The 227,956-nt window shown below is 63.9% G+C and carries 203 protein-coding genes, 1 tRNA gene and 2 other RNA genes (2 of these 206 only partly in view); 80 read left to right on the top strand and 126 right to left on the bottom strand.

Features of this window, described 5'->3' with window-relative positions; translation table 11 throughout:
- The 7 genes in view from cbiE to cobT are tightly spaced (at most 24 nt apart) and all read left to right on the top strand, a layout consistent with a single transcriptional unit that may run on beyond the window.
- Nucleotides 1–1,137, top strand: partial view of a precorrin-6y C5,15-methyltransferase (decarboxylating) subunit CbiE gene (cbiE, locus tag P9236_RS01535; RefSeq protein ID WP_278072842.1) — the 3' portion only. 105 nt of this gene lie to the left of the window's left edge; only the last 1,137 of its 1,242 coding nucleotides appear in the window; its start codon lies off the left edge, out of view; it ends in the stop codon at nt 1,135–1,137.
- Nucleotides 1,134–1,520, top strand: a complete 387-nt coding sequence (locus tag P9236_RS01530; RefSeq protein ID WP_278072841.1) for a cobalamin biosynthesis protein — start codon at nt 1,134–1,136, stop codon at nt 1,518–1,520. The genes cbiE and P9236_RS01530 overlap by 4 nt, the downstream gene beginning before the upstream one ends.
- On the top strand, nt 1,517–2,281 hold the full coding sequence (gene cobM, locus P9236_RS01525; protein WP_278072840.1) for a precorrin-4 C(11)-methyltransferase: 765 nt from the start codon (nt 1,517–1,519) through the stop codon (nt 2,279–2,281). Before P9236_RS01530 ends, cobM begins: the two co-directional genes overlap by 4 nt.
- The gene (gene cobA / locus P9236_RS01520) at nt 2,278–3,093 is read left to right on the top strand and encodes a uroporphyrinogen-III C-methyltransferase (protein ID WP_278072839.1); all 816 of its coding nucleotides are present in this window, start codon (nt 2,278–2,280) and stop codon (nt 3,091–3,093) included. The genes cobM and cobA overlap by 4 nt, the downstream gene beginning before the upstream one ends.
- The gene (locus P9236_RS01515; RefSeq protein ID WP_278072838.1) at nt 3,090–4,406 is read left to right on the top strand and encodes a cobyrinate a,c-diamide synthase; all 1,317 of its coding nucleotides are present in this window, start codon (nt 3,090–3,092) and stop codon (nt 4,404–4,406) included. Before cobA ends, P9236_RS01515 begins: the two co-directional genes overlap by 4 nt.
- Nucleotides 4,403–5,173, top strand: a complete 771-nt coding sequence (locus tag P9236_RS01510) for an adenosylcobinamide-GDP ribazoletransferase (protein ID WP_278072837.1) — start codon at nt 4,403–4,405, stop codon at nt 5,171–5,173. Before P9236_RS01515 ends, P9236_RS01510 begins: the two co-directional genes overlap by 4 nt.
- A gap of 24 nt (nt 5,174–5,197) precedes the next feature.
- Nucleotides 5,198–6,208: a nicotinate-nucleotide--dimethylbenzimidazole phosphoribosyltransferase gene (gene cobT / locus P9236_RS01505; protein WP_278072836.1), complete on the top strand. Its 1,011-nt coding sequence runs from the start codon at nt 5,198–5,200 to the stop codon at nt 6,206–6,208.
- 834 nt (nt 6,209–7,042) lie between these two features.
- Here cobT and P9236_RS01495 read toward each other — a convergent pair.
- The 5 genes from P9236_RS01495 to P9236_RS01475 all read right to left on the bottom strand — a co-directional run bounded on the left by P9236_RS01495 (nt 7,043) and on the right by P9236_RS01475 (nt 13,169).
- Entirely contained in the window at nt 7,043–8,293 is a 1,251-nt protein-coding gene (locus P9236_RS01495) for a diguanylate cyclase (RefSeq protein WP_278072834.1), read from the bottom strand.
- A 33-nt stretch (nt 8,294–8,326) separates the two neighbouring features.
- Nucleotides 8,327–10,327 carry a glycosyltransferase gene (locus P9236_RS01490; RefSeq protein WP_278073053.1) on the bottom strand — a complete coding sequence of 667 codons (2,001 nt, stop codon included), beginning with the start codon at nt 10,325–10,327 and terminating at the stop codon, nt 8,327–8,329.
- Complete coding sequence (locus tag P9236_RS01485) at nt 10,309–11,538, bottom strand: HlyD family efflux transporter periplasmic adaptor subunit (protein WP_278072833.1); 1,230 nt, start codon at nt 11,536–11,538, stop codon at nt 10,309–10,311. Before P9236_RS01485 ends, P9236_RS01490 begins: the two co-directional genes overlap by 19 nt.
- A 491-nt stretch (nt 11,539–12,029) precedes the next feature.
- Nucleotides 12,030–12,105 (bottom strand) — tRNA-Lys (locus tag P9236_RS01480).
- A gap of 161 nt (nt 12,106–12,266) precedes the next feature.
- Entirely contained in the window at nt 12,267–13,169 is a 903-nt protein-coding gene (locus P9236_RS01475; protein ID WP_278072831.1) for a PhzF family phenazine biosynthesis protein, read from the bottom strand.
- Between the two features lie 133 nt (nt 13,170–13,302).
- Between P9236_RS01475 and P9236_RS01470 the strand changes: the two genes are divergently transcribed.
- The 3 genes from P9236_RS01470 to P9236_RS01460 are packed head-to-tail and all read left to right on the top strand — an operon-like array spanning nt 13,303 to nt 16,511.
- Nucleotides 13,303–14,589, top strand: a complete 1,287-nt coding sequence (locus P9236_RS01470; protein ID WP_278072830.1) for an efflux RND transporter periplasmic adaptor subunit — start codon at nt 13,303–13,305, stop codon at nt 14,587–14,589.
- A gap of 3 nt (nt 14,590–14,592) precedes the next feature.
- Complete coding sequence (locus tag P9236_RS01465) at nt 14,593–15,297, top strand: ABC transporter ATP-binding protein (protein WP_278072829.1); 705 nt, start codon at nt 14,593–14,595, stop codon at nt 15,295–15,297.
- Nucleotides 15,294–16,511 (top strand): ABC transporter permease, encoded by a 1,218-nt coding sequence (locus tag P9236_RS01460; protein ID WP_278072828.1) that lies wholly within the window; start codon nt 15,294–15,296, stop codon nt 16,509–16,511. The genes P9236_RS01465 and P9236_RS01460 overlap by 4 nt, the downstream gene beginning before the upstream one ends.
- Nucleotides 16,512–16,544: 33 nt before the next feature.
- On the opposite strand, the gene P9236_RS01455 is transcribed toward P9236_RS01460, so the two are convergent.
- Both P9236_RS01455 and P9236_RS01450 read right to left on the bottom strand, forming a co-directional pair.
- Complete coding sequence (locus P9236_RS01455; protein WP_278072827.1) at nt 16,545–17,264, bottom strand: hypothetical protein; 720 nt, start codon at nt 17,262–17,264, stop codon at nt 16,545–16,547.
- Between the two features lie 4 nt (nt 17,265–17,268).
- Nucleotides 17,269–18,381 (bottom strand): endonuclease/exonuclease/phosphatase family protein, encoded by a 1,113-nt coding sequence (locus tag P9236_RS01450; RefSeq protein ID WP_278072826.1) that lies wholly within the window; start codon nt 18,379–18,381, stop codon nt 17,269–17,271.
- 165 nt (nt 18,382–18,546) lie between these two features.
- Between P9236_RS01450 and P9236_RS01445 the strand changes: the two genes are divergently transcribed.
- Nucleotides 18,547–19,137, top strand: a complete 591-nt coding sequence (locus P9236_RS01445) for a BA14K family protein (protein ID WP_278072825.1) — start codon at nt 18,547–18,549, stop codon at nt 19,135–19,137.
- 169 nt (nt 19,138–19,306) lie between these two features.
- Nucleotides 19,307–19,591, top strand: a complete 285-nt coding sequence (locus P9236_RS01440) for a PilZ domain-containing protein (protein ID WP_278072824.1) — start codon at nt 19,307–19,309, stop codon at nt 19,589–19,591.
- Between the two features lie 351 nt (nt 19,592–19,942).
- Here the strand turns inward: P9236_RS01440 and ilvC are convergent, their stop codons facing one another.
- The 3 genes from ilvC to P9236_RS01425 all read right to left on the bottom strand — a co-directional run bounded on the left by ilvC (nt 19,943) and on the right by P9236_RS01425 (nt 22,399).
- The gene (ilvC, locus tag P9236_RS01435) at nt 19,943–20,962 is read right to left on the bottom strand and encodes a ketol-acid reductoisomerase (RefSeq protein WP_278072823.1); all 1,020 of its coding nucleotides are present in this window, start codon (nt 20,960–20,962) and stop codon (nt 19,943–19,945) included.
- A gap of 132 nt (nt 20,963–21,094) precedes the next feature.
- A complete protein-coding gene (locus P9236_RS01430; protein ID WP_278072822.1) occupies nt 21,095–21,772 on the bottom strand; it encodes a TetR/AcrR family transcriptional regulator in 678 nt (225 codons plus the stop codon).
- A 171-nt stretch (nt 21,773–21,943) separates the two neighbouring features.
- Nucleotides 21,944–22,399, bottom strand: coding sequence for a MarR family winged helix-turn-helix transcriptional regulator (locus P9236_RS01425; protein WP_278072821.1), 456 nt, complete (start codon nt 22,397–22,399; stop codon nt 21,944–21,946).
- 96 nt (nt 22,400–22,495) lie between these two features.
- Here P9236_RS01425 and P9236_RS01420 point away from each other — a divergent pair, with 96 nt between their 5' ends.
- The gene (locus P9236_RS01420) at nt 22,496–22,801 is read left to right on the top strand and encodes a Rieske (2Fe-2S) protein (protein WP_278072820.1); all 306 of its coding nucleotides are present in this window, start codon (nt 22,496–22,498) and stop codon (nt 22,799–22,801) included.
- A 1-nt stretch (nt 22,802) separates the two neighbouring features.
- Nucleotides 22,803–23,522, top strand: a complete 720-nt coding sequence (locus P9236_RS01415; protein ID WP_278072819.1) for a glutathione S-transferase family protein — start codon at nt 22,803–22,805, stop codon at nt 23,520–23,522.
- 51 nt (nt 23,523–23,573) lie between these two features.
- On the opposite strand, the gene P9236_RS01410 is transcribed toward P9236_RS01415, so the two are convergent.
- Nucleotides 23,574–23,984: a helix-turn-helix domain-containing protein gene (locus tag P9236_RS01410; RefSeq protein WP_278072818.1), complete on the bottom strand. Its 411-nt coding sequence runs from the start codon at nt 23,982–23,984 to the stop codon at nt 23,574–23,576.
- 169 nt (nt 23,985–24,153) lie between these two features.
- Here P9236_RS01410 and P9236_RS01405 point away from each other — a divergent pair, with 169 nt between their 5' ends.
- Complete coding sequence (locus P9236_RS01405) at nt 24,154–25,047, top strand: SDR family oxidoreductase (protein ID WP_278072817.1); 894 nt, start codon at nt 24,154–24,156, stop codon at nt 25,045–25,047.
- A 142-nt stretch (nt 25,048–25,189) separates the two neighbouring features.
- Here P9236_RS01405 and P9236_RS01400 read toward each other — a convergent pair whose 3' ends face one another.
- From P9236_RS01400 to P9236_RS01390, 3 genes are all read right to left on the bottom strand, one after another.
- On the bottom strand, nt 25,190–27,106 hold the full coding sequence (locus tag P9236_RS01400) for a potassium transporter Kup (protein WP_278072816.1): 1,917 nt from the start codon (nt 27,104–27,106) through the stop codon (nt 25,190–25,192).
- A gap of 150 nt (nt 27,107–27,256) precedes the next feature.
- Complete coding sequence (locus P9236_RS01395; RefSeq protein ID WP_278072815.1) at nt 27,257–29,173, bottom strand: potassium transporter Kup; 1,917 nt, start codon at nt 29,171–29,173, stop codon at nt 27,257–27,259.
- 90 nt (nt 29,174–29,263) lie between these two features.
- The gene (locus tag P9236_RS01390; RefSeq protein WP_278072814.1) at nt 29,264–30,004 is read right to left on the bottom strand and encodes a pyridoxine 5'-phosphate synthase; all 741 of its coding nucleotides are present in this window, start codon (nt 30,002–30,004) and stop codon (nt 29,264–29,266) included.
- A 162-nt stretch (nt 30,005–30,166) separates the two neighbouring features.
- Between P9236_RS01390 and P9236_RS01385 the strand changes: the two genes are divergently transcribed.
- Nucleotides 30,167–30,562, top strand: a complete 396-nt coding sequence (locus tag P9236_RS01385; RefSeq protein WP_278072813.1) for an STAS/SEC14 domain-containing protein — start codon at nt 30,167–30,169, stop codon at nt 30,560–30,562.
- Between the two features lie 9 nt (nt 30,563–30,571).
- Here P9236_RS01385 and P9236_RS01380 read toward each other — a convergent pair whose 3' ends face one another.
- From P9236_RS01380 to P9236_RS01340, 9 genes are all read right to left on the bottom strand, one after another.
- A complete protein-coding gene (locus P9236_RS01380) occupies nt 30,572–31,699 on the bottom strand; it encodes an ATP-dependent RecD-like DNA helicase (RefSeq protein WP_278072812.1) in 1,128 nt (375 codons plus the stop codon).
- Between the two features lie 146 nt (nt 31,700–31,845).
- Complete coding sequence (locus P9236_RS01375) at nt 31,846–32,214, bottom strand: nitrile hydratase accessory protein (RefSeq protein WP_278072811.1); 369 nt, start codon at nt 32,212–32,214, stop codon at nt 31,846–31,848.
- Nucleotides 32,183–32,842 carry a nitrile hydratase subunit beta gene (gene nthB / locus P9236_RS01370; protein WP_278072810.1) on the bottom strand — a complete coding sequence of 220 codons (660 nt, stop codon included), beginning with the start codon at nt 32,840–32,842 and terminating at the stop codon, nt 32,183–32,185. Before nthB ends, P9236_RS01375 begins: the two co-directional genes overlap by 32 nt.
- A 30-nt stretch (nt 32,843–32,872) precedes the next feature.
- Nucleotides 32,873–33,478: a nitrile hydratase subunit alpha gene (gene nthA / locus P9236_RS01365; protein ID WP_278072809.1), complete on the bottom strand. Its 606-nt coding sequence runs from the start codon at nt 33,476–33,478 to the stop codon at nt 32,873–32,875.
- Nucleotides 33,479–33,542: 64 nt separating this feature from the next.
- Nucleotides 33,543–36,701 (bottom strand): efflux RND transporter permease subunit, encoded by a 3,159-nt coding sequence (locus tag P9236_RS01360; RefSeq protein WP_278072808.1) that lies wholly within the window; start codon nt 36,699–36,701, stop codon nt 33,543–33,545.
- Nucleotides 36,698–37,990, bottom strand: coding sequence for an efflux RND transporter periplasmic adaptor subunit (locus P9236_RS01355; RefSeq protein WP_278072807.1), 1,293 nt, complete (start codon nt 37,988–37,990; stop codon nt 36,698–36,700). The genes P9236_RS01360 and P9236_RS01355 overlap by 4 nt, the downstream gene beginning before the upstream one ends.
- 213 nt (nt 37,991–38,203) lie before the next feature.
- Complete coding sequence (locus P9236_RS01350) at nt 38,204–38,800, bottom strand: LysE family translocator (RefSeq protein WP_278072806.1); 597 nt, start codon at nt 38,798–38,800, stop codon at nt 38,204–38,206.
- A 114-nt stretch (nt 38,801–38,914) separates the two neighbouring features.
- Nucleotides 38,915–39,487 carry an acetolactate synthase small subunit gene (gene ilvN, locus P9236_RS01345; RefSeq protein WP_059185300.1) on the bottom strand — a complete coding sequence of 191 codons (573 nt, stop codon included), beginning with the start codon at nt 39,485–39,487 and terminating at the stop codon, nt 38,915–38,917.
- A gap of 79 nt (nt 39,488–39,566) precedes the next feature.
- Complete coding sequence (locus P9236_RS01340) at nt 39,567–41,348, bottom strand: acetolactate synthase 3 large subunit (RefSeq protein ID WP_278072805.1); 1,782 nt, start codon at nt 41,346–41,348, stop codon at nt 39,567–39,569.
- Nucleotides 41,349–41,683: 335 nt separating this feature from the next.
- On the opposite strand from P9236_RS01340, the gene P9236_RS01335 reads away from it, so the two are divergent.
- Nucleotides 41,684–43,606, top strand: coding sequence for a sigma-54-dependent Fis family transcriptional regulator (locus P9236_RS01335; protein WP_278072804.1), 1,923 nt, complete (start codon nt 41,684–41,686; stop codon nt 43,604–43,606).
- A 271-nt stretch (nt 43,607–43,877) separates the two neighbouring features.
- Nucleotides 43,878–45,686 (top strand): NAD(P)/FAD-dependent oxidoreductase, encoded by a 1,809-nt coding sequence (locus tag P9236_RS01330; RefSeq protein ID WP_278072803.1) that lies wholly within the window; start codon nt 43,878–43,880, stop codon nt 45,684–45,686.
- Nucleotides 45,687–45,801: 115 nt separating this feature from the next.
- Here the strand turns inward: P9236_RS01330 and P9236_RS01325 are convergent, their stop codons facing one another.
- From P9236_RS01325 to P9236_RS01315, 3 genes are read right to left on the bottom strand one after another with little or no spacing between them, the layout of a single operon-like run.
- The gene (locus P9236_RS01325) at nt 45,802–46,326 is read right to left on the bottom strand and encodes a GNAT family N-acetyltransferase (RefSeq protein WP_278072802.1); all 525 of its coding nucleotides are present in this window, start codon (nt 46,324–46,326) and stop codon (nt 45,802–45,804) included.
- Nucleotides 46,327–46,358: 32 nt separating this feature from the next.
- Nucleotides 46,359–46,667, bottom strand: a complete 309-nt coding sequence (locus P9236_RS01320; protein WP_278072800.1) for a hypothetical protein — start codon at nt 46,665–46,667, stop codon at nt 46,359–46,361.
- 4 nt (nt 46,668–46,671) lie between these two features.
- Entirely contained in the window at nt 46,672–47,238 is a 567-nt protein-coding gene (locus tag P9236_RS01315) for an XRE family transcriptional regulator (RefSeq protein WP_278072799.1), read from the bottom strand.
- A gap of 152 nt (nt 47,239–47,390) precedes the next feature.
- On the opposite strand from P9236_RS01315, the gene P9236_RS01310 reads away from it, so the two are divergent.
- Complete coding sequence (locus P9236_RS01310; RefSeq protein WP_278072798.1) at nt 47,391–49,220, top strand: ATP-binding protein; 1,830 nt, start codon at nt 47,391–47,393, stop codon at nt 49,218–49,220.
- A 268-nt stretch (nt 49,221–49,488) separates the two neighbouring features.
- Here P9236_RS01310 and P9236_RS01305 read toward each other — a convergent pair whose 3' ends face one another.
- Both P9236_RS01305 and miaA read right to left on the bottom strand, forming a co-directional pair.
- On the bottom strand, nt 49,489–50,280 hold the full coding sequence (locus P9236_RS01305) for a GGDEF domain-containing protein (RefSeq protein ID WP_278072797.1): 792 nt from the start codon (nt 50,278–50,280) through the stop codon (nt 49,489–49,491).
- 116 nt (nt 50,281–50,396) lie between these two features.
- Entirely contained in the window at nt 50,397–51,347 is a 951-nt protein-coding gene (miaA, locus tag P9236_RS01300; protein ID WP_278073052.1) for a tRNA (adenosine(37)-N6)-dimethylallyltransferase MiaA, read from the bottom strand.
- Here miaA and serB point away from each other — a divergent pair.
- Together serB and P9236_RS01290 are read left to right on the top strand one after the other, a co-directional pair.
- A complete protein-coding gene (gene serB, locus P9236_RS01295) occupies nt 51,337–52,224 on the top strand; it encodes a phosphoserine phosphatase SerB (protein WP_278072796.1) in 888 nt (295 codons plus the stop codon). The genes miaA and serB overlap by 11 nt on opposite strands.
- Complete coding sequence (locus tag P9236_RS01290) at nt 52,221–52,793, top strand: GNAT family N-acetyltransferase (protein WP_278072795.1); 573 nt, start codon at nt 52,221–52,223, stop codon at nt 52,791–52,793. The genes serB and P9236_RS01290 overlap by 4 nt, the downstream gene beginning before the upstream one ends.
- Before the next feature lie 46 nt (nt 52,794–52,839).
- Here P9236_RS01290 and P9236_RS01285 read toward each other — a convergent pair whose 3' ends face one another.
- From P9236_RS01285 to P9236_RS01255, 7 genes are all read right to left on the bottom strand, one after another.
- On the bottom strand, nt 52,840–54,354 hold the full coding sequence (locus P9236_RS01285; RefSeq protein ID WP_278072794.1) for a DegQ family serine endoprotease: 1,515 nt from the start codon (nt 54,352–54,354) through the stop codon (nt 52,840–52,842).
- 147 nt (nt 54,355–54,501) lie between these two features.
- Nucleotides 54,502–54,687, bottom strand: coding sequence for a DUF2065 domain-containing protein (locus P9236_RS01280; protein ID WP_126099483.1), 186 nt, complete (start codon nt 54,685–54,687; stop codon nt 54,502–54,504).
- A gap of 5 nt (nt 54,688–54,692) precedes the next feature.
- Entirely contained in the window at nt 54,693–55,667 is a 975-nt protein-coding gene (locus tag P9236_RS01275) for a protease modulator HflC (protein ID WP_278072793.1), read from the bottom strand.
- Nucleotides 55,667–56,764 (bottom strand): FtsH protease activity modulator HflK, encoded by a 1,098-nt coding sequence (hflK, locus tag P9236_RS01270; RefSeq protein ID WP_278072792.1) that lies wholly within the window; start codon nt 56,762–56,764, stop codon nt 55,667–55,669. Before hflK ends, P9236_RS01275 begins: the two co-directional genes overlap by 1 nt.
- Nucleotides 56,765–57,010: 246 nt before the next feature.
- Nucleotides 57,011–57,529 carry a dihydrofolate reductase gene (locus P9236_RS01265; protein ID WP_278072791.1) on the bottom strand — a complete coding sequence of 173 codons (519 nt, stop codon included), beginning with the start codon at nt 57,527–57,529 and terminating at the stop codon, nt 57,011–57,013.
- Nucleotides 57,529–58,542, bottom strand: a complete 1,014-nt coding sequence (locus tag P9236_RS01260; RefSeq protein WP_278072790.1) for a DUF4424 domain-containing protein — start codon at nt 58,540–58,542, stop codon at nt 57,529–57,531. The genes P9236_RS01265 and P9236_RS01260 overlap by 1 nt, the downstream gene beginning before the upstream one ends.
- Before the next feature lie 51 nt (nt 58,543–58,593).
- Nucleotides 58,594–58,794 (bottom strand): hypothetical protein, encoded by a 201-nt coding sequence (locus P9236_RS01255; RefSeq protein ID WP_278072789.1) that lies wholly within the window; start codon nt 58,792–58,794, stop codon nt 58,594–58,596.
- On the opposite strand from P9236_RS01255, the gene cobF reads away from it, so the two are divergent.
- Nucleotides 58,793–59,557 carry a precorrin-6A synthase (deacetylating) gene (gene cobF / locus P9236_RS01250; protein ID WP_278072788.1) on the top strand — a complete coding sequence of 255 codons (765 nt, stop codon included), beginning with the start codon at nt 58,793–58,795 and terminating at the stop codon, nt 59,555–59,557. The genes P9236_RS01255 and cobF overlap by 2 nt on opposite strands.
- A 122-nt stretch (nt 59,558–59,679) precedes the next feature.
- On the opposite strand, the gene P9236_RS01245 is transcribed toward cobF, so the two are convergent.
- The 4 genes from P9236_RS01245 to modA form a co-directional block, all read right to left on the bottom strand.
- Nucleotides 59,680–60,021: a winged helix-turn-helix domain-containing protein gene (locus P9236_RS01245; RefSeq protein WP_278072787.1), complete on the bottom strand. Its 342-nt coding sequence runs from the start codon at nt 60,019–60,021 to the stop codon at nt 59,680–59,682.
- A gap of 84 nt (nt 60,022–60,105) precedes the next feature.
- Nucleotides 60,106–61,218, bottom strand: a complete 1,113-nt coding sequence (gene modC, locus P9236_RS01240) for a molybdenum ABC transporter ATP-binding protein (protein ID WP_278072786.1) — start codon at nt 61,216–61,218, stop codon at nt 60,106–60,108.
- Complete coding sequence (modB, locus tag P9236_RS01235; protein ID WP_278072785.1) at nt 61,215–61,919, bottom strand: molybdate ABC transporter permease subunit; 705 nt, start codon at nt 61,917–61,919, stop codon at nt 61,215–61,217. The genes modC and modB overlap by 4 nt, the downstream gene beginning before the upstream one ends.
- Nucleotides 61,920–61,938: 19 nt before the next feature.
- Complete coding sequence (gene modA / locus P9236_RS01230) at nt 61,939–62,733, bottom strand: molybdate ABC transporter substrate-binding protein (protein WP_278072784.1); 795 nt, start codon at nt 62,731–62,733, stop codon at nt 61,939–61,941.
- A gap of 166 nt (nt 62,734–62,899) precedes the next feature.
- Between modA and P9236_RS01225 the strand changes: the two genes are divergently transcribed.
- Nucleotides 62,900–63,103 carry a molybdopterin-binding protein gene (locus tag P9236_RS01225; protein WP_278073051.1) on the top strand — a complete coding sequence of 68 codons (204 nt, stop codon included), beginning with the start codon at nt 62,900–62,902 and terminating at the stop codon, nt 63,101–63,103.
- A gap of 37 nt (nt 63,104–63,140) precedes the next feature.
- Here P9236_RS01225 and P9236_RS01220 read toward each other — a convergent pair whose 3' ends face one another.
- Together P9236_RS01220 and P9236_RS01215 are read right to left on the bottom strand one after the other, a co-directional pair.
- Nucleotides 63,141–63,935: a thymidylate synthase gene (locus tag P9236_RS01220; RefSeq protein ID WP_278072783.1), complete on the bottom strand. Its 795-nt coding sequence runs from the start codon at nt 63,933–63,935 to the stop codon at nt 63,141–63,143.
- Nucleotides 63,936–64,074: 139 nt separating this feature from the next.
- Nucleotides 64,075–64,386, bottom strand: coding sequence for a DUF2853 family protein (locus tag P9236_RS01215; RefSeq protein WP_278072782.1), 312 nt, complete (start codon nt 64,384–64,386; stop codon nt 64,075–64,077).
- A gap of 168 nt (nt 64,387–64,554) precedes the next feature.
- Between P9236_RS01215 and ssrA the strand changes: the two genes are divergently transcribed.
- Both ssrA and P9236_RS01205 read left to right on the top strand, forming a co-directional pair.
- Nucleotides 64,555–64,915, top strand: a transfer-messenger RNA (tmRNA) gene (ssrA, locus tag P9236_RS01210).
- A 94-nt stretch (nt 64,916–65,009) separates the two neighbouring features.
- Nucleotides 65,010–65,567, top strand: a complete 558-nt coding sequence (locus P9236_RS01205; protein WP_278073050.1) for an AAA family ATPase — start codon at nt 65,010–65,012, stop codon at nt 65,565–65,567.
- A gap of 42 nt (nt 65,568–65,609) precedes the next feature.
- Here the strand turns inward: P9236_RS01205 and P9236_RS01200 are convergent, their stop codons facing one another.
- On the bottom strand, nt 65,610–66,815 hold the full coding sequence (locus P9236_RS01200) for a multidrug effflux MFS transporter (RefSeq protein WP_278072781.1): 1,206 nt from the start codon (nt 66,813–66,815) through the stop codon (nt 65,610–65,612).
- 209 nt (nt 66,816–67,024) lie between these two features.
- Between P9236_RS01200 and P9236_RS01195 the strand changes: the two genes are divergently transcribed.
- The 4 genes from P9236_RS01195 (at nt 67,025) to P9236_RS01180 (ending at nt 68,802) form a co-directional block, all read left to right on the top strand.
- Complete coding sequence (locus P9236_RS01195) at nt 67,025–67,708, top strand: TetR/AcrR family transcriptional regulator (RefSeq protein WP_278072780.1); 684 nt, start codon at nt 67,025–67,027, stop codon at nt 67,706–67,708.
- Nucleotides 67,709–67,825: 117 nt separating this feature from the next.
- Nucleotides 67,826–68,359 carry an SspB family protein gene (locus P9236_RS01190; RefSeq protein ID WP_278072779.1) on the top strand — a complete coding sequence of 178 codons (534 nt, stop codon included), beginning with the start codon at nt 67,826–67,828 and terminating at the stop codon, nt 68,357–68,359.
- Between the two features lie 8 nt (nt 68,360–68,367).
- Nucleotides 68,368–68,565: a DUF4169 family protein gene (locus P9236_RS01185; RefSeq protein ID WP_278072778.1), complete on the top strand. Its 198-nt coding sequence runs from the start codon at nt 68,368–68,370 to the stop codon at nt 68,563–68,565.
- Between the two features lie 9 nt (nt 68,566–68,574).
- On the top strand, nt 68,575–68,802 hold the full coding sequence (locus P9236_RS01180) for a ribbon-helix-helix domain-containing protein (RefSeq protein WP_192245559.1): 228 nt from the start codon (nt 68,575–68,577) through the stop codon (nt 68,800–68,802).
- Nucleotides 68,803–68,808: 6 nt separating this feature from the next.
- Here the strand turns inward: P9236_RS01180 and P9236_RS01175 are convergent, their stop codons facing one another.
- Nucleotides 68,809–70,614, bottom strand: coding sequence for a chloride channel protein (locus tag P9236_RS01175; RefSeq protein ID WP_278072777.1), 1,806 nt, complete (start codon nt 70,612–70,614; stop codon nt 68,809–68,811).
- 183 nt (nt 70,615–70,797) lie between these two features.
- Between P9236_RS01175 and P9236_RS01170 the strand changes: the two genes are divergently transcribed.
- Entirely contained in the window at nt 70,798–71,229 is a 432-nt protein-coding gene (locus P9236_RS01170; protein ID WP_278072776.1) for a helix-turn-helix domain-containing protein, read from the top strand.
- A 51-nt stretch (nt 71,230–71,280) separates the two neighbouring features.
- Here the strand turns inward: P9236_RS01170 and P9236_RS01165 are convergent, their stop codons facing one another.
- On the bottom strand, nt 71,281–75,324 hold the full coding sequence (locus P9236_RS01165) for an AsmA family protein (protein WP_278072775.1): 4,044 nt from the start codon (nt 75,322–75,324) through the stop codon (nt 71,281–71,283).
- 208 nt (nt 75,325–75,532) lie between these two features.
- Between P9236_RS01165 and P9236_RS01160 the strand changes: the two genes are divergently transcribed.
- Together P9236_RS01160 and P9236_RS01155 are read left to right on the top strand one after the other, a co-directional pair.
- Nucleotides 75,533–76,501 (top strand): Dyp-type peroxidase, encoded by a 969-nt coding sequence (locus P9236_RS01160; protein ID WP_278072774.1) that lies wholly within the window; start codon nt 75,533–75,535, stop codon nt 76,499–76,501.
- Nucleotides 76,502–76,576: 75 nt separating this feature from the next.
- Nucleotides 76,577–77,029 carry a hypothetical protein gene (locus P9236_RS01155; RefSeq protein ID WP_278072773.1) on the top strand — a complete coding sequence of 151 codons (453 nt, stop codon included), beginning with the start codon at nt 76,577–76,579 and terminating at the stop codon, nt 77,027–77,029.
- A 58-nt stretch (nt 77,030–77,087) separates the two neighbouring features.
- Here the strand turns inward: P9236_RS01155 and P9236_RS01150 are convergent, their stop codons facing one another.
- Nucleotides 77,088–78,503, bottom strand: a complete 1,416-nt coding sequence (locus tag P9236_RS01150) for an FAD-linked oxidase C-terminal domain-containing protein (protein WP_278072772.1) — start codon at nt 78,501–78,503, stop codon at nt 77,088–77,090.
- A 164-nt stretch (nt 78,504–78,667) separates the two neighbouring features.
- Between P9236_RS01150 and P9236_RS01145 the strand changes: the two genes are divergently transcribed.
- Both P9236_RS01145 and P9236_RS01140 read left to right on the top strand, forming a co-directional pair.
- Nucleotides 78,668–79,153, top strand: coding sequence for a thioesterase family protein (locus tag P9236_RS01145; protein ID WP_278072771.1), 486 nt, complete (start codon nt 78,668–78,670; stop codon nt 79,151–79,153).
- A gap of 144 nt (nt 79,154–79,297) precedes the next feature.
- Nucleotides 79,298–79,513 carry a hypothetical protein gene (locus P9236_RS01140; protein ID WP_278072770.1) on the top strand — a complete coding sequence of 72 codons (216 nt, stop codon included), beginning with the start codon at nt 79,298–79,300 and terminating at the stop codon, nt 79,511–79,513.
- A 69-nt stretch (nt 79,514–79,582) separates the two neighbouring features.
- Here P9236_RS01140 and P9236_RS01135 read toward each other — a convergent pair whose 3' ends face one another.
- Entirely contained in the window at nt 79,583–80,077 is a 495-nt protein-coding gene (locus P9236_RS01135; protein WP_278072769.1) for an Lrp/AsnC family transcriptional regulator, read from the bottom strand.
- 88 nt (nt 80,078–80,165) lie between these two features.
- On the opposite strand from P9236_RS01135, the gene P9236_RS01130 reads away from it, so the two are divergent.
- Nucleotides 80,166–81,080, top strand: coding sequence for a DMT family transporter (locus P9236_RS01130; RefSeq protein WP_278072768.1), 915 nt, complete (start codon nt 80,166–80,168; stop codon nt 81,078–81,080).
- Between the two features lie 36 nt (nt 81,081–81,116).
- Here P9236_RS01130 and P9236_RS01125 read toward each other — a convergent pair whose 3' ends face one another.
- A complete protein-coding gene (locus P9236_RS01125; protein ID WP_278072767.1) occupies nt 81,117–82,004 on the bottom strand; it encodes a dienelactone hydrolase family protein in 888 nt (295 codons plus the stop codon).
- A 257-nt stretch (nt 82,005–82,261) separates the two neighbouring features.
- On the opposite strand from P9236_RS01125, the gene P9236_RS01120 reads away from it, so the two are divergent.
- Entirely contained in the window at nt 82,262–82,699 is a 438-nt protein-coding gene (locus tag P9236_RS01120; protein WP_278072766.1) for a hypothetical protein, read from the top strand.
- A gap of 17 nt (nt 82,700–82,716) precedes the next feature.
- Here the strand turns inward: P9236_RS01120 and P9236_RS01115 are convergent, their stop codons facing one another.
- A complete protein-coding gene (locus P9236_RS01115; RefSeq protein ID WP_278072765.1) occupies nt 82,717–85,035 on the bottom strand; it encodes a glucose/quinate/shikimate family membrane-bound PQQ-dependent dehydrogenase in 2,319 nt (772 codons plus the stop codon).
- A 182-nt stretch (nt 85,036–85,217) separates the two neighbouring features.
- On the opposite strand from P9236_RS01115, the gene P9236_RS01110 reads away from it, so the two are divergent.
- A complete protein-coding gene (locus P9236_RS01110; protein ID WP_278072764.1) occupies nt 85,218–87,851 on the top strand; it encodes a UvrD-helicase domain-containing protein in 2,634 nt (877 codons plus the stop codon).
- Between the two features lie 9 nt (nt 87,852–87,860).
- Here P9236_RS01110 and P9236_RS01105 read toward each other — a convergent pair whose 3' ends face one another.
- The 5 genes from P9236_RS01105 to P9236_RS01085 form a co-directional block, all read right to left on the bottom strand.
- Nucleotides 87,861–88,907 (bottom strand): ABC transporter permease, encoded by a 1,047-nt coding sequence (locus P9236_RS01105; protein WP_278072763.1) that lies wholly within the window; start codon nt 88,905–88,907, stop codon nt 87,861–87,863.
- A complete protein-coding gene (locus P9236_RS01100; RefSeq protein WP_278072762.1) occupies nt 88,907–89,695 on the bottom strand; it encodes an ATP-binding cassette domain-containing protein in 789 nt (262 codons plus the stop codon). Before P9236_RS01100 ends, P9236_RS01105 begins: the two co-directional genes overlap by 1 nt.
- Before the next feature lie 86 nt (nt 89,696–89,781).
- Nucleotides 89,782–90,795: a substrate-binding domain-containing protein gene (locus tag P9236_RS01095; RefSeq protein ID WP_347405164.1), complete on the bottom strand. Its 1,014-nt coding sequence runs from the start codon at nt 90,793–90,795 to the stop codon at nt 89,782–89,784.
- Between the two features lie 97 nt (nt 90,796–90,892).
- The gene (locus P9236_RS01090) at nt 90,893–91,798 is read right to left on the bottom strand and encodes a sugar phosphate isomerase/epimerase (RefSeq protein WP_278072760.1); all 906 of its coding nucleotides are present in this window, start codon (nt 91,796–91,798) and stop codon (nt 90,893–90,895) included.
- Nucleotides 91,798–92,829 (bottom strand): Gfo/Idh/MocA family oxidoreductase, encoded by a 1,032-nt coding sequence (locus tag P9236_RS01085; protein WP_278072759.1) that lies wholly within the window; start codon nt 92,827–92,829, stop codon nt 91,798–91,800. The genes P9236_RS01090 and P9236_RS01085 overlap by 1 nt, the downstream gene beginning before the upstream one ends.
- 194 nt (nt 92,830–93,023) lie before the next feature.
- Here P9236_RS01085 and P9236_RS01080 point away from each other — a divergent pair, with 194 nt between their 5' ends.
- The 3 genes from P9236_RS01080 to P9236_RS01070 all read left to right on the top strand — a co-directional run bounded on the left by P9236_RS01080 (nt 93,024) and on the right by P9236_RS01070 (nt 97,397).
- A complete protein-coding gene (locus P9236_RS01080) occupies nt 93,024–94,049 on the top strand; it encodes a LacI family DNA-binding transcriptional regulator (protein WP_278072758.1) in 1,026 nt (341 codons plus the stop codon).
- 272 nt (nt 94,050–94,321) lie between these two features.
- Nucleotides 94,322–95,803, top strand: coding sequence for an esterase-like activity of phytase family protein (locus P9236_RS01075; protein WP_278072757.1), 1,482 nt, complete (start codon nt 94,322–94,324; stop codon nt 95,801–95,803).
- 121 nt (nt 95,804–95,924) lie between these two features.
- Nucleotides 95,925–97,397, top strand: a complete 1,473-nt coding sequence (locus P9236_RS01070; RefSeq protein ID WP_278072756.1) for an MATE family efflux transporter — start codon at nt 95,925–95,927, stop codon at nt 97,395–97,397.
- A 23-nt stretch (nt 97,398–97,420) separates the two neighbouring features.
- Here P9236_RS01070 and P9236_RS01065 read toward each other — a convergent pair whose 3' ends face one another.
- Nucleotides 97,421–98,629 carry an MFS transporter gene (locus P9236_RS01065; RefSeq protein ID WP_278072755.1) on the bottom strand — a complete coding sequence of 403 codons (1,209 nt, stop codon included), beginning with the start codon at nt 98,627–98,629 and terminating at the stop codon, nt 97,421–97,423.
- Nucleotides 98,630–98,771: 142 nt separating this feature from the next.
- Here P9236_RS01065 and P9236_RS01060 point away from each other — a divergent pair, with 142 nt between their 5' ends.
- Entirely contained in the window at nt 98,772–99,347 is a 576-nt protein-coding gene (locus tag P9236_RS01060; RefSeq protein WP_278072754.1) for a TMEM175 family protein, read from the top strand.
- A gap of 58 nt (nt 99,348–99,405) precedes the next feature.
- Here the strand turns inward: P9236_RS01060 and P9236_RS01055 are convergent, their stop codons facing one another.
- A complete protein-coding gene (locus tag P9236_RS01055) occupies nt 99,406–99,687 on the bottom strand; it encodes a hypothetical protein (protein WP_095812533.1) in 282 nt (93 codons plus the stop codon).
- 150 nt (nt 99,688–99,837) lie between these two features.
- Here P9236_RS01055 and P9236_RS01050 point away from each other — a divergent pair, with 150 nt between their 5' ends.
- A complete protein-coding gene (locus P9236_RS01050; protein ID WP_278072753.1) occupies nt 99,838–100,704 on the top strand; it encodes an SDR family NAD(P)-dependent oxidoreductase in 867 nt (288 codons plus the stop codon).
- Nucleotides 100,705–100,737: 33 nt separating this feature from the next.
- On the opposite strand, the gene P9236_RS01045 is transcribed toward P9236_RS01050, so the two are convergent.
- The 3 genes from P9236_RS01045 to P9236_RS01035 form a co-directional block, all read right to left on the bottom strand.
- Nucleotides 100,738–101,166 carry a low affinity iron permease family protein gene (locus P9236_RS01045; RefSeq protein WP_278072752.1) on the bottom strand — a complete coding sequence of 143 codons (429 nt, stop codon included), beginning with the start codon at nt 101,164–101,166 and terminating at the stop codon, nt 100,738–100,740.
- 287 nt (nt 101,167–101,453) lie between these two features.
- Nucleotides 101,454–102,095: a DapH/DapD/GlmU-related protein gene (locus tag P9236_RS01040; RefSeq protein WP_278072751.1), complete on the bottom strand. Its 642-nt coding sequence runs from the start codon at nt 102,093–102,095 to the stop codon at nt 101,454–101,456.
- A 52-nt stretch (nt 102,096–102,147) separates the two neighbouring features.
- Complete coding sequence (locus P9236_RS01035; protein ID WP_278072750.1) at nt 102,148–102,633, bottom strand: CreA family protein; 486 nt, start codon at nt 102,631–102,633, stop codon at nt 102,148–102,150.
- A gap of 222 nt (nt 102,634–102,855) precedes the next feature.
- On the opposite strand from P9236_RS01035, the gene P9236_RS01030 reads away from it, so the two are divergent.
- From P9236_RS01030 to P9236_RS01020, 3 genes are all read left to right on the top strand, one after another.
- The gene (locus P9236_RS01030) at nt 102,856–103,440 is read left to right on the top strand and encodes an SCO family protein (RefSeq protein WP_278072749.1); all 585 of its coding nucleotides are present in this window, start codon (nt 102,856–102,858) and stop codon (nt 103,438–103,440) included.
- 78 nt (nt 103,441–103,518) lie between these two features.
- Nucleotides 103,519–104,397 (top strand): 50S ribosomal protein L11 methyltransferase, encoded by an 879-nt coding sequence (locus tag P9236_RS01025; RefSeq protein ID WP_278072748.1) that lies wholly within the window; start codon nt 103,519–103,521, stop codon nt 104,395–104,397.
- A gap of 191 nt (nt 104,398–104,588) precedes the next feature.
- Nucleotides 104,589–106,433 carry an aminopeptidase P family protein gene (locus P9236_RS01020; protein ID WP_278072747.1) on the top strand — a complete coding sequence of 615 codons (1,845 nt, stop codon included), beginning with the start codon at nt 104,589–104,591 and terminating at the stop codon, nt 106,431–106,433.
- A gap of 1 nt (nt 106,434) precedes the next feature.
- Here the strand turns inward: P9236_RS01020 and P9236_RS01015 are convergent, their stop codons facing one another.
- From P9236_RS01015 to mraZ, 23 genes are all read right to left on the bottom strand, one after another.
- On the bottom strand, nt 106,435–106,731 hold the full coding sequence (locus P9236_RS01015) for an AzlD family protein (protein WP_278072746.1): 297 nt from the start codon (nt 106,729–106,731) through the stop codon (nt 106,435–106,437).
- A complete protein-coding gene (locus P9236_RS01010; protein WP_278072745.1) occupies nt 106,728–107,456 on the bottom strand; it encodes an AzlC family ABC transporter permease in 729 nt (242 codons plus the stop codon). The genes P9236_RS01015 and P9236_RS01010 overlap by 4 nt, the downstream gene beginning before the upstream one ends.
- Nucleotides 107,457–107,661: 205 nt before the next feature.
- Entirely contained in the window at nt 107,662–108,348 is a 687-nt protein-coding gene (locus P9236_RS01005) for a TIGR02453 family protein (RefSeq protein WP_278072744.1), read from the bottom strand.
- On the bottom strand, nt 108,348–110,555 hold the full coding sequence (gene ligA, locus P9236_RS01000; protein WP_278072743.1) for an NAD-dependent DNA ligase LigA: 2,208 nt from the start codon (nt 110,553–110,555) through the stop codon (nt 108,348–108,350). Before ligA ends, P9236_RS01005 begins: the two co-directional genes overlap by 1 nt.
- A 164-nt stretch (nt 110,556–110,719) precedes the next feature.
- Nucleotides 110,720–112,393: a DNA repair protein RecN gene (gene recN, locus P9236_RS00995; protein ID WP_278072742.1), complete on the bottom strand. Its 1,674-nt coding sequence runs from the start codon at nt 112,391–112,393 to the stop codon at nt 110,720–110,722.
- Between the two features lie 10 nt (nt 112,394–112,403).
- Nucleotides 112,404–113,273, bottom strand: coding sequence for an outer membrane protein assembly factor BamD (locus P9236_RS00990; RefSeq protein WP_278072741.1), 870 nt, complete (start codon nt 113,271–113,273; stop codon nt 112,404–112,406).
- Between the two features lie 203 nt (nt 113,274–113,476).
- Nucleotides 113,477–114,424: a UDP-3-O-acyl-N-acetylglucosamine deacetylase gene (gene lpxC, locus P9236_RS00985; protein ID WP_278072740.1), complete on the bottom strand. Its 948-nt coding sequence runs from the start codon at nt 114,422–114,424 to the stop codon at nt 113,477–113,479.
- Nucleotides 114,425–114,782: 358 nt separating this feature from the next.
- Nucleotides 114,783–116,438, bottom strand: coding sequence for a cell division protein FtsZ (gene ftsZ, locus P9236_RS00980; protein ID WP_278072739.1), 1,656 nt, complete (start codon nt 116,436–116,438; stop codon nt 114,783–114,785).
- Nucleotides 116,439–116,505: 67 nt separating this feature from the next.
- Nucleotides 116,506–117,813, bottom strand: a complete 1,308-nt coding sequence (gene ftsA / locus P9236_RS00975) for a cell division protein FtsA (protein ID WP_278072738.1) — start codon at nt 117,811–117,813, stop codon at nt 116,506–116,508.
- The gene (locus P9236_RS00970) at nt 117,810–118,751 is read right to left on the bottom strand and encodes a cell division protein FtsQ/DivIB (protein WP_278072737.1); all 942 of its coding nucleotides are present in this window, start codon (nt 118,749–118,751) and stop codon (nt 117,810–117,812) included. Before P9236_RS00970 ends, ftsA begins: the two co-directional genes overlap by 4 nt.
- Nucleotides 118,739–119,665 carry a D-alanine--D-alanine ligase gene (locus tag P9236_RS00965; protein WP_278072736.1) on the bottom strand — a complete coding sequence of 309 codons (927 nt, stop codon included), beginning with the start codon at nt 119,663–119,665 and terminating at the stop codon, nt 118,739–118,741. The genes P9236_RS00970 and P9236_RS00965 overlap by 13 nt, the downstream gene beginning before the upstream one ends.
- Nucleotides 119,666–119,974: 309 nt before the next feature.
- Nucleotides 119,975–120,940, bottom strand: a complete 966-nt coding sequence (murB, locus tag P9236_RS00960; RefSeq protein ID WP_278072735.1) for a UDP-N-acetylmuramate dehydrogenase — start codon at nt 120,938–120,940, stop codon at nt 119,975–119,977.
- Nucleotides 120,937–122,343, bottom strand: a complete 1,407-nt coding sequence (murC, locus tag P9236_RS00955; RefSeq protein WP_278072734.1) for a UDP-N-acetylmuramate--L-alanine ligase — start codon at nt 122,341–122,343, stop codon at nt 120,937–120,939. Before murC ends, murB begins: the two co-directional genes overlap by 4 nt.
- On the bottom strand, nt 122,340–123,464 hold the full coding sequence (gene murG / locus P9236_RS00950) for an undecaprenyldiphospho-muramoylpentapeptide beta-N-acetylglucosaminyltransferase (RefSeq protein WP_278072733.1): 1,125 nt from the start codon (nt 123,462–123,464) through the stop codon (nt 122,340–122,342). The genes murC and murG overlap by 4 nt, the downstream gene beginning before the upstream one ends.
- Nucleotides 123,465–123,470: 6 nt before the next feature.
- Entirely contained in the window at nt 123,471–124,622 is a 1,152-nt protein-coding gene (ftsW, locus tag P9236_RS00945; RefSeq protein ID WP_278072732.1) for a putative lipid II flippase FtsW, read from the bottom strand.
- Complete coding sequence (gene murD, locus P9236_RS00940) at nt 124,622–126,022, bottom strand: UDP-N-acetylmuramoyl-L-alanine--D-glutamate ligase (protein WP_278072731.1); 1,401 nt, start codon at nt 126,020–126,022, stop codon at nt 124,622–124,624. The genes ftsW and murD overlap by 1 nt, the downstream gene beginning before the upstream one ends.
- Before the next feature lie 8 nt (nt 126,023–126,030).
- Nucleotides 126,031–127,113, bottom strand: a complete 1,083-nt coding sequence (mraY, locus tag P9236_RS00935) for a phospho-N-acetylmuramoyl-pentapeptide-transferase (RefSeq protein WP_066990736.1) — start codon at nt 127,111–127,113, stop codon at nt 126,031–126,033.
- Nucleotides 127,114–127,133: 20 nt separating this feature from the next.
- Nucleotides 127,134–128,567, bottom strand: a complete 1,434-nt coding sequence (locus P9236_RS00930) for a UDP-N-acetylmuramoylalanyl-D-glutamyl-2,6-diaminopimelate--D-alanyl-D-alanine ligase (RefSeq protein ID WP_278072730.1) — start codon at nt 128,565–128,567, stop codon at nt 127,134–127,136.
- The gene (locus P9236_RS00925; protein ID WP_278072729.1) at nt 128,564–130,018 is read right to left on the bottom strand and encodes a UDP-N-acetylmuramoyl-L-alanyl-D-glutamate--2,6-diaminopimelate ligase; all 1,455 of its coding nucleotides are present in this window, start codon (nt 130,016–130,018) and stop codon (nt 128,564–128,566) included. The genes P9236_RS00930 and P9236_RS00925 overlap by 4 nt, the downstream gene beginning before the upstream one ends.
- Before the next feature lie 54 nt (nt 130,019–130,072).
- A complete protein-coding gene (locus tag P9236_RS00920) occupies nt 130,073–131,797 on the bottom strand; it encodes a penicillin-binding protein 2 (protein WP_278072728.1) in 1,725 nt (574 codons plus the stop codon).
- Nucleotides 131,794–132,189, bottom strand: coding sequence for a hypothetical protein (locus P9236_RS00915; protein ID WP_278072727.1), 396 nt, complete (start codon nt 132,187–132,189; stop codon nt 131,794–131,796). The genes P9236_RS00920 and P9236_RS00915 overlap by 4 nt, the downstream gene beginning before the upstream one ends.
- Before the next feature lie 4 nt (nt 132,190–132,193).
- Nucleotides 132,194–133,210: a 16S rRNA (cytosine(1402)-N(4))-methyltransferase RsmH gene (gene rsmH / locus P9236_RS00910; protein ID WP_278072726.1), complete on the bottom strand. Its 1,017-nt coding sequence runs from the start codon at nt 133,208–133,210 to the stop codon at nt 132,194–132,196.
- Entirely contained in the window at nt 133,207–133,665 is a 459-nt protein-coding gene (gene mraZ / locus P9236_RS00905) for a division/cell wall cluster transcriptional repressor MraZ (RefSeq protein ID WP_278072725.1), read from the bottom strand. The genes rsmH and mraZ overlap by 4 nt, the downstream gene beginning before the upstream one ends.
- 398 nt (nt 133,666–134,063) lie before the next feature.
- Here mraZ and P9236_RS00900 point away from each other — a divergent pair, with 398 nt between their 5' ends.
- Nucleotides 134,064–135,179 (top strand): cystathionine gamma-lyase, encoded by a 1,116-nt coding sequence (locus P9236_RS00900; RefSeq protein WP_278072724.1) that lies wholly within the window; start codon nt 134,064–134,066, stop codon nt 135,177–135,179.
- Here P9236_RS00900 and P9236_RS00895 read toward each other — a convergent pair.
- The 7 genes from P9236_RS00895 to P9236_RS00865 form a co-directional block, all read right to left on the bottom strand.
- Nucleotides 135,169–135,486: a type II toxin-antitoxin system RelE/ParE family toxin gene (locus P9236_RS00895; protein ID WP_347405163.1), complete on the bottom strand. Its 318-nt coding sequence runs from the start codon at nt 135,484–135,486 to the stop codon at nt 135,169–135,171. The two genes, P9236_RS00900 and P9236_RS00895, sit on opposite strands and share 11 nt — an antisense overlap.
- Nucleotides 135,483–135,758, bottom strand: coding sequence for a type II toxin-antitoxin system ParD family antitoxin (locus P9236_RS00890; RefSeq protein WP_278072723.1), 276 nt, complete (start codon nt 135,756–135,758; stop codon nt 135,483–135,485). The genes P9236_RS00895 and P9236_RS00890 overlap by 4 nt, the downstream gene beginning before the upstream one ends.
- Nucleotides 135,759–135,918: 160 nt before the next feature.
- Nucleotides 135,919–136,319: RNase P RNA component class A (rnpB, locus tag P9236_RS00885), an RNA gene on the bottom strand.
- Between the two features lie 61 nt (nt 136,320–136,380).
- Nucleotides 136,381–137,091 (bottom strand): transglycosylase SLT domain-containing protein, encoded by a 711-nt coding sequence (locus P9236_RS00880; RefSeq protein ID WP_278072722.1) that lies wholly within the window; start codon nt 137,089–137,091, stop codon nt 136,381–136,383.
- Between the two features lie 186 nt (nt 137,092–137,277).
- Entirely contained in the window at nt 137,278–138,045 is a 768-nt protein-coding gene (locus tag P9236_RS00875; RefSeq protein WP_278072721.1) for an N-acetylmuramoyl-L-alanine amidase, read from the bottom strand.
- A complete protein-coding gene (locus P9236_RS00870) occupies nt 138,042–138,761 on the bottom strand; it encodes a DnaJ family molecular chaperone (protein ID WP_278072720.1) in 720 nt (239 codons plus the stop codon). The genes P9236_RS00875 and P9236_RS00870 overlap by 4 nt, the downstream gene beginning before the upstream one ends.
- 143 nt (nt 138,762–138,904) lie before the next feature.
- A complete protein-coding gene (locus tag P9236_RS00865) occupies nt 138,905–139,108 on the bottom strand; it encodes a hypothetical protein (protein WP_278072719.1) in 204 nt (67 codons plus the stop codon).
- 173 nt (nt 139,109–139,281) lie between these two features.
- Between P9236_RS00865 and P9236_RS00860 the strand changes: the two genes are divergently transcribed.
- The 3 genes from P9236_RS00860 to P9236_RS00850 are packed head-to-tail and all read left to right on the top strand — an operon-like array spanning nt 139,282 to nt 144,912.
- Complete coding sequence (locus P9236_RS00860) at nt 139,282–142,908, top strand: hydantoinase B/oxoprolinase family protein (RefSeq protein ID WP_278072718.1); 3,627 nt, start codon at nt 139,282–139,284, stop codon at nt 142,906–142,908.
- A gap of 43 nt (nt 142,909–142,951) precedes the next feature.
- Nucleotides 142,952–144,250 (top strand): DUF3419 family protein, encoded by a 1,299-nt coding sequence (locus P9236_RS00855; protein ID WP_278072717.1) that lies wholly within the window; start codon nt 142,952–142,954, stop codon nt 144,248–144,250.
- Nucleotides 144,247–144,912, top strand: coding sequence for a class I SAM-dependent methyltransferase (locus tag P9236_RS00850; protein WP_278072716.1), 666 nt, complete (start codon nt 144,247–144,249; stop codon nt 144,910–144,912). Before P9236_RS00855 ends, P9236_RS00850 begins: the two co-directional genes overlap by 4 nt.
- Nucleotides 144,913–144,916: 4 nt before the next feature.
- Here the strand turns inward: P9236_RS00850 and P9236_RS00845 are convergent, their stop codons facing one another.
- Nucleotides 144,917–146,305 (bottom strand): serine hydrolase, encoded by a 1,389-nt coding sequence (locus tag P9236_RS00845; RefSeq protein WP_278072715.1) that lies wholly within the window; start codon nt 146,303–146,305, stop codon nt 144,917–144,919.
- 283 nt (nt 146,306–146,588) lie between these two features.
- On the opposite strand from P9236_RS00845, the gene P9236_RS00840 reads away from it, so the two are divergent.
- Nucleotides 146,589–147,380 carry a GH25 family lysozyme gene (locus P9236_RS00840; protein WP_278072714.1) on the top strand — a complete coding sequence of 264 codons (792 nt, stop codon included), beginning with the start codon at nt 146,589–146,591 and terminating at the stop codon, nt 147,378–147,380.
- Between the two features lie 181 nt (nt 147,381–147,561).
- Nucleotides 147,562–148,740, top strand: a complete 1,179-nt coding sequence (locus P9236_RS00835; RefSeq protein WP_278072713.1) for a lytic murein transglycosylase — start codon at nt 147,562–147,564, stop codon at nt 148,738–148,740.
- Between the two features lie 17 nt (nt 148,741–148,757).
- Here P9236_RS00835 and P9236_RS00830 read toward each other — a convergent pair whose 3' ends face one another.
- Entirely contained in the window at nt 148,758–149,654 is an 897-nt protein-coding gene (locus P9236_RS00830) for a LysR family transcriptional regulator (protein ID WP_278072712.1), read from the bottom strand.
- A 118-nt stretch (nt 149,655–149,772) separates the two neighbouring features.
- Between P9236_RS00830 and P9236_RS00825 the strand changes: the two genes are divergently transcribed.
- Nucleotides 149,773–150,504, top strand: coding sequence for an SDR family oxidoreductase (locus P9236_RS00825; RefSeq protein WP_278072711.1), 732 nt, complete (start codon nt 149,773–149,775; stop codon nt 150,502–150,504).
- Here P9236_RS00825 and P9236_RS00820 read toward each other — a convergent pair.
- The gene (locus tag P9236_RS00820) at nt 150,501–151,721 is read right to left on the bottom strand and encodes an alanine racemase (RefSeq protein WP_278072710.1); all 1,221 of its coding nucleotides are present in this window, start codon (nt 151,719–151,721) and stop codon (nt 150,501–150,503) included. The genes P9236_RS00825 and P9236_RS00820 overlap by 4 nt on opposite strands.
- Before the next feature lie 213 nt (nt 151,722–151,934).
- Here P9236_RS00820 and P9236_RS00815 point away from each other — a divergent pair, with 213 nt between their 5' ends.
- Nucleotides 151,935–152,855, top strand: coding sequence for a DMT family transporter (locus P9236_RS00815; protein ID WP_278072709.1), 921 nt, complete (start codon nt 151,935–151,937; stop codon nt 152,853–152,855).
- A gap of 361 nt (nt 152,856–153,216) precedes the next feature.
- Here P9236_RS00815 and metF read toward each other — a convergent pair whose 3' ends face one another.
- Nucleotides 153,217–154,134 carry a methylenetetrahydrofolate reductase [NAD(P)H] gene (gene metF, locus P9236_RS00810; RefSeq protein WP_278072708.1) on the bottom strand — a complete coding sequence of 306 codons (918 nt, stop codon included), beginning with the start codon at nt 154,132–154,134 and terminating at the stop codon, nt 153,217–153,219.
- Nucleotides 154,134–155,141 (bottom strand): metalloregulator ArsR/SmtB family transcription factor, encoded by a 1,008-nt coding sequence (locus P9236_RS00805; RefSeq protein ID WP_278072707.1) that lies wholly within the window; start codon nt 155,139–155,141, stop codon nt 154,134–154,136. The genes metF and P9236_RS00805 overlap by 1 nt, the downstream gene beginning before the upstream one ends.
- Before the next feature lie 136 nt (nt 155,142–155,277).
- Here P9236_RS00805 and tsaA point away from each other — a divergent pair, with 136 nt between their 5' ends.
- The 3 genes from tsaA to P9236_RS00790 all read left to right on the top strand — a co-directional run bounded on the left by tsaA (nt 155,278) and on the right by P9236_RS00790 (nt 157,157).
- Entirely contained in the window at nt 155,278–155,784 is a 507-nt protein-coding gene (tsaA, locus tag P9236_RS00800; RefSeq protein WP_278072706.1) for a tRNA (N6-threonylcarbamoyladenosine(37)-N6)-methyltransferase TrmO, read from the top strand.
- Entirely contained in the window at nt 155,781–156,095 is a 315-nt protein-coding gene (locus P9236_RS00795; protein ID WP_278072705.1) for a DUF2293 domain-containing protein, read from the top strand. The genes tsaA and P9236_RS00795 overlap by 4 nt, the downstream gene beginning before the upstream one ends.
- Nucleotides 156,096–156,200: 105 nt before the next feature.
- Nucleotides 156,201–157,157 carry an aminotransferase class IV gene (locus P9236_RS00790; protein WP_278072704.1) on the top strand — a complete coding sequence of 319 codons (957 nt, stop codon included), beginning with the start codon at nt 156,201–156,203 and terminating at the stop codon, nt 157,155–157,157.
- Between the two features lie 99 nt (nt 157,158–157,256).
- On the opposite strand, the gene P9236_RS00785 is transcribed toward P9236_RS00790, so the two are convergent.
- The gene (locus P9236_RS00785) at nt 157,257–157,874 is read right to left on the bottom strand and encodes an MOSC domain-containing protein (RefSeq protein ID WP_278072703.1); all 618 of its coding nucleotides are present in this window, start codon (nt 157,872–157,874) and stop codon (nt 157,257–157,259) included.
- Nucleotides 157,849–158,517, bottom strand: a complete 669-nt coding sequence (locus P9236_RS00780) for a TetR/AcrR family transcriptional regulator (RefSeq protein WP_278072702.1) — start codon at nt 158,515–158,517, stop codon at nt 157,849–157,851. Before P9236_RS00780 ends, P9236_RS00785 begins: the two co-directional genes overlap by 26 nt.
- A 123-nt stretch (nt 158,518–158,640) precedes the next feature.
- On the opposite strand from P9236_RS00780, the gene P9236_RS00775 reads away from it, so the two are divergent.
- The 3 genes from P9236_RS00775 to P9236_RS00765 all read left to right on the top strand — a co-directional run bounded on the left by P9236_RS00775 (nt 158,641) and on the right by P9236_RS00765 (nt 160,166).
- On the top strand, nt 158,641–159,060 hold the full coding sequence (locus P9236_RS00775; protein WP_278072701.1) for a hypothetical protein: 420 nt from the start codon (nt 158,641–158,643) through the stop codon (nt 159,058–159,060).
- Nucleotides 159,061–159,089: 29 nt separating this feature from the next.
- Nucleotides 159,090–159,488: a glyoxalase/bleomycin resistance/extradiol dioxygenase family protein gene (locus tag P9236_RS00770; RefSeq protein WP_278073049.1), complete on the top strand. Its 399-nt coding sequence runs from the start codon at nt 159,090–159,092 to the stop codon at nt 159,486–159,488.
- A gap of 111 nt (nt 159,489–159,599) precedes the next feature.
- Nucleotides 159,600–160,166, top strand: a complete 567-nt coding sequence (locus tag P9236_RS00765; protein ID WP_278072700.1) for an isoprenylcysteine carboxylmethyltransferase family protein — start codon at nt 159,600–159,602, stop codon at nt 160,164–160,166.
- Nucleotides 160,167–160,174: 8 nt separating this feature from the next.
- On the opposite strand, the gene P9236_RS00760 is transcribed toward P9236_RS00765, so the two are convergent.
- From P9236_RS00760 to ettA, 3 genes are all read right to left on the bottom strand, one after another.
- Nucleotides 160,175–161,296, bottom strand: a complete 1,122-nt coding sequence (locus P9236_RS00760) for a beta-ketoacyl-ACP synthase III (protein ID WP_278072699.1) — start codon at nt 161,294–161,296, stop codon at nt 160,175–160,177.
- A 129-nt stretch (nt 161,297–161,425) separates the two neighbouring features.
- Nucleotides 161,426–162,193, bottom strand: a complete 768-nt coding sequence (gene tam, locus P9236_RS00755) for a trans-aconitate 2-methyltransferase (protein ID WP_278072698.1) — start codon at nt 162,191–162,193, stop codon at nt 161,426–161,428.
- Between the two features lie 38 nt (nt 162,194–162,231).
- Nucleotides 162,232–163,881 carry an energy-dependent translational throttle protein EttA gene (ettA, locus tag P9236_RS00750; RefSeq protein ID WP_278072697.1) on the bottom strand — a complete coding sequence of 550 codons (1,650 nt, stop codon included), beginning with the start codon at nt 163,879–163,881 and terminating at the stop codon, nt 162,232–162,234.
- Nucleotides 163,882–164,143: 262 nt separating this feature from the next.
- Here ettA and P9236_RS00745 point away from each other — a divergent pair, with 262 nt between their 5' ends.
- On the top strand, nt 164,144–165,421 hold the full coding sequence (locus P9236_RS00745; protein WP_278072696.1) for a GGDEF domain-containing protein: 1,278 nt from the start codon (nt 164,144–164,146) through the stop codon (nt 165,419–165,421).
- 30 nt (nt 165,422–165,451) lie between these two features.
- Here P9236_RS00745 and P9236_RS00740 read toward each other — a convergent pair whose 3' ends face one another.
- Complete coding sequence (locus P9236_RS00740) at nt 165,452–166,462, bottom strand: ribonuclease (RefSeq protein ID WP_278072695.1); 1,011 nt, start codon at nt 166,460–166,462, stop codon at nt 165,452–165,454.
- 195 nt (nt 166,463–166,657) lie between these two features.
- On the opposite strand from P9236_RS00740, the gene P9236_RS00735 reads away from it, so the two are divergent.
- The 3 genes from P9236_RS00735 (at nt 166,658) to P9236_RS00725 (ending at nt 170,496) form a co-directional block, all read left to right on the top strand.
- Nucleotides 166,658–167,590 carry an alpha/beta hydrolase gene (locus P9236_RS00735; protein WP_278072694.1) on the top strand — a complete coding sequence of 311 codons (933 nt, stop codon included), beginning with the start codon at nt 166,658–166,660 and terminating at the stop codon, nt 167,588–167,590.
- 84 nt (nt 167,591–167,674) lie between these two features.
- Nucleotides 167,675–168,850, top strand: coding sequence for a CaiB/BaiF CoA-transferase family protein (locus P9236_RS00730; protein ID WP_278072693.1), 1,176 nt, complete (start codon nt 167,675–167,677; stop codon nt 168,848–168,850).
- Nucleotides 168,847–170,496: a thiamine pyrophosphate-binding protein gene (locus P9236_RS00725; protein WP_278072692.1), complete on the top strand. Its 1,650-nt coding sequence runs from the start codon at nt 168,847–168,849 to the stop codon at nt 170,494–170,496. Before P9236_RS00730 ends, P9236_RS00725 begins: the two co-directional genes overlap by 4 nt.
- A 52-nt stretch (nt 170,497–170,548) precedes the next feature.
- Here the strand turns inward: P9236_RS00725 and P9236_RS00720 are convergent, their stop codons facing one another.
- From P9236_RS00720 to P9236_RS00700, 5 genes are all read right to left on the bottom strand, one after another.
- Entirely contained in the window at nt 170,549–170,998 is a 450-nt protein-coding gene (locus P9236_RS00720) for a CHRD domain-containing protein (RefSeq protein ID WP_278072691.1), read from the bottom strand.
- Nucleotides 170,999–171,171: 173 nt separating this feature from the next.
- Nucleotides 171,172–172,143: an ABC transporter substrate-binding protein gene (locus tag P9236_RS00715; protein WP_192243255.1), complete on the bottom strand. Its 972-nt coding sequence runs from the start codon at nt 172,141–172,143 to the stop codon at nt 171,172–171,174.
- Between the two features lie 39 nt (nt 172,144–172,182).
- Complete coding sequence (locus P9236_RS00710; RefSeq protein WP_278072690.1) at nt 172,183–173,337, bottom strand: ABC transporter permease; 1,155 nt, start codon at nt 173,335–173,337, stop codon at nt 172,183–172,185.
- Complete coding sequence (locus P9236_RS00705) at nt 173,334–174,212, bottom strand: ABC transporter permease (protein ID WP_278072689.1); 879 nt, start codon at nt 174,210–174,212, stop codon at nt 173,334–173,336. The genes P9236_RS00710 and P9236_RS00705 overlap by 4 nt, the downstream gene beginning before the upstream one ends.
- Before the next feature lie 292 nt (nt 174,213–174,504).
- Complete coding sequence (locus P9236_RS00700; RefSeq protein WP_278072688.1) at nt 174,505–175,296, bottom strand: ABC transporter ATP-binding protein; 792 nt, start codon at nt 175,294–175,296, stop codon at nt 174,505–174,507.
- A 113-nt stretch (nt 175,297–175,409) separates the two neighbouring features.
- Here P9236_RS00700 and P9236_RS00695 point away from each other — a divergent pair, with 113 nt between their 5' ends.
- Entirely contained in the window at nt 175,410–175,820 is a 411-nt protein-coding gene (locus P9236_RS00695) for a cupin domain-containing protein (RefSeq protein ID WP_189343863.1), read from the top strand.
- 23 nt (nt 175,821–175,843) lie between these two features.
- On the opposite strand, the gene P9236_RS00690 is transcribed toward P9236_RS00695, so the two are convergent.
- From P9236_RS00690 to P9236_RS00675, 4 genes are all read right to left on the bottom strand, one after another.
- The gene (locus tag P9236_RS00690; protein ID WP_278072687.1) at nt 175,844–176,221 is read right to left on the bottom strand and encodes a hypothetical protein; all 378 of its coding nucleotides are present in this window, start codon (nt 176,219–176,221) and stop codon (nt 175,844–175,846) included.
- 2 nt (nt 176,222–176,223) lie between these two features.
- Nucleotides 176,224–177,675, bottom strand: coding sequence for a dihydropyrimidinase (hydA, locus tag P9236_RS00685; RefSeq protein ID WP_278072686.1), 1,452 nt, complete (start codon nt 177,673–177,675; stop codon nt 176,224–176,226).
- Nucleotides 177,676–177,743: 68 nt separating this feature from the next.
- Complete coding sequence (locus P9236_RS00680) at nt 177,744–178,994, bottom strand: Zn-dependent hydrolase (protein ID WP_278072685.1); 1,251 nt, start codon at nt 178,992–178,994, stop codon at nt 177,744–177,746.
- Between the two features lie 69 nt (nt 178,995–179,063).
- Nucleotides 179,064–180,392 (bottom strand): aspartate aminotransferase family protein, encoded by a 1,329-nt coding sequence (locus tag P9236_RS00675; RefSeq protein WP_278072684.1) that lies wholly within the window; start codon nt 180,390–180,392, stop codon nt 179,064–179,066.
- A 357-nt stretch (nt 180,393–180,749) separates the two neighbouring features.
- On the opposite strand from P9236_RS00675, the gene P9236_RS00670 reads away from it, so the two are divergent.
- The gene (locus tag P9236_RS00670) at nt 180,750–181,379 is read left to right on the top strand and encodes a TetR family transcriptional regulator C-terminal domain-containing protein (RefSeq protein WP_278073048.1); all 630 of its coding nucleotides are present in this window, start codon (nt 180,750–180,752) and stop codon (nt 181,377–181,379) included.
- Between the two features lie 11 nt (nt 181,380–181,390).
- On the opposite strand, the gene P9236_RS00665 is transcribed toward P9236_RS00670, so the two are convergent.
- On the bottom strand, nt 181,391–182,263 hold the full coding sequence (locus P9236_RS00665) for a helix-turn-helix transcriptional regulator (RefSeq protein ID WP_278072683.1): 873 nt from the start codon (nt 182,261–182,263) through the stop codon (nt 181,391–181,393).
- Nucleotides 182,264–182,365: 102 nt separating this feature from the next.
- Here P9236_RS00665 and P9236_RS00660 point away from each other — a divergent pair, with 102 nt between their 5' ends.
- Nucleotides 182,366–183,211, top strand: coding sequence for an SDR family oxidoreductase (locus tag P9236_RS00660; protein ID WP_278072682.1), 846 nt, complete (start codon nt 182,366–182,368; stop codon nt 183,209–183,211).
- On the top strand, nt 183,208–183,930 hold the full coding sequence (locus tag P9236_RS00655; RefSeq protein WP_278072681.1) for an SDR family oxidoreductase: 723 nt from the start codon (nt 183,208–183,210) through the stop codon (nt 183,928–183,930). Before P9236_RS00660 ends, P9236_RS00655 begins: the two co-directional genes overlap by 4 nt.
- 12 nt (nt 183,931–183,942) lie before the next feature.
- Here P9236_RS00655 and P9236_RS00650 read toward each other — a convergent pair whose 3' ends face one another.
- The 7 genes from P9236_RS00650 to P9236_RS00620 form a co-directional block, all read right to left on the bottom strand.
- The gene (locus P9236_RS00650) at nt 183,943–184,437 is read right to left on the bottom strand and encodes a DUF3592 domain-containing protein (RefSeq protein ID WP_278072680.1); all 495 of its coding nucleotides are present in this window, start codon (nt 184,435–184,437) and stop codon (nt 183,943–183,945) included.
- Between the two features lie 99 nt (nt 184,438–184,536).
- A complete protein-coding gene (locus tag P9236_RS00645) occupies nt 184,537–184,914 on the bottom strand; it encodes a DoxX family protein (RefSeq protein ID WP_278072679.1) in 378 nt (125 codons plus the stop codon).
- Between the two features lie 62 nt (nt 184,915–184,976).
- The gene (locus tag P9236_RS00640) at nt 184,977–185,435 is read right to left on the bottom strand and encodes a carboxymuconolactone decarboxylase family protein (protein WP_278072678.1); all 459 of its coding nucleotides are present in this window, start codon (nt 185,433–185,435) and stop codon (nt 184,977–184,979) included.
- A gap of 41 nt (nt 185,436–185,476) precedes the next feature.
- Nucleotides 185,477–185,995, bottom strand: a complete 519-nt coding sequence (locus P9236_RS00635) for an Rrf2 family transcriptional regulator (protein WP_278072677.1) — start codon at nt 185,993–185,995, stop codon at nt 185,477–185,479.
- Nucleotides 185,996–186,109: 114 nt separating this feature from the next.
- Entirely contained in the window at nt 186,110–187,423 is a 1,314-nt protein-coding gene (gene preA / locus P9236_RS00630; RefSeq protein ID WP_278072676.1) for an NAD-dependent dihydropyrimidine dehydrogenase subunit PreA, read from the bottom strand.
- A gap of 2 nt (nt 187,424–187,425) precedes the next feature.
- Nucleotides 187,426–188,790 carry an NAD(P)-dependent oxidoreductase gene (locus P9236_RS00625; protein WP_278072675.1) on the bottom strand — a complete coding sequence of 455 codons (1,365 nt, stop codon included), beginning with the start codon at nt 188,788–188,790 and terminating at the stop codon, nt 187,426–187,428.
- A gap of 113 nt (nt 188,791–188,903) precedes the next feature.
- Nucleotides 188,904–189,638 carry a gamma-glutamylcyclotransferase gene (locus P9236_RS00620; RefSeq protein ID WP_278072674.1) on the bottom strand — a complete coding sequence of 245 codons (735 nt, stop codon included), beginning with the start codon at nt 189,636–189,638 and terminating at the stop codon, nt 188,904–188,906.
- A gap of 280 nt (nt 189,639–189,918) precedes the next feature.
- Here P9236_RS00620 and P9236_RS00615 point away from each other — a divergent pair, with 280 nt between their 5' ends.
- On the top strand, nt 189,919–190,695 hold the full coding sequence (locus tag P9236_RS00615) for a VOC family protein (RefSeq protein WP_278072673.1): 777 nt from the start codon (nt 189,919–189,921) through the stop codon (nt 190,693–190,695).
- 36 nt (nt 190,696–190,731) lie between these two features.
- Here P9236_RS00615 and P9236_RS00610 read toward each other — a convergent pair whose 3' ends face one another.
- On the bottom strand, nt 190,732–191,220 hold the full coding sequence (locus P9236_RS00610; protein ID WP_278072672.1) for a hypothetical protein: 489 nt from the start codon (nt 191,218–191,220) through the stop codon (nt 190,732–190,734).
- 197 nt (nt 191,221–191,417) lie between these two features.
- Between P9236_RS00610 and P9236_RS00605 the strand changes: the two genes are divergently transcribed.
- On the top strand, nt 191,418–191,816 hold the full coding sequence (locus P9236_RS00605) for a DoxX family protein (RefSeq protein ID WP_278072671.1): 399 nt from the start codon (nt 191,418–191,420) through the stop codon (nt 191,814–191,816).
- Nucleotides 191,817–191,837: 21 nt separating this feature from the next.
- On the opposite strand, the gene P9236_RS00600 is transcribed toward P9236_RS00605, so the two are convergent.
- Together P9236_RS00600 and P9236_RS00595 are read right to left on the bottom strand one after the other, a co-directional pair.
- Nucleotides 191,838–194,264: an FAD-dependent oxidoreductase gene (locus tag P9236_RS00600; RefSeq protein WP_278072670.1), complete on the bottom strand. Its 2,427-nt coding sequence runs from the start codon at nt 194,262–194,264 to the stop codon at nt 191,838–191,840.
- Between the two features lie 240 nt (nt 194,265–194,504).
- On the bottom strand, nt 194,505–196,043 hold the full coding sequence (locus P9236_RS00595; RefSeq protein ID WP_278072669.1) for a trimethylamine methyltransferase family protein: 1,539 nt from the start codon (nt 196,041–196,043) through the stop codon (nt 194,505–194,507).
- 212 nt (nt 196,044–196,255) lie between these two features.
- Here P9236_RS00595 and P9236_RS00590 point away from each other — a divergent pair, with 212 nt between their 5' ends.
- Nucleotides 196,256–196,846, top strand: a complete 591-nt coding sequence (locus tag P9236_RS00590) for a hypothetical protein (RefSeq protein ID WP_278072668.1) — start codon at nt 196,256–196,258, stop codon at nt 196,844–196,846.
- A 38-nt stretch (nt 196,847–196,884) separates the two neighbouring features.
- Here P9236_RS00590 and P9236_RS00585 read toward each other — a convergent pair whose 3' ends face one another.
- The 6 genes from P9236_RS00585 to P9236_RS00560 form a co-directional block, all read right to left on the bottom strand.
- Nucleotides 196,885–199,095 carry an ABC transporter ATP-binding protein gene (locus P9236_RS00585; RefSeq protein ID WP_278072667.1) on the bottom strand — a complete coding sequence of 737 codons (2,211 nt, stop codon included), beginning with the start codon at nt 199,093–199,095 and terminating at the stop codon, nt 196,885–196,887.
- Nucleotides 199,096–199,224: 129 nt separating this feature from the next.
- On the bottom strand, nt 199,225–200,382 hold the full coding sequence (locus tag P9236_RS00580; protein ID WP_278072666.1) for an ABC transporter permease: 1,158 nt from the start codon (nt 200,380–200,382) through the stop codon (nt 199,225–199,227).
- 12 nt (nt 200,383–200,394) lie between these two features.
- Nucleotides 200,395–201,429 carry an ABC transporter permease gene (locus tag P9236_RS00575; protein WP_278072665.1) on the bottom strand — a complete coding sequence of 345 codons (1,035 nt, stop codon included), beginning with the start codon at nt 201,427–201,429 and terminating at the stop codon, nt 200,395–200,397.
- 148 nt (nt 201,430–201,577) lie between these two features.
- Nucleotides 201,578–203,236 carry an ABC transporter substrate-binding protein gene (locus P9236_RS00570; protein WP_278072664.1) on the bottom strand — a complete coding sequence of 553 codons (1,659 nt, stop codon included), beginning with the start codon at nt 203,234–203,236 and terminating at the stop codon, nt 201,578–201,580.
- Between the two features lie 276 nt (nt 203,237–203,512).
- Nucleotides 203,513–209,566, bottom strand: coding sequence for a translocation/assembly module TamB domain-containing protein (locus P9236_RS00565; RefSeq protein WP_278072663.1), 6,054 nt, complete (start codon nt 209,564–209,566; stop codon nt 203,513–203,515).
- Nucleotides 209,567–209,568: 2 nt separating this feature from the next.
- Nucleotides 209,569–211,497 carry an autotransporter assembly complex family protein gene (locus tag P9236_RS00560; protein ID WP_278072662.1) on the bottom strand — a complete coding sequence of 643 codons (1,929 nt, stop codon included), beginning with the start codon at nt 211,495–211,497 and terminating at the stop codon, nt 209,569–209,571.
- Nucleotides 211,498–211,776: 279 nt separating this feature from the next.
- Here P9236_RS00560 and P9236_RS00555 point away from each other — a divergent pair, with 279 nt between their 5' ends.
- From P9236_RS00555 to P9236_RS00510, 10 genes are all read left to right on the top strand, one after another.
- A complete protein-coding gene (locus P9236_RS00555; protein WP_278072661.1) occupies nt 211,777–217,257 on the top strand; it encodes an alpha-2-macroglobulin family protein in 5,481 nt (1,826 codons plus the stop codon).
- A gap of 205 nt (nt 217,258–217,462) precedes the next feature.
- Nucleotides 217,463–219,553: a penicillin-binding protein 1C gene (pbpC, locus tag P9236_RS00550; RefSeq protein WP_278072660.1), complete on the top strand. Its 2,091-nt coding sequence runs from the start codon at nt 217,463–217,465 to the stop codon at nt 219,551–219,553.
- A 64-nt stretch (nt 219,554–219,617) separates the two neighbouring features.
- Nucleotides 219,618–220,355 carry a M15 family metallopeptidase gene (locus P9236_RS00545; RefSeq protein ID WP_278072659.1) on the top strand — a complete coding sequence of 246 codons (738 nt, stop codon included), beginning with the start codon at nt 219,618–219,620 and terminating at the stop codon, nt 220,353–220,355.
- Nucleotides 220,356–220,655: 300 nt separating this feature from the next.
- Entirely contained in the window at nt 220,656–221,684 is a 1,029-nt protein-coding gene (locus tag P9236_RS00540; RefSeq protein ID WP_278072658.1) for a sulfate ABC transporter substrate-binding protein, read from the top strand.
- Between the two features lie 89 nt (nt 221,685–221,773).
- The gene (gene cysT / locus P9236_RS00535; RefSeq protein WP_278072657.1) at nt 221,774–222,625 is read left to right on the top strand and encodes a sulfate ABC transporter permease subunit CysT; all 852 of its coding nucleotides are present in this window, start codon (nt 221,774–221,776) and stop codon (nt 222,623–222,625) included.
- Nucleotides 222,618–223,502: a sulfate ABC transporter permease subunit CysW gene (gene cysW, locus P9236_RS00530; RefSeq protein ID WP_278072656.1), complete on the top strand. Its 885-nt coding sequence runs from the start codon at nt 222,618–222,620 to the stop codon at nt 223,500–223,502. The genes cysT and cysW overlap by 8 nt, the downstream gene beginning before the upstream one ends.
- Nucleotides 223,503–223,572: 70 nt before the next feature.
- Nucleotides 223,573–224,613, top strand: coding sequence for a sulfate/molybdate ABC transporter ATP-binding protein (locus P9236_RS00525; RefSeq protein WP_278072655.1), 1,041 nt, complete (start codon nt 223,573–223,575; stop codon nt 224,611–224,613).
- A 199-nt stretch (nt 224,614–224,812) separates the two neighbouring features.
- Nucleotides 224,813–225,799, top strand: a complete 987-nt coding sequence (locus P9236_RS00520) for a sulfate ABC transporter substrate-binding protein (protein WP_278072654.1) — start codon at nt 224,813–224,815, stop codon at nt 225,797–225,799.
- Nucleotides 225,800–226,044: 245 nt separating this feature from the next.
- Entirely contained in the window at nt 226,045–226,494 is a 450-nt protein-coding gene (locus P9236_RS00515) for an Rrf2 family transcriptional regulator (protein WP_040970141.1), read from the top strand.
- Nucleotides 226,495–226,590: 96 nt separating this feature from the next.
- Complete coding sequence (locus P9236_RS00510) at nt 226,591–227,739, top strand: hypothetical protein (RefSeq protein WP_278072653.1); 1,149 nt, start codon at nt 226,591–226,593, stop codon at nt 227,737–227,739.
- Nucleotides 227,740–227,766: 27 nt separating this feature from the next.
- Here P9236_RS00510 and P9236_RS00505 read toward each other — a convergent pair whose 3' ends face one another.
- Nucleotides 227,767–227,956 carry the end of a gluconokinase gene (locus tag P9236_RS00505; RefSeq protein WP_278073047.1) on the bottom strand. Its footprint extends 278 nt past the window's final position, so 190 of the gene's 468 nt are visible here — the last part of the coding sequence; the start codon falls outside the window, past its right edge; its stop codon occupies nt 227,767–227,769.

Below are 227,956 nucleotides of genomic sequence, written 5' to 3'. Positions count from 1 at the left end.
CGGATTGCCGAGGCCGCAGTCGTCTTTGGCGGCAAGCGGCATCTCGGGCTCGTCTCAGGCTTGGCCAAGGGCGAGGTGCGCGCGTGGCCGTCACCCTTCGACGCCACAATGCGCGACGTGCTGGCGCTCGCGGGCAAAAACGTCTGCGTGCTCGCCTCGGGCGATCCTTTCTTCCACGGCGTCGGCGTCACGCTGGCGCGCAAGATCAAGCCGGATGAGATGATGGTCCTGCCGGCGCCGTCGTCGCTGTCGCTGGCGGCATCCCGTCTCGGCTGGGCGCTGCAGGATGTCGAGACCATCTCGCTACACGGCCATTCGATTGACCTGATCCGGCCCCTGCTCCACGCTGGCGCGCGTATCCTTGCGCTCACATCCGACGGCGACGCACCGGCCGCCATTGCCGGACTGCTGGAAGAACTCGGCTTCGGGCCGTCGCGATTGACGGTCCTCGAAGCGCTCGGCGGTACGGATGAGAAGCACCGTACCGTCCGCGCCGACGCCTTCGATCTTGAAAATATCAATCCGCTCAACGTGCTGGCGCTCGAAATTGAATCGACGCCGGACGCGCGCATCCTGCCTCTGACCGTCGGCCTTGCCGACCATCTGTTCGAGCATGACGGCCAGATCACCAAGCGCGAGATTCGCGCCATCACGCTGTCGGCGCTGGCGCCGCGGCGCGGCGAGCTGTTGTGGGATATCGGCGCCGGCTCGGGGTCGATCGGCATCGAGTGGATGCTGGCCCATCCTTCGATGCGCGCCATTGCTGTCGAAGCCGACGCGGAGCGCGCCGCACGCATCCACCGCAATGCCGCGCATTGCGGCGTGCCCGGCCTTGTCGTGATCGAAGGCACGGCCCCCAAGGCCTTAGCCAAGCTGGAGACGCCCGATGCCATCTTCATCGGCGGCGGCGGCAGCGATGCCGGCGTGCTGGAGAAGGCGATCAAGGCGCTGCGTCCCGACGGCCGGCTCGTCGCCAATGCGGTTACGCTGGAGATGGAGGCACTGCTTCTCGGCGAGCACAACAAGCGCGGCGGAGATCTCACCCGCATCGCGCTTTCGCGCGCCTCGCCCGTCGGGTCCATGCAGGCCTGGCGTCCGGCAATGCCCGTCATGCAGTGGAGTTGGGTGAAGCCATGATGATCGCTGGCATCGGCAGTCGGAAAGGCGTGACAGCGCGCGACGTGCGCGCCGCGATCGAAACCGCGCTCGAAGCGCATGGGCTGGCGATGACCGCGCTTTCGGCGCTGGCGACCGGCGAAATCAAGCGCGAGGAGGAGGCGATCTTCCGCGCAGGTCGTGATCTCTCGCTTCCGGTGATCGTGGTCGCCGACGATGCATTGCAGGCCGCGTCCGTAGGCACGATCAGCCGATCCGAAGAGTCGCAGGCGCATGCCGGCACGCCTTCGGTTTCGGAAGCCTCGGCCCTGGCCGCAGCGGGTAAGGGTGCAAAACTGCTCGGGCCGCGCACGGTGCTTGGCCCGGTAACCTGCGCCATCGCGCTTGGCGGAGGTGCCGCATGACCGTCCACTTCATCGGCGCCGGCCCTGGTGCGGCCGACCTCATCACCTTGCGCGGCAGCCGCCTGCTGGCGTCCTGCCCGGTCTGCCTCTATGCCGGCTCGATCGTCGCGCAGGAGTTGCTCGAGCATTGCGCGCCCGGCACCAGGCTGATCGACACGGCGCCGATGTCGCTCGACGAAATCGAGGCCGAATATCTCGCCGCCTACCGAGCCGGCCAGGATGTCGCGCGCTTGCATTCCGGCGATCTTTCGGTGTGGAGCGCGGTGGCCGAGCAAATAAGGCGGCTGGAAAAGCACGGCATCCCCTACACGCTGACGCCGGGCGTCCCCTCCTTCGCCGCCGCCGCCGCGGCGCTGCGCCGCGAGCTCACCATTCCCGAACTCGCCCAAAGCCTGGTGCTGACCCGCGTCTCCGGCCGCGCCTCGAAAATGCCGCCCGGCGAAACGCTTGCCGGCTTCGGCCGCACTGGCGCCACGCTCGCCATCCATCTCGCCATCCACGCCATCGACCGCATCGTGGCGGAGCTCACGCCGCTCTATGGCGCCGAATGTCCCGTCGCGGTCGTCTTCCGCGCGTCCTGGCCGGACGAGCGAATCCTGACCGGCACGTTGGGCACGATCGAAGCGCAGTTGGCGGAAAACCCGATGGAGCGCACGGCGATCATCTTCGTCGGCAGTGCCTTGGCTGCGCAGGATTTCGGCGAGAGCTCACTTTATGACGCCCACTACCAACGGCGTTTTCGCGGACGGGACGGATTGTGAACGACATCGCCAGCAGAAACAGGCAGACCTCGGTGGAACAGGCGCTGGCGCGGCTGAACTTCAAGCCGCGTGCGCTCGAGGCTGGCCATGTCTGGCTGGCCGGCGCCGGTCCGGGCGATCCCGGCTGCCTGACGCTGGAGGTGCTAGCGGCGCTCGGGCAGTGCGATGCGCTCGTCTATGACGCGCTGGTTTCGCCCGACGTCGTGGCCGTCGCCGAAGGCGCCGAGCTCTTCTATGCGGGCAAACGCGGCGGCAAACCCTCGATGAAGCAGGACGACATCAGTGCCCTGCTCGTAAGGCTGGCACGCGAGGGGCGCCGTGTCGTGCGCCTCAAGGGCGGCGATCCTTATATTTTCGGCCGCGGCGGAGAAGAGGCGCTGGCACTCGCCCGCGAAGGGATCCCGTTCCGGGTGCTGTCCGGCCTCACTTCCGGTCTGAGCGCCTTGGCTGCCACCGGCATCCCCACCACGATGCGCGGCATCAATAAGGCCGTCATTCTCGCCACCGGCCATGCGGCAGGCACGGATGACGATATCGACTGGGCTGCGATCGCGCGCACCGGCCAGCCGATCGTCGTTTATATGGGCATGGCCAACCTGCCGATTATCGCCGACGCCCTGCTCGAGGGTGGCCTCGCGCCTTCGACCCCGGCGGCCGTGATCGTAGCGGCGACCACGCCGCAGGAGCGCATCGTCGTCGCCACGCTCGCTACGATTGCCGACGAGGCCGCCGCCGCAGGGCTCGCCTCGCCGGCGCTGATCGTCGTCGGCGAGATCGTCGCCATGCGCGCGGCCCTGGCAGGTGGATTGTGACCGCCCGCGCGATCATCATCGGCGCGCCGCGCTCCGGCTCGGGCAAGACCAGCGTCACCATCGGCCTGCTGCGCGCGTTGGCGCGTCGCGGCCTGAAAGTGCGCGGCGCGAAGTCCGGACCGGACTATATCGACCCTGGCTTCCACACGGCCGCCACCGGTCTTTCCGGCGTCAATCTCGACAGCTGGGCAATGTCTCCTTCCCTGCTCAACGCTCTGGCCGGTCAGGCGGCGGACGACGCAGAATACGTCATCCTCGAAAGCGCGATGGGCCTGTTCGACGGCATTCCCGCGCCTGAAGGCCGCTCGGGCTCGGCCGCCGATCTCGCCCGGCTCTATGGCCTGCCCGTGCTTCTGGTGCTCGACGTTTCGGGGCAGTCGACCACGGCGGCCGCCGTCGCCAAGGGTTTTGCCACCTACGATCCGGATGTGCGCATGGCTGGCGTCGTGCTCAACCGCTTGGGCAGCGAGCGCCATCGGCGCTTGTCGGGCGACGCGATCGAGGCGATCGGCCTGCCGGTGGTCGGCGCCATCATGCGCGATCCCACACTCAACCTGCCGGAACGGCATCTCGGCCTCGTCCAGGCCGGCGAGTACGAAAACCTGATGGCGCATCTCGACCGACTGGCCGACATGGTCGAGAGATCGCTCGACATCGACGCAATCCTGAAGCTGACGACACCGCTGGAACCGGCGTCCGGCAATTTCGGCGATGGGTTGCAGCCGCCCGGACAGCGCATCGCGCTGGCCGAGGACGCTGCCTTCACTTTCCTCTACCCGCATGTCATCACGCACTGGCGCAAGGCCGGTGCGGAGATCGTGCCTTTCTCGCCGCTTGCCGATGAAGCGCCGGCCCAAAACTGCGATGTCTGCTGGCTGCCCGGCGGCTATCCCGAGTTGCATGCCGGCAAGCTGGCGGAAGCTGCCGACTTCCGAGCCGGCATGGCGCGCTTCGCGGCGACCAAGCCCGTGCATGGCGAGTGCGGCGGCTTCATGGTGCTGGGTGAATCGCTGGAAGACGCGAATGGCGTAAGCCATGAAATGCTTGGCCTGCTCGGCCATTCGACCAGCTTTGCCAGGCGCAAGATGAATCTCGGCTACCGCGAGGCCCGCCTTCGCGCCGCCTGCCCGCTCGGCGCCGAAGGCACACTGATCCGCGGCCATGAGTTCCACTACGCGCAAATGCTTGCTGCCGGCAATGACGAGCCGCTGGCCGACCTCGCCGACGGTCAGGGCAATCCGCTTGGCGCGTCGGGCTACCGGCGCGGCCATGTCAGCGGCACCTTCTTCCACGCCATTGCGAGGGGCGCATGAGCGGCCCTTCCGCACCTCGGCAATTGCTTGACGATATCGGCCTGAGTCTCGTCTTCTTCACCAGGTTGAGGCTTCCGTCGAGCGATTTCGGCGGCCGCAGCCTCGCCGATGCCATCTGGGCCGCACCCTTCGCCGGCCTCGCCGCAGCGATCATCGGCGCGCTTGTCCACGCCATTGCTGCGGGCCTGAGTCTTGCCGCCGGGCCGGCCGCGGCGCTCACACTCGCAGCGACGATGCTTGCTACAGGTTGCCTGCATGAGGACGGGCTTTCCGATATCGCCGATGGCTTCGGCGGCGGCAGGACGCGCGAGAAGAAGCTGGAGATCATGCGCGACAGTTGTATTGGCGCCTATGGCGCCGCGGCGCTCGGTATCTCGCTGCTCATCCGCTGGAGCGCGCTTTCGGAACTGGCCGGACCGGGGCATGTCTTCCTGGCGCTGCTGGCCGCGCATGCCGCCTCTCGCGGTCTGTTCGGCGCCTTCATGCATCTTCTGCCGCCCGCTCGCGCTGACGGCCTCTCAGCCGGTGCAGGCGCCGTCAGCGCCGAGACAGCCGTCGTCGGAGCAGCGCTCGGCGCCGTAGCGCTGCTGGCGCTCGGCCTCGGCGGCGCCATTGTCGCGCTCATCCTGCTCGGCCTTTTGTTCGCCGCCTTCCGCTCGCTTTGCCTCAGCCAGATCGGCGGCCAGACCGGCGACACGATCGGCGCGCTGCAGCAGCTCGCCGAAATCGCGGTCCTGCTCGTTGCCTCAGCTTCCCTATCCCCCTGACCCCCAATAGGAGACATTGCCCCCATGTCGTTCAAATCGCTCGAAGACCTTCGCGCCGCGTGCCTCGATCTCCCCGCCGGCAGCGACGCCGCGGTGAATGCGGTCGCCAACCGCCAAGACACGCTGACCAAGCCGCAGGGTAGCCTCGGCCGGCTGGAAACGATCGCTGCCTGGCTGGCACGCTGGCAAGGCCGTGACATGCCGAAGCTCGACGCGGTGAAAGTCTTCGTCTTTGCCGGCAATCACGGCGTTACCGCGCAGGGCGTGTCGGCCTATCCTTCGGAAGTCACGGTACAGATGGTGGCGAATTTCGCTGGCGGCGGCGCGGCCATCAACCAGCTCGCTCGCATCGCCGGGGCCGGGCTCGACGTCATCCCGCTCGATCTTGAGCATCCAACCGGCGATTTCACGCAAGCGCCAGCCATGGACGAGCAGGCCTTCCTCGCCGCGGTCTCGGCCGGCTATGGCGCCGTGACCAAGGATCTCGACCTCGTCTGCTTCGGCGAGATGGGCATCGGCAACACCACGCCGGCGGCCGCGATCTCGGCCGCCCTTTTCGGCGGCGGCGCCGAGAAATGGACCGGACGCGGCACCGGCGTCGACGACGCTGGCCTCATTCGCAAGATCACCGCCATCGAGGCCGGCCTCAAGCGCCATGCCGATTCGCTGTCCGATCCGCTGAAGATCGCCGCAGCTCTGGGCGGGCGTGAGCTCGCCGCCATCCTCGGCGCCACGCTCGCCGCACGCCGCAACAACGTGCCTGTGCTGCTCGACGGCTTCGTCTGCACCGCCGCCGCGGCGCCGCTGGCGAGGCTGCATCCGACGGGGCTTGCCCACACGATCGCCGCCCATGTCTCGGCCGAAGCCGGCCACCGTCGCCTGCTCGAAGCGCTCGGCCTGCCGCCGCTGCTCGACCTCGGCATGCGGCTCGGCGAAGGCTCCGGTGCCTGCCTCGCCGTCAACATCGTTCGCTCGGCCCTTGAGTGCCATGCCAAGATGGCGAGCTTTGCCGAGGCCGGCGTGTCGGAGAAGTAAATACCGCAAGCAAAATTGCCGATGCATGCGGAGATCAGGCCCCATCGCTGCTCCCTTGGCTCGCAAACGGCAACCGCTCCTAATCTCTGCTTACGATTTCGCCGTCAGGCACCAGCCGCGAGACAAAGCGAACTTGCGCCTGCGGGAATTCACCGTTTGGGGCCGAAACGGATCAATGCTGTCCCGGTCGCTTTTGGCCGATGGTGGAGGCCTACGAGTGGCTTACTCCTCGGCGGAGAAGTCTTCGTCGAGGCAATTGAAAGGCTAAAGCGCACGTCACCCGCCCCAGCGACCTGACCCGCGCCGATAGTCGGGGCTGCCATAGTAGTGGGAGCGGATCAGGCGCACGAAGATGTCGCCGGCTTGTGCCGATGTCTCCAAGGAACGGTCATCGACCGAGCGGCTGGCGTGACAACGCGGCGAGTTCCGTTTCGTCGGTAATCCCAGTTTGGTAGTAAGCGATGATCCGAGAAGCTCTCTTCTCTCTGTCGGCATCTGTTTCGTTAATAGATCTGCCACGATCGAAGACTCGACAGAGCAAGGCAACTTCCGTCGGAGTGAATGCATCTCTGCCAAGGGGCATCGCGGCCTCCCATCTCCCACTTCATCAAATTGAACGCCCAAATGAAGCCATCGTCAACGTTGCCGTAGGTTTGCTGGTACTGGAGTACACCCGTGCCTCGCCTTCCGCGAGTTGGAAGCGCGTAAGATGTCCTCGCAGCTAAGGTGAAGCCGATGCGCGCCGTTCTACTACCTCCCGATCTGTGACTAGATCCAAGATTCGTCGCCCACGGTAACCCACCGAACTCTTGCGTCGCGGGGCCGCCGACGACTTCACCGTGTCGATCGAATGTTCTTGCGCACGGTTGATTCAGGGCTGTGGAGCAGCACTCGGTTGCGACCGGTTTGCTTGGCCAGGTAAAGTGCCGCGTCCGCCTGACGCTGAAGTTGCTCCGGCGACCTTGCCTCGTCAGCCTGCGCCTGAACTGCAACTCCGATGCTGATGGTGACGTGGCGAGACACGCGGGATGCAGGATTGGGAAACGCGGCGGCTTCGACACTCTCGCGGATGCGCTCGGCCACTGCGATAGCCTCCTGCTCGTTCACCTCTGGAAGCAGCACCAGGAATTCCTCACCGCCGTAGCGGGCTACGTGATCTCGATCACGCCTCACGTTGTCCCGGATAATGCCGGCGACCTTGACCAGACAGCGATCGCCCTCGGCATGGCCGAGGCGATCATTCAGCCTCTTGAAGTCGTCGATGTCGCACATCAGCATGCCGACGGCGGCTGGACCTTTTCTGCCGCTACTCCACAGATGGTCGAGCGTTTCCGTCATCCAGCGCCGGTTGGAGAGGCCAGTTAAGGGATCTGTCCTTGCCAGAAGCTTCAACTGATCGTTTGCTTCCGCCAGTTCGGCAACTCTGCGCCGGTCGCGAAGCTCAAACAGGAAAGTCTTCTGAGCGAGAATTGTCATGGTGCGCCGCGCGGCGACCGTCGCAAAAATGCCGCTGGCGAAGAACAGCGTCGCGGCCACGACGCTCCCGATTTCGAGCCTCGGGTTCTGTAGCTGAAAAACGAGATAGAGGCTGAGAGCCAAAGCGGCGATCGTGACCGTCCAGGCGAGTGGAATGCCGAAGATGATGATAGCTGTGATCGCGACGAACAACATGATGTTCAGGTGCCGTTCGTAGAATTCGCCCCCGGCGCTCACGCCGACCAAAGCAACCGACAACAGGATGAGCAACATGCCTGCGATCAACGTCCCGCCTTGGAGCCAGGGGGCGCGAGGCTTTCGCCAGACGAGGACGACGGCCACAACGACGGGCGGGATGATAGCTCCTGGCAAGAGCATGGACAGCGCGATCGCCTTCGGAAGCATCAACATGTTGAGCGCGAGGGTCAACACATCCAGGAAGGCCACCCAGATCATCCAGGCGCGGATGATCTTCGCCGTTTGCGACCAGATACGCGCCCGAAACAGGCGTTGGATGTCGCCCTTCAGGCGGATGTCGCGCGTGCGGCGCGCCAGAAGTCGCTCAACTTCCGCGGTGATCGCTGGGCTATCCTGCGTATCGAGGTGCATCCGATCTGACACAATCGACGAACCTTATTTTGGCTATGCGCGTTGATAGTTCGGCCCGAACGTCCGAGAGAAAAGGCCGGCGGCCACGGTCCGCCGCCGAAGCTCCTCGATATCCTGCGAGTAGTCGCCGGTGTAGAGCTTGACGATCATCTGGTCGCGCGCAGCTCCGGTCAGATCGTAATGGAGATGGCCATATTTGAACGGGCCGGTATCCCGGCGCCTCCCCTGTGTGCGCCTGGTGACAACCCTGAGTTCCGCTTCGAAGGGCTCGACGCCATGCAGCGCCACTTCGGCAACCTTGCCGGTTTCGACGTCGGTCCCGACGGGGATTTCGACCACGGCTTTGCTGAGCGTCAGGCTGACAGCCCGCCCGGCGATGCCGCCGAACCGCGCCGGCTCGTCCGCACGGAGGCTCTCGGAGGCGGGATTCGTCTTCTCGAAACAGATCAGCACTGCGATCATGAGCACCACAATGTTCACCAGCGCCCAATAGATTGCGACTGGCGAGAATTCCCCCGGAGGAATGCGCGCCCATTCCGGAATGACGTTGATCACAAGTCCGAGTGCAGTGGCCGCGATCAATATTGCCAGGCAGGCAAAGGTGTAGCCGTCGAATTTGTTGTCGACATTCGAGCTTCCCTTGGGTGTCACCCGAAACGGCCGCCCAAATGGCCGGATCAGGCTCGAAATCACAGTCGGCAGCATCCGGAAGGTGGAGAAGGCGCCGACAGCGCTCGAAACCACCGGCAGATAGCGCGTCGGCGTGATCCAGTGCATCAGCAGGAAATAGGCGACGAGAACAGGCAGTTGGTGGCTCACCAGATCGGCTGCTTCCGTGAAGAAGAGTGGAGGATACCCCGTCCAGAAATACATGGCAGGGACGATGAGGATCGCCAGGCGCACGAAATACTGCACGAGCCAGCTCACAGGCAGGAACATGATGCGCTGGAACAGGCTGAGACCCGGACCGCGAAGGGGTCCGTTGTGCACGAAAAGCGTCTGGATCCCGCCTTGGCACCAGCGTTGCCGCTGCACGAAATAGCCCTTCAGGTTTTCCGCGGCGAGCCCGATGGAGAGCCGCTCGTTGAGGTAGCGCGTCTTGTATCCCTTGTTCAGCATCGTCAGGGTGGTCAGCAGATCCTCAGTGATCGACTCCGTCGGAAAGCCGCCGATCGCCTCCAGTGCCACGCGACGCGTGATCGAGCACGAACCACAACAGAAGCTTATGTCCCAAGCATCCCTGCTGGCCGCCATCTCGTCGAAAAAAAGGCGCTGTTCGTCAGGCCACGACCGCTCCAGTCCGAGATTGATCTGGACGGGATCCCTGTTGAAGAAATGCTGCGGGGTCTGCACGATGCCGATGCTGGGATCGGTGAAGAAAGGCAGTGTGCGGCGAAGAAAGTTCCGGTGTGCCACGAAATCCGCGTCAAACACTGCAACGAACTCGCCGTCGCTCACCGTAAGGCCGTTGTTCATGTTGCCGGCTTTGGCGTGGGCATTATCCCGTCGGGTGACGTGGACTGCGCCCTTTTCTTCGCAGAACCGCCGAAGCCAATCCCGGCGCTGGTCGTCTAGGACGTATACCTTCAGCTTTTCCCCGGGATAGTGGAGGCCGAGCGCGCCAATGATGGTTCGCTCGAGCACGTCCAACGGTTCGTTGTAGGTCGGGATGAAAACGTCGACTGTCGGAAGCTCCTGCCGAGGCCGGCGGAAGAAATCGCTTGCGAGCGCGTCCGCTTGGGCGCTGCGGTCGACATACCGGCTCATGATGATGAGGAAGAGCGTTATGTCGAAGAATGCGAGCAGTTCGATGCCATAGAGAAACCATACCCAGTAGAAATCGAGGCCATCATTGGGATAGGGCAGCACGGTATCGGTGAGACGCCACCAGAGATACCGGACAGCGACCGCGAAAACGACTGCACAGGTGACGGTGCGCGTCCAGGTCTGGTACCGCGACCAGCCTTGGACGAAGATGACGAAGAAAGCCGCGACCAGGAAGGTCGGGGCCAGCGCTACCAGATACTGAACCATAGCCTTGTCAGCCACTGGGCCATCGTGAAGCTGCGCGTGTGGAAGCGGACCTGGACCGACCGCCCGACATGGCAGAAATTGCTGTAGTCGGTGTTGAGAGACGAGTTTGCGAGCGCCACCCTGATCCGGGCGTTGCGCCCTCTGCCGCTTGGAGGCATCGCCGCGAGTGTCGGCTCCTCTACCACCGCGGAATTGCCACGAACCGAAATGACCTCACCGTCAATGACATTATCCGTCCCGAGGATGCGGACCTCCGCGGCGCGGCGCGGATAGATCTGGTCGAAATCGACCTCAGGCACCAGAATATCCACGAAGAGGTCGCGGCAATCGAGCACGCGCAGCAGTTCGTTTCCAGCGACGACGTTGGCTCCCGCAACGACGTTGTTACGCCAGATTACGCCGTCGAAGGGCATTGTCATGACCGCGCGTTCAAGGCTGTCGACCCGTCGCGCCTCCTCTGCCAGTTGCTTGGAAAGCTCTGCCAGACGGGCGCGGCTTTCTGCGGCACGCGCATCGAGATCGGCGATCTGGATCGCCAACTCGTCCTGCCTCTGGTGCGAGTAAGGAACGTCGTTTTGCCCGTCCTCGAGAAAAACGCCTTGCCGCATCGCTTCCAGCTGCCGCTCCAGCCGTTTCAGGTTCAGGTTTTCGACTTCGACTTCTGCCGAGGCCGCGATCTCTGTCGCTTGCGCCTCGTCGACACTAGCTTGCGAAACGACACCCCTGACGATCAGCGTGGAGTTGCGCTTGAGTTCCGCCGCACTCGCCGATCGCCGGGCAGCCAGCATCGTGATGCGTTGACGTGAAATCGCAATCTGCTGTTCGATACTGTTGATCATCGCCTTGCTATAGGCATCGAAGCGTCGGCCCAATCTGACACGCAGCGCCTCCAACTCGCTGCGCTGGTTTTCGAGCGCCTGCACCCTGTTCCGCGTGGTCTCCAGTTCCGCGACCAGCGATGCTTCGATGGCGCGATTCACTCGCTCGTTCCGGATCGTCAGCAGTGCTGCATTTTCCGACAGGTGCGTGCCGGTTTTCGGCGGCGTCTGGAGCACGGTGCCCTCGATCGGGGCCGATATCTCGGCGAAACGCGCATTGATGGTGCCGTCGAGGCTGGTATATCCCGTAAGTCCAGGCAAGAGAGCAAGAACTGCGGCAACCAGCAGCAGGACTCCTACTGCAACTCGAACAAAGCGTTTGTTCCAGAACATGGGCGCCCACAAAGCGATCTAACGGCCGTCATTGGTGACGACGCCCCACGCCCGATCGCTACCTTAGCGCGCAAGTGTTAACAATAACACACCGTAATTGCTTGTACGGGGCGGATTGCCGTCAAGCCTGTTTCTGCTCTTTTGTTCTTCATTTCCCTATCTCCCAGCTAGCGTGAGCGGATGGCGGCCATCTCCTCGTCCCGAACCATGGTTTCCGCGCGCGCCGTTGTTGGCGCAGCGGCGTGCGGAGGAGGTAATGTCTACATGGTGAAAGCCGTTTCATTCGGTGGGCCGAACGGGTTTTCGTTCAGACCGTCGATCCTAACGACGACTGTAAACCGAACAAAGTCGGCCTCTCTTCCGGCTTCCATCAAGAATATTGACCGTTCCTTGTAGGGTAAACGGATTGCACGCGGTGACAACGGCGTGACAACGTGACAATCTAGCTGATTGCCATGTTTGCTCATGCCATTGATTTGATTGAAAAAATTTGGTGGGTGTGCACAGGATCGAACTGTGGACCCGCTGATTAAGAGTCAGCTGCTCTACCAACTGAGCTACACACCCACACCGCCGGGAAAACCAGCGTCGGCGGCGCATATAGCCGCCGCTTTCTGTGATGTCCAGCCCTGCAGGATCATTTCCCGACAAATCGACACGGCATGATCCCGAAAAGTGGATTCCCGGTTTTCGGAAAAGATCATGCCCGCTCGAAAAGGCCGCACCTGTCAGATGAAAAGCTGACCTTCCGCGACCCTGATCGCGTGGCCACCGATACGCGCGGACGCCAGTTTTCCGCCGTCGACATTGAGCTCGAGCCGGATGCGCGAAGGCCGGCCCATCTCCAACCCCTGCTCGATCCAAAGCTGCGTGATTCCGTCCGTCGGACCATCGAAATGCATGATCGCGCCGGCAAAGGCGGCCGCCGCCGAACCGGTCGCCGGGTCTTCGTAGGAGGGCGTCCCGGGCACGATCATGCGGACATGGAAGGCGCTGTCATGATGCACTGTCTCGCGGCAATAGACATAGGGGCTGGCAAACGCCCATTCGCTCTTGCGCGGCGCGAGCTCGGACCAGGCCTGGTTGTCCAGCCTGATTTTTGCCGCCGCATCGAGGCCTGAGACGGGAATGGCGACATAGGGCACGCCGGCCGACCAGAAGGAGACGCGGTGATTCTCGAAGCCGATCTCGTGCGGCGCAAGGCCGAGCGCTGCGCCGATCATTTCCGGGTCGGCGGCGAGTTCCAGCCGCTCTGGCAGTCTCGCCAGGTCGAACTCGGCGAAAATAGCGCCATCATGCTTGCTCACCGCGCAGCGCACCGGACCAATATTCTCCTCCAGCACGAAGACGCCCGCCGCCTCACCCCCCAGTTCCGCCAGCGCGATCGCCGACCCGACCGTCGGATGGCCGGCGAACGGCATCTCATAATCGGGCGTGAAGATGCGAATCCGATTTCGGTGCTTGGGATTGTCGGGCGGCAGCACGAAAACCGTCTCGGACAGGTTGAATTCGCGCGCGATCGCCTGCATGGCGGCCGTGTCCAGGCCCTGGCTGTCGAGAACCACGGCGAGCGGATTCCCCGCCAGCCGCTCGGTCGTGAACACATCGTAAAGCAAGTAGCTGCGTGCCATCGAGAAAACCTTCCGCCTCGTCCCGAATTTCCGCCTCAATCCCAACATGAGGGAAATTTAATTTGAAATTCGAACCTTAAGGCATGATTTGTGCACCAAAAGGGACAGCAATTTTTCGCTATAGGGGTCTGGGGTGGACCAGGTTGTCAATCCGCCAAACGCAGAATCCGACACTTCCATCGAAGCCGCTCTCGGGCTCGACCGCAAAGGCGTGAGCCGCAAGCGCCGGCGCGGCTGGCTCTATGCGCTGCTGGCGTTGGCGGTCGTGGCGGCCGCCATTGGCGCCTACCGGTGGAACGCCGCCGCGCCGCCCCGAATCGAATACACGACCGCTCCGGCGACGGTCGCCGACCTGACCGTGCAGGTGTCGGCGACCGGCACGCTGCAGCCGCTGACGCAGGTCGACATCTCCAGCGAGCTTTCCGGCATCGTCCGCTCCGTCGCGGTCAGCGAGAACCAGCAGGTGAAGAAGGGCGACGTGCTCGCGAAGCTCGACACCGCCAAGCTCGAAGTGCAGATCGAGCGCGCCACCGCCTCGGCCAAGGCGGCAGCCGCGGCCGTCGAGAACGCCAAGGTCACGCTGCAGGAAAACGAGAGCGCGGTGGTCCGCGCGAGCGCGCTCGCCAAGCGCGGCATGGCGACGGATCAGTCGCTCGAGGCGGCGACCGCGACGCGCGATCGCTCCAAGGCGGCGCTCGACAGCGCCGAGGCCAATCTCGCTATTGCCGAGGCGGATCTCAAGGCGCAGCAGACCGATCTTGCCAAGAGCACCATCTATGCGCCGATCGACGGCATCGTGCTCACGCGCTCGGTCGACCCGGGACAGACGGTCGCCTCTTCGCTGCAGGCGCCGGTGCTGTTCGTCATCGCCGCCGATCTGCGGAACATGGAGCTGCAGGCGGCGGTGGACGAGGCCGATATCGGCCAGGTCAAGCCCGGCCAGCATGCCCGCTTCACGGTCGATGCATTTCCGGACCGTCCCTTCGACGCCGAGATCCGCGACATTTCCTACGCCTCGGTCACCACTGATGGTGTCGTCACCTACAATGCCCGTCTCGAAGTAGACAACGGCGAGCTTCTGCTCAGGCCCGGCATGACGGCAACCGTCGCGGTGGTGACAAGGCAGGCCAAGGGCGTGCTCACCGTGCCGGCCACGGCCTTCCGTTACCGCCCGGCGCAACCGGCGGCCCGCGCCTGGAGCCTGAGCGACCTGTTCACCGGCCGGATGGGCCGCCCCAACCGGCAGCGCGAGGTGGCGAAGGCGCCGACCGACGGCTCGCGCTTGCTCTACGTGCTGGAAAACGGACGGCCGCGTGCCGTCAACGTCAGGATCGGCTCGACCGATGGCGAACTGACCGAGATCACGTCCGGCCTGCAGGAAGGTGTCGAGGTCATCACCGGCTCGCAGCAGCGGAGCTGATCCGTGCCCGCCCCCCTGCTCATCACTTTCGACAAGGTCTGGAAGAGTTATGGCTCGGGCGAGGCGCGCGTGCATGCGCTTGCCGGCGTCGATCTTGAGATCCGCAGAGGTGAATTCGTCGCCATCATGGGTCCGTCCGGCTCGGGCAAGTCGACCGCCATGAACATCATCGGCTGCCTCGACACGCCGACGGCCGGAACCTACCGCTTCATGGGCATCGATGCCGGCCGGCTCGACCGCAACCGCCGCGCCCTGCTGCGCAACCTCTATGTCGGCTTCGTCTTCCAGGGCTACAATCTGCTGCCCCGCACCACGGCAGCGGAAAATGTCGAGCTGCCGCTGATCTATCGTGGCGTTTCCGCCCGCGAGCGCCGTGATCGCGCCATGCGGGCGCTTGCCCAGGTCGGGCTGGTCGGACGCGAGCACCACACGCCAGCCGAGCTTTCGGGCGGTCAACAGCAGCGCGTTGCGATCGCGCGCGCCATCGTCACCAAACCGACGCTGCTCGTCGCCGACGAGCCGACGGGAAATCTGGACACGGCGCGCACGCACGAGATCATGGAATTGCTGACCAGGCTGAACGCCGAGCTCGGCCTCACCATCGTCATGGTCACGCACGAGGCCGACGTCGCCGGATATGCTGAGCGCACCGTGCGCTTCCTCGACGGCCACGTCGCCTCGGACACAACGAAAGCCGAGGCCGCATGATTTGGGAGACCGTCCGCCTTTCGCTGATTTCGATCCGCCGGAACGTGCTGCGCTCGTTCCTGACCCTGCTCGGCATCGTCATCGGCGTTGCCGCCGTCATCGCCATGCTCACCATCGGCTCAGGCACCACCGAGAAGGTCAAGGCCGACATCTCGAAGCTCGGCAGCAATCTTCTCGTCGTCCGCGCCGGCCGTCCCGCCGGGCCCGGCGGACCGGGCGGGCTCGACCAGGTCACCCGACCGCTGGCCGCCAAGGATGTTGAAGCGCTGGTCGCCCACCTCAGCGGCGCCCGCGCCATCGCGCCGGCTTCGCAGAAGCAGGTGCGCGTCATCTTCGGCACGGAGAGCCTGACGTCGGGCGTCACCGGCACCGACAGCGCCTATCTCGACGCGCGCGACTGGAAGCTGGTTTCCGGCCGCCCCTTCAGCGATTCCGAGGCGCGCGCCGGTGCCGGCGTGTGCCTGGTCGGCGAGACGGTGCGTCAGCAATTCTTCGGCGCCGGCGATCCGGAGGGCGAGACCATCCGCGTCAACCGCACCTCCTGCAGGATCATCGGCCTGCTGGAGCCGAAGGGCTACACCGGCTTCGGCCAGGACCAGGACAATGTCGTGCTGATGCCTTTAGCCGCCTACCAGCGGCGCATCGCCGGCAATCGCGACGTCGACAATATCTACATCGCCGCCGACGACAGGACGCCGACCACCGAACTGCAGCCGCGCGTCGAGGACATCTTGCGCGACACGCGCCGCATCACGCCGGACCGCGATCCCGATTTCTCGATTCGCGACATGACCCAGATCGCCGACGCCATGGCCAGCGCCACCACCACCATGACCGGCATGCTGGGCGCCGTCGCCGGCGTCAGCCTCCTGGTCGGCGGCATCGGCATCATGAACATCATGCTGGTCTCGGTCACCGAACGCACACGCGAGATCGGTATCAGGCTGGCGATCGGCGCGCATGAGAAACACATCTTGATCCAGTTCCTGGTCGAGGCGACCGTGCTGTCGCTGCTCGGCGGCATCATCGGTATCCTTATCGGCCTGGGGCTCGCCGGCATAGCTTCGGCGACGTTGACCATACCCTTCGCGCCGAGCCCGGCGGTCATCCTGCTCGCCGTCGGCTTCTCGGCGCTGATCGGCGTGGTGTTCGGCTTCTTCCCGGCGCTGCGCGGCGCCAGGCTCGACCCGATCGATGCGCTGAGGCATGAATAGACTGCCGCTTGGGCTCGGCAGGCCGCGATCGCGTCAGTCCTGCTTGTCGGCAAAATGCCATTCGACGAGCGGCTTCATATGGCCCATCAGGCCGTCCGGCAGATCGGCGGCATTGCGAATGATGACCGGGCCCTCGATCTCCGGTTCGCTCTCTGCGGCAACGAAGGCGCTGATCCTCCGCGCAACCTCTACGGCCGGCTCGGCGACATGATAGCGGCGGAAGATCACAGTGCCGCTCGGCGTCGATAGCGCGTGGTAACGCGGTCCGCGCCGAGCTGCCGACAGGTCGATGCCGGTCTCCTCGCCCACCTCGCGGATCATGTTGAAGTCGACATCGACGATACCGTCGCGGAAATCGATCGGCTCGAAGGAGCCTGCGGCGAAGTAGACGCGGCCGGCGTTCACCGTGTGCGAGCCCATGCGGATCGCCACCAGCGCGTTGTCGCCGGCCACCAGCACGGCATGCGCATAGGCATGCTCGGCGCCGCTCAACTCGCGGTTCTTGCGCCAAAGCATGAAGGTCGAATACTTTACCGCATGGCAGCGGCCGACAAGCCGGTTGTCGCGATAGGCGAGCGCCGAAAGCAGCGCCACCGTGCCGTCGTAGAGCGCCGGCTTTGCGTCCATCTCGCGTCGCCAGTTTTCGGCGATCGCCACCTGGTTGTCGCGCTCAAAAGGATGAGGATTTGGGTCGAGCCGTACGTCGACTTCGTCGACCGGCAGGATGACGTTGCGCGGCAGGTCGAAACTCACGGGATCACGCCATGTCCAGATTGATCACTACCGGGCAATGGTCCGAAGCCTTCGGCCTGTCCCACCCGGCGCGCGGGAAACGCTCGACTTCCTGGCCTGGCGGAAAGATGGTGCGCCAGGGCTGTCCGTTGCGGATGATCTCCGGCACCGCGGTGGCATTCTTCGCCGCCAGCGCCTTCGACAGCAGGACATAGTCCAACTGGCACAGATGCCGTTCCTCCGGCCCCCGCGTGTGATAAAAGCTCCAGCGATCCATCTCCGGCCGCCGCTCGACGACATTCTCGCAGAAGCCGCCGGCGGTGAGCACGTTGATCGAGGACTGGGCTTCGTCGACCACCTCGAAACGGTAGCCGTCGAAACTGTCGCCTTCGATCTTCACGCGCTGCCGGTAATCGTTCATGTCGCCGCAGATCGCCCAGCGCCTGTCGGCCGCATGGTCCTTGCCGAAACGCTCCTCGATGATGCGGCGCACGGCCTGCGCCTCGGCCATGCGCAGCGGCATCGTCGCCTCGCGGCCGTCGAGCCCGTTGCGCGGCGAGCCCATCGATTTGAAGTGCACCAGATAGAGCGTCAGCGGCACCCCACCAATCGTCACGTCGATTTCCAGGCAGTCACGCCGGAAGATGCGCTCGTTGGCCAGGAACCCAAGTGCCGCAAGCTCGGGCGTGAACAGGCCGAATTGCTCGAACGTGACGTAGGCATGGCTGGTCATGCGCACGAACTCGATCGGCTGGCCCTGCGCGGTCTCGCTGCGCATCATCACGGCGACATCGATGCCGCGGGCATCATTGCCGGCGGTGGTGTATTTCTGGCGATAGCCCTGCCCGATCATCTTGAAGAGATAGCCATATTCGAAGGCCTTCAGCGCCTCGATATTGTCGACCTCCTGCATGCAGATGATGTCGGCGCGGGTTGCGGCTATGGCGAGCGCGGTAAGCTGGCGGGTGTCGTCTGACTGGGCGATGGTGCGCGCCTGTTCGAGCAGCCTGTATTCAGCCTCGTTCTGGATATCGAACAGCGCCAGCGTCCGGTCCTCGTTGAGCTGGTTGCGGTAGCCCGAGAAATCGAACCTGTTCATCAGGTTCTCGACGTTGAAGGTGGCGAGACGCAGCGACATGGCCGAGACCTTTGCCCGCAAGCGGGGGTGAAAACAAGAGCCACGCGATGCCCGTCATGGTTGACGGAACCTTTCCGTTCATCCTCCGTTCAGACGAAAAGTCCCATCAATAGGCCTCTTCCCGGGGTGTTCTGGGCGTGGGGCCTTTACTCCTTGGAGAGTGAAATGAAACCGCTCTTGTCTTCCCTCGGCTCTGGGCTGATGGCCTTGGGCCTCATGGCGGGCCTGACGGCGCCGTCGATTGCCGGCCCGATCCTGCAGCCGGATCTCTCGGCCGCCACCAGCACGGCGGCACCTGCGATCATACCTGTCCGCGACAGCTGGGCCGGCGGCAACAACTACTCGCCGCAGATGTATGACTGGCGCTGGCGGCGCGGCGGCGACTGGCAGGGCCGTGATTTCAGATGGCGCGGCGGCGACTGGCGAGACCGTCATTTCTCCCGTGACTGGGATGGCGGCGACTGGCGCTGGCGGCATCATCGCCATCATCGAAGTTTCGATAGTGGTGACGCCGCCCTTCTGGGCTTAGGCCTTGGCCTCGGCTTGGGCAGCCTTGCCTACAACAACTACTACGATCCCTACTATTATGATCCCTATCCGCGCTACTACCATCCGCGGCGCATCTATCGGACCGAGCGGCTTTCCAGCGCCCATGTCCGCTGGTGCTACGACCGTTACCGGTCCTATCGCGCTTGGGACAATACCTTCCAGCCCAATTATGGCCCGCGCCGGCAGTGCATTTCGCCCTACATCTGAGCCGGTCGGCAGCAAGAATGAAACGGCGCCCATCGCGGCGCCGTTTCTTTTTGGCAAAAAAGAAATCGGCCGCAGCGCAATAACTGTAAATTTAGCGGCGGCGTTTATCCGTGATGCCGTGCCCCCACATGACGATCGCCGTGTTGCGATCCGCTAGGACATGCCCGCCATGGCTGAGAACGAGCAGAGAGGCAAGCACAGGCAACGCGTGCTGAAGGGCGCCGCGATCCTGACCGGCATCAACAATTCCGAGGTCAAGTGTACGGTGCGCAACATGCATCCCGGCGGCGCAGAATTGAAGGTGCCGATCGAGGCGCGCGTGCCCGACGAATTCCTGCTTTACGTGCCGACCGACGGCATCGGCTACAAGGCGATGGTCCGCTGGCGCCGCGACGACCGCATCGGCATCGAGTTCAACGGCACGGAACCGAAGCCGCACTGGCACTACGGCTGAGCGTGAAAAAACGGCGGATCGCTCCGCCGGCTTCATGTTCACGACCGGAGCTTGACGACAATTCGCCCTGCCGAGTCAGCTGGTGCGGGTTTCGAGAACCGGCCTACGCCGGCCGTAGCCTTCATAGAGCGAACACACTACGAGGGCTTCGGCCGGCGAAGGCCGGAGCGGAGCGGACATTGAGGTCCGTGAGCACCAGAAGCGCAGAAACCTGCGGCAGATGGCCGGCAGGGTAGAATTGGCGCAAGCTTCCTAGTTCTTCGCCTTGTCGACCAGCTTGCTCCTGGCGATCACCCCGCGCGACCGCAGGGCGAAGCCCGAGGACGCGCAAGGCAAACGAACGTGGATCGCTTAGTTCTTCGCCTTGTCGACCAGCTTGTTCTTGGCGATCCACGGCATCATCGCGCGCAGCTTGGCGCCGACTTCCTCGATCTGGTGGCTGTCGTTCATGCGGCGGATGCCCTTGAAGCGCGACAGGCCGGCGCGGTACTCCTGCATCCATTCCGAGGTGAACTTGCCGGTCTGGATATCCTTCAGGATGCGCTTCATCTCGGCCTTGGTCTCGGCGGTGATGATACGCGGACCCGAGACATATTCGCCCCATTCGGCGGTGTTCGAGATCGAGTAGTTCATGTTGGCGATGCCACCCTCATAGATCAGGTCGACGATCAGCTTGACCTCGTGCAAGCACTCGAAATAGGCCATTTCCGGCGCGTAGCCGGCTTCCACCAGCGTCTCGAAACCGGCGCGGATCAGTTCCACCAGACCGCCGCACAGCACAACCTGCTCGCCGAACAGGTCGGTCTCGCATTCCTCGCGGAAGTTGGTCTCGATGATGCCGGAGCGGCCGCCGCCGACGCCGCAGGCATAGGAGAGCGCGAGGTCGAGCGCGTTGCCCGAAGCGTCCTGGTTGACGGCGACCAGGCACGGCACGCCGCCGCCCTTCTGGTACTCGCCGCGCACCGTGTGGCCGGGTCCCTTCGGCGCGATCATGACGACGTCGACCGAGGCCTTCGGCTCGATCAGGCCGAAATGCACGTTGAGGCCGTGCGCGAAGGCGATCGCCGCGCCGTCGCGGATGTTGGGCGCGATCTCGTTCTTGTAGATATCGGCCTGCAATTCGTCGGGCGTCGCCATCATCATCAGGTCGGCCCATTTGGCGGCATCCGCCACGCTCATCACCTTGAGCCCGTCGGCCTCGACCTTCTTGGCGGTCGCCGAGCCAGCCTTCAGGCCGATGGCGATTTCCTTGACGCCGGAATCCTTGAGGTTGAGCGCATGCGCGCGGCCCTGGCTGCCATAGCCGATGATGGCGACCTTCTTGCCCTTGATCAGATTGAGATCCGCGTCACGATCGTAATAGACACGCATTTTTTCGTCTTCCTTCCCGTTTTGAAGATCAGAGCATGATGCCGAAAAGTGTGAAGCGGTTTTCCGACGACATCATGCTCTATCTCTTTGATTTGGAGCCGGATTCAGATTTCAGGTCGACTTGACCTGAAATCATCCGGCTCCGGGGCCTTGCGGCCGGTTGTTTGCTCTCCTGGTCTTTGACCCGTGGAGAGCGAGAAACTGCCGTGTCGCGCGGGCGGCGTCGTCGCCGATTGCGGTCTCGGTCAATTGCAGCCGGTCGCCGAGCAGAAGCCGGATCTGAACGTCGCGGGCGACCAGCCCGAAAAAGGTCCGGAACGCCGTCTCGGCGTCGTCGAAATCGAGCAGCCCGGCCTCGCGTCCTGCCTCCAGCACGGGCTTCAGGCGCCTGGCCAGCGCGATGCGCCCATTCTGCAGCACGATCGCGCCAAGGTCATCCTTCCCGGAGCCGGCATGGCCGACGGCGACGCGATTGAGCGCGATGGACGTATCGCTGGAGATCACCCTCAGCCAGTCGGAAGCGAAGCGTTCGAGACTTGCCGTCAGCGAGGCAAGGTCGAGGCCCTTCCGGTCCACGGGCGCCACGCGCACTTTCGAGGCCTGCCACTGCACCGTTGCCGTCAGCAGTCCGTCGCGGTCGCCGAACCATTTGTAGAGCGTTTCCTTGGAGCAATTCGCCCGCCGCGCCACCGCAGTCATGGTCAGTTTGTCGCCCTCTTCGACCAGCAGGCGAAGTGCCGTCTCCAAAACGGCCTGCTGCCGCTCGGTCAGCGCCTCGCTGTTGTCGCTTTCTGGCACGCTGTGCAACACACTTCCCTCGGAATACGTCCATCACCGTCAATAGGCGTACCGTACGTTACGGTTCGGCTTCTATGCCTTATTGCCCGCTGCCAAGCAAGGGCTATTTTCCGCCGATGGCTTCTCTTGCCGGAGGACAGGATGCTGACCGGTCTGCTTGCCCTGGCCGTGGCTGCCGCGCTGTCATTCCGTGATTGGCGGATCGCGCAGCCGCCCGAGCAAACTAGCCAGCACCCCCAGTTCGCTGACAGAGAGCTTGTCGCCCATTAGTTCCGATATGGCTTTTCCGTAGACTGCCCAGATGCGGCGGCGCGTCTCGCGCCCCGCCGGCGTGATGCGCACGGTCTGGCCGCGGCCATCGTCCGAGACGGGCAACTTTTCCACCAGGCCATCCGCTTCCAGCCGGGTGAGCAGCCGCGAGACGTTGTACTGCGCCAGCAAGACCCGATCGATCAGCTCGAAGGGCCGCAAGCCGCCCTCGCCCGCCTCGGCAAGCTCGTGCAGCACGTCGTACCAGGCGAGTGGCGGCAGTTCCTCGGCCTTCAGCGCGTCCTCGGCCTTTTCGACCAGTTGGCGCGACACGCGCATCAAACGGCCCCAGGCTTTGACGGCTTCGGGCGTAGGAGATTTTCTCTTCATCGAGGGACCTTATTCGATAGATGCAACTGCATCAAGCTTGACAAGCGATGCGGATGCATCCACATAGATGCAATTGCATTGATATGGAGTTCTTCGATGAAACATGAAATCTGCAACGTGGCCGACATCCCGCAGACCGGCAGCCTGGTCGCGCCCTTCTTCGGTCGCGAGGTCCATGTCTGGCGCAGCGGCGAGCGCATCCGCGCCGCGGCCAATGCCTGCCTGCATTTCGGCGGGCCGCTCGATTGCAAGGACGGCGCCTTCGTCTGTCAATGGCACGGCGCGCGCTTCGACATGGAAAGCGGTGAGCGCCTCGAAGGCCCGGCGCCGAAGGGCTCGCGCCTGATGTTCCTGTCGACGCGGGTCGAGGACGGCGCTCTGAACTATGTCTGGGGTGAGTGAGATGACCGCAAGGCTCACCCTGGTCAGCCATCACCTTTGCCCCTACGTCCAGCGCGCGGCGATAGCGCTCGCCGAAAAAGGCGTGCCGTTCGAACGGGTCAATGTCGACCTCTCGAACAAGCCCGACTGGTTCAAGGCCATCTCGCCGCTCGGCAAGGTGCCGCTGCTCCGCGTTCGACACGGCGGCGGGGAAGAAGTTATTTTCGAATCCGCCGTCATCCTCGAATTCCTCGACGAGACCGAGATCAATCCGCTGCATCCGGCCGATCCGCTCATGCGGGCGCGGCACCGCGCCTGGATCGAATTCGGCTCGGCCACCCTCAATGCGATCGGCCGCTTCTATTCCGCTGCCGATGAGGCCGCTTTTTCCCTTGAAAGCAAGGCTCTGGCGCAAATGTTTGCCCGCGTGGAGGCGGAACTGTCGGAAAGGGGGAGCGGTCCGTGGTTCGACGGCGACCGCTTCTCGCTGGTCGATGCCGTCTACGGGCCGATTTTCCGCTATTTCGACACGTTCGACCATATCGACGATTTCGGCATTCTCGACGGCAAGCCTCTGATCCACGCCTGGCGCGAGGCCTTGAGCAAGCGGCAATCGGTCAAGGAAGCGGTCGGCGCCGACTATCCGCGGCGGCTGCACGCCTTCCTGCGGGCAAAGGGATCTTATCTTTCCGAGACCATCCGGCTGCAGGCCGTTGAAACCCCGCAAGCCCGATCGGCCTGAACGGGTCGATAACCGCTGGCGCTTCGATGCTTGTCGCCGATTGCGGATATCTCAGGCGTGCGCGGCATCGAATGCGGCGCGCGCATCGCGCACGGCATCGTGGTTGCGTTCGGCCCATTGGATGAGCATCTCCAACGGCGCGAACATCGAGCGGCCGAGATCGGTGAGGCTGTACTCGACGCTCGGCGGCTTGGTCGGAAACACCTCGCGATGCACATAGCCGTCGCGCTGCAGCTCGTAGAGCGTCTGGGTGAGCATACGCTGTGAGATGTCGGGCACAAGGCGGCGCAGCTCCCCGAACCGGTAAGGCTTCTCGGCCAGGGCCATGACCAGCAGTGAGCTCCATTTGCCGCTGATGCCCTGAATCACGTCGCGAACCGGGCAATCGGCGAAATTGCCGCCGCCGGTCATGGCCTTGTAGACCTCGAGCTTCGATTTCAGATTGAAGATCTTGCTGTCCATCCCGGCATCCATTGGTCGAGGCGGCGACCGCCCGGTGGTTCCCCGGCTGTGCCTACCTCCCGAAAAACTGCCTTCTTTACGGCCTTGGGTCAATTCCTATTTTAGCGCTGGTCTCTTTTTGAGACCATCAACAGCACCCGCCTCTCGGCGCTATTTCAGGAAACCTCCCATGACCGAAACCCTCCTCGTCACCGGCGCTTCCGGCCATCTCGGCCGCGCCGTGGTCAATCATCTGCTGGATGCGCAGAAGGTCGCGCCGGCGAACATCGTCGCCACCACGCGCAACCCCGAAAACCTCGCCGATCTCGCGGCCCGCGGCGTCACCGTCAGGGCAGCCGATTTCGACGATCCGGCATCGCTCGAGAACGCGTTCAAAGGTGCCGACCGGGTGCTGATCGTCTCGACCGGTGAGCTCGACCTGAAGAGCGACCGGCGCCTGAAGCAGCATCAGGCGGCGGTCGCCGCGGCCAAGGCGGCCGGCGTTTCGCACCTGCTCTACACCTCGATGCCAAACCCCGAGCCCGTCTCTCCGGTGCTGTTCGCCGGCGATCACTACGGCACCGAGCAGGCGATCAAGGCGAGCGGGATTCCCTACACCATCTTCCGCAACGGCTGGTATCAGGAGAACCTGTTCCTTGCCCTGCCGCACGCCATTGCGTCCGGCAAGTGGTACACCTCTGCCGCCGATGGCCGCATCGCCCATGGCGCGCGCGACGACATGGCGGCCGCCATTGCCGCAGGCCTCGCGTCCGGCTCGAAGGAAAGCTCTATCTACACGCTGACCGGTCCGCAGGCCTACACGACGGGCGAGATCGCCGCTCTGGTGACCGAAGTCATCGGCAAGCCGCTGGAAGTCATCCAGGTGCCGGACGAGGCGTTGACAGAGGGCGTGAAGGCGGCGGGGCTTCCCGAGGACTTTGCCCGCATCGTCGTATCGTTCGACGCCAATACACGTTCCGGCCGCATCGGCATGGTGACCGATACGGTCGAGACGCTGTCGGGTCGTAAGCCGCAAACGTTGAAGCAGTTCCTGGAAGCGAACAAGGCCGCCCTGCTCGGCTGAAACTGGCGCGCCTTGGACGTCTCGGCCCAGGGCGCGCTATTTCGCCTTTTTCAGCAATCCGAGCCGGATCAGGCTTTCGCCGGTGGCGACGAGCGCGTCTTCGCGCGATCGCGGCGCCCAGCCGAGAACGCCTTGCAGCCCTTCAAATGGCGACCTGCGTGCCGATCTCGACGACGCGTCCCGTGGGGATCTGGAAGTACTCTGTCGCATCCGCCGCCGTCTTCGCAAGACCGATGAACAGCCTGTCCTGCCATATCGGCATGCCGGAATTGGGCGAGGCCTTCAGCGAGCGGCGGGACAGGAAGAAGGACGTCGTCATGATGTCAAACTTCCAGCCCTGCTTGCGGCAGATCGCCAGCGCGCGCGGGATGTTCGGCTGCTCCATGTAGCCGAAGGTCAGTGTCACCCGCATGAATAGCTCGTTGACCGTCTCCATCTTCACCCGCTCGCTATCGGGCACCACCGGCTGCGGCGCCGTCACCACCGAAAGGATGACGTTCTGTTCATGCAGCACCTTGTAGTGCTTCAGGCTATGCATCAGCGCGGTCGGCGCGCTCAGCGGATCGCTGGTCAGGAACACGGCCGTGCCCGACACCAGCTGCGGCTTCTTCTTCAAAAGGTTCGCCGCCAGGAAGTCGAGCGGGATCTCGTTGCGTCGCGTCTTGTCGAAGAGATAACGGCTGCCGCGCACCCAGGTCCACATGCCGAGGATGATGGCAAAGGCAACGGCCAGAGAAGACCAGCCGCCCTCGAAGACCTTGACGATGTTGGAGGCGAAGAAACCGATGTCGATGAGCGCGAACATTGCTGTCAGCGCGACCGCCGGCCAGATGTTCCACTTCCAGATGCGCGTCATGACGACGAAGAGCAGCGTCGTCGTCACCAGCATGTTGCCGGTCACCGAGATGCCGTAGGCCGAGGCAAGTCTGCTGGACGCTCCGAAGCCGACCACCAGCAGCATCACCACAAGCGCCAGCAGCATGTTGACGCGCGGCATGTAGATCTGCCCGGATTGCTTTTCCGACGTATGCAGGATTTCGAGGCGCGGCAGCATGTTGAGCTGCACCGCCTGCCTAGTCAGCGAATAGGCGCCGGAAATCACCGCTTGGCTGGCGATCACCGTCGCCGCCGTCGCCAGCGCCACCATGGGGATGAGCGCCCAGCCCTCGTTCATTTCGAAGAACGGATGGCCGACCGTGCCGCCCTTGGCGAGCACAAAGGCACCCTGCCCGGCATAGTTCAAGAGCAGGCACGGAAACACGATCGCCAGCCACGCCAGCACGATCGGCTTGCGGCCGAAATGGCCGAGATCGGCATAAAGCGCCTCGGCGCCGGTGACCGCGAGGAACACCGCGCCGATGGTCACGAAGGAAACGTCGGGCGAATTGATCAGGAAGGCGACGATGTAATGCGGGCTGATCGCCCACAGGATCTCGGGGTCGTCGACGATGTGATTGATGCCGGAAAGCCCGATGGCCAGGAACCATATCGCCGTGACCGGGCCGAACACGAGGCCGACGCCACCCGTGCCGAAGCGCTGCACGGCAAACAGGATGGCGAGGACGAGCAGTGTCAGCGGCACGACATAAGGCTGGAAGGCCGGCGTCACGACCTCCAGGCCTTCGACCGCCGAAAGCACCGAGATCGCGGGCGTGATCACCGCGTCGCCGAAGAACAGCGACGCCCCGATGATGCCGATGCCGAGGATGATCGCCGAGCGCGTGGGGAAACTGCCGCGCACCAGCGCCATCAGCGACAGCACGCCCCCCTCGCCGCGGTTGTCGGCGCGCAGCACGAACATGATGTATTTTATGGTGACCGTGATGGTCAGCGACCAGATGATCAGCGACAGCACACCCAGAATATCGGCACGGTTGGCGACGTCACCGCCCGACGAGGCATGCAAGGCTTCGCGGAACGCGTAGATCGGGCTGGTTCCGATATCGCCATAGACCACGCCCAGCGCGCCCAGCATCAGCACTTTCGTGCTGTGCTGCTCTATTTCCGGATGGCCCGTCTGGTCGACGGGTTCCGCCTCAGCACCATTGGCAAGGGCCATGGACGATACTCCGATAAAATGCGCGGTGCTCTACGCTTGCTGCGGTGCAATATCAAGTGCCCTGGCGTTAGGACACCCATGCCACCGGTGCAGGGCTCGGGCTTGCGCCGGTCCATTCAAATCTATTGCACAAAGTGCCGGCTTGAAGGGTCAGATTGCGACCTGGGTGCCGATCTCGACCACGCGCCCAGTGGGAATTTGGAAATACTCGGTCGCATCCGCCGCGCTGCGCGCCAGGCTGATGAACAGCCGGTCCTGCCAGACCGGCATGCCGGAATTGGGTGAGGCCTTGAGCGAGCGGCGGGACAGGAAGAAGGACGTCGTCATGATGTCGAACTTCCAGCCCTGCTTGCGGCAGATCGCCAGCGCGCGCGGAATATTGGGCTGCTCCATGTAGCCGAAGGTCAGTGTCACTCGCATGAACAGTTCGTTGACCGTCTCCATCTTCACCCGCTCGCTGTCCGGCACCACCGGCTGCGGCGCCGTCACCACCGAGAGAATGACGTTCTGCTCGTGCAGCACCTTGTAGTGCTTGAGACTGTGCATCAGCGCGGTCGGCGCGCTCAGCGGGTCGCTGGTCAGGAACACGGCCGTGCCCGACACGAGTTGCGGCTTCTTCTTCAGGAGATTTATTGCCAGGAAGTCGAGCGGGATCTCGTTGCGGCGGGTCTTGTCGAAGAGAAAGCGGCTGCCCCGCACCCAGGTCCACATGATCAGCCCCATGATCGAGGCCACCGTGATCGACACCCAGCCGCCCTCGACGATCTTGACGACATTGGCCGAGAAGAAGCCGAGGTCGATGACGCCGAAGAGCAGCGCCAGTGCGACGGCAACCGCCAGCTGCCATTTCCAGAGCCAGCGCATGACGACAAATAGCAGCACCGTCGTCATCAGCATCTCGCCGGTCACCGAGATGCCGTAGGCGGCGGCCAGTGCGCTCGAGCTGCCGAAGCCGACGACCAGAAGCATCACGCCGAGCGCAACCAGCAGATTGACCCTCGGCATATAGATCTGGCCGCTTTGCATTTCGGAGGTGTGCTGCACCTCGATGCGGGGCAAAAGACTGAGCTGCACGGCCTGCCTTGTCAGTGAGAACGCGCCGGAAATCACCGCCTGGCTGGCGATGACCGTCGCGGCCGTCGCCAGGCCCACCATCGGCATCAGCGCCCATTCGGGCAGCATCTGGAAGAACGGGTTGGTTGGCTTGCCGCCATGCGAGAGTACGAAGGCGCCCTGCCCAAAATAGTTGAGCAGCAGGCAAGGGAAAACCACCGAGAACCAGGCAAGCACGATCGGCTTGCGGCCGAAATGGCCGAGGTCGACATAGAGCGCCTCGGCGCCGGTGACCGCCAGGAACACCGCGCCGACGGTGACGAAGGCACCCGTCGGGGTAGTGGCCAGGTAATAGACCGCATAATAGGGATTGACCGCCAGGAGGACGGACGGATCGTCGACGATATGGTAGAGGCCGGCAACGCCGATAGCCACGAACCACGTCGCCGTCACCGGGCCAAAGACGGCCGCCACTTTGCCTGTTCCAAAACGTTGCACGGCAAAAAGGACTGCCAGGATCACCAGCGTGATCGGAACGACATAGGCATCGAGCGCAGGTGTCACGACCTCCAGGCCTTCCACTGCGGAAAGCACGGAAATAGCCGGGGTGATAACCGAATCGCCGAAAAACAGCGCCGCGCCGCAAAGGCCGATGGCAAGGATAAGCCTGGATCCGTTGGGATAAGCACTCCTCGCAAGCGCCATGAGAGACAGCGTGCCACCCTCGCCCTTGTTGTCTGCCCTCAGCACGAAGGCGACATATTTGATGGTGACAATGATGGTCAGCGCCCACACGATCAGCGACAGCACGCCAAGCACATCGTGGCGGGCAACCGAACTCGACGAAGCATGGAGCGCCTCGCGGAAAGCGTAGATCGGGCTGGTGCCGATATCGCCGTAGACGACGCCGAGCGCCCCAAGCATCAGCACCTTGGTGCTGTGGTGGCGTTCGGCTTCGGCATGGTGCGAGTGTTCGAGGATTTCCGACTCGCCGCTGGCGTTGGCTAGCACCATTGACCCCACTTTATCGGATTCGCGGTACTCGAAGGCCACGCGACGTGCTGGAGTCGCGACAATCGCCGGGACTACGCAAGGCTTCCTCACCTACCATCCGCAGGCCTTCAAGAACCGCCCAACCGTGCCGGCCATGCCATACTCCAGCGCATCCGCTGTCAACCCATGTCCGATCGATACTTCGGCCAATGCCGGGATACGCTTGGCGAGCGCCGGCAGGTTGTTCACGGTCAGGTCGTGGCCGGCATTGACCTGAAGCCCCGCCGCATGGGCCGCGTCCGCGGTCTTTCCCAGTCTTTCCAACTCCTTGGCCGCCTTGGCGGAATCGGAATGGTAACCGCCATAGGGCCCGGTATAGAGCTCTATCCTGTCGGCGCCGGTATCGCGCGCGGCATTCACCCCGGCCGGATCGGCGTCGGAAAACAGCGACACGCGAAACCCGCCCTTCTTCAGCCGCTTGACGATCGGCGTCAGGAACGCGGCCTGGGCGACGAAATTCCAGCCATGGTCCGACGTCGCCTGCGCCGGGTCGTCCGGCACCAGCGTCACCTGTTCCGGCTGGTTCTCCTCGACAAGTGCCAGGAAATCCTCGGTCGGATAGCCTTCGATGTTGAATTCCGCCTGGGGGAACTCATCGTCGATCAGCGCCCTGATTTCCGGCAGGTCGGAATGTCTGGTATGCCGCTCGTCAGGCCGCGGATGGACAGTCAGTCCATGCGCGCCGGCGGCAAGCGCGATACGGCCAATTCCGGTAACGCTCGGCCACGGCAGATCGCGACGGTTGCGCAGCATGGCGACGGCGTTGAGGTTGACCGAAAGCTTTGCGGGCATGATCCGGCGTCCAGTTGAACAAATACTCAGAGCGGCTCGGCGATCTTGTCAAACACTGAACCGCTCTGTGCTGGCGCGCATCTATAGCGCCTTTGCAGGGAACAGATAGAGGGTTTCCGGTGTTCCAGAGGACGAGATGGTGGTCAACGCAAGGATTTGCCAGTGAATTCCCTCGATGCTGTGCCGGCGATACGCCGCATCGACACCAACCGAGATGCACTTTTCGCCATCGACGTGGTCGGGGATGTTTCCCCGGCCGACGCCGAGAATTTGTTCGGCCTACTGGAAGCGGCCTATGCGCTGCATCCGAGGATTGACGTGCTGGTGCGGCTGACCGACCACGGAAGCATCGACTGGAAGAGCATATCGCAAGAGACGCTTCGGCAGGGCGCGGCCCATGTGCTCGAACATGCGGTGCGCTGCGCCGCGATCGGCGATCCGGCCTGGGCATCCTATGTCCAGGCCTTCTTCCCGAGGAGCTTGCCTTTCGAATTCAGGCACTTCGACAGCGATGACGAGCCGTCGGCGTGGCGATGGCTCGGCGCCAGACCGGTGTGATCGGCCACCTCATCGCACGATCGTCAGCCGCTCGGCCGCGCGGGTGATCGCCGTATAGAGCCAGCGCTGCCTTGTCTCCTTGAACGCCCAGCTCTCGTCGAACAGCACGACGTCGTTCCATTGCGAGCCCTGCGCCTTATGGACCGTCAGCGCATAGCCGTAGTCGAAATCGTCGAAACGCTTCTTCTGCTGCCAGGGGATTTCGGCCTCCGGATCCTCGAACGCCGCCTTCAACAGCTTGATCTTGGCGACGCCGCGGTCGGGATCGTCCTCCTCCGGCGAGACCAGCAGGTTGATGCCGGGCTTTACCGTCTCGCGCGACGAGGTCATCACCTTCCACAGCGAGCCGTTGAGCAGCCCCTTGGCCGGATCGTTGCGCAGGCACACCAGCTTGTCGCCGGCCTGCGGATAGTCGGCATTGAAACCCTTCAGCTCGCGCAGCCGCTGGTTATAGCGGCGCCGCGTGCGGTTGGTGCCGACAAGCACCTGGTCCGCCTTCAGCACGAGCTCCTGGTTGACGCCTTCCCTGCCGATCACCTGCGCCGTGCCGTAGTCGCCATGCATGAACTCGCGGCCCTCGCGCACGTCGAGCGCCAGCCGGATGATCGGATTGTCGCGTGCCTGGCGATGAATTTCGGTGAGCAGCACATCCGGCTCGTGCTGGGTGAAGAAGCCGCCGCCCGAGATCGGCGGCAGCTGCGCGGGGTCGCCCAGAACGAGGATCGGCGTCCCAAAGCTCATCAGGTCGCGGCCAAGCTGCTCGTCGACCATCGAGCATTCATCGATGACGACCAGCTTGGCGCGCGCGATCGGACTTTGCCGGTTGAGCGCGAAGGTCGGCGAGATCGAGGTCTTGCCGGTCACTTCGTCCTCGACCGACTCCTCGCCCCTCGGCCGGTAGATCAGCGAGTGGATGGTGCGGGCGTTGACCGCTCCCTTGGAGCGCAGCACCTGGGCTGCCTTGCCGGTGAAAGCGGCGAACTGCACCTGCCCGTCGACATGCTCGGCGAAGTAGCGCGCCAGCGTCGTCTTGCCGGTGCCGGCATAGCCGAACAGGCGAAAGACCTGCGGCCGGCCGTCCTTCAGCCAGCGCCCGACCGCCTTCAGAGCCTCGTCCTGTTGGGGAGAGAATTCCATCAGCGCGACAGACCGGATTCGCGTGCGAAATACAAGATTGGCGTCCCATCACCGGCGTCGTCGGTGACGATCTCGTTTGTTACCAGCTCGGCACGCTATCAGGCGCAAACAAGAACGTAAAGGGAACAAACCTGTTGGAGTCTATGCTACCTGCTAGGCCCGGGATCGTTTTCGAGCAGGATCGGCTTGCCGTGCGGGGTGGCGTGCGCGGCACGCGCCCAGGCGGCGGCGAGTTCGTCGACCTCGCCCTTGCCGGCGATGCCTTTTGACGATAGCAGCTTTTCCAGCGCCGCCAGCCAGTGCTCGTAATAGTCGTGGCCGTCGCTCGCGGCGTCCGGCTTCTTCACCTCGGCCGACAGGGCGTCCGCCCATTCGCTCCACGAAAACAGGCCTTTGTCGTGCAGCGCGACCGTCATGGCGAAAGCTTCCGCCTGCCATGGCTCCGCGAACACCGGATCGTCAAAAACCGTCGGCCGTTCGCTCTTAGGCCGGCTCAAGATAGCTCTCCCAGGCATCGATGGAGACGATCAAAGTCGGATCGGCGCCCTCGCCCCAGATCTCCGCGCCGTCGAAAACTACCGTATAGACCCATTGCGGGTTCTCGCCCTTGCCATGCGCATTGCTGTCGGGGAACACGAAGCCATCGCGCACCGCCTCGATCGTCCCGTGCTTGCCGCGCGCATAGCGCGGCAGGCGCGTGTGGCCGGTGGGGTTGAAATTCTTCGTCCGCACGCGGTCGCCCGCCCGGAACCGCGCCGGCGCGGCGACCGGCCGGTCGCACGGCCCGCCTTTGGCGAGCGCCGCCGGCACGTCCGCCGCCTTCAGTACGCGCTTGGGCGTCGCGGTCGGATCGACCGCCTTGCCGGCCGCAAGGTCGCGCTCGGTAACAAAGCCGTGGCGCTTCAAAAGCGTCTCCAGCGCCTTGATCCAGATCTGGTAATAGCTTGAGGCGTAATAGTCGGCCGGATGCAGCGATTCCCGCGCATGCCGGCTCTCGTCGATGTTCCAGGCGCCCATGGCGCCGGCGGTGAGCGTGACACCCAGGGCGCGCTTTTCCCACTCGGCGTGGAAATAGGGTTCGTCCTTTTCAGGCGCGACCGCCCCGAAACCCATCTGCCCGCCGAGGTCTTGCGGCCCGTTCATGCCGGCTCTCCGTTCATGCCGGCTCTCCGTTCATGCCGGCTCCTTCGCCAGCGCCGTGCCGATCATCGCGTCGCGGCTGACCAGCCCGGCAAGCTGTTCCTCGCTCCACGCCTCGGAGCCTTTCGGCCGCATCGGCACCACCAGATAGCGAAGCTCGGCGGTCGAATCCCAGACGCGGATCGTCTTGTCAGCCGGCAGCGTCAGCCCGAACTCTTCCAGCACGCCGCGCGGATCGATGACGGCCCGCGAGCGGTAGGGCGGCGCCTTGTACCAGACCGGCGGCAAGCCGAGCACCGACCACGGGTAGCAGGAGCAGAGCGTGCAGACGACGAGGTTGTGCGTCTCCTCGGTGTTGAAGACGGCCTGCATGTGCTCGCCCTGCCGGCCGGTATAACTCAGCGAGGCGATCGCCGCCGTCGCGTCGCGCTTCAGCCATTCCGCATAGGCGGGATCGCTCCAGGCCTTGGCCACCACCCGGGCGCCGTTGGGTGGGCCGATCTTCGTCTCGTAGGTATCGACGATGACATCGATGGCCGCCGGGTCGATCAAGCCTTTTTCGGTGAGGATCGTCTCCAGCGCGCGCACGCGCGCGGCGAACGGATCGAGCTCGTTGTCGTGGTCGTGATCATGGGACATGGCACCAGACTAGGATCGCCGACAAGCCGCCGCAAGCACCACGCCTTGGGCCAGAAGCGTTGGCCTACTCTGCAGCCACCTTTTTCGGCTCGGCTTCTTCGTCGGAGTCGAACAGCGAACGCTGCTCGACAGGCTCGACCGCGTGCAGCGCCGGCCGGCTCTTCTTCGACGAGAAGCCGAGCAGCCAGCCGGAGAAGTTTTCGAAATAGACGTAGATCACCGGCGTGACGAACAGCGTGAGCGCCTGCGAGGCGAGCAGGCCGCCGACGACGGCGATGCCGAGCGGCTGGCGCAGCTCGGCGCTGGCGCCGGTGCCGAGCGCGATCGGGAACGTGCCCATCAAGGCGGCCAGCGTCGTCATCATGATCGGCCGGAAACGCATCAGGCATGCCCTGTGGATGGAATCCCTGGCCGACATGCCTTGCCGTCTGAGTTCCAGCGCCACGTCGACCATCATGATGCCGTTCTTCTTGACGATGCCGATCAGCATCAGGATGCCGATCACCGCGATGACCGACAGATCCATGCCGGCGAAGCGCAGGGCCAGCACCGCGCCAAGCACCGCCGACGGCAGGCCGGTGAGGATGGTGAGCGGATGGATGAAGCTCTCATAGAGCATGCCGAGCACGATATAGATCGTCAGGATCGCGCCGCCGATCAGCAGGCCCTGATTGGCGAGCGAATCCTGGAATGTCTTTGCCGTGCCGGCGAAGCTGGTCGAGATCGCCTTCGGCATGCCGATCTGCTCTTTCAGCTGGTCGATCCGGGTCACGGTGTCGCCGAGCGACACGCCCTGCGGCAGGTTGTAGGAGATCGTCACCGCCGGCAGCTGGCCGAGCTGGTTGACGGTCAGCGCGCCTGCGGTGCGATCGACATGGGCGAAGGCGCCGAGCGGCACCAGGCTGCCGCTCGCCGTCCTCACCTGGATCGCCAGCATGCGCTCGGGCGACCACTCGATCTTCGGATCGAGCTCGGTGATCACCTCATAGCTGTCGGCCGAACCGAAAATGGTTGAGACCTGATCGGTACCGAAACCGCCATAGAGGGCCGAGCGCAGCGTGCTGGTGTCGACGCCGAGCTGGGCCGACTTGTCGCGGTCGACCACGAGCGACGCCTGCAGGGCGTTGTTCTGCAGATCGCTGGTGACGTCGGTGAAATTCGTGTGATCCGCCGCCATCGCGTCATTCAGCTTCTGCGCCCAGATATTGGTCTGGCCGGTATCGAGGCCCTGAACCACGAGCTGATAGGCGCTGGCGGAAGAGCGCGAGCCCAGCCGGAGGTTCTGGACCGGCTGCATGTAAGTCTCGATACCGGCGACGCCCGCCAGCTGCCGCCGCAAGTCCGATAGCACCTTCTCGATATTGGGCCTCTGGTCCTTGTCCTTCAGCTGCACATAGAGCTGGCCCTGGTTCAGCGCGTTGTTGCCGCTGCCGGCCGACCAGGCCACATGCGCCACGTAAGGCGAATGCGCGAAGACGTTCGCCACCTGGCCCTGCAGCTTCGCCATCGCGTCGAAGGAAATGTCCTGCCGGGCGATCGTCGTCACCGAAATCTGGCCGATGTCCTCTTGCGGGAAGAAGCCCTTCGGCGAGGCCTGGATCAGCCAAACCGACGCCGCCGCCGTGCCGATGAAGACGAGGAATACGAAGAAGGTGTGCCGCAGGCAGAAGCTGAGCAACCAGTCGTAGCCGCGCGTGAAGAGGTCATGGCCATGCCCCTCCCTATGCGCCTCGCGGTCGGCTTTTGTCACCGACAGCAGCCGCGAACACAGCATCGGCGTCAGCGTCAGCGACACGAACATCGAGGCCAGGATGGCGACCGTCACCACGACCGCGAATTCGTTGAAGATGCGGCCGATGACGCCGCCCATCAGAAGCACGGGGATGAACACCGCCACCAGCGAGATCGAGATCGAGATGATGGTGAAGCCGATCTCGCGCGCGCCCCTCAGCGAAGCGTCGAAGGCCGACAGCCCGTCCTCTTCCATGTGGCGGAAGATGTTTTCGAGCATGACGATGGCGTCGTCGACGACAAGGCCGACCGCAAGCGTTAGGCCCATCAGCGAGATGTTGTCGATCGAGAAGCCGAACAGGAACATCGCGCCCAGCGTGGCGATCAGCGAGATCGGCACGGCCACGGCCGGGATGATCGTCGCCGTCAGCCGGCGCAGGAAGACGAAGATCACCATCACCACCAGGGCGATGGTCAAAAGCAGCGTGAACTGAACGTCGTCGACGGCCTGGCGGATCGAGGTCGAGCGGTCGTTGAGCAGCTTGATGCTGGCGGCGGCCGGCATCTGGTCCTCGAAGGACGGCAGCATCGCCTTGACCTTGTCGACGACGTCGACGGTGTTGGCGTCGGGCTGGCGCTGCACGGCCATGATGATCGCGCGGGTACCATCGTACCAGCTTGCGGTGGTCGTGGTCTGCACCGAATCGACGACGCGGGTCACCTCGCCCAGCCGCACCGGGTGGCCGTTCTTGGTGGCGACGATCAGGTTGGAGAACCCAGCGGCGTTGTCGAGCTGGGTGTTGGCGGTGATGGTGAGCTGCTGCTTGTTGTTCTTGAGCACGCCGAGCGGTGTGTTGCTGTTGGCCGACGCGATGGCCGCCTGCAGCTGATCGATCGAGATGCCGCGCGCAGCGAGCGCGGTCGGATCGATCTGGATACGCACCGCATATTTCTGCTGGCCGAAGATCGACACCTGCGCCACGCCGTCGATGGTCGACAGCGACGGCGAGATGACGTTTTCGGCGAATGCGTCGAGATCGGTCAGCGGAACCGTGTCGCTGACCAGCGACATCAGAAGGATCGGCGCGTCGGCCGGATTGACCTTGCGATAGCTCGGCGGCGCGGTCATCTCCGGCGGCAGCGATCTTTGCGTGCGCGCGATCGCCGCCTGCACATCCGCGGCCGCCGCGTCGATGTTGCGGTTGAGCACGAACTGGATGGCGATCGAGGTTTGGCCGAGCGAATTGGTGGTCGAGATCGAATCGATGCCGGCGATGGTGGCGAACTGCTTGATCAGCGGCGTCGCAACGGACGTCGCCATCGTCTCCGGCGAGGCGCCGGGCAGCTGTGCCGACACATTGACCACTGGAAACTCGGCGCTGGGCAGCGCCGCGACCGGCAGAAACTTGTAGGCAAAGATTCCGCCCAGCACGAGGGCGAACGACATCAGCAGCGTGGCGACGGGTCTGCGTATGCAGAATTCGGAGATCATGGCCGCGCCCCGCCCGCCCTGTCAGCACCACTCGCCTTGTCGGCTTCCGCGACCTTGTGAGTGGCCTGATCGGCGCCGTTGCCGGCCGTCTTGCCTTCGTGGACGGCGGCGCCGTCCTTCAGCCTGGTTTGACCTTCGACGACGACTTTCTCACCGCTCTTCAGTCCCTGGCTGATGGCGCTGTTTTCGCCTTCTGTCAGCGCCACCTGCACCGGCCGCATCTCGACCGTGTTGTCGGGCTTGACGACATAGACGAAGGAGCCCTTCTGGCTGGGCTGCACCGCGCCCGTCGGCACCGAGGTCATCTGTGGCATGATGCCGGCGTCGAGCACGACGTTCACATACTGGCCGGGCCAAAGCGAAAGATCGGAGTTCGGTATGCTCGCCCGCGTGGCGATGGTGCCGGAGGCGGTGTCGACGCTGGAATCGACGAAATCGAGCGTGCCCTTGCCGATCGGCGTCGGATTGCCGTCCTTGGTCAGCGTCACGCCCCCTTGCTGCGGGTTCGCAAGTTCTTTGTGCAGCAGGGCAAGGTCGCTTTCCGGCAGCGTGAAATTCACCTGCAGCGGGTCCATCTGCGTGATGGTCACAAGCGGCGTCGTACTGCTTGAGTTGCCGTTGCTGGTGGTGACGAGATCACCGACTGAGACGTTGACCGCTCCGAGCCTGCCTGAAATGGGCGCGGTGATGGTCGCGTAGCTCAGCTGGACCATATCTGCGTCGATCGTCGCCTTGTCGGCATCGATGGTGGCGGCCGCTGCTCTTTGCGCCGCCAGCGCCTGATCGTAGGTCTGCTGCGTGCCCGCCTGCTTGGCGACAAGATCCTTGGCGCGCTGTAGATCGGCCTGGGCGCTGACGAGCATCGCCTGGTCCTTGGCCAGCGTCGCCTGGTCCTTGGCGAGTTGTGCTTTCAAGGCCCGATCGTCCAACGAGAGCAGAAGGTCGCCAGCCTTGACCATTTGCCCATCCTTCACGGCGATCGACATGATCTGGCTGGAGACACGGGCATTTATGTTCACCACCGCCGGCGACGATACGAAGCCAATGGCGTAGCGGCGGATCGGAAAATCGGCGGTGGTCGCGGTTGCCGAAACGATCGAGGCCGAACGCGGGCCGCCACCGCCCTTCTGGTTGCCCGATGACTTGGCCGTCTTGTCTGCGCTGGCTGCGTCGGCCTGCTGGCCCGAGATCAGCTGCTGGACCTTGCCCATCGTGGCGGGCGACAGGTAAAGGCCGGCACCTGCAAGACAGGCCAGAGCAACGACTGTAGAGGCGATTTTTCCGCGCATCGACAATGAGCCCTTTATCCGACACGCCGAAGCCGGTGGTCCATTCTAGCTGATTTCACGGCCCTTGCCGCGAATTTCGCCGAATAGATAGGACAAGGCTTTGGCGGAAAAGGGCCAAAACGCGGCATTACGAAGATTTAATGTGCACTGCACAATCGCTGTGCAGCCGGCTAACGTGCCGTGGCGGACCCTTTCACCGGCCTGCGAATGTGCTCAGCGCAGCATCGGCCAGAGCGTCGCCGCCAACAGCAGACCCATGGCGACATTGAACCATTTCAGGCGCACGGGATCCGACAGGAAGCCGCGCAGCGCGGTGCCGAATCCGGCCCACACGGACACGCTTGGCAGATTGACGATGGTGAAGGCGACCGCGATCAGCGCCACCGAGACGAACGGGTGGTCCGCATCGGTGTAGACAGCCATGGCGGTGATCGCCATCACCCATGCCTTGGGGTTGACCCACTGGAACGCCGCGGCGTCGATGAAGCGCATCGGCCGCGCCTCCGCTCCGCCCTTTTCGCTCATCGAGCGTGACATGGCGATCTTCCAGGCGAGGTAGAGCAGGTAGGCGGCGCCCGCAATTTTCAGCGCCGTGTGGAGCGTAGGAAATGCCGTCAGCACGGCGCCGAGTCCGAAGCCGACAGCCAGCAGCAGGATGAGAAATCCAATGCTGATGCCCAGCATGTGCGGAACCGTCCTGGCGATGCCGAAATTGACGCCGGAGGCGAGCAGCATGAGATTGTTCGGCCCCGGCGTGATCGAAGTCACGAAGGCATAGACCAAAAGCGCAAGGAACGCGTTGAGGGACATCACATCCTCCCTGGATACGTCAGCCTTATTGTCCTTTTTTTGCAGACGCGCAAAAGCCACGGACGGGCGACTGCCGGACCAGAGAGAAGATTGACCCTCAGAGCGTCAGATGCCTCACATGCCCTGCGGACCGCGGTTCATTGCCGCCACGCCGGTGCGGCAGATTTCGACCAGGCCGAGCGGCTTCATGATGGCGATGAACTGATCGAGCTTCGAGCCCTTGCCGGTGATCTCGAAGATGAAATGCTCGGTGTTGGCGTCGATGACCGAGGCGCGGAAGGCATCCGCCAGCCTCAGCGCTTCGACGCGGGCGTCGCCGGTTCCGGCAACCTTAACAAGTGCAAGCTCGCGCTCCAGCGGCCGCTCCTGGCCGAGCTCGTGCGAACGAACGGTGAGGTCGACCACGCGGTGCACCGGCACGATGCGCTCGAGCTGGTGCTTGATCTGCTCCAGCACATGCGGCGTGCCGCGCGTCACGATGGTGATGCGCGACAGATGCTTCTCGTGCTCTGTCTCCGAGACCGTCAGGCTTTCGATGTTGTAGCCGCGCCCCGAGAACAGGCCGATGACCCGGGCAAGCACGCCCGGTTCGTTGTCGACCAGCACCGAAAGCGTGTGTGTTTCCGGCTTCTCGGTTTCCTTGGCGATGAAATAGGCGGAGCCGGTCGGCTGGAGCTGTGCGTTCATGACATGACTCTCGATTTCAAACTTTTGCGCTAATTCTCTGTTTCGACACGGCTTCCGGCCAAGGACGCCCGCCCTACGACTACACCAGTTCCCTGCCCTTGGCGTCGATGGCGTTGGCCACCGCTTCGTCGGTCGCCTCGTCGGGCAGGAGCATCTCGTTATGCGCTTTGCCCGATGGGATCATCGGAAAGCAGTTGGCCAAAGTCGCCACGCGGCAGTCGAAGAGCACCGGCTTCTTCACCGAGATCATCTCGCGGATCGCATCGTCCAGCTCGTCCGGCTTGTCGCAGCGGATGCCATGGCCGCCATAGGCTTCAGCCAGCTTGACGAAATCCGGCATCGCCTCGGTGTAGGAATGCGAGAGACGGTTGCCGTGCAGCAGCTGCTGCCACTGGCGCACCATGCCCATATACTGGTTGTTGAGGATGAAGATCTTGATCGGCGCCTCGTACTGCACCGCCGAGCTCATCTCCTGCATCGTCATCTGCACCGAAGCGTCGCCGGCGATGTCGATGACCAGCGCGTCGGGATGCGCGATCTGCACGCCGAGCGCGGCCGGCAGGCCGTAGCCCATCGTGCCCAGCCCGCCCGAGGTCATCCAGCGGTTCGGCTTGTCGAAGTGGTAGTGCTGCGCCGCCCACATCTGGTGCTGGCCGACTTCGGTGGTGATGTAGGTGTCGAGATCCTTGGTCAGCGCGTAGAGCCGCTGGATCGCATATTGCGGCATGATCACGTCGCTGTTCATCCTATAGGCGAGCGAGTCCCGCGCGCGCCATTTCGCGATCTGCTCCCACCACGGATAGAGCGCCTTCTTGTCGGCCTTGGCGGTCGCCCGCCAGAGCCGCACCAGATCCTCGAGCACGCGGCCGACATCGCCCAGGATCGGCACGTCGGCATGCACGTTCTTGTTGATCGAGGACGGATCGATGTCGATATGGATCTTCTTGGAGTTCGGCGAGAACGCGCTGAGCCGGCCGGTAATGCGGTCGTCGAAGCGCGCGCCGATACAGATCATCACGTCGCAGTCATGCATGGCCATGTTGGCTTCGTAGGTGCCGTGCATGCCGAGCATGCCGATCCAGTTCTTGCCGGAAGCCGGATAGGCGCCGAGGCCCATCAGCGTCGAGGTGATCGGAAAGCCGGTGAGGTCGACCAGCTCGCGCAGCAGATGGCTGGCCTCCGGGCCGGAATTGATGACACCGCCGCCCGAATAGATGATCGGCTTCTTCGCGCCGGCCATCAGCTCGACCGCCGCCTTCACCTTCTCCAGGTCGCCCTGGACCTTCGGCTGGTAGCTGGTGCGCGGCGCCGTCTGCGGCGGCACATAGATGCCTTTGGCGAACTGCACGTCCTTCGGAATGTCGACCACGACCGGGCCGGGGCGGCCCGTCGTCGCCACATGGAAGGCCTCGTGGATGGTTGCGGCGAGATCGTTGACGTCCTTCACCAGCCAATTGTGCTTGGTGCAGGGCCGCGTGATGCCGACCGTGTCGCATTCCTGGAAGGCGTCGGAGCCGATCAGCGAAGTCGGCACCTGGCCGGTGAGACAGACCAGCGGGATGGAATCCATCAGCGCGTCCTGCAGCGGTGTCACCGCATTGGTCGCGCCGGGGCCGGACGTCACCAGGAGCACGCCGGCCTTGCCGGTCGAGCGGGCGTAGCCTTCGGCCGCATGGCCGGCGCCCTGCTCGTGCCTGACCAGGATGTGCTCGACCTCGTCCTGCTGGAATATCTCGTCATAGATCGGAAGGACCGCGCCGCCCGGATAGCCGAAGACATGCTTGACGCCGTTGTCCTTCAGCGCCTGCACCACCATTTCGGCGCCCGTCATCTCGCGCCGCTCGTTCTGTCCGTTGCTCATCGGTCTGGTCCCGTACTGGTCGCCATCTGGCGATTGCTGGTCGTTTAGTTGGGTTTTGGGCAATAAAAAAGGCCCCCGAGGGAGCCTGTGGGATGCGCATGGGAGGTTTTCGCCCGGCGGTTACACCGCCTTGCCCACGCGCCAGCCTACGAGAATGAGTGCTGTTTTCATGGGCGCGGACAATAAGGGCGAAAACGCGGGCTCGTCAATGGGGTAGCGCGCGAATTCGCGGCCGGGGAGATCGGCACCGTCGCGCGCTACCATAGTACAGTTGAGCGCGTGTCTCCGAGGCACCACTATACCGCCGCAAGGGACGTTGGCTGCGAGGAGGACGCATGGCTGGCGAACGGGAGCATATTCGCGAGATCGAGCGGGTCCTGTCGGGCGCGCGGTCGGGCCGCGACGATATCGTGGTGCAGTCCTGGCTGCGCTGCGTCGACAAGCACCGGCTCGACCCTGCCCGGCCGACTGAAGCCTACATCGTTCCAGACACCCAGCTGCGCGAGCATCGCGAGCAATCCGAGCGGCTGATTGCGATTGCCCGCAGCGGCCTTGAAACGTTGTTCAAGCAGGTGGCCGGCCAGAACTACGTCCTGCTCTTGGCCGACGCCAAGGGCGTGACCGTCGACTTCCTCGGCGACCCGCTGTTCATGGACCAGCTGCGTAAGGCAGGGCTCTATCTCGGCTCCGAATGGTCGGAGAGCCGCACCGGAACTTGCGGCGTCGGCTCCTGCATCGTCACCGGCGAGGCGATGACCATTCATCAGACCGACCATTTCGACACCACCCACACGCCGCTTTCCTGCACCGCCGCTCCGATCTTCGACACCAAGGGAGAGCTGACCGCCGTGCTCGACATTTCGCTGCTGCGTTCGCCGCAGCCGAAGGTCAGCCAGAACCTCGCTTTACACCTGGTGGCGGCTTCCGCTCGCCGCATCGAGCTCGCCAATTTGATGGCGCAGATGCATTCCGAATGGGTGTTGCGCTTTTCGCGCTCGCCTGAATTCCTCGACGTCGATCCGGAGGTGGCGATCGCGCTCGACGCATCGGGCCGCATCCTCGGCACGACGCGTGGCGCAGCACTGCTTTTGGCGCAGGCCGGCGGCGTCGACTGGAGGCATTCACCCTCCCCGATCGGCCAGCCGATCTCGCGTTATCTCGACATGGGCATCGACGATCTACCGAGCCTGACGCGTGGGCGCCCGACCGAGGAGCGGCTGGTGTTCGGCCGAAACGGCGGCGCCCTCTTTGCGCACGCCATCGAACCGCAGCCGCCGACCGGACGCCGCGTTCCCGTCGAACTGCTGCCGAAGCCGATCGCGGAGCTTTCGGGCGGCGACCCGGCAATGGCGGCTATGCAGCTCAAAGCCGCCAAGCTGGCGCGAACATCAATTCCGACCCTGATCCATGGCGAGACCGGCTCCGGCAAAGAGGTTCTCGCCCGCGCGATCCATGACAGCTCGGAACGCACAGGCCCGTTCGTGGCCATAAATTGCGCGGCCATCCCCGAGCATCTGATCGAGAGCGAACTTTTCGGCCACACAGCGGGCGCCTTCACCGGGGCCGCGGCCAAGGGGCGCAAGGGGCTGATCGAGAGTGCCGACGGCGGCACGCTGTTCCTCGACGAGATCGGCGACATGCCATACGCGCTGCAATCGCGGCTCTTGAGGGTCATCGCCGAGCGCGAATTGCTCCCGGTCGGCGGCACGAAACCGCGGCCTGTGGACATCAAGATCATCTCCGCCTCGCATCATGACCTGCGCAAGCTGGTCGCCGAGGGCCGTTTCCGCGAGGACCTGTTCTATCGGCTGAACGCCGCGTCGCTGACCTTGCCGGCGTTGCGCGAGCGTACCGATTTCGAATGGCTGTTGGACCGGCTGGTCAGCGAACGCGCACGCCTTGCCGGTCGGGCGGCGAAGCTGTCGCCGGCGGCGCGGCTGGCGCTGATCCGACATGGCTGGCCGGGCAATATCCGCGAACTCGTCAACGCCATCGATCTGGCGGTGGCACTTTGCGACGACGGCACGATCCAGCCCGCCGACCTGCCCGACTTCGCGATGCCCCATTTGGCGTCGTCGGCTCCGGTTGCTCCCCTGGTCGCGCTGCGTGTCCCCTCGCCTGACGAAGAGCGCACGGCGCTATTGGACGTCCTGGCGGCGACGGGCTGGAACATTTCCGAGGCCGCGCGGCGCCTCGGCGTCGATCGCACCACCGTGCATCGCCGCATGAAGCGACTGCGGCTGGAAGCGCCGAACTAGAGCAATTCCAGGAAAAGTGTGAAGCGGTCTTCCGCCCGGAATTTGCGTCAAGACTAAAGAGATAGAGCGGTTCTGCATTTCCGTGAAACGGTGAACCGCTCCAGTGTTGCGATGCCTGTGGCGCGATGTGGCGCGTGCAGCACCAGCGCAACATGTGAGATACCCAAAGGTCATTCTAACTGATTGACCGCATTATAATTTCTCGTTTGGCGTTGCGGCTGGCACGTCATTTGCAATTCATTTTTGGACTCTAGCAAGCGGAGGAGAACACATGCTCGAGAGGACACCCACCACCAAGGCGCAGGCGCTGCTCGATAGATTCGGCAAGGCGCTGGAAGCCGGCGACATCGATACTGCCGTCAATTGTTTCCAGGAAGACTGCTACTGGCGCGATCTCGTCGCCTTCACCTGGAACCTGAAGACGATGGAGGGCCGCGACCAGATCCGCGACATGCTGCGGGCGACGCTCAGCAATATCAAGCCGACCGGCTGGAGTGTGGCCGAGGGCGAGGAAGCGACCGAGGACGGCGGCATCACCACCGCCTGGATCACCTTCGAGACCGGCGTGGCGCGCGGCTTTGGTCTCGTGCGCTTCAAAGGCGAGCTGATCTGGACGCTGCTGACCACCATCGCCGAGCTGAAAGGCCATGAGGAGAAGGCCGGCTTCACCCGCCCGCTCGGCGCCAAGCACGGCCACGGCAAGGGCCGCAAGACATGGCGAGAGGAGCGCGACGACGAGATCGCCGAACTCGGTCACACCCGGCAGCCTTATGTCCTCATCGTCGGTGGCGGCCAGGGTGGGATTGCTCTTGGCGCCAGGCTGAAGCAGCTCGGCGTGCCGGCCATCATTGTCGAGAAGAACGAGCGTCCGGGCGACTCGTGGCGCAAGCGCTACAAGTCGCTCTGCCTGCACGACCCGGTCTGGTACGATCACCTGCCCTATATCGACTTTCCGAAGAACTGGCCGGTCTTCGCGCCGAAGGACAAGATCGGCGACTGGCTGGAGATGTACACCAAGGTGATGGAGTTGAACTACTGGAGCTCCACCACCGCGAAATCCGCGAGATATGACGAGAAGGCCAAGGAATGGACCGTTGTCGTCGAACGCGACGGCAAGGAAATCGTGCTGAAGCCGAAGCAGCTGGTGCTGGCGACGGGCATGTCCGGCAAGGCGAATTGGCCGAAATACAAAGGCCAGGACATCTTCAAAGGCGAGCAGCAGCATTCCTCGACGCATCCCGGTCCGGACAAATATGCCGGCAAGAAGGTCGTCGTCATCGGCTCGAACAACTCCGCGCACGACATCTGCGCGGCGCTGTGGGAAGCAGGCGCGGACGTGACCATGGTGCAGCGCTCGTCCACGCACATCGTCAAATCCGACACGCTGATGGATATCGGTCTCGGCGCGCTCTACTCGGAGCAGGCGGTCGAGAACGGCATGACGACGCGAAAGGCGGACATGATCTTCGCCTCCCTGCCCTACCGCATCCTGCACGAATTCCAGATTCCGCTTTACCAGCAGATGAAGGAGCGCGACGCCAAGTTCTACGAGGATCTGGAAAAAGCCGGCTTCATGCTCGACTGGGGCGACGACGGCTCGGGCCTGTTCATGAAGTATCTGCGCCGCGGCTCCGGCTACTATATCGATGTCGGCGCCTGCGATCTCGTCATCGACGGCTCGATCAAGCTGAAGAGCGGCCCAGGCGCGGCGGTGCAGGAACTCACCGAAACCGGCGTCAAGTTCGTCGACGGCACCGAACTGCCGGCCGATCTCGTGATCTATGCCACCGGCTACGGCTCGATGAACGGATGGGCGGCGGATCTCATCTCGCAGGAAGTGGCGGACAAGGTCGGCAAGGTCTGGGGCCTCGGCTCCAACACCACCAAGGACCCCGGCCCGTGGGAAGGCGAGCAGCGCAACATGTGGAAGCCGACGCAGCAGGAGGCGCTGTGGTTCCATGGCGGCAACCTGCACCAGTCCCGCCACTACTCGCAGTATCTGTCGCTGCAGTTGAAAGCCAGGCAGGTCGGTCTGCCGACGCCTGTCTACGGGCTGCAGCAGGTGTATCACAGGAGCTAGCGCCTCCGGGAAGGCGCGGCCTGCGCCGCGCCTTCCTGTCAAATTCAGCTGCGGCTCACGCCATCAGCACCACGCCCCTCGCCTTGGCCCAGCGTTCCTCCGACGGCCAATTGCCTTACGAACGCCCTATCCGTTTCCAGTAGATGAGCGTGCCGGTGAGCCCGCCATGCGGCTTGAGCGCATAGTCCGGAATCTCGCCGGTCAGCGTAAAGCCGAGCTTCTCGTAAAGACCTGCCGCCCCCTCTTCGCTTGCCGTGTCAAGCACCAGCAGGGTGCGCCCCTTCTCGACGGCCAGTTCCTCCGCGGCCTGCATAAGGCGTGTGGCAATGCCTTTGCCGCGACGGTCGAGGCGGGTCATCAGCTTGGCGATCTCGGCGCGGTGCGGCTGGTTGGGCGGGCAGTCGAGAAGCAGCGTGACGGTGCCGACAAGCGTCTCGCCGTCCCATGCGCCCAGCACCGCTCTTTCTCCGCGCGCCGCCGCATCCAGCGATTTGCGCCAGAACTCATGGGCCGCATCGGGCGACAGCGGATGCATGAAGCTCACCGATCCGCCGGCGGCCACCGTCTCGATCAGCAGGGCGGCCAGCAGCCCCCTGGTTTTCGCGTCATCGTCCAACGCCCTGATTTCGAGGGAATTCATGTCGGTGCTCTCCGGGTGGTGTCGGGTCGCGCTCATCCGAAATGACCGGTCCGTCTTCGGCGGCGCGCGCGACGGATTTCCGCGATGCGCTCGGCGTCGTCCTCGCTGAGGTGTCGTCCGCGCTCCAGTATCTCGAGCGTGTATTCCTCATAGGTGAGGCCCAGTCGCTCGGCCCTTTCCAGCCGCATCAGCATGACGGTCTGGCTCGGCGCCTTCCAGGCCTTGTCGTGGGCCGCGCGCCAGGCCAGGAAGACGTAGGCGTCGCCCTTGCCCCAGGGCGGGCCTTCGTAATCGTCGAGCGGCGGCCCGCCGTTGTGCGAGCGCTTCGGCCGGCGTGCCATGCGATCAGCCCCTGACCAGCGCCACCAGATACTCGGCGGCTTCCGGTCCGGGAGCGTGGAACGTGCAGTCCGACGGCGCGCCCAGCGCCAGGCAATCACCCGGCTCGAGCCGGTGCACGACATCGCCTTCGGTGAAGTCCAGGCGGCCGCCGATAAGCCAGATCTGCTGCTTGATGAAGGCATAGGACGCCGCCGGGAAGTTGACCTTGGCGCCTGCCGGCAGACTGACCCGGATCAGCTCGAGCGGCATTTGCGATGCCGGCGACAGGTGCCGTCTGACATAGCCGGTGGCAGGGTCCTGCCAGACCTGTTGCTCGTCCTTGCGGGACACACCGCCGCCCTGCATTTCGGCTCGGGCGATCAAAGTCGAGAGCGTCATGCCGAAAGCCGAAGCGATGCGCACCAGGAGCGCCGCGGTCGAGCTTGTCATGCCGCGCTCCATGGCGCTCAGCATCGCCTTGGAAACACCCGAGCGCTCGGCCAGTTCGGTCAGCGACCAGCCTCGTAAATCACGCTCGGAGCGTATCCGCCTGCCGATCGTGGATGTGATGTTGTTCGATATATCATCCATTCATCCAATATATCGAAATGCAAGCGTGACGGAAGGGCCTATTCGATCGAATTTTTGCCGCCGCCTTAACAGGCCCTACACCATCCGACCTCACGCGCCCTTAACCCCGATTGGGATAGGTTTGACGTTGAGGGGAATGGAACAGGTCACCGATGTTTGTTGAACGCGAAGGCTCCGTCGGGGAGCCGACCTCGCAGGAGCGCCGCAACGCCCAACAGAACGACAAGCGTATTCTGGGCAATGTCGTGCAGTGCGACGGAGCGCGCGCCACCATCAGCGCCTATGCCGAGGATGCCGAGGGCACGGTGACCGGCCTGTGGACCGTCGGCAAGATGATTTCCATCAACCTTGGTTCGACGCGCACCGTCGGCCTCGTCTATGCGATCGGCAAGTCGGACCGCGTCTGGAGCAACGAGGGTCAGAATGCCATCGAAGTCAGCATCGAGCTGATCGGCGAGGTGCGCGACGGCGCCGAGCCTGGCGCCAAGCCGGTCTTCGACCGCGGCATCACCACCTATCCGCATATCGGCGCTATTGCCCACCGTATCCGCAGTCGCGACCTGCAGGCCGTCTACGATCTCGCCGGCCGGCATTCGATCACCATCGGCACGCTGTCCCAGGACGAGGCGATCGATGCCAACATCGCCATCGACGACACGCTGGCGCGCCATTTCGCCGTTGTCGGCACCACCGGCGTCGGCAAATCCACGGCCGTCTCGCTGCTGTTGCGCAAGTCGATCGAGGCGCGGCCGGACCTGCGCGTGCTGATACTCGACCCGCACAACGAGTTTGCCGCCTCGCTTCCGGAATATTGCGTGAAGGTCGATTCCAAGACCCTCGACCTGCCGTTCTGGATGTTCAGGCTGGAGGAATTCGCCGAGGTTCTGTTTCGCGGGCGCGAGACCGTTCCGGAGGAAGTCGACGTCCTGCGCGACCTCATCCCGGCCGCCAAGAACCTATACCGCAATCCGAGCTCCGGCTCCTATATCAGGCGCGGCAGCGACGCCCTGACGGCGGACACGCCGGTGCCTTACCGCATCGCCGACCTCCTCAAGCAGATCGACGAGCGCATGGGTCTGCTTGAAAGCAAGAACGACCGTCCGACACTGAAGTCATTGAGGACGCGCATCGAATCGGCCGCTGCCGACCCGCGCTACCGCTTCATGTTCAATTCGCGGCTGATCGAGGACACCATCCACGAGACGATCGGCAACATCTTCCGCGTGCCAAACCACGGTCGTCCGGTGACCTGCTTCGAGATGGCGGGCATGCCGTCCGAGGTCGTCAATTCCGTCTGCTCGGTGCTGGCGCGCCTAGCCTTCGATCTTGCGCTCTGGAGCGAGGGGCGGCTGCGGCTGCTTTTGTTGTGCGAAGAGGCGCATCGCTACATGCCGGCCGATCCGCGCCTCGGCTTCGCGCCGACCAGGCACGCTCTGTCGCGCATTGCCAAGGAAGGCCGCAAATATGGCTGCTACCTCGGCGTCGTGACCCAGCGCCCAGGCGAGCTCGATCCGACGATCCTGTCGCAATGCTCGACCTTCTTCGCCATGCGGCTCGCCAACGAGCAGGACCAGGCGATCATCCGATCGGCGATCGCCGATTCCTCTGCCTCGACGCTCGCCTTCCTGTCTTCGATGGGTCAGCGCGAGGCTATCGCCTTCGGCGAAGGCGTGGCGACGACAATGCGGCTCAAATTCGAAAAACTGTCGCGGGAATTCATTCCGGGAACGGCGAAGCGCGACCAGACCCTGCCGGCGGAAGCCGGCGACGACGTGGACCTCGCCGGGATCGTCGAGCGGCTGCGCAACGTACCGAAACCGCAGCAGGCCATGGCCTTCGCCGAGGCGGTGGACTCGGGCCGCCAGGCCGGTGATCCAGATTATCGAAAGCCCGCCGCGCCGCGCGTCCAGCCGGACGACGATTTCGACCTGCGCTACGGCCTGAAGCCCTCGACCTTCGGCATGCGCCAGCAGAACGATTGAACTTGCGTCCTTCCGTCAACTGACACGACTTACCAAGGCTCTGCTTCGTCGACTGGGATTGGCAAATTCCGTCAGGAAATTCGTCAGGCTGAGTCGACTGATGTCGCTTTCGAGAACCGGAGCGGAGCGGACATTCAGTCCGTGAGCACCGGCCCTACGCCGGCCATAGCCTTACCTGCAGCAGCACTCATGAGTGCTTCGGCCGGCGAAGGCCGAAGCGCAGAAAGCGGCTTCAGGCGGCCAGCATCACGAATTTGGTGACGGAATTTCAGGCGCAGACGCGGTTGCGGCCCTGCTTCTTCGCCTCGTAGAGCTGGCGGTCCGCGCGGCGGTAGAAGTCCTCCGCGCTCTCCTTGCGATCCCAGACGGCAAGACCGACGCTGGTGGTGACCTTCAGCCGCACATTGCCCGACAGGATCGACAGGTTGGCGATCGCCTTGCGGATGCGCTCGGCGAATCGGGCGAGCAGCTCCGCATCCATATTGGGCGTGACCACGGCAAACTCCTCGCCGCCAAGCCGCGCCACCACGTCGTGATAGCGCGTCATGCCTCGCACGCATTGCGCGACGGCCCTCAGCACCTCATCGCCGACATCGTGACCATGCGTGTCGTTGACCTGCTTGAAATGATCGAGGTCGAGGATCATCAAGCCCACCGGCTTGTCGATGCGGCCGAACTCGTCGAGATATTCCCGCAGCGCGTCGTCGAAATAGCGGCGGTTCTGCATGCCGGTCAGGCCGTCGGTGAGCGCCGCCTGCTCGAGCGTCTGTGAGCGGGCGCTCAGCGAAACCGTCATGGCGCGCAGCTTGCCCTCTTCCCGCACCTGGCCGCGGATCAGCGGATAGATGAAAAAGGTCCCGAAGAACAAGGCGGCGGCGAGCAGCGCGCCGGTCACGAACAGCAGTTTGTTGAGATAGATGATCCTATGGAGACGCGATGCGGTGTCGAGGTCGGTCGCAATGTCCTGCAATTGGCCATAGGCATGGAAAGTCACCAGGCCGGCGGCCAGGATCACGAAAATAAAGACGAAAAATGCGGATTCCGCCTTGTGAAAACGCATAACTCCCCGCGGCACTACGAGCCATCGAAGTTATGGCACGCTCGGCCTTACGGACGGTTAACCCGGACAACCGTGGCGGAAGGCTGTGCCCGATTCCAAGCCTCTGATTGAAATCGCTATCTATCGGTCGGAATTGCCGATTCCTCGCCCGGCCGGATCCTTTGCCACTCCGGTCCGAGCTGGTGTCTGAACCAGGTCGTCTGACGTTTGGCATATTGGCGTGTCGCGATCTTGGCGCGCTCGATCGCCTCGGGGAAGCCCATCTGTCCCGCCATCGCGGCCTGCAGCTCGCGCACGCCGATCGCCTTCATCGCCGGCAGGTCCGGATCGAGGTCGAGCGCCATCAGCTGCCTGACCTCGTCCAGTGCGCCTTTGTCGAGCATCTGGTCGAATCGCGCCTCGATACGCGCGACGAGCTCGCCGCGATCCGGCTCGATCACCAGGAAACGTGCACCGTCGCGGTCGATGAGCGGCTGGCCGTGCGCCGCTTGCCAGTCGAGGATCGACCGTCCCGACGCGTCGAGCACCTCCAGCGCCCGCACGATGCGCTGGCCGTCGGTCGGCCTGAGCTGCATGGCGACGGCCGAGTCCTCACGCATCAGGATGCGATGCAGCCTTTCTGCCCCTTGTTCCTTGAGCTCGTAGCGCCAACGCTCGCGCACCGATGGCGGAATGTCGGGCATCTCCGAGATGCCTTCGGCCAAAGCGCGGAAATAGAGCCCGGTGCCGCCGACGAAGACCGCAGGCCGCCCCGATAAAACGCCTTGCTCGATCAGCCGGGTGACGTCGCGCAGCCAGGCGCCGGTGGAGTAGGCTGTCGAAGGATGCACATGGCCGTAGAGGAAATGCGGCACGTGCGCCATCTCGGCCGTGCTTGGACGCGCCGTCAGCACGTCGAGCACCGAATAGCCCTGCATGGAATCGGTGTTGACGATGACGCCGCCCAGGCGTTCGGCAAGATCGAGCGCCAGCGCCGACTTGCCGCTGGCAGTCGGTCCCGCTATCAGGATCGCGTTCTTCACGCGACCTTCGCCCGCTTGCCTGCCGGAATTTTCGATGCCGCTGATCGCCACGCTTGTATCCCGTCCCGAAGACCGCGCAGTGTCGGCCTCGCTTGCGAATATGGCCTCGCGGGCAGCCGGCGCAAGCGTCCTTCATTGGCTGGCCGAAGGTGTCGCCTGCGATCTGGTTCTGCCGGAGACGCCCGATATCGGCGAATTGACCGCCAATCTGCGCGCGGCATTAGCCTCGGATCCGGTCGACATCATCGTCCAGCCGGCCGAAGGCAGGAAGAAAAAGATCCTGCTCGCCGACATGGATTCGACCATGATCGACCAGGAATGCATCGACGAATTGGCTGACGAGATCGGCGTCAAGGAGCGTGTCGCCGCGATCACGGCGCGCTCGATGAATGGCGAGATCGCTTTCGAGCCAGCCTTGCGTGAGCGCGTCGCCTTGCTAAAGGGCCTCGACACGGCGGTGGTCGACCGCATCATCGCCAACCGCCTGACGCTGGCCGCCGGCGGCCGCGCGCTGGTGCGCACGATGCGCGCCAACGGCGCCTGGACGGCGCTGGTTTCCGGCGGCTTCGACGTCTTCACCAGCCGCATCGCCACGCTGCTCGGCTTCCAGGAGAACCGCGCCAACCGGCTTGTCGAGGAAGACGGCAGGTTCACCGGCACGGTGACCGAGCCGATCCTCGGCCGCGCAGCCAAGGCCGAAGCGCTGCTCGACATTGCGGCCAGGCTTGGCCTGTCGACTGAGGATGCCGTTGCCGTCGGCGACGGCGCCAACGATCTCGACATGATCCGACTGGCCGGCATCGGCGTCGCCCTCCACGCCAAGCCGACGGTGGCGGAGCAGGCAAGGATCCGCATCGATCACGGCGATCTCACCGCGCTGCTCTATCTCCAGGGCTATCGTCAGGAAGAGTTCGTGCAATGAAACCGATCCGCACCTCACGTCTCATCCTGCGCAACTGGGAGGAGCGCGACCGCGCGCTCTTCCACCGCATCAACTCCGACGAGCGCGTCATGGAGTTCTTTCCGTTCCGTCGCGACCGCGCGACCGCCGATGCCATGATGAACCAATTCCGCGGCTGGATCGAGGAGGATGGCTACGGCTTCGCCGCCGCCGAGATCGCGGCCACCGGCGAATGCATCGGCTTCGTCGGTCTCCTGGATACGGATGATGTGCCATCGCTGCCGGACGGCACGATCGAGATCGGCTGGCGGCTGGCTCCGGAATTCTGGGGCAAGGGCTATGTCACCGAGTCAGCGAAAGCCTGGCTCGCCTTCGGCTTCGAAACGCTGAGGCTGGAGGAGATCGTCTCCTTCGCCGTCGCCGAAAACCACCGCTCCATAGCCGTCATGAAGCGGCTCGGCATGCGCGCAGATCCAAGCGCCGACTTCGACCATCCCTCCGTGCCGGACAGCCATCCTCATCTGAAGCAACATGTCCTCTACAGGCTGCCGCGCGAACATTGGCAGGCACAAAAAAGGGCGACCCGGTAGCAGCCCTTTTCTTTTGCAGATCAACTGGTTGCCGGTCTTTCCGGACTCAATCCATCCGGATCGTCACGAAGCGTAGCTCGCCGGTCTTCGAGGCCAGCATCAGCAGCGCGTTCTTGCGGCCCTGCTCCTTCAGCGCGCCGATCCGGTCCATGACGTCCTTCGGCGTTCCCACCGATTCCTGCGCGATCTCGGTGATCACCTCGCCGGGCTGGATGCCACGCTCGGCGGCGGCCGAATTCTTGGCAACATCGGTGATCACCACGCCCGACACGTCGGCCGCGATGCCGAATTTCTGCCGCGTCTGGTCGTTGAGCTCGCCGACGGTCATGCCGAGCACCGAAGCCGTGGACACCGGAGCCGCCTTGTCGCCCTTGTCCTGGTCGGTGTTGCCGTTCTCACCGCTGGCCAGCTTCTCGCCATCCTCGAGCCGGCCAAGCGTAACCTTCACCGTCTGCTCGACGCCCTTGCGCACGATGACGACGTCGACCGCCTTGCCGACCGGGCTTTCGGCGACGACGCGCGGCAGGTCGCGCATCTCGTGGATGTCCTTGCCGTCGAATTTGATGATGACGTCGCCGGCCTGAACCGAACCGTTGTCGACCGGTCCACCCTTGATGACGCCGGCCACCAGAGCGCCCTTGGCGGTCGCCATGCCGAGGCTTTCGGCGATGTCGTCGGTCACCGGCTGGATGCGCACGCCAAGCCAGCCGCGCCGCGTCTCGCCATACTGGCGAAGCTGGTCGACGACGCCCGCCGCAAGCTGGGAGGGAATGGAGAAGCCGATGCCGATCGAGCCACCCGACGGCGAGATGATCGCCGTGTTGATGCCGATGACCTCGCCCTCGGCATTGAACAGAGGACCACCGGAATTGCCGCGATTGATGGCGGCGTCCGTCTGGATGAAGTCGTCATAGGGGCCGGAATTGATGTCGCGGTTGCGCGCCGAGACGATGCCGACAGTGACTGTTCCGCCGAGGCCGAACGGGTTGCCGATCGCCATCACCCAGTCGCCGACACGCATCTTGGTGGAATCGCCAAATTTCACGGCCGTCAATTTGTGGCCTTTCGGATCGACCTTCAGCACCGCGACGTCGGTTTTGGTGTCGGTGCCGACCAGTGTCGCCTTCAGCGTCACTCCGTCAGAGAAATTCACCTCGATGTCGTCGGCGTCGGCGATGACGTGATTGTTCGTCACCACGATGCCCTGCTCGGCGTCGACGACGAAGCCGGAGCCCAGCGACTGCACCTTCTGCCCACCGCCGCCCTTGTCGCCGCCGCGGTTCTTGAAGAAGTCGTCGAAAAAGTCCTGGAAGGGCGAACCTTCGGGAAGCTGCGGCATCGGCACCGCGCCTGGCCCTTCAGTGCCTTTCACGGTTTGCGAGGTCGAGATGTTGACCACCGCGCCGAGCAGGCGCTCGGCGAGATCCGCGACCGAGGGAGGTCCGTCGGAAGCGATCGTTGGCGTGACGAAAGACGGGACGGCAATCATGCCGACGACGAATGCGGTGGCGCCGGCGAAAAGCGTGCGCCGTGCCGCGCGCAACAGGGTGTCGGATATCATCGTGGCCTCCCGGTGTTTCTAAAAAGGAAAAGCGCTTCCGCTAAAGGCGCCCGTCCAATTTCATGTTGGCAAGAAATAAGGCACGTTTGCGGCTATAGGTATCGGCGAAAGATAAATCGTCAATCGCCTCGGCACCAAGGAATTTCATCAGCCGCGGACCAGCCAGACGATGCCGACGCCGATTGCGATTGCGACCAATCCGCCGATTCGCAGCACATTTTCCGGCGTCGATAGCACTTCCGTAGCCAGTTTCCGGGCCAAAGCCGGAAACCCGCCATAGACCAGGCCCTCGATGACGAGAACCAGGCCGATTGCCGCCAGGAAATCCTGCACCTCCGCTACTGGGCAGTGCTGGGTTGCGTCGCAGGCGCGGCAGGTGCCGTCGCAGGAGCGGCCGGCGCCGACCGTGGCATGGCCGGTTGTCCAGGCACGGGCTTGCTGTCCGGATCGCGAAAATAACGGAAGAACTCGGACTCGGGCGACAGCACCATGGTCGTTCCAGTACTATCCAGCGCGGTGCCATAGGCATTCATCGAACGATAGAAATCGAAGAAAGCCGGATCTCGCTTGTACGCGTCGGCAAAGGTGGCGCTGCGCTGTGCGTCGCCTTCACCGCGCAGGATTTCCGATTCCTTCCGCGCCTCGGCGATGATCTCGACGACCTCGCGGTCGGCCCTGGCCCTGATGCGCTGCGCCGCCTCGTTGCCGCGCGCCCTCAGTCGCTCGGCTTCCGCCAGACGTTCCGCCTTCATGCGGTCATAGGTCTGCTGCGAGACTTCCGCGGTCAGATCCGTCCGGCGGATGCGCACGTCCTCGATGTCGAGGCCGAGCGATGTCGCATCCGGGCGGAGTTGGTCACGCACTTCGCGCATCATAACGGCGCGCTCCTCCGAGAGCGCCGCCTCGAAGTCGCGCAGGCCGTAAACGCGGCGCAGCGCCGCATCGAGACGCGTCTTCAGGCGAGCCTCGGCAAGCTCCACCTGCCCCGACACCGCCGCGCGGAAGGTGCGCGGATCCGAGATGCGGTAGGCGATGAAGGCGTCGACCTCGTAGAACTTGCCGCCCGAAACCTGGACGCGGATGTTGTCGAGATCGAAACGCATCACTCTTTTCTCGATCATCTGGACGCTGTCGGCGTCGAAAAAAGCGAACGGCGCCTTGAAGTAGATGCCGGGCTCGCTCTTGACGTCGATGATCTCGCCGAACCTGAGCACGATCGCCTGCTGGCCCGCATTGACCACGAAGACGGCCGAGTAGAGCAGGAACAGAAGGACCGCCGCGATGACGGCGATGACTGGAAGACGGTTGGCCATCACTGGTTGCCTCCCAGCACCGGCGCCGGCGGCGCTTTCGGCTGCAGTGCCGGCAGCGGCAGATAGGGAAGCACACCTTGCCCGTTGCCCTGCTCGACGACGACCTTGTTCGAGTCCTTCAGGATCCTCTCCATCGTTTCCAGATAAAGCCGCTTGCGCGTCACGTCGGGCGCCTTGGCGTATTCGTTGTAGACGGAGATGAAGCGCTGGGCTTCACCTTCCGCTTCCTGCACGACGCGGTTCTTGTAGGCAGCGGCGTCCTCGCGGACCTGGGCCGCCTCGCCGCGCGCCTGGCCGAGCTTCTGGTTGGAATACTGATTGGCCTGCTCGACAAACTTGTCTTCGTCCTGCTCGGCGCGCTGCACCTCGTCGAAGGCATCGGCCACTTCGCGCGGGGGTGCGGCGTCCTCGATCGAGATCGCATTGACCTGCAGGCCGGCCTTGTAGCCGTCCAGCGTCGTCTGGATGATCTCGCGCACCGAGGCGGCGATGCCCTGGCGGTCGTCGCGGAAGATATCCTGCGCCGGCCGGCGGCCGACGGCCTCGCGCATGGCGCTTTCGGCCACTTGCGTCAGCATGCCGTCGGGATCCGAGACATCGAAGAGGTAGGCCCCGGGGTCGGAAACCTGATAGGCGACCGAGAACTGCACGTTGACGATGTTCTGGTCGCCGGAGAGCATCAGCCCGGAGCCACTGGCCGATCCGCCGCCGATGCTGACGAGCTGCTCGGAGATCTTGGCCGTCTCGACCGTTTCGATCGGCCACCAGTGGAAATGCAGGCCTGGCTGCGAAAGCTCCGCCTTGGGCTTGCCGAAGCGCAATTCGACGGCAACCTCATCAGGCTGCACGGTATAGATTGCCTTGAAAGCCCAAAGCACGACGAGCGCGAGCGCGATCAGCCCGAAGACGGCCGGGCTGGCGCCGCCGCCTCCCGGAAGCGCGCGCCGCAGTCTGTCCTGGCCGCGGCGAATGATGTCCTCGAGGTCAGGAGGGGAACCCTGTGGTCCGCTTGGCCCCTTGGGCCCCTGCCCCCAGGGTCCCTGATTGCCGCCGCCGCCCCAAGGGCCGCCGCCACCGCTCTTGTCGTTCCAGGGCATGAATGTCCTTTCGCTTCGGTTCCCTCAGGCCTTGCGGCGCGATCCTAGCGCATGACACCGAAAACCGGAATCGGTTTTCGGAAAGGAATCATGCGCCAAATCAAAGTTTTACAGCGGCCTCTTGCGCATCCGGTTGGACGCGCGGCGCTGCACTGTCGTTCTTCTATAGGGACGCCTTGACGCGCTTTCAACGCGGTCTGCCGCTCGCGCCGTCCGATTTGCGCCGGCAGCGACCCTTTGTCGTCGTCAATGACCGTCGCCGCGGCGCTCGTAGACCATGTAGCGCGTCGCATGGCTGTCCTTCTCGCCTGCCGGAAAATCCTCGGAACGGACGATCCGCCAGATGGCTGGGTCGATCGGCGGGAAATGGGCGTCGCCATCGACCTTGGCAAGCACATGGGTAACGTGGAGGCGGTCGGCAAGCGGCAAGGCCTGGGCATAGATTTCGCCGCCGCCGACTACGCAGATCTCCTCGGCGCCCGCCATGCAGCGGCCGCGCACCTTGGCCAGCGTGATCGCCTCGTGGAGCGAATGCGCGACTTCGATACCGTCGGCGCGCCAGCCCTTGTCTCGTGTCACCACAATGTTGAGCCTTCCGGGCAGCGGCCGGCCGATGCCTTCATAGGTCTTGCGGCCCATGATGATCGGCTTGCCCATCGTATCGGCCTTGAAACGCTTGAGATCGCTGGAAAGCCGCCACGGCAGCCCGCCCTCGCGCCCGATCACCCCGTTCTCGGCAATGGCGACATAGATCGCGATGTCCATCAGCCGCCATTCCCGCCATTGTCCGACGGCTCGAGCAGCAGGATGTCGATGTCGCGCTCGGGGTAAAAATCCTTGGCCGTCATCTCGAACGTGGTCGGGCCGATCTTGCGGACGTTGTCGCCGCAGAACGAAACCAAGTTCTTGGCGCTGCCCTTGTCGATGGTGAGCTTGAAATTGCCGATACTGCCGGACGCCCAGTTGCCGCCCGTGGTCAGGATATAGGCGATACGGCTTTCGAAATATTTCGGATAGCCGTCGGGATTTTCCTTCGCCGCCTTGCGCACCGCGTTCTCGAACGCTCCGTCCATGCAGTATCGGGTCTTGTAGGCGTCATACTGCCCCTGGAACTTGCCGTCATAGTAGAAGCTGACCGAGGACGTGCCGCCGACGCTCGGCTTATAGCGGTGCGAGACATGGACTTCCTTGTTGGCCGGGAAGGTCGAACGCCACCAATAGGTCGAGCGCAACTGCCAGAACGGCGCATAGGCGGTTTGCATGCCCGAACCGTCATCGGCGGTATCCTCGATGATGATGCCACGGTTTTCCCAATCCTCGGCGACATCCCTGGGCAGCTTCGCCAACGCCGCCTTGGCGGCGTCGCCGAATGGATAGAGCGGCACGTTCTGCGCCTTGAGATCGGCGGTGATGTCGATGCCCAGCGCAAACGCCCTTTGCTCGAGTTGCGGCTTCACGTCCACGCCGTCGATCGTCACCTCGAAGCCGAGGAAATTGTCGCTCTGCGCGTCCGGAATGGCCGGCATCTCGTTCGGATCGCCCTCGATGTCGGGCATTGGGAACGCAACGATGGCGCTGACGTCCTTGTCGGTGTTGTTGCGGAAGACATAGTCGACCGTCACCTTCTCCGGCGAGATGAAAAGGTCCTCGCTTTCCATGGCGACGGCATCGCTGCGCGACAGGATCAGCCCTCCTGTGCCGAGCTCGGCCACGGAATCGTTGGCGAAGGCCGGCGCGGCTAAAAACGCTAGCGCTGCGGTGAGGATAGTGCGTAACATGGACCCCCCTCTCGACGGCAATATCGGGACCACCCCGATGCGCACTTCCATCTAGAGCAATTCCAGGAAAAGTGTGTAACGATTTTCCGTCCGGAATTGCGTAAACAGATAGCTAGGGCGGTTCGGCGTTTCTGCCAAACGGCAGATCGCTCTATCCATTTCAATGCGGCGTTTCAAAGCCTTTGCATTCGCGCTTTGGCTGCCCACGCCGGTCTGGACACCAGCCGCCTGATCGGGCAGGAGAACGCGCATGCGCAAGCTTCTCGTCATCGGCATCGGCGCCGGCAACCCCGAACACATGACGGTTCAGGCCATCAACGGCCTGAACCGCGCCGATGTGCTGTTCATTCCCGACAAGGGCGCAAGCAAGACCGATCTGGCGGAACTGCGCCGGCAGATCTGCGACCGCTTCGTCACCAATCCGAAGTCGCGCCGCGTCGAGTTCGACGTACCGGTCCGGGCCGAGCCGACATCGTCCTATCGCGTGACCGTTGACGAGTGGCACGAGGCTATCGCCGAGATCTATGAGAAGCTGATCAGCGACGAGCTGGATGAAAACGGCTGCGGCGCCTTCCTGATCTGGGGCGACCCCTCGCTTTATGACAGCGCGCTGCGCATCCTGGAGCGCGTGCGTCTAAGGGGCAATGTCGGTTTCGAGCTCGAGGTCGTTCCGGGCATCACCGCGATCCAGGCGCTGGCCGCCGCTCACGCGACCGCGCTCAACCGTATCGGTGACTCGATCCTCATCACCACCGGACGCCGGCTTACCGAAGAAGGGCTGCCGGCAAACGCCGCAAGCATGGTCGTCATGCTCGACGGCAAATGCGCCTTCAACACGTTGGCCGATCAGGATGTCTTCATCCAGTGGGGCGCCTATCTCGGCACGCCGGACGAGATCATCGTCTCCGGCAGGCTCGGCGATGTCGGCGCCGAGATCGAAAGGATCCGTGGGGAAGCCCGGGCAAAGAAGGGCTGGATCATGGACACTTATCTGCTGAGGAAATCAGGGGAGTAGGGCAGTACTGCAATAGGGAGCCGTCGATTGCCATTACGTTGAGCAACTCCAGGACATCCTATCCCTCACTGCCTACTACTGCTCCCTATTGCCTACTGCCTACAGCCCTACTGCCTGTTCCCTCATCCCGCATCGATCTCCGCCTGCAAAGCCTGCATGTGCACCGCGGCCGCGGAAGTGGCCGCGCGTTCTATGGCCCTGAAGCGGCTGACGACCGCGAGGCCCACTGCGGTCAATTGCGCGCCGCCGCCCTTCCTGCCGCCGGTCTGCGCGGCAACCAGCGGCTTGCCGAATACCCGGTTCATGTCCTCGACCAGATCCCAGGCGTGCTTGTAGGACATCTCCATGCCGCGCGCCGCGGCCGAGATCGAGCCGAAAGCGGCGATCTGCTCGAGAAGCTCGATCTTGCCCGGACCAATCCGTCCGTCGGGATCGAGGTTTATCCGCAGGCTCAGCGATGGCATTCCTTGTCCTTTGCAGTCACGTCCAGATTACCCCCTTTGCAGGCAAATCGCTATTCCAATGCAACATAGCGCCATGCTCTTCGGTCATCCGTCGGCCTCGACCGGCAGCCCGGGGCCTGTCGTCGTACCGTCGAAGCTCACGGTCTTGATCACCGCGAAGACCTTGCGGCCAAGCGCAAGGCGTAAGGTTTGTTTCGACTGCTCGGTGATGCTCGCCAGCACGATTGCGCCATTGCAGTCGATGGCGATCTCCACCGTAGGCCCGACGCCTGGTCTGACCGCGGCGATCGTCCCCGCCAGTATGTTGAGCGCGCTGAGGCCCGCCGGTTGCTCGGTCGCGATCATGACGTCTCGGGCCCGGATGCGCAGCCGCACCAGAGCTCCAGCCGGCAGTGGGAGGCGTGGCACGCGGATCTCGCCGGCCGGCGAGCGGAGCACCGTCATGCCGAAAGCCTCGTCGTGGCGCAGCACGCTGGTGTCGAGCACCGCGCCGCCCTCGCCGCGCTCCTCGGCCGGCAAAAGGTCTAGCCGCTGCATGATCGCTTCTGTCGGGCCGAAGGCCGCGACCTTGCCTTGCGAAAGAACCACCACGTCGCTCGCCAGCCGCGCCACCTCGGCAATGGAATGACTGACATAGGCGATCGGGATCTTCGTCTCGTCGCGCAGCCGCTCGATATAGGGCAGGATCTCGGCCTTGCGCGCCTCATCCAGCGAGGCGAGCGGCTCGTCCATCAAGAGGAGTCTTGGACTGGCAAGCAGAGCCCGGCCGATCGCCACCCGCTGCTTTTCGCCGCCGGATAGTTTCGCCGGCCGCCGGTCGAGCAGAGGACCGATGCCGAGCAGATCGACCACCGCATCCACATTGGCGTAGCGCTCGGCAGGCGGCGTGAACCAGCGGCCATAACGCAGATTGCCGGCGACGCTCATATGCGGGAACAGGCGCGCGTCCTGGAACACCATTCCGATCCGCCGCTTGTGCATCGGCACGAAGATGCCGGCGGCGGTGTCCACCAGCACGCGGCCTTCGACCGCGATGCGCCCCTTCTGCGGCCTGATCAGTCCGGCAATCAGGTTGATCAGCGTCGTCTTGCCCGAACCCGAAGGCCCGAACAGCGCCGTCAGCCGGCCGGCGCTTTCGAAATCCGCTTCGATGGAGAAATCGCCGAGGCGATGATTGATGTCGACGAACAGCGTCATTCGATGTCCATCCGCCGGCCGACCCGCCGCGCAAGGACCTCGGAAGCCACTAGCGCCACCATCGAGATGACGACCGAGATCAGCGTCAGCCGCAGTGCCCCGGCATCGCCGCCCGGCACCTGCGTGAAAGTGTAGATCGCCGAGGGCAGCGTCTGCGTCTCGTTGGGGATGTTGGAAACGAAGGTGATCGTCGCGCCGAACTCGCCCATCGCCTTGGCGAAGGAGAGGATCGCACCGGCGATCAGCCCGGGCAGGATCAGCGGCAGCGTGATGGTGGCGAACACCCAGATCGGATTGGCGCCGAGCGTGCCGGCGGCCGCCTCCATCTTGCGATCGACCGCCTCGATCGACAGCCGAATCGCCCGCACCATCAGCGGAAAGCCCATGACGCCGCAGGCGAGTGCCGCGCCTGTCCAGCGGAACGAAAAGACGATGCCGAAATGTTCGGCAAGAAAGGCGCCGGCCGGCCCGCGCCGGCCGAAGGTGAGCAGGAGCAGATAGCCGGTCACCACCGGCGGCAGGATCAGCGGCAGATGCACCAGCCCGTTGAGCAGGGTCTTGCCCCAAAACCGCCCCCTAGCCAGCAGGAGCGCGATCAATATGCCGGGTGGCAGGCTGGCGAACATCGCCACAGTTGCCACCTTGACCGACAGCCGGACCGCATTCCATTCGTCGGGAGTGAGGTCCAGCAGCCAATTCATATGCGGTGTAAGGTCTTTCTCAGTTGCTCGGCGCGAGCACCGTAAAACCCTGTTCCTTGAAGAGCGCCGCGGCCTTGGCCGACTCGACGCATTTCAGGAAGGCAGCCGTATCCTTGTCCTTCGAATCCGCCGTCTGGGCAATCGGGTAGATGATGGGCGGGTGCGAATCCTCCGGGAAGATTCCGACGACCTTCACGCCCTTCTCGGCATGTGCGTCGGTGGCATAGACGATGCCGAGCGGGGCTTCGCCCGTCGACACCAGCTTCAGCGCCGCGCGCACATTCTCGGCCTGCGCGACCTTGCCTTCGACCGAGGACCAGACGCCCAGGGATTCCAACGCCGCCTTGCCGTATTTGCCGGCCGGAACGGCCTTGACGTCGCCCATGGCGAGCCTGCCGTCGCCGATGAGCTTGGCGAGATCGAAGCCCTTTTCGACCTTGGCCTCGACCGTGGAATCCTTCGGCGCCACCAGCACGATCTGATTGCCGAGCAGCTTCACTTCGGTGTCCGGTTTGGTCAGCTTCTTGTCGGAGAGATATTTCATCCAGTCGAGGTCGGCGGACACGAAAATATCGGCCGGTGCGCCGCCTTCGATCTGCTTGGCAAGTGCTGAGCTTGCCGCATAGGAAATGGTCGCCGCTTCGCCGACTTCCGGCTCGCAGGCCTTGTTGACCGCATCGAGCGCGTCCTTGAGGCTGGCGGCGGCGAACACGATCACCTTGTCGTCGGCATTGGCCGCCGGCACGGCCGCCATCAACAGCGCCGTCAGACCGCCAACCGCGATCGCCTTCAACCCAAATCCCGTGCCCGTCATGAAACCTCTCCCTATTTTGCAATCCGTTCGGCCGGATGCCTTCGATCGATATATCCGGGTGAACATAACAAGGGAAGGCTTTTTAGCCTCGGCGCCGTTGTACGCCGGGGTCCTCCCAGCCTACGATGGAGCTCGCTCGATACAGCGAAGGAAAGGCAGATGAAAGATCAGCGCCCGCAACGTCCTCAAGGGCAAGGTCACCGAGATCACCAAGGGAACGACCACCTCGCATGTCAGGATCGATATCGGCGGCGGCGTCCTCGTCACCGCTTCGATCACCAACGAAGCGGTTACCGATCTGCAGCTCGAAAAAGGCAAGCAGGCCTATGCGGTGATCAAGGCATCCGACGTCATGGTCGGGATCGACTGACGAGGTTTTGACGACGCAAGAGAGGGGTGTCTTAGCCTCAAACCGCTATCGGCGCCTTGATGCTCGCATCAGCAAAATAATTCTCGAGGCGGAAATCCTCGAAGCGGAAGGCGAAAAGATCCTTCACCTCCGGGTTGATCCACATCGTCGGCAGCGGCTTCGGCGTGCGCCGCATCTGCTCGCGCGCCTGCTCGAAATGGTTCGAGTAAAGATGCGCGTCGCCGAGTGTGTGCACGAAGTCGCCCGGTTTAAGGCCGGTGACCTGCGCCACCATCATGGTCAGCAGGGCATAGGACGCGATGTTGAACGGCACGCCCAGGAAGATGTCGGCCGAGCGCTGGTAAAGCTGGCAGGAGAGCCGACCTTCCGAGACATAGAACTGGAACAGGCAGTGGCAGGGCGGCAGCGCCATCGCCTCCACTTCGGCCGGGTTCCAGGCCGAGACGATCAGCCGGCGCGAATTGGGATTCTTGCGTATTTCCTTGAGAAGGCCGGCGATCTGGTCGATCTCGCCGCCATGCCCGTCCGGCCACGAGCGCCACTGCTTGCCGTAGACGGGGCCGAGATCACCGTTCTCGTCGGCCCATTCGTCCCAGATGGTGACGCCGTTGTCGTTGAGATACTTGATGTTGGTGTCGCCGGCCAGGAACCACAGCAGCTCGTGGATGATCGACTTCAGGTGCAGCTTCTTGGTGGTTGTGACCGGGAAGCCGCGCGAAAGGTCGAACCGCATCTGATAGCCGAACACCGAGCGCGTACCGGTGCCGGTGCGGTCGCCGCGATCGGCGCCGTCGTCCAGCACATGCTTCAAAAGTTCGAGATATTGGCGCATCGGCTTCGCCTCGATTCGGGTGACAGGCGATCATAACCGACTGGCCGTCGGTCGAACACCGTAAAGCCTGCTACAAGTGGATTCGTGCGCCAGAGGCCGGCACCGGCACGATTCGTGCCGGTCCGCCTGCGGAGAATCCTCAGAGAGAACCCAGTTTGCCGAGATCCTTGGCAACCAGGTAATAGAAGGTCACGCGGCTCTTGGTGTTGTCTGCGGCCATCGCCTTGCAGGTCTTCTCGATCGAGGCGTCGGCCTTCTTGGCGTCGGCAACGCCGAGCTTCTTGCCGACCCAATTCTCCCGGACGCGCTCGAGCTCCTTCGGGTCCGTGCAGGAGACCAGCGAGGAATCGCGGTTCCTCAGCGCGATGCCCAGATGCTTGACGATCTTCTCGACCGCGTCGGCGCTGGCGCCGGCATCGTATTTCTTCACATCCGCAAGATAGTCGGCCATCGAACTTCCCCTCGTCGGCGCCACGGATCCGATCGATGAGGCTTGTGGCGCGCCGCGCAACCTATGCGCTAGGTCAGAGATTCCTCATCGCCGGCGGAGCTTCGATTGTGTAGGGGCGCAAGTCAACCCTCGGCTGTCGAGTTTGGCGCCGGGGACAAGTGCCGGTTTGGCCTTTCATTTTCCACCGTCGATCCCTATATTCGCTTCGTCGGCTTGACCGACTATGGCGATAAACAGGCGATGAAATAAGCCGTTCGGACCCGGGGGCGGTACCCGGCGCCTCCACCAAAAACCGCTCTGAATGACGGAGCGGCTTTTGCTGGGGGCGAAATAGGATCGACGAAGGTGTAAAGATCGTACTTTTGCCCGGCATTGTACCACCGTCATCGGGCTAAACTTATAGTTGCCAACGACAACTATGCGGAAGCTCGTCTCGCTGCTTAATGCAGTGCGAACGCTTCAAATCAAGCCCTAGAGGTTCGCACTTCTAGGCGGGGTTCGGAGGTACCTGGCAACAGAAACCTCCACCTTCTCCCTCTTTCCCTGCAAATCAATTGAACGCCAAGGCTCGTCTGGCGCGCATGCGTCGTCCTGCCTGCCGTTCCTTAATCCATGGAAAAATGATGCAGAACGATTCCGATCGATTCTTCGTGCTGACCGGCGGTCCCGGTTCCGGCAAGACCACGCTCATCGAGGCACTGAAGGCGGCTGGCTTCGCGACGGCGCCCGAGGCGGGGCGCGGCATCATCCGCGACCAGGTGGCGATCGGCGGCCCTGCACTGCCCTGGCAGGACCGGGCACTCTTTGCCGAGCTGATGCTGTCCTGGGAGCTGCGTTCCTGGCATGCGGCGCATGCGGATCGCGGTTTCGTCTTCTTCGACCGGGGCGTGCCGGACACGATCGGGTATCTCAGGCTTTGCGGCCTGCCGGTGCTCGATCACATCGCAAGCGCAGCTACGACATTCCGCTACGCGCGCCGTGTCTTTATCGCACCACCATGGCCGGCAATCTTCACCCAGGACCAAGAGCGTAAACAGACGCTCGACGAGGCCGAGCGCACCTTTCAATCGGTAGCGAGCGTCTATGCCGAACTCGGCTACGAGCTGATGCCCTTGCCGCTCGCGTCGGTCGAGGAGCGGGTGCGCTTCGTTCACGATGCTGCCGGCTTGACACCGGCATGAAAAAGGCCGGGCAAGACCCGGCCTTTTTCCGGTCTTTGCGAGTTACTCCGCCGGCGCTTCAACCGCTTCCCGCGCCCGGCCGAGCGTGACCTTGGCCAGCGTGAACGAAATCACCGCGCAAAGCGTGATACCGGCAACCATCGGCAGCGGCGTGCCGTCGAAGAAGAGACCCGCCACACCCATCGCCAGTGCGCCGATGGCGAAGTGCAGCGTGCCCATCAGGGCCGAGGCCGTGCCGGCGATCTCGCCATGCTCTTCCATGGCCAGCACCGAGGTGGTCGGGATGACCAGCCCGAGGAAGCCGTAGCCGACGAAGAGCAGCGCCGCCATCACGTCGAGCCGGTCGACGCCAGACGCCATGATCGCGAACAGCGCCACCATCACCGTGGCGTAGCCGGTCACCGCCACCCAAACGACACGCTTCAAGCCAAAGCGGTCGGCCAGCATCCCGGTCAGCTGCGACATGCCGATGAAGGCGACCGCGTTGATCGAGAAGAACACGCTGTAGACCGACGGCGACAGACCGTAATGGTTGATCAAGATGAAGGACGAGCTCGACAGATAGACGAAGAAGCTCGCGATGCCGAAGCCGGCGATCGCCGTCAGGCCGAGGAAGTTGCGATCACCCATCAGGTAGCGGTAGCCCGCCAGCGCCGTGCCGAAGGACGAGTTGGCGCGCTCGTCGACCGACCGCGTCTCCTTGAGCGAGGTGGCGAGCAGGACGGTGGCAAGTGCCGCGGCGCCCGTCACGGTCCAGAACACGGCGCGCCAGCCGAAGCTTTCGATGATCTGGCTGCCGGTCAGCGGCGCCAGAATCGGCGACACCGAGAACACCAGCATCAAGAGCGACATCAGCTTGGCCGCCTCGTTGCCGGTGTGCAGGTCGCGCACGATCGCGCGCGGCACCGCCATGCCGGCGCTGGCGCCGAGCCCCTGCAGGAAGCGGAAGGCGATAAGCCATTCGATGTTCGGTGCCATCGCTGAGCCGACGCCGCCGGTCATGAACAGCGCGAGGCCGGCATAGAGCGGCAGCTTGCGCCCGACCATGTCGGAGATCGGTCCGACGACGATCTGGCCGAAACCCATCGACAGGAAGAAGATCAAGAGGCTCATCTGCACGGCGGCGGTGCCGGCATTGAGATCCTCACCGATCGAGGGCAGCGCGGGAAGATACATATCGATGGCGAAGGGTCCGATTGCGGACAACAAGCCGAGCACGACCGCAATGCGGAGGAATTTGGGACTCATGATAGGGCTTCTTTCGGATCTGGTTGCCGCCGTGGTCCGGCGTCCACCCAAGGACGTTCCATCCCGGGGGAAATCCGACATCCGAGAGCGAACTTGTTCGTCTTTATCAGAGCGAATTCATTCGTCTGCCGGAGAACGGCTTTCCTTTGTCGTGTCCACAAATTTAGACAGGCTTGTCCAATTCGTCAATCACCGCTATATAGATTTTCATGAAGCCCGGCGTTTCTCCTGACACTTTCCCGCCACGCAGCCATGAGGCCAAGCGCATTTCGGTGGTGGATGCCGCCGCTTCGGTTTTCTGCCGGGAAGGCTATGCCGGCGCCAATATCGACCTGATCGCGGCCGAGGCCGGCGTTTCGCGCCAGACGGTCTACAATCACCATGGCGACAAGGAAAAGCTCTTCATGGCCGTCGTGCGCGACCTGACCGAGCGCTGCAATGCCGGCATCTTCGCCACCATAGCCACCTTCCCAGACCAGCCCACAGATCTCGAATCCGATCTGGTCGCTTTCGCCGTGCGCATGAACCGCAACTGCATCTGCAATCGCGACGGCCGCTTCCTGCGCAAATTGATCCAGGCCGAAGGCGAACGTTATCCGGAGCTTTTCGCCGAGTGGCGCGAACAGGGACCGGGCCGCACCTGGTCAGCGCTTGCCGCCCGCTTCGCGCGGCTTGCCTATGCCGGGCACCTGTCGATCGACGATCCGGACGTGGCGGCGCGCCAGTTCCTCGCCCTGGTCAACGCCGAACTGCAGATAACTTTCATGCTCGGCGGCATGCCGACGGAGGAAGAGGTATTGCGCTCCGCCACCAACGGCGTGCGAACCTTCCTCTGCGCCTTCGGCCGGCGGAAACCAGCGTCCGTCAGGCAGGCGGCCCTCGCCCACGCCTGAGCGATCAAATCACAGCCATACCCTCTTGGCCTTAGCGTTCAGCGCCTATATGCGGTTTACGCCGCGCCCAAGCTTGATTACAGCTATGCGGACGATTCAACGGAACCCGACCGTCAAATGGCCGACGACCACATCCGCTACGACATTCTGGCCCAGGAGGCATTGCGCGGGGTCATGCGCAAGGTCCTGGCCGAAGTCGCGCGCACCGGCCTTCCCGGCAACCATCATTTCTTCATCACCTTCCTCACCGGCGCGCCCGGCGTGCGCATTTCCTCACGGCTGCGCGAGCGCTATCCGGAGCAGATGACCATCGTCATCCAATTCCAGTATTGGGATCTGAAGGTGACCGATACCGGTTTCGAGGTTGGACTCTCCTTCTCCGACGTGCCTGAAAAGCTCGAGATCCCCTTCTCCGCCGTACGCGGTTTCTACGATCCTTCGGTGAATTTCGAGCTCGAATTCGACGTCAAGGCCGAGGGTATTGCGGAAGATGACGCTGCCACGCCGGCCGCGGAGCCGATCACGGTCGTGACCGAAAAGAAAGCGGAATCGAAGAAGAAGGCCGCCGAGACTGAAAAGAAGCCTGCCGTGGCTGATACCGGCGGCAAAAGCGCCGACGTGGTTTCGCTCGACGCCTTCCGCAAGAAGTGACCGGGGACATGGGCGAGGTCGTCAATCTCCGCCATGCCCGCAAGCAGAAAGCGCGCAACGAGAAGGAACGCCTGGCCGGCGAGAACCGCGCATTGCACGGTCGAACCAAGGCCGAGCGCCAGCGCGACCGGCTGACGTCCGACCGGGCGGAAAGATTCATGGACGGCCATCGCCGCGAAAAGTCCGGCGATCCGGACGGACGCTGAGCGCCTCCGATGGCCGCGGTCGAAAAACGCTCGGTGACGATCCGCGGCCACCGCACCAGCTTTTCCCTGGAACAACCTTTCTACGATGATCTCGTCACGATCGCGGCGCAACGCTCGATCTCGCTCGCGGCCCTCGTCGCCGAGATCGACGAAACGCGAACGCGCGACGCCAATCTTTCCTCCGCGCTGAGGCTCTATGTGCTGGCCTGGGCGAAGCGCGGCGGCAAGTCGCCTTGAAAAGCCTTACGCCGCGGTATCGCCGATGCTTTGCTGTGCCCTGCGCTTGGCGCCAAAGCTGAGCAAGGCGGAACGGTCGCGTTCCTCCGCCTGCTTTTTCGAGCGCACCCGCATCAGATCCTTCCAGCCGACATAGCCGACCAGCCGCGCATCCTCGCGCGAGACGACCGGCAGATGCGAAACGTTGGCGGTGAGCAGCTTGTCGGACAGTCCTTCCAGATATTCGTCCGGATAGGCGAGCGTTACCTTGCCGCCCGCGAGCAATTCACCGAGCGTCGCCTTGCGGTGCATGCCGGCGCGCCGCCAGCGCAGGATTGCCGGCGGATCGATGAGGCCGAGCACATGGCCCTCCTCGTCGATCACCGGGAAGCTCGGATGCCGCGTGTCCGGAGCGGTGAGGAAAGCGGCCGCGCCGTGAAGCGTCATGGCCGCCGGCACGCTCTCGACCTTGGTGGTCATCACCTCGCGCACCCTGGTCAAAGCGAAGGGATCGACGCGATATTCGCGAACGAGGTGATGTCCCCGCCGCGCCACCTTTTCGGTCAGGATCGAGCGCTTCATCAAAAGCACGGTGACGGCGTGGGCGGTACCACAGGCTGCGATCAGTGGCACCAGAACATGCGTATTGCCGGTGAGCTCGACCGCGAAGAAGGTAGCGGTCAGCGGCGCGCGCATGGTGCCGCCCATGGTCGCGGCCATCGCCAGCAGCGGCCAGAAACCTGGCGTCGCCTCGGGCAGGATGCCGGCCAGCGCCGCTCCCATCGCGCCGCCCATGATCAGGAGCGGCGCCAGCACGCCGCCGGACGTACCGGAGCCCAGCGCTACCGACCAGATGATGGCCTTCACCACCAGAAGCATCAGCGCTGCCGCCGCAAGGACATGGCCGTCGAGCATGCTGGCGATATTGTCGTAGCCGACGCCGAGCGCCTGCGGCTCGATCAGCCCGCCGATGCCGACCGCGAGGCCGCCGATCATCGGCCACCACATCCAGTGTATCGGCACCTTCTGGAAGGCGTCCTCGCAGGCATAGACCAATTGCGTCAGCAGGCCCGAAAGCAGGCCGGCAGCAATGCCGACCAGCACCCAGCCGCCCAACCCGGCGATCGATGCCTCCATGCTGCCCGAAAACGGGAAGATTGGCCCCGGCAGATGCAGCAAGGTGCGTTCGACTTCCGCGACGATCGCGGCGACGGCGACCGGAATGAAGCTGCGTGGCGTCCATTCAAACAGCAGCAGCTCGACGGCGAGCATGATTGCCGCGATCGGCGTTCCGAAGACGGTCGTCATGCCAGCCGCGGCACCCGCCACCAGCAGCGTCTTGCGTTCATTGTCGCTGACTGGCAGCATCTGCGCGATCAGGGAGCCGATGGCACCACCGGTCATGATGATCGGGCCCTCGGCGCCGAACGGTCCGCCCGAACCGATTGAGATCGCCGACGACAGCGGCTTCAGCACGGCGACCTTGGCGTCGAGCCGCGAGCGGCCGAGCAGGATCGCCTCGATGGCTTCGGGAATGCCGTGGCCGCGGATCTTGTCGCTGCCGAAGCGGGCCATCAGCCCGATGATCAGCGCGCCGATCACCGGCACGATCACGGCGGCAAGCCCAAGCGGCGTGTCCTCGAGCCTGAGCTCGGCCAGCGTAAACTGGCCGAAATAGGCGATGTTGGTGGCAAGCCGGATGAGCTTCAACAGCACGATGCCGGCAAACAGCCCGGCGGTCGCGATCACCACCGCGATGGCGGCGATGAGCAACACCCTTGGATCAGTGGTGAAGTCGCCGAGATGGCCATTTCCGGCATGAGCGGATTTCATTGGGAAGCCTTCTGGCGGCGCGGAGCCGTCCGGTTGTCGGGCGGCTACATATCGTAACACGATATAATTCTTCAAGGCTTTTTCGACTGCTGTTCGCGTCATTTTGGTCGCGGATCGCATCAAGCCGCCCTGACTTTCGTGGGAGGAGTTGAGCTTTCGCAGGAAAGGCCCATAAGTCGAGGAATGACGCATCCGCAAAAACCGCGCCCCGCCATCAGCCAGGCCGACTACCAGCGGCTTTCCGAATTCCGCTACCTGATCCGCCGTTTCCTGGAATTCAGCCAGTTGCAGGCGAACGAGGCGGGCTTGACCCCGCGCCAGCACCAGGCGCTGCTGGCGATCAAGGGTTATCCCGGCGGCGGACCCGTGGCGGTCGGCGATCTGGCGGAGCGGCTACGCATCCGCCATCACAGCGCCGTCGAACTGGTGAACCGCCTGAGCGAGGCGGGATTGGTTACAAGGGACCCGGACAAGGCCGACCACCGCCGCGTGCTCCTGCAACTCACCCCCCTTGCCGACGATCGCCTGGCCGAATTGTCGGCTGCCCATCTCGACGAGCTTTCGCGGATCGAGCCCATGCTCAAGCGCCTGCTCTTTCGTCAGGAGCCGTCCTGAACGGCGAGCGTGGCCGGGATGCCAGACCCGCGGCTTCCTGGTGGATAAGCCTCAACCGCCATCCAGCGATTTCAGCAGATTCTCGATGGTGAAGGGATTAGCCTTGGGCTTCGCTGGCAATGGAGCGGAATTCTCGTTGACGCCGGGAAGCGACCGATCGACCTTCGGCGCCTGCTCAGCCGCCTTGCGTTCGGCTTCCAGTCTCGCCTGCTCGGCCTTCTTGCGATCAGCTTCCTGCTTTGCCTGCTCCGCTTTCTTGCGGTCGGCCTCAGCCTGCGCCTTTGCCGCTTCATCGGCAGCCTGCTGTTCGGCCCTAGCCTTCGCATCGGCTTCGGCCTGTGCCTTCGCCTCGGCCTCCGCCTTGGCGCGCGCCGCGGCCTCGGCCTGAGCCTTGGCATCAGCCTCGGCTTTGGCTCTTGCCTCCTCTTCCGCTTTGGCTCTTGCCTCCTCTTCCGCCTTGGCTTGCGCCTCCGCCTGTGCCTTCGCTTGCGCCTCGGCTTCGGCTTTCGCCTGCGCCTCCGCGTCGGCTTTCGCCCTGGCCTCGGCCTCGGCTTTCTGCCGCGCCTCTTCCTCCTGCCGGCGCAATTCCTCGGCCGCCCGGTCGCGCTCGGCCTGCAGCGCAGCGTAATAGCGCACCTCGCGCCGCAGCCTCTGCTTCTCGAGCAGCTCCGCCTGCATCGCCTCCACCCGCTGCTGCTCCTTCTCCAGCGCGCGCTGTGTCAGGAACTGCGCCAGTGGCGCGCTGTCGAACTGAAGCGCCGTTGCCCCGAGCGGGCCGGCGAGACTGAAATTCAGGGCCGGTTCGGAGCCGACCAGCGCCTCGTCGCCCGGTCGGTAGGTGATCGAGCCGCTGGCAGCCACGCTGCTCGCATCGAGGTTAGCGGTGACATCCGCCGACAGCGTCGCCGCCGGATTGTCGAGGCTGATCGGCGGTGCTCGCAGCGTGCCGTTGGCGACGGTGAAGGCGATATCGGTGTCGCCGGCCGCAAAACTTCCCTGCCTAGCGATCTGTGGCGCGAAGCCGCCGGTCTTGGCGGCATCGATGTCGCGCCCGATCGCATCGGCCTTGGCGATGATGGAGGCAAAGGCGTCGGGATTGATGCCGGCAATGGTCAGTCCTTTCAGCGCCGCAGTGCCGGACCCCGACAAAGCGGCAATCATGGCATCCACAGACTTGCCGCTGGTCGACAGCGCGGCCGAAATGTCGCCGCTGCCGCTGATGCCGGCATCCGGCAGCACTGCGGTAAGATCGCTGCCCGCAAGCTTCACCTGACCCGACAACAAGCCGGTACCGTCCGTGTTCTTGAGCTCGAACAGGCCGGTCAGCGCGCCGCCGTAGAGTTTGGCCTTGAGGTCCGAGACATGGATTCCTTCCCGGTCGAGCTTCAGCGACAGCGCCGCGTCGTGCGCCGTGGCGAACGGTCCGGCGGCAAGAGCCGCCGCGTTGAGGTCGAGATCGGCACTGAAAGGCAGCGTCGACTTCTGGCTGAACGGCGCCGTCGGCCAGCCACCGCCTTTCGCGGCAAGGAAGGACTGGTCGCCGAACAGCGACACCGCCAGCGGATCGAGGTCGAGCTCTTCGAGCGCCAGCGCGCCGGCAATATGCGGCAGCCCGTCCTTGCTGTCGACATTGACGTCGCCGGACACCGACGCCTTGTTGATGGCGCCGCTCAGCCCGCTCAGCACCAAAAGCCCATTGCCAAAATCGGCGTCGGCGGCGAGCGTTGTCGAGGTGCCGGTACCCATGCCGGGCAGCCCGACGCCGGTCGTCATCAGCCACGGCTCGATATCGGCGGCATCGAGGTTGACCTTGCCCTTGGCGGTGGCGCCTTGCTCCGTCTCGGCGACTGTCCCGTCAAAGCTCGCCCTGAAATCGTCGGACGTCAGGTTGAAGCTGGTCGCCAGCCCGCCGCCCAGCGAGCCTTTCGCCGTGACGTCGGTGGTTGCCTGTCCAAGCATGCCGAGCGGCAGCGCCGGCAGGCCGTAAAGCGCGAGCAGCGTGGCGGCATTCTGGTTCCTGGCATTGAAGGTGATCGACACTGGAGCATCGAGAAGCCGGTCCGGCGTTCCCCTGCCCGAGAGCGAGGCCGAGAAGGCGGAACCGCCGGCCTTGCCCTGCGCCGACAGCGCAAGCCCGGTGGTACCGTCGCCATTGTCGGCGGCGCTTGTCACCAGGTCGATGCGGGCGTCCTGGAACAGTTCCGGATAGGCGGCCGCGCGGGCGGCCAGGCCCTTCAGAACCTGATTGTCCGGATAATGCTGTGCCGCGACCTCGATGAGCGGCTTGAGATCAACGGCCACGACGGATGCGTCGAGCTTGCCCGTCGGGCTTTCCGGAAAGTCCTTGATGCGCCCCGTGGCGCTGATCGATGCGCCGGCAAGACCACCGATCGAAAGCCGGTCGATCTCAAGCAGGCCTTGGCGCAGCCGCAACGCCGTATCCACAGTGTCGGCCGTCAGTCCGGCGGCGCTGACCGGACCCGCCTTGATCTGGAAATCGAGGTCGCGGTCGGCGAAGCGGTTGGCGCCCTTGTCGCTGACGAAGATCGAGGCGAAGGCCGCCAGCCCGTCGACGTCGAGCTCGCCGCCCGCCAGTTGCATCAGCACGGAGGGCCTTGCACCGTCGGGCTGGCTGGAATCGATGCGGCCCGAAAATTTGGCCTTGCCGAGGATGAGCTCGAGGTCGCTGAAGGACTGCCGGTTCTCGCTGAGATCGACCTTGGCCTTGAAGCCTGCCGCCGGCAGACGCCGGATCGCCTCGTCGACATCCTTCGACAGCCATGCGGCGAATCCGGACGGCTGTCCCACGGCGAGCAGCAAGGAGCCGGTGAAGCCGAAATGGTCCTCGACGTTCAGCATGCCGTCGGCCTCGAGCGTTGCCCGGCCCGGCAGCGTCGCGGCAAGCGACTTCACCGACCAGCCGCCCTCGACCGGCTCCGCCGAAAGCCGCACGTCGCGCACCGTCGTGTCGCCTGCCACCACCGCCGGCAGCCTGACTTCGACCCTGCCCGGCATCGTCGGCTTCGGCATGTGCTGAAGCGTCTGCTCGAACGCCGCGATGCGCTGGTCGAGCGTCAGCCCGGTTCCGGCGGACGCGCCCACCGCCTCGTCGAACTGCACCTGCGCGCCGCTGGCCTCGATCGAGAAATGCGGCTTGAGGCCGAGATCGACCGAGGCCTTGCCGTCGGCCGTGTAGGGATCGTCGAGCGGCCCGGTTTCGAAGCGGAATTCGTCAACGTTGAGCTTCTGGTGGTCGAGCGCGAACTTGCCGTTCAGCCGGAAGCCCGGATCGGGCTTGCCGGCGCTGGCCTTGACCGGTTCCGCGCCGCGCGGTTCGACCGAGTTCGCTTCGGCCTTGTCTGCGTTTGCGATCTTGAACTGGCCGGAATAGACGGCCGCACCCTTGACGATGCCGGCATTGCCATCGGTCTCGAAGGCCAAAGGGTAGGCGTCTGGATCGGCCTTCACTCGTAACCGCATCTGGCCGTCCGCCTCCACCTTGCCGGTGGAGGCAGAGACTTCCGTGCGCAAGCCATCGAAGCGCAGCCTGCCATCCATCCGCCATGGGCCGGCGAGCGACTTGGCGGAAATCGTCGAGTCGATCTCGCTAATCAGGTGACTGCGCCCGCTTGCGGCATGGCGCAGCTCGATCTGCCCTTCGGTCACCGTCAGCTTCTCGATCGCGATCTGGCTCGGATTGAATGGCGTCGACGGCCGGATAGCCCAGTCGACCGTGCCGTCGCCGGCGACGTCGATGATTGCCTTGGGATGCACCAGCCGCATGTCGAAGATCAGCAGCTCGCCGCGCAGGAATGGCGCAAGCTCGGCGTCCATGGAGAAGGTCTCGACCGTCATTGCCGGCTGGCCGGCAGGGCCGCCGGCGACCTCCACATTCGAGAAGGTCACCGAAGGGAACGGCAAAAGCCGCGCGGTCGCATCGCCCTTCACCGTCACCTTGCGGCCGAGGATCGTACTCGCCTCGCGTTCGAAATCGGCGCGGTAGCTTGTCCAGTCGATGAAATACGGCACCACCAGCGCCGCGCACAGCACCAGCACGAACAAGCCACCGAAGATCACGAACAGCCGAGCGAGCATCTGCTCCAGAACGCAGGATTAAAGTCAGCTGCACTCTACCCGCATCCGCGTGTCGATAAAGAGGCAATTCGCCTTCGCCATCCCGTCAAACGCAGGGGCCGCAGTTGCGCGATCGCCGGCGGTCGCGATATCGTTTCGGCATCCTGCCCAAGCGGCTTGCCTCTGGCCGCTATCCACTTTGAGCCAACTTAGAAGCGGAGCATCCCCGATGTCAGGCAAGAACTGGGACAGGGTGCCGATCGACGCGCAGAGCGTCGACGCTCCGCTGTCGCTCGCCGCGGTCTTCCTCGTCGCTACAGTAGGCAGCGATCATGCGGCCCTCGCCAAGGTGGCCTCGGTGCTCGGCGCGCTTGACGATCTCGTCAAGAACGTCGGCTTCCGCGACCTGTCCGGCCGTTTGTCGTGCATCGCCGGCATCGGCGCCGACCTTTGGGCGCGTCTTTCCCCGGACCGGCGGCCGCGCGAGCTGAAAGCCTTTGCGCCGGTCAAGGGACCGGTGCATGCGGCGCCGTCGACGCCCGGCGACCTCCTCTTCCACATCCGTGCCGAACGCTCCGACATGTGCTTCGAGTTCGAGCGCATCCTGCTGGACAGCCTGGGCGGCAACGTGACCGTCGTCGACGAAGTTGCCGGCTTTCGCTATTTCGACGCGCGCGACCTGCTCGGCTTCGTCGACGGCACCGCCAACCCCACCGGTCTCGACCTGCCGACCTCTGCCCTTGTCGGCGACGAGGACGCCGAGTTTGCCGGCGGGAGCTACGTCGTCGTGCAGAAATATTTGCACGACATGGCCGCCTGGGCGGAAACGCCGACGCATCTCCAGGAGGAGATCATCGGCCGCACCAAGATCGACAACATCGAGATCGATGACGACGACAAGCCGCGCAAGTCGCACAAGTCACTGGCCACCATCGAGGACGACGCCGGCAACGAATACGATATCCTGCGCGACAACATGCCTTTCGGCCGGCCGGGGCAGAAGAAGTTCGGGACCTATTTTATCGGCTACACCCGTTATCTGTGGGTGATCGAGAAAATGCTGCAGCGCATGTATGTCGGCGAGCCGCCGGGCGCCTACGACCGGCTGCTCGACTTCTCGACACCGCATACCGGCACGACCTTCTTCGCGCCGACCCGCCCTATGCTGCAAAAGCTTGCCGCTCAGGCCGGAGCCTAGAGTATCAAACGTGGATCCTTGCACAGCAATGGACGTGCGTCGCAGTAGCGAAGTGACATACGAGGACTGAGGTTGGTGAAACGATTGCCGTATCGCGAGAGCTCAGTTTTTTCGATTCCCTTATCGCATGGCAGCTTCGCGAGGGGAGTGGTGGCAAGGATCGCTCCGAAGGGCCGAATACTCCTGGGGTACTTTTTCGGGCCGAGAGTCTCTTCAGCCGAGATTGGCGGTATCTTGCCGGATAAAGCTATTTTGATCGCCCGGTTCGGCGATCTACATCTCATAAGCGGCAAATGGCAGGTCTTTGCGGAGATTGGCGACTGGAACCGTGCCGAGTGGCCCATCCCAGAATTTGTCCATCGTGACTTGCTGGGTGTCCTGCCAGATGAGGTTGTCCGTTATTCAGACGATGACATAGGTGGGTTGGGAAGCAGGGAACGAAGACCTATCATTCCAACAGGCCTTGCTGAAGATCAACTGATGGGAGCCGAATTCGTCGAAATCAGATTGAGTAATCTGCTGGCGTAGCAAGCGCAAATGCGGGCAGTTGGCTCGCGGACCTTCCAACTTTCAAGCTTCGATAGGTTTACCCGGCTGCCGGCAGTATCTTGCCCGGGTTCATGATGTTCAGCGGATCGAGCGCCTGCTTGATCGTGCGCATGACGTCGACGCCGTGGCCGAGCTCGTGGCGCAGGAAGCCGACCTTGCCCTGACCGATGCCATGCTCGCCGGTGCAGGTCCCATCCATCGCGATGGCTCTCATGTTGAGCCTGGCGACGAATTTTTCCGCGAGCGCGATCTCTTTCGGGCTGTCGATGTCCATCAGCACCAGCACATGGAAATTGCCGTCGCCGGCATGGCCGACGATCGGCGCGATCAGCCCCATCTCGGCGATATCGGCCTCGGTTTTGGTGACGCATTCGGCGAGCCGCGAGATCGGCACGCAGACATCGGTTGAAAGCCCCTTGGCGCCGGGACGCAGCGTCAGCGACGACCAGTAGGCGTCGTGCCGCGCCTTCCAGAGCTTCGTTCGTTCTTCGGCGACGCTGGTCCACAGGAACGGTCCGCCGCCATTCTCCTCGGCGATCATGCCGAACGTCTCGGCCTGTTCGGCAACGCCGGCATCGCTGCCATGAAACTCGACGAACAGGCACGGGCTTTCGGGATAGTCGAGCTTCGAATAGTTCTTCATCGCCCGCATCTGCAGCGCGTTGACCAGCTCGATGCGCGCCACCGGGATACCCATCTGAATGGTCGCGATCACCGTGTTGCAGGCCGCCTCCAGGCTGGGAAACGGACAGACGCCGCCGGAGATCGCCTGCGGTATGCCCTGGAGTCTCAGCGTTAGCGACGTGATGATGCCGAGCGTGCCTTCCGAGCCGACCAGCAGCCGCGTCAGGTCGTAGCCGGCCGAGCTCTTCTTCGCCCGCTTGCCGGTCGTCACCGCTTCGCCGTCGGCCATCACCGCCGTCAGCGACAGCACGTTCTCGCGCATGGTGCCGTAGCGCACGGCGTTGGTGCCGGAGGCGCGCGTCGCCGCCATGCCCCCGAGCGAGGCGTTGGCGCCGGGATCGATCGGGAAGAACAGACCGGTGTCGCGCAGGTGTCGGTTGAGGTCTTCGCGCGTCACGCCGGGCTCGACCGTGCAGTCGAGATCCTGCGGATTGACCGAAAGGATGCCGTTCATCCGCGAGGTGTCGATCGAGATGCCGCCACCAGGCGCGTTGGTGTGGCCCTCGAGCGAGGAGCCTACGCCGAAGGCGATGACCGGCACGCGGTGCGCGGCGCAGGCGCGCACGATCTCCTGCACCTCCGGAGTCGATTCGGCAAAGACGACGCCGTCCGGCGCCTGGGTCGGGATATAGGTGGTGGTGTGCGCGTGCTGGCTGCGGATCGCCTCACCGGTCTGAAAACGCTCGCCGAACTGTTGTTTGAGGATGCCGAGCACTGTGGCGATGCCTTCCTCGTTGCGCTCGACGGGATTGAGGTCGCTCAAAGCCATGATTTCCTCCGCGAATGGACCAGTGGCCACTCTTGTAATGCAGCTATGGATGATGCCTAAAGCAATTCCAGGAAAAGGGTGAAGCGGTTTTCCGTCCGGAATTGCTCCAAACAACCAGAACCGCACCAGCCACACCCTGTCCAGCGACGATCGAGGAAAACCAGATGACGATGCCCGCGCCAATCATTTCCAAGCCGATGGCGATCGAGAAGGACTGGATCGACTACAACGGCCATCTCAACATGGCCTACTACAACGTGCTGTTCGACCGCTGCTCGGACGAAGCGTTCGAGCTGATGGGCATGGGGCCGAACTATGCCAAGGAGCGCCGCCTCACCATCTACACGGCCGAAGTCCACGTCTGCTACGTGCAGGAACTTCACCTCGACCACAAGGTGAACGTCTCCTTCCAGCTCATCGACCACGACGAGAAGCGGCTGCGGGCCTATCAGGAGATCCGTCATGTCGACGGCTGGCTGGCGGCGACGTCCGAATCGCTATCGTTGCATGTCGATATGGCAGGGCCGAAGGTCGCCCCCTTCCCGGCCGATGTAATGGCGCAGATCGAAGCCATGCGCTCTGCCCATGCCGCGCTGCCGATGCCGGAGCGTGCCGGCCGCTCGATCGGCATCAAACGCAAGAGCGCTTGAAAACCCGCCCGCCCGCGTTAACCTTACCAAGGTTTTAACGTGAACAAGTCGCTTGAGTCCGTTGAACGACTCAGCGGCGCGTTCGAAAACGGCCGTGCCGGGTTACGCGCGGGCGGCAGGCGGAATGCGGGGCGAGGACAGTGCATGAAAACCGACATCAAGGTGGAAGTGGAGCGGTTGGCGGCCGATCCGCGCATCACCGACTATGATTTCTGGCGATCCTTGAAGAACGTCAACAACGAGATCTTCCACATCGCCAACAACAACGAGCCCATCCCCTTCGACATGATCCGCTGGCGCGCGATTCTCAAGCAGGCGCGCTTGAGGCGCGGTTACACCGAGCCGTCAGCGCTCCCTTAGAGTAATTCCAGGAAAAGTGTGTAACGGTTTTCCGTCCGGAATTGCGTAAAAACAAATAATTAGAGCAGTTCAGCGTTTCCGTGAAACGATGAACTGCTCTAGCCCGCGAAGCGGCGAGCGCGGCTCGACCGGCGACGACTGGATGATGGCGGTGTTGGTCATCGCATAGGGGATGATCCTGTCGATCACCCGTTCCAGCTCGGCCACCGAGCCGACATGCGCCAAAGCGATGAAGCAGTCCTCGCCGGTCACCCGGTCGCACTGCGCGATCTCCGGCAGCTCGCGGATGATCTCGGCCACGACGGCGAGCTGCCCGGGCACCGGCCTGATCCTGAGCCATGCCGACAGCTTCAGGCCGAGCGCCGCCGGATTGATTCTGACCGTATAGGCCTCGATCACGCCGTTCTCCTGCAGCTTGCGGATGCGCTCCGCGACGCTTGGCGCCGAGAGCCCGACGGCACGCGCCAGTTCTGCCGTGCTCGTGCGCGCATCCTTTTCCAGGAGCCGCAGGATCTTCAGGTCCGCCGCATCCAGATCGGCATTTTCATTTCGAAGGTGTTTCAAGAGAATTCTCTTTCTTCAGAAGGCTAACGACCCGAAAGATCGTTCATCGCCCATATAAATCGCTATGTCCGCCTGTGATAATGATCTTATGAATTCTGAAGCGCAAGTTCGTACGGCAAACCAGACCACCGGCGACACCCACGCTGCGGGCACCGCCCTCGCCGGACTGGCCAATGCGCTGCCGCCGCATGTCTGGTTCTGCGTCAGCGCCATCTTCCATTATCTTGGGCCGGCTTTCGCCGTGCTGCTGTTCGCTCAGGTCGGCGTGCTCGGCATGGCCTGGCTGCGCATCGCCACGGCCGCGCTCGTCTTCGCGCCGCTCACCAGGCCATGGACGGTGTTTGCGCGGGCCGACCGCTCGGCACGGCTGCTGCTGCTGGCCTTCGGCTCCTGCCTGGCGGTGATGAACTGCGCGTTCTATCTGGCGCTCGACCGCCTGCCGATCTCGCTGGTCGCCGCCATCGAATTCGTCGGCACGATCGGCGTCGCCCTCGTCGGCCTCAGGAGCCGGCGCAATTTCGTGGCGCTCGCCATCGCCGTCGCCGGCACCTTGCTGCTGATCGATATCAAATGGTCCAGCGATCCGGTCGGCCTGTTCTGGGCCTTTCTCAACGGCGCGCTGTTCGTCGGTTACATCGTGCTGGGTCACCGCATCGCGCAGACGGGCATCGGCATCGCGGGCCTCGGCACTGCCATGGCGATCGCCTTCCTCGTCGTGCTACCGGTCGGCTTCAGCGAGGCGCTGCCCGCCTTCACGGCGCCGCAACTGCTGCTCGCCGCCATCGGCGTCGGCGTCTGCTCCTCGGTGATCCCCTATATCTGCGACCAGCTCGCCATGGCGCGGCTGCCACGCGCCAGCTTCGCGCTGATGCTCTCGCTCCTGCCGCTCACCGCGACGCTGATCGGCGTGGTCGTGCTGCAGCAGGTCCCAGGCCTCACCGACTGCCTCGGCATTGCGTTGGTAGTGGCGGGCGTGGCCATGCACAAGCCGGCGCGGGAGTGATCCCCGACAGCACGGCGAGGCGTTTCGAGTTTCAGGTCAGGCCAGCTTCTGCTTGAGGAAAGCGACCGTTCTCCCCCAGGCGAGATCGGCCGCCTTCTTGTCGTAGCGCGCGGCCGAAGTGTCGTTGTTGAAGGCATGGTTGACGCCGTCATAGACATAGACCGTGTATTCGACATGCGCGGCGTCGAGCGCCTTCTTGTAGGCATCGATGCCGGCGTCGATGCGCTCGTCCAGCCCGGCATAGTGCAACAGCAGCGCCGCCTTGATTTTCGGCACATCCTCGGCCTTCGGCTGCATGCCGTAATAGGCGACGCCGGCGTTGAGATCGGCCGCATGGACGGCGAGCGTGTTCACGGTGCCGCCGCCCCAGCAGAAGCCGACCGCGCCGACCTTGCCGTTGCCGTCCTTCAGGCCCTTGAGATAGGCGATCGTCGCGACGCCGTCGGCCGAGACCTGGGCGGCGTCGAGCTTGGTGAACATGTCGCGCGCCTTGTCCTCGTCGGACGGCGTGCCGCCGAGCGGCGACAGGAAGTCCGGCGCCAGCACAATGAAGCCTTCCAGCGCCACGCGCCGCGCGACATCGCGGATATGCGGGTTGAGACCTCGGTTCTCATGGACGACAATGACGCTCCCGGTCTTGCTGGACTGACCAGCCGGCCTGACCAGATAGCCCTTCATCTCGCCGCTGCTGCCGGGATAGGTGATGTCCTCGCCTTTCACGCGCGCATCGTCCTCGGCGACGATCGCCGCCTGGGCCGAATTCGCCGCCAGCATCGGCGCGATCGCGGCGGCCGCCGCACCCGATCCTGCGAGCCTTGTCAGGCGCTCCATGAAGCGCCGCCGGTCGAGCGTCAGATGCGTGTACTCGTCATAGGCATCGATCATCGCCTGGGTGATCACAGGCTTGGCGACAGGTTCGGTCATGGCTCTCCCTCGACGACTGGATTGGGATGGCTGGATTGATTGTTCCGCAAGATAGGGTCGAGACTTGCACGGTCCAGTCACGGACAGGTGACGAGCCGCGGGACCGTATGCCGGTCGCGAATCTGCCCGCGGCGGCGAAGATAAGCAGGCAGGCTCATCACATTTTGGTCATTTCCGAGAGCGTTGATGGAGCTGTCACATTGGGACGGGAAGCTGCCGGCGCGGCCTCGCGGATCCGAATGAAAAAGGGGAGTGCCATGAACGTCCAGGACATTATCGACACCGTTTCCTCGAAGGCCGGACTTGATCAGACGACTACCGAGAAGGTCGTCGGCACAATCTTCTCCGTGCTCGAGCATGAAGCGGAAGGTACCACCATTTCGTCGTTCTTCGACCAGATCCCCGGCGCCGGTGCGCTGGCCCAGAAATACGATGTGATGGCCGCCGGCGCCGCGCCCGGCTCGGGCGGCGGCTTGCTGTCGTCGCTGCAGGGAGCGCTTGGCGGCGTGCTCGGCGAAAAGGCCGGCGCATTGATCAACGGCGTCGCGGTGCTGAAAGAGTCCGGGCTCGACATGGCGCAGATCCGTCAGGCCGGCGAGACCCTGATCAAGCAGGCCGAAGCAGCCGCCGGCCCGGATCTCACCAACCAGGTGCTTGGCCAGGTGCCCAGCCTGAGGAGCCATCTCGGCCTCTGAAGTCTGGACACGGTCGTCTACTTGGCGAGCGTGTAGGCCATCACATAGTCGCCGGGCTTGGTACCGACCGAGCCGTGGCCGCCGGCGACGATGACGACGAACTGGCGGCCGTCGGCGACCGTGTAGGTCATCGGTGTCGACTGCCCGCCGGCCGGCAGCCTTGCCTGCCAGAGCTGCCTGCCGGTGGTGAGATCGTAGGCGCGCAGATAGTCGTCGACCGCCGCACCCAGGAAGGCCACGCCGCCGGCGGTGATCATCGGCCCGCCGATGCCCGGAACGCCGACCTTGAACGGCAGGGGCAGCGGCGTCATGTCGTAGACGGTGCCGTTGCGGTGCCTGTAGGCGGTCTGGCCGGTCCTGAGGTCGACGCCGGCGACGTAGCCCCAGGGCGGCGCCTGGCAGGGAATGCCGAGCGGCGACAGGAACGGTTTCAGTACCACCGCGTAGGGTGCGCCCTCGTTGCGGTTGAGCCCTTGCTCGCTGCCTTTGGTGCTGTCGCCCGGCGGCGGCACGTCCGCGTGCGGAACGAGCGTCGAGGTGAAGGCGAGATAGGTCGGCATGCCGAACATCACCTGCCGCACCGGGTCGACCGCGACGCCGCCCCAGTTGAAGACGCCGAAATTGCCGGGATAGATGAGCGATCCCTGCAGCGAGGGCGGCGTGTAACGCCCCTCGTAGCGCAATTTCCTGAGCGCGATCCGGCACGCCAGCTGGTCGAACATGGTGATGCCCCACATGTCCGCGCCGGTAAGCCGCCTGGGATTGAACGAAAGCCCCGACTCCGGCTGCGTCGGCGAGGCATGGTCGCCTTCGATCGCGCCGCCCGGCGCCGGCATCTCCTTCACCGGGATTATCGGTTCGCCGGTGCTCCGGTCGAGCACATAGAGGTCGCCCTGCTTGGTCGGCCCGACCAGCGCCGGCACGACCGTGCCGTTGGCCGAGGTGATGTCGACCAGTGTCGGCTGGGCCGGCACGTCCATGTCCCACAGATCGTGATGCACCAATTGGCGAACCCAGCGCAATTTTCCGCTGTTGAGGTCGAGCGCGGTGATCGAGGAGGAGAATTTTTCGGTATTGGCGCTGCGGCCCATGCCGAGCTGGTCCGGCGTCTGGTTGCCGAGCGGCAGGTAGAGCAGGCCGAGCTTCTCGTCGGCGCTCGCCGTCGACCACATGTTGGGTGAGTTGTTCGTGTATTTCTGCTCCGCCGGTAGCGGCGCCGTCTGGTCCGGATTGCCGGAGTCCCAGTTCCACAGCAAGGCACCGGTGCCGGCATCGTAGGCGCGGATGACGCCCGACGGCTCCTCGGTCGAATAATTGTCGTTGACCGCGCCGCCGACGATGATCTTGCCGGCGACGATCAGCGGCGCCGAGGTCGAATAATAATAGCCCGACTTCGGATAGGGCATGTTGGCCATGAGATTGAGCGTGCCGCTTTCGGCGAAGGACGAACATACCTGGCCGCTGGCGGCATCGAGCGCGATAAGCCTGGCATCGGAGGTCGGCAGATAGATGCGCCCAGCACAAGGCTGCCCGGCCGCGATCTTCGGGTCGGCATAGTAGGACACGCCGCGGCAGGTCTGGTGCTGGCGGTTGGGATCGAGCTTGACCTTCGGATCGTAGCGCCACTTCTCCTTGCCGGTCGCGGCATCGATGGCGATGGCGAAATTGTGCGGCGTGCAGATGAACAGCGCGTCGCCCACTTTCAGCGGCGTTACCTGATAGGTCGTCTCGCCGATATCGTCGGGACCTTTCACGTCGCCGGTGCGATAGGTCCAGGCCGGCTGCAGCTTGGCAGCGTTGTCGGGCGTGATCTGATCGAGCGGCGAATAGCGCTGGCCGAATGGCGTGCGGCCGTAGAAATGCCACTCGCCGGCCGGCATGTCGCCGCCGAGATTGGCCGTCGGCGTCACCTTGTCGGTGTCGAGTGTGCCGCCGATATCCGTTGGATCGGTGGTCATCGAATAGCCCGCCACCGCAAGCGAGGCCAGCACCGCCAGGATGAGAGGCGCGCGGCCGTCCGGACCGGTGAACCCTCGCCTTGCCCATGGGGTCAGCAGCCACAGCGCGACGAGGACGATGATGCCGCCGCGCGGGCCGAGCTGCCACCAGTCGAAGCCGATCTCCCACACCGCCCAGCACAGCGTGCTGAGCACGAACACCGCATAGAGCCAGAGCCCCGTCGACTTGCGACGAAAGATAAGAAAGGCCGTGACCAGAAAAGCGAGACTCGCAATCACATAATACCAGCTGCCGCCCAGCGAGACCAACCAGATGCCGCCGCCACCGAGAACCAGGCCGATAAGGAGGAGGACAAGGGACGTGATGGTGACAGCCAAGACGGGTGCTCCTTCGACTGCTGCGCACTTGCGGCGCCTCTCAGGAAACGGCTTGCCGCCCCTGCCCTGCCGGCACCTTTCCCTCACCGGCCGCGCCTGTCAAGCAAGCCGGACAGTGCAAAAACAGAACAAAACGTAGACACTTCTGGCCTTTCGCTGCCGAATCACTACATTCGGGGACGATGTCCGGCTTTTCGGAAGACATGCCCTTCTTTGACGAACCGAATGCGCGGCCCGCCCCATCCGGCATTGCTGCGCGCGCCATGGCCGCGCGCAGCGCGCAGAGCCGTGCGCCCGATTATCTCAACGGCCTCAATCCGGAACAGCGGCTTGCCGTCGAAACAACGGAAGGCCCGGTTCTGGTGCTGGCTGGCGCCGGCACCGGCAAGACGCGGGTTTTGACCACGCGCATCGCCCACATCCTTGCCACCGGCAGGGCCTTCCCGTCGCAGATTCTCGCCGTCACCTTCACCAACAAGGCCGCGCGCGAGATGAAGCAGCGCATCGGCTTCCTGATCGGCGAGGAGAATGTCGAGGGCATGCCCTGGCTCGGCACTTTCCATTCGATCGGCGTCAAGCTTTTACGACGCCATGCCGAGCTTGCCGGGTTGAAATCCGATTTCACCATCCTCGACACCGACGACGTCGTTCGGCTGATCAAGCAGCTGATCCAGGCGGAAGGTCTGGACGACAAGCGCTGGCCGGCGAAGACATTCGCCCAGATGATCGACAACTGGAAGAACAAGGGCCTCGGCCCTGACGAGATTCCGGAAGGCGACGCCCGCAGCTTCGGCAACGGTAAGGGCCGCCAGCTCTACAAGGCCTATCAGGAGCGACTGCAGACGCTGAACTCCTGCGACTTCGGCGATCTGCTCTATCATCCGATCCGCATCTTCCGCGCCTATCCTGACGTGCTGAAGGATTATCACCGCAAGTTCAAATACATCCTCGTCGACGAGTACCAGGACACCAACACCGCGCAATACATGTGGCTGCGGCTTCTGGCACAGCGGTCAAACGCCGGACGTTCGCCGTCGGCCGAAGGCCGCAAGCCCGACCGGGCGTCGGCCGGTCAGGCCGCCCCCGCGGAGGCCAGCGAGCGAAGCGAGCGCGCGGCCGTGAGCGAAAACAAAGTAAACATCTGCTGCGTCGGCGACGACGACCAGTCGATCTATGGCTGGCGCGGCGCCGAGGTCGACAACATCCTGCGCTTCGACAAGGATTTTCCGGGCGCGACCATCATCAGGCTGGAGCGCAACTACCGTTCCACCGCGCATATCCTGGGCGCCGCCTCGCACCTCATCTCCCACAATGAGGGCCGCTTCGGCAAGACGCTGTTCACCGACCGCGACGATCCCGAGGACGACAAGGTGCATGTCCATGCCGCCTGGGACTCGGAGGAAGAGGCTAGAGCCATCGGCGAGGCGATCGAGGCCTATCAGCGGCAGAAGCACAATCTCAACGACATGGCGATCCTGGTGCGCGCGTCCTTCCAGATGCGCTCCTTCGAAGACCGCTTCATCACGCTGGGCTTGAACTACCGCGTCATCGGCGGCCCGCGTTTCTACGAGCGGCTGGAAATCCGCGACGCGCTGGCCTTCTTCCGCGTCGTCGCCAACAGCGGCGACGACCTCGCCTTCGAGCGCATCGTCAACGTGCCGAAGCGCGGCCTTGGCGAAGCGACCATTCGCCAGATCCACGACACGGCGCGCGCCATGCAAATCCCGATGCTGGAGGCCGCGGCGACGCTCGCCGAAAGCGACGAGCTGAAGCCGAAGCCGCGTGCAGCACTTCGCGAGGTCGCGGCCAATTTCGAGCGCTGGCAGAAGGCGCTGGAGACCACGCCCCACACCGAGCTCGCCGAGACCATCCTGGAGGAAAGCGGCTACACCGACATGTGGAAGAACGACCGTTCGGCGGAAGCGCCCGGGCGGCTGGAGAACCTCAAGGAGCTGATCCGCTCCATGGAGGAGTATGAATCGCTGCGTTCCTTCCTCGAGCATGTCGCGCTGGTCATGGAGGCCGAGCAAGGCGAGTCGCTCGACGCGGTCTCGATCATGACGCTGCACTCGGCCAAGGGTCTCGAATTCGAGACCGTTTTCCTGCCCGGCTGGGAGGAAGGCCTCTTTCCCCACCAGCGCGCGCTGGACGAAGGCGGCCGTTCCGGCCTGGAGGAGGAACGCCGCCTTGCCTATGTCGGCCTGACGCGGGCGAAGAAGAACCTGCATATCTGGTTCGTCTCCAACCGTCTGATCCACGGGCTGTGGCAATCGACGATCCCGTCGCGCTTCCTCGACGAACTGCCGGAAACCCATGTCGACGTCGCCGACAGCGGCAATAGCTACGGCGGCTACGGCAATCCCTATGGCGGCGGCTCATTCGCCTCCGGTCGCGGCGGCGGCCGGCAAAATCCCTATGGCGCCTCGCGCTTCGACAATATCGGCGCCAAGGATCAGGGCAGCTTCTCCAACACCTATGCGACGCCAGGCTGGCAGCGCGCGCAGGCCAACCGCACCGAGGCGACCGACCGCAACTGGGGCACGCGCTCCGGCCACCAGGTCGAGCGCATCGGCTATGGCGAAACCGATAGCGGTTACGGCGCCGGCCGCACCTCGGTGAAGGGCCGCACCATCGAGGGCGAGCTGGTTGCGAAATCTGTCGCCGACACGCCCTCCGCCTTCAGCGTCGGCGACCGCGTGTTCCACCAGAAATTCGGCAACGGCAACATCGCCGCGATCGACGGCAACAAGCTCACCATCGACTTCGACAAGGCCGGCCAGAAACGCGTGCTCGACGGGTTTGTCACAGGAGTTTGAGCACCCCCCTTACCGGTACCTTGCCTGGTTCCATTTGTGGCCGAGCAGCGACAGGATGATGATCAGCCCGTTGAAGAACTGCACGTAGAAGCCGCTCAAGCCGGCCGCCACCACGCCGGTCTGGATGAACGATACCGTGACCGCGCCGATCGCGCCGCCGACCACCGTGCCGATGCCGCCCCAGGTCGGCGTACCACCGACGAACACCGATGCCAGCACCGGCAGAAGATAGCCGTCGCCCGCCGTCGGCCACCAGGTGAAGTTGATCATGACCGAGAAGGTACCGGCGATCGCGGCGCCGATGCCGACGAAGACGAACACTTTCACCCGCACACGCTTGACGTCGATGCCCATCTGCTTGGCGCTGTCCGGATTGTCGCCGACCACCTTCACCTGCGCGCCGAAGCGATGGCGGTTGTAGAGCAGCGCCGAAAAGACGACGAAGGCGATCGCCCAGAAGATCTGCACCGGAATGCCCCAGACCTGGCTGGAGAAGATTTTGTAGGCCGCGCTGTCGGCCAGATTGGTCAGCGCAGTCGACTTGCCCTCGTTGATGATCTGGATCAGGCCGCGCAGCAGGAAGTTCATGCCGAGCGTGGCGATCAGCGACGACAGGCCGCCATAGACCACCAGCGACCCGACCAGGAAGCCGAGCAGCGTGCCGGTGACAAGCGCCGCCACGATGCCGAGGAACGGATCGTAGCCGGCCTGCACCACCAGCGCGAAGACCCAGGAGGCGAAGCCCATCGTCGCCGGGAACGACAGGTCGATCTCGCCGCAGGTGACGACGAAGACCAGCGGCACGACCACGAACAACGCGACAGGCAACGTCGTCAGCACCGAGCTGTAGAGATACCAGGTCGTGAAGACGGTCGGGTTGGCGATGATGAACACCGCCATCATGACGATGAACACGGCAAGTGTGCCCAGAGATGCGCGATTGTCAAGGACGAAGCCGCGCAGCCAGTGGTTGGAGGGATGGCTCCATTCCTTAGCTGCCTGGCCGCTTGTTCTGCCGAGAGGAGTTTGCAGATCGGGTTCCATGGCCTTGCTCATCACGCTCTCTGCTCCGCGTCCTCGTGCAGCCCCGGCAAGCCGCCGGGATGCGCCACGTCTTCCATGAAGTTGATCAGGTCCTCGGCCGACTTCACCTCGCTGCGGTCGGCTGTGAGCGCCACCTTGCCACGGTCGAGCACGACGAAGCGGTCGGCGATGTCGAAGACGTGGTGGATGTTGTGACCGATGAACAGGATCGAGCGGCCGCTCGCCCGCACCTGGCGCACGAAATGGAAGACCTTGGCGGTCTCGGTCAGCGACAGCGCCGTCGTCGGCTCGTCCAGGATAATCAGCTCCGCCTGCTTGTAGATGGCGCGCGCGATCGCCACGCCCTGGCGCTCGCCGCCCGAAAGCTGGCCGACGATCGACTGCGGCGTGAATACTTTCGAGGTGAAGCCGATCTCGCGCATCAGCCGGCTCGCTTCCTCGATCTCCTTGTTGACCTTCAGCCAGCCGAGAAAGCCGGTCAGTTCGCGGCCCATGAAGATGTTGCGCACGATCGTCTGCTGCACGGCCAAAGCCCGGTCCTGGAACACCGTCTCGATGCCGGCGTCGCGCGAGCGGGCGGCGCTCCATCCGGTCACCGGCTTGCCGCGCACGAGGATCTCGCCGCTGGTCGGCTTGACCACACCGGACAGGATCTTGATCAGCGTCGACTTGCCGGCGCCATTGTCGCCGATCAGGCCGACCACCTCGCCGCAGTCGACGCTAAGGTTGACGCCGCCCAGCGCATAGACCTGGCCATAGGATTTCTTGATGTCGCGCAGTTCGATGATGCGTTCGCCCATGCGATCCTCGCTTGAATTGTCCGTCTGCCGGCCTTTTCGCCGGCGGTCCGGCCGGCCGGGTTGATACCGGCCGACCGCCTGGGAGGTCAACGCAGCGCCTGCTTGGCAAGCTCGGAGACGATCTCGTAGTTCTGCGGCGTGACGAAGCCGGCGCCGGTGTCGACATTCATCGGCGCCAGCCCCAGCACCACTTGCTGGCAGAGGCTCAGAATCGGCAGATAGCCCTGCAGGAACGGCTGCTGGTCGGCCGTGAGCTGTACCCAGCCGCCCTTGAAGCCCTCGACGATCTGCGGGCTGGTGTCGAAGCCGAAATTGAAGATGTCGCCCGGCTTGCGTCCGGCCGCCTGCATATAGGTGGCGACATTGCCGAGCATCTGCCCGCCGGGATAGCCGACCGCCTTGACGTCGGGGTGGTTGAGCAGTGCTGCCGTGATCACCGGAATGGCGAGGTTGGGATCGGACGCCCATTCGCCGCTCGGCGGTGAGGAGAGCTGGATCACCTCGACACCTGCTTCCTTCAGCGCCGCGACCGTGCCGCGCTCGCGCGCGCCGCGGTTCTCGTTCTCGAACGGGCCGATCATGATCGCCTTGTCGCCGGCCTTGAGCTTGCCGAGCTTGAAGGCCTCGGCGCCGAGCGCGCGGCCTTGCTGCTCCTGCTGCGCGCCGACATAGCCGCCGCCGAACGCCGCCACCACCTTCGGCACCGGCACGTTCTGGTACATCATCTTGATGCCGTCCTTATGCGCCTGTTCGGCCAGCGGCATGATCGCGGCATCGCCCGGATGACCCATCATGGCGATGCCGTTCGGCTTGACCGCCACCGCCTCGCGCAGTTGCTGCACCATCTTCTCGACGTCCCACTGGGAGAAGATGTAGTCGACCTTCGGTCCGAGATCGGCCGCCGCCTGCTTGGCGCCGTTATAGACGATGGTGCCGAAGGCATCGCCCTCGGCGCCGCCGACGAAGAAGCGGATATGGACGTCCTTGCACCATTGGGCGTCGAGCGCCTGCGCCGGCAAGGTGGAGATGGCGGCGGCCAGCGCCGTGGCGGCCGCCACCACGGTCGTGCGCAAAACTGTCGTTCTCATCGCGATGCTCATGCACGTTCCTCCCTTTTGTCCTCGCACATCGAGGATTTTGATCTTGCTTCGGCGCTTGGCCGCGGCGTTCGGGCCGGCTCCTCCAGCCGGCCCGTTCTCACGCCGGGTTCTGCAGGTAAGTCCTGCCTCCCCGGCACTGCTTGAGATGGTCGAGCGCCCGTACCTGACCGGTGATCTCGAGGTCGCCGCGATAGACCGGGTCGTGCCAGCCTTCGATGTCGATCGCACCGCGGTAGCCGGCGAGCCGCAATTCGCTGATCACCCGCGCCCAGTCGCTGTCGCCGAAGCCCGGCGTGCGCATCTGCACGAATGGCAGGCGCCCGAACACGCCGTGCTCGCGGATCACGTCCCAGCGCACCGTCGCGTCCTTGCCGTGCACGTGGAAGATGCGCGGCGCCCATTTGCGGATCTGTGGGATCGGGTCGATCAGATAGACGAGTTGGTGGCACGGCTCCCATTCGAGGCCGAGATTGTCGTTGGGCAATTCGTTGAACATGAGCTCCCAGGCGTCGGGATTGTGGGCGATGTTCCAGTCGCCGCTCGCCCAGTTGCCGTCCATGGCGCAATTCTCGAAGGCGATGCGCACACCCTTGTCGGCGGCGCGCTTCGCCAACGCCCCCCACACCTCGCGGAAGCGCGGCAGGCTATCGGTCAGCGGCTTGCCGCGGATGCGGCCGGTGAAACCGCTGACCACCGAAGCGCCGAACAGATGTGCGTTGTCGATCACCGTCTCCCAGGCCGCGAGCACGCCGCGATCGACCTCGCCGCTTTCCAGCGGATTGCCGAACACGCCGATCGAGGACACGGTCACGTCGGCATCGCCGATCGCCTCGCGGATCGCGCCGGCCAGCCGCGGCAGATCCTTGCCGCCCAGCGTCTGCCAGAAAAAGGGCTGAATGCTTTCGAAGCCAAGCGGCAGGATTTGTCTGATATATGCGGCCGGGTCGTCGAGATTGGCCCGCACCATGGTGCCGATCCTGATGTCGAGAAGCGGGTTTGGCATCACTGCGTTTCCTGTGCCATCGCCACGCGGCGGCCGGTCTCGGCGCTTTCGATCGCGCCGAAGACCATGGCCAGGCTCTTGATGTTGTCGGTGCCGCGCGTCTCCGGTTCGGTGCCGGTCTCGATCGCGCGCATGAAATCCCGGATGATACCGAGATGGCCGCCCACCTGATCGGCGGGGTCGAGCGCCGGCACCTCGATCGGCAGCGTCTTATCGATGATACCGTCGCGGCCGGACGCAACCACCTCCGCCTTCAGCCCCTCATGGCCGTCCCACAACAGGCTGCCGCGCTCGGCGACGACGCGCCAGCTGCCCTCCCAGCTGGTGCGGAAGCCGTCGGCGCACCACGAGCCGGCATAGGTGAAGACCTTGCCGCTGCCAAAGTCGAAGACGGCGCTGGCGGATGATCCCTGCCGATACCAGGAATTGGCCGGCTCCCATTCCTGGCAATAGACGCTGGCCGGCTCGCCGGCGACCATGTAGCGGGCGGCGTCGAAGGTGTGGATCGCCATGTCCAGCAGCAGCACATGGGCCATCTCCTCGCGAAAGCCGCCGAAATGCGGCGCGACGAAGAAGTCGGCATGGATGCTGGTCGGCTTGCCGATGGCGCCGGAGTCCAGAAACCGCCGGATCCGCCGGACATTGGCGACATAGCGGCGGTTCTGGACGACGGCGTGAACGCGTCCGGCGCGACGGGCAGCGTCGATGATGGCGCGGGCATTTTGCGGACTGTCGGCGAGCGGCTTTTCGGTGAGCAGATTGCAATGATGGGCGAACGCGGAGAAGGCCACTTCGCGCCGGGCCGCGGGAACCACCACGTCGAAAACGGCGTCGGGCTTCGTCTGGTCGAGAACGGCGTCAACGCTGGTGCCGATAACGGCTGCGGCAAGCCCGTATTCGCGCGCCCTCGCCTTCGCCCGCTCGGCATCGAGATCGACGAGACCGACGACGGCAAGCCCGTCGATCTGTCTTGCGGCATCGAGCCAGTGCTTGCTCATGGCTCCGCACCCGACCAGGACGACCTTCATCATCCAGTGCTCCTCCCGTTCGGCCCCTCCAGGCCGACCGTCACGGTATCCACGGCGTGACCGTAAACGTTTTCCCGTAAACGTTTACGACAACACACCCGATGGCGTAGAATGTCAATCACCCACTCGCGAAAATCGTCATCGGCTGCTTGGCCTGAGCGCCGGCCGGTGCTAGCGAAGAAGGGGGAGAACCTGCCTTGGCGTCCAGCATTCACGATCTCGCGCGTCACCTGAACATTTCGATCGGCACCGTGTCGCGCGCCTTGAACGGCCGCGCCGACGTCAATGCCGAGACCCGCCAGCGCGTGCTGGAGGCGGCCAGGAAGCTGAACTATTCGCCCAACCAGTCCGGCCGCAGCCTGCGCCAGGGCGCCACCCGCTCGATTGCCTTCATGCTGCAGCCGCATCCCGGCGACCAGCAATATGGCGAGCCGTTCTTCATCCCGTTCCTGACCGGTCTGCAGGCACGGCTCGCCGAGTATGACCTAGATCTGATGGTCGTCATGGGTGAGCCCGGCCAATATCAGCAGGAGAGGCTGCGCCGCGTGGTTGAGACGCGCCGGGCCGACGCGGTCGTGTTGGCCAATACACGGCGGGAAGACGATCGGATCGACTACCTCAGCAAGGCCGGGTTTCCCTTCGCCACGCTTGGCCGAAGTCAATCCGGCGGCGACACCTATCCTTCGCTCGATATCGATTTCGAGAGGGCGGGTGATGAAGCCGTCGACCGGCTGGTCGCGCGCGGCCACCGCCGTATTGCTGCCATCCGCCCTTCGCTTGATCTCAACTTCGGCTACCTGTTCCTCGACGGCTACCGCAAGGCGCTGAAGAGGCACGGCATCGAAGTCGACCCCGGCCTGATCGCCGACGGCTTCATCAACGAGTCCGGCGGCTACAAGGTGACGCCGCGCGTGATGCTCTCCAAGGACCGGCCGACAGCCATCATCTTCAACAATGACGCCATGGCGCTCGGCGGCTGCAAGGCACTGGCCGAGATGGGCATCAGGCCCGGCCACGACATAGCGGTGATCGTCATCGTCGACACGCCGCTTTGCCGCTACTTCTCGCCGGCGTTGACCGCCTTCCGTCCGTCGCTGGAGCCCATGGGCCGGCGACTGGCCGAGATGCTGCTCGCCTCGCTCCCTGCCTTCGCCGGCCCGGAGGGACCGCGAACCATCCGCGAGGTCTGGCCGCTGGAGCTGATCGCGCGAGAGAGTGATTGAGCAGAAGCGCTTTCCCCTTGTGGGAGAAGGTGGATCGGCGCGTAGCGCCGAGACGGATGAGGGGTGTTCTAGCGGAGTGAGACGCTGGTGCCATCTGGAGCACCCCTCATCCGTCGCCTTCGGCGACACCTTCTCCCACAAGGGGAGAAGGAAACTGTCACGCAACCATCACGTTCAAGTCCTAGACCGCTCAACGGAAGACGGCTCGCCGTATCGCCGATGCCGCGCTCTTTCAGCCATCGCCGCTCCGCTCGTCAAGAAGGGGATATTTCATGAAGCACCTCAACCGAACCGTCGCGCTCGGCGCGGCACTTGCCTTGTTCACCACCCTGACCCCGGCGCTTGCCGACGGCGTCGCCTACGTCAACAAGGGGCTTGTCGGCATCGGCCGCATTCCGGCCAGCCAGAAGGACAAGTTCGGCGAGACCTTCGGCTCGGGCTCCGGCATGTCGATCGACACCAAGTCCTGGACGCGTGACAGCGCCGGCTACAAGGGCTCGCTCTGGCTGCTGCCGGACCGCGGCTACAACGTCGTCGGCACCACCGACTACCGGCCGCGCCTCAACACCATTTCGATCGAGCTGGCGCCGACCGCTCCGGGCGCCGCGTCCTCCGCGGGCCAGGAACAGTCGGGCGTCAAGGCGACGCTCACCGACACCATGCTTCTGACTGACGACAAGGGTGCCGATGCCACGGGCCTCGACCCGCTCAACGGCGTGCGTCGGGCCGCCGGCGACATGCCGATCCTGCCGCAGGCCGACAACGGCAAGCTGGCGCTCGACGACGAGGCGATCGTGCGCCTGCCCGACGGCACCATGTTCATCTCGGACGAATATGGCCCCAACATCTACCGCTTCTCGGCCGACGGTCATCTGATGTCGGCCACCCAGCCGCCGGCGGCTCTGGTGCCGATGCGCCATGGCAAGCCGAACTTCGCGTCGGACAATCCCGGCCCGGGCGCCGCCGAGCCCGATCCGAAGGATCCCGAGACCGGCCGCCAGAACAACCAGGGACTCGAAGGCATGTCGATGACGCCGGACGGCAAGTTCCTGATCGCGGTGCTGCAGTCGGCGCCGCGCCAGGATGGCGGCGATTCCGGTTCGACGCGCCAGAACACAAGGGCGCTGGTCTATGACGCCTCCGACCTCGCCCACCTCAAGCTGGCGCACGAATATGTCGTGCCGCTGCCGGTGTTCAAGGACGCCAAAGGCAAGACCAAGGTGGCCGCGCAGAGCGAGATCGTGGCGTTGTCCGACAAGAGCTTCCTAATGCTGGCTCGCGACAGCGGCAATGGCCAGGGCCTGAAGGACGCCGAGTCTGTCTACCGCAAGATCAACATTTTCGACCTGACGGGCGCGACCGATATCGCCAATGGTCCGTTCGACGCCGCCGACAAGCCGGTCGCGCCGAAGGGCGTGCTCGACCCATCGGTGACGCCGGCCAAGCTCACCACCTTCATCGATATCAACGACAAGAGCGAGCTCGGCCGCTTCGGCCTGCACAACGGCGCGCCGAACGACAAGAACAACCTCTCGGAGAAGTGGGAAGCGATGTCGCTGGTGAGCGTGCTCGATCCGAAGCTGCCCGACGACTATTTCCTGTTCGTCGCCAACGACAACGACTTCCTGACCCAGGACGGCTTCCAGGTCGGCGCTCCCTACAAGGCCGAGGATGGCGCCGATGTCGACACCACGTTCCTCGTCTATCAGGTTACGCTTCCAGGGCTCGCCGGAAACAGCCTCGTTCAGAACTAGCGCTGCCATCGGGTCGGGTGCCACGAGGCATCCAGCCCGCAAGGGATGCATCACCATCAGGCCTGCGATAGCATCGCGGGCCTGATTCATTTTCGGTGCCCGCCCCACCATGGACAACAACATGGATGACGACAAGCCCGCTCGCCGGCGGACCGGCGACCTGACCAGCGGCCCGATTCCGCGTACGCTGCTTTTGTTTGCCTTGCCGGTGCTCGGCTCCAACGTGCTGCAGTCGCTCAACGGCTCGATCAACGCCGTCTGGGTCGGGCGCTTCCTCGGCGAGGCGGCGCTGACCGCGACCTCGAACGCCAATCTGGTGCTGTTCCTGATCCTCGGCACGGTGTTCGGCATCGGCATGGCGGCGACCATCCTGGTCGCGCAGTCCGTCGGCGCCCGCGACTTGGCCGAGGCACGGCGTATCGTCGGCACCAGCGCGACCTTCTTCTTCCTCGTCTCGATGGTATTCGCGGTCTGCGGCTGGATTTGGGTCGACGCCATCCTCACCGGGCTCGGCACGCCGGCGGACGCCTTGCCGCTGGCGCGCGCCTATCTGCGCATCATCTTCGTCGCCGTGCCGATGATGAACCTGTTGTCCTTTGTCATGACCGTGCTGCGCGGCGCTGGCGATTCGCGCACGCCGTTTGTCTTCATGGCGCTGGCGGTCGTGCTGGACGTCGTCCTGAACCCGCTGCTGATCCGCGGCATCGGCCCCTTCCCCGAGCTCGGCATTGCCGGTTCAGCCACCTCGACGCTGATCGGCCAGACGGTGAGCGTGGTCGCCATCCTGATCGTGCTCTATGCGCGCAAGAATCCGCTGCGGCTGGCGGGCAGCGACCTCGCCCTGCTCAAACCGGACCCGGCGCTTTTGCGCATCGTCGTCTTCAAGGGCGTGCCGATGGGCCTGCAGATGATCGTCATCTCGGCCGCGGCGCTGACCGTGATGGGGATCGTCAATTCCTACGGCTCGCGGGTCGCGGCCGCCTACGGCATCGCGGCGCAGCTCTGGACCTATATCCAGATGCCGGCTCTGGCCATCGGCGCCGCAGTCTCCTCGATGGCGGCGCAGAATGTCGGCGCCGGGCGCTGGGATCGCATCGGTAGGGTCGCCGCTTCGGGCGTCGGGTTCAACCTCGTGCTCACCGGCGCGCTGGTGGCGCTGCTGTTCGTTTTCGATCGCGCGGTGCTCAGCCTGTTCCTGACCGGCGACAGCACGGCGATCGACATCGCCGCCCACATCAACAAGGTGGCGTCCTGGTCCTTCATCCTGTTCGGCATCACCATCGTGTTGTTCGCCACGGTGCGCGCTACCGGCGCCGTCATGCCGCCGCTCATCGTCCTGGTCATCTCGGTGCTGATCGTTCGCACCGGCTTCGCCTATTCCTTCAGGAGCGTGATCGGCCAGGAGGCGCTTTGGTGGAGTTTCCCGGTTGGCTCGATAACTTCGCTCGTGCTGGCCGCCGCCTATTATCGTTTTGGCCGTTGGCGCGTCATGCATATGATCGAGGGCCGGCCGGCCGCGGGCGAGCCTCCGGACACCGGCCTCGGCATGCCGCGCCAGCGAGCGCGCCTCTCACCCGAGACGACGAACGGTTGAAGGCATCGCTGCGCTGCTGGAAATCACCTCGCGTAGCGCAGGCCGAACCCCAGCGCCACCAGCGAGAAGATCGTGATCATGCCGGCAAAGGCCACGCTTGCGATGGTAGCACTGGTCAGGCTCGACAGAACGCCGATGCCGATGACCGGCAGCGCATTGCCGCAGAAGCAGCAGACGAAGAAGGCCGAAACCACCTCGGCGCGGCGGTCGGCCGGCGCAATATGGTTCACCACTTGCAGGCCGCCACGATAGCCGAAGGCGGCGGCAACGCCGCACAGCGCCGTGCCGATGACCATGATTGCCGTGGAGGCGAAGACCTGCGCCGCGACGATCAGCGCCACGGTCGGGATCATCGACACGAGCGCGGCAAGCATCGTGAAGCGGCTCGACAGTCGTGCCGTCGCCAGGATCGTCGCGGCCGCCACGATCGACAGTTCGAAGAACAGCCCGCCGGCCTCGGCGTGGTTGGTCACGTGAAGCTGCTGCGCCAGAATGCTCGGCGCCAGCGCCGCATAGAAGCCGACCAGCGCCATGGCACCGAAGCCGGTGACCGCCGGCGCCACGAATTGCGCGCGAATGCCGGCGGGAACCGAAAGCCGCGGCCGCATCGAAATTTCGACGAGCCGCCTGGTTTGCGGCACGGTTTCTCGCGTGCGCCAGAGCATGAAGGTCACCAGCAGAAGCAAGGCGAGATAGACTGCGAACGTCAGCCTGAGCGGCCAGGGCGCGTATTCGGCGAGCAGCCCCGACGCCAACGCACCGGCCCCGAGGCCGACGAAGTTGGTGCTGGTGGCAATGATGGCGGCGCGCGACTTGTCCTCGCCTTCGATCAGTTCGGCGAGCCAGGCAGTTCCGGTTCCCGCGCCGATCCCGATGCCGAGCCCGCTGAGGATACGGGCGATATCGAGCCAAGCCAGGTTTTCGGCAAAGAGGAAAAACAGCGCACTGATCACGGCGACGCCCATTGCCGCCATCGCCGCCGGGCGGCGGCCGATGACATCCGACAATCGGCCGAAAAACAGCAGCGCCGCCAGATTCCCGACCACATACACGGCATAGACCAATGTCAGGGTGATCTGCGAGAATCCGAAGGCCTGTTTGTAGATCACATAGAGCGGCGTCAAAGCCGTGCTTCCGGCAAAGAGTGCTGCAATCATGGCGGCGACGGCTGCCATCGCGCCGCCGCCGCTGAGTTCATTGTCGCGCGTGATTGTCTGGGCGTAGCTGGTCATCGGAACCTCCGGCCAGTTTGCAAGTCCCTACGCTCATGTAGTGGCGGCCGTCCCGCATTCCGAACGCCCTCCTGACAATTCTGGCAGTATGGCCTTGCGCGAAATCCTTGCGTAACGTCTGTCAACCGACGAAGGAGGAACCATGGGCAAGGGACGGGTCGAGGCATTCACCGATGGCGTCGTCGCCATCATCATCACCATCATGGTGCTGGAGTTGAAGGTGCCGCACGGCGAGGATCTGACCGCGCTGGTGCCGCTTTGGCCAGTTTTCTTCTCTTACGTACTGTCCTTCATCAATGTCGGCATCTACTGGAACAATCTGCACAACATGTTCCACACCGTGCAGCGCGTCGACGGCCGTGTCCTGTGGGCCAACCTCAACCTTCTGTTCTGGCTGTCGCTGATGCCGGTGACCACGGCCTTCATGGGCGAAAATCATTTCGCCCCGGTGCCGGTTGCCGTCTATGGCGTCGATCTGGCGCTCTGCGCCGTTGCCTACAACATCCTGGTCATCAAACTGCGCCATCTGCATGGCGCCGAGACGACCTTTGCCCGGGCCTTGGGCCAGGACCGTAAGGGCAAGATTTCGCTGGCCCTTTATCTGGCCGGGATAGCGCTGACTTTCGTCAGTCAATGGATCGGCGTGGCCATCTATGTGCTGGTTGCCACCATCTGGTTTGCGCCCGATAAGCGTTTCGAACGTCTGATCGAAAAATAGCGGAGCAATTCCAGGAAAATGCGTGGCGATTTCTGTCCGGAAATTGCGAAATCCGGTCTTACTGCCGCATCGCCTTCAGTTTCTCGGCCGCCGAGGCGGCAAGGTCGGCATAGCGTTCTTCCAGTCGCTCGGCCGCCTTGATAACGGGGAAATCGTGGCCGAACTTCTCCAGCGCCAGACGCAGCTTCTCCGCAAAATCAGCCTGTTGCTCCAAAGCCGAAAACAGCGTCTTGACCTGGGTCTCGCTGATGTCGGGGTTGGCAAGCATTTTCGGCACGTCGCGGCCCATCTGCTCGCCAGTCGCGGTCTGCTCTTTCAGGATTCCGATCCAGTCGGTCAATGCAGCACTCCTTTAGCGGCAGCATGCGCGGCGCAAGCGGCTGCGGTCAACCCATCGCCGCCAATTACGATCACCCATTGCGGCGATCGAGGCTTGTCTCGGCTCCGGCTGGCGTTAAGTTCGGCTCGACCTCGAACAAGGACATGGACCATGACCAGCGACGCCGAAATCCAGACCGCCCTGCCCGCCTTCGCCCCCGGCAATGTCGCCGTAATCACCGGCGGCGCCAGCGGCATCGGCCTTGCCGCCGCGAAGCGGTTCGCAGCAATGGGCATGAAGACGGTGATTGCCGACGTCGACGGCGCGCGCCTCGACCAGGCCCGGCAAGCGCTCGCCGCGATCGGCGGCGACGATGCCGTTCGTGCCGTTGCCGCAAACGTTTCCCATATCGACGATGTCGACCGGCTGGCGGATGCTGCCTATGCTGCCTTCGGCGCCGTTTCAGTACTGATGAACAACGCCGGCGTCGGCAACAATCCGGGCAAGCCGTGGGAAAACCGCGTCGCCTGGAGGCGGCTGATGGATATTAACTTCTGGGGCGTCGTACATGGCGTGCAGGTTTTCGCACCACGCATGCTCGCGGCCGATAAGCCGGGTCTGATCATCAACACCGGCTCCAAGCAGGGCATCACCACGCCGCCCGGCAATCTCGCCTACAACGTCTCCAAGGCCGGCGTGAAGACCTTTACCGAGGGCCTGGCGCATGCGCTGCGCAACGAACCCGGTGCGAAGGTCTCCGCTCATTTGCTGATCCCAGGCTTCACCTATACTGGCCTGACCGAGGGTGCGACGGAAAAGCCGGCCGGCGCCTGGACGGGCGAGCAGGTGATCGATTTCATGCTGGCGTCGCTCAAGCGGAACGACTTCTATATCCTTTGCCCGGACAACGAGGTGGCGCGGCCCATGGATGAAAAGCGCATGGCCTGGGCGATCGGCGACATCATCGAAAACCGCCCTGCCCTGTCGCGCTGGCATCCGGATCACAAGGACGCGTTCGCGGCCTTCATGAACGGCTGAGTATACCGCACGACCCGGACGACGAGGCAGCGCTCAAGCAGCGTGTTTTTTGGCGCCGTGCTTTTGCGCGGCGGCCTTCTTCACGGCCGCGGCGGCGACCTCCCGGTCATGCCGCTTTGCGGCCTTTTCGCATTTTCCGCGAATTTCCTCGACCTCGGATTCGGTCAGATGCTCGATGCCGATGAAGGTGTTGTGGGCCCGGCTGACGCGGATCAACTCGTCGAGCTTGGTCTGAATCGCAGCGCTGTCGCGGTTCTGCGTGTTCTGGATGAGGAACACCATCAGGAAGGTGACGATGGTGGTGCCGGTGTTGATAACGAGTTGCCAGGTATCCGAGAAGCCGAAAAACGGGCCGGTTACCGCCCAGATCACCACAATCAGTACGCAGATGGCAAAGGTCGGCGGCGTACCGGCCAAGTGAGCCACCCAATTGGCAACCTTGGTGAACAGTTTCTCGATCATCCATTCCTCGATAGCCGCCGGAGCGCGGCATTTCGGGAGAAACAAGCCGCCGGCGTCTCCGGTTCCCGCCGATCGAATTCTCCGCTCGAATTTTCCGCGCATACGCTGCAATCGATACGCGCGAAAGGCGTATGGCTGCGAAAAACCACCTTATGGGTTCATTGCGATAGTGCCGGTGCAGGTGAAAAAGCCTGCTGCTCCGCTTCACGTCGGTTTACCTCCGGCCCCTTCCGTCGCGCCACCCCCGCATGGCGGAAGGGGCACCGTCTTCCCGAAATCGTCGAGCATCAGGGCGCTTCGTTCTTCCAACGGTCGAGAAACGCGTCGATCGGCATGGATTGCATGTCGGGAATAGCCCTTGCCAATTTCTCTGGCGCCCAGTCCCACCAGGCGAGGCTCTCGATGCGTGCCGCAACGTCGGCAGCGAACCGCTGACGCAGGGGTTTGGCCGGAACGCCGGCGACGATCGCGTAAGGCGGCACGTCATGCGTCACCACGGCGTTGGCACCGACGACGGCACCGTTGCCGATCGTCACGCCAGGCATGATCACGGCGCCGTGGCCGATCCAGACATCGTGGCCGATGCTGACCGGCTTTGCCTGCCGCCGCTCGCGAAATGCCGCGTCGACGCCGAGCCAGCGGAAATACTCGTTCGGCCGGTAGCTGACCTTGTGCTGGGTCAGCCGCTCGATCGGGTGCTCGAGCGCGTTGATGCGGCTGTTGGCGGCGATCGAGCAGAACTTGCCGATCGCCGTGTAGATCGCTTCCGAGTGGCGCTCGAAATAGGAAAAGTCGCCGACAGTCACCTCGCGCAGGATCACCCGCTCGCCGATCGAGGCATAGCGGCCGAGCTTGCATCCCTTCAGCTCCGCAGTCGGATGGATGCGCGGTTCAGGGTCTTTCGAGACAAGGTGTTCGGGGCGGTCCATGGCGCGGCTTTACGCCTGAGCGATTGGTCCCGCAAGCGGGACCAACGGGAGCCTATTGCGGCTTGCCCTTGGTCCACACGACGTTCTGGCCATAGAGCGGCACGGTGGTGACCGACATCTTCGCCGAGCCGTTCTGCACCTGGCGCGAATGCGAAAGATAGATCAGCGTCTCGTTCTTCTTGTCGTAGATGCGGTTCACCACCTGCTTCTTCCAGATCAGGCTGAGGCCCTGCTTGAACACCTCCTCGCCGCTTTCGCTCATGTCGATGTCGCCGATGGTGATCGGCCCGGTCTGGCGGCAGGAGATCGAGGAATCCGACGGGTCCTCGAACCAATTGCCCTTGTGCAACCGATCGATGATGCTGCGGTCGAAATAGGCGACATGGCAGGTGACGCCGTCGACTTTCGGGTCCTTGATCGCATCGATCATGATGTCGTTGCCGACCCAGTCGACGCCGACTTTGCCGACTTCGTCCGCCACCGCGGCGCCGGTGCTCAGGGCAAGGCATGCGGCGAATATGCCGACCAGTTTTCGCAAGGAGGCCTCCTCGGGTTCGCGTTTAGCCGATGTCAGGTGGGATAAGACCGTGGCATTTGCAAGCCGGACGATCACGGCGCTGGGCCTCGTGCACCATTCAGGCGTCACGGTTGCGGCAACGCGACATCTTTGCGCCCGTGGCGACGAACCGCTAGAACTGTCTGCCGAAACAGGCTCGCGCCCGATCCGGCACGCCACGGCAATCACGACGGATAATTTCTGATGATGCGCTCAATCCTGATCGGCATTCTCGTCCTGATGGCGGCGGGCATCGGCTGGCTCACTTTCGACTGGTACCGCGGCCACTATGGCGGCGAGCCGTACGGCGCGCCGTTCACGTTGATCGACCAGAAGAAAGCGCCGATCACCGAGGCCGCGTTCCGGGGTCATCCGAGCGTCGTCTTCTTCGGCTTCACCCACTGCCCGGAAGTGTGCCCCACCACGCTCTTCGAACTGGCAGGGTGGCTGAAGACGATGGGCGACGACGGCAAGAACCTCAACGCCTACTTCGTCACGGTGGATCCTGAGCGAGACACGCCGGAGATCATGAATTCCTACGTCAGCAATTTCTCCGACCGCATCACCGGCATCACCGGCGATCCGGACAAGGTGCACGCCATGGCAAAGGCCTTCGGCATCTACTGGAGGAAGGTCGACACCGGCGACGGCGACTACACGATGGACCACACGGCCTCGGTTCTGCTGCTCAACGCCAAGGGCGAGTTCGCCGGCACCATCGCCTATGGCGAAAGCGCCGACACCGCGATTGCCAAGCTGAAGCGGCTTGCGGCAGGCGGCCAGGCATGATCCCGAACCGAAGGTCGGCGTAGCAAGAAGTGGGAACCGGTTCTCGAAAATGATCATGCTCGAACATGAGTCGCACTGATGGGGCAGACCAGGCTTCATTTCACCGCGGGCAAGGCCGAGGCCGATCGCATCTTCGCGGCGCTCGACGCCGCTTTCGAGGATGACGGCCTGCCGCTCGCCGTGCTGGAGGTCGACGAGGCCGACGACATCCATGAAGTGTCGCTTTATGCCGATGGCGATGGCGATGTCGATGCCGTCGAAGCCCGGATCAACGACATCCTCGCTGGACTCGCCCTGCCGAAGCAGGTCGAACGCGAAACGCTTCCCGACATCGACTGGGTGGCTCGCTCGCTCGAAGGATTGAAGCCGGTCCGCGCCGGACGTTTCTTTGTCCACGGCGCGCATGATCGCGGCAAGCGCCACAGCAGCGATCTCGCTATCGAGATCGAGGCGGGCCTTGCCTTCGGCACCGGGCATCACGGCACAACCGCCGGCTGCCTCGAAATGCTGGAGCAGGTGGTGCTGCGCGAACGGCCGCGCAACGCGCTCGATCTCGGCACCGGCAGTGCCGTGCTGGCGATAGCGCTGGCGAAGCTCGCGCATATTCCGGTGCTGGCGACCGACATCGATCCGGTAGCGGTTCGCGTCGCCGCCGCCAATGCGCGCCTCAATCATGTCAAGGCGCTGGTCGAGACGGTGGCGGCGCCTGGCTTCCATCACCCGATCTTCGCCAGGCGCGCGCCCTTCGACCTGATCGTCGCCAATATTTTGGCACGGCCGCTGATGCGGCTGGCTCCCGAGATGGCAAGGCACGTCAAGCTGGGCGGCTCGCTGGTGCTGTCGGGCATCCTCGACCGCCAGCGCGATGCGGTGATCTCGGCCTATTTGGGCCAGAGCTTCCGCCATGTCCGCACCTTGCACCGCGAGGGCTGGGTGACGATCCACCTCAAGCGCTGAGACACGGCCGCCATCTGGCCCTGCCAAAATCGATTCCGGTTGCCAAGGGTATGCGCTAGAGCAATTCCAGGAAAAGTGTGAAACGGGTTTCCGCCCGGAATTGCGTCAAAACAAAGAGATAGAGCGGCTAGTCGTTTCCGTGAAACGGTGAAACCGCTCTAGGGTCGCGGCAAGCCATGGGAGATGCCACAATGTTCCAGACCTTTGATTCCGCCGGCGATCCGGCTGTCGGCAAGCCGCGCGTGGCAATGCTGCGCCAGTGGCTGGCGGAGAACGGCCTGGACGGCTTCATGGTGCCGCGTGCCGACGAACACCAAGGCGAATATGTCGCCGATCGCTCGGCGCGGCTGAAATGGCTGACCGGCTTTTCCGGCTCGGCCGGCGTCGCCATCATCCTGCGTGACCGAGCCTTCGTCTTCGTCGACGGCCGCTATACGCTACAGGTGCGGGGCGAAGTCGACCTTTCCATCTTCACCATCGAAAGCCTTGTCGACAATCCGCCGGCCTCCTGGATCAAGGACAATCTCGGCAAAGGCGCCAGGCTCGGTTTCGATCCGTGGCTGCATACGATCGGTGAGGTCAAGTTGCTGAGGGCATCGGCCGAGCAGTCCGGCGCGACACTGGTGCCGCTCGACAAGAACCCGATCGACATCATCTGGAAAGACCAGCCGGAGCCGCCGCGCGCGCCGGTGGAGCTCCACCCGATCGCCTTTGCCGGCGAGCTCGCCAAGGACAAGCTGGCGCGGCTGGCCGGCGCGATCGAAAAGGACGGCGCGACGCACGCCGTGCTGACCGACCCCTCTTCGATCGCCTGGGCCTTCAACATCCGTGGCGGCGACGTGGCGCACACGCCGCTGGCGCTAGGCTTCGCCATCCTGGCCGCCGACGGCAAGCACCAGCTCTTCATGGACCCGCGCAAATTCTCGCGCCAGGTCGCGGCCTATCTCACACAGCTCGCCGACCTGCACGATCCGGGCGAGTTCGAAGCAGCCATCGCTGGGCTTGCCGACGATGGCGCAAAAATCGCGCTCGATCCGGTGCTGGCTGCGGAAAAGCTGAAGATGCTGGTCGAGAGCAATGGCGGCAAGGTGATATCCGCCGCCGATCCGGCCCGCATCCCGCGCGCCACCAAGAACCAGGCCGAGATCGCGGGCAGCCGCGCCGCGCATCGTCGCGACGGTGCCGCGGTCGCCAAGCTGCTCTGCTGGCTCGACCGGCAGAAGCCGGACACGCTCGACGAGATCGACGTTGTGACTAAGCTCGAAGAAGTCCGCCGGCAGACCGGCGAGGAAACGCAGATGCCTCTGCGCGACGTCTCCTTCGACACCATTTCCGGCGCCGGCCCGAACGGCGCCATCATGCACTATCGCGTCTCGCGCGCCACCAGCCGCAAGCTTCAAACCGGTGAGCTGTTCCTGCTCGATTCCGGCGGACAATATCAGGACGGCACCACCGACATCACCCGCACCGTGCCGATCGGCCAGCCGACCGAGGAGATGCGCGAACGCTTCACGCTGGTGCTGAAAGGCATGATCGGGATCTCGACGCTGCGCTTCCCTGCCGGCACGCGCGGCTCGGAAATCGATGCCGTCGCCCGCATGGCGCTGTGGAAGCATGGCTGCGACTTCGCCCATGGCACCGGCCACGGTGTCGGCTCCTATCTTGCCGTGCATGAAGGCCCGCAGCGCATCGCCCGCACCGGCACCGAGAAGCTGCTTGCCGGAATGATGCTCTCCAACGAACCGGGCTACTACAAGGAAGGCTCCTACGGCATCCGCATAGAGAACCTTATCCTGGTCACGTCCGCCGAGCAGATCGAGGGCGGCGACATCGCCATGCACGGCTTCGAGACGCTGACGCTGGCGCCGATCGACAAGCGCCTTGTCCGCAGCGATCTGCTGACCCGCGACGAACTGCACTGGCTCGACCAATATCACGCGCGCGTGCTTTCCGAGATCGGGCCGATGCTGGACGGCGAGACGCTGGCTTGGCTGGAGAAGGCGACCGCGCCGCTTCCGCACGACGCGAAGATCTGACCTATCCCACGAACTGCCGCGCCAATATCAGTGCGGCAGTGCCCGCCAAAAACATCGCCATCAGGCCACCGCGCAACGACACCAGCGCGGTGACGACCAGCGCCGCCCATTCGGCAGGTCCGGCATGCAGGAGTTCCGGCGCCACCAGCGTCGTCAGCACGGCGGCCGGCACGGCGTTCAAGCCCGCCTCGACGCGTGGATGGATGGTCTCGAAGCGCGAGATGACGAGGTGGCCCCCGACGCGCGTGAGATAGGTGGCGATGGCGCCGGCAAGGATGATCCAGAAGGTCGTGCTCATGGCCGCTCCCCCACGCCGCTGTGATGCGGTGGCAGGATCACCGCCAGAAGCACGCCGGCGATGGCGCCGATCGAGACATGCCAGGGCGAGCCGACCGTCCTGTAGGCGACGATCGAGGCAGCCGCGCTCGCGGCGACCACCGGTAACCAGAGCGGTCGTTTGCGGAAGCCCATGACGAGGCCGAGGAAATAGATCGGCAGCAGGAAATCGATACCCAGCGCATGGGTATCGGGGATCATCTTGCCGAACACCGCACCCAAGCCGCTTTCGATCACCCAGAACACATAGACCGGCAGGCCGAGTCCCAGATACCAGACGAAGCCGACCGGCCGGCCGGACTCTGCCCTCGCCTCGGCGATGGCATATTGCGGATCGGTCAGGATGAAGTAGCCGAGCGCCTGCTGCAGCACCGGCCAATGCGCGATGCGGCGGCCGATGCCGGCGGAATAGAGCACGTGGCGGAAATTCACCGCGAAGATCGACAGCACGACCAGCCACGGCGCGACATGCTGGCCGAACAGTTCGATGCCGACCATCTGGCTGGCGCCGCCATAGATCATGGCGCTCATCAGAAAGGCTTCGAGAACGGAAAGGCCGTTGTCGACGGCTAAAGCGCCGAACAGCACCGCGAACGGCGCCGAGGCGACGACCACCGGCATCGACAGCCGCACGCCGTCCCAGAAATCGCTCTGCGCACGGCCTTCCGAGATTGCTTCCGCTGACATCCAACTGCTCCCTCATGCATGCCGCCCAGAAGTGCGCAGCGGTTCTGGGCACATGCATCAAAACAAGGACTTAAAACGTATCGCTTGAATCCATTTCAGGAGACACGCTTTAAGCCGCCTGATGTAGGGAGCGTCGCCTTGCTTGTCACACCAATTCGCTTGAGCCGACGATCAGCGGAACTGATCGCGAAAAAGGGATTTCCGATTATCCGGTCTTGCCCTGGATCGCCCTGCCCCAATCGAGCAGCGGTCTGGCGCGCGAGGTGAAATCGACGAGATCGTCGACCAGCCCGGCCGAATATATCGTCGCCGGATCGATGTCGTGCCGGACCACGAAATGCCGGTTGCGCACCGCCTGGGCGAGATCGTCGTCGGTGACGTCCTCGAAGCCGCGCGGCGCGCGCTTCAGGCGATCTTCCGAATCGAGCGCGAGACCGCCCTTCTCCAGCGCCGCCACCATGCCACGGAATGCCGCCGGCTTCGTCACGATCGCCTTACGCATCGCCTGCAGCAGTTCAGGCCCCGGCTGCCACCAGGCGACGCCGGCAAAGCAGCGCTCCAGTCCGATATGCACGTAGAAGACGCCCTGCTCCATCTTGGTGCCGTCCGGCGACAGGATGGCCGATAGATGCCGGTTGTAAGGCCGCTTGTCCTTGGAAAAGCGCACGTCGCGATTGATGCGGAAAAGCGATTTCTTGCGGTCGCCGCGCAGGCCAAGGCTCGCCGCCGCAAAACACTCGCTGAGCGTCTCGACGAGATCGCAGAACGGCTCGTGCAATTGGCTCTCGTAGAGGTCGCGGTTTTCCTGGAACCACTCGCGGCTCTGGTGGAAATCGAGCGCCTTCAGGAACGGGATGGCCTTCTCACCAAAACCTTTGAACGCGCCCGCCATCAGCCGCCCCTGCCGATGCGCTGCAGCCAGGTGTCCTCATCGATAACCTCGATGCCGAGATCGGTCGCCGTTTTGAGCTTGGAGCCGGCGCCGGGACCTGCGACCACCAGATCGGTCTTGGCCGACACGGAGCCCGCGACCTTGGCGCCAAGGCGCTCGGCCATGGCCTTGGCCTCGGAGCGCGTCATCTTTTCCAGCGTGCCGGTGAACACCACTGTCTTGCCGGAGACCTCGCTGCCGGCCGAGATCTCCATGACATACGGCTTCGGATGGACTTGCGCGAGTAGCGCATCGAGTACCTCGTCGTTGCGCTCGTTGCCGAAGAAGTCCCGCAACGCGCCGATCACCGTGTCGCCGATGCCGTTGATCGACGGGAAGACGTCGTGCGGATCCTCTGCCTTTGCCGTCTCCTTGCCGACACGGATCAGTTCTTCGATTGTCGAGAACTGGCGGGCAAGCACGGCGGCCGTCGTCTCGCCGATATGACGGATGCCGAGCGCGAAGATGAAGCGGTCGAGCTCCGGCTCGCGGCGCGCGTCGATGGCTGCAAACAGCTTGTCGAGCCCTTCATAATTGCGCGCCTCGACGCTGCGCACATTCTTGCGCGTTTTGCCCGATGCCTCCTCGCGCAGCCTCGCCTGCTCCTCGCGCCGCTCGGCCAGCGCCTTGGTGACGGCCGGCCTGCGATCCTTGAGCGTGAAGATATCGGCCGCCGTCTTGACCAACCCGGCATTGAAGAAGAGGTCAATGTTTTCAGCGCCCAGGCCCTCTATATCGAGCGCACCGCGCGACACGAAGTGGCGCAACCCCTCCACGGCCTGCGCGGCGCAGATCAGCTCGCCGGTGCAGCGGCGGCGCGAATCCTCCTTGCCGGTCTTCTCGTTGATCTCGCGCGTCGCCGGCGAGCCGCAGACCGGACAGGTGTGCGGGAATTCGTAGGGCACGGCGTCCGCCGGCCGCTTGTCGATGACGACGCTGACGATCTGCGGAATGACGTCGCCTGCCCGCTGGATCACCACCGTGTCGCCGATGCGCACGTCGATGCCGTCGCGGATCGGCTGGCCGTTGCTGTCGAAGCCCTTGATGTAGTCTTCATTGTGCAGCGTCACGTTCTCGACCACCACGCCGCCGACCGTCACGGGCGCAAGCCGCGCCACCGGCGCCAGCGTGCCGGTGCGTCCAACCTGGATGTCGATCCTCTGCACCGTCGTCATCGCCTGTTCGGCCGGGAATTTGTGGGCAACCGCCCAGCGCGGCTCGCCGGTGACGAACCCCCAGCGGCGCTGCAGCTCGAGCTGGTCGACCTTGTAGACGACGCCGTCGATATCGTAGCCGAGCGACGAGCGCTGCTCCTCGATGCGATGGTAATGAGCAATGAGTTCGTCTATCGACTTCGCCCGCACCATCAGCGGGCTGACCTTGAACCCCCACTCCTTGAACTTCTGCACGGAATCGTACTGGGTCGGAGCCGGATCCGCCGTCGTATAGCCCCAGGCATAGGCGAAGAATTTCAGGTTGCGGCTGGCGGTGACCGAGGGATCCTTCTGGCGCAGCGATCCGGCCGCCGTGTTGCGCGGATTGACATAGTCCTGGCCGCCGACGGCCGCCGAGCGTTCCTTCAGCGCCTCGAACTCCGCATAGGTCATGTACACCTCGCCGCGAATCTCGATGACCTCCGGCCAGCCCGAGCCGTGCAGCTTCTTCGGAATATCGGCAATAGTCTTCAGATTGGCGGTGATGTCCTCGCCGACGGCGCCGTCGCCGCGCGTCGCGCCCTGCACGAAGACGCCGTTTTCATAGCGCAGCGAGGCCGACAGACCGTCGATCTTGGGCTCCGCGGTGAAGGCGATGTCGAGGTCCTTGTCGCGGTCGAAGAAGCGCCGGCCGCGCTCGATGAAATCGGCCACGTCCTGGTCTGTATAGGCCTTGGCAAGGCTCAGCATCGGCACCGCGTGGCGCACCTTGGTAAAGCCTTCCGCGGGCGGTGCGCCGACCCGCCGCGACGGCGAATCCTCGCGCACGAGATCGGGAAAGCGTTCCTCTATGGCGAGGTTGCGCCGCGCCAGCGCGTCATACTCGGCATCCGAAATCGTCGGCGCGTCTTCGGTGTGGTAGCGCCGGTCGTGCTCGGCGATCTCCGCGGCCAACCGCTTCAACTCATCCGCGGCCTCGCTTTCGCTCAGCGATTCGACTGGTTTTTCCGACATGAAGTGCGGTCCTCGAATTATGGCGGGCCACTATAAATCAGGAATCGCTGGCAGGGAGTCGGGTTGCGAAGAAATCATTGTTGAACAGCAGGATGCAGCCATCTGCTGACTCAGCTTCCGAGCCGGAGAAATGCAGGCCGGCATCGCCTGAATATCAGCGTCGCCTAGGCTGCCGCCGTGTTCTCGCGCAGCAAGCGTTCCGCCGCGGCGCGCGCTTCATCCGTGATGGTGGCGCCCGCCAGCATGCGCGCGATCTCTTCCTGGCGCGCCGCGCGGTCCATTTCGGCGATGCCGGTGGCGACGCGGTCCTTGCCGCCGGATTTTGAGATGAGGAAGTGGGTGGCGGCGCGCGCCGCCACCTGTGGCGCATGCGTGACCGAAAGCACCTGCACCCGCTTCGACAGCCTGGCCAGCCGCTGGCCGATGGCGTCGGCCACCGCGCCGCCGACACCGGTATCGATCTCGTCGAAAACCAGGGTCGGCGCCGAACCGCGGTCGGCCAGCGCCACTTTCAGCGCCAGAAGGAAGCGCGACAGCTCGCCGCCCGACGCGACCTTCATCATCGGTCCCGGCCTTGTGCCCGGATTGGTGCGCACCCAGAACTCGATCTGGTCTATGCCTTCTTCCATGCGACTTTCGGCGTCGCTCACCATCTCGACGATGAACTCGGCCCGCTCGAGCTTGAGCGCCGGCAGTTCCGCCATCACCGCCTTGGTCAGCCCGGCCGCCGCCGCGTGGCGCAGCGAAGAGAGTTGCGCCGCGGAAATGTCGTAAGCCTCGCGCGCGGCGGCGGCTCGCTTCTCCAGTCCGTGCAGCCGCTCCTCGCCGGCGTCGAGGTCGGCGAGGTCGGCCGCCATCGTGTCGCGCAACCGCGCCAGGTCGTCGACCGCGACATTGTGCTTGCGCGAGGCAGCGCGCAGCGAGAACAACCGCTCCTCGGCCTTTTCCAGGCGCTGCGGATCATATTCGGTGGCGCGAAGCGCCGTCTCGACGCCGGACTGCGCCGCGTCGAGCGAGATCATCGCTTCGTCTAGCGACTTCACCACCTCGTCGAGCAGGCCCGGCACCTCGCCCGACTTGCGCTGCAGCCTGCGCAGCAGGCTGGCGAGCTGCGGCAAGGGCGAGGACGGCCCCGACAGCACGTCCTGTGCATCGTGGATCTCGGAAGCGATTTTTTCGGCGCGCATCATCTGGGCGCGCAGTTCTGCCAGCTCGGTTTCCTCGCCCGGCTGCGGATCGAGCTTCGCCAGCTCGGCGACGGACGCTCTGAGATAATCCGCCTCGCGCGCCGCCGCCTCGACCTTGGCGCGATGCCGGGAAAGCTCCTGCTCGCAGCTTCGCCAGTAGCGCCAAGCCTCGCCGGTGCCGCGCACGGCGCCAAGATGACCGCCAAAGCTGTCAAGCAACTCGCGATGCGCGCCGGGATCGACAAGCGCGCGCTCGTCATGCTGACCATGAATCTCGACCAAGGCGCGGCCGACGTCGCGCATAAGCGTCACGCTGGACGGCTGGTCGTTGACGAAGACGCGCGTGCGGCCGTCGGCGGTCTGCACGCGGCGCAGGATGACGTCGCCATCGTCCTCGATGTCGTTTTCGGCGAGCAGCGTGCGCGCCGGATGGTTGCGCGGCACATCGAACACGGCAATGACCTGGCCCTGTGCCGCGCCATGACGGACCAGCGAAGCGTCGCCGCGCGCACCAAGCGCCAGCGACAGTGCATCGAGCAGGATGGATTTGCCGGCCCCGGTCTCGCCGGTCAGCACGGAGAGCCCAGGCAGGAAGTCGATGTCCAGCTTCTCGATCAGGACGATATCGCGGATCGACAGTCTGGACAGCATCAGAGAAGCTTCAGGCGCCGGTGATCAGCTTTCCGGCCTTGGAGATCCACGACCCGGCATTCTCGCGTGGTTCAAGCCCATTGCTCTGCAGGAGCTTGTAGGAATCCTTGTACCACTGGCTGTCTGGATAGTTGTGGCCGAGCACCGCCGCGGCCGTCTGCGCTTCCGAGGTCAGGCCCATCGCATAATAAGCTTCGGTCAGGCGCGCGAGCGCCTCCTCGACATGGCGCGTGTTGGAGTAGTTCTCGACCACCGTGCGGAAGCGCTTGACGGCAGCGATATATTCGCGCCGTTCGAGATAGTAGCGGCCGATCTGCATCTCCTTGCCGGCGAGCTGGTCGGTGGCGAAGCGGATCTTGTCCTTGGCGTCGTCGACATATTCGGACGTCGGCCAGCGCGTCACCAGATCCTGCATGGTCTGCACCGTCTGGCGCGCTTCCTTCTGGTCCTGGGTGACGTCCTTGATCTGCCGGTAATAGCTCAACCCGATGATATACTGGGCATAGGCGGCATCGTCGGTCGACGGGTAGAGCGTGAGATAGCGCTTGGCGGTGCCGATCGCCTCGTCATAGTTGCCGGCGCGATAGTCGGCGAAAGCACCCATCACCATCGATTTGCGGGCGAATTCCGAATAGGGATGCTGGCGATCGACGGCGTCGAACTTCTTGCTCGCCTCGTCGAGGCGGCCGGCGTTCATGTTGGCCAAGCCCTGGTTGTAAAGGACGTCGGCCGGCTCCGTCTGGTCGACATAGGTCGCCAGGTTGACATCCTTCTCGGACGACATGCAGGCTGACAGCACGAGCGACGGGGCGATCAACGAAAACGCCAGGAAAACAGCCCTACACGGCGCAATCGATTGACCAACTCGCTTAAGCAACATGATTGATTTCCGCCCTTTCGGCGTCATTTCGATCTGGGGCAGCAGCCATAAACTATAACTGCCTAATGCGGCAACGCTATCTGCGGCCAATCGCACATTTTTGTGGCGGTTTGGCGTCGTGCCCAAAGCTGCGCGATTTCACGGGCCTGTGATGCAACCGTGCAACACAAGCTCCGCCTACAAAACCAGAAAACCGTTAAGAATCAGATCACCCAGGGCGCGTAGACCGGCCCGCTGACGGCGATCATCTCGGCGACGCGGCCACGCTCGCGGCGTCGCGTCTCGACAATCTCGAAGGCCGTGCGGTCGGACAGCAGGCGGCGCAGAGCCGCAGCATTCATCCGGTGGCCGCCGCGATAGGAGCGGAAGCAGCCGATGAAGCGCGCGCCGGCCAGCGCCAGGTCGCCCATGGCGTCGAGCGTCTTGTGGCGGGCGAATTCGTTCGGATAACGCAGCCCGCCGACATTGATGACGCGGTTGTCGTCGCCGATGACCAATGAGTTTTCCAGCGACGAGCCGAGCGCGTAGCCGGCGGCCCACAGCCGCTCGACATCCTTCATGAAGCCGAAGGTGCGGGCCCGCGCGATGTCGCGGCGGAAGATGTCGGGGTTGATGTCGGAGGCAAAGAGCTGGCGGCCGATGGCCGGGCTCTCGAAATCGATCTCGACCTCGAATCGCGTACCGTCATAGGGGCGAAACTCCGCCCATGATGCGCCGGCTTCGATGCGAACCGGCTTGACCACCCGAATATAGCGGCGCCTGACCGAAAGCGTCTCGATGCCGGCTTGGTCGAAGGCCTCGACAAAGGCCATGGCGCTGCCGTCGAGAATGGGGACTTCCGAGCCGTCGATCTCGATGATGAGATTGTCGATGCCAAGTCCAAACACCGTCGCCATGAGGTGCTCGACGGTTCCGATATGCTCGCCGGCCGGATCGCCGAGCATGGTGCAAAGATCGGTGGCGCCGACCTCGGAAACCAACGCGCGGAATTCACGGCTTTGATCGCCGGTGGAAAGGTGGAACACGATGCCGGTGTCGGCGTCTGCGGGCAAGAAATGAACGGTGACGGGCCCGCCGCTGTGCACGCCCGTGCCGGTCAACGTCACGCGCGCTTTAACTGTCGTCTGATAGTCGTGCAAGACAAACCCCATAAGCCCTAGCTGCCAGCGTCCGCTTTGTCAGCCTCTTGAGCATTTTCAGCCAGATGGATCACCTGACGTCCGCAGCAAATGCGGCAAAATGAACAAGGCATGCGGCTCTGATATGATCGGCAGGCAGGGCTAACTCCCCGAATCCCGGCTAACCGACTTAGTCCGACGCGAAGATAATGACCCGTCCGAGAGACTCCAAATCACGGTTTCTTACCCTGTGTAACCGCTACCCTGAACGAGAAGACGCTTATAACACTCTGTTGTACAAGCATTTTTTAACGCCAACAGGCAGACGATCTCTCGTCTGCCTGTTAACAACCGTCATATATCGTTAACGATCAGCGACCCGCTGTATCGATCAATTGGCCTGGCGGCGCAGGAAAGCCGGAATCTCCAGCTGGTCGTCTTCCTGAACCGTGCGGCTCTGCGGTGTAAGTCGACCCTGGTCGTCGAGCTGGCCGCGACGCGGTGCGTAGAGCTGCGGGTCCTGGCTGGCTAGACGGCGCATTTCCGGGGCGGCCTGGCGCAGTTTCGGCTCGCGCGGCTGTGCCGGCTGCAGCCGGGCCGGTTCTTCCTCGCGGCGGGTCAGGCCGTTCGTCAACCGCTTGATCAGCCCCATCGGTCCGCTGTTCTCATGATCGGCAGGGCGGTTCTTGGCTTCCACTTCTGCCCTCACGACCGGCGGAAAGTCCTCAACGCGCGGCATGCGCTGCGGCGCCGCCGCCATCGGCTGCGGCATCTCACGCTGCGGTGCGGGCTGCACGACCTGCTGCTGCACTACCGGCTGAGGCTGCGGCTGCGCCGGCGGGGCCTGGAAGATCTTGCTCTGCGGACGGAAGTCGTCGACCGGCGCCTGGCGCGGCTGCGCCATCGCGGCGGCGTTTGCCTCGGCAAGCTGGATCGCCTCGGCGACCGGATCGACCGCGCGCGGCTCGTAAGCCTGCTGCTGAACCGGCGCAGGACGGCTTTCCTGAGCAGGTGCCGCCGGACGGACGACCGGCTTCTGCGGCGCGCGGATCGAAATCGGCGCCGCGGCGATTTCGGCCGCCGACTTGTCGATGCCGGTGGCGACCACCGAAACGCGGATCACGCCTTCCAGTTCCTCGTCGAAGGTGGCGCCGAGGATGATGTTGGCGTCCTGGTCGACCTCCTCGCGGATGCGGGTCGCCGCTTCATCGACCTCGAACAGGGTGAGGTCGCGGCCACCTGTGATCGAGATCAGCAGGCCCTTGGCGCCCTTCATCGAGGTTTCGTCGAGCAGCGGGTTGGCGATCGCCGCTTCGGCGGCGGCCATCGCGCGGCCCTCGCCCGAAGCCTCGCCGGTGCCCATCATCGCCTTGCCCATCTCGCGCATCACCGAACGGACGTCGGCGAAGTCGAGGTTGATCAGGCCTTCCTTGACCATCAGGTCGGTAATGCAGGCAACGCCCGAGTAGAGCACCTGGTCGGCCATGGCGAAGGCATCGGCGAAGGTGGTCTTGTCATTGGCCAGCCGGAACAGGTTCTGGTTGGGGATGACGATGAGGGTATCGACGCATTTCTGCAGTTCCTCGATGCCCATGTCGGCCGTCTTCATGCGGCGCTGGCCTTCGAAATGGAACGGCTTGGTGACGACGCCGACCGTAAGGATGCCCTTCTCGCGCGCGGCGCGGGCAACGACCGGAGCAGCACCCGTGCCGGTGCCGCCACCCATGCCGGCGGTGACGAAGCACATATGCGTGTTGGAGAGATGATCGATGATCTCGTCGATGCACTCTTCCGCCGCCGCGCGGCCGACTTCCGGCTGCGAGCCTGCGCCGAGGCCTTCAGTGACATGCGCGCCGAGCTGGATCAGCCGCTCGGCCTTCGACATCGTCAGCGCCTGCGCGTCGGTGTTGGCCACTACGAACTCGACGCCGCGCAAGCCGGCTGTGATCATGTTGTTGACGGCATTGCCGCCGCCGCCGCCGACACCAAACACGGTGATGCGTGGCTTCAGCTCGGTGATGTCCGGCTTTTGCAGATTGATGGTCATTGTCTCCGTCCTTTGCCTTTCCCGCCGCCTCGCCGCTGCGGCCGCCTATGGGGCTGTCCCCGTCAAATTAAAAACTGTCTCTCAACCACTGACTCATGCGATGCAGTTTTCCGCCCGTTCCGGTCATCCTGAAACCGGAAAGTCCTTTCGCCGAATGGCTCTCGAAGCTCGCCATCTGCGGATAGATCAGAAGTCCGACCGGGGTCGAAAACGCCGGCCCCTTGGCCGCTTCCGGCAGGCCAGCCACGCCGAGCGGCCGGCCGATGCGCACATTGCGTCCGAGGATGCGGCGCGCCGCCTCCGGTAGGCCAGCCAGTTGGCTGGCACCGCCGGTGAGAACGACACGCTTGCCGACGGCGTTGCCGTAGCCCGATTTGTTCAACCGGTCGCGCAAGAGCTCCAGCGTCTCGTCGATGCGCGCACGGATGATGCGCGTCATCATCGAGCGCGGGATCTGCAGCGGCAGCTCGCCTTCCTCGCCGATCGGCTGGATGGAGACCAGGTCGCGGTCGTCGGCGCTGCCGGGCAGCGCCGAGCCATGCATCACCTTCAGCCGTTCGGCGGCGTCGAGCGAGGTCGACAGGCCCTTGGCCATGTCGAGAGTCACATGGTTGCCGCCGATGGCGATGGCGTCGCCATGCACGAACTTGCCCTCCGCGAACACGGAGATCGTCGTGGTGCCGCCGCCCATGTCGATGCAGGCAGCGCCCATTTCGAGCTCGTCGTCGACCAGCGCCGCGAGACCGCTCGCATAAGGCGTCGCCACCATGCGCTCGACCGACAGATGCGAGCGGTTGATGCAAAGCTCCAGATTGCGCATAGGCGCGGCGTCGCCGGTCAGCACATGCATGTCGACACCGAGCGCATCGCCGACCATGCCGCGCGGATCGCGCACGCCGCGTTCGGCGTCGAGCGAAAAGCCCACGGGAAGCGAATGGACCACTTCCCGCTCGGCCCGCAGCGCCTGCTTGGCACCGGCGGCGAGCACGCGCTTGATGTCGGCTTCCTCGACCTGATGGCCACCGAGATTGATGGTCGCCGAGAAGGCTTCGCTCTTCAGCCGGCCGGCCGTCATGTTGACGATGAGGGAATCGACGGTGAGCCCCGCCATGCGCTCGGCCGCATCGACGGCGAGGCGAATGGCATGCTCGGCGCGGTCGAGATCGACGACGACACCCGACTTCACGCCTTGCGATTTCTGATGGCCGATGCCGATCACCTGGATGCGATGCGAGCGACCGCGCAGAAGCTTGCCGTCCTCACGCGGCTTCAGCTTCGCCACCACGCAGCAAACCTTGCTCGAGCCGACATCGAGCACCGTAAGCGTGCCCGACCGGCGCGAAGATGCATCACCGCTGCCGCCAAGCCAGCTCATATCTTCGTCTCCGGCTTGCGCTTCGTCAGGCTCTTCGGCTTTTCGCTGAGAGCGGCTTCGCGCTGGCTGGCGGCTTCTGGCGACAGTTCCACCACCAGCCTGTCGGATAGCCGCATGTCGACGGCGGCGATGTCGCGCGTCAAAAGCCCATTGTCATGGTCGAGCTTCACGAGCTCGGCAATCGCCTGATCCTCGCCGTCTTCCGGCAGCTTCACCGTGATGCCGTTCTCGAGCTTGAGATCCCAGCGGCGCTCGCCGACACGGATATAGCCTTTGACCCGAGCCGCAAGCTCGGGATAGCGCTTGATCTTGCCGAGAAACTCCGGCGCCTTGGCCGGCGCGCCGGTGCCGATGATCAGCGGCAGCAAAGCCTCCTTGCCACCCGAGAACGGCGCGATCACCTCGCCCGACTGCTCGATGACCGAAACCGAATTGCCCTGCTGCCAGAGCGCGAAAGGCTCGCGCTCCTCGACGCGCACTTCCAGCGTGTGCGGATAGATTTTGCGCACCGCGGCAACCTCGACCCAAGGCAAGGTCGCGATGCGCTCGCGCGCGGCCTCGGCATCGAAGCCGATCAGCGACGTCCAGCCGTCGAGGCCGAGCTGGCCCAGTATGTCGATCTCCGAAGTCTGGCGATTGCCGACGACCTTGATCTGGTCGACGGCGAATCCGGTCCGGGCGGTCACACCCTGCACGATGGTGTCGCTATAGCCGCCGAGATAAGCGCCATAGGCTCCAGCCGAAGCCAGCAAGGCAGTCGAGAGGATCGCGGCGGAAAAGCGCGGCGCCTCATACTCGCCATCACAGAGCCGAGCAAGCAAGCGCACCGGCCGGCGAAGCTGGCGCGGCAAGACGAAATGGTCGAACGACAGCGACACACCAAACAGCGCAGGCCCAGCCCCGCCGTCTTTGCCCTGTCCCCACCTCAACGCAGACACGAAGCGTCCTCCACCATCCAACTCAACAAATCGCCGAACGAGTGCCCCGCTTGCGCGGCGATTTCAGGCACCAGAGACGTCGGCGTCATGCCCGGCTGGGTGTTGATCTCGAGCCAGACAATCTCGCCGTTTTCGGAGTGACGGTCGTCGTAACGGAAGTCCGACCGGGAAACGCCCCGGCAACCGATAGCAAGATGAGCCTTGAGGGCCAGTGTCTGTATTTTTTGGTAAATATTCGGTGAAATTTTTGCAGGGGTTTCGTGTTTTGATCCGCCGGGCACGTACTTTGAATCGTAGTCGTAGAAGGAATGACCGGTCGGAATGATCTCGCAGACCCCGAGCGCCACGTCGCCCATCACCGCACAGGTCAGTTCGCGCCCATGGATGTAGCGCTCGACCATGACGATCTCGCCATATTGCCACTCGGACGAGCCGATCACCTGCGGCGGATGCGACTGCCCCTCATGCACGATGACGACGCCGAAGCTCGAACCCTCGTTGACCGGCTTCACCACGTAAGGCGGCTTCATCGGATGCCTGTTCTGGATCGCGAAGCGGTTGACCACCTTCGATTCCGCGACCGGGATGCCGGATGCCTTGGCGATCTTCTTGGCCTGCTCCTTGTTCATGGCCAGCGCCGAAGCGAGCACGCCCGAATGGGTGTAGGGAATTCCGAGATATTCGAGAATTCCCTGGATGGTGCCATCCTCGCCGAACGGGCCATGCAGCGCATTGAAGGCGACATCGGGCTTGAGCTCGGCAAGCACAGTCCCGACATCGCGCGAAACATCGACACGGGTGACCTGATAGCCTTCATTCTCGAGCGCATCCGCACATGCCTTCCCCGAGGACAGAGACACGGGCCGCTCCGAGGAGAATCCCCCCAGAAGGACAGCCACATGTTTCTTCTTCATCCCGTCATCCCCTCTCACGCCGGGTCTGCAACCGCTATTTCCGCACGCAACATTTCCGCACATTGAGTCCGAGTCTTCCGGCAGGTTGCCCCCCAGACGGAAAACGCGGGTAACGCGTCAAACGACTCAAATCAGGAAACGCTTTAGGCAGAGAATCAGAGAGTTGATTCCCTGGCAAGTGCCTATGATTCCGAGAGATTCACTTTCCGCGAAAACGAGCGAGAAAAGCGTGTTGTTGAGTCTTTACAGCAACGCTTGACGTCGTCGCCGACTGGGCATGTTCAAGCACTACTTGAAGATCGCAGCGAGCTAAAGAAGCTGCCCCAGGAATTCCTGCACGGCGTGGCCGGGGCGAAAATCGCCCAGCCGCTTGATCTCCCAGTGCAGCCGGATGCCGGAATTCTCGAGCACCCTCGCTCGCACCGTCTCGCCGAGATATTCGAGGTCGTAGCCGGTCGCGGTGCCGGTGTTGATCATGAAGTTGCAGTGCATCGGCGACATCTGCGCGCCGCCGATCATCAGCCCGCGGCAGCCGGCCTTGTCGATCTCCTTCCAGGCAGAAGTGCCTTCGGGATTCTTGAAGGTAGAGCCGCCGGTCTTCTCGCGGATCGGCTGCACCGTCTCGCGATGGTTCTGCACGGCGTCCATCGCCGCCTTGATGACCGCCTTGTCTTCCGGGATGCCCTCGAAGATGGCGGAGGTGAAGATCAGTCCGCCAGGCGCAGACGAATGACGATAGGCATAGCCCATGTCGGCATTGCTCAGCGTATGGACATTGCCCGCGCGGTCGAGCGCCCGCACCTCGACGACCCGCTCGCGCGTCTCGACGCCATTGGCGCCGGCATTCATCCGCAGTGCCCCGCCGACGGCGCCTGGAATCCCGTGATAGAAATGGAAACCGCCGATGCCGGCTTCGTAAGCTACCGCCGCCAAGCGCTTGTCCGGTGTCGCGGCGCCAGCCTCGATGGTGGTCGGTCCGGTGACTTCGGCCTCGCCAAAGCCCTTGGCCGACAGCCTGATCACGAAACCGGGGATGCCGCCGTCGCGCACCAGAAGGTTCGAGCCGACGCCGACGACCGTGATCGGCACCTCTTCCGGCACGGCGCGCAGGAAAGCGGCGAGATCCTCCTCGTCGGCCGGCTGGAACAGCGCTTCCGCCAGTCCGCCGGCACGGAACCAGGTGATCTTGTCCATCTCGGCGTTGGGCGTGATGCGGCCGCGCAGGCCGGTAAGCTTGTCGCCGAGTTTGTCTATCAGAGCTTGGCCGCGCATCATGAGAGCGTTCCCCCAAGTTCCTTGGGCAGCGCATAAGCCCATTGCGTGATGTTGCCCGCGCCGAGGAAGACGACGAAGTCGCCGGGCTTGGCCAGGTCGCGGATGGTCGGCGCGATCGCCGCTGGGCCCTCGATATAGCGCGCGTCGCGGTGGCCGCCGGCGCGGATGCGCGACACCAGCGCGTCCGAGGAGACACCTTCGATCGGCTCCTCGCCGGCCGGGTAGACCGGCGCCACCATCACCGTGTCGGCGTCGTTGAAGCAGACGGAAAACTCGTTGAACAGGTCGTGCAGCCGGGTGAAACGGTGCGGCTGCGCGATCGCGATGACGCGGCCCTTGGTGGCACCGCGCGCGGCCTTGAGCACCGCCGCGATCTCGACCGGATGGTGGCCGTAATCGTCGAAAACCTCGACCCCGTTCCAGGAGCCGGTGTGAGTGAAGCGCCGCTTGACGCCGGCAAAGGACGACAGGCCTCTCTTGATCGCCTCGGCCGACAGGCCGAGCTCATGCGCGACCGCGATCGCCGCCGTCGCGTTGGAGACATTGTGCCGGCCAGGCATCGGCAGCCGCAGGTCCTTGATCGTCGTCGAGCCGCGGCCCTTCCGGTCGCGGATCACCACGTCGAACTCCGACATCGCTCCGTCCATGCGGTGATTGGTGAAGCGCACGTCGGCCTGGGCGTTCTCGCCATAGGTGATGACGCGCCGGTCCTCGATGCGGCCGACCAGCGCCTGCACCTCTGGATGGTCGATGCACATCACGCCGAAGCCGTAGAACGGCACGTTCTCGACGAACTGGCGGAAGGCCTCGCGCACCTTGTCGAAGCTGCCATAATGGTCAAGGTGCTCGGGATCGATGTTGGTGACGACCGCGATGTCGGCCGGCAGCTTCAGGAAGGTGCCGTCGCTCTCGTCGGCTTCGACCACCATCCATTCGCCGTCGCCCATGCGCGCATTGGTGCCATAGGCGTTGATGATGCCACCGTTGATGACGGTCGGATCGAGCCCGCCGGCCTCGAGCAGCGTCGCCACCATCGAAGTGGTCGTCGTTTTGCCATGCGTGCCGCCGATGGCGACCGCCTGGCGGAAGCGCATCAACTCGGCGAGCATTTCTGCACGCCGCACGATCGGCAGCAGTTTTTCGCGCGCCGCCTTGAGCTCGGGATTGGATTTCTTGATGGCCGTCGACACGACAACCACCTCGGCGTCGCCGATATTCTCGGCCTTGTGGCCGACGAAGCACTCGATGCCCTTGTCGCGCAGCCGCTGCACATTGGCGCCGTCCGCCTGGTCGGAGCCCTGCACCTTGTAGCCGAGATTGTGCAGCACCTCGGCGATGCCGCTCATGCCGATGCCGCCGATGCCGATGAAATGCACGAGGCCGATCGTCTGCGGCATTTTCATGCGCGCGTCCTCCTATAGTCCCAAACCGTTTTGCCGGACGCAATAGCCTCTGTCAGATCGGCGAGCAACCGCGCCGCGTCCGGTTTTCCGGCCGAACGGGAGGCCGCGGCCATCGCCGTCAGCCGGCCCGGGTCCTGCATCAGCCCGCCGACCAGCTCGGCAATCCGCTCGGTTGATAGCGTCGACTGCGGATGGAGCTCGGCGCCGCCGGCGGCAGCGAGTGCCGCGGCATTCGCCGCCTGGTCGTGATCGAGGGCATGCGGATACGGCACCAGCAGCGCCGGGCGGCCGATGACGGCGATTTCCGACACGGTCGAGGCGCCGGAGCGCGACATCACCAGATGCGCCGCCGCCATGCGCGCCGCCATGTCGGTGAAGAAGGGCGAGACCTGCGCGTCGACGCCGAGACTGGCGTACGCCGCCTTTACTCGCGCCACGTCTTCGGCCCGCGCTTGCTGGGTGATCGCCAGCCGTTTGCGCTGCGCTTCGGCCAGGAGCGCGATCGCCGCCGGCACGGCGTCGGAAAAGAACTGCGCGCCCTGGCTGCCGCCGAACACCAGGAAGCGGAACGGTTCGCCGTCGTTGGACACCGTGTAGGGCGTCTTCGCCGCTTCGAGGATTTGCGGCCTGACCGGATTGCCGGTGGTCACCGTCTTGGCGCCGGCGGCACTTGCCCCTTCCGGCAGGAAGCCGCCGGCAATCGCGTCGACCCGGCTCGACAACGCCTTGTTGGCGCGGCCCATGACGGCGTTCTGCTCATGGATCAGCGTCGGCACCTTGCGCCGGGTCGCCGCATAGAGCGGCGGCAGCATCGGATAGCCGCCGAAGCCGACGACGGCCTCGGGCTTGATCCTGGCGATCACCCGCCCCGCTTGCCGCACGCCTTGCCAGATGCTCCAGAAGGCCGAGAGCATGGCAATGGGATTTTTCGAGCCTAATGTCGCCGACGCGATCGAGTGGACTTCGACGGCGGGAAACTGGCGCGAATAGCGTTCGGCGCGGTGGTCGGTGGCAAGATGCACCTTCCAGCCGCGCTCGATCAGTTCATGCGCAAGCGCCTCGGCCGGGAACAGATGCCCGCCTGTTCCGCCGGCCGCAAGCAGGATAACACCCTTCGACATCCAGCCTCATTCCGCCGCGATAGTGCGCTGCGAGAAAGCATAGCCCATCTGCTTGCGCTTTTCGGGATGTCTGCGCGTCAGCGCCAGCACCATGCCCATCGAGACGGCAATCGCGATCTGCGAGGAGCCGCCATAGGAGATGAAGGGCAGTGTCATGCCTTTGGCGGGCATCAGCTGCAGGTTCACGCACATGTTGATGGCCGATTGCAGGCCGAAGATGGTGACCAGCCCACCAACGGCGTAGCGGGTGAAATCGTCATGCTCCTTGAGTGCGATGCTCAATCCGCGCAGCACGATGAAGGCGAAGATCGACATGATGAAGAAGCACATGATCAGCCCGAACTCCTCGCCCGCGACCGAGAACACGAAGTCGGCGTGACTGTCCGGAATGACCCGCTTCACCGTCCCCTCGCCCGGGCCAACGCCGAACCAGCCGCCATTGATCAGCGCTTCGCGGCCCATGTCGACCTGGAATGTGTCGCCTTCGCCGGTGAGGAACTTGTCGATGCGGGCGGCGACGTGCGGGAAGACGGTATAGGCAGCGAACACGCCGCCGACGCCGGCGGCACCCAGTGCGACGATCCAGAACCAGGGCAAGCCGGCCATGAAGAACATCACACCCCACGTGCCCAGCACCAGCATTGTTTGGCCGAGATCAGGCTGTGCCACGAGCAGCGAGATCACCAGCGCAAGCAAGAGCATGGCGAAGAGATTGCCGGGGATGTCGGGCTGGCGCTTGTGCTCGGCGAACAGCCAGGCGCAAATGATGACGAAGGCAGGCTTCAGGAATTCGGATGGCTGGATCGAAAGCCCGGCCAGCGACACCCAGCGCCGCGCACCCTTCACCTCGACGCCGATATAGAGCACCGCCACCATCAGCACCAGCATGATGCAGATCATCACCAGCGACATGCGCCTGATTTGCCGTGCTTCCAGGAAGGAAACGGCCAGCATCACGACAAGCGCTGGGATGGTGAAGATGATCTGCCTTGTGGCGAAGTGGAAGCTGTCGAGGCCGATGCGCTCGGCGACCGCTGGGCTTGCCGCGAAGGACAGGACGATGCCCAGCCCCATTAGCGACAGGAATGCCGCCAGGAACCAGCGATCGATCGTCCACCACCAGGTTGCGACTGGACTTTTGTCGAGACGGCTTTGCATCAACGTGGCCCTCCGATGGGTTTCACTCCATCAATAGCAGTCGCAGCTTGCCTGAAGGCTTCGCCGCGAACCTCGAAATTCTTGAACTGGTCGAAGCTGGCGCAGGCCGGCGAAAGCAGCACCACCGCTTCGCCACCGATGTCGCCCGCGGCGTCATGGGCGGCATGCTCGACCGCGGCCGCCAGCGTTCCGGAGATTTCGTAAGGCACCGCCTCGCCGAGAGTGGCGGAGAAAGCAGGTGCTGCCTCGCCGATCAGATAAGCCTTGGCGATGCGCGGGAAGAAGCCGCGCAGCGGTTCGATGCCGCCCTCCTTGGGCAGGCCGCCGGCGATCCAGTAGATGCGGTTGAAGCTCGACAGCGCGGGTGCCGCCGCGTCGGCATTGGTCGCTTTGGAATCGTTGACGAACAGAACATGGTCCTTGCGGCCGACCTGCTCCATGCGGTGCGCCAACCCGGGGAAGCTTTCCAGCCCCGCCTGGATCTCGCCAAGCTCGAGACCGACCCTGAGGCAGGCCGTGACGGCGGCGAGCGCGTTCTGCGCATTGTGCTGGCCGCGCAGCGAGCCGATGCCTTCGAGGAAAGCGACACGGCTGTAACGGCCGTTCACGGCCTCCATCAGATTGGTGCCGTCGGCGAAATAGCCGTCGGTCAGCGGCAGGCGCTTGGAGATGCGGATCACTTGCTTTCCGGCTCGCTCCAGCCGGTCGGCGATCTGGGCGCACCAGGAATCGTCGACGCCGATGATCGCGGCGTCGCTGCCGGCGACCAGCCTTTCCTTGATCGAGGCGTAATGCGCCATCGTGCCGTGACGGTCGAGATGATCGGGCGTTAGGTTGAGCAGGATACCGGCAGTCGGATTGATCGAGGGCGCGAGATCGATCTGGTAGGAGGAGCACTCCACCACATAGTGCCGCTCGGGTTCCGGTGGATCGAGCGTCATGACGGCGCGGCCGATATTGCCGCCCATTTGGGTATCACGTCCGGCCGATTTCAGTATGTGCGCCGTCAGCGCCGTGGTCGTAGACTTGCCGTTGGTGCCGGTGATTGCGATGAAGGGTGCGGTCGGCGCGCGCTGGATGCGCTCGCGGCAGAACAGCTCGATGTCGCCGATCACCTCGACGCCGGCGCCGCGCGCCAGCTCCACCGCCCAATGCGGCTTCGGATGCGTGAGCGGCACGCCGGGGGACAAGACGAAGGCTGCGAAGCGCTGCCAGTCTGCGGCGCGCAGGTCGCCGGTCGCAATGCCGGCGGCGGCCGCCTTGGCGACGCTGTCGGGATTGTCGTCCCAGGCGAGGATCTCGGCGCCGCCGGCGATCAGCGCATGCGCGGTGGCAATCCCCGAACCGCCGAGCCCGAAGAGCGAAACGCGTTTGCCTGCGAAGGAAGCGGCGGCGATCAAGCGGTATCCTATCTGAGCTTGAGGGTGGAGAGGCCGACCAGCGCCAGGATGACGGCGATGATCCAGAAGCGGATCACCACCTGGCTCTCGGTCCAGCCCAGCTTTTCGAAATGGTGATGGATCGGCGCCATCAGGAAGACGCGCTTGCCGGTCATCTTGAAGTAGCCAACCTGGATGATGACCGACAGGATCTCGACCACGAACAGGCCGCCGACGATGACCAGCACGATCTCGTGCTTGGTGGCGACCGCGATGGTGCCGATCAGACCACCCATCGCCAGCGAGCCGGTATCGCCCATGAAGATCGCGGCCGGCGGGGCGTTGAACCACAGGAAGCCGAGGCCGGCGCCGATCACCGCGCCGAGCACGACGGCGAGCTCGCCGGTGCCGGGAACGAAGTGGATCTGCAGGTATTCAGCGAAGACCGCATTGCCGGAAAGATAGGCGATGACGCCGAAGGATGCCGCCGCGATCATGATCGGCACGATCGCCAGGCCGTCGAGGCCGTCGGTCAGGTTCACCGCATTGCCCGCGCCGACGATGACGAAGCAGGAGAACGGCACGAAGAACCAGCCGAGATTGATGAGGAATTCCTTGGCGAAGGGGAAGGTCAGCGAGGACGAAAACGGCGCCTGGCCATTATGCATGATCACCCAGGCGGCGATGCCGGCGACGACGAATTCGATCGCCAGCCGCGCCTTGCCGGAAAAGCCCAGATGCGACTGCTTGGTGACCTTGAGATAGTCGTCGTAAAAGCCGATCGAGCCGAAGCCGACGGTGACCAGAAGCACCACCCAGACATAGATGCTGGAGAGGTTCGCCCACAAGAGCGAGGAGCCGATGATGCCGGACAGGATCATCAGCCCGCCCATGGTCGGCGTTCCCGCCTTCTTGAAATGCGTCTGCGGTCCGTCGGCTCGGATCGGCTGGCCCTTGCCTTGGCGAAGCCGCAGCGAATTGATGATCGTCGGCCCGAATATGAAGACGATCAGCGCCGACGTGATCAGCGCGCCGCCGGTGCGAAAAGTGATGTAGCGGAAGACATTGAAGGCCGAGATCTTGTCCGCGAAATCAACGAGTAAAGTGAGCATCCGTCCCCCGGATCCCGACCTCAGGTCGGTTCGATGGTTGTGGCTTCCGCCGGAAATTTGCCGAGCAATGCCTCGACCAGCTTTGAAAATCCGATGCCTTTCGACGACTTGACCATGACCACGTCGCCCGGCCTGATTGCCGACATCACGACCGGTTTCAGCTCTTCCGCGCCTGACCGGTATTCGGTTTCGACATCGGAGGGCAGAACGTCGGCCAACGCCCGCATCTCCGGACCGCCGAGAAAGACGTTGCGCGTCCCGGTACCGACGATGAGCTCGGCCAGCGCTGCATGGAGTTTCGCCGAATGGCCGCCGAGCTCCAGCATGTCGCCAAGCACGGCGATGCGCCTGCCCTCGCCTGAGACAGGCGTGGCGTTGAGCAGAGCCATGGCTGCCGCCATCGACGCCGGGTTGGCATTGTAGCTCTCGTCGATCAGCGTGATCGGGCCGTTCGGATGACGCAATATGTGGCGCCTGCCGCGCCCGCGCTCGGCCGAGAGGTCGGCAAGCGCTGCTGCCACCTTGTCGAGGTTGGCGCCGACCAGTTGCGCGGCCCCCAACACGGCAAGCACATTCTGTACGATGTGTCGGCCAGGCGCCCCGACACGGGCCGTCACGTCCTTCTTGCCGATTTTGACGGCGATGTCGGAATGGTCGGCATGAAGCTCGCAGCCGACAAGGCGGAAGGCCGAGCGGACGTTTTCGCCGAAGCCAAAGACATGCTCGACGCCGGCCTCTCTCGCCATTTTCCCGAGCAGCTTCCAGCGCGGATCGTCGCGGTTGAGCAGTGCTGCGCCGCCGGGCTCTATGCCCTCGAAAATCTCGGCCTTGGCCATGGCGATTTCGTCGAGATTCTTGAAGAAGCCGAGATGCGCGGCGGCAATCAGCGTCACGATCGCGACATGCGGCCTGACCATCCTGACGAGCGGCCTGATCTCGCCCGGATGGTTCATCCCGATCTCGAAAACCGCGTAGTCGCAGTCTTGCGGCATGCGCGCCAAGGTCAGCGGCACGCCCCAGTGGTTGTTGAACGATTGCGCGGAGGCATGCACTTTGCCGACGGCAGACAGCACATGGCGCAGCGCTTCCTTGGTCGTCGTCTTGCCGGCGGAACCGGTCACCGCGATGATCTTGGACCTTGACCGCGCGCGAGCCGCAACGCCGAGCTTTTCAAGGGCTGCGAGCACGTCCTGTACCACGATCATCGGTGCCGTAAGCCTTCCGAGCGACGGCAGCTTGCCCTCGGCGACGACCAGCACGGCAGCACCCGCCTTCACCGCCGCGGTCGCGAAATCGTGGCCGTCCATCGTCTCGCCCTTGATGGCGAAGAAGGCGTTCCCGGGCTCGAGGCTGCGACTGTCGATGGAGATGCCGGTGATGCCTGCCGGCAGCGAGCCTATCGGCCGACCTCCCATGGCCTCGACGAGTGCCTCCGACGTCCAGAGCAAGCTCATGCGACGCGCTCCTGGAGCGCCTCGCGCACTTCCTCATGATCGGAGAAGTGGAAAGTCTCGGTGCCGATCGTCTGGCCTTCTTCATGCCCCTTGCCGGCAACGATCAGCGTGTCGCCGGCATGAAGCATGGCGACCGCCTCATGTATCGCCTTGCGGCGGTCGCCGATCTCGATGGCGCCGGGTGCCGCGGCAAGGATTGCCGCGCGAATGGTTTCCGGAATTTCGGTGCGCGGATTGTCGTCGGTGACGATAACGACGTCGGCGAGCCGGGTGGCGATCTCGCCCATGATCGGACGCTTGCCGCGGTCTCGATCGCCGCCGCAGCCGAACACGACGACGACGCGGCCCGTGGTGAAGGGGCGCACCGAAGAGAGCACGTTCTCCAGCGCGTCGGGCTTATGCGCGTAGTCGACATAGACCGGAGCGCCGGCTGCCGTCGTGCCGACAAGGTCGAGCCGGCCCGGTGCGCCTTTCAGTTTCTCCAATGCTGCCAAGGCTTTGCCGGTCGATGTTCCAGTCGAGATCGCAAGACCGGCCGAAACCAGCGCATTGGCGATCTGGAAATCGCCGGCCAGCGGCAGGTCGATCTCGTAAAGCAAGCCGTCGGCCTCGACCTCGGCACGCTGGCGCCGCCGCTCATGCTCGACGCGCTTGAGCGTGAGGAATTCGCCATGGCGGCCGACGGTCAGCACGTTCAGGCCAGCTGTTCGCGCGGCATGAATCGTCGGCTCCGACCAGGGATCGTCGGCGAAGATCACTGCCGGCGCGCCCTTCGGCAGCAGCGTGTCGAACAGCCGCAGCTTGGCGCGATGATAGTCCTCGACCGTCGGATGGTAGTCCATGTGGTCGCGGCCGAGATTGGTGAAGCCGCCGGCGGCAAGCTTGACCCCGTCGAGACGGCGCTGGTCGAGACCATGGCTGGAAGCCTCCATCGAGGCGTGCGTCACCCCTGCGTCCGCCAGTTCCTTGAGCAACTGGTGCAGCGCCACCGGATCCGGCGTGGTCAGAGAACCATACTCGTTGCGCCCTGGCGCCACCACGCCCGTCGTCCCGATCGACGCGGCGGCAAAACCCGCCTGCTCCCAGATCTGACGGGTGAACGCGGCAACCGACGTCTTGCCGCTGGTGCCGGTGACGGCGACCATTGTCCCGGGTTGCTTGCCGAAGAAGCGCGCGGCGCTCAGCGCCAATGCCCGGCGTGGATCGTCCACAGCAAGGACCGGGATCGGCAGTCCTGAGATCGCGTTGCCGCGGCCGGCGACGATCGCGGCGGCACCGCGGCCGGCGGCGTCAGCCGCGTAGGCCGCGCCATCGGCCTTGCTGCCGGCAAGCGCGAAGAAGACGACGCCCGGTCTTACCTGGCGGGAATCGGAGGAAATTCCGGTAACCTCCAGATCGCGGGAAGCTGTCCCCTCGACAGGCAGGATACCGGCTAGATCTTTCAGGTGCATCGAGTCCCGTTCATCGCAACAAAATAGCGCGCAGTTGCCGGCGCGCCCCAAGAATCACTGATAGGAAACCAGCGTTGCACCATTTTCATGGCTGAAATCTGGCTTCACGCCAAGCATGGAAGCCGCACGCCTGATGATGTTGGCTGCCATGATGCCCGCGTTCGAGGCGGCGGTGGCCCCCATGCCGGGCTTTTCCGGCTTCGGCTCGTCGGCGATCGTCAGCACGATATATTGTGGATCGTCCATCGGGAAAGCGGCGACGAAGGCATTGAAGTTCTTTTCCTTCGAGTAGCGTCCGTTGACGACCTTCTCCGCTGTGCCGGTCTTGCCGCCGACGCGGTAGCCCGGAACCCTGGCGTTCTTGCCCGAACCCTTCTCGGCGTTGAGCGCGTAGAGATAGCGCATCCCTTCCACGGTCTTTTCCTTGACCACCTTCTTGGCTACCTGCATTGCCTCTTCCGCCGTACGCGGCAGAAAAGTCGGCTCGATAAGGTAGCCACTCATCAGTGCGGCGCAGCCGACGGCGGTCTGCAGCGGCGTCGTCGAGACGCCATGGCCGAAGGCGATGGTGATCGAATTGACCTGTTTCCAGACTTTCGGTTCGGTCGGGCGCGCCACTTCCGGCAATTCCGTCTGCATCTTTTCGAGCACGCCAAGCCGATGCAGAAACTCGCGATGCCCTTCGATGCCGACGGCCTCGGCTTCCTTGGCCGAGCCGATGTTGGACGAATAAATGAACACTTCAGGCACCGAAAGCACTCGGCCCTTGCTGTGGAAGTCATGGATGGTCTGGCGGCCGATCCTGATCGGACGCGACGCGTCGAAGCGGCTCTCCAGCGTCACCTTGCCGGAATCGAGCGCCATGCCGGTGGTGAAGCTCTTGAAGGTTGAGCCCATCTCGTAGAGGCCGGCCGACATGCGGTTCAGCCGGTCCTTGTCCTGAGCGTTGTAGGGATTGTTGGGATCGAAATCCGGCACCGAGGCCATGGCCAGCACTTCGCCGGTCTTGATGTTGAGGACGACCGCACCCGCAGCTATCGCGTGGAACCGCTCCATGCCGGTCGCTACCTCGTCGCGCACCACGTGCTGGACGCGCAGGTCGATCGACAGCTTCACCGGCTTCAGGTCTCTGGCCACCGCCAGTCCCGACGCCTGGAGGTCGGTCAGACCCTGGTCGTCGATATATTTCTCCATGCCGGAGATGCCCTGATTGTCGATGTTGGTGAGCCCGACAACGTAGGAAGACGTCTCGCCGCTCGGATAGAAGCGGCGCTTTTCGGTGCGGAAGCCGAGCCCTGGTATGCCGAGCGCCATGATGTCGGCCTGCTGCTTCGGCGTCAGTTGCCGCTGCAGCCAGACGAAGCCGGCGCCGCTCTTCAGCTTATGATAGGTCTGCTCATAGTCGATCTCGGGAAGCACCGTCGAGAGCTTTTCGATCGCCTCGTCGGCATCGACGATGCGGCGCGGCTCGGCGAACAGCGATGCGGTCTTGATGTCGGTCGCCAGCACCTCGCCGTTGCGATCGACGATATCCGGCCGTGAAGCGGTCACCCGGCTCTGCGGGCCGCCCGAAGTATCCGGATTCTGCAAGCCGAGATAGACCAGCCGGCCGGCAATCGTCGAATAAATGGTGAAGAACACCGCCATCGTCATGACGATGCGGGTTCTGGCCTTGCCACCGGTCGCCTTGCGGGCGGCGTCGACGACGATCGAGCCCTCCTCAGCCACCTTCTTTCGACGTTTCAAGAGGTTACCGATCCTTGGAAGCCTGCTGATCATTGAACGGTGCTCCCCGTCACCACAGGATCCTTGCCGCCCGAGGGCCCTTTGCCGGAATTGTCGGCCATGCCGCCAAGCCGCTGCGAGGACAGGTCCTCGATGTTGACCGGCTTCACGGGCACGTCGTCGAGGCCGCCGATCTGGTGGGCATTGAGCGGCTCGAGCCCAAGCTGCGACTTGTAGATTTCGGCAAGCTTCTGCAGCCGCGCCGGCTGGGTGAGCAGGCTCCAGTCGGCCTTCAGGAGATCGATCGTGTCTTCCTCGTAGCGGATCTGTGCCTGGATCTTCTGCACCGCCGCCAGCTGGTCCTCGGCTTCACGCTTGGTCTTGTAGGTCAACGCCGCCGCCGAGACCATGACGGCGATCAGGACTATGTCGCTGGTACGAAACACGTGCTTACCTCTCCCCCGGCCGCTCGACGGCGGGAAGCTTTGGAAGACCGAAAATCGAAAAATCGCCGGCGCGCGCCGGCACGTCGGTACGGATTGCCGCGCGCAGCCTGGCCGAGCGTGCCCGCGGATTGGCGGCGATCTCGGCCTCTCCCGGCGTGACCCCGCCGCCGGATCTGCGGAAGGTCGCCAGCCGCGCCGGCGCGTCGGGCATGTGGCGCGAGCCCGATGCCGCATCGGCGCGATCGGCGATGAAGCGCTTGACGATGCGGTCCTCCAGCGAGTGGAAGGTGACCACCGCAAGCCGCCCGCCGGGCCTGAGCACGCGCTCGGCGGCAAACAGCGCGCTCGCCAGCTCGCCAAGCTCGTCGTTGACGAAGATGCGCAGCGCCTGGAAGACGCGTGTGGCCGGATGGATCTTGTCCTTCGGCGCTCGGCCGATATGGGTGGCGATGGCGTCCGCGAGGTCAAGCGTGCGCTCGAAAGGCCGCTTCTCGCGCCGGCCCTCGATCATGCGGGCGATGCGGCCGGCATGCCGCTCCTCGCCGAGAAAACCGAAGATGCGGGCAAGGTCACCCGCCTTGAATGTGTTGACGACGTCGGCGGCGCTCAGGCCGACCTGCGCCATGCGCATGTCGAGCGGCCCGTCGGCGCGAAAGGAAAAGCCGCGCTCGGCCTGGTCGAGCTGCATGGAAGAAACGCCGATGTCGAGCACGACGCCGTCAGCGCTATCGACCTGTTCGTCCAGCGTCGAGAACGGCGCCTGCACGAGCTTGAGCCTGCCGCCGGCCCGCCGCTCCAGAGCCCGGCCAGCGGCGATCGTATCCGGGTCGCGGTCGATGGCCACGACCGAGGCGCCGCGCTCGAGGATGGCGCCGGTGTAGCCGCCAGCGCCGAACGTCCCGTCGATGATCGTCTCGCCGGCCTTGGGCTGAAGCGCCTCCAGCACTTCGGCAAGGAGGACCGGAATGTGACGGACCAGTCCGCCAACGGCGTGAGGATCATCGCCGTGGCCAGCCATCATTCCGGTCGCTCCCCAGGCTTCGTCCCCTGCCGAAGCTGCAAAAGCCTGGCCCGCGCCTGCGCGCCATAAGCGGCAAGCCGGCCCGGTTCCCAGACCTGAAAGAAATTGCCGCGGCCGACAAACGCCACCTCGTTCGAGATGCCCGTGTGCTCGCGGATGAAATCGGTCATCGTGATGCGGCCGTCCTGGTCGAGTTTCAGGAACGTCCCGTCGCCATGGCAGAAGAACGACATATCGTCCGCCGTCTGCAGGAAGGGATCCTCGATCGCGATCCGCTGCTCGTAGCGGTCGAGCAGATCGAGCCCGCCGACGTCCATCGCCGGAAGATCCAGGCAGCGTAGCGCATAGAGCTCCGCATAGCCACGTTTCTGCACGACCGCGCGGAAATGCGCCGGGACGGACACCCGCCCCTTCGCATCGATCCTGTTCACTGCGTTCGACAGAAATCGGTCCACTACATGTTACGGCCGCTGTCCCCGCCGCACCCCTTCCCATGTTTTTCTCCGCGCCGCCGCCGCGCATCGCCTCGCGATAAATCGCTTCATTCACCAAGGCGAAAACCGGCAAACGCGCAGCCGCCGCGACTGCCCGATTGGCGCACGCTTCACCCTGACGCGGAACGAAGGCTTGATGATGCGAATGGGATATCATGGGGCACTATGGGCGTCAACGGGAAGAGGCATCACAAACGCATGCGTCACAACTAGAAGGAGCAGGCTGACGGCACGTCCCGTCTTTATCGTCCATTAAGCCTAACGAAGCGTTTAGAACGATCTGGCCCAAAAAGACGCGGCTTGCTGGGAACAGCCGGCGCGCCTAGCGTCGAACCTCTGTTCAGCGAAGGAATGAGCCCATGTCCGAAACCGCGAAGTCACGCGCCGCGACACTTGCCCATCTGCGCAGCGGCGATTTCGCCAAGGGCGATCCGATCCCCTTGCCGCTGATCATGGCCTCGATCTTTCATTCGCCGGGCGACGCGACCGGCTTCGATCAATATGGCCGCTTCAGCAATCCGACCTGGCATGCTGTCGAGCATGTGCTTGGCCATCTGGAAGATGCGCAATGCGTCGCCTTTCCATCGGGAATGGCGGCGATTTCGGCGGCATTTTTCGCGCTCGTCAAATCGGGCGACCGCATCCTCCTGCCCTCGGACGGCTACCACACGACACGCGCGCTGGCGGAGCGTTTCCTGAAACCGCTCGGCGTCCCCTATGACGTGAGAGCGACGTCTAACATGTTAGACGGCGGTTTCGCCGGCTACCGGCTGGTCTTCGTTGAAACCCCGTCCAATCCGCGGCTCGACATCTGCGACATCGCCGCCGTCGCCGAGGCCGCCCACGAGCAAGGCGCGCTCCTCATCGTCGACAACACCACGATGACGCCCTTCGGCCAGCGCCCGCTCGACCTCGGCGCCGATATCGTCGTGTCGGCCGACACCAAGGCAATCAATGGTCACTCGGATGTGCTGTTCGGCCATGTCGCCAGCCGCGATCCGGATATTGTCGCAAGGGTCAAGGATTGGCGCGAGACGGCCGGCGGCATCCCCGGCCCGTTCGAGGCCTGGCTCGTGCATCGCGGCCTCGAAACATTGGAGGTGCGCTTCGACCGCATGTGCTCTTCGGCGGAAACGATCGCTCGTCGTCTCAAGGGGCATCGCGCCGTGAGCGGCCTGCGCTTTCCAGGCCTCGAGGGCGACCCCTCGCACAATCTGGCGCGAGCGCAGATGGAACGCTTCGGCTTCCTCATCTCGTTCGAACTGGCCTCGGAGCAAAAGGCCGAGGATTTCATCGACAATTGCGCCCTGATTGAATCGGCGACTTCGTTTGGCGGCGTGCATACATCGGCCGAACGGCGCTCGAAGCGCGGAGACGCCGTGCCGCCTGGCTTCGTAAGGCTGGCTATCGGCTGCGAGCCGGTGGAGGTATTGTGGCAGGCGATCGAGGCGTCGTTGGATAAGATCAGCAGCTAAGGTTATCACGGCGCCAGATCGTCGGCTCCGATCTGGCGCCTGCCATGGAGTACACGAAGGATTCGATCGCGTCGCCGCTGACGCGGTACAGGGTCAAATACTCGCCGACGATAAGATGGCGAATGCCCGGCGCGATGTCGTCACGAGGAGGGCCGGATAAGGGACAGGCGGCCAATTGTCGCCAGCGCCCTTCGATGCGATCGAGCAGACGATCCGCTGCAGCTTCATTGTCGGCTGCGACGTAAAGCGAGATGGCGATCAGGTCTTCTTCAGCCTGCGCGGCTCGAACGATGGGCAGAGAGCTCATGCCGCTCCGCTTGACTTCCAGCGCCTGCGCGCTTCAGCCTTTATCTCATCCATCGACACGAGCCGGCCCGGCCCGCTGTCGATCCCTTCTTGCACCAGCTTGCGCAGTTCCTCGACAGTATAGCCGAGCAGGTCGCGCCGGTCCTTCCATTGCCTGAGCGCATCCCGGATCACCTCGCTTGCCGAAGCGTACTCGCCGGCGGCGACCACGTCGTCGACTGCCTGCGCCAGTTCGGGCGAAAGCGTGATGCTGCGTTTGTCGACCTGGCCCATGACGCGCTCCTATGCTTTCGAGCAAGGTACGATTTAATCGCACCACTTTCAAGGGAAGCATGGTGCGAGCAGTGGAGACGGCACCGCGCCCAAAGGTGAATCGAAAGCGGCACCGGCTGGCACAAGCTTCTGATTTCGCGCAACAATCGCAATGTCGGAAAATGCCAGCTGGCCTGTAAGCCGGGTTCTGTATGGCCCTCGCGCCTTGCGGCGCGAGAACGTGGCGGCCATTCATCTTGGGCGCGTGTTGCCACACGCCTCACGCAACCTACCCGGGCGGTGGGCCGGAAACAGCCCTCGAAGGTTTCCCTTCGCACCGCCCCTATTCGGTCTTGCTCCCGGTGGGGTTTGCCGTGCCGCTCCTGTTGCCAGTCGCGCGGTGGGCCCTTACCCCACCCTTTCACCCTTGCCGCGGCAAATGCCGCGGCGGTTTGCTTTCTGTGGCACTTTCCCTGGGGTTTCCCCCGCCGGCCATTAGCCGGCACCGTGTCTCCATGGAGCCCGGACTTTCCTCACCCGCAGCCTTTCGGCTCTCGCGGGCGCGGCCGCCCGGCCAGCTGGCAAGCGCGTATAAAGGGGTTCGCACCTGAAAACGCAAACGAAAAAGCAGCTGTCGCCGCTTTTAGGCAGGCGAGCCGACCGCCGCCATCTGCACCTTCACCTTGCTGCAATAGGCGGCTGAAACCGGATTCATCCGCGTCGCACCATGGCCGGCATTGTATTTGAGGATCGTGCCGCAGGTCGTGCCGCCGCCGAGGCCTTGCGCCATGGCGAGGTACTTCATGCCGTATCTGATGTTGGTGTCGGGATCGAACAGTCCCTTGACCGAACCCGTATAGCCCATCATCCGCGCCGTCGCCGGCTTGATCTGCATCAGGCCGATCTCGCCCGCGCTGCCGACCATGTTCGGGCGGTAATTGCTTTCGATCTTGATGACGGCCTTGGCGAGCGACACCGGAACGCCATAGCTCGCCGCATAACGGGCGATGATCGCCGAATACTGGCCGTCGCCCGGAGCGGACGACGACAGGGTGGTCTTTTCGGGACGGATGGAGGCTGTCGCCGTCAGATCGATCGTTTGCCTGCCGCGCCTTGCACTGCGTTTGACCGTTGATTTCGCCGACCGCGCTGGGGCTGCTTTCGGCACTTTTGCCTGGGCGACGTTCTTGGTTTTTGAGGTTTTGGTGTCCGAGGCTGCCTTCTGCGCTACGGGCGCTGCCGCGAACCCGTTGTCGGCCGCCCGCAGGCTCAATGGCGAGCTGTTCGCTGGGCTGAAGGAAAAAGTCATCACTCCGGCAGCAACGGCTGCCGCTAAAACGGTCAATCTCTGCATGTAGTCCTGTTCTGTTAGAACCGCACGAAGAACTTCGCGCAGCTTGGCCAATTCAACATCGGAGCATCTTTGCGGGATAGATATCCGACAACTTGCGGGAGATGCGTTTGGAGAGCGATTTGGCGCCAATGAAGGCGAGGCAATTCACTTTGTATGACAAATTGTAATTTAGACAGCCTAGCCAGACTATTTGGATTTGGTTGCCTTTACGGCAGCCAGCAACCGTTGCAGCGTGCGGATCGTCGAGCTATCCGCCACGCCATCGACGAGCCGCCTCCGGAAATGCCGCTGAAACGCCGCCACGACGATTTCCGTCTGGCGATCGAAGACCCCCGTTATCTCGACGCCATAACCATAGAGCGCCAGCATCGACTGCAGCGCCTCGATCTCGGCGCCGGTGTCACCCGCCTTCAGCGCCGCTCCCTGCCTGATCGGAGCCGCGGGAACGAGATGGCCGACGCCGGCCGCGAAAAGCGCTTTCCAGGGAAACTTCTCGCCCGGGTCGACCTTGCGCCCCGGCGCCACATCAGAGTGTGCCAGCACCCTTTGCGGTGCAATGGAATGCCGGTCGGTGATCCCCGCGCACAGGCTGATGACGGCATCGATCTGCCGCTTCGGAAAGGCTTTGTAGCCGAGCGAATGCCCCGGATTGACGATCTCGATACCGACCGAGCAGGAGTTGATGTCGGTGCGCCCGAACCACGAGCTCTTGCCGGCATGCCAGGCGCGGTCGCTCTCGCGCACCATCTGCACGATCCGGCCGTCCTCATGGACAAGATAGTGCGAGGACACCTCGCTTGCCGGATCGCACAGCCAAGCCTCGGCGCCGGCGCCTGTTGCCATGCCGGTATAGTGCAGCACGATCATGTCGGGCCTGAACGTCTCGCGTCGCGGGCCGAAATTCGGCGACACCCTGACCTCGGCACCCGGCTGGTCGGGCAGGAAACCGCTCATACGTGCCTGAGACCCCGTTCGATCATCTCATAGGCGGCATTGATCGCGGCGACCCTTGTCGTGGCGATCTTGATGAACTCCTGCGGCAGCCCGCGGGCGATCAGCCTGTCCGGGTGATTGTCGGAGATCAGCTTGCGGTAGCGCTTCCTGACCTCCTCGAACGGCTTGCCGCGCTCGATGCCGAGAACGACATAAGGATCTGCGGCACCGAGATTGACGTGACGCGACAGGATCGCCTGGTAATGCGCCTCGTCGATCCGGAAAATCTCGGCGATGCGATGCAGGAATTGCCCTTCCCGCTCGTGGATCAGCCCGTCCGCCTTGGCGATGTGGAACAGCCCGTCGAGTATGTCCTCCAGCATCATGCAATTCGGATGACCGGAACCGCAAAGCTGCGCCATGCGCTGGGCATAGATCTCGAACCCGGCAACGTCACGCTTGGCGAGGTCGTAGAGACGCGCCACGTTGCGCGTTTCGCTCGGCGGCACCTCGAAGATTTCCTGGAAGGCGCGCACTTCATCCTGGGTAACGATGCCGTCGGCCTTGGCCATCTTGGCCGAGAGCGCGATCATCGCCACGGAGAAGGCAACGCGCCGGCGTAGGTCCGCGTCGCCGGAGAACACTGTCCGCACGGCCTCGACGACATCGGCGACGCCCGAGGACGCCGACGACGAAACACGAGCGATGAAGTCGCCGAGGCGGTCCCAAATCGACATGCCGGCTTCTTAGTGCGAACCGGCCACCGCTATCAAGCAGGGACGATGCCGCAGGTCCGCCGATTGCTGGCCGCAGTCCCGACAAAGACAAAAAAAGAAAGGCCGGCACTTGGCCGGCCTTCCCGATTTGAGCGGATTGACGTTTACTGCGCGGGTGCAGCAGGTTTTGCCGGAGCCGGTTCGGCGGGCTTTGTAGCATCAGGCGTAGCCGGCTTCATCGGCTGTTCAGCAGCCGGCGGATTGGTGCTCTGGGTGGTTGTGTTGTCTGTACCGGTACCACTGTTGCTACATGCCGCGACCCCCATCAGGGCGAGCGCCGAAACAGACGCTAGAATGAGCTTCTTCATGGTATCTCTCCTTCGGTAAACGTTCACGTTTCGGTGAACGGGTCGCAGAAGAAATGCATCAAGCAGCCCGCGGTTTCGTAACGTTGCGTTTCGGTATGTAACATCAACGGGCGATTGCCGGGGCTAAAAAGGCGAACTAACAAGGCTTTAGCTCGCATACATTGGATAATCGGATGTCGGACGCCGCAGCCAACGAGAAATGGGATTTCTGGATCGACCGGGGCGGCACCTTCACCGACATCATCGGCCGCGATCCGCAAGGCCAATTGCATCCGCGCAAGCTTCTGTCTGAGAACCCTGAAGCGTATGCCGATGCCGCCATCCAGGGCATCCGCGATCTGCTTGGGCTTAAATCCGGCAGCGCCATTCCCGCGGACCGGATCGGCGACGTCAAGATGGGTACCACTGTCGCCACCAACGCGCTGCTCGAGCGCAAGGGCGACCGCATGCTCCTGCTCATCACCAAGGGTTTTCGCGACGCGCTGCGCATCGCCTATCAGGCGCGGCCCGATATTTTCGCCAAGGAAATCATCCTGCCGGAGCAGCTCTACGAGCGCGTCATCGAGATCGACGAGCGCGTGCGCGCCGACGGCAATGTCGAGCACCTGCTTGACATTGCCGCCTGCCGCCCGGCGATCGAGCAGGCCAAGGCCGACGGCATCGACGCGGTCGCCATCGTCTTCATGCATGCCTGGAAATATCCGGACCACGAAAAGGCCGTGGCCAAGGTCTGCCGCAAGATCGGCTTCAGCCAGATCTCGGTCAGCCACGAGGTCTCGCCGCTCATCAAGCTGGTCGGCCGCGGCGACACCACGGTGGTCGATGCCTATCTGTCGCCGATCCTGTCGCGCTACGTGCAGAAGGTTGCGGGAGAGTTGGGTGCCGGCCCCCGCCTGATGTTCATGATGTCGTCGGGCGGGCTGACAGCCGCCGACATGTTCCAGGGCAAGGATGCGCTTTTGTCCGGCCCGGCCGGCGGCGTCGTCGGCATGGTCGAGACGGCGAAGCTTGCCGGCTTCGACAAGGTCATCGGCTTCGACATGGGTGGCACCTCGACCGACGTCGCCCATTATGACGGCGAATACGAGCGCGCGTTCGACACCGAAGTCGCCGGAGTGCGCATCCGCGCGCCTATGATGCGCATCCACACCGTCGCGGCCGGCGGCGGCTCGATCCTGCATTACGAGGCCGGCCGCTTCCGCGTCGGCCCTGACTCCGCCGGCGCCAATCCCGGGCCTGCCGCGTACCGACGTGGTGGGCCGCTCGCCGTCACCGACGCCAATGTCATGCTCGGCAAGCTGCAGCCCGATGTCTTCCCGGCGATCTTCGGCCCCAGCCAGAACCAGCCGCTCGACGTCGACGCCGTGCGCGAAAAATTCATGGCTTTGGCCGCCGAGATCGGCGATGGGCGCTCGCCGGAAGCGGTAGCTGAGGGCTTCGTCACCATCGCCGTCGAGAACATGGCTAACGCCATCAAGAAGATCTCGGTGCAGCGCGGCTACGATGTCACCGAATACCTCTTGAACTGCTTTGGCGGCGCCGGCGGCCAGCATGCCTGCCTGGTCGCCGATGCGCTCGGCATGGAAGCGGTGCTCATCCACCCATTCTCGGGCCTGCTTTCGGCTTACGGCATCGGGCTGTCAACGGTTTTCGCCTCGCGCCAGCAGGCCTTGCTCAAACCACTCGCCGAAGAGTCCCGCTCCTCTATCGAGGACCTGATTGCGGCACTGCGCCAAGACGTCATCGCCGAGCTTGCCGCGCAAGGCATTGCGGAAGCCGCCATCGCCTCCAAGCCGATCCTGCAAATCCGCTATGACGGCACGGACACGGCGCTGCCGGTGAATTTCGAGCATGGCTCGATCTTCCGGGCGAGAGGCGATTTCGAGGCAGCCCACAAGGCACAGTTCGGCTTCGTCTACGAGAACAAGCCGATGATCGTCGAGGCGGTCGGCGTCGAAGGCAGTGATGCCGGAACCGACAGACGCGGAGAAAGCGAATCAGAACTCGAAGACAGAACGGCAAGTCCCTGGCAGAATCGGCAATTCTTCGCCGACGGTGCCTGGCGCGATGCCGGCATTTTCCGGCGCGAGGATCTGAAGCTCGGCCATAAGGTGGCCGGCCCCGCGCTCGTCATCGAGCCGAACCAGACCATCGTCGTCGAGCCGGGCTGGCAGGCCGAGATCACGGCCAGGAACCATGTGCTCCTGCGTCGTGTCGAAAGGAAGCGCCGGCAAGCGGCGCTCGGCACCGAAGCCGATCCGGTTATGCTGGAGGTCTTCAACAACCTTTTCATGTCGATCGCCGAGCAGATGGGCGTGACGCTGCAGAACACCGCCTATTCGGTCAACATCAAGGAACGGCTGGACTTTTCCTGCGCCGTGTTCGACCGCAGCGGCGCGCTGGTCGCCAACGCGCCGCACATGCCGGTGCATCTCGGGTCCATGGACCGCTCGGTCGAAACCGTCATCCGCCTGAACTCGGGCGACATCCATCCGGGCGACGTCTTCGCGCTCAACGCGCCTTACAATGGCGGCACGCATTTGCCCGATATCACCGTGGTGACGCCGGTGTTCGATGATGCGCGCAAGGAAATCCTGTTCTGGGCGGCTTCCCGCGGCCACCACGCCGATGTCGGCGGCACGGCGCCCGGCTCGATGACGCCTTTGGCTACCACCGTCGACGAGGAAGGCGTGCTGTTCGACAATTTCCGCATCGTCGATCGCGGCCGTTTCCGCGAGAAGGAGCTGGAAACGCTGCTGACCGACCATCCCTACCCTGCCCGCAATCCCGCCCAGAACATCGCCGACCTCAAGGCGCAGATCGCCGCCAACGAAAAGGGCGTGGCGGAGCTGCGCAAGATGGTCGCGCATTTCGGCCTCGATGTCGTCGAGGCCTATATGGGTCATGTCCAGGACAATGCCGCCGAGAGCGTGCGCCGCGTGCTGGAACGGCTGCCCGACAGCTCCGACTACGAATACCCGACCGACACCGGCCAGGTGATCAAGGTCAGGATTACCGTCGACCGGGAAAAGCGCGAGGCGACGGTCGACTTCACCGGCACCTCGAAGGTCGAGAAGAACAATTTCAACGCGCCGGAGCCGGTCGCCCGGGCCGCCGTGCTCTACGCCTTCCGCGTCATGGTCGAGGACATGATCCCAATGAATGCCGGATGTTTGCGGCCGATCAACATCGTCATTCCCGACGGCTGCATGCTCAAACCGTCCTACCCTGCCGCCGTCGTCGCCGGCAATGTCGAGACGTCGCAGCACGTCACCAATGCCCTCTTCGGCGCCATGGGCGCGATGGCCAACGCGCAAGGCACGATGAACAACCTCACCTTCGGCAACAAGCAATACCAGTACTACGAGACGATCTGCTCGGGCTCGCCTGCCGGCCGGATGAATTCGGGCCGCGGCTTCGCCGGCACCTCCGGCGTCCACACGCACATGACCAATTCGCGGCTCAGCGACCCCGAGGTGCTGGAACTGCGCTTCCCGGTCGTGCTGGAGGATTTCCACATCCGCGGGGGCTCCGGCGGCAAGGGCAAGTGGAACGCCGGAGACGGCACCGAGCGCACCATCCGCTTCCTTGAAAAAATGGAATGCGCGATCCTCTCCTCGCACCGCAACCGCCCGCCCCAAGGTCTGAACGGCGGCGGCGACGGCGAGGCCGGCTCGACCAAGATCAGGCGCAACGATGGGTCGGTCGATGTGCTGAAGGCCTGCGACCAGACCACGCTCGATGCCGGCGAGGCCGTCATCGTCGTCACGCCGACGCCCGGCGGATTCGGCAAGGCGTGAGGGAAGCGTAAACTTAACGTCAACAGGCTGTCACCTGTCTGTCATGACGCTGCGCTACCCGCTTGCGCCAACGCAAACGGGGAATCACCTTGCCATGTCGGATGTTTCGGGAGAACTCGTTTTTCGGCGCGGCAAGGAAGTCGGAAAAGCGGTCTACCAGAACCGGGCATTGTCGAAGGACGGTATTTCCGAGCGGCTTTTCGCCTTCCTGTTTTCCGGCCTCGTCTATCCGCAGATCTGGGAGGACCCGGACGTCGACATCGAGGCCATGCAGCTCGGCGCCGGCCATCGCATCGTCACAATCGCGTCAGGCGGCTGCAACATTCTGGCTTACCTGACCCGCTCGCCGGCCCGGGTCGACGCCGTCGACCTCAACGCCGCGCACATCGCGCTGAACCGCATGAAGCTGGAAGCGGTTCGCCATCTGCCGTCGCAGGGCGACCTGTTCCGCTTCTTCGGCGCCGCCGACACCAGCCACAATTCGCAAGCCTACGACCGTTTCATCGCGCCGCATCTCGATCCGGTCAGCCGCCACTACTGGGAACGCAGGAACTGGCGCGGCAAGCGCCGCATCTCGGTCTTCGACCGCAACTTCTATCAGACCGGCTTGCTTGGCCTGTTCATCGCCATAGGCCACCGCGTCGGCAAGCTGTTCGGCGTCGATCCGGCCGGCATCATGAAGGCCGAAAACATCGGCGAGCAGCGTCGCTTCTTCAACGAGGAGTTGGCGCCGATCTTCGACAAGAAGCTCCTGCGCTGGGCGACGTCGCGCAAGGCCTCGCTGTTCGGCCTCGGCATCCCGCCGGCACAGTACGATTCGCTGATTACCTCTGGCGACGGCTCGATGGCGAGTGTCCTGAAAGCACGGCTGGAAAAGCTCGCCTGCGATTTCCCGCTGAAGAACAACTATTTTGCCTGGCAGGCATTTGCCCGCCGCTACCCGGAACCCGGCGAGGCTGCGCTTCCCGCCTATCTGGAAAAGCGCAATTACGAGACGATCCGCGCCAACATCGATCGCGTCGCCATCCATCATGCCAACCTGATCAAATTCCTGGCCGGCAAGGATGCGGGCTCGGTCGACCGTTTCGTCCTGCTCGACGCGCAGGACTGGATGACAGACGACCTGCTCAACGATCTGTGGACCGAGATCACCCGCACGGCCTCGGTTGGCGCGCGCGTGATCTTCCGCACCGCGGCCGAGCCCAGCCTGCTGCCCGGCCGCGTCTCCAACTCCCTGCTCGACCAGTGGCACTATGACAGCCAGGCCTCGCGCGAATTCTCGGCCAAGGACCGCTCGGCAATCTATGGCGGCTTCCATCTCTACGTGAAGCGCGCCGCATGAGCACGACGGAGCTGCCGGCCAGCCATGCCGAGCTGATGGATGGCGTCTATCGCTGGCAGCGCCACATCTACGACCTCACCCGTAAATACTACCTGCTCGGCCGCGACCGGCTGATTGGCGGGCTCGACGTGCCGCCAGGCGGCACCGTGCTCGAGCTCGGCTGCGGCACCGGCCGCAACATCGTGCTCGCCGCCCGCTGCTATCCGGACGCCCGCTTCTTCGGCCTCGATATCTCGGCCGAAATGCTGGAAACGGCCAAGGCCGCAATGGCCCGCGAAGGACTTGCGGCAAGGGTCGACCTGGCGCGCGGCGACGCCACGGATTTCGACGCGAAAGCGCTTTTCGGCACCGCGCGTTTCGACCGCGTCTTCGTATCCTATTCGCTGTCGATGATCCCCGGTTGGGAAAACACGGTTTCGGCGGCGCTCGCCGCGCTTGCACCCGGCGGTTCGCTGCATGTCGTCGATTTCGGCCAGCAGGAAGGCCTGCCGCGCTGGTTCAGGACCTTGCTGCGCGGCTGGCTGCGGAAATTCCATGTCGAGCCGCGCGCCCCGCTGCGCGACGTCCTTGTATCGGAATCCGAACGGATCGGCGCAACCTTCCATTTCAGAACGCTTTATCGCGGCTACGCCTGGCTTGGCGTGATCGGCCCCCGAAAATAGCCAGTCACTGATGCAGGGCTTTCACCAATGCGGCCACCATCGTCTGCGGCCGGTAGCCGAGCTTGGCCGGCGTCAGCCCAAGACGCACCACCACCAATTGCTCCGATGGGATGATGGCCACTGTCTGGCCGTCATGGCCTTCCATCCAATAGGTGTCTTTGGGCAGGCCGGCCGCGGCGCCAGCGCCGGGACTACCCTCGTCGCCCGGACCCTCGATCCAGACCTGGCCCTTGCCGTAGACTTTCGATGCCGGCGCGGGTTGCCGCATCCAATCGACGAAGCCAGCCGGCAGAATCTGTGCGCCGTTCCAGACGCCGCCCTGCAGCAGGAACTGGCCGAAGCGCGCCCAGTCATGCGCCGTGGCGTAGAGATAGGACGAGCCGACGAAAGTGCCCTGCTCGTCGGTCTCGAGCACGGCGCTGTGCATGCCGAGCGGCTCGAACAGCGCGGTCCGCGGCCATGCCAGTGCCTTCGCCTTGTCGCCGATCGCGTCCTGCCAGAGGCGCGACAGCATGACCGCCGTGCCGCTCGAATAGGAAAACACCTTGCCGACCTCGCCGCTGAGCGGTTTGCCGTCCGCGAAGCCCGCCATGTCCGGCTCGAGATAGAGCATGCGCGTCACGTCGGCGACGTCGCCATAGTCCTCGTTGAACTCCAACCCGCTCGACATCGCCATCATGTCGGCGAGGCTGATCGCCGCCCGCCCGTCGGCCTTCCACGGCGCGAACAGGCCCTTGTTGTCGAGCGCCATCTTGCCGTTCTTCACCAGCGTGCCGACGATCGCCGCATTCACCGTCTTGGTCATCGACCATCCGAGCAGCGGCGTCTTGGCCGAAAAGCCGTCGCCATAGCGTTCCGCGACGATACGGCCGTTTTTCACCACCACGACCGCACGCATGCCGGTCCCGGCCATGGCGACATCGTCGATGATCTTTGAAGCCTCTGGATTTTGTGACGCATCCACACGATCGCCATCGGGCCAGAGCGTATCTGGCTGCGTCGTCGGAGCGGCCGGCGCCACATGCAGGACGGCCTGCCTTGCCTTGCCGGTGTCGCCGTCGGGAACCGACGCGCAGCCGACTCCGTCGCGCTCGACGGCGACGCTCTTGCCCAGCACCCGGAACAGACCAGCCGAAACCAGCCCTCTTTCCTTGTCGACCGAAACCTTCATCAGGCGAAGCAGCGGATGGCCCGGCGCCTGAACGTCGACCGCCAGCACTTCATTCGGGTCGCGGCCGGCGATGAACACGTTCGAGCAGACGATCTTGGCCGAATAGCCGGAGCCGACGCGGATCAATTCGGGCGGCGCAAGATAAAGCCAGGCGAAGAGCGCGACCATCGCCAGCACTACGAGGCCCAGCAGCCACTTGATGAATTTCACGACAGTCCGCATCTTTTTCCCGCCCCTTGGATTTCCGGCTCGCTTTTATGTCATCGATTTGCCGCCATTGCTTCCGCAAAATCACGACCGATATCGAGCGCCGTCAATGGATTATCAACCATGTTCGGCGATCACGGAGGGATGATGCCCGAAAGCGCCAAGCTGCTTTGGGACACCGACATGCATGAAAGAAGGGCGGTCCTGTGGGGTGATCGTCCGGAGGGGGCCCGCGCAAGCGACCACCATCAGTGAAGGACCCCATCAGCGGCCGGCTGATCCCGGCTCGGGGGATACCATGCGCCGTCTTGCGGCCATCCTGATGCTTACGCTGTTGGGCGCCTGCTCGACCGTCGACGATCTTTCGCCGCTGTCACCGTCGTCGCAGGCAGTCGCGGTGCGCGCGCCGCGCTTCGAAGATTCCAAGCCGCATGAATGGGACAGCGGCGCGCCATGGAACTATGCCATACACGGCACCGACGTCTCCAAATACCAGACCTCGGTCGACTGGCCGACGGCCAAGGCCAACGGTATTTCCTTCGCCTTCATCAAGGCGACCGAGGGCGGCGACCGGTTCGATGACTATTTCAACGAACACTGGGCACGCACCAAGGCCGCCGGAATCCCGCGCGCGGCCTATCATTTCTTCTATTTCTGCACGCCGGCCGCCACCCAGGCGAGATGGTTCATCGCCAACGTTCCAAGAGATGCGTCGGCAATGCCGCCGGTGCTCGACATGGAATGGAACCCGAAGTCGCCGACCTGCAGGCTGCGCCCAGATCCCGCGACCGTGCGCGCCGAGATGACCACCTTTCTCGAGATCGTCGAGCACCATTACGGCAAGAAGCCGATCATCTACACCTCGCTCGACTTCTTCGACGACAATGAATTGGCGACGTTCCGCGGTTATCCCTACTGGCTGCGCTCGGTCGCCGGCCATCCGCGCCAGAAGTATGGCAGCCACCCCTTCACCTTCTGGCAGTACACCGGCACCGGCATCGTGCCTGGCATGACTGGCAAGTCCGACATCAACGTTTTCAACGGCTCGGAAGCCGCCTGGAACAAGTGGCTGCGGCAGAACACCCGTTGACATCGGCCCCCGTGCCTGCTTTTCGACACGGCGGGCGGCGATAGGTGCAACCGCTGGTGATGCGCACCGGCGCACCCCGCCAGGGTGCCGAATGGCGCTCCTGGGCTTTGAAATCTACGCGTGATCCTATTCAGACCCGGCCGGGTGCTGGCGGTCATGCGGCGGTCTCGAAAGGGAAGCGATGCGATTGCGCGTTGATATCTTGGCGGCGCTGGTTCTCGGCGCTCTGGCCTGGCCTGTGGCGGCGCAGGAATGCGGCGGCGATTTCGACACCTGGAAACAGGGCGTCGCGGCCGAAGCCAAGGCGGCCGGCGTCGGCGACGTTGGCCTGGATGCGCTGGAAGACGCCACGATCGACCAGAAGGTGCTGGCGCGCGACCGCGCTCAAGGTGTGTTCACCCAGACCTTCACCGAATTCTCGAACCGCATGATCTCCGGCTACCGCCTGAAGCAGGGCGCGGCCAACCTGAAGAAATATGCCGACGTCTTCGCGCGCGCCGAAACAGAGTTCGGCGTCCAGCCGGCCGTCATCACCGCTTTCTGGGGACTTGAGACCGATTTCGGCGCCGTTCAGGGCGATTTCCATACGCTCGATGCGCTGGTCACGCTCTCGCACGATTGCCGCCGGCCTCAGCTCTTCCGGCCGCAGTTGATACCGCTATTGACCTTGATCGACCGCGGCGTGCTGCCGGCCGACGTCAAGGGCGCCTGGGCCGGCGAGATCGGCCAGACGCAGATCCTGCCCACCGACTATCTCGCCCGCGGTGTCGACGGCGACGGTGACGGCAAGGTCGATCTCAGGACCAGCGCGCCGGACGTCATCATGACCACGGCCGACAAGATCGTGTCGCGCGGCTGGAAGCGCGACCAGCCCTGGGTCGAGGAGGTGCGCGTTCCGGACGAGATGCCGTGGGACCAGACCGGCCGCACCAACAAGCTGCCGTTGTCACAGTGGGCCGCGTGGGGCGTCACCAATCCGGACGGCACGCCGCTGGTCGATAACGGCTTGAAGGCCGGACTGGCCTTGCCGATGGGCCGCAAGGGGCCTGCCTTCCTGACCTACGACAATTTCGACGTCTATCTGGAGTGGAACCAGTCCTTCACCTACGCGCTCACCGCGGCGGTGCTCGCGACGCGGTTTGCCGGCGCGCCGCAATTCGACCCCCGCACGCCGGAGCCCGGCCTCAACGGCGACCAGATGAAGGCGCTGCAGACCAAGCTCGAAGCCAAGGGCTACGATGTCGGCACCGTCGACGGCATTCTGGGAACCAACACGCGCGAAGCGATCCGCAAGGAGCAGATGCGGCTCGGCCTTCCGGTGGACGGCTGGCCGACGCCGGAGCTGCTGGCGAAATTGTGAATGGCGGGGCGATTCCGCTAACCTCGCCTCGACCGAACGAAATCGATGAATGCACGCAACGCCGGCGGCACGAGGCGGCGGCTCGGATGGTATAGATAGAAACCCGGAAAGCGGGGCGACCAGGTTTCGAGAAAGCGGACCAGCCTGCCCCTCTCGATCCATGGCTGGACCTGATAATCCATCATATAGGCCACACCGGCCCCATCCAGTGCCGCCTTGAGCATCAGCTCCGTATCATTGACGGTAAGACTTCCCTCGACCGCGATTTCCAGCGATCGCTTGCCTCGCGAAAACTCCCATCGGTAGATGTTGCCGCCGCCGGGCCATTGGAAGTTGATGCAGCGGTGCCGGTGCAGGTCCTGTGGATGACGTGGGATTGCGCGGCCCTCCAGATAAGCAGGAGCAGCCACGGCTGCCATTTGCAGATCGTCGCTCAGCTTCACCGCGACCATGTCTTTTTCCAGCCGCTCGCCAAGGCGGATTCCGGCGTCGAAACGACCCTCGACAATGTCGCTCAACAGGTCATCGACGATGACTGTCAGCGCGACGTCGGGATAGGCGCGCTGGAAATCGCCAAGGATCGGCGCGATGAAGCGCATCGCGGCGATGCGCGGAGCATTGATGCGCAGCGAACCGGCCGGACTGTCACGCGCGGCCTGCACCTCGGCGATAGCGTCATCCAGCTCTCCGAACGCAACACCAAGGCGCGCGAACAGTGTCTCGCCAGCCACGGTCGGCGAGACACTGCGCGTCGTGCGGTTGAGCAATCTCACGCCGATCCGCGCCTCCAACAGTCGGATCGATTGGCTGAGCGCCGGCGGCGATACCCGCAACCGCGCGGCCGCACGTACGAAACTGCCCTCTTCCACGATGGCCGCGAACGCTTTGAGCTCGGTGAATTCGGACCCGCGCATTATGTGTTCCTAGATTAACAAGGCAGTCAGATAATAGGTAATTATCCGATCAATTGCATGTCGCTATTTCTCAACCGTTCACATCGGCGCAGCCGTGAAGAGCTGAAGGAAATCGACCATGTCTCAATCGCTGCAGGGCAAAACCGCAATCATTACCGGCAGTTCACGCGGCATCGGCCGTGCCATTGCCGAGGGCCTCGCCGCCAAAGGCGCTTCGGTCGTCGTCAACTATGTCGGCAACAGGAAAGCCGCCGATGACGTGGTGGCCGCCATTTCGGCCAACGGCGGCAAAGCGGCGGCAATTCAGGCCGATATTTCCATTCCAGCCGATATCCGCAGGCTATTCGACGAAACCGAGGACCAAATGGGCGCCATCGACATTGTCGTTGCCAACGTCGGTGTCGCCGTCATCAAGCCGCTCGCCGAAGCTACCGAGGTCGATTTCGACCTCGTCTTCGGCACCAACGCCAAGGGCACGTTCTTCACGCTTCAGGAAGCGGCCAAGCGTGTTCGCGACGGCGGTCGCATCATCGCCGTCTCGACCGGCGGCACCAAGATGTTCTTCACACAGACGGCGCTCTATCTCGGCAGCAAAGGTGCGGTCGAACAGTTCGTTCGCGTGCTCTCGCGCGAGCTAGGGCCGCGCGGCGTCACCGTGAATGCGCTGTCGCCGGGCTTCACCGACACCGACCTGCTGCCGCAGCGCGATCGCGCGGTGGCCGCCGGCATGTCGCCGTTCGGCCGGATAGGCGCGCCACGCGATGTTGCCGATGTTGCAGTCTTCCTGGCCAGCGACGCAGCCCGCTGGCTTACCGGCGAGAACATCCAGGCCAGCGGCGGAGTTGCCTAATTCGCCATCGTCTCCAGGCTCGCAAACCCCTGCGGCGCATCGCCTTCGTCGAAAGGTGTCGTCACTTCCACAAACGTATCGGGAAAGAAGCCGTTGAAGCGGGTCCTCAGCGACAGCGAATAGGCGCCGATATGGCCGATCTCGATCCAGTCGCCGGTGTCGACCGTTTCCGGCAGCCAGAACGGCCTGGACAGGATGTCGACGGAATCGCAGGTCGCGCCGCAGACCTTGAACGGCACGATGGTCTTCTCGCTGCCGTTGCGCGTGCGGATCGCGGGGTCGGGGATGAAGCGCGCCGGCAGCGTGATCTTGCCGGTCCATGAATCGGAGAGCGACGCCCAGATGCCGTCATTGATGTAGAGCCTTTTGCCCTTGCGCAAGAGCACGCGCACGATCAGCGACAGGCAGCGCGCCACGATCACGCGGCCGGGCTCGGCGACCAGCGGCATCTCGTCGAACTGATATTCCTTGAGGTCGCCGGCCAGCCGCGACATCAGCTGGCCGAGCGACGGCATCTCGATGTGCCTGCGGTTGGGGTCGTGGCCGTATTCGGCGGGAAAGCCGCCGCCGACGTCGAGCCCGGCAATGTCGAAGGTCAGCCGGTTGCGCACCCAGTCGGCCGAGGCCAGCGCCCGCTCATAAGTGTCGGGATCCTCGATCTGACTGCCGACATGAAAGCAAAGGCCGACGTTGTAGCCGGTGCGGTTGAGCCGCTCGGCAAGCTCGACCGCATTGGCAGGCCCGGCACCGAACTTCTTCGACAGCTCATAGGCGGCGTGCCCCTTGGTCTGGATGCGCACGAACACGGTGAGCGCGCCGGGGTCGATATCGAGCGCGCGCACCACGCGCGTCAGCTTGGTGATCTCGTCCTCATGGTCGAGCGAAATCACCCTGATGCCATATTTCTCCAGCGCCAGCTTGATGTCCGACTGCGCCTTGACCGGATGCATGTAGAGCATCTCGGCATTCGGCGAGACGGCGCGCACGGCGGCGAACTCGCCGGGCGAGGCGACGTCGAAGGCGCTGACGCCGGCCTCGACCAGCGTCCTCAGCACGATCTGCTCGCCATTGGTCTTCACCGCATAGGCGGTCTTGCCGGGAAACATTCCCATGAACTGCAAGGCATCGGCCTTCAGCACTTGCGGGCGGAAGCAGTAGACCGGATCGTCCGGGCGAAGCGCCAGCGCCGCCTCGCGGGCATTTTCGAATCGCTGCATGGACGAATCCTTGATCTGGCCGCGCACAATTAATCCTAGCTAGCCGCCAAAGAAAACAGTTCTGTGTCTCGCCTTCACGCGCGGCCGGCCGCACACTTTGAGCCACGCTAAACCATTGGTCAGGTTTCGGGTGGCCCTTGCCGCCAGACCGTCTATCGGTTGGAGCTGTCCGGCCGGACTGAGATTTGCGACCGGCCTGGGAGGGTTGACGAGATGACGATTACGGCTGGCGCCGCGGCGACGCGCGGACCGATGACGCTCAAGGACTGGGCTCAGCTGCTTTTGCTCGGCGCGATCTGGGGCGGCTCGTTCTTCTTTGCCCGCATCGCCGTGTCCGAGATCCATCCGCTGGCGCTGGTGCTGTTTCGCGTCGCGATCGCCGCGGCGGCGCTTCAGCTCTATCTGGCGGTTCGCGGTCCGTCTTTGCGCTTCGCCTTTCCCTATGGCGGCCTGTTCTTCCTGCTGGCGCTGACCAACAACGTCGTTCCCTTCTCGCTGATCTTCGCCGGCCAGACCGAGCTCGGCGCCGGCGTTGCCTCCGTGCTCAACGCCACGACACCGTTCTGGACGCTGATTCTGGCCAATGCGCTCACCACGGACGAAAAGCTGTCATGGAACAAGCTGGCCGGCATCGCGCTTGGCGTTGCGGGGACGGCGGTGATGATCGGCCCGGGCTTGATTGCCGGCCTCGGCGGGCCGGTCTGGGCGAAGTTCGCGCTGATCGGCGCCTCTTTGTCCTACGCGGTCGCCCTGATGATCGCGCGCCGCTTCAAGGGCGTCCCCTCGCCGGTCATCGCCACCGGGCAGCTGACCGCGTCGACCATCATCATGATCCCCGTCGTGCTCGTTGCCTACGGTCCGGCCGAACTGTTTTCGGCCTCGCCGCCGGTCTGGGCCGCGGTGCTGGGACTGGCGCTGCTTTCGACCGCCTTTGCCTACATCCTCTATTTCAACCTCGTCGCCTCGGCCGGCGCCACCAACGCCTCGCTGGTCACTTTGATCGTGCCGGTCAGCGCCGTGCTGCTTGGATTCCTGTTCCTTGGCGAGAGGTTGGCGGCCTTCGAGATCGGCGGCATGGCACTGATCGGACTCGGCCTAATCACCATCGATGGCCGCCTGTTCGGCCGATGGTAGCGGTGCCATGCCACGGCTTCGCCATAATTTTTTCACAACTTTTGGATCGATTTTTGCCGAAGAGTTTCAACGGCTAACGACAAATCGGCGGTCGCAAATTCCACAATCACGTCGCAATGCAGCATATTTTCCGCTTGCCTGTGACCCAAATGACTCTAGATTCCGGCCATAGCTCTTAAGAGGAGGCTATGACATGGGACTGACGAGGCCAATCAACGCATTGATGATCTGTGCTGCGTTTGCATTCATCGGCGCCCTTATCATAGGCGTTCTTCCCTGACCCGCCGAAGCCGGGAAGACCAGCACCGCAAATAGTCCAAATCAATTCGAAAAGGCCGGGGTTCCACCCGGCCTTTTCCATTCAGGCTGCGGCTGACCCAGCCGCCTCCGATTCATGCGAGCGGATGCCGATCATGTGGCAGACGGCAAAGACCAGATCTGCGCGGTTCATCGTGTAGAAGTGAAAATCGCCGACGCCGCGTTCGACGAGATCGTGCACCTGCTCGGCCGCCACGGCTGACGCCACCAGCGCATGCGTCTGCGCATCGTTCTCCAGTCCCTCGAAGCGCTCGGCCAGCCAGGTCGGCACCAGCGCGCCGCAGCGCGAGGAGAAATTGGCGACCTGCGTGAAATTATGCACCGGCAGGATGCCGGGCACGATCGGAATATAGATGCCAGCGCGGCGCGCCCGTTCGACATAGCGCTCGTAGAGATCGTTGTCGAAGAAGAACTGGGTGATCGCCCGCGTCGCTCCATTGTCGACCTTGCGCTTCAGCATGTCGATGTCGGTGGCGAAATCCGGGCTTTCCGGATGCTTTTCCGGATAGGCCGAAACCGAGATGTCGAAATCGCCGACGCTCTTCAGCGCTCCGACCAGTTCGGCGCCGTTCGCATAGCCATCGGGATGCGGGCGGTACGCGGTTCCCACGCCCGCCGCCGGGTCGCCGCGCAGGGCGACGAAACGGGTCACGCCGAAGCCGGCGAATTCCCGGATGACGGCGTCGACCTGATGGCGGGCCGCATCGACACAGGTCATATGCGCCGCCGGCGTCAGCGTCGTCTCGTTGAGGATGCGCTTCACCGTCCGCGCCGTGCGCTCCCGCGTCGAGCCGCCGGCGCCGTAGGTCACCGAGACGAATCTCGGCTTGAGCGGCTCCAGCCGGGTGACAGTGTCCCACAACCTTGCCTCCATCTCGTCCGTCTTCGGCGGGAAGAACTCGAACGAGACCCGGACCTTGTCGCCAATGTCGGGGCGGCGGGAAAAGCGGAATTGGTTCATCAGGCTGTTTCCCTTGCTGGTAGCGCATCATTGGACGGGTCGGCGATCAGCAGCCGGCGATCGCGGCCGAGCCAGAGCTTGACGGTGAGTTTTGCCTCGGCCTGGCCGCGCGGCTCGAATTCCTGGCTGTCCTCGAGATCGAGCCCTGCCTCCTCGAACCAGTCGGCGATCTGCCGGTCCGAGAAGCCGAGCCGCATATGGGCGTGCTGGTCGCGCAGGAACTCCAGATTGTGGGGCGCGAAGTCGACGATGACCAACCTGCCCGCCGGACGCAGCAGCCTCGCCGCCTCGCCGATGGCCCGTGCCGGATCGTCGAGATAGTGCAACACCTGGTGGATGGTGACGAGATCGAAGGCGTTGCGCTCGACGGGCGGCGAAAAGATGTCGCCCTGGCGTACCTGCGCATTGGCGACCCCCGCTCTGTCGAGATTGGCGCGCGCCACCGTCAGCATCTCGCGCGACATGTCGATGCCGACGCCGCGCCTGTAAAGCGGCGCGAAGATTTCCAGCAGCCTGCCCGTACCGGTACCGAGGTCGAGCATCGACTGGAACGGGCGTTTGCCGACGAGCTTGAGCAATGCGGCTTCCACCGCGCGATCGGGCACGTGCAGCGAGCGAATGCGGTCCCAGCTCGCGGCGTTCACGGAAAAATACTCGGCGGCCCGGTCCTGCCGCTTGCGCTTGACCGCGGTCAGCCGCTCCAGATCGCGCACCACCTGCGCATCGGCCTCGCGCACGCCAGAAACCAGACGCTGCACGAAATCGCGCGAGCTGTCCGTGTCCGACAGCCTGAAGAAGGCCCAGGACCCTTCCTGGTAGCGGCCGATCAGCCCCGCGTCGAGCAGGAGCTTCAGATGTCGCGAGACGCGCGGCTGCGACTGGCCGAGGATTTCAGTGAGGTCGGAGACTGTGAGATCCCCACGCGACAGCAGCACCAAGATGCGCAGGCGGCTGGATTCTGCTGCCGCCTTCAATGTATCTACCATCGTGTCGAGCGTAACATGCATGAACGAGTTCTCGCTGAAAGATATAAAGATATGTTTATGTCGAATTTGAAACTCTGGCAAGCACTATGTCGCTTCCGGACAAGAAAATGGCGCAGCCGTGATCCGCGCGCCGCAAACGATTGAGCGGACGAAGGCGATGTTCGAGACACGCGAGGGTGAGAAGCTCCTTGAAACCGATCCGGCGGATATGCCGCCCGACGGCCATGTCGTCTTCATCGGCCGCATAGTCTCGCCCTGGACGAGCCGTGAGGACTGTCCGAAGAACATGCGCGCCGCCCGCGACACCGGACGGACGGCAGCCATCCTGATCGACGAGCGCTATCGTCCGGGGCTGCAGAATCTCGACCGCGCCAGCCACATCGTCATCCTGTCCTGGCTCGATCATGCGCCGCGGAATCTGATTGTGCAGAAACCGCGCCATGCCGCTGAACCGAAAGGCGTTTTCTCGCTGCGCTCCCCTGCCCGGCCAAACCCCGTCGGACTGCATGTCGCGAAGCTCGTCGCGCTCGATATCGAGGAAGGCCGGATCGAGATCGATGCCATCGACGTGCTCGATGGCACGCCGGCCATCGACGTCAAGCCCTACTATGCTTCGATCGACGCCTTCCCGGAAGCGGCCATTGCCGGGCGCGACGAGAAATGAGCGCGCCGACCGGCCGCCGCCGCGCCATTGCCAAGGCGCTGACCGCGCTGTTGCCGCTCGCCCCCTATGCCGACATGGAAAAGATCCGCGCCGATGCCGGCGCCGTGCATATGAAGACCTTGCCGCCGACGATCGCGGTCTGGCTGGCAACCATCGCCCATGTGCGCCACGCCCATACCGACTACGAGAAGCTGCTGGCCGAAGGCTATGATCGGGACTCGGCGCGCTTCTTTGTCATCGAGCAGACCAATGAGGTGCTCACCCGCTGGCGCGCAACGCGCTTGTTGGAAGAGGAGGACGAGGGCGAGTGAGGCCGCGTAGCCACCTGATCGGCCAAGCAGCGCCGGCGGCCTGGCTCTACTTCATTCGGGGCCAGACGCTAGCCTGCCCTCCCGTAACGACGAACGAGGAATGAAATGAGCCAGGCCGCCTCCAAGCCCGCCGCGCCGCTGCCCATTCTTTCAGATCGTCACGTCGACCCGCACGCCTATCCTGACGGGGTAGCTTACCTCGATGGACAATACCTGCCGATGTCGCAGGCCAAGGTCTCGGTGCTCGACTGGGGCTTTCTGCACTCCGACGCCACCTACGACACGGTCCATGTTTGGGATGGTCACTTTTTCCGTCTCGATCTGCATCTCGAGCGTTTCTTCGGCGGGTTGGAAAAGCTCCGCATGGCGATCCCGTTCGACCGCGACGGCGTCGCCGAAATCCTTCACAACTGCGTTGCGCTGTCCGGCCATCGAGCAGCCTATGTCGAGATGCTGTGTACGCGCGGCGTATCGCCGACCTTCAGTCGCGATCCGCGTCAGGCGGTCAACCGGTTCATGGCTTTTGCCGTCCCCTTCGGCTCCGTCGCCAATGCCGAGCAGCTGCGTCGCGGCTTGCATGTCGCGATCAGCGACAAGGTCCGTATTCCACCTACCTCGATCGATCCCTCGATCAAGAACTACCATTGGCTGGATCTGGTGCGTGGGCTCTACGACGCCTATGACCGCCGTGCCGACACCGCGCTGATCCTCGACTTCAACGGCAACGTCGCCGAAGGTCCGGGCTTTAACGTGTTCTGCGTCAAGGCGGGCAAACTGTCGACGCCCGCCATCGGCGTTCTGCCCGGCATCACGCGCCGCACCGTGTTTGAGTTGTGCGCCGAGGCGGGACTCTCCGCGGTGGCGGCGGATGTCAGCGTGGCCGCGCTCAAGACAGCCGACGAAGTCTTCATCACCTCGACTGCCGGCGGCATCATGCCCGTCACGACGATCGACGGCGCGCCTGTCGCCGGCGGCAAGGTCGGCGTGATCACTGAGCGTCTGATGGCACTCTATTGGAACAAGCACGACGATCCGGCCTGGTCGAGCCCGGTGCGCTACTAATGCATGTCGCCCAAAGTGCGCAGCGGTTTTGGGAGAACGGCATGCATCAAAACAAAGACTTGAAGCACGTCGCCTGAATCCGTTTCAGCGCGATGCGCTTTAGGCGCGATAGATCCACTGCTCCGGCACCCGCACCGATATCTCCTCGCCTGTCCTGATGATGCCCGGCTTCTCGACCCAGGCGACGAGACCGCGCAGGCGCTTGGCTGCTTTCGGAAACAGCAATGCCCCAGCCTCGGGGTCAGTCATGCCGGCATGCTCGGCCACCGAGCGACCGGAGAAGCGGCAGGGCCCGTTCTGGGAGTCGACCTTTACGGTCACGCCGCTCTTGAAAAACAGCAGCGATCCCGCCGGCAACATGGAAAGATGCGGCACGCCTTCGATCAGCAGGTTGGCGCCGATCCACTCCGGCTTGATCTCCGCGATGCCCATGCGCTCGGCGACAATGGCCAGCTCGTCGGCGGCGACCAGAGACAACTGCCGCTCGTTGCGCATCTCGGTGCCACGCGGATACCAAGGCTCGCGCCCGCCCGAACGCCGCGTCGCGCCGGCATGGAAATCGCCCTCGATGCCGTCGAAGCCGAGCCGCAATTGCTCCACCCGTCTTGTCTCGAAATGATCGGAAGGCGCCGTGTAAAGCGCCGCGGCCATCGCCGCGAGCTTGCGGCCCGGCACGATCTCGACGGGTGTTTCAATCGTGGAGAACAGGTCCGGCATCGGTTCCGCCATTTGAGTCGGCCGCTTTTCGCACTTCGGCTGCCCAGGCGGCAAGAGCGATCTCGGCCAAAGCCCTGAGGTCTTCCGCCGAAGCGCCGTCGCGCGCCTGGATCGACATTCCGTGCATGACACCGGTCAGGTATTTGGCCAATCGCTCGACGGACAGATTCGCCGGCAATTCGCCGGCCTCTTGGCCCTTGGCCAGTCGAGCCGAGATCGCCGCTTCGGTCGCCTTGCGATATGTCTTGAGCTCGTCCGCGATGGCTTGCGCCTGCGGCGAGGTCGCCAGCGCACCGCTGATGAAAAGACAGCCGCCGGGCTTGCCCGGCCGGGTGTAGGCCTCTGCCGCGCCCATCAGCAGCAAACGGATCGCCTCCTTGACCGGCACCGGCGCGCTAAGCGCGTCGAGCGCAAACCCGATCTCCCTTTCGTGGTAGCGCGCCAGCGCCCGACGGAACAGCGTCTCCTTGTCGGTGAAGGCGTTGTAGATCTGCGGCGGCGTCAGGCCCATGGCCTCGCGCAGCATGGCAAGCGAGGTCGCTTCATAGCCATGCTCCCAGAACAAATGCATCGCGGCGTCGAGCGCAACCTCCGGGTCGAATGCGCGCGGCCTGCCGCCGCGTGACTTCTCGAAATTTTCCATAGTGATCGATACGAAACCTATTGACTTGCCGATTTGAAGTAACGTATCAATCAATACGTAACCTGACAAGCGCAAAGCACTAGTGCCGTCGGGGCCATCCGCAGCAAGCAAGGGAAACCCATCGTGCCGATCACCGTGACCGCGCCCGAAGGCGTGCTGACAGCAGCTGGAGAGCGCGAAATCGTGCCCCGCCTGAGCGCCGCGCTCATTGAGGCCTCCGGAGCCACCGGGAATTCATTTTTCGCTGCAATCGTCGGCGGAACGGTCCATGTCCTGCCTAATCATCGCATTCATGCGGGCGGTGCCAACCGGCCTGTCGTCATGGTGGAGCTGAAACTGCCGAACATCGGCCTGGCTTCCGTTGAGGCACGCGAGGCATTCATCACCGCCGCCGCCAAAATCGTCGGCGACCTTTGTGAGCCGGGTCACAGGCCCGAAAACACCTGGATCAACATTCTCAATGCACCCGACGGCGGCTGGGGTATCGGCGGCCGGCAATATTCAGGCGAGGCCCTGGTCGCGGCGGCGATGGCCGCCGCATGACGACCACGGTTCAGAAGCAGGGGCAAGGGATGCGGTTTTCTCCCTCGCTGTTCTTCACGACCAACTGCGAGGAGGCTCTCGCCTTCTACGAACGGTGCGGCCTCGGCCGGGGAACAGTCCTGCTGCGCTGGGGTGAAAACAATATGCCCGTGCGAACCGAGGCCATGCGAGGGAAAGTGCTGCATGCCCGGTTCGAGGGGCCGGGCATCCTTTTTCACGCATCCGACAATGACGACGCCGAGCCCATGAAAGGCTCGGCGCTGATGTTGGAGTTCGACGACCTCATCACGATGCGGGCGCTGTTCGGTAACATGGCCGAGGGCGGCGGGATCACCGTGCCTCTGGCGCGTCGATATTGGGGGACGAGCTTCGGGATGCTCGTCGATGCCTTTGGCGTACAGTGGATGTTTAGCTGTTCGAGCGAATAGGAGCGGCGTCTGTCCGCCGCTCGCCTTGCGATCATGACGTTCTTACTGGCCGCCACTATCTTTCGCCCCGCGGCGTCGCTTTCATGGCGGCGCCAAGACGAAAGGTTGATCATGCATCCCGGACCCGCAATCGCTGCCTTGTGGCTGGCTTGGATCGTATCCTGGGCTTTGGCCTCCTTCTGGGCCGACCCCGCGCAAAAGCGCGCAGGCTTCAGGGCTGAGGCGCAATATCGGGTACTGTGGCTCGCCGGCACCATCCTGCTGTTCCTGCCGGCGCACGGCTATGCCGGCAGGCTGCGGCTGTGGACGCCGACGCTTGCCGAGGCGTGGATCTGTGTCGCCCTGATCGCCATCGGCATCGCCTTCGCCTGGTGGGCGCGCCTGCATCTCGGCAGGCTGTGGTCCGGCACCATCACCGCCAAGGCCGATCATCGCGTGGTCGAGACCGGTCCCTATCGGCTGGTCCGCCACCCGATCTACACCGGCCTGCTGCTGTCGATCCTGGCCACCATGGCCGCGAAGGGCACGGTCTGGGGCATCGCCGGCGCCGGCCTTCTGCTTGTCGGCATCGTCGTCAAGGCGCGACTGGAAGAGAGCTTCCTGCGCGGCGAACTCGGCCCCGCCTATGACGACTATGCCAGGCGCGTGCCGATGCTGGTGCCCTTCGCGCCCGCCTGACGTGGTTTTCAGAGCATCCTGAGCAGCGCGCCACCGATCGAATAGCCGGCGCCGAAGGCGCAGAGCAGGCCGAAATCGCCGGCCTTCATGTCGGCGTGATTCTCCGACAGCGCCACGATCGCTCCGGCGCCAGCCGTGTTGCCGAGCCGCTCCAGCACCATCGGCGCGCGGTCATGGTCGACATCGTGGCCGAAGGCGAGCTTCAGGATCATCGCGTTCATGCGCGCATTGGCCTGATGCAGCCAGAAGCGGCGGATGCCTTGCGGCGTCAGGCCATGCTCGGCCAGGAACTCGACGATGAATTTATGGCCCGCGACGGTGACTTCCTTGAACACCTTGTTGCCGACCTGCTTGATCAGATTGCCTTCGAGCTTGATCTGGTAGGGATCGTCCTGTGCAGTGCGGGTGTGGTAGCCGAGATTGGTGCGGATGTTGTTCGACATCTGCGTCCAGGTGCGCGTGTCGAGCACCTCGAAGCGCCCCGGCCGCTTCTCGCCTTGGTTGAGCCCTTCGACGATCATCGCGACGGAGGCGTCGCCGAAGATGAAATGCGTCTGCCGGTCGCGGAAATTGAGATGACCGGTGATGATTTCCGGCGTCGACACCAGGATGCGCTTGTGCGCCCCTGCCCTGACCAGGTTGACCGCGATGTGCAGCGCCGCCGCGGCGGAAGAGCAGCCCAGCCCCATGTCGAAGCCGGCGCCCTTGGTGCCCAGCGCCTCCTGCATCTCGATGGCGATCGCCGGATAAGGCCGCTGGTGATGCGAGGCCGAGCAGATCACCAGATCGATATCCGACGCTTTCACGCCGGCATGAGCGATCGCTTTCTTGGCGGATGCGATGCCGAACTCCGCCTGGAGCGACAGCGCGTCATCCGGCCGCGCCGGAATCCGTGGCGCCATGCGGGCGGGATCGAGGATGCCTTCGCGCTCGATCACATGGCGGGTCTGCACGCCCGATGCATGGACAATGAAATCGCTGTCCGACTTCTGCAGCAGCGTCTCACCGGTGACGACACGACGGGCATTTTCGGTATCGACCCAGCTGTTGAAGCTTCCGACCAGCTCTTCATTGGTGATGACGGGCTCGGGGATTTCGGCGCCGATGCCGCTGATGATGACGCGATGCATGTCCAATCCGTCCGAGGCGCAGCCTGTTGGTGCCGAAGCGGGGCGGGCCACCCTTGTCGCATTTGGCCGGTTTATGCCAGCTTAAATCTCTGCTGCGCGCGGCTATCGCGATGAGTTGACCGGACGCGCTCAGGCGCGCTTGGCGATGATGAAGATGCGCGGGAAGCGCAGCAGCACCTTGCCGTTCGCCATCTTCGGATAGGCCCTTGCGATCTTGGCGGTATAGCTTTCGAGGAAAGTCTTCTTCTCGTCCGCGTCGAGCGGATCGAGGAAGGGCTTCAGCCCCGTTGACTTGACCCACTCCACGATTGCTTCAGCATCGGCCAGCGGGTGGTTGTAGATCGTGTGCCAGATATCAACCCGATCCGCGAGCGGCGACAGGAGATCGTAGTAGAAGGAAACCGGCGGCAGCGGCGCGCGCGCGGCGCCCTTCAGCTTCGCCGAGAACGGCATCTCGGCCGCCGTGTCGCGCATCAGCTGATGCGAGGGTTCGCCGAGATTGTCGGGCATCTGGATGGCGAGGGCGCCGCCGGGCGCGAGCAGTCCCATCAGCCGCTGGAACACCGCCGGATGCCCCGGCAGCCACTGGAAGACCGCATTGGCGAAGATCACGTCGACCGGCTTCTCCGGCTGCCAGATGGAAGCATCCGCAAGTTCGAAATTGACGTTGGGCAGCCGCGCCCGCGCCTTCTCGATCATGTCCGGCGAAGTGTCGAAGCCGCGGACTTCGGCATCCGGCCAGCGCTCGACTAGAAGCTCGGTAGAGTTGCCCGGACCGCAGCCGATATCGACGACGCGGCGCGGAAAGTCGACGGGAACTTGAGCCGCCAAGTCCCGCGCGGGCCGCGTGCGCTCATCCTCGAACTTCAGATATTGGGCGGCGGACCAGTCAGCCATTTCAGAACCTCGTATTTGTTCGCCGCCCGTGGACTGTCCTACCTTGTCAGCCGCTTGTGCGTCATGCGGTGCGGGGTTGCCGCTTCCGCGCCCAGGCGGCGAAGCTTGTCCTTCTCATATTCCTCGAAGTTGCCTTCGAACCATTCGACATGCGCATCGCCCTCGAAGGCGAGCATGTGGGTCGCCATGCGGTCGAGGAACATGCGGTCGTGGCTGATGATGACGGCGCAGCCGGCATAGGCTTCGAGCGCGTCTTCCAGCGCGCTCAGCGTCTCGGTGTCGAGGTCGTTGGTCGGTTCGTCGAGCAGCAGCACATTGCCGCCGCCCTTCAACATCTTGGCCAGATGCACGCGGTTGCGCTGGCCGCCCGAGAGGTTGCCGACCTTCTGCTGCTGGTCGCCGCCGCGGAAGTTGAAGGACGAACAGTAGGCGCGGCTGTTGACCTCGTGCTTGCCGAGCTTGATGACCTCGGCGCCGCCGGAGATCTCTTCCCACACCGTCTTGTTCGCGTCGAGCGCGTCGCGGCTCTGGTCGACATAGCCGAGCCTCACGGTCTCGCCGATGCGGATCGAGCCCGCATCCGGTTTTTCCTGGCCGGTGATCATCTTGAACAGCGTCGTCTTGCCGGCGCCGTTCGGGCCGATGACACCGACGATGCCGCCCGGCGGCAGTTTGAACGACAGGTCCTCGATCAGAAGCTCGTCGCCAAAACCCTTGTTGAGGCCCTCGACCTCGATGACGACATTGCCGAGGCGTTCGCTCGACGGAATGACGATCTGCGTGTCGGTGGGCTTGCGGCTCTGCGACTGCTCGACCAGCTCCTCATAGGCCTTGATACGCGCCTTGGACTTGGTCTGGCGCGCCTTCGGCGAGGACTGGATCCATTCGCGCTCGCGCCAGATCGCCTTCTGGCGGGCGTCGTCCTCGCGGCCCTCCTGGATCAGGCGCTTGGCCTTGGCGTCGAGATACTTGGTGTAGTTGCCCTCGTAGGGAATGCCGCGGCCGCGGTCGAGCTCGAGGATCCAGCCGGTGACATTGTCGAGGAAGTAGCGGTCGTGGGTGATGATCAGCACCGAGCCCGGATAATCGCGCAGGTGCTTTTCCAGCCATTGCGTGGTCTCGGCGTCGAGATGGTTGGTCGGCTCGTCGAGCAGCAGAAGGTCGGGCTGTTCGAGCAGGAGGCGGCACAGCGCCACGCGGCGGCGCTCGCCGCCCGACAGGTTGGTCACCTCGGAATCGGCCGGCGGACACTGCAGCGCATCCATCGCCATCTCGACCTGCTGCTCGAGATCCCAAAGGTTGAGGCGATCCATCTCGTCCTGCAGCTTCGCCGACTCGTCGGCCGTCTCGTCGGAATAGTTCATCATCAGCTCGTTGTAGCGCTCGATGATGGCGGTCTTCCTGGCGACGCCGTCCATGACGTTTTCACGCACGGTCTTGCTGGCGTCGAGCTGCGGCTCCTGCGCGAGGTAGCCCACGGTCGCTCCCTCGGCCAGCCACGCCTCGCCCTGATACTCCTTGTCGAGCCCGGCCATGATGCGCAGGATCGTCGACTTACCCGAACCGTTGGGGCCGAGAATGCCGATCTTGGCGTCCGGGTAGAAGGACAGGTGGATGTTGTCGAGCACCTTCTTGGTGCCGTAGGCCTTCGACAGGCCGGACATGTGATAGATGAACTGGCGAGCCACGCGCGCTTTCCCTGGAAACTGAGGTGTCACATTGGATGGGGGTTGCGCGCTATGTAGGCGATGCAGCGCCGAACGGCAATCGCTTTCGGCACGCCGGACCTTCCTGAGGCTTTCGCCGGGCTGGAGGCAGCCATGCGCAGTCGATCAAATCCTTGCACGGCCCGAGCCGGTGAAAGCAGCGGTTAACCATTCCCCTTCAGAACAAAGAAGGTTGGGAAATTGCGGCAAGGCCGCGATTTTCGGGAGAGATCGGGTCGACGACGTGCTGAACGGTTCCTTGCTGCTTGCCGAAGCGGTCCTGTACTTCGGCGCCATGGTGACGCTCTTCCGCTTCCGGCGCCGCATCGGGCTCGGCGTGTTCATCTGCGCGCTCGGCGTCATGCATTTCCTCGAAACCTACCTCGCCAGCACCTTCTATGTCGCGCTGCCCTTCGGCATGGTCTCGCCAGGCTCCGCCGTGATGTTCTCCGGCAAATTGGTGATGCTGCTCCTGCTCTACATGAAGGAGGACGCGGCGACCGTGCGCCAGCCCATCTACGGCCTGCTGCTCGGCAATGCGCTGATGATCGCTCTCGTGCTCGTCCTGCGTTTGCACGCGATCTCGCCGCTTCCCGACGGCAAGATGCCGGATATCGGCTTCATCGACGAGATGGGCTGGCTGATGGCGTGGGGCACCTCGCTGCTCTTCCTCGACGCCATTTTGATCATCCTGCTCTACGAAAAGCTCGGCGCCTATCTGCGCCACAAGCCTTTTGCACGCATCCTGGCTTCGGTCGCCTGCGTGCTGACATTCGACCAGGCCGGCTTCTTCACCGCGCTGCATTTCGTCGCCGGTGCGCCGATCGAGGTCTTCTTCGGCGGCTGGTTCGCCAAGATGGCGGCGGCACTCGTCTACAGCGGCATGCTTGTCGCCTACCTCAAGTGGGTGGAAGACCACGAGATTACCCTGCCGCGCGGCCTCTCCGACATTTTCGACACCCTCACCTATCGCGAACGCTACGAGGCGCTGGTCAAGCATGTCGGCCGCGACGGCCTGACAGGACTGCTGCATCGCGGCAGCTTCGATGCCGACGGCGAGGCGGCTGTCGCGGCGTGCATCCGGACCGCCAAGCCGCTCAGCCTGCTGATCGTCGATGTCGACCATTTCAAATCGATCAACGACCGGTTCGGCCATGCCGAGGGCGACAAGGTGCTGAAATCGATAACCGCCCTGCTGATCGAGACTGTCGGAAGCGAGGACCAGGTGTTCAGGATCGGTGGCGAGGAGTTCGCGATCCTGTGCCCTCGGCCGCATTCGCTGGCAAAGCTGCTCGGCGAAAGCATCAGGAACGCAGTCAAGACCTCAGGCCATACCAGCCGTTTCAACATAACCGTCAGCGCCGGCGTCTCGACGGTCGGCGAGACGACGCGCTGCCTGGCCGACATTTTCGCATTGGCCGACCAGCGCCTCTACAAGGCCAAGTCGAGCGGCCGCGACAGGGTGGTCGGCGAGCCGGGCAGCGACGCCAACAGCCGACAGGCAGCTCCGAAGACCGCCTGACTTCGGCAGCCAAACCCGGCTGCCGGGCTCTTACTGAAACCCGATCGCGTCGACCGTGCCCTTTGGGCAACCGGCCTTGCCCGTCGGCGCCGAGGCCATGAGCAGGTCGGCGAGCTTGCTCTCGGGACCGATCGGGCCGGAGAGGCCGAGCGTCAGCTCGCCGATCAGCCGCCGGCCGCCGGACGGATCGACCAGGCAGGAAACGCGCACCCGGTCGCCGGCGCCGGCGCCGAAGGCCTTGTCGAAGGCGTCTCGGATCTGTTGCGACGTCAACTGCTTGCCGATGTTCTTGGTGAAGAGGTCGCGCACCGGCGAGGCATTCACCGCGCGCATCAGATTGAGCGCGTCGGAGAAATAGTCCTGCTGGCTTTTGCCGTAGCAGGTGCCGTGCTTGATCCACTCATGGCGTTCGAGCTTGGAAGCCGTGCCCGGCATAACCTGGTCGAGTTCGGCGCGCGTGCTGGCATCGAGATTGACGGGCGGCAGGTCTCCCCAATGCGCGGGGTTGTCGTTGGCTTTGTCGCCGGCCGACACTTGGCAATAGAAATTGCCGTTCGGCTGCGGCCACAGCCCATGCAGGGTGAAGTGGGAAGCATCGAACTCGCTGGGATTCTGTGCCTTGCATTCGGGCTTGCTGCCCTTGGTCTCGCAGAAGGCGGGCTGCCAGCTCAGCGCGAAGACATATTCAGGCTTGCCGGAGGCGGGCTGCGACGGCTTGGCCTGGCCGGCGGGTGCCGGTGCGGCCGCGGCGCTGCCGCCGGTGACATGGCCGCAGTTGATCTTCACCCAACGCCGTTCCGGATCGGCGCCCGGAACCTGGATGAGGTAGTGGGTGGGTTCGTCCTTGTTGCCGGCCAGAAGCTGGTAGCTCTGTCCTGTTTGAGTGGACACGTCGCCGGGATTCTTGCCGCTCTTGATGGCTTGCGTCGCAGGACAGGCGCTGTCGGCCACGAAGGTGCCGCTCATCTTCACATCGGCCCGCGCTTCGCCGGCGCCAACCAGAGCCAGAACGACCGAACCCCACAATGCCCAAGCCCGCATTCCCGCTCTCCCGGCGATCATTGAACCGTATTGAATTCGTCACACTAGAACAGGCGAAGTGTCAGAATTACGATCTTTTTCGCCGCGCGAAAATAATCCCCAGGAGAGCGATGGGCGCGTCCGATCCGGTCGAAAGGATCGCGCTCTCTTGACGCCGTCGAAACCCTCGCCCATCAGTCGCGAAGGGAGCGAGACATGCCATTCGACAAGCAGACCAGGCTGGCCTCACCGACCGGGGCCGACCTCAACCTCTATGTGAGACAAGCGCGGACATCTCCGCGCACCGTCATCCAGATCAATCACGGCCTGGCCGAGCATGCGGCGCGTTACGCCCGCTTTGCCGATTTCCTCGCCGAACGCGGCTTTCATGTTTACGCCCATGACCATCGCGGTCATGGCGCGACCAAGGCGCCCGACGCGCCGCTCGGCAGGTTCGGCGATGCCGACGGTATCGCCAAGGTGATTGCCGACGTCGGCGCGGTCCACGATCTGATCGCCGCCGAGCATCCGGAGCTGCCGGTTATCGTCTTCGGCCATTCGCTCGGTGCCTCGATCGCGCTGAACTTCGTGCTCCGCCACTCGCGGCGCGTCCATGCCGCCGCGATCTGGAACGGCAATTTTTCGCAAGGTCTGCTCGGCCAGCTGGCGCTGGGCATTCTCGGATGGGAACGGTTGCGGCTGGGATCAGACGTGCCGTCGCGCCTTCTGCCCAAGCTGACCTTCCAGGCCTGGGGCAAGGCCGTGCCCAACCATCGGACCTTGTTCGACTGGCTGTCGCGCGATCCGGTCGAGATCGACAAATACATCGCCGATCCGCTCTGCGGCTGGGATGCCTCCATCTCGATGTGGCGCGATGTGGTCGAGATGGCGCTTTACGCCGGCAAGGATTCCAGCTTTGCCGGCGTGCGGCGCGACCTTCCCGTCAACCTGGTCGGCGGCGAGAAGGATCCCGCCTCGGAGCACGGCAAGGCGGTTAGCCACCTCGCCCGGCGCATGGACCGAATGGGCTTTTCGAATCTGGTTTCAAAGGTTTACGCGGAGACGCGTCACGAAAGCCTGAACGAGGTGAACCGCGACATCGTCATGAACGATTTCGCCGCCTGGGCAGATCGCGTGCTGAAATCCTAGCGGCAATTGGCCCAGTGTATGGGCCGTGACAGCGGCAGCGGCTATTGATAGACGCTGCGCTTTCGACCCCATTCACGGTGATCCATGGCTGAACCTCCGCTGAAAGGCATCCGCGTTATCGAACTGGCCCGCATCCTGGCGGGACCCTGGGCCGGGCAGTTGCTCGCCGACCTCGGCGCCGATGTCATCAAGGTCGAGAGCCCGGACGGCGGCGACGACACCCGCAAATGGGGCCCGCCCTTCGTCATGAGCCATGACGGCGAGAACCTTTCGGCGGCCTATTACCATTCCTGCAATCGCGGCAAGCGCTCGATCGCCATCGATTTCTCCAAGCCCGAGGGCGCCGATACGCTGCGCCGCCTCGTCGCCACGGCCGACGTGCTGATCGAGAACTTCAAGCTCGGAGGCCTCAGGAAATACGGCCTCGACTATGAGAGCCTGAAGAAGACCAACCCGCGCCTCGTCTATTGCTCGATCACCGGCTTCGGCCAGGATGGCCCGTATGCGCCACGCGCCGGCTACGATTTCATCATCCAGGCGATGGCCGGCATGATGTCGATCACCGGCGAGGCCGGCCGCGAGCCGCAGAAGGCTGGCGTCGCCATCTCCGACCTGTTCACCGGCCTCTATTCCGTCATCGCCATCCAGGCGGCGCTGCGCCATGCCGAGAAGACCGGCGAAGGCCAGCACATCGACATGGCGCTCTACGACAGCCAGATCTCGGCGCTCGGTAACCAGAACCTCAACTATCTCGTTTCCGGCAAGTCGCCGGTGCAGATGGGCAATGCGCATATGAACATCGCGCCTTACGAGGTGCTGCCGGTGAGAGACGGCCACATCATTCTCGCGGTCGGCAATGACGGCCAGTTCGGCAAGTTCTGTGCGGTAGTTGGCCTGACCGACTTGCCCGCCAACCCGGACTTCGCCACCAACCCCGCCCGCGTCGCCAATCGCGCCAGGCTGCGCGAGCTGATCATCGAGACGCTAAGCACTTGGGAACGCGATCCGCTGCTGGCCAAGCTCGAAGCGGCCGGCGTTCCGGCAAGCCCCATCAACACGATCGGCCAGATGTTCGCCGATCCGCAGACGATCGCGCGCGGCATGCGGCTCGACCTCGACGACGGGCACGGCAATTTGCTGCCTTCCGTGCGCGCGCCGATGGTGATGTCGGGCACGCCGCTCGTCTACGAGCGCCCCTCGCCGCGTCTTGGCGAGCACACTGCAGAAATCCTTGCCGAACTGGAGAGATCAGCAAAATGAAGACCGGCGGACAACTGATCGTCGAGGCGCTCGAAGCGAACGGCACCGACCGCATCTTCTGCGTGCCCGGCGAATCCTATCTGGCTGTGCTCGACGCGCTGCACGACTCTTCGATCCGCACCATCGTCTGCCGCCAGGAAGGGGGTGCCGCGATGATGGCCGACTGTCAGGGGCGCCTGACCGGCAAGCCCGGCATCTGCTTTGTCACCCGCGGCCCGGGTGCCACCAACGCTTCCGCCGGCATCCACATCGCCATGCAGGATTCGGTGCCGCTGATCCTATTCATCGGTCAGGTCGCCAGCCACGCCAAGGAGCGCGAGGCTTTTCAGGAGGTCGACTACAAGCGCTTCTTCGGCGACATCGCCAAATGGGTGGTCGAGATCGACGATGCGTCGCGCATCCCGGAATTCGTCACCCGCGCCTTTGCGGTCGCGACGTCAGGCAGGCCCGGCCCTGTCGTCATCTCGCTGCCCGAGGACATGCTGACCAGCGAGGTCGAGGCGCCGGAAGCGCTTCCGCACACGCCGATCGAGACGCGTCCCGGCGAGGCCGAGCTCGACGCGCTTGAAATGCTGTTGAGCAACGCGAAGCGCCCATTTGTCATCCTCGGCGGCACGCGCTGGAATGAGGAAGCGGTGGCGCATATGCGCACGATCGCCGAGGTATGGTCGCTGCCTGTCGGCTGTTCCTTCCGTCGCCAGATGCTGTTCGACCATTTGCACCCGAACTATGCCGGGGACGTCGGCATCGGCATCAACCCCAAGCTGGCGGCACAGATCAAGCAGGCCGATGTCGTGCTGCTGATCGGCGGCCGCATGGGCGAGATGCCTTCTTCCGATTACACGCTGCTCAAAAGCCCCTACCCCGACCAGGCGCTGGTGCATGTTCATGCCGACGCCGGCGAGCTAGGCCGCGTCTACCGCCCGACACTGGCGATCAACGCCTCGCCCTCGGCTTTCGTCGCGGCTTTTGCCAAGCGCAAGCCGGCCGGCACGCCTTCGTGGGGGGAAGAAACGGCGAAAGCTCACGCCGCCTATCTCGAATGGTCGACACCGCCTGAGACCGGTCCTGGCGCCGTCCAGATGGGGCCGATCATGAACTATCTGGAAAAGGCGCTGCCGGAGGAGACCATCCTCACCAACGGCGCCGGTAATTACGCTATCTGGGTGCACCGCTTCCACCGCTTCCGCCGCTTCGCCACGCAGGCCGCCCCGACCTCTGGCTCGATGGGCTACGGCACACCGGCGGCCGTTGCCGCCAAGGCGTTGTTCCCGGATCGCACCGTGGTCGCCTTTGCCGGCGACGGCTGCTTCCTGATGAACGGGCAGGAATTCGCGACCGCCGTCCAGTACGACCTGCCGATCATCGTGGTGGTGGTCAACAACGGCATCTACGGCACGATCCGCATGCATCAGGAGCGGGAATATCCGAACCGCGTCGTCGCCACCGACCTCAAGAACCCGGACTTCGCCGCTCTCGCCCGCGCCTACGGCGGCCATGGCGAGACGGTCGAAAAGACCGGGGACTTCGCTGCCGCCTTCGAACGCGCACGCGCCAGCGGCAAGCCCGCGATCGTCGAGATCAGGCTCGATCCCGAGGCGATCACGCCGACCCGCACGCTGACGCAGATCCGCGACAAGTCGTGATCAGGCCGAAAGAGACGGGTCACCCGCCTCGTCACAGCGTAGGGACGTTTGGCTACATCGTTCCGCCCGTTGCCTTCTCGATCTGCCCGCGGATCTCGCCGTCCGGGTTGGCGGCGGTGTGGATATTGACATAATATTTGCCGGCCTCCAGGTCGGTGGCCTGGGCATCCGTCAGCGTCGCCGAGCCCTTGATTGGGCTCTTGAGCTTCTTGAACGGGATTACGGGATCCGCGTTTTCGCCCTTTGCCGCCGGACCGTGAATGTGAGCGGCCGACGCAGGCCCGCTGAGGCCGGAATATTTGACGTTCCAGCTGAGCTTCTTGTTGGCGGTATTGAATGTGAGTGTGGCAGTTCCCTTGCCCTTGGTCGTGACAGGCGGGTTCTGCTGGCCACCATCGAGCGTCGCCTTGAATTTCATCGTGTCGGCCATGACCGGCGATGCGAGCAGGAAGGCGGTCGAAACCGCTAGCGCCGAAAGCAGCGGCAAGGATTGGATGCGCATTGGAAGACCTCCGTTTGACTGACGCGTCCGTCACGGCCCCCCGGCGCGCGGATGCACTTACAGCAACGGTTGGCCGGCGCTTTGTATCCCCGCGCACGCATATTTTACCGGCGCCAACAAAAAGGGGCGGTCGTCGCCCGCCCCCTTTCAACTCCGTTGCAGAGGCCTGACCTTTACTTGATCGCCTTGTCGGTGATCGCGGTCGTGTAGGCGCCCGAAGGCTCCTTGGCGATGATCTTCTGGTCGAGCAGCGCCTTGGCGGTGCGCTCGTAAGTTGCCGGATCGAGCTTGCCGTCGGCATTGTCGATCAGCTTGGCGACTTCGCCCATCATGCGCTTCTGGTGGTTCTCGTCCTGGCCGCCGTTGTCCATGACGATTCCGGCCGCTTCGTCCGAATTGTCGACGGCATATTTCCAGCCCTTCATCGAGGCGCGCACGAAGCGCACCATCTTGTCCTCGAAGGCCGGGTCCTTCAGCTTGTCCTCAAGCGCGTAGAGCCCGTCCTCGAGCAGGTCGTTGCCCATGGCCGAGTAGTTGAAGACGGTGAGCTGCTCCGGCTTGTAGCCGGCGTCGATCAGCTGCCAGTACTCGTTATAGGTCATGACCGAGATGCAGTCCGCCTGCTTCTGGATCAGCGGCTGCACGTCGAAGCTCTGCTTCAGCACGGTGACGCCGTCCTTGCCACCGTCGGTCTTCAGGCCGAGCTTGTTCATCCAGGCGTAGAACGGATATTCGTTGCCGAAGAACCAGACGCCGAGCGTATGACCCTTGAAGTCGGCTTCGGTCTTGATCGGGCCATCCTTCGGGCAGACCAGCTCCATGCCGGCCTTCTTGAACGGCTGCGCGATGTTGACCAGCGGCACGCCCTTTTCGCGAGCCGCCAGCGCGCCACCCATCCAGTCGACGATGACATCGGCGCCGCCGCCGGCGATCACCTGCTCCGGCGCGATGTCCGGACCACCCGGCTTGATGTCGACATCGAGGCCCTCGGCATCATAGAAGCCCTTGGCCTTGGCGACATAGTAGCCGGCGAACTGCGCCTGCGTGACCCATTTCAGCTGCAGCGTCACCTTGTCGGCGGCCATAGCCTGGAAAGCGGCCAGCGACATCGCGCCGGCTAGAGCAGAAATTACCAGTCTTTTCATATTTTTACCCTCTGAAGTTAGCACCCAAACCCACCGCCCCTATCCACCACGGACAGAGGGATGCCAAAACGTGACGGCTCTCTCGATAAGAGCGACCACGCCATAAAAGACCGAACCCGCAAGTGCTGCAACTGCGATTTCGGCCCAAACCATGTCGATGTTCATCCGTCCGACTTCGGTAGAAATGCGGAATCCCATGCCGACGACCGGCGTGCCGAAGAACTCCGCGACGATGGCGCCGATCAGCGCCAGCGTAGAGTTGATCTTCAGCGCGTTGAAGATGAACGGCATCGCCGCCGGCAGCCTGAGCTTCAGCAAAGTCGGCCAATAACCCGAAGCATAAGTGCGCATCAGGTCGCGTTCCATGTGCCCAGAGGCGGCAAGCCCGGCGACCGTGTTCACCAGCATCGGGAAGAAGGTCATGATGATGACCACCGCCGCCTTGGACGGCCAGTCGAAGCCGAACCACATCACCATGATCGGCGCGACGCCGATGATCGGCAGCGCCGAAACCATGTTGCCGATCGGCAGCAGCCCGCGCCTGAGGAACGGCACGCGGTCGGCAAGGATGGCGACGACGAAGCCGGCGAGGTTGCCGACGACGTAGCCGACCAGAACCGCCTTGAAGATCGTCTGCCGCACATCCTCCCCCAGGATCGGCAGCGCGTTGGCAATGCGCGCGCCGATGGCGCTCGGCGGCGGCAGCAGAATGAAGGGGATACCGGCGCCGCGTGTCACCGCTTCCCAGATGATCAGGATCCAGGCCCCAAAGATCGCCGGGATGATCAGGCGCAATCCAGCCTTCGCCCCACTCGCAGCGGGCCGCAGGGAGGATAACAGGGCCGCGCAGCGCCAGGCGAGCAGCCAGGCCGCGGCAAGAGCCAGGAAATAGGGCGCCAACGCCGTGCCCTCGAAACCGGCGATGCCTTCGATCAGAAGCCAGGCGGCGACATGGGCGCCAATGAACAGGATCGCAGCCTCGACGACAGGCGCGAGCCTGACCGCCGAGACCAGCGCCGCGATCAGCAGCAAGCCGAGGATCAGCCCCTTCGTGCCCATATACGGGTAGGCGATCGTTGCCGTGGGCTGCGCGAGCGCGGCCGCTTCCGGTTTCGACATTGCGCCAAGCGCGAAGGCAATGAGGCAAAAGAGGATCGCCAGCACCGATTGCCAGGACGGTTTCAGCCAGGTCATGCCGGCCTCCCGCCCATGGTGCGGTCGACGAGGCGGCCGGCGATGCCGACAACCATGACCAGAAGTGCGGCAACCACCGAGCCTGCGACCAGCGCCGACCATATGTCGATGGTCTGGCTGTAATAGGCGCCGGAGAGCAGCTTGGCGCCGATACCGGCGACGGCGCCTGTCGGCAACTCGCCGACGATGGCGCCGACCAGGCTCGCCGCCACCGCCACCTTCATCGAGGTGAACAGGAACGGCACCGAGGCCGGCACGCGCAGCTTCCAGAAGGTCTGCGAGGCGCTGGCATTGTAGGTGTGCATCAGGTCGAGATGCATGATCTCGGGCGAGCGCAAGCCTTTCACCATGCCGACGGCGACAGGGAAGAAGGAGAGATAGGTCGAGATCAGCGCCTTGGGGATCAGCCCGGTGATGCCGATAGCCGCCAGCACCACGATGATCATCGGCGCCACCGCCAGGATCGGAATGGTCTGCGAGGCGATGATCCACGGCATCAGGCTGCGGTCGAGCGTCGTCACATGCACGATGCCGACCGCGATGACGATGCCGAGCGCTGTGCCGAAGGCGAAGCCGAGCAGCGTCGAGGACAGCGTGACCCAGGCGTTGTAGATCAGGCTGCGGTTCGAGGTGACGCTGCGCAGGAATGTGTTCTCGAAGAAGTTCACCGCCACCTGATGCGGCGCCGGCAGCGTCGGCTTCGGCTGCGACAGCGTCTTGCCGATGAATTCGACGGTGCCGGGGGTCTGGTTGGCCCGCTGGTCGAGATCGCGCTGGAACGGCGCGTTGAGGATGACGGCGAAGACATACCAGATCACCACCACGCCAGCGAGGATGGTGGTGACCGGGACGATCTTGGAACGGAAGGAGTCCATCTAGCGCTCCCCTCGTCTCAGCGATAGAGCGCGGCGCGGCGTGTTGTTCGTCATCCTAGGGCGGAGCAAGGAGCGAAGCGACGCAGCGCAGACCCTAGGATCCATGCCGTTACTTTTCAGCTTCGCAGCGGTGCAGAATAGGGCTCCCTGCGCCGCGCGGCATTTGGTGGCCATTCTTCGCCGCTTTGACCCTTCGGCCGAGGTCGCGGCATGGATACTAGGGTCTGCGCTCCGCTTCGCGTCGCTCCGCCCTAGGATGACGAAGCCACGCTCAGCCGCTCGCTCCGCGCGCTCAATCCTCATAGCTGTGCCCTGCCCTCAACCCGTCGCGCACGCGCGCGGCGATCGCCAGGAATTCCGGCGTCTCGCGGATATCGAGCGGCCGCTTCCTCGGCAGCGTCGATTCGATGATGTCGGTGACGCGGCCCGGCCGCGGCGACATCACCACGATGCGCGTCGACAGATACACGGCCTCGGGGATCGAATGGGTGACGAAGCAGATCGTCTTGTTGGTCCGGTCCCAGAGCTCGAGGAGTTGCTCGTTCAGATGGTCGCGCACGATCTCGTCGAGCGCGCCGAACGGCTCGTCCATCAGAAGCAAATCGGCATCGAAGGCGAGGGCGCGCGCGATCGAGGCGCGCTGCTGCATGCCGCCGGAAAGCTGCCAGGGATATTTCTTCTCAAAGCCGGAGAGGTTGACCAGCTCCATGGTGCGCTTGATGCGCTCCGCCTGCTCGGCCTGGCTGAGGCCGATGATCTCCAGCGGCAGCGCCACGTTGCGCTCGATCGTGCGCCACGGGAACAGCGCCGCCGCCTGGAAGACATAGCCGTAAGCGCGCTTCTCGCGCGCCTGCTCCGGCGAAATCCCGTTGATGGAGATCGTTCCCGAGGTTGGCTTCTCCAGGTCGGCGATGACGCGCAGCAACGTCGTCTTGCCGCAGCCGGAGGGGCCGATGAAGGAGACGAATTCGCCCTTGTTGATGGTGAGATCGACATTGGACACAGCCTGCACCGGACCGTCATTGGTCTGGAAGGTGAGGCCGAGCTTGCTTGCCGAAACGACGGCTGGCGACTGTCCGCTCATTGGCTGCAGCCTGCCTTTCGCAGCCGATGCCGCGCAGGCCGGAATCCGGTTGATTTTACGTTTATGTTGCTTTCCACTCGTCCTGTCCCAACAGATCGAGGCCGCCCGGAGGCTTGCCTATGTCGCCTAAACCCACTTGTCATCTTATTCGCCCTGAAAGCACCTATGAAGGCAAGCAGGGGCTGAGCTACTTCGCCGGCATCGCCGCCGAGACCGTCGGCTCTTCCGGCATCTGCATGCATCTCTTGACCATGCCGCCGGGCGCCCGCGCCAAGGCGCATATGCATGAGAACCACGAGACGGCGATCTATGTGCTCTCCGGCGAGGTTCATACCTGGTACGGCGACCGGCTCGAGCACCACATCGTCGTCAAGGCCGGCGATCTCTTCTACATCCCGGCCGGCGTGCCGCATTTGCCCGCAAATCTCAGCGGTGCGCCCTCTTCGGCGGTCATTGCCCGCACCGATCCCAACGAGCAGGAAAGCGTCGTCCTGCTGCCGGAACTGGATGCCTTGGTCGCCTGAGGCCGAAGGGATCACTCTCGTCGCTATTTGCACCGGGAGACTTCGCCCATCACGGTACCGTCCTCGCCGGTCACCACCAGTTTCTTCGCATTCTTTTTGCTGCGCTTGATGGTGAACTTGATCGGTGCCTGCCCCTCTTCGCCTTCCGCCTCACATTTTGCTGTCACCACAAGCGAACCATCGGCCTGCATCTGCTTGTCGCTGAAGGTGCAGGCGCTGGCCGCGGTGATCAGCTCCTTGTCGGTCAGAAGCAGCATCTGATCGGCGGCGACTTCCTGACCGTTTCTGTTGATACAGCCATACTTGTCGCCGTAAGGCTTGCTGAGGTCGATTCCGGCAGCACAGGCCGAGCCTGCGGTCATCAGCGAGGCAGCCGCGATAGCAAGATAGAGAGCCCGCACGCTTAAACTCCCGTCGCCGGAATGCCGGACCGTTCCACCTTGCGTGGCGCGGAAATCTCCTTCCAGGTCGACAGCGCCCGGTTGACCGCAGCGTTCGGCTCGCGGGCGACGAATTCGCCATGGCCGATCTTGGCCTTGACGTCCGACTCCTCGATCGACAGCTCGCCGCGCGAGAAGACGAAGCGCGGCAGGCCGGTCACCTCGAAACCTTCGAAGACGTTGTAGTCGATCACCGACTGCTGCTTCTTGGCCGAGATCGTCTTCTTGCGCTTTGGGTCCCAGACAACGATGTCGGCATCCGCGCCTTCGACGATCGCGCCCTTCTTCGGATACATGTTGAGGATCTTGGCGATGTTGGTCGAGGTCACCGCGACGAACTCGTTCATCGTCAGCCGGCCGGTGTTGACGCCGGTTGTCCACAGTATGGGCAAACGGTCCTCGAGGCCGCCGGTGCCGTTCGGAATCTTGGTAAAGTCTCCGACACCGTTGCGCTTCTGCTTGGTGGTGAAGGAACAGTGGTCGGTCGCCACCACCTGCAGCGAGCCGGCCTGCAGGCCTGCCCACAGCGAATCCTGATGCCATTTGCTGCGGAAGGGCGGGCTCATCACGCGGCGCGCCGCATGGTCCCAGTCCTTGTTGAAATATTCGGTCTCGTCGAGCGTCAGATGCTGGATCAGCGGCTCGCCGAAGACGCGCATGCCCTTCTGGCGGGCGCGGCGGATGGCTTCGTGGCTCTGCTCGCAGGAGACATGCACGACATAGAGCGGCACGCCGGCCATGTCGGCGATCATGATGGCGCGATTTGTGGCTTCGCCCTCCACCTCGGGCGGACGCGAATAAGCATGGCCCTCGGGCCCGTTGTTGCCGGCGGCAAGCAGTTTTTGCGAGAGGGCCGCAACCACGTCGCCATTCTCGGCGTGCACCAGCGGCAGCGCGCCGAGATCGGCGCAGCGCTGGAACGACGCATACATCTCGTCGTCGTCGACCATCAGCGCGCCCTTATAGGCCATGAAGTGCTTGAACGAGGTGATGCCCCTGTCGACGACGGTCGCCATCTCGTCGAACACCTGCTTGCCCCACCAGGTGATCGCCATGTGGAAGGAATAGTCGCAGGACGCCTTCGAGGTCTTGTTGTCCCACATCTGCAGGGCTTCGAGCAGCGACTGCTGCGGCGCCGGCAGGCAGAAATCGACGACCATGGTCGTGCCGCCGGAAAGCGCCGCGCGCGTGCCGGATTCGAAATCGTCGGCCGAATAGGTACCCATGAACGGCATTTCGAGGTGGGTGTGCGGATCGATGCCGCCCGGCATGACGTAGCAGCCCGTGGCATCGAACTCGTGGTCGCCGTGCAGGTCCGAGCCGATGGCGATGATCTTGCCGTGGCTGAACACCACGTCGGCCTTCCACGTGCGGTCAGCCGTGACGATGGTGCCGTTCTTGATGACTTTGGTCATTCTCTTGTTCCCCTGATCTTTCGCGCTTCTTTGCGAGCGGTGTTTTGCGAGGTGATTGGTCTAGTCGATCATTCGACGATTCCCGCAGTTTCGACCACCGCGTGGAACAGCACGTCGGCGCCCGCCGCCGCCCATTCCTTGGAGATGTCCTCGGCTTCGTTGTGGCTTAGTCCGCCGACGCAAGGGCACATCACCATGGTCGCCGGCGCGACCTTGGCCGCCCAGCAGGCGTCGTGGCCGGCGCCTGAAATGATGTTCATGTGGCTGTAGCCCAGCTTTTCGGCGGCGGTGCGCACGCGGCCGACCAGCGTCGGATCGAAGGTCACCGGATCGAAATGGCCGACCGCCTCGACCGAGCATTTGACGCCGAGAGGCTCGCAGATCTTCGGCGCCTCCTTCTCGATGCGGGCCCGCATGCCGTCGAGCTTCGCCTGGTCCGGCGAGCGGATATCGACGGTGAAGATCACCGTGCCCGGCAGCACGTTGCGGGAATTGGGCGAGAACTTCACCTGCCCCACCCCGCCGACTGCGCCGGGCTGGTTCTCCATGGCGACCGTCTGCACCATCTCCAGGATGCGCGCCATGGCGAGCCCTGCATTGACGCGCATGTTCATTGGCGTCGATCCGGTGTGCGCCTCTCGGCCGGTCAGCGTGAACTCCAGCCACCACAGGCCCTGGCAATGGGTCACCACGCCGATCTGCTTGTTCTCGGCTTCGAGGATCGGCCCCTGCTCGATGTGATATTCGAAATAGGCGTGCATCTTGCGCGCGCCGACCTTCTCGTCGCCGACCCAGCCGATCCGCTTTAGCTCGTCGCCGAAGGTCAGGCCGTCGAGATCCTTGCGGGCATAGGCGTAATCCTGGCTATGCACGCCGGCGAACACGCCGGAGGCGAGCATTGCCGGCGCGAAACGCGCACCTTCCTCATTTGTCCAGTTGGTGACGACGATCGGGTGCTTGGTCTTAATACCGAGATCATTGAGCGAGCGCACGACCTCCAGGCCCGACAGCACGCCGAGCACGCCGTCATATTTGCCGCCGGTCGGCTGGGTATCGAGATGGGAGCCGACATAGACGGGCAGCGCGTCCGGATCGGTGCCGGCGCGCGTCATGAACATGGTGCCCATCTGGTCCACGCCCATGGTGAGCCCGGCCTCGTCGCACCAGGACTTGAACAGCTCGCGGCCCTCTCTGTCGGAATCGGTGAGCGTCTGGCGATTGTTGCCGCCGGCAATGCCGGGACCAATCTTCGCCATCTCCATTATGGAATCCCACAAACGGTCTGAATTCACTCGCAGATTCTCGCCGGGGGCGGCCATTCAAAGTCCTCTCATTTCATGTCACCGTCAGGCGGCGGTTCCCGACGCCGCCCGACCGGTTGAAGCAGTTTAGTCTATCGAGCGCAGAACGTCCCTGACATGGTCGATCAGTTCGTTAATCTGGCCCTTGGTGATGATCAGCGGCGGCGACAGCGCGATGATGTCACCGGTGGTGCGGATCAGCGCGCCGCGCTCGAACGCCTTGACGAAGGCCGAGAAGGCTCGCTTGGTCGGGCTGCCGGCGATCGGCGCCAGCTCGATCGCCCCGATCAGGCCGATATTGCGGATGTCGATGACATGCGGCTCGCCCTTCAGCGAGTGCAGCGCATCTTCCCAATAGGACGAGAGTTCCTCGCCGCGGGTCAGCAAACCCTCTTCCTTGTAGGTGTCTAAAGTGCCGAGAGCCGCGGCGCAGGCGATCGGATTGCCCGAATAGGTGTAGCCGTGGAAGAACTCGATCATGTGCTCGGGGCCGGTCATGAAGGCGTCGTGAATCTCCTTCTTGACGAACACCGCGCCCATCGGGATGACGCCGTTGGACACGCCCTTGGCCGTGGTCATAATGTCCGGCGTGACGCCGAAATAGTCCGCCGCGAACGGTGCGCCGAGGCGGCCGAAACCGGTAATGACCTCGTCGAAGATCAAAACGATGCCGTGCTTGGTGCAGATCTCGCGCAGCTTCTGCAGATAGCCCTTCGGCGGCAGGATGACGCCGGTCGAGCCCGCGACCGGCTCGACGATGACGGCCGCGATGGTCGAGGCGTCATGCAGCGCGATGAGACGTTCGAGATCGTTCGCCAGTTCCGCGCCATGCTCAGGCACGCCCTTCGAGAAGGCGTTCTTCTCCGGAAGATGGGTGTGCGGCAGATGGTCGACGCCGCCGAGCAGCGTGCCGAACATCTTGCGATTGCTGACGATGCCGCCGACCGAGATGCCGCCGAAATTGACGCCGTGATAGCCGCGCTCGCGACCGATCAGGCGGGTGCGCGAACCTTCGCCCCTGACACGATGATAGGCGATCGCCATCTTCAGCGCGGTCTCGACCGATTCAGAACCGGAATTGGTGAAGAAGACGTGGTCCATGCCCTTCGGCGCGATGTCGACCAGGCGGTTCGCCAGCTCGAACACGATCGGATGGCCCATCTGGAAGGCCGGCGCATAGTCTAGCTCCGCCGCCTGGCTCTGGATCGCTTCGGTGATCTTCGGCCGGCAATGGCCGGCGTTCACGCACCAGAGGCCGGCGGTGCCGTCGAGCACCTTGCGACCGTCGCTCGTCGTGTAATGCATGTCCTTGGCGGACACGAACATGCGCGGCGCCTGCTTGAACTGCCGGTTTGCCGTGAACGGCATCCAGAATGCGCTGAGATCGTTCGGCGTGACTTTCAGCCGGTTGGACATGACCAAGATTTCCCCTTGTAACCTGTTTCGGTGCGCTAACGCTTGGTCTTCCCAAGGCTTGGTCTTCGTTGCGTTTTCGTGCTACGCAAATTTTTGACCGATTGGACAAACGTTAGCACCGCCCTGTCGGCGGTCAAGGGACTACTAACGGAAATGCGGCATCAAAAGCGCGCTCCACGGCTCGGAGAAAAACTGGTCCAGAGAATTGGTCCAGTGGGACCGCGCGCTGGAGCAGTCCAGCGTTTGATAGAACCGCTGGCCTGCTCCAACTTTTTTGTTTTTACGCAATTCCGGACGGAAAACCGCTGCGCACTTTTCCTGGAATTGCTCTAGCGGCTGGCAAGGATGACGGACACGATGGAAGGCTCGACTCCACGCCGCACCCGCATCCAGCTGGAAAAGCGCGAACTCATCCTGGAAGCCGCGCTCGAAGTCTTCTCCGCCAACGGCTTTCGCGGTTCGACCATCGACCAGATCGCCGAGGCCGCCGGCATGTCGAAGCCGAACCTTCTCTACTACTTCCGCCGCAAGGAAGACATCCACGAGACGCTGATGCAGCGGCTCCTGGATACCTGGCTGGCGCCGCTCAGAGAGCTCGACGACATCGGCGATCCGATGACCGAGCTCAGGAGCTACATCCGCCGCAAGCTCGAAATGGCGCGCGACTTCCCGCGCGAAAGCCGCCTCTTCGCCAACGAGATCCTGCAAGGCGCGCCGCGCATCATGCCGATGCTCGAGGGCGAGCTGAAAACGCTGGTCGACGAGAAGGCCGCTGTCATCAAAGGCTGGATGCGCGCCGGCAAGATCGCCCGCACCGATCCGTGGCATCTGATCTTCGCGATCTGGGCGACGACGCAGCACTATGCCGATTTCGACGTCCAGGTGCGCGCCGTGCTGGGACCCGATCGCGGCGGCGATGGCCGCTTCGAGGACGCAGCACGGTTCCTCGAGCAGTTGTTCCTCGAAGGGCTGAAGCCGAAGGGCTGATCTCCGTTCGATCAGGCGCTGCGGCGCTCGACTGGCTGCGCTTCGAGCAACTTCTTCAATTTGGCGATCGAGTTCTGCTCGGCGAGCGGCGTGTAAACGATCAGCCGCATGTCCGAGCCATCGTCGATCGACAGGCTCATATGCTCGAAGGCCATCGCGCCGGCGGTGGGGTGGCGGACGTGCTTCACCCCCGTCAACCTTCGTGCCACGTCCCGCCGCGGCCACCAATCGCGGAACTCCGGGCTCGAGCGCATCATCAGCGCGATCAGCCGCTCGAAATCCGGATCGCCGACATATTTCGCGCTTTCGGCACGGAATGAGGCGAGCACCACACGCGCAAGCTCTTCCCAGTCGACCAGCAGCCGGCGATGATGCGGGCTGGTGAACACCAGATGGACGATGTTGCGGGCGTCGCCCTCCAGCAGGCCATAGTCGCCGAACACCGCCGCCGCGGCGTCATTCCAGGCCAGCACGTCCCAGCGCCGGCCAACCACATAGGCCGGCTGCAGAACGAGGCTTTGCAGCATGTGCAGCAGCGTCCCGTCGACTTTTTCGGGCGCCGCCACGCGACGCTCCTGCTGCTGGCGACCGGCGAGGATGAAGAGATGCCGCTTCTCGACGGGATCGAGACGCAACGCTTCGCAGAGCGCAGTCAGCACTTCGACCGAGGGCCGCACGTCCCTGCCCTGCTCCAGCCAGGTGTACCAGGTTGTGCCGACGCCGGCGATCATCGCCACTTCCTCCCGCCTCAGCCCGGGCGTGCGCCGCCTGGCGCCGGTCGCAATGCCAATCTCGGCAGGCGACAGCCTCTCGCGGCGCGAGCGCAGGAAAGCACCGAGCTCGCGGCGGCGGCTGTCCTCGGGGGAATGGGTCACGGCATCCATGAAGCTATTATAGCAGTACTGATACCAGGATAAAGTTTGAACTGTTTGGAATGCGCGCCGCGCCCCATCTTGCGTTCAGAGCAACACAAGGAGGCTCTGAACATGGAACTCAAGAACAAGACCATTCTCGTCACCGGCTCGACCGACGGCGTCGGCCGCGTGGTCGCCGAAAGGCTCGGCGCCGCCGGCGCTCGTGTGCTGGTACATGGCCGCGACCAAGCCCGCGGCAAGGCGACAGTCGCCGCCATCGAGGCGAAGGGCGGCAAGGCCGAATTTCTCGTGGCCGACCTTTCTTCGCTCGCCGAGGTGCGCCGCCTCGCCGAAGCCGTGCGCAAAAGGACCGACCGGCTCGATGTTTTGATCAACAATGCCGGTGTCGGCACCGGCGGCCAGGGTGCGAAAAGGCAGGCGAGCGCCGATGGCTATGAGCTGCGCTTTGCCGTCAACTATCTCGCCGGCTTCCTGCTGACGTCGGAGCTGCTGCCGTTGCTCAAGGCAAGCGCCCCGGCGCGCATCGTCAATGTCGCCTCGGCCGGCCAGCAGGCGATCGACTTCTCCGATGTCATGCTAACACATGGCTATAGCGGCGTGCGCGCCTATTGCCAGAGCAAGCTGGCGCAGATCCTGTTCACCATCGATCTGGCCGAACAGTTGAAAGGCACCGGCGTCACCGTCAACGCCCTCCATCCCGCAAGCTACATGGACACGACCATGGTCCGGCAGGCCGGCGTAACGCCATGGAGTTCGGTCGAGACCGGCGCCGACGCGATCCTCAACCTCGCGGCGTCGCCGGCGCTCGAAGGCCGCAGCGGCCTCTATTTCGACGGCCAGCGTGAATCCCGCGCCGATGCCCAGGCCTATGACGAAAAAGCCCGCCGCCAGTTGCGGGCGCTCAGCCTCGAACTGACCGGACAATCTTCCACGACGTCCAAGGAACAAAATTCATGAGCGAGAACATCGAACATTGCGTGATCATCGGCGGCTCGTCCGGCATCGGCCTTGCAACGGCCAAACGGCTGGTCAGCCCGACGATGAAAGTGACGATCACCGGCCGCGACGAGGAGAAGCTGAAGAACGCCTGGGCGAGCCTTGGCGGCACCGTCGGCAAGGCCGCTTTCGACGCGACCAAGCCGGATCAAGTCCGGCAGTTCTTCGATGGCCTCGGACCGTTCGATCATCTCGTTCTGGCCGCGAGCGGCGGCAAGGGGCTTGGGCCGTTCGCGACCCTCGACCTTGCCGACATCGGCAGCGGCGTCGACGAGAAGATCAGGCCGCAGTTGGCCTGTCTGCAGGCGGCCCTGCCGACCTTGAACAGGGCCGGGTCGGCCACCTTCATTTCGGCCGTCTCTGCGCAGCTCGCCGCGCCCGGCGTCGCCGGCATCGGCGCCATCAACGGCATGCTGCTCACAGTGGCGCCGATCCTGGCCGTCGAGCTGAAGCCGCTGCGCGTCAACGTCGTGGCGCCCGGCGTCATCGATACGCCCTGGTGGGATTTTCTGCCGGGCGAACAGCGGCAGGCGGTGTTTGCCGAATATGCCGGCAAGACGCCGGTCGGCCGCATCGGCCGCGCCGAGGACGTTGCCGACGCGATCGCCTTCCTGGTCTCCAACGGCTTCATGACCGGCCAGGTGCTGACCTGCGACGGCGGCCTGCGCTTTGCCGCGTGAGCGGCGAATGGGTCAATTGGAAATGAGGCCGGGCAAGAAGGCGAGTGCCATCAGCCCCGCAACAACCGCATACCAGACAACCAGGTGGACCGCCTTCATCAGCGGGCGGCCCACTTCGCGCGCCCGCTTCGGGCGAAGCGGGTCGTACATCACCTCGACTGGCGCGCCGACATTCCCGGTCGTTCCGTTGACCGGCAAATAGGACGTGAACCGCCATGTCTTGCCCAGCCGGTCGGCGAATTCGATGATCGGCGTATCCGGCCCGTCGCTGGATTTGTCGATGCGGACCACCTTGCCGGTGGCAAGGACGCCGCGTCGCCTGAGCACGATGTCGCCATAGGTCTGTATGGCGACCACCGTCAGGAAGAAGACGCCGCACAGGAAACACCATATCTGAATGTCGCTCGGATGCCCGCCAAGGACTTGGGCGACAGCCCGGAACGGAAACAGCGCCTGATGGAAAGCTTCCGAAACGCGTGTCCAGAATGCAGTCCAGCTCTGCTCCATGAACGCTCCGAGTGGCGAACCTGCATTTGCTAATACAAGGCAATCGCGACGGAGCGATTAACGCGGCGGCATCAATTGCGCCAAATTCGGCGACCGAGATCAAACAGAATGCGCGATCAACGCCAAGAACTCTCCGGCTAAAGCGACATTGCCGACGAAGCCGTTGATACGAGAAGCGCGATCCGGACCCTGATGGTCCCAGAAATTGTGGAACATAGGTGTTGCGACGATGAGGAACAGGATCAGGCAGGCTGCCCCCAGCGCCGTCCATAAGCCGCCAATCAACAGCAGTCCGGCGGCGGCTTGCAGGACGATACCCAGCCACAATGCCAGGCCCGCCTGCGGCACACCGCGCGCCCTCATTATCGGGATAAGCAAGATCCTGTTCTGGATGTTGCGCAGGCCGGCAAAGACGAAGGCGCCGCCAAGCAGCAGGCGGGCGGCAAACAGAATCTCGTTCTGAAAATTCTCGAACATGTCATTGATCTCGCAAATGAAAACGCGCGGACCTCTTACAAGACCCGCGCGGCGACAAATGTTCACGCGGCCTTGGCGGTCGGCATCGGATGAATGGCGTGGAAGGACACGCAGAGCCGGTTCCAGGTGTTGATCATGCCGATCACCACCGTCAGCTTGACCAGTTCCTCTTCCGAGAACTGCTCCAGCGTGCTGGCGTAGAGATCGTCCGGAACGCCGTTGTCGGAAATGTTCGTTACCTTTTCAGTCCAGGCCAACGCGGCGCGCTCGCGCTCGGAAAACAGCGGCGATTCCCTCCAGGCCGCGACCAGATAGAGTCGGGTCTCGGTCTCGCCGTCCAGCCTCGCTTCGCGGCTATGCATCTCGACGCAATAGGAACAGCCATTGATCTGCGAAGCCCTGAGCTTGACGAGGTGCATCAGGCTTGCCTCCAGCCCACACTCCTCGACGGCTTTGTTGAGCGCCATGACCGCCTTCATGATCTCCGGCGCCTTGGCGAAGAACTGCAGCCTCTGTTTCATTGTCTTTCCTTCCAGGTTCTTGGGTGGGTTTGGAGGTGGGTCTAGATCTGCTTGGATGAAGCGGATTTCTGCTGCCGCTGGTGGCGCTCGACGAAGGCGCAGCTCGCGGCATAGGATCGCGGATCGCCTTCGGCAGCGTATTCGGCCACGATGTCGGACAGCTTCACTTCGGCGAGCGCTGCCCGATAGGCGCGCTCGGCCTTCAGCATCGCGGCATTGATGCCGCAGGGCTTCACATAGGCCGAGGCGTCGAGCTTGACAGGGCCGCGCTGGCGGATCTCACCGCAACGAAAGGCAGGCTCCCTGCCCTCGACCGCAAGCACGATATCGAGCAGCGTGATGCGCTCGGCCGGCCGCGCCAGCCGATAGCCGCCGGCAGGTCCCGGCACCGATTCCAAGATGCGCGCCGTCGTAAGTTGATTGAGATGCTTCAAGAGATAGCTCGGCGACAGGCCGAAAGCCTCGGCCATGGCGGCGCCCGACATGGTGCTGTTGCCGTCGACGCCGGCAAGCATGGCGGCGCAGTGGATCGCCGCTTCGACGCCCTCTCCCAGCTTCATGGTTTGCCATTCCTATTCATGGATAATATTTATCATGGATAATTTTTATCCGCAACAACACCAACAAAAAACGGCGTCGGAAGGCGCCGTTTTTTGTTCGGTTGGCGGTCTCCCCTACTCCGCCGCCACCTTGGCCATCGGATTGTTCGGATGCGTCGTCCAGTTGGCGTAGACCGGCGACACCGGCTTGCCCGTGCGCTGATCCACCGAACCGGCGGCCAGCGGCTCCATCGTGATGCAGCCTTCCACCGGGCAGACATTGACGCAAAGATTGCAGCCGACGCATTCCGCCTCGATCACCTCGAAATGCCTGACACCGTCGACCATGCTGGTGATCGCCTGATGCGAGGTATCCTCGCAGGCGATGTGGCAGCGCCCGCACTTGATGCAGGCATCCTGGTCGATATGCGCCTTGGCGACATAGTTGAGGTTGAGATACTGCCAGTCGGTGACGTTGGGCGTGGCGCGGCCGATGATGTCGGAGAGCGAGGCGTGGCCTTTCTCGTCCATCCAGTTCTCAAGGCCCGCGATCATTTCCTGCACGATCTTGAAGCCATAGGTCATCGCCGCCGTGCAGACCTGCACATTGCCTGCGCCGAGCGCCATGAATTCGGCGGCGTCCCGCCAGGTGGTGATGCCGCCGATGCCGGAGATCGGCAGGCCGCGAGTCTCCGGATCGCGCGCGATCTCGGCCACCATGTTCATGGCGATCGGCTTGACAGCCGGGCCGCAATAGCCGCCATGCGAGCCCTTGCCGTCGATGGTCGGCTGCGGCGCGAAACTGTCGAGGTCGACGCCCGTAATCGAATTGATGGTGTTGATCAGCGACACCGCGTCGGTGCCGCCGGCCTTGGCCGCGCGGGCCGGCTTGCGGATATCGGTGATGTTCGGCGTCAGCTTGGTGATGACGGGCATGCGCGTGTACTGCTTGCACCAGCGCACCACCATCTCGATATATTCCGGCACTTGGCCCACAGCCGAGCCCATGCCGCGCTCGCTCATGCCATGCGGGCAACCGAAATTGAGCTCGATACCGTCCGCGCCGGTCTCCTCGACTAGCGGCAGGATCGCCTTCCAGCTTTCCTCGACGCACGGCACCATGATCGAGGCAACCAGCGCCCGGTCCGGCCAATTCATCTTCACCTGCTTCATCTCGCGCAGATTGGTCTGCAGGTCGCGGTCGGTGATCAGCTCGATATTGTTCAAGCCGAGCAGGCGGCGGTCGGCGCCCCAGATCGCGCCGTAGCGCGGGCCGTTGACGTTGACGACAGGCGGCCCCTCCTCGCCCAGCGTCTTCCAGACCACGCCGCCCCAGCCGGCCTTGAAGGCGCGCTCGACATTGTAGGCCTTGTCAGTCGGGGGCGCCGAGGCCAGCCAGAACGGATTGGGCGACTTGATGCCGACGAAGGTGTTGCGGATGTCTGCCATGCTCATGCCCTCCCGTTAGAGGTCAGCGCCCGGTGGATGGATTCGGCGGCGTCGCGCCCTTGAGCCACGGCCGAGACCGTCAGGTCGTCGCCACCGAAGATGCAGTCGCCGCCTGCCCAGACTTTCGCCAGCGAGGTGCGGCCTTCCGCGTCGACCTTGATGCGGCCGCCCTCGATCTCGATCGATGCGACGCTGCCGTTGAGCACCGCCGGCGTGAAACTCTGGCCGATCGCTTTGAACACCTGATCGGCGGCAAGTGTCAGCCGTTCGCCGGTGCCGGCAAGCTTGTCGCCATCGATCGCGGTATATTCGAGCTCGATCGCCGACACCTTGCCGTTCTCGGCGATGACGCGCTTCGGCTGCAGCCAGTGGCGGATGGTAACGCCATTGGCGGCGGCCAGATCCTGTTCGAAACCGGAGGCGTTCATGTGCTCCTGCCCGCGCCGGTAGCAGATCGTCACCTCCTCGGCGCCGAGCAGCTTCGACTGCACCGCGGCGTCGATCGCCGTCATGCCGCCGCCGATGACCACGACGCGCCGACCAACCGGCAGGCTACCAAGATCGCTCGCCTGCCTGAGCTCGGCGATGAACTCGACGGCGTTGGCGACGCCGTCGGCGTCCTCGCCGTCGGCTCTGAGCGCATTGACGCCGCCAAGCCCAAGGCCGAGGAACACAGCGTCGTAGTTGCGGATCAGGTCGGCCAGTTGGAAGTCGCGGCCGAGCGCCTTGCCGTTCTGGATGTCGATGCCGCCGATAGCGGTGACATAGTCGACTTCCGCCTGGGCGAAATCGTCGACGCTCTTATAGGCGGCGATGCCGTATTCGTTGAGACCGCCGGCCTTCGGCCGCGCTTCGAGGATGGTGACGTCATGACCGTGACGGGCGAGACCATGCGCCGCCGCGAGACCCGAAGGTCCGGCGCCGACCACGGCGACTGTTTTTCCGGTCGGTTCGGCGCGCTTGTAGAACTGCTTGTCCTCGTCCATCGCGACGTCGGTCGCATAGCGCTGCAGCCGGCCGATCTGCACCGGCTTGCCTTCCGCCACCTCGCGCACGCAGACCTCTTCGCAGAGCGTCTCGGTCGGGCAGACGCGGGCGCACATGCCGCCGAGGATGTTCTGGTCGAAGATGGTCTTTGCCGAGCCCAGCGGATTGCCGGTCGCGATCTGCCGGATGAACATCGGTATGTCGATCGAGGTCGGGCACGCATTCATGCACGGCGCGTCGTAGCAGAAGTAGCAGCGATCCGCCTCGACCAGCGCCTCGTGATGATCGAGCGGCGGATGCAGGTCGGAAAAATTGTCGGCATATTGCTCGGCCGACAGCCGGCCGCCGGCGATGCCTTCGATGAAATGACCAGTCGCCATTCCAGTTCCCCTTGTCTTGTTTTGGGGAAGGCTAGCACGTTTTATTTTTTTATCAATTGGTCAATTTTCTGCCAAGTCACTGTAATGGCTGGATAAAAACTTGATAATCGTAGTCATATTATAGCAGAGACTGCTGTCTCCGACGGTTCGCCGCTTGCGATCCTGTGGCCATGGAGCGATCTGATCTCGTCGGCGACCAGCTGCTGCAGTCGCCACAGATTGCGGTCATGGATGCCGAATGTCTCGAGGTGGCTGACGGTGTTGTAGAGATACTCGGCGCCGGAGCCGACATGGCCGCAGGCGCGTGCCAGTATCTTTGCTACCCTCTCGAGTGGCTGCCTGAGCGACGTCCCCCTGCCCGTCACTCCAACCCAGAAGCCCAGCGCCCGCAACGATCCTTGTGCCGTGCGTACCGGAACCCACCTGACGGAGCTGACAGCCTCGTGATCGTCGATTTCACGCCGCAGCAGCCTCTCGATCTGGGCCGGCTTCTCGCCATCGGGCAGACGGTAGATCACGCCGTCGCAGCACCCGCCGCGCTCGAGCGCCATCATCAGCCCCGGCTGCTCGGCGCTGCCTCTCCAGCGCACAAGGTCCAGGCAGAAGGACCGATGCCAGCCATGGGCCGAGGCGCGCCACTGCTCGACGGACTCGAAGGCCGGCTTCCAGATCAACGAGCCATAGGCGAACACCCAGAGCGGCCCCTCGTCGGCTTCGCCCGACAGGCGCAAGGCAAGCGCCCGGAAATCGTCGTCGTTCAACTGTGTCCATTCCCCGCTCGGGCCCGGATCGACCTCCTCCCGGTGGCACAGAGCGACGAGCTCGGGCGTGAGCGACATTCGACGCATGGAAAACAGCCCCTCTTTGACGCCAGCAAAGTCGAAAACCGCGCGGCGCGCAAGATTGCGGACCAAACCGCGTCGCGCGGAAACGGATTCGGCGACGCGCTTTAAATCTTTGTTTTGATGCATGTCGTGCGGCCCAAAACCGCGCGCACTTTTGGGCGACATGCATTTGTGGCGCCTTGCCGTTTGCGATTTCTGGTCCAGATGTCGGATTTCTGTCGCCGAGATCGTCCTAGGATGGATCGGACCGCGATCGCTGCCTGAACCGGTGAGGAGACCGACCATGCCGAATTCCCCAAAACCCTTCTTCTGGTACGAACTGATGACCACCGACCTCGACGCCGCCGAGGCCTTCTATACCGCCGTCGTCGGCTGGAAGGCTGAGCCCTTTGCGAAAGCGCCGGGCATGCCTCGCTATATCGTGATGAATTCGGCCGTGCGCGGCGTCGGCGGGTTGATGACCATGCCGGAGGATGCCGCCAAGATGGGCATGCCGCCCGCCTGGCTCGGCTACATCTACACCAAGGATGTGGACGCCTCGACGAAGGCGCTGCAGGAGGCCGGCGGCACCGTCCATCGCCCGCCGGATGACATCCCGGAAGTCGGCCGCTTCGCCGTGGTTGCCGACCCGCAGGGCGCGACCTTCATGTTCCTGCAGCCCAACCAGCCTGAGCAGCCGCCGGTGCCTGCCATCACGCCCGGCCATATCGGCTGGCACGAACTCTACACCTCGGACTGGAAAGCGGCGTTCGACTTCTATGCGGGCCAGTTCGGCTGGGAGAGCGCCGGCGAGTTCGACATGGGCGAGATGGGCATCTACAAGACCTTCACCGCAGGGCCGGAATCGGGCGGCGGCATGATGAACAAGCCGTCGCAGATTCCGGTGCCGGTCTGGCTGTTCTATTTCAACGTCGATGCCATTGATGCCGCGGCCAAGCGCGTCACCGACAATGGCGGCAAAGTCCTGATGGGACCGATGGAAGTGCCGAGCGCGCAGTGGGTCGTCCAATGCCAGGATCCGCAAGGCGCGCATTTCGCGCTGCTGGCGCCTGGGCGATAGGCGCAAATCAGTTCCGTTCGATCAGTTGGCGCCGGCTCACTCCGGCGTCAGCACCGCCACTTTGAGATCGGCCTTCTTGGCGCCGCTGAGCTGCACGGTAGCCGGACCGGCGGAAAGTTTGAAGCGCACGCTCTTGCGAATTCCCGGACAGGTCTTCACGCCGCTGAAACCCGTCGACTTCACGGAATGGCCGTCCTGCACGACATCGATCCAGGCTTCATCGGACAGGCTGAACTGGAGCTCGCCCTCCGGTGGCACGGTCACGCTTGCCGTCGCACCGAACGAGCCGGCTGCCGGTGCGCGTTGCGGCGGCACCTCAAAGCTGATCGTGTCGACCGCCGCGAGTGACAAATCCACCGCTTGTCCGACTGTCAAGGCAGCGCCGGACTGCGCGGCCGGCGCTTCCGGAAACAGGGCCTGCTCGCGTGTGACCGGCCATTTGAAGGCATCGCAGCCGGCGTCGCCGGCCATGGCGAAGCTGGTACCTGCAAGGAGTACGAATAGGCTGACGACGATTTTCTTCATGGCACAGAAAACTCGCATGGTTTGATCACCGGCATGTCAATACAACCAGAGGGACAGAAATGCAACCATAGCGAGAACAAAAAACGAGAGAGTGAAACCATTCCACTCACCGATTGTTGATGGCAGGCCAAGGGAAGTGAGTGGTCCATTGCCGGGCGATAATTTATGGCCGGCCCCGGGGGTAAATGGAGTTTCGCATGAAGCTTTTCGAAAGCCTTGCCGAATACCGTCCGCAGGTGCTGGGCGTGCTTCGCATCATGACTGCGTTGCAGTTCATCGAGCACGGCACCCAGAAACTGTTCAATTTTCCTCCCGGCGCCCATGCCGAGGCCCTGACCGGGCTTGCGCTGACGTCCGGGATTCTCGAGTTTGCCGGCGGCGTCCTGCTCGCACTGGGGCTCTTCACGCGCCCGGTGGCGTTCCTGCTCAGCGGTGAGATGGCGGTTGCCTATTTCATGGCGCACATGCCGCGCAACTTCTTCCCAGCCAACAATGGCGGCGACGCAGCCATCCTGTTCTGCTTCGTCTTCCTCTATCTGTTCTTTGCCGGCCCGGGCTCCTTCGCGCTGGACAATCGCGACAGCGCCAACACGTGATGGCAAGATGCGCGCCCGGTCTCAGGCGCGCATCCGTTCGAAATTGGCGTCGAACAGCGGCGCTGCCTGAATGCGCGCCGCATGGCGCTTGCCCAGGATTTCGATCTCGAAGCCGTCCGGCGTGTCGGCGATCTCCTTCGGCACATAACCCATTGCGACCGATTTCTTCGAATGGTGAGCATAGCCGCCCGAGGTAACCCAGCCACGCACGACGCCGTCATGCCAGATCGCCTCGTCGCCGATGACATCGGCATCGTGAGCCTCGACGATGAAGGCGCGCAATCGGAGCTTGCCGCCCTGCTTGCGTTCGGCGAGCGCCGCTTCCTTGCCGATGAAATCGGCCTCCTTGCCATAATCGACGAAACGGTCGAGCCCAGCCTCGACCGGCCCATAGATCGGCCGGTACTCGCGCGCCCATGAGCCGTAATTCTTCTCCAGCCTGAGCGCGTTGAGCGCGCGCGAGCCGAACAGCCCGATCCCGAGTTCCTCGCCTGCCTTGATCAGCGCCTGGTAGGCGGCGCGCTGATATTCCGGCTCCACCCAGATCTCGTAGCCGAGATCGCCCGTATAGCTCACGCGGCCGACGAGACACGGCGCCATGCCGATATCCATCCTGGCGACCGCCATGAAGGGGAAGGCAGCATTGTTGACGTCGGCGCGGGTGACCTTGGCCAGCACCTCCCTCGCCTTCGGCCCGGCGATGGCGAGTCCGGTGAGCTTCTGCCCCAGCGCCTCGACGCGCACCGAGCCGTCCTTGGGCAGATGCGCCTCGAACCAGCGCATGTGGTACTGCTCGGCGATGCCTGAGCCGGCGATGAACCATTCGCCATCTTCGACATTGGCGAGCGTGAAATCTCCGATCAGCTTGCCGTCCTGCTTCAGCATCGGCGCCAGCGTCATGCGGCCGGGCTTGGGCAGCTTGCAGGCGAGCATGCGGTCGAGCCAGGCTGCGGCGCCTTCGCCCGTCACCCTGTATTTGGCGAAGCTCGAAATCTCCGACAGGCCGACGCTGCCACGGACGGCCGCAACCTCGCTCGCGACATGGTCGAAGTCGCTCGAACGCCGCCACGAGAACTCGTCCTTGACGCCTTCGGGCGCGTACCACAACGGCACTTCCAGCCCGTAGGCGACGCCCCACTGCGCGCCCTTGGCCGACAGCGTGTCATAGACCGGTGACGTCTTGAGCGGACGCCCCGCGGGCAGTTCCTCGTTCGGGAAACGGATCGAGAAGCGCCGCGAATAGTTCTCGCGCACCTTGGCATTGGTGTAGGCCATCGTCGCCCAGTCGCCGTAGCGCGCCACGTCCATCGCCCAGATGTCGGCGCCGGGATCGCCCTCGATCATCCAGTTGGAGAGCGCCAGCCCGACGCCGCCGCCTTGGCTGAAGCCCGCCATGACGCCGCAGGCAACCCAGAAGCCCGGAAGGCCGCGCACCGGCCCGACCAGCGGATTGCCGTCCGGCGCGAAGGTGAAGGGGCCGTTGATGATCTGCTTGATGCCGGTCTTCTGGAAGGCCGGGAAATGGCGGAAGCCGACCTCCAGCGAAGGCGCGATGCGGTCGATGTCCGGTTCCAGCAGCTCATGGCCGAAATTCCAAGGCGTCTGGAATTCGGACCACGGCTTGTTCGCCTTCTCATAGGTGCCCATCAGCATGCCGCCGCGCTCCTGGCGCAGATAGAGCTCGCCGTCGAAGTCGACCGCATGGATGATCTCCGTGCCGGTCTTCCTGTTCCAGTCGGCGACCTCCGGCATGTCCTCGGTAATCAGGTACATGTGCTCCATCGCCAGCACCGGCAGCTCCAGCCCGACCATGCGGCCGACCTCACGCGCCCACAGTCCGCCGGCATTCACCACATGCTCGCAAATCACCTCGCCCTTGTTGGTAATGACGCGCCACAACCCATCCGGCCGGCGCACGATGTCCTCGACCTTGGTGAAGCGCTCGACCTCGGCGCCGAGCTTGCGCGCGGCCTTGGCGTAAGCATGCGTCACGCCGGACGGGTCGAGATGGCCGTCCTCCTTGTTGCGCACCGCGCCGACGAATTGTTTCGGGTCGAGCAGCGGCATCAGCTCGGCCGCTTCGTTCGGCGAGATCACTTCGAGATCGATGCCGAGATAACGGCCTTTGGAGACGACGCCGCGCAGCCAGTCGAGCCGCGCCTCGGTCGCGGCCAAAAGCACGCCGCCGGTCAGATGCACGCCGGTCGCCTGGCCGGAAAGCTCCTCGATCTCCTTGTAGAGCGAGATCGTGTATTTCTGCAGCTTGGCGACGTTGGGGTCGCCATTGATGGTGTGCATGCCGCCGGCCGCGTGCCAGGTCGAGCCCGAAGTCAGCTCATCGCGCTCCAGAAGCACGACGTCGGTCCAGCCGTGGCGGGCGAGATGGAACAGCACCGAGCATCCGACGACACCGCCGCCGATGACCACGACCTTTGCATGCGATTTCATGGGTTCTTCTCGTCATTTCAGTGAGTTGGATGAATGAGTAGATTCAGGTTGGGAGGCAGTTATCTCTCTTCAAAGTCGGCGCTGCCCCTCACCCTTACGGGGAGAGGGGGCACCAGCGCTAGAGCGCTTCCCTTCTCCCCGTCGTTCATGGGGAGAAGATGCCGGTCCACCCTCGGCGGCTGCAGCGCAGCTGCTGCGGAGGACGGGCGGATGAGGGGCGGCGCCAGCATTCCAAAACCATCACGGCTCGCCCTGCCCGATCGCTTCCTTGCGGCGCGCGACATAGGCTTCGAGGGCCTCGCGCACGCCAGGATCCATGGCCGGCTGGACATATTCCTCCAGCGCTTTCTTCCATAGCCGCGTCGCGCGGGCCGTCGCGTCGAGCGCGCCGGCCTCCTGCCAGGCTTCGTAATTTTGCCAGTTGGAAAGCATCGGCTGGTAGAAGGCGGTGGCATAGCGCTCCAGCGTGTGCGGCTCGCCGAAAAAATGGCCGCCCGTCGGCACGGCGCCTAGCGCTTCAACGGCCAACTCGCCCTCGTCGACCACGATCGGCCGCAGGAATTCCATCATGTGCTGCACCATCTCGACGTCGATGATGAGCTTCTCGAACGACGCCGTCAGCCCGCCCTCCTGCCAACCTGCGGCGTGGTAGACGAGATTGCCATGGCCGAGCACAGCGCCCCACAACGCCATCAGCGTCTCGTACGCGCCTTGCGCGTCGGCGGCATTGGAGGCGGAGCCGGGCGTCGTGCGGTACGGCAGATTGTAGCGCCGCGCCAATTGCCCCGAGGCGATGTTTGCTTTTGTGTTCTCCGGCGTGCCGAAGGCCGGTGCGCCGGACTTCATGTCGACATTGGAGGTGAAGGCGCCGTACATCACCGGCGCGCCCGGCCGCACGAGTTGCGTCAGCACGATGCCGAACAGTGCTTCGGCGTTCTGCTGCGCCAACGCGCCGGCGAGCGTCACCGGGCTCATCGCGCCCATCAGCGTGAACGGCGTCACTGCCACCGACTGGCCGAACTCGACCATGGCCATCAGCCCTTCGGCCATCATCTCGTCGAAGCGGCGCGGCGAGTTGACCGAGATGATGGTGGTGACGCCGGGATCCTCGCCCAACTGCTCCAGTGTCAGTCCGCGCGCAATCGCCATCATCTCGATGCCGTCCAGCGCCCTGCCCCGGCCGATCGCCGAGACATGGAAGCATTTGTCGGTCAGCGTCAGGTTGGCGAAATAGGTGTCGAGATGACGCGAATTCGCCGGTAGCTCGATCGGCGCGCAGACCTGGTTGCCGAGCATGTGGATGCAGTTGAAATGCTGCGCCAGTCGGATGAGGTCGCAATAGTCGGCGAGGTTGCCGGCACGGCGGCCGCGCTCCATGTCGTGCACATTGGGCGGCCCGGCGACCAGCGTGAAGTTGATGGTGTTGCCGCCGAGATGAATGGCGCGCGCCGGGTTGCGCGGCCTAAGCGTGTAGCTGGCACGCGTCGTCTTCAGCGCCCCGTCGACCATGCCGCGATCGACGCGCACATTCATCGAGCTGTGATCGACCTTGGCGCCGGCGCGTTCGAACAGGGCGAGCGCCCTCTTGCTCATCACCTCGATGCCGAAATTTTCCAGGATGTGCATCGACGCCTGATGGATGGCTTCGATCTGGTCAGCCGAAAGCAGAGCCATCGGCGGGTAGGGATTCGTCACGCGCCTTAGTGGCAACTGCGGAATGGTGGATAGCCCCCGGTTGCTGGTTCGCTCGGCGCCGCGTTTTCGTCTTGGTTCGGTCATGCGCGCATCAGAACGCCGACGTGGCCCATGGGCTGTCAGGAATTCGCCATTTGCCGGCGTGATTTTAGCCAAGGCGGCATTTTTCAAAATCGATGGAGAGAAATGCGACGCATCCGGACGAAATATCGATAGAGCCAAAGATCGGCGCGCTACGGCCGGCGTTAAGGAAGCTCGAAAGACTCCTTTTATGATTTCGGCCTATTCGTCTTCCGATGCCTAGGTCGAGTTTTAGTAAAATTGTCGCTGTCTTTGTGCTGCTGGCGCTTTCGGCCTGCGCGACGGCGCCCAGCCATATCAACAATGTCTGTGCCGTCTTCGACCAGAACGACGGCTGGTTCGACAACTGGCAGTCCGCCGCCGAACGCACCGAGCGGAAATACGGCATTCCCGTCCCGGTGCTGATGGCGACGGTGCGCAAGGAGTCCGGCTTCAAGAGCAATGCCCGGCCGCCGCGCACCAAGCTGCTCGGCTTCATTCCCTGGAAGCACGTCTCCACTGCCGCGGGCTACTCGCAGGCGCTCGACGGCACCTGGTCACAATATCAGATGGAGACCGGCAACTGGGGAGCGCACCGCAGCCGTTTCGCCGATGCCATCGATTTCGTCGGCTGGTATCATTCCAAGACCGCCGACACCTTCGGCGTCGCCCGCAACGACACCTACAATCTCTATCTCGCCTACTATCTCGGCTGGTCGGCCTACGGCCGCGGCAATCGCGGCGACGCCGGCGTACAGAACTACGCGCGCGCCACCGACCAGATGGCCCGCGACTACGCCACGCAGTTGCGGCAGTGCGGAAGCTAACCGTGGCGCGGAACTGATGTCGGCGCCACGCCCTTAAATTAGTTCGGCTTCGGCTTCTTTCCGCGCGGACGCTTCGGAGGTGTACCGGCAAAGCCCGGACCAGCGCCGTGCGGCGCGTCATCCGGCACGCCCTCATGCGCGGCGTGCTCCTTGTCGAATTTGATGACCGGCTCCATCTTGGCCAGCACATCGTCGGCCAGCCAGCACAGGCTCATATGGCCGTCGCCGAGATTCTTTATCGGCGGTACCTTGGTCTCGCACAGATTGTCCGGCACCAGCTTCTTGTAGCCGCAGCGTGTCTGGAACGGACAGCCGGTCGGCGGGTTCATTGCCGACGGGATGTCGCCTTCGAGCACGATGTGCTTCTTGACCACGCTGGTGTCGGCGATCGGGATCGCCGAGAGCAGCGCTTCGGTATAGGGATGGTAGGGCGGCGAAAATATCTGATCCGTCGTGCCCTGTTCGACGATGTAGCCGAGATACATGACCACGACGCGGTCGGCGATATAGCGCACCACCGACAGGTCGTGGCTGATGAACAGCATCGTCGTCTTGTTCTTGCGCTGGATGTCCATCAAAAGCTCGGTCACCGCCGCCTGCACCGAGACGTCGAGCGCCGAGACCGGCTCGTCGGCCACCACCACCTTGGCGTCGCCGGCGAAGGCGCGCGCCACGCCGATGCGCTGCTTCTGGCCGCCAGAGAGCTGGCGTGGCTTGCGGGTCTCGAAGGCCCGCGGCAGCTTCACCAGGTCGAGCAGCTCCAGCATGCGCTTGCGCCGCTCGGCCACCGTCCTGCCGACGTTGAACTTCTCCAGCGTGCGGATGATCTGCGAGCCTACCGTATGGCTGGGGTTCAGCGTGTCGAACGGGTTCTGGAATACCATCTGGATCGAAGACACGGTCTCGACATTGCGGCTCTCGATGCCGGTCGACTGAATCTCTTTGTTGCCCAGCGTCACCGTCCCCGAGCTCGCGGTCTCGAGCCCCAGAAGCACCTTGGCGAGCGTCGACTTCCCGCAGCCGGACTCGCCGACGATCGCGACCGTCTCGGATTCGCGCGCGGTGAACGAAATCGTCTCGTTGGCCTTGACGACGCGGCCTTCGCTGGAGCCGAACACCTCGCTGCCGCCGACCTTGTAGTATTTCTTGAGGTCGTCGATCTTGAGCACCGGCGCGCCGGGCTCGACCTTTTCGTTGACCTTCTTGGCGCCAGGCGGCAACGCCTCCCAGTCGATCTCGTTGAAGCGCACACAGCGCGAGAAATGGCCTTCATGCCCTTCCACCGGAACCATCGGGATTTCGGCGGCGTTGCAGACGCCCTCGACGAAATGGTGGCAGCGCGGCCCGAAATTGCAGCCCCTCGGCCGCTCATGCGGCAGCGGCAACTGCCCGGGAATGGAGATCAGCGGTCGCGAATTCTTGTCGGCGCCTGGCAGTGGGATTGAGCGGAACAGCCCTTGCGTATAGGGGTGGCGCATCCGGTCGAAGACGTCCTCGATCTTGCCGGTCTCGACCGCCTCGCCCGAATACATCACCGTGATCTTGTCGCAGGTCTCGAGGATGAGGCCGAGATTGTGCGACACGAAAATCATCGAGGTGCCGAACTTCTCGCCGAGCCCCTTGACCAATTCCACGATGCCGGCCTCGACTGTGACGTCGAGTGCCGTCGTCGGCTCGTCGAGCAAAAGCAGCGCCGGCTTCGACAAGAGCGCCATGGCGATGACGATGCGCTGCTGCTGGCCGCCGGAAAGCTGATGCGGATAGGAGCGCATCATGCGCTCCGGGTCCGGCAGCTTCACCGCGCGCACCATGTCGAGCGCTCTTTTGTAGGCCTCGTCCTTCGACACCTTGTCGTGGATCAGCGGCACTTCCATCAATTGCTGGCCGATCTTCATTGCCGGATTGAGGCTCGCCATCGGCTCCTGGTAGATCATGGCGATCTTGTTGCCGCGGATAGCGCGAAGCTCCTCCTCGGGCATCTCGCCCATGTCCCTGCCCTGGAACTTGATCCGCCCGCCGACGATCTTTCCGATGTTGGAGAGATCCCGCATGATGCCGAGCGACACGGTGGACTTGCCGCAGCCGGATTCACCGACGATGCCCATCGCCTCACCGGGCATGACCGTGCAGGAAAAGTCCATCACCGCCGGGATCTCGCCCTTGCGGGTGAAGAAGGAGATCGACAGGTTCTCGATCTCGATGATTGGCCCGTTGGAGGGCTTGGCCGGATCTCGAACTGCCTCGTTCATGGGTCGCTCCAATCCTTGGTCTTTTGTTAGAGCATGATCTTGTCCGAAAACCAGGGTACCACCTTTTTGCTACGCTGACCTTCGGTTCGGGGATCATGCTCCGGGCAACTAGGGCCTAAGGCCCTGCCATCAATCCTTCATCGACTGTTCGCGCAGCGAGTCCGCCAGAAGGTTCAGCCCCAGCACGAACGACATCAGCGCGATCGTCGGCGGCAGCGCCGGATGGATGAAGGAGCGCAGCAGCCGGCTCGCATCCTTGATCGCGGTCCCCCAGTCGGGACTTTCAGGCGCCAGGCCCAGGCCGAAATAGCCAAGCGTGCCGAGCAGGATCGTCGTGTAGCCGATACGCAAGCAGGCATCGACGATCAGCGGTCCGCGTGCGTTGGGCAGGATTTCCCATAGCATGATGTACCAGGGCGATTCACCGCGCGTCTGCGCCGCCGCCACATAGTCGCGCGTCTTGATGTCCATGGTCAGCCCGCGCACGATGCGGAACACACCGGGACTGGACGCGAACACCACCGCCACGAAGATGTTGAGCTGGTTGGGATCGATGTGCACGATCTTCAGCGGGTCCTTATCGAAGACCAGGCCCGCATAGATCCAGCCGCCGACGACAAGCGTGACGCCGAGCAGGATGTAGAGGCGGTCCGGCCGGTTCTTGTAGCGGGTCCAGAACAGCACGCAGAAGAAGATGATCGGGAACAGGAAGAACAGTCCGGCCATCGCATAGGGGATCGGCGTGTCCATGATGCCCGGCGTCACCAGGAGGTAGAACAAAAGGATCACCGGGAAGGCCAGCACCAGATTGGCGAGGAACGACAGCACCGTGTCGATCTTGCCGCCGTAATAACCGGCCGGCAGGCCGAGCGTGATGCCGACCATCAGCGCGAAGCCGGTCGCGGCCGGCGCGATGATCAGCACGATCTGGCTGCCGTAGACCATGCGCGAGAACACGTCGCGGGCAAGCTTGTCGCCGCCGAAATAATAGACGAGCTTCGAGGTCGGCTCGATCGCGCCGGGCAGCGTGTCCTTCATGATCGACACCTGCGCCAGCGGATCGAAGGGCGAGATGGTCGAGGCGAAGATTGCCGTGAACAGCCAGAACAGGCAGATGCCGACGCCGGCGATGCCGACGCCGCTGTCGAAGAGCTGGCCGTAGAGGCCGAGCTTCTTCTTGTAAGCAAAGCTGACGCCCATCACCACGACGAGGGCGACCCACACCGGCCAGAAGCGCCAGAGCACGCCGACCACGACATCGAAGGCGCTGATATATTCGGTCTGCATCCGCCCTGCCCCCTATTGAACCCTGATGCGCGGATTGAGGAACGCGTAACCGACATCGGAGATGAGCTGCGTGATCAGCACGATGAACACCGAGACCAGCGAGCAGCCGAGCAGAAGGTCGATATCGTTGTTGCCCGCGGCCTCGACCAGCGTGTAGCCAAAACCCTGGTAGCGGAACATCACCTCGACGATGACGACGCCGGTGAGCAGCCACGGGAACTGCAGCATGATGACGGTGAAGGGCGCAATCAGCGCGTTGCGCAGCGCATGCTTGACCACCACGCCGCTGAACGACAGGCCTTTGAGGCGCGCGGTGCGGATATATTGCTGCGTCATCACCTCGACCATCGAGGCGCGCGTCATGCGCGCGATATAGCCGGTGCCGTAGATCGCCAGCGTGATCACCGGCAGGGTGAAATTGTAGAAGGTGATGCCCTGGCTGGCGGAGGCGGCCGAGCCGTTCAGCCAGCCGAGCCACGACGCGAAGATGACGGTAAAGATGACGCCCGACACATATTCGGGCGTCGCCGTCGAGGCGATCGAGGCGACGGACAACGTCCGGTCGGTGCGCGAGCCTTCGCGCATCCCTGCCAGGATGCCGATCAGCAGCGAAACCGGCACCATGAGCGCCAGCACCCAGAACATCAGTACGCCGGTCGCGCCGAGCGCCGGGAAGAGCTTGGCCGCGACCGTCGTCTTGAATTTGGTCGAACAGCCGAAATCGCCTTCGAGCACTCCGGAGAAGGTCGGCACGGTCGGGTCATTGCAAAAAGTGAAGCGTTGCGTCGTCTTTCCGGTCGCCGGATCCGTTATCGGCTGCTTCGGCAGGATGCCCAGCCACTGGCCGTAGCGCGAAAAGAAGTTCTGCCGGTAGCCATGGTTGACCAGCCAGCTTTCGAGCTGGTCGGCCGAAGTATGCATCTCGGTCTGGCTGATCGCCAGTTTCTTCAGATTGGGTTCGAGATTGACGAGGAAGAAGACGACCAGCGTCAGGCACAGCATCGTGAGCAGGATAGTGCCGATGCGTCTGGCGATGAATGAGAACATGCGTGCCCCCCTGCCGGCCGGGTTGGGGTCAGATACGTTCAACCCTATGTCGGAAACATTGTGAGGCCCCGCCACCGCTGCACAATACGCAACGGCGACGAAGCTGCAAATACGAGGGGCTGGCGCCCCTCGTATTCATCGCAAAGGATCACGCCTGATCGAGCCAGACCTTGCCGAAGTCGTGCTCGTAGGTGGGGTGCATCGAGTGGTTCTTCACCTCGGGCTTGATGTTGATGTAGAGCTTGCGCCAGTACGGCTGGATGATGATGCCGGAATCCTGCAGGGTCTGCTCGATATCCTTCATCACCACCTTGCGCTTCTCGGCATCGGCGATCCCGAGCGCCTCGTTCACCTTCTTGTCGAAGTCCGGATTGGCGTAGGCCGTCTCGTTCCAGGCCTCGCCGGAGCGATAGGCGATGGCGATGACCTGGATGCCCAGCGGGCGCATGTTCCAGTTGGTTTCCGAGAACGGATATTTCGTCCAGTCGTTCCAGAAGGTCGAGCTCGGCAGCACGGTGCGCTTCACCTTGATGCCGGCCTCGCGCAGCTGCGCGGCGATCGCGTCCGTGGTGTTCTTGTGGTAGTCCTCGTCGTTGCTGATCAGCTCGTGCTCGAAATCCATCACGCCGGCTTCCGTCAGCATCTGCTTGGCCTTGGCGATATCGCGTTTTACCTCCGGCAGCTTGACATACTCCGGATGGATCGGCGCAACGTGGTGGTTTTCTGCCGGCGTGCCGGCATTGCCGTAGCCGAGCTGCAGCACGGTGGCGTTGTCGACGGCAAGCAACATCGCCTGACGAACCTTCTGGTTGTCATAGGGCTTGTGGGTGACGTTGAAGCGCGACACTACGGTGGCGGCGGTCACCACTTCCGAAACGGGCGCGCCGACATCAGCGATGATCTTGATGTAGTCGGCGGTCGTTTCGTGGTTGGTCTGGACTTCGCCGGATTCGAAGGCCGAAACCGTCGCCGCCGGATCGGTGCCGTAATCGATGAACTCGACGCCATCGAGGAAAGCCTCGCCCTGCCACCACTTGCCGGTCTCGCGACGCTTATAGACCACCTTCTGGCCGACATCGTAGGAGACGAGCTCGAACGGGCCGGTGCCGATCGGGCAGTTCTTGAAGTTGGCGCCCTTCTCGTCGAAGGTTTTGTGCACGACCAGTGCCGGATAGTCGCACAGGTTCGGGATAATGGCGATGTCGGGCTTGCTCAGCTTGAGCTTGACCGTCATGTCGTCGACCTTGACGACGGAGCCGTCACGCAGCTTCTTGGTCTTGTCGTCGACCAGGCTGCCGAGGCGACCCGGCATTGAGTTGCCTTCCGCTCCCTTGTCGGCCCAGCGGGTGAAATTGTAGATGACGTCGTCGGCGGTGAACTTGTCGCCGTTGTTCCATTCGACGCCCGGCCGCACATGCAGCGTGTATTCGGTGGCGTCGTCGTTGATGTCCCAGCTTGCCAGCAGGTATGGCGCGAAAGTGTACTCTTTCGTGTACTTAACCAATGGCTCGAGCGCCTGGCGCTCGGCGTTGGCAATCTCTGACCAGTCCGCGGTACGCGGATCCTTCGGATCCTTGATCGACATGGCGACCTTCAGCACGCCGCCCTTCTTGCCTTGCACGTCCTCGGCCTTGGCCGGCGTCGGAGCGGCGAGGCCGAGCATGCCGTAGGCCATTGCCGTCGACGCGCCGAAGACGGTGGCCAAGGCCAGGAATTCACGGCGGTCCACCTCGCCCGACTTGGCCTGTTCGGCCATTGCCAGGATGTGGTCCGGAACGCGGTCACCGTTACTTTTGTAGATTGCCATGACTAACTCCCATTGTTTGGCTTTCTGCCTTTTAACATTCCGCATCCGGACCGTGATGTCAAAACACGGTGTGGACTGGGAACATGGTGGCGAATGTGCAACTTTGGAATGAGGCCGGTTCGCGCGATAACGACAGTCATGACGCAAATTTGTTAGTGCACCGCACATTTCTGAAAAAATCGACGAGCGGATTAAATCAAGACATTTTAGGCGGATAAGGGCCTCGCGCACGCGGCAAAAGTCCTCTCTGGCCCGCCGAGGGCATGCGCCGCGTGGTCAATATTCGCGTTCGTAAAAGACGCCGCCCTTGGCTTCGCCCGCGTCGTTGGCTTCGCCGCGAAGCTTCACCCCGCGCCCGACATTGAGGTCGATCGTCGCCTTGCCGGAGCCTGGTTTGTCGCCCTTCTGGATCGTTACATAGGTGCGGTCGTTGAGGTACTTGCCGGCGGAAACCGCGGTACCGCCTTTTTCGTCCGTCGTCACGTCGAGATTGTCGACGCCGATGGCGCTTTGCAGGTTCTCGAGCAGTGAGGTCGAGCCGCCGACCCCTGCGAGCTGCGCGGCGGCTTGCGCCAGTTGCGCGATCTGCAGCGGTGACAGTTTGGACATGGATTGACCGAAGATGAGCTGTGCCAGGACCTCGTCTTGAGGCAGCGCGGGCACGGAGGAGAAAGTGAACTTCGGATTGGTCGCTTCACCCGTAACGACAATTGTGACGGTGGCGCTGCTCGTCGTCGTGGTCGCCGTCATGTTGAGGTAAGGCACCAGCGAACCCTGGAAGCCAACCGTGCCTTCGGTGAAGGTCAGCCGCTTGGCCAGGATCGTCAGCCGCCCGCGCTGCAGCGTGAAGGTGCCGACCGCTTGCGGTGCGGACGCCGGGCCAGTCAGCTTGAGTGATCCGCCGAGTTCGGCGTCCAGGCCCCTGCCCTGGATGAAGATCTGGTTCGGCGCGTTGACCGTCACGTCGAGGGTAAGCCCGCTGCCGCCCTTGCCGCTGCCGCTCGACGTCGGCGGGTTCAGCGCCCTGTCCTGCGCCCGCACCGCACGCGGCGCATTCTTATGCTTGACGTCGAGCGCCGAGAGCGAGCCCGGCAGCTTTTCCGGAACGGTGATGACCGTCCTCGCCAGATTGATGGTGCCGGCGATCACCGGCGCCGAAACGAGCGGCCCCTTGATGGTCAGGTCGCCGCCGAGATTCGCGGTCACCACCCTGCCGTCGGTATAGCGGCCATCGGTGAGTTTTATCGACAGATCGGCCGGGAAGCCTTGCGCCGGGGCAATGCCGACCGTGCCGCTGGCCGAAAGGCTGCCGCGCGTCGACAAAGTGCCGGTCAGGCGATTGATCCTGGCAACGCCGCCGCCGATCGAGACGTCGGCCGCGATGTCGTTGACCGCAAGCCCGGAACGGGCGTCGATAAGGCGTGCGCCGGATGTCGTGACTTTGCCGCTGATCACCGGCGACGATGCGGGACCGCGCACCTGCACGTCGACATTGGCGGTGCCATTGAGCGCCAGGCCTTGCGCTGCAAGCTTGGCGGCAAGGAAAGAAAACGGCACCTTGCCGTTGAAGTCGAGCGCCAATGTGGGCCCACCTGCCGTCGTCACCGTGCCGCCGCCCTTCAGCCCAAGGCCAGCGCTGTCGCTGATGGCGGCATCGAAGGCGAGCTTGTTGCCGGCAAAGGTTCCGGACGACGCGACGTTGATGCCGCCGAGTCCGGCGCCGCGCGTTTGCGAGGTCTGCACCCCCGAAGCGTCGATCTTGAAGGCGACCGCCGGCATGGCCGGCGCGCCGGACACCTTCACCGTGCCCGAGATCGAGCCTGCCGCATCGAGGCCGGGCGAAAAACTGTTGGCGAGCGAAACCGGCACCCTGGCCAGATTGGCGTTGATGTCGAGCGTCTGGGCGACCTTGCCCGTCACGGTTGCCGTGCCGCCGCCGAAATTGAGCACCAGCCGGTCGAGCGTCGTCGCGCCGTTGGCTATGGTCACGGTCGAGGCCTGCGCGATCGCGGCCTTGATGCCTTGCACCGTCGCCTGGCCCGACGCGAGCTCGATGGTCGTCGTGCCGTTCGCCATTTTCACCCGGCCAGCCGCCCTCGCCGGAATGTTCTTCACGGTGGCGCCTCCGGAAAAGCCCGTCCAGTCGCCGTCGCGCTTCAAGCCAACGTCGATGCCGGTGACGGCGGTGCCGCCCGAGATCACGCTCTCGGCGCGGATCGTGCCGGAAATGACGGGCGCCGCGAGATAGTTTGCGATCTGGGCATCGACGGCGACGTTCTTGGCCGAGAGGTCGCCGCGCTTGATCGCCGCCGTGTTCGCCTTGACGGTGACATTCGGTCCGCTGTCGGTTTTCGCGAATGCGATCGTGCCGCGCACGTCGCCTTCCGCCTTTTCCAGTGCCAGCGCCGCCAGCGGCCCGATGTCGGGCAGGTCGAGTGACACGGTGCCCACCGGCACGAAAGCCTGGTCGAGCGCCAGATCGCCGGAGATCTTGCTTGATCCCAGCGACAGCAGAAGCCCGTTGATCGCGCTCTTGCCGTTGGTGGTGGCAAGCACCGCGCTGCCCTGCAGCGGCTGCCCGGCGACATTGCCGGTCAGTTGCACATTGGCCGCCGGATTGGCAGCATCGGCCTTGCCGGTCGCGATCAGCTTCAGCCCGGTGATCTCGCGCGCCGCCACCGAAAGCCGGTCGCTGTTCACCGTCACGGACAGGTCCGGCGCCGCAGGCGCGCCCTGCGCATTGAGCGCGAAGGTGATAGCGCCCTTGGCGTCCTTCGACAGCAGAGAAATATCCGCCAGCGCGCCCTTGATGGCGGCGCTCAGCGTGTTGTCGGCGATGCTCGCCTGCCCGTCTGCGGTGAACGCTCCCGATGCGACTTTCACCGGACCGACGCTGACGTTGCCCTTGGCGTCGCGCTGTGTCGTGGCACTAAGCTGCGTGCGCTCGGCAAGCACGCCGCGCACCACCGCCGGCAACGCCGCCGAAAGCACGTCCGCCTTGACCGTCAAACCGACGGAGCCGTCGGCAAACGACACTCTGCCATTGAAGGCGCCGTCGACCGCGCCGCTGGTCGCCGAGCCGCTATTGATGGTGATCGCGTCGGGAGCAAGGCTGCCGGCGACTTTCGCCGTGACCTTGCCGGCGACCAGCGGCGCAACCGTTGGGTTGTCGAGATCGATCTTGTCGGCCGCGACCATACCGGAGACGGGGCCTGTCCGGCTCTTGACGTCGAACCCGTCGGAATGCAGCGCCAACGCCAAGCCCTCCACCTTGATGTGGTTGGCCGTAACGGAGGGCAGTGTGGCCGAGATATCGAGGCGCGGCGTCGCGTCTTGCCCCGCGGCCTTCACCGAAACGGTCTGCAATTCCAGATCGACGGGGCTTGCGGCGGTGCCGAATTTGAGCGGCAGACTCGGGCCGTTCGAGTTGAGGTCGAGCGAGAAATCGCTGGCGCCGTTCGGATTGATGGTGCCGGCGGCCCTGCCCGAGATCTTGTCGCCGGAAAGCGTCGCTCGGTCGACGACGAGGCCGCCCGACGTCGAGACGCTGCCAGCGGCGTCGAGATCGAGCGGCCCAAGCCCGATCTGACGGGTCTGGGCGGTCTCCGCACTGGCGAGCTTGGCATTGAACCGGACATCGGGGTTGGCCGACGGACCCGTGACATGCGCCGTGCCCTCCAGCGTTCCAGCCGCATCGAGGCCAGGCATGAAATCATTGGCGAGCGCCGCCGTCAGATTGGCCAAATTGGCGGTCAGGTCGAGGATCTGACCAGCACTGCCTGAAACGGTCGCCGTGCCGCCGCCGAGATTGAGTGCGAGCTTCTCGACGGTGGTGACGCCGTTGGCGATCGAAAGGCTCGACGGCTCGGCGATCGCCGCCTCGATGCCGCGCACGGTCGCTTCGCCGGACGCGATCTCGACGCTGGTCTTGCCGCCGGCGATCTTCACGCGGCCGGCGGCGGTGGCCGGAATGCCCGACGCCGTCGCGCCGCCGGCAAAGTTGGTCCAATCGCCGTCGCGCTTCAGATCGATGCCGATGCCGCTGATCACCGTGCTCCCGGAAGTCACGCTGTCGGCCTTGATCGTGCCCGCGATCGCCGGTCCCTTGAGATAGTTGGCGATCAGCGCGTTGACGGTAATGGTCTTTGCCGCCAGGTCGCCGCGCGCGATCGAGGTGCTTGCCGCGTTGACGGTGACGGTCGGAGCCCCGCCATCCTTGGCGAAGGCGATCGTGCCGTTGACATCGCCGGTCGCCGATTGCCCGCCGAGGGCCGCCAGCGGCCCGATATTGGGAACCGCAAGCGTCAGCGTGCCGAGCGGCAGATACTGATCGTCGAGCGCGAGATCGCCCGAAACCTTGTTGTCGCCGAGCGCCAGGCTGAGCCCCCTGATCGAGCGCTTGCCGTCGGCGGTCACCAGCGAGGCGCTGATGTCGAGCGGCTGCTCCTCCACGCTGCCCGTCAGTGAAACATCGGCCGAAGGGTTGGCGATGTCGGCCTTGCCCTTCGTGGAGAGCTTGATGTCCTTCACCGTCCGGCCAGCCGCCGTCAGGCTGGCGCTGTCGGCTGAAATCGAAAAGTCCGGCGCCCAGCGCGGCCCGCTCGCGGTCAGCGCGAAATTGATCCCGCCGGCGAGCGGCGTGCCGGCAAGCGACGACAGCGGCGAGACGTCGCCCAGCGCGCCCTTGACGTTGGCCTGAATGTCCGAGCCTTGCATGCTGCCGGTGCCGCTGGCGCTGAGCGAGCCGGAGGTAATCTCCAGCGAATTGGCCGCGAACGCGCCTTGCGGATCGCGGGTCGCGGTGGCCGAGAATTTCACCCGCTCGCCAAGCAGCGAGCTGATCTGCGGCGGCAGCGCCGTCGATACGGCGTCGGCGTTCATCTTCAGCGTCATCGACAGATCGGCGAGCGAGACACCGGCCGTCAGCGCCGCATTGAGCGCATCGCTGCGCAACGTGCCCTTGTCGATGGTCACGTTATCGCGGCTGACCGTGCCTGAAAGATCGGCGGCGAGCTTGCCCGTCACCAGCGGCGCCAGCGTCGCCACGTCGGTTTTCAGGCCGGCGGCGGCGAGCTTGACGCTGACCGGACCACCAAGGGTCTCGACATCGAAGCCATCGGAATGGATCTCTCCCGTCACATTGTTGAGCTGCGTGCCGCCGACAGCGATCGAGGCCAGCGAGGTGCCGACATCGACCATCGGCGCCTTGCCATCGCCAAAGGCGCGTGCGGTCGCCTTCTGGACCGCGATCAGGATCGGCACGGCGCTATTGCCGACATCGATGGTGACTGGCTTGCCCTTGGCTGAAAGCTCGACGGCAAGGTCGCTGGCGCCTTTCGGATCGACATTGCCGGTCGCCGTGCCATGCACGGTGTCGCTCTCTATAGTGGCGCGCTCGATATCGACCCCACCGGCCGTGGACGCCGTGCCGGCGATGTCGAAGCTCGTCTTGCCTGCGAACAGCGACTTGAACTTTTCCGGCAGGAAGCGCTCGAATTCGCCGTCGCCCTTGGCTTCGATATAGTGGCCCTTGTCGCTGAGCTGATGGCGCCCGGTGAGCTGGGTGATGATCTGGCGGTCGACGACGAAGGTGCCGATGCCGCTCCAATTGGCGAGCGGCCCGGTACCGGAAACGACGATGTCGACGGGTGGCGCATCGGGCAGCTTGAGCAGGTTGGCGATGATCCCGCCCGCCGGCTCCGACGCCTTGAGATCGAGGTCGAGCTTATTGTCGGCCGGCGCGAAATGGACCTTGGCGTCGACATTGCCTTGCTTGCCATCGTGGCGGGCGACGTTGAGCACCGTCTCGATCGCCAACGGCGATGCGTCGGCTTTCAGCGAACCCTTGGCGGCAAGTTCGGCAATGCCGCTGCCGGCAAGCTGCTGCCCGAGCGCGATCTCGGGCAGGTCGATCTGCTTGACATCGACCGAAACCGGCAGGCTGTTCGAACCGCCCTGAGAAGCCCGCTGGCCGGCTTGCGGCAGCCGCGCCAGCTCGATGCGCTCGGCGGCGATCCGATCGGCGTTGAAATTGCGTGACAAGAGCGCCGTCGGCGACCAGTCGAGCGCCACCTTGCGCGCCACCAGCCAGGGTCCGGCGCGATCCTCCAGCACGACATGATCGACCCGCAACGCGCCGGACCATATGCCTTCGATGCCGCTGACGGTGACCTTGCGGTCCTCGGTGGAGGCCATTTTCGAAATCATGCCGGCGAGATTTTGCCGGCCGCCTTCGGTCCCGGTCAGAACGACGAGCACGCCGATCGCCACCACCAGCAACAGGAGCAGCGCGTAAAGGCAGATGCGAAGGATACGCCAGAATATCTTCATCGTCAGAACGCCTGACCGATGCCGGCATAAATGCCGAAATGCGGATCGCTCGGATCGCGGTTGAGCGGCAAGGCCGCATCGACGCGCAGCGGCCCGAACGGGGTGAGATAGCGCAGGCCGACGCCGGCGCCGACCTTGACGTCCGCGAAATCGGGGAAGGATTTCGTTGACACCGTGCCGGCATCGACGAAGGGCACGATGCCGATCGTGTCCGTAATTGCTATGCGCATCTCGACCGAGGTTTCGAAGAAAGACAGGCCGCCGATCGGCTGGCCGTCGATGTCCTTCGGGCCGATGCCCTGATAGGCATAGCCGCGCACCGAACCGCCGCCGCCGGAATAGAAGCGCCGGTCGGCGGGCACGTTCTGGAGGCCGGTGCCGACGATCGAACCGATGGCGGCGCGTTCGGCGAGCACAAATCTGCTTGCCGTGTCGAGCGATTGGTAGGCGGAGCCTTCGCCCTTCAGCTTGAGGAAGGTCGCACCGTTCAGGATATCGTAGCTCGGCTCGGCGTAGGCGAGCGCCCGAAAACCCCTGGTCGGGTTGAGCTTGTTGTCGCGGCTGTCATAGACATATTGCAGCGGAACGCTGGCGATCAGGTAGGTGTGCTTGCCGAAGGCGTCGGTGATCCGCGAATAGTCGAGGGCGAATTCGGCGGAGACCCGCTGCCTTTTGTCGAGATCGTAGGAGACGCCGATATTGCCCTTGACCGAGAAATGGTCGTAGGCGTCGGGGTGCTCGAATACCGTCTTGATGCCGGTGAAGAACTTCGATGTCGGCCCGAGCACGCCCGGCTTCTCGAACATGATGCCGGCATTGTAGTTGAGCGCGGAAAGGCTGTTGCTGCCGATGCCGCTGATGGAGCCGTCGATACGCAGCTTCTCCGCCTGGCCGAACAGGTTGCGGTGGCCCCAATAGCCCTCCAGTCCCAGCCCTTCCGTATTCGAAAACGTGCCGCCGATGCCGAAAAAGCGCGGCTTGCGCTCGCTGACCTGGACGTCCATGGGAATATTGCCTTGGGCGTCGAGGTTGTCGCCTTCCTTGATGGTCACGCTGTTGAAGACCTCGAGCCCGAGCAGGCGATCGCGGGCATCGTCAATCTCTTGCGGCGAATATTGCTGACCCCGCTTCAGCCCGGTCATGTATTCGGTGAAATCGCGATCGACCTTCTCGGTGCCCTCGACCGTCGTGTCGCCATAGCCGGCAACTGGGCCGGCCGCCACCGTCAGCGTGACGTCGAGCGTCGCGGTGGCGTGATCGGCGACGATCTCGCGATCCGTCACCTTGGCGAGCGGCCTGCCCTCTTCCTTCAAGGCGCGTACGATCGCCGCTTCAGCCTTGAGCACCGCGCCCGATCCTGCATCGCCGCCTGCGATCAGGCCGAAATCGGCGCTCGCCAGGCCCGCCGCGTCGCCTTTCAGCATGATGTTGCCCAGCGTGAATTTAGGACCGGCCGCAACGCTGACGACCACCGGAATGGGCTGCGGTCCCTTGAACTCGGCATCCGGCGGCAGTTCGTCTATCGACTTGCCCTGGATGGTGATTGTGACCACGCCTTCGTAGCGGGCGTCGGCGTAAAGGGCGGCAACGAGCTGTTCCCGGTCGCTGCGCGCCTTGGCCATCAGGCCGAGCGACCCTGATACCGGATGCTCTTCGTCGCTTTTGAGCGCCGAGGCATTCTCCAGCCTCTCGGCCAGGTCCTTGTCGGCATCCGGTGCATCGATCGTCACCGAATAGCGCAGAGGATCGACGATATCGGCATCCTCGTCCTTGGACGAACCCCAGAGCTTGATGCCGAAAATCTCGAAAGCGGCCGCCGTCCGTGCTTCACCGGCGAGGATGGCCGAGCAGACAAGCGCCAAAAGCAGGGCGCGCGGAAGCCCGCGCCCTGGCGCGATCCCTCCTGACATCTGCGTTTCATGCGCCGGCATTAAGACAACCTAGTCGACAAATCTAAAATTGGAATGAAGTTCTGAAACGCTCGTAAAGGGGCCATAATCCAATTGTCTTAAATAGACCGGGCTTGGAATTCACACCTTTTGCATCTTCGCAAGAAAGTGTGATCCTTCTCATAGAGGCTCTGTCGAAATACCGGCCTTTGGCCGGCATGGAAACCGTTGGCAGGTGGAAAAAACCTGCCGCGTTCCGGCGTTGACAAGCCCGTTTGATGCTTGATCATGCCCGGACGCTGGCAATGTCTGGAGGGTGATGTGGCAATGCGCGCGGCTCGTGGTCTCTCTATCCTTCTCCTTCTCTTTTTCGCCTTGAGTGGTGCAGCAGTTGCGGCCGAAGCCAGGCGAATCGTGACGACCGACAATTCCGACTATTTCGGTTTCGACCTCAGGTCCGACCAGAATGTCAGCCTCGACCAATGCAAGACCACATGCCTCGGCGACCCTGCCTGCCGCGCCTTCACCTACAACACCAAGGCCAAATGGTGCTTTCTCAAATCCGACTATAACCAGCTCAAACCGTTCAGCGGCGCAGTCGCCGGCAAGATCGCCAATGTCGACGGCGATCCCGACATCGGCGCCCCGCCGGCGCTCGCCTTCTTCCCCAGCTGGATGGCCGACCAGGCGCAGCAGTTCCGCAACAAGCTGACCGACCCGGCCTATGACAAGCCGACCGAGGGCTTGGCGGCGCTCCAGGCCGCGGCCGAGCAGGCGGCGCTGACCGGCGACCATCGTCTGGCCATGCAGAAATACCAGGCGGCCCTTTCCGTCCTGCCGGACGACGGCGCGCTCTGGCTGGCGCTGGCGCGTGAGACGCTAGGCGTGCAGCCGGCTGCCAACACCCCCGAACCCTCGACCTTGCCGGCAAACATCACCTCGGCCGCCTTCAACGCCTATAAGCTGGTGCGCACGGCAAAGACCCGAGCCGAAGCCTTGGCCCTGCTGGCCGCCGGCCTCGACAAGCGCGACCTTTTTCGGCCGGCGATCCAGGCCTATGAGGCGAGCCTCGCGCTGGTGAACTCGCCATCCGTCCAGGCCGACTATGCCGACCTCAAGGCGCGCAAGGGATTCCGGGTCATCGACCATTCTGTCGACGCCGATTCCTCTTCACCACGCATCTGCGCGCAGTTCTCCGAGGAACTGGTCAAGACCGGCGTCGACTATTCGCAGTTCATCACCGTCGACAACGCCGCCCCCAAAGCCGTCGAGGCCAAGGACAAGCAGATCTGCGTCGAAGGGCTGGAGCACGGCCAGCATTATGACGTGACCTTCCGCGCCGGCCTGCCGGCCGCGATCGGCGAGACGATCGCCGCCCCGGTCGTGCTGTCGATCTATGTCCAGGACCGCGCCCCGTCCGCCCGCTTCACCGGCGACAGCTTCGTGCTGCCGGCCGGCGCCCGTCGCGGCATCCCGGTCGTCACCGTCAACATGAACGCTGCCAAGATGAAGCTCTATCGCATCGGCGACCGGTCGCTGGCGCAGCTACTGTCCGGCTATCAGTTCCTGCATCAGCTCGACGGCTATGACATTTCCACCATTTCCGACCAGATGGGCGAGCCCGTCTGGGAAGGCACGCTCGATATCGCCAACGACCTCAACAAGGAGGTCACTACCTCCTTCCCGGTCGACGAGGCGATCCCGCAGCGCAAGCCCGGTGTCTATGTGCTGACCGCCCAGCCAGTCGACGACAAGAGCGACGAGTATGGGTCGCGCGCCACCCAGTGGCTCGTCGTTTCCGACATCGGTCTGTCCACCTATACCGGCCAGGACGGCCTCAATGTCTTTGCCCGCTCGCTCGGCTCCGCCAAGCCGATCGCCGGCGCCGAACTGACGCTGCTTGCCAAGAACAACGAGATTCTCGGCACCGCGACTTCCGACGCCGAAGGCCACGCCGTGTTCAACCCGGGCCTCACCCGCGGCGAAGGCGGCATGGTGCCGGCCGTGCTGATGGCCAAGCAGGGCGACAACGACTTCGTCTTCCTCGACATGGGCCGCGCTGGCTTCGATCTGTCGGATCGCGGCGTTGCCGGGCGTGCCGCGCCCGGCGCGCTCGACGTCTATGCCTGGACCGAGCGCGGCATCTACCGTGCCGGCGAGGACGTCCATGTCGCGGCGCTTGCCCGCGACGGTGCCGGCAAGGCGGTCGAGAACCTGCCGCTCACCTTCATCTTCACCCGTCCCGACGGCGTCGAGAACCGCCGCATCGTCAGCGACGGCGTCTCCGCCGGCGGCCATGCCGTCGACCTGCCGCTAGAGCCGAACGCCATGCGAGGCACCTGGACGGTATCGATCTACACCGATCCCAAGCAGTCGCCGGTGGCGAGCCAGATGTTCCTGGTCGAGGACTTCGTGCCGGATCGCATCGAGTTCGACCTGACCGCCGACAAGAAGGAGATCGCTCAGGGCGAGACAGCCAATGTCAGCGTCGACGGCCGCTTCCTCTATGGCGCGCCGGCCGCCGGCCTCGCGCTCGAAGGCGAGATGACCCTGTCGACCACGGACAGCTGGGACCGGTTCAAGGACTTCACCTTCGGTCTCGCCGACGAGCAGTCGGCCGAACCCACGGTGACGCCGCTCGCCAATCTTCCCGTCGTCGGCGACGACGGCAAGGCGACCTTCCCGGTCTCGATCGACCAGTTGCCCTCGACCACCAAGCTGATCAACGCCAAGGTGACCGTGCGCATGCGCGAAGCCGGCGGCCGCGCCGTCGAGCGCTCGCTCGACATCGCCGTTCATCCGGAAAAGGAGATGATCGGTATCCGTCCGGACTTCGAAGGCGGCGAGGTGCCGCAAGGCGGAACCGCGAAGTTCAGCATCATCGCCGTCGATCCGAACGGCAAGCGCGAAGAGCTGAAAGGCGCCCAGTGGTCGCTGGTCAAGGTCGAGCGCAACTACCAATGGTACCGCTCGAACAATTCCTGGAATTATGAAGCAGTGAACCTCACCAAGGCCGTCGCCAACGGCCAGATCGACATCAAGGCCGACGGCGAGGCGACCGTGTCGCTTCCGGTCGACTGGGGCCGCTACCGGCTGGAGGTCGAGACGGCCGACCCGGAGGGTCCGGCGACCAGCTATGAGTTCGACGCCGGCTGGTATGTCGCTTCGACCACTACCGAGACCCCGGACGGCCTGGAGATCGCCCTCGACAAAGACACTTATGCCGCCGGCGAGGTCGCCAAGCTGAAGATTTCGCCGCATTTCGCCGGCGAACTGCTGATCACCATCGGCGCCGAAAAGCTCTTGAAGACCGTCACCGCCTCGGTGCCGGCCGGCGGCAGCACGGTCGACATCCCGGTCGGCGATGATTGGGGCGCCGGCGCCTATGTCACGGCGACGTTGTTCCGGCCGGGCGATGCCGAGCAATCACGCATGCCGGCGCGCGCCATCGGCGTCAAATGGCTGACCGTCGATCCCGGCTCGAAGAAGCTCACTGTTGCGCTGACGCCCCCTGAAAAGACCGCGCCGCGTCAGCAGTTGTCGATCCCGGTTGCCGTCAACGGCGCGCAACCCGGAACCAACGCCTATGTGATGGTGGCGGCCGTCGACGTTGGCATCCTCAACCTCACCAATTACAAGGCGCCCGATCCGGAGGACTGGTTCTTCGGCCAGCGCATGCTGGGTCTCGAGATCCGCGACCTCTACGGCCGCCTGATCGACGGCTCGCTCGGCACCACCGGCAAGTTGCGAACCGGCGGCGACGGCGCCAACATGCAGTCGCAAGGCAGCCCGCCGACCGAGAAGCTGGTCGCCTTCTTCTCCGGTCCGGTCGAGCTCGATGCCAACGGCAAGGCACGGGTCGACTTCGACATCCCGCAGTTCAACGGCACCGTGCGGGTCATGGCTGTCGCCTGGACCAAGGAGGCGGTCGGCCATGCCCAGACTGACGTCATCGTGCGCGATCCGGTGGTTATCACCGCCGGCCTGCCGCGATTCCTGGCACCCGGCGATGCCGCGACCATGCGCCTCGACATCGCCGACACCGACGGCCCCGTCGGCGACTACAAGCTGTCGGTCATCACGACCGGCGATCTCTCGACCGGCGACAAGCCCTTGCCCGAAAAGCTCACGCTTGCCCAAGGCAAGCGGCAGTCGCTCTCAATCCCGCTGATCGCGCAGACGGCAGGTGACGCCTCGATCACCGTCAAGCTCGCCCATGACAGCGGCGCCGAGGTCGAGCAGACGCTCTACCTGCCGGTGCGTCCGGCCCAGCTCCCGGTCACCAATCGCATGGTGGTCGACCTGAAGCCCAAAGGCGGTTCGCTGCGCATCGACAAGGAGCTGCTCGCGGCAAGCGTGCTCGACGGCGCCTCGGTCAGCGTCGGCGTTTCGCAAGCCGCCGCCTTCGACGTGCCCTCGCTGTTGATGAGCCTCGACCGCTATCCTTATGGCTGCGCCGAGCAGACCACCAGCCGCGCCATGCCGCTGCTCTATGTCAACGACATGGCCAAAAGCATCGGCATGGAGAACGATCGCGAACTGCACGGCCGCATCCAGGACGCCGTCTACAAGGTGCTGAGCTATCAGGCGTCGAGCGGCAGCTTCGGCCTCTGGGGTCCGGGCTCCGGCGATCTCTGGCTCGACGCCTATGTCAGTGAATTCCTGACCCGGGCGCGCGAGCAGAAATACGACGTGCCGGCCCAGGCGATGAACCAGGCGTTGAACAACCTGCAGAACTCGCTCGGCTACGACCAGGACGTCCAGGATCGCGGCAGTGAGATCGCCTACGCGCTCTATGTGCTGGCCCGCAACAAGAAGGCCTCGATCGGCGACCTCCGCTATTATGCCGACACGCAGCTCGAAGCCTTCTCGAGCCCGATGGCGGTCGCGCAGCTCGCGGCCAGCCTCGCGCTCTACGGCGACACACAGCGTTCGGAGGCGACGTTCCAGGCGGCGCTGCGGCTGGCCCAGGCAAGCACCGAGTACGACTATTACCGCTCCGACTACGGCTCGCCGCTGCGCGATGGCGCGGCGATGTTGGCGCTGGCGGCGGAATCGAAGCCTGTGCCGAGCATCGTACCGCAGCTGATCAGGCTGGTCGCCAGGGAACGCGCCGATGCCCGCTGGACGAGCACGCAGGACGAGGCCTGGATGCTGCTTGCCGCCCGAGCGCTGAAGGAAGGCAATGATTCCATCACGCTTTCCATCAACGGCGCGCCGCATTCCGGCGGCTATTCCGACCGTATCTCCGGCAGCGATCTGGAGGGCAGCCCGCTCACCATCGGCAACACCGGCACGATGCCGCTGCAGGCGGTGGTAACCGCGGTGGCGGCACCGGTGGAACCGCTGCCGGCCGGCGGCGACGGCTTCACCATCGATCGCACCTACTACAGGCTCGACGGCACGGAGGCCAACGTCACCGAGGCCAAGCAGAACGAGCGCTATGTCGTCGTGCTCAAGGTCTATGAGCAGAACAACTGGCCTTCGCGCGTTCTGGTGACCGATCTGTTGCCGGCCGGCTTCGAGATCGACAACCCGAGCCTGGTTTCCAGCGCGCAATTGTCGAACTTCTCCTGGCTGGCGCAGACCGACGCCGCGCATCTGGAGTTCCGCGACGACCGTTTCGTTGCCGCCTTCAACCCGAACGAAGGCGACGGCGACCGCAACATCACGCTGGCCTATGTCGTGCGCGCCGTGACGCCCGGCACCTATGCCCATCCGGCGGCGACGGTGGAGGACATGTATCGGCCGCAATACTCGGCCCGCACCGCCTCCGGCATGATGGAGGTCAAGGCGGAGTAAGCGCCTTGATAGACATAGCGATGGCGCTGCCCCTCATTGTCCTGCCGGACATTTCTCCCCGTATAGTGACGGGGAGAAAGGGGCTTGCGTCGAGGTTTTCGCCAATCGCCAAAGTCGCAGGGCCGAAGCCGACGTCGCGGATAGCCCCCTTCTCCCCGTCACTATACGGGGAGAAGGTGCCGGCAGGCGGTTGAGGGGCAGCGCCATGCTCTCCAAGAAATTTCTCCGTCAAGCAGGCATCGCCGCAGCTTCACTCGCTGGGTTTGCAGCAATCGCCGCAGCCGCCCTCTGGGAACTCGACCGCGCCTTTCCGCCGCCGCTGCCAGCGACGCTGACGGTCTCGACCGAGGTGCAGGATCGCGACGGCCAGCTGTTGCGGGCCTTCGCGACGCCCGACGGCTATTGGCGGCTCGAAACCCGCCTCGACCAGATCGACAAAGAGTTCGTCGACATGCTGGTCGCCTATGAGGACAAGCGCTTCTGGGATCACCGTGGTGTCGACGTTCTGGCGCTCTGCCGCGCCGCCGGCCAGTTCGTCACCAGCGGCCGTATCGTCTCGGGCGGCTCGACCCTGTCGATGCAGCTTGCCCGTCTGATCGAGCCGCGCGACAGCCGCAGCCTCGGCTCCAAGCTCAAGCAGATCCTTCGCGCCATCCAGATCGAGCAGAGGCTTTCCAAGCAGGAGATCCTCGAACGCTATCTGACGCTGGCGCCCTATGGCGGCAATCTCGAAGGCGTGCGCGCCGCCTCGCTCGCCTATTTCGGCAAGGAGCCGAAGCGGCTGACCGTTTCGGAATCTGCCCTCCTCGTCGCACTGCCGCAACTGCCCGAAAAACGCCGGCCCGACCGCAACCTCGACATCGCCCATGCAGCACGCGACCGTGTGCTCACCCGCATGGTTTCCGCCGGCCTGCTCAACGAAAGAGAGGCCGCGCGTGCGGCGCTCGACGATGTCTCAGGTCTGCGCCGAAAACTGCCGGCGCTGGCCGCGCATGCTTCCTACGCCATGCTGCCCAAGGCGGAACCCGGCAAGCCGCTGCAGCTCACCATCCGCAGAAGCGTCCAGCAAGGGCTTGAGCAGGTGGCAAGGGAGGCCGCCAGAAAGCTCGGGCCCAAGCTTTCCATCGCGATGGTGATGGCCGATGCCCGCACCGGCGACATTCTCGGCGAGGTCGGCTCCGCCGATTTCTTCGACGCCAGCCGTTCCGGCTGGATCGACATGACCAAGGTGGTGCGTTCACCCGGCTCGACACTGAAGCCCTTCATCTACGGGCTCGCCTTCGAGCAAGGCCTGGTGGCGCAGGAGACTATCATCGAGGACAGCCCGGCCGATTTCGGTGGCTATCGGCCGAAGAATTTCGACATGGGCTACCAGGGCGACGTCTCGATCCGCCAGGCGCTGCAGCTTTCGCTCAACGTGCCGGCGATCCGGGTGCTCGATGCGGTCGGCCCGACAAGGCTGACCGCGCGTTTCCGTCAGGCTGGCGTCAACCTGGTCCTGCCGCTCAACGAGGCGCCGGGCTTGGCGATCGGGCTCGGCGGCGCCGGCGTGACATTACGCGACCTGGTGCAGCTCTATACGGGCCTTGCCAATGGCGGCAAGATGCACACGCTGCATGACGGCACCGAACCGGCCGATGCCGAGCGCACCACCGCCACCATTCTCGACGACCAGGCCGCCTGGCAGATCGACGACATCCTGTCCGGTGTGAAGCCACCCGAAGGCGCCATGCAGCGCGGTATCGCCTACAAGACCGGCACCTCCTACGGCTATCGCGATGCCTGGTCGGTCGGCTTCGACGGCCGCTACGTGCTGGGTGTGTGGGTCGGCCGCGCCGACGCCAGCCCGATCCCTGGCGTGTCGGGCTACGTCTCGGCGGCGCCGATCCTGTTCGAGGGCTTTGTCCGCTCCGGTCTCGCCGGCGTGCCGCTGCCAGGCCGACCGCCGGGCGTCTTCAATCCCAAGCGCGAGGAATTGCCGGTGACGCTCGCCCGCTTCGGCGCCGGGTCGGACGGGCTGGTGCAGGCAACGCCGACCGAGCCGGCACCCACCATCATCTTCCCGCCGGACGGCGCCCGCGTCGATCTCGGCACCAACTCGGCAGACGCCACGCCGCTTGTGCTGAAGCTTCAGGGCGGCCGCGCGCCGTTCCGATGGCTCGCCAACGGCAAGCCGCTTGCCGGCATAGATCGCCGCCGCACCGCGACCTGGCAGCCCGACGGCACCGGCTACTCGACGCTGACGGTGATCGACGCCGCCGGCCGCGCGGCCAGCGTGAAGGTTTTCGTTGAATAGAAGGCTGCAAGCGATTCAGCTCATTGCGCTTCTTAGGCCTTCGGCTCACGGAATTTCTCGCCCGATGTCCGGTGCCTCGCGCCAACCTTCGCTGAGAGCAACTGCGATCCTCGCAGCTTCCCTGACCGCGATCTCCTCCCCCGCCCACGCCGATCCCCTGCCCGCCGGCTTCGTCAGGCTCGCCGACGTCGATCGATCCATTCGCCAAGACGTCCGCTATGCTGGCCGAGAAAACTTCCTGCACCGCAGGGTCGACGGCTATGACGCACCGGTCTGCATCCTGACCGAAAAGGCCGCAAGGGCGCTCTCCAGTGTTCAGAAAGCTATTGGCCCCAAGGGTCTGACTCTCGTCGTCTTCGACTGCTACCGCCCGGCGCGGGCCGTCGCCGACATGCGCGAATGGACAAAACAGGGCGGCCCGCCTGACCCGCGATGGTATCCGACGATCGGGCGGGGCGATCTCATCGCCAAGGGTTACGTCGGCGAACTCTCCAGCCATTCGCGCGGCTCGACCGTCGACCTCGCCATCACCGCTATGGACAAGAAAAGCGCCATTCACCCCGCTTGCGGCGCAGCCAATACCGGCACATTCGATTTCGGCACCGGCTTCGACTGTTTCGATCCGGCGAGCGAGACGGCCCACCGCCCTCTCGCCGCCGAAGCGGCCGCCAACCGCAAGATGCTGGTCGCCGCCATGCTCGCCGCCGGCTTCCGCAACTACGCCCGCGAATGGTGGCATTTCACGCTTGTCGGCGAACCATTTCCAAAACGCCGCTTCGATTTCCCGGTGACCGCCAACTAGGCGCGTCGCGATCGTTCGGATTCGCTCCATGCGCTTTAGCTTTTGATTTTACGCATGTCTTTGTCCCGAAACCGGTTCCCACTTTCGGGAGACATGCTTTAGGCGTGGGGCTTGTCCTGCCCCCTATCGCTTCTAATTAGGCCCGCTGACGATGAACCACGCCCGCCAATTGAGGAAGTTATTTCCTCGATTGGCCGCCGCTCGGCGAGAAATTTCTGCAAGGCGGCGAAAAAGGCAACATTCAATGCATCTAATTTCTATAAACTCGCTAGAGTTCGCAGCAGTTCAACGGAGGCGGAAATGACCAATCCTCATTTCAGGAAACTGCTCGGCGCGCTGGTCGCCACATCTGTCCAGTTCGGCACGCTCGGTTTCGCGTTTGCCGACACGACTATTCTCAACGTGTCCTACGATCCGACACGTGAACTCTACAAGGCCTATGACGAGGCCTTCGCCGCGCACTGGAAGGCGGAAACCGGCGAAACCGTCGCCATCCAGCAATCGCATGGCGGATCGGGCGCGCAGGCCCGTGCCGTGATCGACGGCCTCGACGCCGATGTCGTGACGCTCGCGCTCGAAGGCGACATCAACGCCATCGCCTCCAAAACGAAGAAGATCAATCCGGACTGGCGCAAAAAATTCGAGAATAATTCCGCGCCCTACACTTCGACCATCATCTTCCTGGTGCGCAAGGGCAATCCCAAGGGCATCCACGACTGGAACGATCTGGTGAAGGACGGCGTCCAGGTGATCACGCCCAACCCGAAGACTTCCGGCGGCGCGCGCTGGAACTATCTTGCCGCCTGGGCCTATGCCAACGCCAATGACGGCAACGACGAAGCCAAGACCAAGGAATTCGTCGGCAAGCTCTATGCGAACGTCCCGGTGCTCGACACCGGCGCCCGTGGCTCGACGGTGACCTTCGCGCAGAAGGGGCTGGGCGACGTGCTGATCGCTTGGGAGAACGAAGCCTATCTCGCGCTCGACGAATTCGGCGCCAACAATTTCGACATCATCTATCCGCCGACCTCGATCCTGGCCGAGCCGCCAGTCGCCGTGGTCGATGCCAATGTCGACGCCAAGGGCACGCGCAAGATCGCCGAAGCTTACCTCGGCTGGCTCTACTCCAAGGAGGGGCAGACCTTGATCGCCAAGAACCACTATCGTCCGGCCAAGCCCGACCTGGTGCCGGCCGAGGACCTTGCCAAGCTGCCGGCAATCAAGCTTGTCACCATCGACGACCCGCAATTCGGCGGCTGGAAGAAAGCGCAGCCTTACCATTTCGGCGACGGTGGTATATTCGACCAGATCTACAAGCCGGCCCAGTGAGGCCGGACGGCGGTGAGCCTTGGGCTACCGGCCGAATGCGACTGCGCAAAGCCATTCTGGTTTGAATAGAAGGGACGATCCAGAACAGCATGACCACAGCACCCGCTAAGGCGGGGTGGCGGTTCAGACAGCCGAGCGTCATTCCGGGCTTCGGATTGACGCTCGGCTTCTCGCTTGCCTACCTCACGCTCATCATCCTCATCCCGCTTTCGGGTCTGGTCTGGCGTTCGGCCGCGCTCGGCTGGACCGATTTCTGGGCGATCGCCGTCGACCGGCGCACCCTCAACGCGCTGAGGATCAGCTTCGGCACCGCCTTCATTGCCGCCGTGGTCAATGTCGTGTTCGGCACGGTCGTCGCGTGGGTGCTGGTCCGCTACCGTTTCCCGGGCCGCCGCATCGCCGATGCGATGGTCGATCTGCCCTTCGCGCTGCCTACCGCGGTCGCCGGTATCGCGCTTACCACGCTCTATGCGCCGAATGGCTGGATCGGCCAGCTTCTGATGCCGCTCGGCATCAAGGTCGCCTACACGCCGCTCGGCATCGTCATCGCGCTGGTGTTCATCGGCCTGCCTTTCGTCGTGCGCACGGTACAGCCGATCATGGAGGAGCTTGACAAGGAGGTCGAGGAAGCCGCCGCCACGCTTGGCGCCAACCGCTTCCAGATCATCACCCGTGTGCTCTTCCCGGGTCTGGCGCCGGCCATCATCACCGGCTTCTCGCTCGCTTTCGCCCGCGGCGTCGGCGAATACGGCTCCGTGATCTTCATTGCCGGCAATCTGCCCTTCAAGTCCGAGATCGCACCGCTTCTGATCGTGATCAGGCTCGAGGAATACAATTACGAGGCGGCGACCGCGATCGCGGCGATCATGCTGGCGCTGTCCTTCGTGATGCTTCTGGTCGTCAATCTCGTGCAGACATGGAGCCGTAAGCGCTATGGCTGATCCCGAGATCAAATCCTATGAGCCGCTGCACGAAAGCCAGTCGGCGGCGGTGACCGAAAGCCGGCCTGTGAAAGCCGTGCTGATGGCAATCGCCTTCGCCTTCGTCGCCGTCTTCCTGCTTCTGCCGCTGATCGTCGTCTTCCACGAGGCGCTCGCCAAGGGCATTGGTGCCTACACGGAGGCGCTTGCCAGCCCCGACACGCGATCGGCGATCCGCCTGACCCTGCTCGTGGCGGCGATCTCGGTGCCGCTCAACGTCATTTTCGGCATCTCGGCCGCCTGGGCGATCGCCAAGTTCGAGTTCAAGGGCAAGGCGTTCCTGACCACGCTGATCGACCTGCCCTTCTCGGTGTCGCCGGTGATTTCCGGCCTGGTCTACGTGCTCCTCTTCGGCGCGCAAGGCCTGCTCGGCGCCTGGCTGAAGGCGCACGGCATCGTCATCCTGTTCGCCGTGCCGGGTATCGTTCTGGCCACCGTGTTCGTCACCTTCCCCTTCGTCGCCCGCGAACTGATCCCGCTGATGCAGGAACAAGGCAATGGCGACGAGGAGGCCGCCCTTTCGCTCGGCGCCAATGGCTGGCAGACCTTCTGGTATGTGACGCTGCCCAACGTCAAATGGGGCCTGCTCTACGGCGTGCTTCTCTGCAATGCCCGCGCCATGGGCGAGTTCGGCGCGGTATCGGTGGTGTCGGGCCACATACGCGGCCTTACCAACACCATGCCGCTGCATGTGGAAATTCTCTACAATGAGTACAACGCCGTCGGTGCCTTTGCGGTCGCTTCGCTGCTTGCCGGCCTGGCTCTGGTGACGCTGGTCTTGAAAACGCTTCTCGAGATGCGTTACGGCGCCGAGATCGCCGCGACGCGCGGACACTAAGGTGCATGTCGCCCAAAAGTGTGTAGCGGTTTTGGGGCAACGACATGCATCAACTGACTGAGGGATTTGTATGGAAGTTCGCGTTGTCAACGTGCGCAAGGAGTTCGAGCGGTTTCCGGCGCTCCACGACGTGTCGCTCGACATCAGGTCGGGCGAGCTCATCGCGCTGCTTGGGCCATCCGGTTCCGGCAAGACGACGCTTCTCCGCCTGATCGCCGGCCTGGAGCGGCCGACCAAGGGTGCCATCTTCTTCGGCGACGAAGACGCCTCTCAGAAGTCGATCCAGGAGCGCAATGTCGGCTTCGTCTTTCAGCATTACGCGCTGTTCCGCCACATGACGGTTGCCGACAATATCGGCTTCGGCTTGAAGGTCCGCCACGGCGCCGCGCGTCCCCCGGCGCAGGAGATCCGCCGCCGCGCCTCCGAACTCCTAGACCTCGTCCAGCTGTCGGGGTTGGAAAAACGCTATCCGGCACAGCTTTCCGGCGGCCAGCGCCAACGCGTCGCTTTGGCCCGCGCCATGGCGATCGAGCCCAAGGTGCTTTTGCTCGACGAGCCGTTCGGCGCGCTCGACGCGCAGGTGCGTCGCGAGTTGCGGCGCTGGCTGCGCGAGATCCACGACGCCACCGGCCACACCACGGTCTTCGTCACCCACGACCAGGAAGAGGCGCTCGAGCTCGCCGACCGTGTCGTCGTCATGAGCCAGGGCCGCATCGAGCAGGTCGGCACCGCCGACGATATCTACGACACGCCAAACTCGCCTTTCGTCTACAGCTTCATCGGCGAGTCGAGCTCGCTGCCGGTCAAGGTCGACAATGGCGAGGTCTGGATCGCCGACCGGCCGATCGGCCTGCAGGCGCCGCACGCGCCATCCGGCGAGGCACTGCTTTATTTCCGCCCGCACGATGTCGAACTCCTCGACGGCTGCAGCGGCTGCATCGCCGGCACGGTCGCCGCCAGCCGGCGCGTCGCCGGCACCAGGCGGGTCGAGCTCGAGGTCGGCGGCGAACGCCAGCGCGTCGAGATCGAGCTGCCGGTCGACCATCCAGCGGCACAGAAGAGCCGGGTGGCCTTCAGGCCGCGGCGCTGGAAGCTTTTCCCGGCCTCCTGACGTATCTTGCGCTTGCCATTTCCCCCAGCGCGCGGCGGCGCCGCCGCCTGAATCGGGTTGGAAGAAAATCCTACCAAACCGCTATTCGGGCGGGATATTTTCCAGCTGCCCGAACGGCTCCCGGAGTGCGTGCCTCGTCGGACTCGGCTTTCCTTTTTATCGTCGCACCATAGTTCCGATCATTCCGAAGGAGATTTCCATGAAGCACTTATTGATTGGCATCGCCACTGTCGCCGGGCTCGTCCTGGCATCCTCCCAGGCCTGGTCGGCCGACAAGCTGTTGAATGCCTCCTATGACGTTGGCCGCGAATTGTTTGCCGATATCAACAAGGCCTTCGTTGCCAAGCATCCCGGCGTGACCGTCGATCAGTCGCATGCCGGAACCTCGGCTCAGGCGCGCGCCATTGCCGAAGGCCTGGCGGCCGATGTCGTCACCTTCAACCAGGTCACCGATGTCGATTTTCTGGTCAAGAAGGGCCTCGTCTCCGCCGATTGGCAGAAAAGTTTCCCTGACAACGCCTCGCCCTTCTATTCGCTGCCGTCCTTCCTGGTCCGCGCCGGCAATCCCAAGCACATCAAGGACTGGAACGATTTGGTGCGCGACGATGTGCAGGTGATCTTCCCTAATCCGAAGACTTCCGGAAATGCGCGCTACACTTATCTGGCCGCCACCGCCTACGCCAAGGAAGCCTTCAAGGGCGATGACGCTAAGGTGAAGGAGTTCATCACCAAGCTGTTCAACAACGTGCCGATCTTCGACACCGGTGGCCGCGCCGCCACCACCACTTTCGTGCAGCGCGAGATCGGCGACGTGCTGATCACCTTCGAGTCGGAGACGCGCGGCATCCGCAAGGAATATGGTGACGACAAGTTCGAACAGGTCACGCCTTCGGTCAGCCTGTTGGCCGAATTTCCGGTGGCGATCGTCGACAAGGTCGCCGACGAGCACGGCAGCCGCGATCTCGCCAAGACCTATCTCGATTTCCTCTATTCGCCCGAGGGCCAGGACATTGCCGCCCGCAACGGCCTGCGGGCTCGCGACGCTGCCGTCGCGGCGAAATACAAGGCCGAATTTCCCGACGTCCGCCTGTTGACGGTGGACGAGGTGTTCGGCGGCTGGGACAATGTGCAGAAAGAGCATTTCGCGGCCGGCGGCTTGCTCGACCAGGCCTACGGCAGTCGCTGATCCACAATCATAGGAAGCAGGAGAGCCGGCTTTTGCCGGCTTTCTGTATGTCTGGCGCTGGCATCGTTTTGTCGGGGAAATCCCACAACCAGTGTGAAAACGTTACGAAGAATCAACGCGTTTGTGCCTACACCTGTGCGGGCGAATTGTTGTGCCAAAATACGCTGCACAGCCGAACTGTCATGATTTGCACACAAACAACCGCCAGATGCAGGGCGATTGGGGTTTGATGAACTGAATCGGGCATGCTGACCAAAAAAGGCAAATACGGCCTCAAGGCCCTCGTGCATCTTGCCAGCCTGCCGGCTGGTCAGCTTGCATTCGTCAATGACATAGCGGTCGCCAACAACATCCCGAAGAAATTCCTGGACGCGATCCTCGGCGAATTGCGCAATGCCGGTTTCGTGCAAAGCCGCAAGGGCAAGGAAGGCGGCTATCGCCTGGCCAGGCCCGCCTCCGAGATCAAGATCGGCCATGTCGTGCGCGTGCTCGATGGTCCGCTGGCGCCGATCCCTTGCGCGAGCCGCACGCAATACCAGCGCTGCGAGGATTGTGACGAGGCGACGTGCCAGGTCCGCCATATGATGCTGGAAGTGCGCCAGGCGATCGCCGAGGTGCTCGACAATCGCAGTCTCGCCGCCATGCGAGACGCCGACAACGACGATTTCCCGGCCGAACTCACTTCGCAGATCTGACCACTCAGCCGCGGCGCCATACCGTTTGGTTGTCTCTCCTCGACAGACGCAGTAAAGCGGCTGACGGATGGAACAAGGTTTGGGGGTACCTGACGCATGAGGCTGCCTTGGCTAGGCAATTCCCGCAGGGCCAGCCGGCAACCTTCATCTCCAAACGTCTATCATACCGAGATCATCGCCGACGTGTTGGTGCCGGAGCGCGACGAAACCGTCCGCTTCTTCAGCCGCAAGCTCGTTCGCCCCGGCAAATTGCGCCGCTTCTCCAACAGGGATCTGCGGGAAAGCCTGCTGTCCTTGTTCTATCTCGGCGTGGCGGCGCTGCTGCCCGTCGCCTGGTGGGCGCCGATCTGCGATCGGGTTTCGACGCTTCGGCGCAAGCGCCATTTTCGCAGGGAATTCGCGCGCTATGATGTCGCGATCAAAGCGGTGCTTGGCGATGACGTCGACACGCAAAGCCTTTTCAGGGGCCATCTCGCCGCCGCGCATCGCCGCCGCCTGATGCTCGCCGCTCATCTCGTCCCTCGCCTCTGGTCGCCCTCTATCCGGCTGGAAGGGCTCGACGGCTTGCGCGAGGCCTTGCAGCGCGGCCGCGGCGCCATCGTCTGGTGCGATCAGTTCATCGCCCAGACCATCATCGGTAAGCGCGCCCTCTTCGAAGCCGGCATCGGGGCGCACCAGGTGAGCGTCACTTTCCATGGCTTTTCGGAAAGCAAATTCGGCCTGCATGTGATCAACAGGCCACTGGTCGAGGTCGAAAACCGCTTCCTGAAAAGCCGCATGGTCTTCGAGCGCGCCGACGCCTACCAGGTCACGGCGCGCATCCAGAAGGCGCTGAAGGAGAACGGCGTCGTGCTGATGACCAACACCATCTACGCGGGCTCCACCTTCACGGAGCTTGCCATGGGCGAGCATGGCTGGACTCACCTTGCCTCGGCGCCAGCGAATTTCGCGGCGCGCGCAGGTGCAGCGCTGTTTGCCATGTCGACCTTGGAGACCGTGCCCTTTCGCGAGTACCGCGCGATCGTCAGCCCCGAGCTGAAGCCCAACGCCGCTCGATCCGCGTCCTCGCCGGCAAAGGACGTGACGGCAAAGAACCTCGTCCTGCTGGCGGGCTACATCCTGCTCAAGCGCGACCGTCTGCTGGAAGCGATCAAATTATACCCCGATCAGATGATGGCCTGGTCCGGCGCCAATCGGCTCACCGGGCGACAGGATCAACCTGCGATCGGCGGCGACGCCGCTTGAAGCAAATTCGATTGCTGACGTTCTAAATTAGCCAAGGACTTCCTTCACGATCGCGGCCACGGTCCGCGTCGCATCCACCGTCACGGCGAACTCATCCGGGCCAGGCTCTTCCAGCGTCGCGAACTGGCTGTCGACCAGGCTTGCCGGCATGAAATGGCCTTTGCGGCCAGCGACCCGGTGCCAGGCCGTCTCACGATCGATTTTGAGATAGAGGAAG

This window comes from Mesorhizobium sp. WSM4884 (assembly GCF_029625675.1).
Taxonomy (GTDB): domain Bacteria; phylum Pseudomonadota; class Alphaproteobacteria; order Rhizobiales; family Rhizobiaceae; genus Mesorhizobium.
The sequence above is the reverse complement of the archived record's forward strand: the minus strand, read 5'-3'. Positions and strand labels throughout refer to the sequence as shown.

What these genes read in the sequence shown, in the direction of transcription:
- P9236_RS01530 (WP_278072841.1), top strand. Translation starts at nt 1,134, where the DNA reads ATGATGATCGCTGGCATCGGCAGTCGGAAAGGCGTGACAGCGCGCGAC.
- cobM (WP_278072840.1), top strand. Translation starts at nt 1,517, where the DNA reads ATGACCGTCCACTTCATCGGCGCCGGCCCTGGTGCGGCCGACCTCATC.
- P9236_RS01510 (WP_278072837.1), top strand. Translation starts at nt 4,403, where the DNA reads ATGAGCGGCCCTTCCGCACCTCGGCAATTGCTTGACGATATCGGCCTG.
- cobT (WP_278072836.1), top strand. Translation starts at nt 5,198, where the DNA reads ATGTCGTTCAAATCGCTCGAAGACCTTCGCGCCGCGTGCCTCGATCTC.
- P9236_RS01495 (WP_278072834.1), bottom strand. Translation starts at nt 8,293, where the DNA reads ATGCACCTCGATACGCAGGATAGCCCAGCGATCACCGCGGAAGTTGAG.
- P9236_RS01490 (WP_278073053.1), bottom strand. Translation starts at nt 10,327, where the DNA reads ATGGTTCAGTATCTGGTAGCGCTGGCCCCGACCTTCCTGGTCGCGGCT.
- P9236_RS01485 (WP_278072833.1), bottom strand. Translation starts at nt 11,538, where the DNA reads ATGTTCTGGAACAAACGCTTTGTTCGAGTTGCAGTAGGAGTCCTGCTG.
- P9236_RS01475 (WP_278072831.1), bottom strand. Translation starts at nt 13,169, where the DNA reads ATGGCACGCAGCTACTTGCTTTACGATGTGTTCACGACCGAGCGGCTG.
- P9236_RS01460 (WP_278072828.1), top strand. Translation starts at nt 15,294, where the DNA reads ATGATTTGGGAGACCGTCCGCCTTTCGCTGATTTCGATCCGCCGGAAC.
- P9236_RS01450 (WP_278072826.1), bottom strand. Translation starts at nt 18,381, where the DNA reads ATGTCGCTGCGTCTCGCCACCTTCAACGTCGAGAACCTGATGAACAGG.
- P9236_RS01445 (WP_278072825.1), top strand. Translation starts at nt 18,547, where the DNA reads ATGAAACCGCTCTTGTCTTCCCTCGGCTCTGGGCTGATGGCCTTGGGC.
- P9236_RS01440 (WP_278072824.1), top strand. Translation starts at nt 19,307, where the DNA reads ATGGCTGAGAACGAGCAGAGAGGCAAGCACAGGCAACGCGTGCTGAAG.
- ilvC (WP_278072823.1), bottom strand. Translation starts at nt 20,962, where the DNA reads ATGCGTGTCTATTACGATCGTGACGCGGATCTCAATCTGATCAAGGGC.
- P9236_RS01425 (WP_278072821.1), bottom strand. Translation starts at nt 22,399, where the DNA reads ATGAAGAGAAAATCTCCTACGCCCGAAGCCGTCAAAGCCTGGGGCCGT.
- P9236_RS01420 (WP_278072820.1), top strand. Translation starts at nt 22,496, where the DNA reads ATGAAACATGAAATCTGCAACGTGGCCGACATCCCGCAGACCGGCAGC.
- P9236_RS01415 (WP_278072819.1), top strand. Translation starts at nt 22,803, where the DNA reads ATGACCGCAAGGCTCACCCTGGTCAGCCATCACCTTTGCCCCTACGTC.
- P9236_RS01410 (WP_278072818.1), bottom strand. Translation starts at nt 23,984, where the DNA reads ATGGACAGCAAGATCTTCAATCTGAAATCGAAGCTCGAGGTCTACAAG.
- P9236_RS01405 (WP_278072817.1), top strand. Translation starts at nt 24,154, where the DNA reads ATGACCGAAACCCTCCTCGTCACCGGCGCTTCCGGCCATCTCGGCCGC.
- P9236_RS01400 (WP_278072816.1), bottom strand. Translation starts at nt 27,106, where the DNA reads ATGGCCCTTGCCAATGGTGCTGAGGCGGAACCCGTCGACCAGACGGGC.
- P9236_RS01395 (WP_278072815.1), bottom strand. Translation starts at nt 29,173, where the DNA reads ATGGTGCTAGCCAACGCCAGCGGCGAGTCGGAAATCCTCGAACACTCG.
- P9236_RS01390 (WP_278072814.1), bottom strand. Translation starts at nt 30,004, where the DNA reads ATGCCCGCAAAGCTTTCGGTCAACCTCAACGCCGTCGCCATGCTGCGC.
- P9236_RS01380 (WP_278072812.1), bottom strand. Translation starts at nt 31,699, where the DNA reads ATGGAATTCTCTCCCCAACAGGACGAGGCTCTGAAGGCGGTCGGGCGC.
- P9236_RS01375 (WP_278072811.1), bottom strand. Translation starts at nt 32,214, where the DNA reads ATGCCTGGGAGAGCTATCTTGAGCCGGCCTAAGAGCGAACGGCCGACG.
- nthB (WP_278072810.1), bottom strand. Translation starts at nt 32,842, where the DNA reads ATGAACGGGCCGCAAGACCTCGGCGGGCAGATGGGTTTCGGGGCGGTC.
- nthA (WP_278072809.1), bottom strand. Translation starts at nt 33,478, where the DNA reads ATGTCCCATGATCACGACCACGACAACGAGCTCGATCCGTTCGCCGCG.
- P9236_RS01360 (WP_278072808.1), bottom strand. Translation starts at nt 36,701, where the DNA reads ATGATCTCCGAATTCTGCATACGCAGACCCGTCGCCACGCTGCTGATG.
- P9236_RS01355 (WP_278072807.1), bottom strand. Translation starts at nt 37,990, where the DNA reads ATGCGCGGAAAAATCGCCTCTACAGTCGTTGCTCTGGCCTGTCTTGCA.
- P9236_RS01350 (WP_278072806.1), bottom strand. Translation starts at nt 38,800, where the DNA reads ATGTCCCTCAACGCGTTCCTTGCGCTTTTGGTCTATGCCTTCGTGACT.
- ilvN (WP_059185300.1), bottom strand. Translation starts at nt 39,487, where the DNA reads ATGAACGCACAGCTCCAGCCGACCGGCTCCGCCTATTTCATCGCCAAG.
- P9236_RS01340 (WP_278072805.1), bottom strand. Translation starts at nt 41,348, where the DNA reads ATGAGCAACGGACAGAACGAGCGGCGCGAGATGACGGGCGCCGAAATG.
- P9236_RS01335 (WP_278072804.1), top strand. Translation starts at nt 41,684, where the DNA reads ATGGCTGGCGAACGGGAGCATATTCGCGAGATCGAGCGGGTCCTGTCG.
- P9236_RS01330 (WP_278072803.1), top strand. Translation starts at nt 43,878, where the DNA reads ATGCTCGAGAGGACACCCACCACCAAGGCGCAGGCGCTGCTCGATAGA.
- P9236_RS01325 (WP_278072802.1), bottom strand. Translation starts at nt 46,326, where the DNA reads ATGAATTCCCTCGAAATCAGGGCGTTGGACGATGACGCGAAAACCAGG.
- P9236_RS01320 (WP_278072800.1), bottom strand. Translation starts at nt 46,667, where the DNA reads ATGGCACGCCGGCCGAAGCGCTCGCACAACGGCGGGCCGCCGCTCGAC.
- P9236_RS01315 (WP_278072799.1), bottom strand. Translation starts at nt 47,238, where the DNA reads ATGGATGATATATCGAACAACATCACATCCACGATCGGCAGGCGGATA.
- P9236_RS01310 (WP_278072798.1), top strand. Translation starts at nt 47,391, where the DNA reads ATGTTTGTTGAACGCGAAGGCTCCGTCGGGGAGCCGACCTCGCAGGAG.
- P9236_RS01305 (WP_278072797.1), bottom strand. Translation starts at nt 50,280, where the DNA reads ATGCGTTTTCACAAGGCGGAATCCGCATTTTTCGTCTTTATTTTCGTG.
- serB (WP_278072796.1), top strand. Translation starts at nt 51,337, where the DNA reads ATGCCGCTGATCGCCACGCTTGTATCCCGTCCCGAAGACCGCGCAGTG.
- P9236_RS01290 (WP_278072795.1), top strand. Translation starts at nt 52,221, where the DNA reads ATGAAACCGATCCGCACCTCACGTCTCATCCTGCGCAACTGGGAGGAG.
- P9236_RS01285 (WP_278072794.1), bottom strand. Translation starts at nt 54,354, where the DNA reads ATGATATCCGACACCCTGTTGCGCGCGGCACGGCGCACGCTTTTCGCC.
- P9236_RS01275 (WP_278072793.1), bottom strand. Translation starts at nt 55,667, where the DNA reads ATGGCCAACCGTCTTCCAGTCATCGCCGTCATCGCGGCGGTCCTTCTG.
- hflK (WP_278072792.1), bottom strand. Translation starts at nt 56,764, where the DNA reads ATGCCCTGGAACGACAAGAGCGGTGGCGGCGGCCCTTGGGGCGGCGGC.
- P9236_RS01265 (WP_278072791.1), bottom strand. Translation starts at nt 57,529, where the DNA reads ATGGACATCGCGATCTATGTCGCCATTGCCGAGAACGGGGTGATCGGG.
- P9236_RS01260 (WP_278072790.1), bottom strand. Translation starts at nt 58,542, where the DNA reads ATGTTACGCACTATCCTCACCGCAGCGCTAGCGTTTTTAGCCGCGCCG.
- cobF (WP_278072788.1), top strand. Translation starts at nt 58,793, where the DNA reads ATGCGCAAGCTTCTCGTCATCGGCATCGGCGCCGGCAACCCCGAACAC.
- P9236_RS01255 (WP_278072789.1), bottom strand. Translation starts at nt 58,794, where the DNA reads ATGCGCGTTCTCCTGCCCGATCAGGCGGCTGGTGTCCAGACCGGCGTG.
- P9236_RS01245 (WP_278072787.1), bottom strand. Translation starts at nt 60,021, where the DNA reads ATGCCATCGCTGAGCCTGCGGATAAACCTCGATCCCGACGGACGGATT.
- modC (WP_278072786.1), bottom strand. Translation starts at nt 61,218, where the DNA reads ATGACGCTGTTCGTCGACATCAATCATCGCCTCGGCGATTTCTCCATC.
- modB (WP_278072785.1), bottom strand. Translation starts at nt 61,919, where the DNA reads ATGAATTGGCTGCTGGACCTCACTCCCGACGAATGGAATGCGGTCCGG.
- modA (WP_278072784.1), bottom strand. Translation starts at nt 62,733, where the DNA reads ATGACGGGCACGGGATTTGGGTTGAAGGCGATCGCGGTTGGCGGTCTG.
- P9236_RS01220 (WP_278072783.1), bottom strand. Translation starts at nt 63,935, where the DNA reads ATGCGCCAATATCTCGAACTTTTGAAGCATGTGCTGGACGACGGCGCC.
- P9236_RS01215 (WP_278072782.1), bottom strand. Translation starts at nt 64,386, where the DNA reads ATGGCCGACTATCTTGCGGATGTGAAGAAATACGATGCCGGCGCCAGC.
- P9236_RS01205 (WP_278073050.1), top strand. Translation starts at nt 65,010, where the DNA reads ATGCAGAACGATTCCGATCGATTCTTCGTGCTGACCGGCGGTCCCGGT.
- P9236_RS01200 (WP_278072781.1), bottom strand. Translation starts at nt 66,815, where the DNA reads ATGAGTCCCAAATTCCTCCGCATTGCGGTCGTGCTCGGCTTGTTGTCC.
- P9236_RS01195 (WP_278072780.1), top strand. Translation starts at nt 67,025, where the DNA reads ATGAAGCCCGGCGTTTCTCCTGACACTTTCCCGCCACGCAGCCATGAG.
- P9236_RS01190 (WP_278072779.1), top strand. Translation starts at nt 67,826, where the DNA reads ATGGCCGACGACCACATCCGCTACGACATTCTGGCCCAGGAGGCATTG.
- P9236_RS01185 (WP_278072778.1), top strand. Translation starts at nt 68,368, where the DNA reads ATGGGCGAGGTCGTCAATCTCCGCCATGCCCGCAAGCAGAAAGCGCGC.
- P9236_RS01180 (WP_192245559.1), top strand. Translation starts at nt 68,575, where the DNA reads ATGGCCGCGGTCGAAAAACGCTCGGTGACGATCCGCGGCCACCGCACC.
- P9236_RS01175 (WP_278072777.1), bottom strand. Translation starts at nt 70,614, where the DNA reads ATGAAATCCGCTCATGCCGGAAATGGCCATCTCGGCGACTTCACCACT.
- P9236_RS01170 (WP_278072776.1), top strand. Translation starts at nt 70,798, where the DNA reads ATGACGCATCCGCAAAAACCGCGCCCCGCCATCAGCCAGGCCGACTAC.
- P9236_RS01165 (WP_278072775.1), bottom strand. Translation starts at nt 75,324, where the DNA reads ATGCTCGCTCGGCTGTTCGTGATCTTCGGTGGCTTGTTCGTGCTGGTG.
- P9236_RS01160 (WP_278072774.1), top strand. Translation starts at nt 75,533, where the DNA reads ATGTCAGGCAAGAACTGGGACAGGGTGCCGATCGACGCGCAGAGCGTC.
- P9236_RS01150 (WP_278072772.1), bottom strand. Translation starts at nt 78,503, where the DNA reads ATGGCTTTGAGCGACCTCAATCCCGTCGAGCGCAACGAGGAAGGCATC.
- P9236_RS01145 (WP_278072771.1), top strand. Translation starts at nt 78,668, where the DNA reads ATGACGATGCCCGCGCCAATCATTTCCAAGCCGATGGCGATCGAGAAG.
- P9236_RS01140 (WP_278072770.1), top strand. Translation starts at nt 79,298, where the DNA reads ATGAAAACCGACATCAAGGTGGAAGTGGAGCGGTTGGCGGCCGATCCG.
- P9236_RS01130 (WP_278072768.1), top strand. Translation starts at nt 80,166, where the DNA reads ATGAATTCTGAAGCGCAAGTTCGTACGGCAAACCAGACCACCGGCGAC.
- P9236_RS01125 (WP_278072767.1), bottom strand. Translation starts at nt 82,004, where the DNA reads ATGACCGAACCTGTCGCCAAGCCTGTGATCACCCAGGCGATGATCGAT.
- P9236_RS01120 (WP_278072766.1), top strand. Translation starts at nt 82,262, where the DNA reads ATGAACGTCCAGGACATTATCGACACCGTTTCCTCGAAGGCCGGACTT.
- P9236_RS01110 (WP_278072764.1), top strand. Translation starts at nt 85,218, where the DNA reads ATGTCCGGCTTTTCGGAAGACATGCCCTTCTTTGACGAACCGAATGCG.
- P9236_RS01105 (WP_278072763.1), bottom strand. Translation starts at nt 88,907, where the DNA reads ATGAGCAAGGCCATGGAACCCGATCTGCAAACTCCTCTCGGCAGAACA.
- P9236_RS01100 (WP_278072762.1), bottom strand. Translation starts at nt 89,695, where the DNA reads ATGGGCGAACGCATCATCGAACTGCGCGACATCAAGAAATCCTATGGC.
- P9236_RS01095 (WP_347405164.1), bottom strand. Translation starts at nt 90,795, where the DNA reads ATGAGCATCGCGATGAGAACGACAGTTTTGCGCACGACCGTGGTGGCG.
- P9236_RS01090 (WP_278072760.1), bottom strand. Translation starts at nt 91,798, where the DNA reads ATGCCAAACCCGCTTCTCGACATCAGGATCGGCACCATGGTGCGGGCC.
- P9236_RS01085 (WP_278072759.1), bottom strand. Translation starts at nt 92,829, where the DNA reads ATGATGAAGGTCGTCCTGGTCGGGTGCGGAGCCATGAGCAAGCACTGG.
- P9236_RS01075 (WP_278072757.1), top strand. Translation starts at nt 94,322, where the DNA reads ATGAAGCACCTCAACCGAACCGTCGCGCTCGGCGCGGCACTTGCCTTG.
- P9236_RS01070 (WP_278072756.1), top strand. Translation starts at nt 95,925, where the DNA reads ATGGATGACGACAAGCCCGCTCGCCGGCGGACCGGCGACCTGACCAGC.
- P9236_RS01065 (WP_278072755.1), bottom strand. Translation starts at nt 98,629, where the DNA reads ATGACCAGCTACGCCCAGACAATCACGCGCGACAATGAACTCAGCGGC.
- P9236_RS01060 (WP_278072754.1), top strand. Translation starts at nt 98,772, where the DNA reads ATGGGCAAGGGACGGGTCGAGGCATTCACCGATGGCGTCGTCGCCATC.
- P9236_RS01050 (WP_278072753.1), top strand. Translation starts at nt 99,838, where the DNA reads ATGACCAGCGACGCCGAAATCCAGACCGCCCTGCCCGCCTTCGCCCCC.
- P9236_RS01045 (WP_278072752.1), bottom strand. Translation starts at nt 101,166, where the DNA reads ATGATCGAGAAACTGTTCACCAAGGTTGCCAATTGGGTGGCTCACTTG.
- P9236_RS01040 (WP_278072751.1), bottom strand. Translation starts at nt 102,095, where the DNA reads ATGGACCGCCCCGAACACCTTGTCTCGAAAGACCCTGAACCGCGCATC.
- P9236_RS01030 (WP_278072749.1), top strand. Translation starts at nt 102,856, where the DNA reads ATGATGCGCTCAATCCTGATCGGCATTCTCGTCCTGATGGCGGCGGGC.
- P9236_RS01025 (WP_278072748.1), top strand. Translation starts at nt 103,519, where the DNA reads ATGGGGCAGACCAGGCTTCATTTCACCGCGGGCAAGGCCGAGGCCGAT.
- P9236_RS01020 (WP_278072747.1), top strand. Translation starts at nt 104,589, where the DNA reads ATGTTCCAGACCTTTGATTCCGCCGGCGATCCGGCTGTCGGCAAGCCG.
- P9236_RS01015 (WP_278072746.1), bottom strand. Translation starts at nt 106,731, where the DNA reads ATGAGCACGACCTTCTGGATCATCCTTGCCGGCGCCATCGCCACCTAT.
- P9236_RS01010 (WP_278072745.1), bottom strand. Translation starts at nt 107,456, where the DNA reads ATGTCAGCGGAAGCAATCTCGGAAGGCCGTGCGCAGAGCGATTTCTGG.
- P9236_RS01005 (WP_278072744.1), bottom strand. Translation starts at nt 108,348, where the DNA reads ATGGCGGGCGCGTTCAAAGGTTTTGGTGAGAAGGCCATCCCGTTCCTG.
- ligA (WP_278072743.1), bottom strand. Translation starts at nt 110,555, where the DNA reads ATGTCGGAAAAACCAGTCGAATCGCTGAGCGAAAGCGAGGCCGCGGAT.
- recN (WP_278072742.1), bottom strand. Translation starts at nt 112,393, where the DNA reads ATGCTGTCCAGACTGTCGATCCGCGATATCGTCCTGATCGAGAAGCTG.
- P9236_RS00990 (WP_278072741.1), bottom strand. Translation starts at nt 113,273, where the DNA reads ATGTTGCTTAAGCGAGTTGGTCAATCGATTGCGCCGTGTAGGGCTGTT.
- lpxC (WP_278072740.1), bottom strand. Translation starts at nt 114,424, where the DNA reads ATGGGGTTTGTCTTGCACGACTATCAGACGACAGTTAAAGCGCGCGTG.
- ftsZ (WP_278072739.1), bottom strand. Translation starts at nt 116,438, where the DNA reads ATGACCATCAATCTGCAAAAGCCGGACATCACCGAGCTGAAGCCACGC.
- ftsA (WP_278072738.1), bottom strand. Translation starts at nt 117,813, where the DNA reads ATGAGCTGGCTTGGCGGCAGCGGTGATGCATCTTCGCGCCGGTCGGGC.
- P9236_RS00965 (WP_278072736.1), bottom strand. Translation starts at nt 119,665, where the DNA reads ATGAAGAAGAAACATGTGGCTGTCCTTCTGGGGGGATTCTCCTCGGAG.
- murB (WP_278072735.1), bottom strand. Translation starts at nt 120,940, where the DNA reads ATGATGCGCGGCCAAGCTCTGATAGACAAACTCGGCGACAAGCTTACC.
- murC (WP_278072734.1), bottom strand. Translation starts at nt 122,343, where the DNA reads ATGAAAATGCCGCAGACGATCGGCCTCGTGCATTTCATCGGCATCGGC.
- murG (WP_278072733.1), bottom strand. Translation starts at nt 123,464, where the DNA reads ATGTCGAAGGGTGTTATCCTGCTTGCGGCCGGCGGAACAGGCGGGCAT.
- ftsW (WP_278072732.1), bottom strand. Translation starts at nt 124,622, where the DNA reads ATGCAAAGCCGTCTCGACAAAAGTCCAGTCGCAACCTGGTGGTGGACG.
- mraY (WP_066990736.1), bottom strand. Translation starts at nt 127,113, where the DNA reads ATGCTCACTTTACTCGTTGATTTCGCGGACAAGATCTCGGCCTTCAAT.
- P9236_RS00930 (WP_278072730.1), bottom strand. Translation starts at nt 128,567, where the DNA reads ATGAGCTTGCTCTGGACGTCGGAGGCACTCGTCGAGGCCATGGGAGGT.
- P9236_RS00925 (WP_278072729.1), bottom strand. Translation starts at nt 130,018, where the DNA reads ATGCACCTGAAAGATCTAGCCGGTATCCTGCCTGTCGAGGGGACAGCT.
- P9236_RS00920 (WP_278072728.1), bottom strand. Translation starts at nt 131,797, where the DNA reads ATGATCAGCAGGCTTCCAAGGATCGGTAACCTCTTGAAACGTCGAAAG.
- rsmH (WP_278072726.1), bottom strand. Translation starts at nt 133,210, where the DNA reads ATGATGGCTGGCCACGGCGATGATCCTCACGCCGTTGGCGGACTGGTC.
- P9236_RS00900 (WP_278072724.1), top strand. Translation starts at nt 134,064, where the DNA reads ATGTCCGAAACCGCGAAGTCACGCGCCGCGACACTTGCCCATCTGCGC.
- P9236_RS00895 (WP_347405163.1), bottom strand. Translation starts at nt 135,486, where the DNA reads ATGAGCTCTCTGCCCATCGTTCGAGCCGCGCAGGCTGAAGAAGACCTG.
- P9236_RS00890 (WP_278072723.1), bottom strand. Translation starts at nt 135,758, where the DNA reads ATGGGCCAGGTCGACAAACGCAGCATCACGCTTTCGCCCGAACTGGCG.
- P9236_RS00880 (WP_278072722.1), bottom strand. Translation starts at nt 137,091, where the DNA reads ATGCAGAGATTGACCGTTTTAGCGGCAGCCGTTGCTGCCGGAGTGATG.
- P9236_RS00875 (WP_278072721.1), bottom strand. Translation starts at nt 138,045, where the DNA reads ATGAGCGGTTTCCTGCCCGACCAGCCGGGTGCCGAGGTCAGGGTGTCG.
- P9236_RS00870 (WP_278072720.1), bottom strand. Translation starts at nt 138,761, where the DNA reads ATGTCGATTTGGGACCGCCTCGGCGACTTCATCGCTCGTGTTTCGTCG.
- P9236_RS00865 (WP_278072719.1), bottom strand. Translation starts at nt 139,108, where the DNA reads ATGAAGAAGCTCATTCTAGCGTCTGTTTCGGCGCTCGCCCTGATGGGG.
- P9236_RS00860 (WP_278072718.1), top strand. Translation starts at nt 139,282, where the DNA reads ATGTCGGACGCCGCAGCCAACGAGAAATGGGATTTCTGGATCGACCGG.
- P9236_RS00855 (WP_278072717.1), top strand. Translation starts at nt 142,952, where the DNA reads ATGACGCTGCGCTACCCGCTTGCGCCAACGCAAACGGGGAATCACCTT.
- P9236_RS00850 (WP_278072716.1), top strand. Translation starts at nt 144,247, where the DNA reads ATGAGCACGACGGAGCTGCCGGCCAGCCATGCCGAGCTGATGGATGGC.
- P9236_RS00845 (WP_278072715.1), bottom strand. Translation starts at nt 146,305, where the DNA reads ATGCGGACTGTCGTGAAATTCATCAAGTGGCTGCTGGGCCTCGTAGTG.
- P9236_RS00840 (WP_278072714.1), top strand. Translation starts at nt 146,589, where the DNA reads ATGCGCCGTCTTGCGGCCATCCTGATGCTTACGCTGTTGGGCGCCTGC.
- P9236_RS00835 (WP_278072713.1), top strand. Translation starts at nt 147,562, where the DNA reads ATGCGATTGCGCGTTGATATCTTGGCGGCGCTGGTTCTCGGCGCTCTG.
- P9236_RS00830 (WP_278072712.1), bottom strand. Translation starts at nt 149,654, where the DNA reads ATGCGCGGGTCCGAATTCACCGAGCTCAAAGCGTTCGCGGCCATCGTG.
- P9236_RS00825 (WP_278072711.1), top strand. Translation starts at nt 149,773, where the DNA reads ATGTCTCAATCGCTGCAGGGCAAAACCGCAATCATTACCGGCAGTTCA.
- P9236_RS00820 (WP_278072710.1), bottom strand. Translation starts at nt 151,721, where the DNA reads ATGCAGCGATTCGAAAATGCCCGCGAGGCGGCGCTGGCGCTTCGCCCG.
- P9236_RS00815 (WP_278072709.1), top strand. Translation starts at nt 151,935, where the DNA reads ATGACGATTACGGCTGGCGCCGCGGCGACGCGCGGACCGATGACGCTC.
- metF (WP_278072708.1), bottom strand. Translation starts at nt 154,134, where the DNA reads ATGAACCAATTCCGCTTTTCCCGCCGCCCCGACATTGGCGACAAGGTC.
- P9236_RS00805 (WP_278072707.1), bottom strand. Translation starts at nt 155,141, where the DNA reads ATGCATGTTACGCTCGACACGATGGTAGATACATTGAAGGCGGCAGCA.
- tsaA (WP_278072706.1), top strand. Translation starts at nt 155,278, where the DNA reads ATGTTCGAGACACGCGAGGGTGAGAAGCTCCTTGAAACCGATCCGGCG.
- P9236_RS00795 (WP_278072705.1), top strand. Translation starts at nt 155,781, where the DNA reads ATGAGCGCGCCGACCGGCCGCCGCCGCGCCATTGCCAAGGCGCTGACC.
- P9236_RS00790 (WP_278072704.1), top strand. Translation starts at nt 156,201, where the DNA reads ATGAGCCAGGCCGCCTCCAAGCCCGCCGCGCCGCTGCCCATTCTTTCA.
- P9236_RS00785 (WP_278072703.1), bottom strand. Translation starts at nt 157,874, where the DNA reads ATGCCGGACCTGTTCTCCACGATTGAAACACCCGTCGAGATCGTGCCG.
- P9236_RS00780 (WP_278072702.1), bottom strand. Translation starts at nt 158,517, where the DNA reads ATGGAAAATTTCGAGAAGTCACGCGGCGGCAGGCCGCGCGCATTCGAC.
- P9236_RS00770 (WP_278073049.1), top strand. Translation starts at nt 159,090, where the DNA reads ATGCGGTTTTCTCCCTCGCTGTTCTTCACGACCAACTGCGAGGAGGCT.
- P9236_RS00765 (WP_278072700.1), top strand. Translation starts at nt 159,600, where the DNA reads ATGCATCCCGGACCCGCAATCGCTGCCTTGTGGCTGGCTTGGATCGTA.
- P9236_RS00760 (WP_278072699.1), bottom strand. Translation starts at nt 161,296, where the DNA reads ATGCATCGCGTCATCATCAGCGGCATCGGCGCCGAAATCCCCGAGCCC.
- tam (WP_278072698.1), bottom strand. Translation starts at nt 162,193, where the DNA reads ATGGCTGACTGGTCCGCCGCCCAATATCTGAAGTTCGAGGATGAGCGC.
- P9236_RS00740 (WP_278072695.1), bottom strand. Translation starts at nt 166,462, where the DNA reads ATGCGGGCTTGGGCATTGTGGGGTTCGGTCGTTCTGGCTCTGGTTGGC.
- P9236_RS00735 (WP_278072694.1), top strand. Translation starts at nt 166,658, where the DNA reads ATGCCATTCGACAAGCAGACCAGGCTGGCCTCACCGACCGGGGCCGAC.
- P9236_RS00730 (WP_278072693.1), top strand. Translation starts at nt 167,675, where the DNA reads ATGGCTGAACCTCCGCTGAAAGGCATCCGCGTTATCGAACTGGCCCGC.
- P9236_RS00725 (WP_278072692.1), top strand. Translation starts at nt 168,847, where the DNA reads ATGAAGACCGGCGGACAACTGATCGTCGAGGCGCTCGAAGCGAACGGC.
- P9236_RS00720 (WP_278072691.1), bottom strand. Translation starts at nt 170,998, where the DNA reads ATGCGCATCCAATCCTTGCCGCTGCTTTCGGCGCTAGCGGTTTCGACC.
- P9236_RS00715 (WP_192243255.1), bottom strand. Translation starts at nt 172,143, where the DNA reads ATGAAAAGACTGGTAATTTCTGCTCTAGCCGGCGCGATGTCGCTGGCC.
- P9236_RS00710 (WP_278072690.1), bottom strand. Translation starts at nt 173,337, where the DNA reads ATGACCTGGCTGAAACCGTCCTGGCAATCGGTGCTGGCGATCCTCTTT.
- P9236_RS00705 (WP_278072689.1), bottom strand. Translation starts at nt 174,212, where the DNA reads ATGGACTCCTTCCGTTCCAAGATCGTCCCGGTCACCACCATCCTCGCT.
- P9236_RS00700 (WP_278072688.1), bottom strand. Translation starts at nt 175,296, where the DNA reads ATGAGCGGACAGTCGCCAGCCGTCGTTTCGGCAAGCAAGCTCGGCCTC.
- hydA (WP_278072686.1), bottom strand. Translation starts at nt 177,675, where the DNA reads ATGACCAAAGTCATCAAGAACGGCACCATCGTCACGGCTGACCGCACG.
- P9236_RS00680 (WP_278072685.1), bottom strand. Translation starts at nt 178,994, where the DNA reads ATGGCCGCCCCCGGCGAGAATCTGCGAGTGAATTCAGACCGTTTGTGG.
- P9236_RS00675 (WP_278072684.1), bottom strand. Translation starts at nt 180,392, where the DNA reads ATGTCCAACCGGCTGAAAGTCACGCCGAACGATCTCAGCGCATTCTGG.
- P9236_RS00670 (WP_278073048.1), top strand. Translation starts at nt 180,750, where the DNA reads ATGGAAGGCTCGACTCCACGCCGCACCCGCATCCAGCTGGAAAAGCGC.
- P9236_RS00665 (WP_278072683.1), bottom strand. Translation starts at nt 182,263, where the DNA reads ATGGATGCCGTGACCCATTCCCCCGAGGACAGCCGCCGCCGCGAGCTC.
- P9236_RS00660 (WP_278072682.1), top strand. Translation starts at nt 182,366, where the DNA reads ATGGAACTCAAGAACAAGACCATTCTCGTCACCGGCTCGACCGACGGC.
- P9236_RS00655 (WP_278072681.1), top strand. Translation starts at nt 183,208, where the DNA reads ATGAGCGAGAACATCGAACATTGCGTGATCATCGGCGGCTCGTCCGGC.
- P9236_RS00650 (WP_278072680.1), bottom strand. Translation starts at nt 184,437, where the DNA reads ATGGAGCAGAGCTGGACTGCATTCTGGACACGCGTTTCGGAAGCTTTC.
- P9236_RS00645 (WP_278072679.1), bottom strand. Translation starts at nt 184,914, where the DNA reads ATGTTCGAGAATTTTCAGAACGAGATTCTGTTTGCCGCCCGCCTGCTG.
- P9236_RS00640 (WP_278072678.1), bottom strand. Translation starts at nt 185,435, where the DNA reads ATGAAACAGAGGCTGCAGTTCTTCGCCAAGGCGCCGGAGATCATGAAG.
- P9236_RS00635 (WP_278072677.1), bottom strand. Translation starts at nt 185,995, where the DNA reads ATGAAGCTGGGAGAGGGCGTCGAAGCGGCGATCCACTGCGCCGCCATG.
- preA (WP_278072676.1), bottom strand. Translation starts at nt 187,423, where the DNA reads ATGGCAGACATCCGCAACACCTTCGTCGGCATCAAGTCGCCCAATCCG.
- P9236_RS00625 (WP_278072675.1), bottom strand. Translation starts at nt 188,790, where the DNA reads ATGGCGACTGGTCATTTCATCGAAGGCATCGCCGGCGGCCGGCTGTCG.
- P9236_RS00620 (WP_278072674.1), bottom strand. Translation starts at nt 189,638, where the DNA reads ATGCGTCGAATGTCGCTCACGCCCGAGCTCGTCGCTCTGTGCCACCGG.
- P9236_RS00615 (WP_278072673.1), top strand. Translation starts at nt 189,919, where the DNA reads ATGCCGAATTCCCCAAAACCCTTCTTCTGGTACGAACTGATGACCACC.
- P9236_RS00610 (WP_278072672.1), bottom strand. Translation starts at nt 191,220, where the DNA reads ATGAAGAAAATCGTCGTCAGCCTATTCGTACTCCTTGCAGGTACCAGC.
- P9236_RS00605 (WP_278072671.1), top strand. Translation starts at nt 191,418, where the DNA reads ATGAAGCTTTTCGAAAGCCTTGCCGAATACCGTCCGCAGGTGCTGGGC.
- P9236_RS00600 (WP_278072670.1), bottom strand. Translation starts at nt 194,264, where the DNA reads ATGAAATCGCATGCAAAGGTCGTGGTCATCGGCGGCGGTGTCGTCGGA.
- P9236_RS00595 (WP_278072669.1), bottom strand. Translation starts at nt 196,043, where the DNA reads ATGACCGAACCAAGACGAAAACGCGGCGCCGAGCGAACCAGCAACCGG.
- P9236_RS00590 (WP_278072668.1), top strand. Translation starts at nt 196,256, where the DNA reads ATGCCTAGGTCGAGTTTTAGTAAAATTGTCGCTGTCTTTGTGCTGCTG.
- P9236_RS00585 (WP_278072667.1), bottom strand. Translation starts at nt 199,095, where the DNA reads ATGAACGAGGCAGTTCGAGATCCGGCCAAGCCCTCCAACGGGCCAATC.
- P9236_RS00580 (WP_278072666.1), bottom strand. Translation starts at nt 200,382, where the DNA reads ATGCAGACCGAATATATCAGCGCCTTCGATGTCGTGGTCGGCGTGCTC.
- P9236_RS00575 (WP_278072665.1), bottom strand. Translation starts at nt 201,429, where the DNA reads ATGTTCTCATTCATCGCCAGACGCATCGGCACTATCCTGCTCACGATG.
- P9236_RS00570 (WP_278072664.1), bottom strand. Translation starts at nt 203,236, where the DNA reads ATGGCAATCTACAAAAGTAACGGTGACCGCGTTCCGGACCACATCCTG.
- P9236_RS00565 (WP_278072663.1), bottom strand. Translation starts at nt 209,566, where the DNA reads ATGAAGATATTCTGGCGTATCCTTCGCATCTGCCTTTACGCGCTGCTC.
- P9236_RS00560 (WP_278072662.1), bottom strand. Translation starts at nt 211,497, where the DNA reads ATGCCGGCGCATGAAACGCAGATGTCAGGAGGGATCGCGCCAGGGCGC.
- pbpC (WP_278072660.1), top strand. Translation starts at nt 217,463, where the DNA reads ATGCTCTCCAAGAAATTTCTCCGTCAAGCAGGCATCGCCGCAGCTTCA.
- P9236_RS00545 (WP_278072659.1), top strand. Translation starts at nt 219,618, where the DNA reads ATGTCCGGTGCCTCGCGCCAACCTTCGCTGAGAGCAACTGCGATCCTC.
- P9236_RS00540 (WP_278072658.1), top strand. Translation starts at nt 220,656, where the DNA reads ATGACCAATCCTCATTTCAGGAAACTGCTCGGCGCGCTGGTCGCCACA.
- cysT (WP_278072657.1), top strand. Translation starts at nt 221,774, where the DNA reads ATGACCACAGCACCCGCTAAGGCGGGGTGGCGGTTCAGACAGCCGAGC.
- cysW (WP_278072656.1), top strand. Translation starts at nt 222,618, where the DNA reads ATGGCTGATCCCGAGATCAAATCCTATGAGCCGCTGCACGAAAGCCAG.
- P9236_RS00525 (WP_278072655.1), top strand. Translation starts at nt 223,573, where the DNA reads ATGGAAGTTCGCGTTGTCAACGTGCGCAAGGAGTTCGAGCGGTTTCCG.
- P9236_RS00520 (WP_278072654.1), top strand. Translation starts at nt 224,813, where the DNA reads ATGAAGCACTTATTGATTGGCATCGCCACTGTCGCCGGGCTCGTCCTG.
- P9236_RS00515 (WP_040970141.1), top strand. Translation starts at nt 226,045, where the DNA reads ATGCTGACCAAAAAAGGCAAATACGGCCTCAAGGCCCTCGTGCATCTT.
- P9236_RS00510 (WP_278072653.1), top strand. Translation starts at nt 226,591, where the DNA reads ATGAGGCTGCCTTGGCTAGGCAATTCCCGCAGGGCCAGCCGGCAACCT.